This window comes from Pseudomonas sp. PDM10 (assembly GCF_014852295.1).
Taxonomy (GTDB): Bacteria; Pseudomonadota; Gammaproteobacteria; order Pseudomonadales; family Pseudomonadaceae; genus Aquipseudomonas.
The window spans coordinates 461,373-650,010 of sequence record NZ_JACVBJ010000005.1 but is presented as its reverse complement, the minus strand read 5'-3'; the positions used below and the strand labels follow the sequence as shown (position 1 = coordinate 650,010).

Annotated in this window: 152 protein-coding genes and 1 pseudogene (1 of these 153 running past the window's edge); 85 read left to right on the top strand and 68 right to left on the bottom strand. The window is 59.6% G+C overall.

All coding sequences use genetic code 11. The features are described 5' to 3' along the window. Window positions 1-214: 214 nt before the first annotated feature. Both IB252_RS20455 and IB252_RS20450 read right to left on the bottom strand, forming a co-directional pair. On the bottom strand, window positions 215-1,708 hold the full coding sequence (locus IB252_RS20455; protein ID WP_111449132.1) for a CoA-acylating methylmalonate-semialdehyde dehydrogenase: 1,494 nt from the start codon (window positions 1,706-1,708) through the stop codon (window positions 215-217). 65 nt (window positions 1,709-1,773) lie between these two features. Further along, a complete protein-coding gene (locus tag IB252_RS20450; RefSeq protein WP_192410074.1) occupies window positions 1,774-3,123 on the bottom strand; it encodes an aspartate aminotransferase family protein in 1,350 nt (449 codons plus the stop codon). Window positions 3,124-3,262: 139 nt separating this feature from the next. Here IB252_RS20450 and IB252_RS20445 point away from each other — a divergent pair, with 139 nt between their 5' ends. From IB252_RS20445 to IB252_RS20420, 6 genes are all read left to right on the top strand, one after another. Beyond that, on the top strand, window positions 3,263-4,183 hold the full coding sequence (locus IB252_RS20445; RefSeq protein ID WP_192410073.1) for a LysR family transcriptional regulator: 921 nt from the start codon (window positions 3,263-3,265) through the stop codon (window positions 4,181-4,183). 136 nt (window positions 4,184-4,319) lie between these two features. Beyond that, window positions 4,320-4,970 (top strand): TetR/AcrR family transcriptional regulator, encoded by a 651-nt coding sequence (locus IB252_RS20440; protein WP_192410072.1) that lies wholly within the window; start codon window positions 4,320-4,322, stop codon window positions 4,968-4,970. Window positions 4,971-4,977: 7 nt separating this feature from the next. Then, window positions 4,978-5,559, top strand: a complete 582-nt coding sequence (locus IB252_RS20435) for an IMPACT family protein (RefSeq protein ID WP_192410071.1) — start codon at window positions 4,978-4,980, stop codon at window positions 5,557-5,559. A gap of 531 nt (window positions 5,560-6,090) precedes the next feature. Continuing rightward, the gene (locus IB252_RS20430; protein WP_192410070.1) at window positions 6,091-7,656 is read left to right on the top strand and encodes an ABC transporter ATP-binding protein; all 1,566 of its coding nucleotides are present in this window, start codon (window positions 6,091-6,093) and stop codon (window positions 7,654-7,656) included. 11 nt (window positions 7,657-7,667) lie between these two features. Then, a complete protein-coding gene (locus IB252_RS20425) occupies window positions 7,668-8,774 on the top strand; it encodes an ABC transporter permease (RefSeq protein ID WP_192410069.1) in 1,107 nt (368 codons plus the stop codon). After that, complete coding sequence (locus IB252_RS20420) at window positions 8,774-9,700, top strand: ABC transporter permease (protein ID WP_192410068.1); 927 nt, start codon at window positions 8,774-8,776, stop codon at window positions 9,698-9,700. Before IB252_RS20425 ends, IB252_RS20420 begins: the two co-directional genes overlap by 1 nt. 84 nt (window positions 9,701-9,784) lie before the next feature. Here the strand turns inward: IB252_RS20420 and IB252_RS20415 are convergent, their stop codons facing one another. Next, complete coding sequence (locus IB252_RS20415; RefSeq protein WP_192410067.1) at window positions 9,785-10,207, bottom strand: hypothetical protein; 423 nt, start codon at window positions 10,205-10,207, stop codon at window positions 9,785-9,787. An 82-nt stretch (window positions 10,208-10,289) separates the two neighbouring features. Between IB252_RS20415 and IB252_RS20410 the strand changes: the two genes are divergently transcribed. The 3 genes from IB252_RS20410 (at window position 10,290) to IB252_RS20400 (ending at window position 12,965) form a co-directional block, all read left to right on the top strand. After that, complete coding sequence (locus IB252_RS20410) at window positions 10,290-10,640, top strand: MerR family transcriptional regulator (RefSeq protein WP_046054540.1); 351 nt, start codon at window positions 10,290-10,292, stop codon at window positions 10,638-10,640. Between the two features lie 25 nt (window positions 10,641-10,665). Then, entirely contained in the window at window positions 10,666-11,352 is a 687-nt protein-coding gene (locus IB252_RS20405; protein WP_192410066.1) for an SDR family oxidoreductase, read from the top strand. Window positions 11,353-11,606: 254 nt separating this feature from the next. Next, window positions 11,607-12,965, top strand: coding sequence for an 8-oxoguanine deaminase (locus IB252_RS20400; RefSeq protein WP_192410065.1), 1,359 nt, complete (start codon window positions 11,607-11,609; stop codon window positions 12,963-12,965). Window positions 12,966-13,062: 97 nt separating this feature from the next. Here IB252_RS20400 and IB252_RS20395 read toward each other — a convergent pair whose 3' ends face one another. Beyond that, the gene (locus IB252_RS20395; protein ID WP_192410064.1) at window positions 13,063-14,151 is read right to left on the bottom strand and encodes a calcium:proton antiporter; all 1,089 of its coding nucleotides are present in this window, start codon (window positions 14,149-14,151) and stop codon (window positions 13,063-13,065) included. A gap of 297 nt (window positions 14,152-14,448) precedes the next feature. Between IB252_RS20395 and IB252_RS20390 the strand changes: the two genes are divergently transcribed. The 3 genes from IB252_RS20390 (at window position 14,449) to IB252_RS20380 (ending at window position 17,676) form a co-directional block, all read left to right on the top strand. Beyond that, window positions 14,449-15,531, top strand: a complete 1,083-nt coding sequence (locus IB252_RS20390) for a BMP family ABC transporter substrate-binding protein (protein ID WP_192410063.1) — start codon at window positions 14,449-14,451, stop codon at window positions 15,529-15,531. A 143-nt stretch (window positions 15,532-15,674) separates the two neighbouring features. Beyond that, window positions 15,675-16,640, top strand: a complete 966-nt coding sequence (locus IB252_RS20385; protein ID WP_192410062.1) for a 2-oxoglutarate and iron-dependent oxygenase domain-containing protein — start codon at window positions 15,675-15,677, stop codon at window positions 16,638-16,640. An 82-nt stretch (window positions 16,641-16,722) separates the two neighbouring features. Then, window positions 16,723-17,676 (top strand): adenosine deaminase, encoded by a 954-nt coding sequence (locus tag IB252_RS20380; RefSeq protein ID WP_056746142.1) that lies wholly within the window; start codon window positions 16,723-16,725, stop codon window positions 17,674-17,676. Window positions 17,677-17,789: 113 nt separating this feature from the next. Here IB252_RS20380 and IB252_RS20375 read toward each other — a convergent pair whose 3' ends face one another. The 3 genes from IB252_RS20375 to IB252_RS20365 all read right to left on the bottom strand — a co-directional run bounded on the left by IB252_RS20375 (window position 17,790) and on the right by IB252_RS20365 (window position 21,273). Further along, window positions 17,790-19,166, bottom strand: a complete 1,377-nt coding sequence (locus IB252_RS20375) for an MFS transporter (protein WP_192410061.1) — start codon at window positions 19,164-19,166, stop codon at window positions 17,790-17,792. Window positions 19,167-19,293: 127 nt separating this feature from the next. After that, window positions 19,294-20,028: an ArsR/SmtB family transcription factor gene (locus tag IB252_RS20370; protein WP_111449147.1), complete on the bottom strand. Its 735-nt coding sequence runs from the start codon at window positions 20,026-20,028 to the stop codon at window positions 19,294-19,296. A 315-nt stretch (window positions 20,029-20,343) separates the two neighbouring features. Continuing rightward, entirely contained in the window at window positions 20,344-21,273 is a 930-nt protein-coding gene (locus IB252_RS20365; protein ID WP_008156521.1) for a LysR family transcriptional regulator, read from the bottom strand. Window positions 21,274-21,392: 119 nt separating this feature from the next. Here IB252_RS20365 and IB252_RS20360 point away from each other — a divergent pair, with 119 nt between their 5' ends. The 3 genes from IB252_RS20360 to IB252_RS20350 all read left to right on the top strand — a co-directional run bounded on the left by IB252_RS20360 (window position 21,393) and on the right by IB252_RS20350 (window position 23,054). Beyond that, the gene (locus IB252_RS20360; protein WP_192410060.1) at window positions 21,393-21,686 is read left to right on the top strand and encodes a putative quinol monooxygenase; all 294 of its coding nucleotides are present in this window, start codon (window positions 21,393-21,395) and stop codon (window positions 21,684-21,686) included. Window positions 21,687-21,720: 34 nt separating this feature from the next. After that, window positions 21,721-22,734 carry a zinc-binding alcohol dehydrogenase family protein gene (locus IB252_RS20355; protein WP_192410059.1) on the top strand — a complete coding sequence of 338 codons (1,014 nt, stop codon included), beginning with the start codon at window positions 21,721-21,723 and terminating at the stop codon, window positions 22,732-22,734. A 149-nt stretch (window positions 22,735-22,883) separates the two neighbouring features. Continuing rightward, the gene (locus IB252_RS20350; RefSeq protein ID WP_165353242.1) at window positions 22,884-23,054 is read left to right on the top strand and encodes a hypothetical protein; all 171 of its coding nucleotides are present in this window, start codon (window positions 22,884-22,886) and stop codon (window positions 23,052-23,054) included. An 8-nt stretch (window positions 23,055-23,062) separates the two neighbouring features. On the opposite strand, the gene IB252_RS20345 is transcribed toward IB252_RS20350, so the two are convergent. Beyond that, entirely contained in the window at window positions 23,063-24,259 is a 1,197-nt protein-coding gene (locus IB252_RS20345; protein WP_192410058.1) for a multidrug effflux MFS transporter, read from the bottom strand. Between the two features lie 232 nt (window positions 24,260-24,491). Then, window positions 24,492-24,689: a heavy-metal-associated domain-containing protein gene (locus tag IB252_RS20340; RefSeq protein WP_111449151.1), complete on the bottom strand. Its 198-nt coding sequence runs from the start codon at window positions 24,687-24,689 to the stop codon at window positions 24,492-24,494. A 147-nt stretch (window positions 24,690-24,836) separates the two neighbouring features. Here IB252_RS20340 and IB252_RS20335 point away from each other — a divergent pair, with 147 nt between their 5' ends. The 3 genes from IB252_RS20335 to cueR all read left to right on the top strand — a co-directional run bounded on the left by IB252_RS20335 (window position 24,837) and on the right by cueR (window position 28,227). Further along, window positions 24,837-25,220, top strand: a complete 384-nt coding sequence (locus tag IB252_RS20335; RefSeq protein WP_192410057.1) for a hypothetical protein — start codon at window positions 24,837-24,839, stop codon at window positions 25,218-25,220. Between the two features lie 203 nt (window positions 25,221-25,423). Continuing rightward, window positions 25,424-27,817, top strand: coding sequence for a heavy metal translocating P-type ATPase (locus IB252_RS20330; RefSeq protein WP_192410056.1), 2,394 nt, complete (start codon window positions 25,424-25,426; stop codon window positions 27,815-27,817). Further along, a complete protein-coding gene (gene cueR / locus IB252_RS20325) occupies window positions 27,814-28,227 on the top strand; it encodes a Cu(I)-responsive transcriptional regulator (RefSeq protein WP_111449153.1) in 414 nt (137 codons plus the stop codon). The genes IB252_RS20330 and cueR overlap by 4 nt, the downstream gene beginning before the upstream one ends. Here cueR and IB252_RS20320 read toward each other — a convergent pair. After that, window positions 28,181-29,401: an MFS transporter gene (locus tag IB252_RS20320; protein WP_192410055.1), complete on the bottom strand. Its 1,221-nt coding sequence runs from the start codon at window positions 29,399-29,401 to the stop codon at window positions 28,181-28,183. The two genes, cueR and IB252_RS20320, sit on opposite strands and share 47 nt — an antisense overlap. A 544-nt stretch (window positions 29,402-29,945) precedes the next feature. After that, window positions 29,946-30,839 (bottom strand): PA4780 family RIO1-like protein kinase, encoded by an 894-nt coding sequence (locus IB252_RS20315; protein WP_008156543.1) that lies wholly within the window; start codon window positions 30,837-30,839, stop codon window positions 29,946-29,948. A 459-nt stretch (window positions 30,840-31,298) separates the two neighbouring features. Between IB252_RS20315 and IB252_RS30625 the strand changes: the two are divergent. Continuing rightward, a pseudogene (locus IB252_RS30625) lies at window positions 31,299-32,387 on the top strand (cache domain-containing protein); the annotation flags it as partial. 90 nt (window positions 32,388-32,477) lie between these two features. Continuing rightward, window positions 32,478-33,245 (top strand): methyl-accepting chemotaxis protein, encoded by a 768-nt coding sequence (locus IB252_RS30620; protein WP_371916927.1) that lies wholly within the window; start codon window positions 32,478-32,480, stop codon window positions 33,243-33,245. Window positions 33,246-33,453: 208 nt separating this feature from the next. Here the strand turns inward: IB252_RS30620 and IB252_RS20305 are convergent, their stop codons facing one another. After that, window positions 33,454-34,245, bottom strand: a complete 792-nt coding sequence (locus IB252_RS20305) for an AraC family transcriptional regulator (protein WP_192410053.1) — start codon at window positions 34,243-34,245, stop codon at window positions 33,454-33,456. An 84-nt stretch (window positions 34,246-34,329) separates the two neighbouring features. On the opposite strand from IB252_RS20305, the gene IB252_RS20300 reads away from it, so the two are divergent. Beyond that, complete coding sequence (locus IB252_RS20300; RefSeq protein ID WP_225607502.1) at window positions 34,330-35,358, top strand: bile acid:sodium symporter family protein; 1,029 nt, start codon at window positions 34,330-34,332, stop codon at window positions 35,356-35,358. Here IB252_RS20300 and IB252_RS20295 read toward each other — a convergent pair. After that, entirely contained in the window at window positions 35,345-36,622 is a 1,278-nt protein-coding gene (locus IB252_RS20295) for an acetyl-CoA C-acetyltransferase (RefSeq protein WP_192410051.1), read from the bottom strand. The two genes, IB252_RS20300 and IB252_RS20295, sit on opposite strands and share 14 nt — an antisense overlap. Before the next feature lie 221 nt (window positions 36,623-36,843). Between IB252_RS20295 and IB252_RS20290 the strand changes: the two genes are divergently transcribed. After that, window positions 36,844-38,196 (top strand): 3-oxoacyl-ACP reductase, encoded by a 1,353-nt coding sequence (locus tag IB252_RS20290; RefSeq protein ID WP_111449158.1) that lies wholly within the window; start codon window positions 36,844-36,846, stop codon window positions 38,194-38,196. 2 nt (window positions 38,197-38,198) lie between these two features. Next, window positions 38,199-39,053, top strand: coding sequence for a MaoC family dehydratase (locus IB252_RS20285; protein WP_192410050.1), 855 nt, complete (start codon window positions 38,199-38,201; stop codon window positions 39,051-39,053). Window positions 39,054-39,139: 86 nt separating this feature from the next. On the opposite strand, the gene IB252_RS20280 is transcribed toward IB252_RS20285, so the two are convergent. Together IB252_RS20280 and IB252_RS20275 are read right to left on the bottom strand one after the other, a co-directional pair. Next, window positions 39,140-39,553 carry a response regulator gene (locus tag IB252_RS20280; protein ID WP_192410049.1) on the bottom strand — a complete coding sequence of 138 codons (414 nt, stop codon included), beginning with the start codon at window positions 39,551-39,553 and terminating at the stop codon, window positions 39,140-39,142. Between the two features lie 84 nt (window positions 39,554-39,637). Then, window positions 39,638-39,835 carry a Flp family type IVb pilin gene (locus tag IB252_RS20275; protein WP_123369227.1) on the bottom strand — a complete coding sequence of 66 codons (198 nt, stop codon included), beginning with the start codon at window positions 39,833-39,835 and terminating at the stop codon, window positions 39,638-39,640. A gap of 324 nt (window positions 39,836-40,159) precedes the next feature. Here IB252_RS20275 and cpaB point away from each other — a divergent pair, with 324 nt between their 5' ends. From cpaB to IB252_RS20250, 5 genes are all read left to right on the top strand, one after another. Beyond that, entirely contained in the window at window positions 40,160-41,107 is a 948-nt protein-coding gene (gene cpaB, locus IB252_RS20270; RefSeq protein WP_192410048.1) for a Flp pilus assembly protein CpaB, read from the top strand. 129 nt (window positions 41,108-41,236) lie between these two features. Beyond that, on the top strand, window positions 41,237-42,433 hold the full coding sequence (locus IB252_RS20265) for an AAA family ATPase (RefSeq protein ID WP_111449163.1): 1,197 nt from the start codon (window positions 41,237-41,239) through the stop codon (window positions 42,431-42,433). Further along, window positions 42,430-43,710 carry a CpaF family protein gene (locus IB252_RS20260; RefSeq protein WP_111449164.1) on the top strand — a complete coding sequence of 427 codons (1,281 nt, stop codon included), beginning with the start codon at window positions 42,430-42,432 and terminating at the stop codon, window positions 43,708-43,710. Before IB252_RS20265 ends, IB252_RS20260 begins: the two co-directional genes overlap by 4 nt. 10 nt (window positions 43,711-43,720) lie before the next feature. Continuing rightward, entirely contained in the window at window positions 43,721-44,605 is an 885-nt protein-coding gene (locus tag IB252_RS20255; protein ID WP_192410080.1) for a type II secretion system F family protein, read from the top strand. Beyond that, window positions 44,602-45,492, top strand: a complete 891-nt coding sequence (locus tag IB252_RS20250; RefSeq protein ID WP_192410047.1) for a type II secretion system F family protein — start codon at window positions 44,602-44,604, stop codon at window positions 45,490-45,492. The genes IB252_RS20255 and IB252_RS20250 overlap by 4 nt, the downstream gene beginning before the upstream one ends. A gap of 99 nt (window positions 45,493-45,591) precedes the next feature. Here the strand turns inward: IB252_RS20250 and IB252_RS20245 are convergent, their stop codons facing one another. Both IB252_RS20245 and IB252_RS20240 read right to left on the bottom strand, forming a co-directional pair. Further along, the gene (locus IB252_RS20245; RefSeq protein ID WP_192410046.1) at window positions 45,592-46,371 is read right to left on the bottom strand and encodes a response regulator; all 780 of its coding nucleotides are present in this window, start codon (window positions 46,369-46,371) and stop codon (window positions 45,592-45,594) included. Between the two features lie 113 nt (window positions 46,372-46,484). Continuing rightward, window positions 46,485-46,955 carry a prepilin peptidase gene (locus tag IB252_RS20240; protein WP_111449168.1) on the bottom strand — a complete coding sequence of 157 codons (471 nt, stop codon included), beginning with the start codon at window positions 46,953-46,955 and terminating at the stop codon, window positions 46,485-46,487. Between the two features lie 75 nt (window positions 46,956-47,030). On the opposite strand from IB252_RS20240, the gene IB252_RS20235 reads away from it, so the two are divergent. Together IB252_RS20235 and IB252_RS20230 are read left to right on the top strand one after the other, a co-directional pair. Next, window positions 47,031-47,471, top strand: a complete 441-nt coding sequence (locus IB252_RS20235) for a TadE/TadG family type IV pilus assembly protein (RefSeq protein ID WP_111449169.1) — start codon at window positions 47,031-47,033, stop codon at window positions 47,469-47,471. Beyond that, window positions 47,468-50,221: a PAS domain-containing sensor histidine kinase gene (locus IB252_RS20230; protein WP_192410045.1), complete on the top strand. Its 2,754-nt coding sequence runs from the start codon at window positions 47,468-47,470 to the stop codon at window positions 50,219-50,221. The genes IB252_RS20235 and IB252_RS20230 overlap by 4 nt, the downstream gene beginning before the upstream one ends. Here the strand turns inward: IB252_RS20230 and IB252_RS20225 are convergent. From IB252_RS20225 to IB252_RS20205, 5 genes are all read right to left on the bottom strand, one after another. Continuing rightward, on the bottom strand, window positions 50,191-52,173 hold the full coding sequence (locus IB252_RS20225; protein WP_192410044.1) for a pilus assembly protein TadG-related protein: 1,983 nt from the start codon (window positions 52,171-52,173) through the stop codon (window positions 50,191-50,193). The genes IB252_RS20230 and IB252_RS20225 overlap by 31 nt on opposite strands. A gap of 193 nt (window positions 52,174-52,366) precedes the next feature. Continuing rightward, a complete protein-coding gene (locus tag IB252_RS20220; RefSeq protein ID WP_111449172.1) occupies window positions 52,367-52,924 on the bottom strand; it encodes a DUF4136 domain-containing protein in 558 nt (185 codons plus the stop codon). A gap of 54 nt (window positions 52,925-52,978) precedes the next feature. After that, window positions 52,979-53,593 (bottom strand): DUF4136 domain-containing protein, encoded by a 615-nt coding sequence (locus IB252_RS20215; protein WP_192410043.1) that lies wholly within the window; start codon window positions 53,591-53,593, stop codon window positions 52,979-52,981. Between the two features lie 12 nt (window positions 53,594-53,605). Next, window positions 53,606-54,355: a methyltransferase gene (locus tag IB252_RS20210; RefSeq protein WP_008153735.1), complete on the bottom strand. Its 750-nt coding sequence runs from the start codon at window positions 54,353-54,355 to the stop codon at window positions 53,606-53,608. Then, window positions 54,355-54,657: a MazG-like family protein gene (locus IB252_RS20205; RefSeq protein ID WP_008011269.1), complete on the bottom strand. Its 303-nt coding sequence runs from the start codon at window positions 54,655-54,657 to the stop codon at window positions 54,355-54,357. The genes IB252_RS20210 and IB252_RS20205 overlap by 1 nt, the downstream gene beginning before the upstream one ends. A 195-nt stretch (window positions 54,658-54,852) precedes the next feature. Between IB252_RS20205 and IB252_RS20200 the strand changes: the two genes are divergently transcribed. Both IB252_RS20200 and IB252_RS20195 read left to right on the top strand, forming a co-directional pair. Further along, window positions 54,853-55,146 (top strand): hypothetical protein, encoded by a 294-nt coding sequence (locus tag IB252_RS20200; protein WP_008153736.1) that lies wholly within the window; start codon window positions 54,853-54,855, stop codon window positions 55,144-55,146. 522 nt (window positions 55,147-55,668) lie between these two features. Further along, complete coding sequence (locus IB252_RS20195) at window positions 55,669-57,018, top strand: MATE family efflux transporter (protein ID WP_192410042.1); 1,350 nt, start codon at window positions 55,669-55,671, stop codon at window positions 57,016-57,018. Between the two features lie 60 nt (window positions 57,019-57,078). Here the strand turns inward: IB252_RS20195 and IB252_RS20190 are convergent, their stop codons facing one another. The 10 genes from IB252_RS20190 to IB252_RS20145 all read right to left on the bottom strand — a co-directional run bounded on the left by IB252_RS20190 (window position 57,079) and on the right by IB252_RS20145 (window position 66,838). Continuing rightward, on the bottom strand, window positions 57,079-57,861 hold the full coding sequence (locus tag IB252_RS20190; RefSeq protein ID WP_192410041.1) for a DUF4123 domain-containing protein: 783 nt from the start codon (window positions 57,859-57,861) through the stop codon (window positions 57,079-57,081). Beyond that, complete coding sequence (locus tag IB252_RS20185; RefSeq protein ID WP_192410040.1) at window positions 57,858-59,186, bottom strand: type VI secretion system Vgr family protein; 1,329 nt, start codon at window positions 59,184-59,186, stop codon at window positions 57,858-57,860. Before IB252_RS20185 ends, IB252_RS20190 begins: the two co-directional genes overlap by 4 nt. A gap of 233 nt (window positions 59,187-59,419) precedes the next feature. Further along, window positions 59,420-61,333 (bottom strand): arginine decarboxylase, encoded by a 1,914-nt coding sequence (gene speA, locus IB252_RS20180; protein WP_111449178.1) that lies wholly within the window; start codon window positions 61,331-61,333, stop codon window positions 59,420-59,422. A gap of 214 nt (window positions 61,334-61,547) precedes the next feature. Further along, complete coding sequence (locus tag IB252_RS20175) at window positions 61,548-61,919, bottom strand: translation initiation factor Sui1 (protein ID WP_007907444.1); 372 nt, start codon at window positions 61,917-61,919, stop codon at window positions 61,548-61,550. Between the two features lie 292 nt (window positions 61,920-62,211). Then, on the bottom strand, window positions 62,212-62,769 hold the full coding sequence (locus IB252_RS20170) for an NUDIX hydrolase (RefSeq protein WP_111449179.1): 558 nt from the start codon (window positions 62,767-62,769) through the stop codon (window positions 62,212-62,214). Between the two features lie 3 nt (window positions 62,770-62,772). Then, entirely contained in the window at window positions 62,773-63,840 is a 1,068-nt protein-coding gene (locus IB252_RS20165; RefSeq protein WP_056746213.1) for a DUF2333 family protein, read from the bottom strand. Window positions 63,841-63,994: 154 nt separating this feature from the next. Next, entirely contained in the window at window positions 63,995-64,471 is a 477-nt protein-coding gene (locus IB252_RS20160) for a hypothetical protein (protein WP_192410039.1), read from the bottom strand. Beyond that, complete coding sequence (locus IB252_RS20155; RefSeq protein WP_192410038.1) at window positions 64,468-64,974, bottom strand: Hcp family type VI secretion system effector; 507 nt, start codon at window positions 64,972-64,974, stop codon at window positions 64,468-64,470. Before IB252_RS20155 ends, IB252_RS20160 begins: the two co-directional genes overlap by 4 nt. Next, window positions 64,953-65,690 carry a hypothetical protein gene (locus tag IB252_RS20150; RefSeq protein ID WP_225607501.1) on the bottom strand — a complete coding sequence of 246 codons (738 nt, stop codon included), beginning with the start codon at window positions 65,688-65,690 and terminating at the stop codon, window positions 64,953-64,955. Before IB252_RS20150 ends, IB252_RS20155 begins: the two co-directional genes overlap by 22 nt. Next, on the bottom strand, window positions 65,687-66,838 hold the full coding sequence (locus IB252_RS20145) for a DUF2515 family protein (protein ID WP_192410037.1): 1,152 nt from the start codon (window positions 66,836-66,838) through the stop codon (window positions 65,687-65,689). The genes IB252_RS20150 and IB252_RS20145 overlap by 4 nt, the downstream gene beginning before the upstream one ends. Before the next feature lie 326 nt (window positions 66,839-67,164). Here IB252_RS20145 and gcbA point away from each other — a divergent pair, with 326 nt between their 5' ends. From gcbA to IB252_RS20075, 14 genes are all read left to right on the top strand, one after another. Further along, window positions 67,165-68,835: a diguanylate cyclase GcbA gene (gcbA, locus tag IB252_RS20140; protein WP_111449185.1), complete on the top strand. Its 1,671-nt coding sequence runs from the start codon at window positions 67,165-67,167 to the stop codon at window positions 68,833-68,835. 52 nt (window positions 68,836-68,887) lie between these two features. Continuing rightward, window positions 68,888-70,834: a methyl-accepting chemotaxis protein gene (locus IB252_RS20135; RefSeq protein ID WP_192410036.1), complete on the top strand. Its 1,947-nt coding sequence runs from the start codon at window positions 68,888-68,890 to the stop codon at window positions 70,832-70,834. Window positions 70,835-71,026: 192 nt separating this feature from the next. Then, complete coding sequence (locus IB252_RS20130; RefSeq protein ID WP_192410035.1) at window positions 71,027-72,766, top strand: protein-disulfide reductase DsbD; 1,740 nt, start codon at window positions 71,027-71,029, stop codon at window positions 72,764-72,766. Window positions 72,767-72,897: 131 nt separating this feature from the next. After that, on the top strand, window positions 72,898-73,350 hold the full coding sequence (aroQ, locus tag IB252_RS20125; protein WP_192410034.1) for a type II 3-dehydroquinate dehydratase: 453 nt from the start codon (window positions 72,898-72,900) through the stop codon (window positions 73,348-73,350). A gap of 48 nt (window positions 73,351-73,398) precedes the next feature. Further along, window positions 73,399-73,860, top strand: coding sequence for an acetyl-CoA carboxylase biotin carboxyl carrier protein (gene accB / locus IB252_RS20120; protein WP_008153753.1), 462 nt, complete (start codon window positions 73,399-73,401; stop codon window positions 73,858-73,860). Between the two features lie 17 nt (window positions 73,861-73,877). Then, window positions 73,878-75,236: an acetyl-CoA carboxylase biotin carboxylase subunit gene (gene accC / locus IB252_RS20115; protein ID WP_192410033.1), complete on the top strand. Its 1,359-nt coding sequence runs from the start codon at window positions 73,878-73,880 to the stop codon at window positions 75,234-75,236. 156 nt (window positions 75,237-75,392) lie between these two features. Further along, on the top strand, window positions 75,393-76,934 hold the full coding sequence (locus IB252_RS20110; protein ID WP_192410032.1) for a Fic family protein: 1,542 nt from the start codon (window positions 75,393-75,395) through the stop codon (window positions 76,932-76,934). 169 nt (window positions 76,935-77,103) lie between these two features. Continuing rightward, entirely contained in the window at window positions 77,104-77,982 is an 879-nt protein-coding gene (gene prmA, locus IB252_RS20105) for a 50S ribosomal protein L11 methyltransferase (RefSeq protein WP_111449190.1), read from the top strand. A gap of 30 nt (window positions 77,983-78,012) precedes the next feature. Beyond that, window positions 78,013-79,221 carry a DUF3426 domain-containing protein gene (locus tag IB252_RS20100; RefSeq protein WP_192410031.1) on the top strand — a complete coding sequence of 403 codons (1,209 nt, stop codon included), beginning with the start codon at window positions 78,013-78,015 and terminating at the stop codon, window positions 79,219-79,221. 185 nt (window positions 79,222-79,406) lie between these two features. Then, window positions 79,407-80,417 carry a tRNA dihydrouridine synthase DusB gene (dusB, locus tag IB252_RS20095; protein ID WP_017336338.1) on the top strand — a complete coding sequence of 337 codons (1,011 nt, stop codon included), beginning with the start codon at window positions 79,407-79,409 and terminating at the stop codon, window positions 80,415-80,417. Next, a complete protein-coding gene (gene fis, locus IB252_RS20090) occupies window positions 80,414-80,734 on the top strand; it encodes a DNA-binding transcriptional regulator Fis (protein ID WP_030128251.1) in 321 nt (106 codons plus the stop codon). The genes dusB and fis overlap by 4 nt, the downstream gene beginning before the upstream one ends. 81 nt (window positions 80,735-80,815) lie before the next feature. After that, window positions 80,816-82,423: a bifunctional phosphoribosylaminoimidazolecarboxamide formyltransferase/IMP cyclohydrolase gene (purH, locus tag IB252_RS20085; protein ID WP_192410030.1), complete on the top strand. Its 1,608-nt coding sequence runs from the start codon at window positions 80,816-80,818 to the stop codon at window positions 82,421-82,423. Window positions 82,424-82,577: 154 nt separating this feature from the next. Next, window positions 82,578-83,873, top strand: a complete 1,296-nt coding sequence (gene purD / locus IB252_RS20080; RefSeq protein ID WP_192410029.1) for a phosphoribosylamine--glycine ligase — start codon at window positions 82,578-82,580, stop codon at window positions 83,871-83,873. Between the two features lie 98 nt (window positions 83,874-83,971). Then, on the top strand, window positions 83,972-86,758 hold the full coding sequence (locus IB252_RS20075) for a hybrid sensor histidine kinase/response regulator (protein ID WP_192410028.1): 2,787 nt from the start codon (window positions 83,972-83,974) through the stop codon (window positions 86,756-86,758). Between the two features lie 21 nt (window positions 86,759-86,779). Here the strand turns inward: IB252_RS20075 and IB252_RS20070 are convergent, their stop codons facing one another. Next, a complete protein-coding gene (locus IB252_RS20070) occupies window positions 86,780-87,502 on the bottom strand; it encodes a hypothetical protein (protein WP_192410027.1) in 723 nt (240 codons plus the stop codon). A gap of 56 nt (window positions 87,503-87,558) precedes the next feature. Further along, window positions 87,559-88,350: a hypothetical protein gene (locus IB252_RS20065; RefSeq protein ID WP_192410026.1), complete on the bottom strand. Its 792-nt coding sequence runs from the start codon at window positions 88,348-88,350 to the stop codon at window positions 87,559-87,561. Window positions 88,351-88,609: 259 nt separating this feature from the next. Between IB252_RS20065 and IB252_RS20060 the strand changes: the two genes are divergently transcribed. Continuing rightward, window positions 88,610-89,206, top strand: coding sequence for a MarC family protein (locus tag IB252_RS20060; RefSeq protein WP_007937197.1), 597 nt, complete (start codon window positions 88,610-88,612; stop codon window positions 89,204-89,206). Here IB252_RS20060 and IB252_RS20055 read toward each other — a convergent pair. From IB252_RS20055 to IB252_RS20025, 7 genes are all read right to left on the bottom strand, one after another. After that, window positions 89,175-96,290, bottom strand: a complete 7,116-nt coding sequence (locus IB252_RS20055; RefSeq protein ID WP_192410025.1) for a TcdA/TcdB pore-forming domain-containing protein — start codon at window positions 96,288-96,290, stop codon at window positions 89,175-89,177. The two genes, IB252_RS20060 and IB252_RS20055, sit on opposite strands and share 32 nt — an antisense overlap. 42 nt (window positions 96,291-96,332) lie before the next feature. Continuing rightward, window positions 96,333-103,406 (bottom strand): TcdA/TcdB pore-forming domain-containing protein, encoded by a 7,074-nt coding sequence (locus IB252_RS20050; protein ID WP_192410024.1) that lies wholly within the window; start codon window positions 103,404-103,406, stop codon window positions 96,333-96,335. Between the two features lie 515 nt (window positions 103,407-103,921). Then, the gene (cobJ, locus tag IB252_RS20045; RefSeq protein WP_192410023.1) at window positions 103,922-105,625 is read right to left on the bottom strand and encodes a precorrin-3B C(17)-methyltransferase; all 1,704 of its coding nucleotides are present in this window, start codon (window positions 105,623-105,625) and stop codon (window positions 103,922-103,924) included. Beyond that, window positions 105,625-106,356, bottom strand: a complete 732-nt coding sequence (locus IB252_RS20040; protein WP_111449200.1) for a precorrin-2 C(20)-methyltransferase — start codon at window positions 106,354-106,356, stop codon at window positions 105,625-105,627. The genes cobJ and IB252_RS20040 overlap by 1 nt, the downstream gene beginning before the upstream one ends. Continuing rightward, window positions 106,356-106,982 (bottom strand): precorrin-8X methylmutase, encoded by a 627-nt coding sequence (locus IB252_RS20035; RefSeq protein ID WP_192410022.1) that lies wholly within the window; start codon window positions 106,980-106,982, stop codon window positions 106,356-106,358. Before IB252_RS20035 ends, IB252_RS20040 begins: the two co-directional genes overlap by 1 nt. Next, window positions 106,975-108,276, bottom strand: a complete 1,302-nt coding sequence (cobG, locus tag IB252_RS20030) for a precorrin-3B synthase (RefSeq protein WP_192410021.1) — start codon at window positions 108,274-108,276, stop codon at window positions 106,975-106,977. Before cobG ends, IB252_RS20035 begins: the two co-directional genes overlap by 8 nt. Window positions 108,277-108,522: 246 nt before the next feature. Further along, window positions 108,523-109,188, bottom strand: a complete 666-nt coding sequence (locus IB252_RS20025; protein ID WP_225607500.1) for a hypothetical protein — start codon at window positions 109,186-109,188, stop codon at window positions 108,523-108,525. A gap of 229 nt (window positions 109,189-109,417) precedes the next feature. On the opposite strand from IB252_RS20025, the gene cbiE reads away from it, so the two are divergent. The 11 genes from cbiE to IB252_RS19970 all read left to right on the top strand — a co-directional run bounded on the left by cbiE (window position 109,418) and on the right by IB252_RS19970 (window position 120,965). Next, a complete protein-coding gene (gene cbiE, locus IB252_RS20020; protein ID WP_192410020.1) occupies window positions 109,418-110,629 on the top strand; it encodes a precorrin-6y C5,15-methyltransferase (decarboxylating) subunit CbiE in 1,212 nt (403 codons plus the stop codon). Beyond that, window positions 110,622-111,719, top strand: a complete 1,098-nt coding sequence (locus IB252_RS20015; protein WP_192410019.1) for a cobalt-precorrin-5B (C(1))-methyltransferase — start codon at window positions 110,622-110,624, stop codon at window positions 111,717-111,719. Before cbiE ends, IB252_RS20015 begins: the two co-directional genes overlap by 8 nt. After that, window positions 111,716-112,450, top strand: a complete 735-nt coding sequence (locus IB252_RS20010; protein WP_192410018.1) for a cobalt-precorrin-6A reductase — start codon at window positions 111,716-111,718, stop codon at window positions 112,448-112,450. The genes IB252_RS20015 and IB252_RS20010 overlap by 4 nt, the downstream gene beginning before the upstream one ends. Window positions 112,451-112,778: 328 nt before the next feature. Next, entirely contained in the window at window positions 112,779-113,177 is a 399-nt protein-coding gene (locus tag IB252_RS20005; protein ID WP_192410017.1) for a DUF2946 domain-containing protein, read from the top strand. A 48-nt stretch (window positions 113,178-113,225) separates the two neighbouring features. Beyond that, window positions 113,226-113,705: a copper chaperone PCu(A)C gene (locus tag IB252_RS20000; protein WP_192410016.1), complete on the top strand. Its 480-nt coding sequence runs from the start codon at window positions 113,226-113,228 to the stop codon at window positions 113,703-113,705. A 19-nt stretch (window positions 113,706-113,724) separates the two neighbouring features. Next, window positions 113,725-114,183: a DUF2946 domain-containing protein gene (locus IB252_RS19995; RefSeq protein ID WP_192410015.1), complete on the top strand. Its 459-nt coding sequence runs from the start codon at window positions 113,725-113,727 to the stop codon at window positions 114,181-114,183. 191 nt (window positions 114,184-114,374) lie between these two features. Continuing rightward, a complete protein-coding gene (locus IB252_RS19990; RefSeq protein ID WP_192410014.1) occupies window positions 114,375-116,492 on the top strand; it encodes a TonB-dependent copper receptor in 2,118 nt (705 codons plus the stop codon). Window positions 116,493-116,621: 129 nt separating this feature from the next. Further along, entirely contained in the window at window positions 116,622-118,001 is a 1,380-nt protein-coding gene (locus IB252_RS19985) for a PepSY-associated TM helix domain-containing protein (RefSeq protein ID WP_192410013.1), read from the top strand. A 224-nt stretch (window positions 118,002-118,225) separates the two neighbouring features. Next, window positions 118,226-119,014 (top strand): ABC transporter ATP-binding protein, encoded by a 789-nt coding sequence (locus IB252_RS19980; RefSeq protein ID WP_192410012.1) that lies wholly within the window; start codon window positions 118,226-118,228, stop codon window positions 119,012-119,014. Continuing rightward, entirely contained in the window at window positions 119,011-119,958 is a 948-nt protein-coding gene (locus IB252_RS19975) for an ABC transporter substrate-binding protein (RefSeq protein WP_192410011.1), read from the top strand. Before IB252_RS19980 ends, IB252_RS19975 begins: the two co-directional genes overlap by 4 nt. Continuing rightward, window positions 119,955-120,965 carry a FecCD family ABC transporter permease gene (locus tag IB252_RS19970; protein WP_192410010.1) on the top strand — a complete coding sequence of 337 codons (1,011 nt, stop codon included), beginning with the start codon at window positions 119,955-119,957 and terminating at the stop codon, window positions 120,963-120,965. The genes IB252_RS19975 and IB252_RS19970 overlap by 4 nt, the downstream gene beginning before the upstream one ends. Before the next feature lie 26 nt (window positions 120,966-120,991). Here IB252_RS19970 and IB252_RS19965 read toward each other — a convergent pair whose 3' ends face one another. After that, a complete protein-coding gene (locus IB252_RS19965) occupies window positions 120,992-124,342 on the bottom strand; it encodes a hypothetical protein (protein ID WP_192410009.1) in 3,351 nt (1,116 codons plus the stop codon). Between the two features lie 285 nt (window positions 124,343-124,627). Between IB252_RS19965 and urtA the strand changes: the two genes are divergently transcribed. The 11 genes from urtA to ureC all read left to right on the top strand — a co-directional run bounded on the left by urtA (window position 124,628) and on the right by ureC (window position 134,956). Continuing rightward, a complete protein-coding gene (gene urtA, locus IB252_RS19960; RefSeq protein WP_192410008.1) occupies window positions 124,628-125,893 on the top strand; it encodes an urea ABC transporter substrate-binding protein in 1,266 nt (421 codons plus the stop codon). Window positions 125,894-126,036: 143 nt separating this feature from the next. Then, complete coding sequence (gene urtB, locus IB252_RS19955) at window positions 126,037-127,539, top strand: urea ABC transporter permease subunit UrtB (protein ID WP_192410007.1); 1,503 nt, start codon at window positions 126,037-126,039, stop codon at window positions 127,537-127,539. Beyond that, window positions 127,539-128,618 carry an urea ABC transporter permease subunit UrtC gene (gene urtC / locus IB252_RS19950; RefSeq protein WP_192410006.1) on the top strand — a complete coding sequence of 360 codons (1,080 nt, stop codon included), beginning with the start codon at window positions 127,539-127,541 and terminating at the stop codon, window positions 128,616-128,618. Before urtB ends, urtC begins: the two co-directional genes overlap by 1 nt. Continuing rightward, window positions 128,615-129,487, top strand: a complete 873-nt coding sequence (urtD, locus tag IB252_RS19945; protein ID WP_192410005.1) for an urea ABC transporter ATP-binding protein UrtD — start codon at window positions 128,615-128,617, stop codon at window positions 129,485-129,487. The genes urtC and urtD overlap by 4 nt, the downstream gene beginning before the upstream one ends. A 185-nt stretch (window positions 129,488-129,672) precedes the next feature. Then, entirely contained in the window at window positions 129,673-130,371 is a 699-nt protein-coding gene (gene urtE, locus IB252_RS19940; RefSeq protein WP_056746278.1) for an urea ABC transporter ATP-binding subunit UrtE, read from the top strand. A 30-nt stretch (window positions 130,372-130,401) separates the two neighbouring features. Further along, a complete protein-coding gene (locus IB252_RS19935) occupies window positions 130,402-131,241 on the top strand; it encodes an urease accessory protein UreD (protein ID WP_192410004.1) in 840 nt (279 codons plus the stop codon). Window positions 131,242-131,400: 159 nt separating this feature from the next. Then, window positions 131,401-131,703, top strand: coding sequence for an urease subunit gamma (ureA, locus tag IB252_RS19930; RefSeq protein WP_007907366.1), 303 nt, complete (start codon window positions 131,401-131,403; stop codon window positions 131,701-131,703). Between the two features lie 9 nt (window positions 131,704-131,712). Continuing rightward, the gene (locus tag IB252_RS19925; RefSeq protein ID WP_192410003.1) at window positions 131,713-132,246 is read left to right on the top strand and encodes a GNAT family N-acetyltransferase; all 534 of its coding nucleotides are present in this window, start codon (window positions 131,713-131,715) and stop codon (window positions 132,244-132,246) included. 6 nt (window positions 132,247-132,252) lie between these two features. Further along, a complete protein-coding gene (locus tag IB252_RS19920) occupies window positions 132,253-132,786 on the top strand; it encodes a GNAT family N-acetyltransferase (RefSeq protein ID WP_111449220.1) in 534 nt (177 codons plus the stop codon). Beyond that, window positions 132,786-133,094, top strand: coding sequence for an urease subunit beta (locus tag IB252_RS19915; protein ID WP_109627750.1), 309 nt, complete (start codon window positions 132,786-132,788; stop codon window positions 133,092-133,094). The genes IB252_RS19920 and IB252_RS19915 overlap by 1 nt, the downstream gene beginning before the upstream one ends. A gap of 161 nt (window positions 133,095-133,255) precedes the next feature. Continuing rightward, window positions 133,256-134,956, top strand: a complete 1,701-nt coding sequence (gene ureC, locus IB252_RS19910) for an urease subunit alpha (protein ID WP_111449221.1) — start codon at window positions 133,256-133,258, stop codon at window positions 134,954-134,956. Between the two features lie 103 nt (window positions 134,957-135,059). Here ureC and IB252_RS30450 read toward each other — a convergent pair whose 3' ends face one another. The 4 genes from IB252_RS30450 to IB252_RS19895 all read right to left on the bottom strand — a co-directional run bounded on the left by IB252_RS30450 (window position 135,060) and on the right by IB252_RS19895 (window position 141,746). Next, window positions 135,060-135,404 carry a hypothetical protein gene (locus tag IB252_RS30450; RefSeq protein WP_318652733.1) on the bottom strand — a complete coding sequence of 115 codons (345 nt, stop codon included), beginning with the start codon at window positions 135,402-135,404 and terminating at the stop codon, window positions 135,060-135,062. Then, on the bottom strand, window positions 135,353-140,134 hold the full coding sequence (locus IB252_RS19905; protein WP_318652732.1) for a dermonecrotic toxin domain-containing protein: 4,782 nt from the start codon (window positions 140,132-140,134) through the stop codon (window positions 135,353-135,355). The genes IB252_RS30450 and IB252_RS19905 overlap by 52 nt, the downstream gene beginning before the upstream one ends. A 335-nt stretch (window positions 140,135-140,469) precedes the next feature. After that, the gene (locus tag IB252_RS19900) at window positions 140,470-140,775 is read right to left on the bottom strand and encodes a chaperone modulator CbpM (protein WP_111449223.1); all 306 of its coding nucleotides are present in this window, start codon (window positions 140,773-140,775) and stop codon (window positions 140,470-140,472) included. A gap of 23 nt (window positions 140,776-140,798) precedes the next feature. After that, complete coding sequence (locus tag IB252_RS19895) at window positions 140,799-141,746, bottom strand: DnaJ C-terminal domain-containing protein (protein ID WP_074873327.1); 948 nt, start codon at window positions 141,744-141,746, stop codon at window positions 140,799-140,801. A gap of 289 nt (window positions 141,747-142,035) precedes the next feature. Here IB252_RS19895 and IB252_RS19890 point away from each other — a divergent pair, with 289 nt between their 5' ends. Beyond that, window positions 142,036-143,310: an Hsp70 family protein gene (locus IB252_RS19890; RefSeq protein ID WP_111449224.1), complete on the top strand. Its 1,275-nt coding sequence runs from the start codon at window positions 142,036-142,038 to the stop codon at window positions 143,308-143,310. Between the two features lie 205 nt (window positions 143,311-143,515). On the opposite strand, the gene IB252_RS19885 is transcribed toward IB252_RS19890, so the two are convergent. From IB252_RS19885 to IB252_RS19870, 5 genes are all read right to left on the bottom strand, one after another. Continuing rightward, window positions 143,516-144,529, bottom strand: a complete 1,014-nt coding sequence (locus IB252_RS19885) for an AI-2E family transporter (protein ID WP_111449225.1) — start codon at window positions 144,527-144,529, stop codon at window positions 143,516-143,518. A gap of 236 nt (window positions 144,530-144,765) precedes the next feature. Then, complete coding sequence (locus IB252_RS19880; RefSeq protein WP_111449226.1) at window positions 144,766-145,071, bottom strand: PsiF family protein; 306 nt, start codon at window positions 145,069-145,071, stop codon at window positions 144,766-144,768. Window positions 145,072-145,156: 85 nt separating this feature from the next. Further along, complete coding sequence (locus IB252_RS19875) at window positions 145,157-148,753, bottom strand: DUF6543 domain-containing protein (protein WP_225607499.1); 3,597 nt, start codon at window positions 148,751-148,753, stop codon at window positions 145,157-145,159. Between the two features lie 46 nt (window positions 148,754-148,799). After that, window positions 148,800-149,582, bottom strand: coding sequence for a dermonecrotic toxin domain-containing protein (locus tag IB252_RS30185; RefSeq protein ID WP_225607498.1), 783 nt, complete (start codon window positions 149,580-149,582; stop codon window positions 148,800-148,802). Window positions 149,583-149,788: 206 nt separating this feature from the next. Next, window positions 149,789-150,571 (bottom strand): AraC family transcriptional regulator, encoded by a 783-nt coding sequence (locus IB252_RS19870; RefSeq protein ID WP_192410002.1) that lies wholly within the window; start codon window positions 150,569-150,571, stop codon window positions 149,789-149,791. 96 nt (window positions 150,572-150,667) lie between these two features. Here IB252_RS19870 and IB252_RS19865 point away from each other — a divergent pair, with 96 nt between their 5' ends. Further along, entirely contained in the window at window positions 150,668-151,555 is an 888-nt protein-coding gene (locus IB252_RS19865; RefSeq protein WP_192410001.1) for a DMT family transporter, read from the top strand. A gap of 90 nt (window positions 151,556-151,645) precedes the next feature. On the opposite strand, the gene IB252_RS19860 is transcribed toward IB252_RS19865, so the two are convergent. From IB252_RS19860 to IB252_RS19850, 3 genes are all read right to left on the bottom strand, one after another. Then, on the bottom strand, window positions 151,646-152,536 hold the full coding sequence (locus tag IB252_RS19860; protein WP_192410000.1) for an esterase/lipase family protein: 891 nt from the start codon (window positions 152,534-152,536) through the stop codon (window positions 151,646-151,648). A 109-nt stretch (window positions 152,537-152,645) separates the two neighbouring features. Continuing rightward, the gene (locus IB252_RS19855) at window positions 152,646-152,951 is read right to left on the bottom strand and encodes a DMT family transporter (protein ID WP_008157366.1); all 306 of its coding nucleotides are present in this window, start codon (window positions 152,949-152,951) and stop codon (window positions 152,646-152,648) included. Continuing rightward, window positions 152,952-153,590, bottom strand: coding sequence for an FMN-dependent NADH-azoreductase (locus tag IB252_RS19850; RefSeq protein WP_192409999.1), 639 nt, complete (start codon window positions 153,588-153,590; stop codon window positions 152,952-152,954). It abuts the gene before it with no gap. A gap of 110 nt (window positions 153,591-153,700) precedes the next feature. Between IB252_RS19850 and IB252_RS19845 the strand changes: the two genes are divergently transcribed. Further along, window positions 153,701-154,636, top strand: coding sequence for a LysR substrate-binding domain-containing protein (locus IB252_RS19845; protein ID WP_192409998.1), 936 nt, complete (start codon window positions 153,701-153,703; stop codon window positions 154,634-154,636). Window positions 154,637-154,753: 117 nt separating this feature from the next. Here the strand turns inward: IB252_RS19845 and IB252_RS19840 are convergent, their stop codons facing one another. Beyond that, window positions 154,754-156,829 carry an AsmA family protein gene (locus tag IB252_RS19840; protein WP_192409997.1) on the bottom strand — a complete coding sequence of 692 codons (2,076 nt, stop codon included), beginning with the start codon at window positions 156,827-156,829 and terminating at the stop codon, window positions 154,754-154,756. Window positions 156,830-157,217: 388 nt separating this feature from the next. Between IB252_RS19840 and IB252_RS19835 the strand changes: the two genes are divergently transcribed. The 7 genes from IB252_RS19835 to IB252_RS19805 all read left to right on the top strand — a co-directional run bounded on the left by IB252_RS19835 (window position 157,218) and on the right by IB252_RS19805 (window position 162,512). Beyond that, on the top strand, window positions 157,218-157,730 hold the full coding sequence (locus tag IB252_RS19835; RefSeq protein ID WP_192409996.1) for a hypothetical protein: 513 nt from the start codon (window positions 157,218-157,220) through the stop codon (window positions 157,728-157,730). A 156-nt stretch (window positions 157,731-157,886) separates the two neighbouring features. After that, window positions 157,887-158,519 (top strand): TetR family transcriptional regulator, encoded by a 633-nt coding sequence (locus IB252_RS19830; RefSeq protein ID WP_046054906.1) that lies wholly within the window; start codon window positions 157,887-157,889, stop codon window positions 158,517-158,519. A gap of 244 nt (window positions 158,520-158,763) precedes the next feature. Then, window positions 158,764-159,264: an urease accessory protein UreE gene (ureE, locus tag IB252_RS19825; protein ID WP_111449234.1), complete on the top strand. Its 501-nt coding sequence runs from the start codon at window positions 158,764-158,766 to the stop codon at window positions 159,262-159,264. After that, entirely contained in the window at window positions 159,261-159,935 is a 675-nt protein-coding gene (locus IB252_RS19820) for an urease accessory protein UreF (protein ID WP_111449235.1), read from the top strand. The genes ureE and IB252_RS19820 overlap by 4 nt, the downstream gene beginning before the upstream one ends. A 37-nt stretch (window positions 159,936-159,972) precedes the next feature. Beyond that, entirely contained in the window at window positions 159,973-160,587 is a 615-nt protein-coding gene (ureG, locus tag IB252_RS19815) for an urease accessory protein UreG (protein WP_008157381.1), read from the top strand. Window positions 160,588-160,621: 34 nt separating this feature from the next. Beyond that, window positions 160,622-161,194 (top strand): HupE/UreJ family protein, encoded by a 573-nt coding sequence (locus IB252_RS19810; protein WP_192409995.1) that lies wholly within the window; start codon window positions 160,622-160,624, stop codon window positions 161,192-161,194. Between the two features lie 184 nt (window positions 161,195-161,378). Continuing rightward, the gene (locus IB252_RS19805; RefSeq protein ID WP_192409994.1) at window positions 161,379-162,512 is read left to right on the top strand and encodes an AGE family epimerase/isomerase; all 1,134 of its coding nucleotides are present in this window, start codon (window positions 161,379-161,381) and stop codon (window positions 162,510-162,512) included. 118 nt (window positions 162,513-162,630) lie between these two features. Here the strand turns inward: IB252_RS19805 and IB252_RS19800 are convergent, their stop codons facing one another. From IB252_RS19800 to IB252_RS19765, 8 genes are all read right to left on the bottom strand, one after another. Beyond that, window positions 162,631-163,401: an SDR family oxidoreductase gene (locus tag IB252_RS19800; RefSeq protein WP_192409993.1), complete on the bottom strand. Its 771-nt coding sequence runs from the start codon at window positions 163,399-163,401 to the stop codon at window positions 162,631-162,633. An 852-nt stretch (window positions 163,402-164,253) separates the two neighbouring features. Beyond that, window positions 164,254-164,970, bottom strand: a complete 717-nt coding sequence (locus tag IB252_RS19795; RefSeq protein WP_008153378.1) for an ABC transporter ATP-binding protein — start codon at window positions 164,968-164,970, stop codon at window positions 164,254-164,256. Next, on the bottom strand, window positions 164,967-165,842 hold the full coding sequence (locus tag IB252_RS19790) for an ABC transporter ATP-binding protein (protein ID WP_111449239.1): 876 nt from the start codon (window positions 165,840-165,842) through the stop codon (window positions 164,967-164,969). The genes IB252_RS19795 and IB252_RS19790 overlap by 4 nt, the downstream gene beginning before the upstream one ends. After that, a complete protein-coding gene (livM, locus tag IB252_RS19785) occupies window positions 165,839-167,122 on the bottom strand; it encodes a high-affinity branched-chain amino acid ABC transporter permease LivM (RefSeq protein ID WP_111449240.1) in 1,284 nt (427 codons plus the stop codon). Before livM ends, IB252_RS19790 begins: the two co-directional genes overlap by 4 nt. A gap of 3 nt (window positions 167,123-167,125) precedes the next feature. After that, on the bottom strand, window positions 167,126-168,040 hold the full coding sequence (locus IB252_RS19780) for an ABC transporter permease subunit (protein ID WP_111449241.1): 915 nt from the start codon (window positions 168,038-168,040) through the stop codon (window positions 167,126-167,128). Window positions 168,041-168,212: 172 nt separating this feature from the next. Beyond that, window positions 168,213-169,346 (bottom strand): branched-chain amino acid ABC transporter substrate-binding protein, encoded by a 1,134-nt coding sequence (locus tag IB252_RS19775; protein WP_111449242.1) that lies wholly within the window; start codon window positions 169,344-169,346, stop codon window positions 168,213-168,215. 364 nt (window positions 169,347-169,710) lie between these two features. Further along, a complete protein-coding gene (locus IB252_RS19770) occupies window positions 169,711-170,994 on the bottom strand; it encodes an NAD(P)/FAD-dependent oxidoreductase (protein ID WP_192409992.1) in 1,284 nt (427 codons plus the stop codon). A 201-nt stretch (window positions 170,995-171,195) separates the two neighbouring features. Further along, window positions 171,196-172,686 (bottom strand): aldehyde dehydrogenase family protein, encoded by a 1,491-nt coding sequence (locus tag IB252_RS19765; protein ID WP_008153370.1) that lies wholly within the window; start codon window positions 172,684-172,686, stop codon window positions 171,196-171,198. Between the two features lie 174 nt (window positions 172,687-172,860). On the opposite strand from IB252_RS19765, the gene IB252_RS19760 reads away from it, so the two are divergent. From IB252_RS19760 to nadE, 3 genes are all read left to right on the top strand, one after another. Then, window positions 172,861-173,772, top strand: a complete 912-nt coding sequence (locus IB252_RS19760; RefSeq protein WP_074873261.1) for a LysR family transcriptional regulator — start codon at window positions 172,861-172,863, stop codon at window positions 173,770-173,772. Between the two features lie 231 nt (window positions 173,773-174,003). Further along, entirely contained in the window at window positions 174,004-175,230 is a 1,227-nt protein-coding gene (gene pncB, locus IB252_RS19755) for a nicotinate phosphoribosyltransferase (RefSeq protein ID WP_192409991.1), read from the top strand. A 4-nt stretch (window positions 175,231-175,234) separates the two neighbouring features. Then, the gene (nadE, locus tag IB252_RS19750) at window positions 175,235-176,062 is read left to right on the top strand and encodes an ammonia-dependent NAD(+) synthetase (RefSeq protein ID WP_111449245.1); all 828 of its coding nucleotides are present in this window, start codon (window positions 175,235-175,237) and stop codon (window positions 176,060-176,062) included. Between the two features lie 66 nt (window positions 176,063-176,128). Here nadE and azu read toward each other — a convergent pair whose 3' ends face one another. Further along, window positions 176,129-176,575, bottom strand: a complete 447-nt coding sequence (azu, locus tag IB252_RS19745; RefSeq protein ID WP_111449246.1) for an azurin — start codon at window positions 176,573-176,575, stop codon at window positions 176,129-176,131. A 343-nt stretch (window positions 176,576-176,918) separates the two neighbouring features. Here azu and IB252_RS19740 point away from each other — a divergent pair, with 343 nt between their 5' ends. Together IB252_RS19740 and IB252_RS19735 are read left to right on the top strand one after the other, a co-directional pair. Continuing rightward, window positions 176,919-177,506, top strand: a complete 588-nt coding sequence (locus IB252_RS19740; protein WP_192409990.1) for a TIGR00730 family Rossman fold protein — start codon at window positions 176,919-176,921, stop codon at window positions 177,504-177,506. Between the two features lie 68 nt (window positions 177,507-177,574). After that, window positions 177,575-177,766, top strand: a complete 192-nt coding sequence (locus IB252_RS19735; RefSeq protein WP_008157021.1) for a hypothetical protein — start codon at window positions 177,575-177,577, stop codon at window positions 177,764-177,766. Between the two features lie 223 nt (window positions 177,767-177,989). Here the strand turns inward: IB252_RS19735 and IB252_RS19730 are convergent, their stop codons facing one another. From IB252_RS19730 to IB252_RS19715, 4 genes are all read right to left on the bottom strand, one after another. After that, entirely contained in the window at window positions 177,990-178,880 is an 891-nt protein-coding gene (locus IB252_RS19730; protein WP_192409989.1) for a transglutaminase family protein, read from the bottom strand. After that, the gene (locus IB252_RS19725) at window positions 178,880-181,366 is read right to left on the bottom strand and encodes a circularly permuted type 2 ATP-grasp protein (RefSeq protein WP_192409988.1); all 2,487 of its coding nucleotides are present in this window, start codon (window positions 181,364-181,366) and stop codon (window positions 178,880-178,882) included. Before IB252_RS19725 ends, IB252_RS19730 begins: the two co-directional genes overlap by 1 nt. Before the next feature lie 88 nt (window positions 181,367-181,454). After that, on the bottom strand, window positions 181,455-184,730 hold the full coding sequence (locus IB252_RS19720) for a DUF2126 domain-containing protein (RefSeq protein WP_192409987.1): 3,276 nt from the start codon (window positions 184,728-184,730) through the stop codon (window positions 181,455-181,457). A 319-nt stretch (window positions 184,731-185,049) separates the two neighbouring features. Further along, entirely contained in the window at window positions 185,050-187,353 is a 2,304-nt protein-coding gene (locus IB252_RS19715; protein WP_111449251.1) for a YgiQ family radical SAM protein, read from the bottom strand. Window positions 187,354-187,580: 227 nt separating this feature from the next. On the opposite strand from IB252_RS19715, the gene IB252_RS19710 reads away from it, so the two are divergent. Continuing rightward, a protein-coding gene (locus IB252_RS19710; RefSeq protein ID WP_192409986.1) for a dermonecrotic toxin domain-containing protein crosses the window boundary here: on the top strand, window positions 187,581-188,638 show its beginning. It continues 2,908 nt past the right edge of the window; only the first 1,058 of its 3,966 coding nucleotides appear in the window; its start codon is at window positions 187,581-187,583; the stop codon falls past the right edge of the window.

The following is a 188,638-nucleotide window of genomic DNA, read 5'->3' as shown; positions in this document are numbered from 1 at the left end:
CTGGGCTTCGATGACCTGAAGCAACTCGCTGTCGAAAACCGTATAACTCATTGTTTACCAAGGAGTTTTCCGTTTCGACTGCGCCGGAAGTGGGGCGAATTATAGACTTCCAGAATCTGCCGTCAACACCTATCTTCACAATTCTGTCATATAGGTAAAAAAGCCCCTTAAACGCAAAGGCCGGCCCCAAGGGGCCGGCCTTCTTTCCTTCTACTTACAAGCTAGGAAATGCGAACTGCGAAGCTTCATGGCTTGCCCGTTGTGGCCAGCGCTGGGTAATAGCCTTGCGACGGGTGTAGAAACGCACGCCATCCGGACCATACGCATGCAAGTCGCCGAACAGCGAGCGCTTCCAGCCGCCAAAGCTGTGATAAGCCACCGGTACCGGCAGCGGTACGTTGACGCCGACCATACCGACTTCGATTTCGTCGCAGAACAACCGCGCCGCTTCCCCATCACGGGTAAAGATGCAGGTGCCGTTGCCATACTCGTGATCGTTGATCAGCTGCATCGCCTCTTCCAGGCTGTTAACCCGGACAACACACAGCACCGGCCCAAAGATCTCTTCTTTATAGATGCGCATTTCTGGCGTGACGTTATCGAACAGGCAGCCACCCAGGAAGAAACCTTCCTCATGACCCGCCACGCTCAGACCACGACCATCGACCACCAAAGAAGCACCCGCCGAAACACCGTCTTCTATATAGCCACTGACTTTGTCGCGAGCCTGACCGGAAACCAGCGGCCCCATGTCCAGACCGCATGAAGTACCGGCACCGATTTTCAGCGCCTTGATTTGCGGTACCAACTTGGCCACCAGCGCATCCGCCACCTGGTCACCGACGCACACAGCCACCGAGATTGCCATGCAACGTTCACCGCAAGAACCATACGCCGCGCCCATCAATGCGCTGACCGCGTTATCCAGATCCGCATCCGGCATCAACACCGCATGGTTCTTCGCGCCACCCAGTGCCTGAACGCGTTTGCCGCGCTTGGTGCCTTCGGCGTAGATGTATTCGGCAATCGGCGTCGAACCAACGAAGCTCAACGCTTTGACTTCCGGCGCTTCGATCAGCGCGTCCACCGCAGCCTTGTCGCCGTGCACCACACTCAGCACACCTTTAGGCAGACCGGCCTCGATCAACAGTTGAGCAATCAACAGCGTCGAACTTGGGTCACGCTCGGAAGGCTTGAGGATGAAGCAGTTACCGCAGACGATCGCCAGAGGGTACATCCACAGCGGCACCATGGCAGGGAAGTTGAACGGCGTAATACCGGCCACCACACCCAACGGCTGGAAGTCCGACCAGGCATCAATGTTCGGGCCAACGTTACGGCTGTATTCGCCCTTGAGGATTTCCGGCGCTGCGCAAGCGAACTCGACGTTCTCGATTCCGCGTTTCAGTTCACCGGCAGCGTCTTCCAGGGTTTTGCCGTGCTCTTCGCTGATCAGCTGAGCGATCCGCGCTTCGTTCTGCTCCAGCAATTGCTTGAAGCGGAACATCACCTGCGCGCGCTTGGCCGGCGGAGTGTTACGCCAGGCCGGGAACGCTGCCTTGGCCGAGTCGATGGCTTTTTGAATGGTTTCGCGGCTGGCCAATGGCAGCTTGTGAATCGCCTGGCCGGTGGACGGGTTGAACACGTCGGCCGTGCGACCGTCTTCGGTCACCAGTTCGCCATTGATCAAATGCGGAATAAGGCTCATGCGGGGCTCCAGAAAAGTTGTCCACAGGCACCCGTCACCGGGCGCCTCTATATAGAAGGGAAAAATCAGTCGATCTTGTTCAGCACTTCGCCGACCGCGTCGAACAGACGATCAAGGTCTTGCGGCTTGCTGTTGAAGGTTGGGCCGAACTGCAGGGTGTCGCCGCCGAAGCGCACGTAGAACCCGGCTTTCCACAACGCCATGCCGGCTTCGAACGGACGCACGATGGCGTCGCCGTCACGCGGTGCGATCTGGATCGCACCGGCCAGGCCGTAGTTACGAATATCGATGATGTTTTTCGAGCCCTTCAGACCGTGCAGCGCATTTTCGAAATGCGGTGCGACTTCGGCCACGCTCTGCACCAGGTTTTCCTTTTGCAGCAGATCGAGTGCTGCCAGGCCAGCAGCACAAGCCACCGGGTGCGCGGAATAGGTGTAGCCATGCGGGAATTCCACCGCGTACTCCGGCGTCGCCTGGTTCATGAAGGTCTGGTAGATCTCGGAGCTGGCAATCACCGCGCCCATCGGGATCGCGCCGTTGGTGACTTGCTTGGCGATGCACATCAGGTCCGGGGTTACGCCAAAGGTATCGGCACCGAACATTTTGCCGGTACGGCCGAAACCGGTGATCACTTCGTCGAACACCAGCAGGATGTTGTGCTGATCGCAGATCTCACGCAGACGCTTGAGGTAACCCTGTGGCGGAACCAGTACGCCAGCGGAACCGGCCAATGGCTCGACGAACACGGCGGCGATGTTGGAGGCGTCATGCAGCTCGATCAACTTCAACAGTTCATCGGCCAGGGCGATACCGCCCTGCTCCGGCATGCCACGGGAATAGGCATTGCTCGCCAGCAAGGTGTGCGGCAGGTGATCGACGTCCATCATCGCCTGTCCGAACATTTTGCGGTTGCCGTTCACGCCACCGAGGCTGGTGCCGGCGATGTTTACGCCGTGATAACCACGGGCACGGCCGATCATTTTGGTCTTGGTCGCCTGGCCTTTCAGACGCCAGAAAGCACGAACCATCTTCACTGCGGTGTCAGCGCACTCGGAACCCGAGTCAGTGAAGAACACGTGATTGAGATTGCCCGGGGTCAGGTCGGTGATTTTCTCAGCCAGCTGGAACGACAGAGGATGGCCGTACTGGAAGCCTGGCGAGTAATCGAGGGTGCCCAATTGCTTGGCGACCGCTTCCTGAATTTCCTTGCGGGTATGCCCGGCGCCGCAAGTCCACAAACCGGAGAGCGAGTCGTAAACCTTGCGGCCCTTGTCGTCGATCAGCCAACTGCCTTCAGCCGCCACGATCAGTCGCGGATCGCGCTGGAAATTACGGTTGGCGGTGTAGGGCATCCAGTGAGCATCGAGCTTGAGCTGGCTGGCCAGGGACGTCGGGTTGTTTTCAGGCAAGTTCATGGGCAAAACCTCGCAGGGCAATAAGCGGCATAGAGATCAAAAGCGTTCTTGCAGCTAAATTGCCACGGGGATAAAGTCGGTGAAATCCAACTCTTCTAACGTTCAGTCAGCCCTCCACTAAACTTTGAGTGTTTTGAGCATGAGCATCCGTCGCCCCGATCCGCTGGCGCAAGTCAGTGACTTTGATATCCGCTTATTGAGGATCTTCCGCAGCGTCGTGGAGTGCGGCGGCTTCTCGGCAGCGGAATCGGTGCTGGGGATCGGCCGCTCGGCCATCAGCCAGCAAATGAGTGATCTGGAACAGCGCCTGGGTTTGCGCTTGTGCCAACGCGGTCGCGCCGGGTTTTCCCTGACCGAAGAAGGTCGCGAGGTCTATCACTCGGCCTTGCAGCTATTAAGTGCGCTGGAAAGTTTCCGCACCGAGGTCAACGGCCTACACCAACATCTGCGCGGCGAATTGACCATCGGCCTGACCGACAACCTGGTCACCCTGCCCCACATGCGTATCACCCATGCCTTGGCGCAATTGAAGGAGCGCGGCCCCGACGTGCAGATTCAGATCCGCATGATCGCGCCCAATGAAGTCGAACAAGGCGTGCTCGACGGTCGATTGCATGTCGGCGTGGTGCCGCAGGCCAGCGCGCTGTCGGGGCTGGAATATCAGCCGCTCTATAGCGAACGCTCGCTACTGTATTGCGCGGTCGGTCATCCGTTATTTTATGTCGACGATAAACAACTGGATGACGAGCGCCTCAATAGCCAGGATGCCATCGCGCCGACCTTCCGTTTGCCCGCGGAAATCCAGGCCCATTACCAGGCGCTTAATTGCACCGCCAGTGCCTCGGACCGTGAAGGCATGGCGTTCCTGATCCTGACCGGACGCTTCATCGGCTACCTGCCGGACCACTACGCCAGTCTCTGGGTGCAGCAAGGCCGGTTGCGTGCGCTGAAACCAAAGGTGCGGTTTTATGACCTGAGCCTCGCATCGGTCACGCGCAAGGGCCGTCGTCCGCATTTGGTGCTGGAAAGCTTCCTCGAAAGCCTGGCCGCCACACGCTAACCACCACAATCTCTGTAGGAGCAAAGCTTGCTCCTACAGAGATGGGGGTAGGTTTTATCGCATCAGGACTTGTCTGATGCCGGTGGGTGCGCTATCAACGCACTGGTTGCACCCACTCACTTGTTCGGAAGTGCCTATGACCTTTGAAGTCCCCGCTCACGGCGGCAAACCTGCCAGCCGCATTCGTCAGAAGAACGAAGAGACCATCATCAAAGCCGCCGAAGACGAGTTCGCCCGTCACGGGTTCAAAGGCACCAGCATGAACACCATCGCCCTGAATGCCGGATTGCCCAAGGCGAACCTGCATTACTACTTCACCAACAAACTCGGTTTGTACGTGGCGGTGTTGAGCAACATCCTCCAGCTGTGGGACAGCACCTTCAACACACTGACTGCCGAAGATGACCCGGCCGAAGCGCTGACGCGTTACCTCCGCGCCAAGATGGAATTCTCCCGTCGTCAGCCGCAAGCCTCGCGGATCTTCGCGATGGAAGTGATCAGCGGCGGCGAATGCCTGACCGAGTACTTCAACCAGGATTATCGCGCCTGGTTCCAGGGTCGGGCGGGCGTGTTCCAGGCCTGGATCGACGCCGGAAAAATGGACCCGGTCGACCCGGTGAACCTGATCTTCCTGTTGTGGGGCAGCACTCAGCATTACGCCGATTTCGCGACGCAGATCTGCCGTGTCACCGGTCGCACCAAGTTGACCAAGCAAGACATGGAAGACGCCGGCAACAACCTGATCCGCATCATTCTCAAGGGCTGCGGCCTGACGCCAACGATCTAAGACACTTATGCCTTTTACCCTCAGCGGTTTTTGCGAGTACCGCGAAGAGATTCGCAAAAGCCGCTTCATCACTTTCGCCGCACCGATCAGCAGCCCTGCTGAAGCCCAGGCGTTCATCGAACAGCACAGCGATTTGAATGCCTCGCACAATTGCTGGGCCTGGAAGCTTGGCGACCACTACCGCAGCACTGACGATGGCGAGCCCGGCGGCACCGCTGGCCGGCCGATTCTGGCGGCAATCGAAGCTCAGGATTGCGATCAGGTCGCGGTGCTGGTGATTCGTTGGTATGGCGGCATTCAACTCGGCACCGGGGGCCTCGCCCGGGCGTATGGCGGCGGCGCCAACAAGTGCCTGCAAGCGGCGGCAAAGGTTGAACTGATCAGTCGGGTGCCGGTGAGTTGTACCTGTGCTTTTGCAGAGTTGCCGCTGGTGAAGCTTCGGGTGGCGGAACTGGGTGGATTGGTGGTGGAAGAAACGTTCACGGCCAACGGCGTAGACCTGCGATTGGCTATCGGCGAAAGCCAGATCGACGCCCTGCAAACGCAGCTGGCAGGCTTGAGCCGCGGACGCATTTTGTTGCAGCACTAATCGCACCAACAACGTTCACCGCCCTTTCGTCGAACCGGTGCATTTGCCCACATCTGCTGTGCACCCGGCTGTGGATAACCTGAGCACACCCGGCTGTAACCCTTCTGTCACGCGGCTTTGCGGGCTTTGCTCACTTTTCGTCCAATCCGTCATCAAAAAAGATAAATCCACGTAAAAACAATCAGTTAAAGCGGTTTATCACCATTAGAAGAAAGCCACACAGTGCTTATGCCCGACCTTCGGGCTTGCGCACAAATACTGTGGAGCAATCTGTGGATAACCCGTTCATGGCTGTCGCCGCCCCATGTCCGGCATGGCTTGCAGTCGGTTGCTCGTTTTTTGACCAAACCCCTTGAGCAAAACCGGAGCCTGATCAACGGCTTTGCCCTCAAGTGGTGCCTGGTTCGGGATCGACATAGGGCGAGGCGCCGTCCTCAAAGCCTTTATCTGCAACGTATTTGATTTTTCCTGACTCAATGGCCAGGAAATTGCTTTGTCCACAGGCATCACTTCAATCGACCCGAGCCTGTCATGCCCAACCCCGTGCCGATCCTCGATCCAACACCTCGCCTGCAACTGCGCAACATCAGCAAGCGCTACCCCGGTTGCCTGGCCAACGATACCATCGACCTGAGCATTGCCCCCGGCGAAATCCACGCCCTGCTCGGCGAAAACGGCGCGGGCAAAAGTACGCTGATGAAGATCATCTACGGCGTCACTCACGCGGACTCGGGCGAGATGATCTGGCAAGGGCAACGCGTGGCCCTGCGCAACCCGGCCCAGGCTCGGGAGCTGGGAATCGGCATGGTGTTTCAGCATTTCTCGCTGTTCGAGACTTTGAGCGTGGCGCAGAACATTGCCTTGGCGATGGGTGCGGCGGCGGGTACACCGAAACAGCTTGAGCCAAAGATTCGTGAAGTCTCCCGGCGTTATGGCATGGCGCTGGAGCCGGAGCGACTTGTCCACAGCCTGTCGATCGGCGAACGCCAGCGGGTGGAAATCATTCGTTGCCTGATGCAGGACATCCGCCTGCTGATTCTCGACGAGCCAACCTCGGTGCTGACTCCGCAGGAGGCCGACGATTTGTTCGTCACCTTGCGCCGACTCTCCGCCGAGGGCTGCAGCATTCTGTTTATCAGCCACAAACTCGGTGAAGTTCGCGCGTTGTGCCACAGCGCCACGGTGTTGCGCGGCGGTCGGGTGGCCGGGCATTGCGTGCCGGCCGAGTGTTCGGATCGGCAACTGGCGCAGTTGATGGTCGGTGACGCCGCGGCGCTGATTACGGACTATCCGAAAGTCATTGGCGCTAATGCGTTCCTGAATGTGACGGGATTGTCCTGGCACAACCCCGATCCGTTCGGCTGTTCGCTGAAGGACATCGAGCTTGAAGTACGCAGCGGCGAAATCGTCGGCATCGCCGGGGTCGCCGGCAATGGTCAGGATGAGTTGTTGGCCCTGCTCAGCGGCGAAGAACCGCTCAGCCGCAACGACGGCGCAACGATCAGTTTCGCCGGGCAACCGGTGGCGCACTTGCGGCCGGACGCACGGCGCAAACTGGGCCTGGCCTTCGTCCCCGCTGAACGTCTGGGCCATGGCGCGGTGCCGGACTTGAGCCTGGCGGACAACGCCCTGCTCACTGCCTTTCAACAAGGGCTGGTCAGTAATGGCCTGATCCAGCGCGGCAAGGTCGAAGCGCTGGCCGAAGAAATCATCCGCCGCTTCGGGGTCAAGACACCCGATAGCCAGACACCGGCCCGCAGCCTGTCTGGCGGCAACTTGCAGAAATTCATCCTCGGCCGCGAGATCCTCCAACAACCGAAACTGCTGGTGGCCGCGCACCCGACCTGGGGCGTGGACGTCGGCGCCGCCGCGACCATTCACCGGGCGCTGATTGCCTTGCGCGATGCCGGCGCGGCGATCCTGGTGATCTCCGAAGACCTCGACGAACTGTTCCAGATCAGCGACCGCCTCGGCGCGTTGTGCAGCGGTCGATTGTCGCCGCTCAAGGCCACGGTCGACACGCGCCTGATCGATGTCGGCGGCTGGATGGCCGGCCAGTTCGACACCCCTCAATCACTCGCACCCGCAACGGTTTAACGGAGTTTCACATGCTGCTTTCTCTCGAACCCCGTGGCCAGCAATCGCGCCTGATGCTGTGGTGCTCGCCATTGCTGGCGGCTGTCCTGACGTTGGGCTGTGGCTCACTGCTGTTTGTCGCGCTGGGGCATGACCCGTTACTGACCTTGCACACGTTGCTCATCGCACCGATCAGCGACCTGTACGGCGTCTCCGAACTGCTGGTCAAAGCGCTGCCGATTTTGCTCTGCGCGTTGGGGCTGGCGGTGGCGTACCAAGCACGAATCTGGAACATCGGCGCCGAAGGTCAGTTGCTGCTTGGCGCGCTGGCCGGCAGTGCATTGGCGGTGAACATCATCGACCTGCAAAGTCGCTGGGCGCTGGTGCTGATCCTGCTTGTCGGCACCCTGGCCGGTGCCGCGTGGGCCGGGCTGACGGCGTGGTTGCGCACGCGTTTCAATGCCAATGAAATCCTCACCAGCATCATGCTCAATTACATCGCCCTGAACCTGTTGCTGTTCTGTGTGCATGGGCCGCTGAAGGATCCGGCGGGATTCAACTTTCCGGAGTCGGCGATGTTCGGTGATGCCAGCCGTTTGCCGCTGCTGATGGAGGATGGTCGGGTCCACGTGGGCGTGTATTTCGCCTTGCTCGCGTTGGTGGCGGTGTGGGTGTTGCTGCAGAAAAGCTTTATCGGCTTCCAGATCAAAGTCCTCGGGCTGGACAAGCGCGCAGCGGGGTTCGTCGGCTTTCGCGAGAAGCGGCTGATCTGGCTGGCGCTGTTGATCAGCGGAGGATTGGCGGGGCTGGCCGGTGTGTGCGAAGTCACCGGGCCGATCGGCCAATTGGTGCCGCAAGTCTCGCCCGGTTACGGCTATGCCGCGATCACCGTGGCGTTTCTCGGGCGACTCAATCCCCTCGGCATTCTGTTTTCCAGCCTGTTGATGGCGCTGCTGTACATCGGCGGCGAGAGCGCGCAGATGAGCATGAATCTGCCGCAAGCGATTACGCAATTGTTCCAGGGAATGATGCTGTTTTTCCTGCTGGCCAGTGACGTGCTGATTCTCTACCGACCGCGCTTGAATCTGCGCGGGTCCCGTCGTGCACAAGCCACCGCCGTACACGCAGGAGCGCTGTGATGGATATCGATCTGCTGAGCAATATTTTCTACGCCATGGTCCGTTGCGGTACGCCGCTGCTGTTGGTGGCTCTAGGTGAACTGATCTGCGAGAAGAGCGGCGTTCTGAACCTCGGCCAGGAAGGGATGATGCTGTTTGGGGCGGTGATCGGTTTTATCGTCGCTTTGAACAGCGGCAACCTGTGGCTCGGCGTGTTTTTGGCGATGCTTGCCGGGATGCTGTTGTCGTCGTTGTTTGCGCTGGTGGCGCTGGTATTCAACGCCAATCAGGTGGCCACCGGGTTGGCGCTGACGATCTTCGGCGTAGGCCTGTCGACCTTTGTCGGCGCGGCGTGGGTCGGTAAACCGCTGGCAGGTTTTGAGCCGGTGGCGATTCCTTTTTTGAGCGACATCCCACTGATCGGACGGATGCTGTTTGCGCAGGATCTGTTGGTGTATGTGTCGTTCGCGCTGTTTGCGCTGGTGGCCTGGGTGATGGTGAAAAGTCGCGTCGGGCTGATCATTCAGGCGGTCGGCGAAAACCCGGATGCAGCCAGTGCGATGGGTTTGCCGGTGTTGGGCGTGCGCACGCTGGCGGTGCTGTTTGGCGGGGCGATGGCTGGATTGGCCGGGGCTTATTTGTCGCTGGCTTATACGCCGATGTGGGCGGAGAACATGAGCGCCGGGCGTGGCTGGATTGCCCTGGCACTGGTGGTGTTTGCCAGTTGGCGGGTGTGGCGATTGCTGCTGGGGGCGTATCTGTTCGGACTCGCCAGCATCCTGCATCTGGTGGCGCAGGGGTTGGGGCTGGCGATTCCGTCGAGTCTGCTGGCGATGCTGCCGTATGTGGCGACCATTGTGGTGTTGGTGCTGCTGTCGCGGGATGCGCTGCGTACGCGGTTGTATGCGCCGGTGTCGTTGGGGAAACCTTGGCAGGCTGGGCATTAGTGGTTGTCTGCACCGGCCCCATCGCGAGCAGGCTCGCTCCCACATTTGACCGAGTCGAGCCGGATTTTTGTGTTCAACGCAAATCTACTGTGGGAGTGAGCCTGCTCGCGATGACGTCCGCACTGGCAACACCTGAGCTACGCCCCACGCCAATTCAAAGACCAGAAAAATCACCAACAGCGAACTGGCGCCATGGAGCAAGGCATAGAGCTGCCAAGCCGAAAACAGAAATCTACCGACGGCGTCATACCGCCCATACACCTGCTGCGGATCACGAATCCGCAGCACCGCCCACACGCAGACAATCGACCCCAACAGATTGGCCATCAGCAAGTGCATCGGCTCAAACGGCGGCAACTCGCCGGACAAATGGAACGCTTGACTCACACTCGACAAAACGCCATGCAACGCCGCAAAGCTCCACGGCGTGACAAACGCCGCCGTCACGATCAAGTCATACCAGGCACTACCCTTCACCAACCGGCGATATTGCGTTGAAGTCCACATCCGTTTTGCTCCATAAATTCAGGGAGCAACAAGGCTAAAGCCTGGAGTATGCTCCAGGGTCAAGCCCTCTCGAGAAGTCATGATGCGCATCGGTGAATTAGCCCAGGCCAGCGCCGTCAGCCGCGACACGCTGCGTTTCTACGAGCAGCGCGGATTGATTGCGGCGCAACGCAGCGCCAACGGTTATCGCGACTATCCGGCGGACATGGTGCAACTGGTGCTGTACATCAAGACCGCTCAGCGATTGGGCTTTACCCTCGGCGAGATCGGCAACAGCGTCGCCGCGTTATGGCAGTCGCCCGATCCGGACAGCGCCGTCACGCAATTGCTGCAAGACAAACTCAAACTGATCGAAACCCGAATCGACGAACTCGGCGCGCTGCGTCAGGAGTTGCAGCAACGGCTCGGTCAGCGTTGTCCATTGAATCCGTGATCCTCATTTATCAAGGAAGCCACTTATGTCTACGGCAAAAACCGCACTCATCATCGGCGCCTCCCGAGGCCTGGGCCTCGGTCTGGTGAAAACCCTGCTGGCCGACGGTTGGCAGGTCACCGCCACCGTACGCAACCCGCAGAACGCCGAAGCCTTGCAAGCCCTGGGCAAGGTGCGGATCGAAAAACTCGACATGGACGATCAGCAAGCGGTCATCGCTTTGAGTCAGCAGCTCAAGGGCGAAGTGTTTGATCTGTTGTTCGTGAATGCCGGGGTCAAAGGCCCGGACGTTCAAACACCGGGCGGCGCGACGCTGGCCGAAGTCGGGCAACTGTTCTTCACCAATGCGGTGGCGCCGATCAATCTGGCCCAGCGTTTTGTCGGGCAGATTCGTCCGGACAGCGGCGTGCTGGCGTTCATGAGTTCGGTGCTGGGCAGCGTGACCATGCCGGATGCGCCGGAGCTGGCGCTGTACAAGGCGAGCAAATCGGCGCTGAACTCGATGACCAATAGCTTCGTCACTCAGTTGGGCGAACAGAAACTCACCGTGCTGTCGCTGCATCCGGGTTGGGTGAAGACCGACATGGGCGGTGAAGGTGCCGACATTGATGTGGACACCAGCACGCGTGGGTTGGTCGATCAGGTGAATGCGTATACCGGCAAGGGCGGGCATCATTTTGTGAATTACCGGGGTGAAACCATTCCCTGGTAACCCATCGTCTACTGTGGGAGCGGGCTTGCTCGCGAAGAGGGAGTGTCAGTCGACATCAATGTTGCATGACGCACCGCATTCGCGAGCAAGCCCGCTCCCACAGGGGTTTTGCGTCGCCTGGTCGGGCCGGGCTTGCCCGCAGCGCTGTTTTGAATGAAACTCCGCACCTCGTCCCCGCGGCGACCCTGGATCAGCAGACAGGGTAATCACTGAGCTGGCTAACCTGAACCCCACTTTCAGAGGAGCCGGCCAACATGCCTGCGACCCGTACCTGGTTAAAAAATCCCCTTGCGATCTTCACTGCCAATGGCCTCGATGCCCGTGGCGGTCTGGTGCTGCAAGACGGTTTGATCGTTGAAGTGCTCGCCGCCGGCCAGCAACCTTCCGCGCCCTGTGGACAAGTCTTCGATGCCCGCGAGCATGTGATCCTGCCGGGACTGATCAACACCCATCACCACTTCTATCAAACCCTGACCCGCGCCTGGGCGCCGGTGGTCAATCAGCCGTTGTTCCCGTGGCTGAAAACCCTCTACCCGGTCTGGGCCCGCCTCACCCCTGAAAAACTCGCCCTCGCCAGCAAAGTCGCGTTGGCCGAGTTGCTGCTGTCCGGCTGCACCACCGCCGCCGATCACCATTACCTGTTTCCGCAAGGCCTGGAAAATGCGATCGACGTGCAGGTCGAGAGCGTCCGCGAACTGGGCATGCGCGCCATGCTGACGCGCGGTTCCATGAGCCTTGGCGAAAAGGACGGCGGCCTGCCGCCGCAGCAAACCGTGCAGGAAGGCGAAGTGATCCTCGCCGACAGCCAACGCTTGATCGCCGAGTACCACGAGCGTGGCGATGGCGCGCAAATCCAGATCGCCCTCGCGCCCTGCTCGCCGTTTTCGGTGACCCCGCAAATCATGTCCGCCAGCGCCGAACTGGCGAACAAACTCGACGTGCGCCTGCACACCCATCTGGCCGAAACCCTCGACGAAGAAGACTTCTGCCTGCAACGCTTCGGCCTGCGCACTGTGGACTACCTCGACAGCGTCGGCTGGCTCGGCCCGCGCACCTGGCTGGCTCACGGCATCCACTTCAACCCGGACGAAATCGCTCGCCTCGGCGCCGCCGGCACCGGCATTTGCCATTGCCCGAGTTCGAACATGCGTCTGGCTTCCGGCATCTGCCCGACGCTGGACCTGACCGCTGCGGGCGCCTTGCTGGGCTTGGGCGTGGATGGTTCGGCGTCCAACGATGCGTCGAACATGATGCTGGAAACCCGTCAGGCGCTGTACATTCAACGGCTGCGTTATGGCGCCGAGAAGATCACGCCGGAATTGGTTTTGGGATGGGCGACCAAGGGTTCGGCGAGTCTGCTCGGGCGTACTGATATCGGCGAACTGGCGGTGGGCAAGCAGGCGGACCTGGCGCTGTTCAAGCTCGATGAGCTGCGGTTTTCCGGCAGTCATGATCCGGTGTCGGCGTTGCTGCTGTGTGGCGCTGATCGGGCGGATCGGGTGATGGTTGGTGGCAAATGGCGGGTGATTGATGGGCAGGTTGAAGGGCTGGACCTGAAAGGGTTGATTGCCGATCACAGCCAGGCGGCTCGGCAGTTGATTGCGGGCGTCTGATAGGACGCCATCGCGGGCAAGCCATGCTCCTACAGGTACAGCGTCGCTCTCAAGAACGATGTAAATCCTGTAGGAGCAAGGCTTGCCCGCGATGCTTTTAGAGGCCCAACAGCGACAACATGATGAAGGTCGCAAACAGCACAAAGTGAGTCATGCCTTCGATGGCGTTGGTTTCGCCATCGTTGAGGTTGATCGCGCTAACGATCAGGGTGAGGAAGACCATCACGGTCTGCACCGGGGTCATCGCCATCTGGAACGGCTGGCCGGTGTAGAGCGCCATCGCTTCCATCACCGGCACGGTCAGGATGACCGTCGACAGTGACGCGCCCATGGCGATGTTGACCACAGACTGCATGCGGTTGGCCAGTGCCGCCCGCAACGCGGTCAGAATTTCCGGCGCCGCCGAGATTGCCGCCACCAGGATCGCCGTGATCACCGGCGGTGCGCCCGTCCCTTCGAGGCCCAGATCGAGGGTCTTGGACATCACCTCTGCCAAGGCGCCGATCACCACCACGCCAAACACCAACGTGCCAATACTCAGCACCAGATTGACCGGTTCAGGCTCCTCCTCCGGGACTTTCCTGCGACGTTTTTCCGGGTAGCTGTAGCTGAAGAAATAACTGTGCGGCCCGACCTGCATGCGCAGGAACAGGGTGTAGAGCACGACCATCGCACCAATGGTGAACGCCGAATAGAGTTTCCAGCTGCCCTCGGGGATGAACTCCGGCACCACCATGGAAACGCCCATGGCGGTGAGAATCATCACGCTGTAACTGCGGGCCGAATCGTCGTTGTAGGACTGTTCGCCGTGCTTGAGCCCGCCCATCAACGCAGCGAGGCCGAGGATGCCGTTGATGTCGAGCATCACCGCCGAATAAATCGTGTCGCGTACCAGGGTCGGCGAGGCTTCGTTGCTCATCATGATCGCCAGGATCACCACTTCTACCAGCACGGCGGCCAGGGTCAGGATCATCGTGCCGTAAGGGTCGCCGACTTTTTCTGCGAGCAGTTCGGCGTGATGGGCGACGCGCATGGAGGCAACGACGATGAAGGCGATCAGTACGAGGCCGGCGGTCAACGCGATGGGCTGGCCGCTGTGCAGCATCCAGTGCTCCAGCGGGTAGGCGACGGCGGCGGCGATCACGGCCAGCAGCAGAAACTTTTCTTGCTTGAGGAGTGTGAGCATTGCGGGCCTTTTTGCCGTGTGAAGCGAAACCGGGATGATGAGCTACTGACTGCGGGGCGGCGCTAACGTTTCGTTACACCTTAGCGCACCAGTGGATGGCAGCCGTGCCAGGCCATGCACTTTTATCGGCCTCAAGGGCCTCATCGCGAGCAAGCTCGGCTCCTACGGGTTTGCGGTGCACTTGTAGGAGCAAGGCTTGCCCGCGATGGCCGTTACGCGGTTTCAAGCCGTTTGTTGTCCTGTTGGTCAGCAATTTGCATTACCCCCTCCAACCTCAAAACAATAGGGAGTGGATTCATGCACAAACGTCCGTTGAAGAAGCTGCTTTGCGCCGTCGCCGCGGCCATCGGTCTGAGCGCAAGCCTGACTGCCAGTGCCGCCGACCCGCTGAAAGTCGGCTTCGTCTACATCGGTCCGATTGGCGATCACGGCTGGACGTATCAGCATGAACAAGGGCGCAAGGCGCTGGCCGAAAAATTCGGCAACCAGATCACCACCAACTATGTGGAAAACGTCGCTGAAGGCGCCGACGCCGAGCGGGTGATCCGCAACATGGCCAAGGACAAGTACGACCTGATCTTCACCACGTCCTTCGGCTACATGAACCCGACCCTGAAAGTCGCCAAACAATTTCCCATGGTGACCTTCGAACACGCCACCGGCTACAAGCAGGACAAGAACCTCGGCACCTATCTGGCGCGCACGTATGAAGGTCGCTACGTCGGCGGTTTCCTTGCGGCGAAGATGACCAAGACCAAGAAGATCGGTTACGTCGCGTCCTTCCCGATCCCGGAAGTGATCCGCGACATCAACGCCATTCAACTGGCCCTGAACAAGTACAACCCCGGCACCGAGATCAAAGTGGTGTGGGTCAACTCCTGGTTCGATCCGGGCAAAGAGGCGGATGCCGCCAATGCGTTGATCGATCAGGGCGTGGACGTGGTGTTCCAGCACACCGACAGCCCGGCGCCGATCCAGGCCGCCGAGCGTCGCGGGGTGTATGCCGTCGGCTACGCTTCGGACATGGCGCACTTCGGGCCGAAAGCGGTGCTGACGTCCATCGTCAACGACTGGGGCCCGCACTACATTCAGGCGACCCAAAGCGTACTCGACCACCTGTGGAAATCGCAGGATTACTGGGGTGGTTTGCAGGAAGGTACGGTTGAGTTGCCGATCAGCGATCTGGTGCCCGCACCGGTGAAAGCCGAGGCAGAGCAGATCATTGCCGACATCAAAAGCGGTGCTTTCCACCCGTTCACCGGACCGATCAAGGATCAGGCAGGCGTCGAGAAGATTGCGGCGGGCGCGACGGCGAGCAATGCGGAGCTGGCATCGATGAACTACTACGTTGAAGGCATGAAGGCTGACATTCCTAAGTAGCTCCAGCCACGAACACAAAACCCTGTGGGAGCGAGCCTGCTCGCGAAAGCGGAGTAACATTCAACATGGATGTTGGCTGACTCACCGCTTTCGCGAGCAGGCTCGCTCCCACAGTGGATTTTCAGCGTTCTTAAGGACTGCGCATGAACCTGCTCCCGATCATCGACATCGCCCCGCTCTACACCGATGACCCATCCGCCTGGCAATCGATCGCCACGCAAATCGACCACGCCTGCCGCGAGTGGGGCTTTTTCTACATCAAGGGCCACCCGATCAGTCGGTCGCGCATTAACGCCGTACTCGACAGCGCCCAACGTTTCTTCGCCCTGCCCGCCGTCGAAAAACTCAAGATTGACATCACCCAAACCCGTCACCACCGCGGTTATGGCGCCATCGCCACTGAACAACTCGACCCGAGCAAACCCAGCGACCTGAAAGAAACCTTCGACATGGGCCTGCACCTGCCGGCCGATCACCCTGACGTGTTGGCGGAAAAACCGCTGCGCGGCCCCAACCGTCATCCGTCGATGCCCGGCTGGGAATTGCTGATGGAGCAGCACTACGTCGACATGCAGGCCTTGGCCCTAACCCTGTTACGGGCCATAACCGTGGCGCTGGGCATCGAGCGCGACTTTTTCGACAGCCGCTTCGTTGAGCCGGTCAGCGTGCTACGGATGATTCATTACCCACCGCGCCACACCGCCAGTTCCGAAGAGCAACAAGGCGCCGGCGCCCACACCGATTACGGCTGCATCACCCTGCTGTATCAGGATGCCGCCGGCGGCCTGCAAGTGCGAAACGTTAAAGGCGAGTGGATCGATGCACCGCCGATCGACGGCACGTTCGTGGTCAACCTCGGCGACATGATGGCGCGCTGGAGCAACGACCGTTACCTGTCGACGCCGCACCGGGTGATCAGCCCGCTCGGCGTGGACCGTTACTCGATGCCGTTCTTCGCCGAACCGCACCCCGACACGGTCATCGAATGCCTGCCCGGCTGTCAGGATGAACCGCACTCGGCAAAGTATCCGGCCACCACCTGCGCCGAATTCCTGCTCTCGCGGTTCGCCGATACCTACGCCTATCGACGGGAACAGGAAGCGCTGTGATGAACCGGCTGGTCAGGTTTTGCTAATTGTTTCCTCGGGCATCTGTAGAATGCTCGCCATCTGCACCTGATGAGAAAAGACTATGTACGACTGGCTGAACGCCCTGCCCAAGGCAGAACTGCACCTGCACCTTGAGGGTTCGCTGGAGCCTGAGTTGCTGTTCGCCCTGGCTGAACGCAACAAGATCGCCCTGCCGTGGAGCGACGTCGAAACCCTGCGCAAGGCCTACGCCTTCAACAACCTGCAAGAGTTTCTCGACCTGTATTACCAGGGCGCCGACGTGTTGCGCACCTCTCAGGATTTCTACGACCTGACCTGGGCTTACCTGTTGCGCTGCAAGGCGCAGAACGTGATTCACACCGAACCGTTCTTCGATCCGCAGACCCACACCGACCGTGGCGTGCCGTTCGAAGTGGTGCTCAATGGCATCGCCGCCGCGTTGAAGGATGGCGAGCAGCAACTGGGCATCACCAGCGGTTTGATCCTGAGCTTCCTGCGCCACTTGAGCGAAGAAGAAGCCGAGAAAACCCTAGACCAGGCACTGCCGTTCCGTGATGCGTTTGTCGCGGTCGGTCTGGACAGTTCGGAAATGGGTCACCCGCCGAGCAAGTTCCAGCGCGTGTTTGATCGTGCCCGTCACGAAGGTTTCCTGACCGTCGCCCACGCCGGTGAAGAAGGCCCGCCCGAGTACATCTGGGAAGCCCTCGATTTGCTGAAAGTCCAGCGCATCGACCATGGCGTGCGCGCCATCGAAGACGAGCGTTTGATGCAGCGGATCATCGACGAGCAAATCCCGCTGACCGTGTGCCCGTTGTCGAACACCAAACTCTGCGTGTTCGATCACATGTCTCAGCACAACATTCTCGACATGCTGGAACGTGGCGTGAAAGTGACCGTGAACTCGGATGACCCGGCGTACTTCGGCGGTTATGTCACCGAGAACTTCCATGCGCTGTATACCCATTTGGGCATGACCCAGGATCAGGCCAAGCGGTTGGCGCAGAACAGCCTGGATGCACGGTTGGTGAAACCCTAGCAACTGATCGTTCCCACGCTCCGCGTGGGAATGCCTCACCGGACGCTCTGCGTCCGCTCTTGGGACGCGGAGCGTCCGGGGCTGCATTCCCACGCGGAGCGTGGGAACGATTATTACGCAGCCGCCTCGCTTAATTCTTCCAGTGTCTTGCCCCGGGTCTCCATCCCGAACACCCATACCACCCCTGCCGCAATCGCAAAACACATCGCCCCCAGCGCAAACACCCCGCCCTGCCCGGTCATCGGGAACACCAACCCGGTCACCATTGGCCCGAGCAACGAACCCACGCGACCAATCGCCGACGCAAACCCCGAGCCCGTGGCCCGCGCCGATGTCGGGTATAACTCCGGCGTGTAGGTGTAAAGCACCGCCCACATGCCGAACAGGAAAAACTGCATCAGCAGCCCCGACGCAATCAACAGGCTGACGTTGCCGCCAAACACCGCGCTCTGACCATACAGAAACGCCATCACCCCGCCGCCGAGCAACGTCACCACGCACACCGGTTTACGTCCCCAACGCTCCACCAGCCAGGCGGCCATCAGGAAACCGGGAATCCCGCCGAGGGAAATCAGCACCGTGTAATACACCGACTGAGTCACGGCAAAACCTGACTGCTGCAGCAAGGCACTGAGCCAGGACGTCAGGCCATAGAACCCCAGCAAAGCAAAGAACCAGACGCTCCAGATCATCATCGTGCGCTGGCGGTACAGCGGCGACCAGATTTGCTGCAATGCGGAAAAGAAATTGCCAGGCGTACTGGCCACTCTCGGCAGGCGGATCGGCTCAGGCAGCTCCGAACGCCCCAGAGATGTCCGGACCCGAGCTTCGATGCGCAGCAAGACCTTGTCTGCCACGTCATGATGTCCGGCCTGTTCCAGCCAGCGCGGCGATTCGGGAATGAAAAAGCGAATCGCCAGGACAAACACCGCCGGCACCGCCAACACCAGGAAGATGTCCCGCCAGCCAATCACCGGCAGCAGGAAGTACGACAGTACGCCGGCGGCGACGAAACCCAGTGGCCAGAAACCGTCCATCAACGCAATGTAGCGCCCCCGCCGTTTGGCCGGGACCAGCTCCGAGAGCATCGACTGAGCGATGGGAAACTCCATGCCCATGCCGATCCCCAACAGGATTCGAAACAACGTCAGCGTTTCGACGTTCTGCGCCGTGGAGCACAGATAACTGGCGATCCCCCACAGCACGATGCTCCACTGAAACACCGGTTTGCGCCCGAAACGGTCGGCCAGCATGCCGGACAGTGACGCCCCCACGACCATGCCGAAAAAGCTCGAACTGGCCAGCAACCCGGCCTGCGCCGTGCTCAGGCCAAACTCGGTTTTGATCGAGCCGAGCAGGAAGGTCATCATCGCCAGGTCCATGGAGTCGAAGAAAAACGCCAGGGCTATGATGATGAAAATGATCCGGTGATAACCGCTGATGGGCAGCCGTTCCAGTCGTTCTGCCGCGCTGAAGCCTCGTGTTTCCATGCCACATCCCCCCAATCCGAAAGTCCCCGGACGAGTGTGCGCGATAGCTGCTGGGGGTTACTGCTGGATGCGACCTGTTTGCAGCTCTGAGCGACGCCCGACGCTTCGGACGTCGATCTCGATGCGTCTACAACGCCATTTCCAGCTCGGTCTCTTTGGCGAACCGATGGATTTCACGCTGCCCCGCGGCGGTGATCTGCAAGGCTCGAGACTCGTTGGGCAGGCTCAGCCAACCTGACTGCATGAACAATTGCAGCAACGCCGCACCCAGTGATCCGCCCATGTGCGGGCGTCTTTCGCTCCAATCCGGACAAGCGCAGGCGACTCGGCTGTTGCGATGAGCCAGCGCCTGGATGAACACACCCCGTGTCGCCAGCTGCGTGGCGCCCTTGTGGGTGATCATGACCCGCTGATCGAACTGTTCGATCCAGCCTGAATCCAGCAGGCGCTGGTAAAGATCGGCGGCAAGGGTGCCGCCCAAATGGTCGTCGCAAAGCCTGGCGCGCAAGAGTGACGAAGGCGCCGCCTGAGGTTTGGCGATAGGTGTCGTGCGCTTGAAAACATCCGGGATTTCCCGAGGCGTGCTGGCCAGGGTGGCGCTGGCCAGTGCCTCTATCGCGGCCCCCACTTCGGGTGCGGCAAGACGAAAGAACCGCTTGCGGCCGCGGATTTCGACTTTCAACAGACCTCCGCCGGACAATCGCCCCAGATGCGCACTGGCCGAAGACGGTGACAAGCCGGCCAACAAGGCCAGCTCCTCGGTTTGCCGCGCCGAGCCGTCCATCAAGGCCCACATCATTGCGCTGCGCTTTGGGTCAGCCAGCAACGTGGCGATCTGGCTGATGCAAGGTGCATGTTCCATGTATTCACTCCCTGTTGAATCGTTTCGTCTACTGCTCAGAGACATCTTGACCAGTAATGTGTCGTCGGCCAAGGCGTTGAAACCGCCATAAACCGGGCAAAGCCGGCCAATCGCACAGGCCATGCTTGCAGGTTTCGCAAAGCCACGGCGATTGACCTTGGGGCCTGGCTGACTCGGATGTGGACTCGCCATTGCGAGATCGACGGTGCGTACATGAGGCGAGCGCTAGTATATGCGGGTTAACCGCCGGTTCCTGCCCTTGGGAAACCGTTGGTGGTGATAGTTCCTGAGTGAAATTTCGCTATTTGCCTGCGACTAATGATCGGCGCCCGATAACGTCGGAAATTGGCTACTCAAGCGGGCGCATCGGCTGGCAAGCATTTCCCGCAAAAGGTTCACCGGCTTACTCAATTGTGCGCGATGGGCGCACAGCAAATTCAGCGGTGCGCGCTCACAGAGCAGTTCAGGCATGAGCACTTTCAACCGACCGGCCAGCACATCGGCCGCGACATCGAGCCAGGACTTGTAGGCGATCCCGGCACCTGCCACGGCCCACAGCCGCACGACATCGGCATCATCGCTGAAACGATCGCCGCTGACGGTCAGGCTGACCTCGCGTTTGCCGTCGTGGAAACTCCAATGATCGTGGACCCGGCTACCGAGCATGAACAGCAGGCAGTTGTGCTGAGCCAGTTGCTCCAGTTGCCGCGGCTCGCCATGCCGGGCCAGGTAACTCGGGGCGGCACAAAGGACGCGGCGGTTCTGCGGGGCGATGGGCAGCGCCACCAGGCTTGAGTCTTCCGGCTCGCCGTACCGCAGGGCAATGTCCACCGGTTGGCGGAACAGGTCGGCGATGCGGTCGCCCAACAGCAAACGCACCGTAAGCTTCGGATGCTCTCGCTGAAACTCGTCCAGCCAGGGCAGCAGCAGATTGCGGCCAAAGTCCGAAGGCGCCGACAGCTGCAAAATCCCGCTGACCTGGTCCTGACCGCTGGCCAACAAACGACGGCCCTCGTCGAGATTGCTCAAGGCGGCCCGAGCGTATTCGAGAAACCCCTCGCCTTCAGCGGTCAGGCGCAGGCTACGGGTAGAACGGGCGAGCAACCGGGCGCCGAGTTGCTGTTCGATGCGTTTCAACGCCGCACTGGCCACCGCGGCCGACATGTCCATCCCACGCGCCGCCGCTGACAGACTGCCCAGGTCCGCCGCCCGGACAAACAACTGCAAGTCATCGAAACGCAGCATCGTTCAGCCTCGATTATCAAAAAAACATTGAAAGAGACTGCTCTTTTAGCGGGTTTTATCTTGCAGAGAAATAGCCAATCATCCGTCCCATCGAATTCATCCCGTTCCCGGAGCCGAACATGTCCCAGCCTTTTACCGCCATCGCCACTTTAATCGCCAAAGCCGGCCAGCAAGACGCCCTCGAACAGCACCTGCGAGCGCTGCTGGAACCGACCCGCGCCGAGGCCGGTTGCGGTCAATACGACTTGCACCAGGACCTCGCCAATCCTCATACCTTCTACATGATCGAAAAATGGAGCAGTGACGAAGCCCTGCAAGCCCATGACGACAGCGCGCATATCCAGAACTTCCGCGCCAAGGCTGGCGACTTTCTCGAACACTTCGACCTCAAGCGCCTGCGCTCCATCGTCTGATTGCTTCCTTCCTTATTACTGTTCAGGAGCCCCTATGAAAGCCATTGCCTATTACGCCTCGTTGCCAATCAGCGACTCAAACGCTCTGCAAGACATCGAACTGCCAGAACCGGTTGCCGGCCCGCGCGACCTGTTGGTGGAAGTCAAAGCCATCTCGGTCAACCCGGTGGACACAAAGGTCCGCCAAAACGTCCAGCCTGAAGCGGGTACGCCGAAAGTGCTGGGCTGGGACGTGGCCGGTGTGGTCAAGGCCGTCGGCAGTGAAGTCACGCTGTTCAAGGCCGGCGACAAAGTGTTCTACGCCGGCTCCATCGCCCGTGCTGGCGGCAACAGCGAACTGCACGTGGTCGATGAGCGGATCGTCGGCCATATGCCGAAAACCCTTGGTTTCGCCGAAGCCGCCGCGCTGCCGCTGACCGCTATCACCGCGTGGGAATTGCTCTTCGAACGCCTGCAAGTGCGTGAAGGCAAAACAGATGAAGGCCAGAGCCTTTTGATCGTCGGTGCCGCTGGCGGTGTGGGGTCGATCCTCACGCAACTGGCCAGCCAGCTCACCGGGCTGAACGTCATCGGCACCGCTTCCCGCCCGCAAACCCAGAGCTGGGTTCGTGAGCTGGGTGCCGACCTGGTGATCGATCACAGCCAGCCGTTGAGCGAAGAACTCAAACGTGCGGGCGTCGATCAGGTGACCCACGTCGCCAGCCTGACCCAGACCGATCATCACCTGGATCAGTTGATCGAGGCACTGGCGCCGCAAGGCAAACTGGCCCTGATCGATGATCCGAAGGCGCTGGACGTGACCAAACTCAAACGCAAGAGCCTGTCGCTGCACTGGGAGTTCATGTACACCCGCTCGCTGTTCGAAACCGCGGACATGATCGAGCAGCACAAATTGCTCAACCGCGTGGCTGAGCTGATCGACGCCGGGACGCTGAAGACCACGGTCGGCGAGCATTTCGGGACCATTAACGCGGCGAACCTGCGTCGCGCCCATGAGCTGCTGGAAAGCGGCAAGTCCAAGGGCAAGATTGTGCTCGAAGGCTTCTGAAACAAACTGACACAGTTGTCGCCCAGATGGGCGACACCGTCAGTCCGAGAGTTGACCCTTGTCACAATTGCGATCGTATTGAGGTCTACAATCGAGACTCTGCGGCACAGTCTTTTACGTAACATCTTTTACGAGAGGAGAGATCAGCAATGAAGATCCTGATAAAAGAATTAGCAAAATCCCAGTGGCAAGTCCGTCTGGACCAACACGCCGTGACATTCCGCAGCGAAGCCGAAGCCCGCGCCTTCACCCGCACCCTTGAAGCGCGACTACAAGCACCTCATCAAATTATTGACCGCCAGCAGCGTGCCGCTGGCTGAGTCCATCCTCAGACCTGGGCTTGCGCCAGCGCCCGGGCATTTTGCAAGCGCCGGGTGAGCATCGCCACGCTCACCACGAGAATTCCGCACAGGCTGATGACCATGGCCATCGGCATGGCGCTGCCGTCGTGTAAAACACCCACCAGTGCGGCTGCCCCGGCGGCGACGCTGAATTGCAGGCAACCGAGCATCGCCGATGCACTGCCGGCCCGCGCGCCCTGCCCGTTCATGGCGCAGGCCGAGGCGTTGGGGAGGATGCAACCGAGGCTGGCGATGCAGACAAACAACGGAATCAGCAACGGCCATAGTTGCACGGTGTGCAATGAACTGACGGCCAGCAGCGCCAGACCAGCGCCCACGTAGATCCACACGGTGCGTGCCAGCAGAAACGCCGGGCCACGCTTGGCCAGCAATCGCGCGTTGAGTTGCGCGACCAGAATGAAACCCGCCGCGTTGGTACCGAACAGCCAACCGAAATGCTCGGCCGGCACGCCATACAGTTTGATGAAGACGAACGGTGAACCGGCGATGTAGGCAAACATCCCGGCGATGGCGATGCCGCCGGTCAGGGCGTGGCCGAGGAACACCCGGTCCGACAACAGTCGACCGTACTGACGCAACGCCCCCGACAATGGTTGACGCGGCACATGGGCCGGCAGACTTTCCGGCAGCCCCAGCGCCACCGCCAACCCTGCCAGCGCACTGAAACCGGTCAGCACGAGAAAGATCGACTGCCAGCCCGTGGTGTTGACCAACAGCCCGCCCAGCATCGGCGCAAGAATCGGCGCCAGGCCCATCACCAGCATCAGCTGCGAAAAGACCTTCGCCGCCCCCACTGCATCGCATTTATCGCTGACAATCGCGCGGGAGATCACCATCCCCGCACAACCGCCCAATGCCTGAACGAAACGTGCGCCCATCAACCATTCGAGGTTCGGCGCATAGGCGCAGGCCAGGGAGGCGGCGGTGAATAAGCCGACGCCGGTCAGCAAGGGAATGCGACGCCCGAAGCGATCCGCCACCGGACCGTAAGCCAGTTGACCGATGGACAAGCCAAGGAAATATGCGGCCAAGGTCAGCTGAACGTGTTTTTCATCGGTGCCGAAGGCGAGCGCCATCGCCGGGAACGCCGGCAGATAGAAATCGATCGCCAGCGGACCGAAGGCGCTCAAGGCGCCAAGAATCAAAATGGTACGGAGGTTCATCAGGCATCCAGTTGGGCGTGAGTCGGCAGGCCGACAGTCTAGCCGCGCAGGGACGCCTTGAACATTCCGTTAGGTCGCTAACTATTAAAACCCCTCAGACAATTGATGCCTGTCAGTTAAAACACCGAACCTGTAGGAGCCGAGCTTGCTCGCGATAGCGATAGAACAGTCACAGAGATGTTGAATGCTCCACCGCTATCGCGAGCAAGCTCGGCTCCTACAAGGATGGGGCTCAGGCAACCTTTGCCTGGTAGCCCTCTTCGGTGATCACCGCGATCACCTGATCCGCCGACAAAGCGCTCTCGACGCCGACTTCTTTCGCGGCCAGATCGATCCGCACGCTGGCCGCAGGATCCTTGGCTTGCAACGCTTGGGTGATGGCTTTGACGCAGTGACCGCAGGACATGCCTTGAACGTTGAACACTTGCATGGGATGACTCCTTGAGTGAGGTTGCGTGCAGTCTCGAGCTTGCCATCATGGCAAGGTCAAGTTCTGAAGTGCGCTGCCGGGCTGGCAATCAGCGCCGCGCTCGGCCAAGCTGCGTCCATCAATGACTCGACATCAGGAGATTCAGCCATGCGCTGGTCAGCTCTCAGCCTGTTTGGCTTTCTCAGCCTATTTGCCGCGACACCTTCGGTTCAAGCCGCCGGGGAGGACTATGGCGTACTGATCATTTCCCGCGAGCGCCTGGAAGTCGCGACCTCCTGCGAGATCGGCGTGTACATCCAGGATCAGTTATCGGCGCGGTTATTCCAGGAACAAAGCACCTCGTTCAACCTGCCGCCGGGCAATGTGTCCTTGCGCCTGAAGCTGCTGCCGGGCCAGGCGTTGGGTTGCAACCCGGGCATGCTCGCCCCGGGGTCGCAGAACATCACGCTCAAGGCCGGTGACGTCTTGAAGTTCCGGATTGCGATGACGCAGGAAGGGATGTACCTCAAGCCTGCGGCACTGGACTATTGATGATAGTTCCCACGCTCTGCGTGGGAATGCAGCCCAGGACGCTCCGCGTCCCAGCAAAAGCGGACGCGGAGCGTCCGGTGAGGCATTCCCACGCAGAGCGTGGGAACGATCAGGTGCCGGTCTTTTGATCTGAGACATGGCGCTTGACCTTACCCGCATGGCAAGGTTGATCCTGTAGGTATCTTCTACAGGGAGCGTGACCGATGTCCGAATCCACCACTTTCAATCTGCCGATTGCCGGTATGACCTGCGCCAGTTGCGCCGGGCGTGTCGAGCGTGCCTTGAGCAAAGTCATCGGCGCCTCTGCCGTCAGCGTCAACCTGGCCACCGAACAGGCCCGTGTTCAAGCGCCCAGCGACAGCCTGCCGGCCTTGATGGACGCGGTGCAGCAGGCGGGTTACAGCGTGCCGCAGCACAGTCTGGAATTGAGCATCGACGGCATGACCTGTGCTTCCTGCGTTGGCCGGGTCGAACGAGCGCTGGCCAAGGTGCCGGGGGTCAAAAGCGTCAGCGTCAACCTGGCCAATGAACGCGCCCACCTTGAGCTGCTCGGCCAGATCGATCCGCAAACCTTGATCGCTGCCGTAACCAAGGCTGGCTACAGCGCCAGTGTCTGGGAAGTCGAACACCCGCAAACCGATGATCAACAACAACGCCTGCATCGCGAGCGTTGGGCCTTGATCATGGCGATCGTCCTCGCCACGCCGTTGGTGCTACCGATGTTGCTGCAACCATTCGGCGTGCACTGGATGCTCCCGGCCTGGGTGCAATTCGCGCTGGCCACACCAGTGCAATTCATCTTCGGTGCACGCTTTTACGTCGCAGCCTGGAAAGCCGTACGCGCCGGTGCCGGCAACATGGATTTGCTGGTCGCGTTGGGCACCAGCGCCGGTTATGGCTTGAGCCTTTATGAATGGGCCACCGCCGCCGGGCGCATGCCGCACCTGTATTTCGAAGCCTCGGCGGTGGTGATTGCCTTGGTGCTGCTGGGCAAATACCTGGAAAGCCGCGCCAAGCGCCAGACCGCCAGTGCCATTCGCGCACTCGAAGCCTTGCGCCCGGAGCGAGCGATTCAGGTGATCGATGGCCGCGAGCAGGACGTCGCCATCAGCGCCTTGCGCCTCAATGATCTGGTGATGGTCAAGCCTGGCGAACGCTTCCCGGTGGACGGTGAAGTGGTCGAAGGCCAAAGCCACGCCGACGAAGCGCTGATCAGCGGCGAAAGCCTGCCGGTGCCCAAACAACCCGGCGACAAGGTCACCGGCGGCGCGATCAATGGTGAAGGCCGGTTGCTCGTTCGCACCCTGGCCTTGGGCGCGGAAACCGTGCTCGCCCGCATCATCCGCCTGGTGGAAGACGCTCAAGCGGCGAAGGCTCCGATCCAGAAACTGGTGGATAAAGTCAGCCAGGTGTTCGTGCCAACGGTTCTGCTGATTGCGCTGGCAACCTTGATCGGTTGGTGGTTGTACGGCGCTCCGATGGAAACGGCGCTGATCAATGCCGTGGCGGTATTGGTGATCGCTTGCCCATGCGCCCTGGGGTTGGCCACACCAACGGCAATCATGGCCGGGACCGGGGTGGCGGCGCGCCACGGGATTCTGATCAAGGACGCCGAAGCGTTGGAGCGTGCCCATGAAGTCAGTGCGGTGGTCTTCGACAAAACTGGCACGCTGACGTCGGGTACTCCGCGCATCGCTCATCTGAGCGCAATCAACCATGACGAAACGGCCCTGCTGCAAATGGCTGGCGCCCTGCAACGCGGCAGTGAACACCCACTGGCCAAGGCGGTTCTGGACGCTTGCGCCGAACGCGGCTTGACCGTGGCCGATGTCAGCGACAGCCAGTCCCTGACCGGCCGTGGCATCGCGGGCACTCTGGACGGTCGTCGATTGGCGCTGGGCAATCGTCGTCTCCTGGAAGAGAGCGGCTTGAGCGCCGGTGAATGGGCGGACTCTGCTGCCGCGTGGGAAACCGAAGGCCGGACCCTGTCCTGGCTGATCGAGCAAAGCCCCGAACTTCGGGTGCTGGGCCTCTTCGCTTTCGGCGACACTCTCAAACCCGGCGCGCTGCGAGCCGTGCAACAACTCAGCGCACGCAACATCAGCAGCCACCTGCTGACCGGCGACAATCGCGGCAGTGCCAAAGTGGTTGCCGAGGCGCTGGGCATCACGGATGTCCACGCTGAAGTACTGCCGGCGGACAAAGCCGCCACCGTCGCCGACCTGAAAAAAACCGGCGTGGTAGCAATGGTCGGCGACGGCATCAACGACGCACCCGCCCTGGCCGCCGCCGACATCGGTATCGCCATGGGCGGCGGCACCGACGTTGCGATGCACGCGGCCGGGATCACCCTGATGCGCGGCGACCCAAGGCTGGTGCCGGCGGCACTGGAGATCAGCCGCAAGACCTACGCGAAGATTCGTCAGAACCTGTTCTGGGCCTTCGTCTACAACCTGATCGGCATTCCGCTGGCGGCCTTCGGCTTCCTCAACCCGGTGCTGGCCGGTGCGGCCATGGCGTTGTCGAGCGTCAGTGTGGTGAGCAATGCGTTACTGTTGAAAACCTGGAAACCCAAGGATCCGGAGGACAACCGATGAACATCGGCCAAGCGGCCCGCCAAAGCGGCCTGAGCGCGAAGATGATCCGTTATTACGAATCCATCGGCTTGCTCAAGGCCGCCCATCGTACCGACAGCGGCTATCGGGTGTACGGCGACGACGACCTGCATACCCTGGCGTTCATCAAGCGCTCCCGGGACCTGGGGTTCTCACTGGAAGAGGTCGGCAAACTGCTGACCCTCTGGCAGGACCGCCAAAGAGCCAGCGCCGACGTGAAGGCCCTGGCCCGTCAGCACATCGACGAGCTGAACCAGAAAATCCGCGAACTCGGCCAACTGCGCGACACCCTGCAGGACCTGGTCGAACACTGCCACGGCGATCACCGTCCCGACTGCCCGATCCTCAAGAACCTGGAATCGGGCTGTTGCGCACCACCCGCTCGCCCCTGATCGCCAGCCCCTTCACCACTAACAAGGTGGTGAGGGGAATGCCGTGGAACAACAGCACCACGGCACCCGGCGTCCACCACGAATAAAACGGCGCGGCGATCAGCATGCCGACGCCGAACCCGGTCATTTGCAACAGCGTCAGGAAACTGAAAATCGGCAGGCGCAGGCTGTCCGGTTCACGTTGCAGGCGCGACATCAGGCCGACTTCCGAGAAACCGTCGCCCAACCCCGCCGGCAGCGAAAACAACAGCAGTCCGTAAAGGGTCTGCTGCTGAAACATCAGGATGAAGCCGCAGGACATCAGCAACACACCAAAGAAGAATCGCCGCTCCAGGTTCACGTTATCCGAGCCTTTCAGCCGGCTGGCGATGCGTGCACCGATGAGTTTTCCACTGGCCCAGACCGCCAGCATCAGGCCCAGCGTGGTGCTGGCCGACTCAGGCGTCAGCAGTTTGGAAATAATCGGAAAACCCACGTTGTGCGCGGCACTGCCAAGGGTGTCAGCCATCGCCACGGCGAGCATCGCCGCCACCACCGGTGTGCTGCGCAGCCCCTGGAGCAGGGCCGCCCACTCACCCCGTTCGTGAATCGGTTCGTCACCGGGCACAGGGTGTGAAAAACGCAGCGGCAAGATGAACAGCGCGGCCAACAGATAAGTGACCACGTTCAATGCAAACACTGTTTCAAAGCCGAATGCTGCCACCAACAGCCCTGATACCAGACTTCCGCCAACCATGGCTGCCGACGACGCCGAGGTGATCCAGGCGTTGGTCTTGAGCAGGTGCTCAGACTCGATCAAGTGCGGCAACTGACTGTTGAGGCCGATGGCGAACATTGAGTTGCCGAACCCCAGACCGAAAGCGATCACCGGCAACAGCAGCATCTGCTGGGCGACAGGCAGCACCAACAACAGGCCCAGCAGCCCGGCGCGCAACAGGTCAAAGGCAATCAGCGGCAGGCGCCCGGCCCAGCGGCGATAAAACCTGGTGCCGATGAGACTGGCGAATATCCCGCCGGCCACACGGCTGGCGAGGAAGATGCCGACGCTCATGGCGTTGTTGCTGAGCAGGTAGACGTAGGTGGCCAGCGCGACCATGTTGAGGAAGGCGCCGAAGTCAGAGATCAGGCGGGCGGTGATGATCAGGTGGGCGTTGCGGGGGGATGCGGTGTTCACATTCAATCCTTGAGTGTGGGTTCGGCCGGTGGGCAGTAGACGTGATTTTGTGTGGATCTGGAAGCCACCCCTCACCCTAACCCTCTCCCCAGAGGGTAGAGGGGACTGACCGAGGTGCTCTTGGAGCTACATCGACCTGAGATTCCGAGTCGAACTCAGACTTTGAAAAACATGAAGATCTGCCCCCTTTCCCCCTTTCCCCCGTGGGGAGAGGGGACTGACCGAGGTGCTCTTGGAGCTACATCGACCTGAGATTCCGAGTCGAACTCAGGATTTGAAAAACATGAAAATCGGCTCCCTTTCCCCCTTTCCCCCGTGGGGAGAGGGGACTGACCTAGGTGCTCTTGGAGCTACATCGACCTGAGATTCCGAGTCGAACTCAGGCTTTGAAAAACATGAAAATCGGCTCCCTTTCCCCTCTCCCCTCTGGGGCGGTCCGACGTTTCGGGAGGGCTGGGGTGAGTGGTGGATTCATCTGACACCACAACATCAGAACCATGACCTCATAAAAAACCCGGCCGAAGCCGGGTTTTTCGTTAGCCGATCACTGCATCCAGGGCGGAGGCGGTTCTTCGGCTTTGCTCGGTGGTGCATCGTCAGCAGCGCGGATCGCTTGCTTGCGCTCTTCATCAAGGCGTGCCGCCTCGATCTCGCGCATGATCCCGCCCACATCGGCCAACTCTTCCGGCTCATCGAACTCGCCGGTCAAGATGCTGGCCGGGTGCAAGGTGCCGGCTTCGAACAGGGCCCACATTTCCTTGGCGTACTTGGTCTTTTTCAACTCCGGCGCAAACCGCCCGAAGTAGGACGCCATGTTGCCCACATCCCGCTCCAGCATGCTGAACGCGTGGTTGTTGCCAGCCGCGTCGACCGCTTGCGGCAGGTCGATGATCACCGGGCCGGTCGGGGTCAACAGTACGTTGAACTCCGACAGGTCTCCGTGCACCAGACCGGTACACAACATCAGCACGATCTGCGAAATCAGGAACGCGTGATACTCGCGTGCCTGATCCGGTTCCAGCACCACGTCGTTCAGACGCGGCGCGGCATCACCGTACTCGTCGGCCACCAGTTCCATCAGCAGCACGCCTTCAAGGAAGTCGTACGGCTGAGGAACCCGGACGCCAGCACCGGCCAGACGGAACAACGCCGCCACTTCGGCATTCTGCCAGGCATCTTCGGTTTCTTTCTTGCCGAACTTGGAGCCCTTGGCCATCGCTCGAGCCTGACGGCTGTTGCGTACCTTGCGGCCTTCCTGATACTCGGCCGCCTGACGGAAACTGCGTTTATTCGCCTCCTTGTAGACCTTCGCGCAACGTAACTCGTTGCCGCAGCGCACCACATAAACAGCTGCTTCTTTACCACTCATGAGTGGGCGCAGCACCTCGTCGACCAGACCGTCCTCGATCAGGGGTTCAATGCGTTTTGGAGTCTTCATCAGCTTTTATTGGGGGTCCTTTATTACCAAACACGCGAAAGTCATTCGTTATACGGCAATCCACTCATTCGGGGGAGGGGTTGCCGACCTATGAACCTTCCAGTAACCGTCAACAAGCACACAATGTGCTGGATTAATCGGTCAACAACCGCCGGTCGTCATCGGCCGCCACAGATCATAGCTGACCCTGCGTCACTTGTTGCTGAAGGGCTGAGCGGGTATTTGCGACAGAAGCTGACATCTCGATTCATACCCTTCGTAGGATTTTTCTTCACAGGCCTCAATTTCCGCCTCTATCAGCCGAAGTCATCATAGACAAAGTGATTTGTCCGACAATCGTTTCGACTACAACAACGATGGCGCACTCACGGAACCGGGTCGATCAAGAACGTTTACGGCTGCCAATAATCCGCGAGTCATCTGCACTGCGTGGGCCTACAAGAAAAATCTGGAGCGCGGATGAACATCAAACAGAAGTTGACCTGGGCGTTTGCAATCATCGCCTGCTTGCCGGTGGTGCTGGTCGCTACCCTGGTTGTGCTGAACTTGCGCAGTGATGCCAAGGACAGTTTCGTTGATGGCAGTGGCCGCGAAATTCGTCAGGTCAGCAACGCCATGCAACTGTTCTTTGACGGCATCAGCCAGAACGTGGATTACCTGGCGACCCAACCGCTGATCAAGAACTCGGACGACAGCCTCAAGACGTACATGAGCGCCAACGCCGAGAGCATTCCTCAAGGTGAGATGGACAAAAAGGTCTTCGGCCTCCTTCAGGACCTGGGTAACAGTCACCCGTCCTACGCCTACGCCATTCTCGGCACTGCGGCGGGCGGTTATGTGTCCTGGCCGGACGATGCGAAGCTGAGCAATTACGACCCGCGCCAGCGCCCCTGGTACAAGGCTGCCCAGGCCAAACCGGGCAAACCGTTGCGCACTGAGGCCTATTACTGGGCCCAGGACGACGCGACGTACGTCAGTACCGTGCGCACCATCGACAACAAGTTGGGTACCAATGGCGGCGTGGTCAGCATCGACGTGACGCTCAAGCAGCTCACCGAAATCGTCAAGCAGATCAAGCTCGGTGAAACCGGCTACCTGATGCTGCTGGAAAACACCGGCACCGTGCTGGTCGATCCGAAGCAACCGGAACACAACTTTAAAGCGCTGAGCAGCCTCGGCGAGGGCTACGCGCAACTGGCCAAGGCTGGCAAAGGGCTGGTGGAAGTCGAGCTGAACGGCGAACGCTACATGGCCAACGTCTGGCCGTCGGAGCAGCTGGGCTGGACCTTTATCGGCCTGATCAAGCAGACCGACGTGATGAGTTCGGCCACCCAACTGACCTGGTTGATCGCGATCATCGCCGCCGTGCTGGCTGTGTTCTTCGCCATCGTCGGCGCCAGTTTCGCCAGCCTCATCGTGCGGCCGATCCGCAGCGTGGCTAGCGGTCTGGAAGGCATCGCCCAAGGTGAAGGCGACCTGACCAAGAACCTGCAAATCCGTGGCAGCGATGAAACGGCTCAATTGGCCAACTGGTTCAACCAGTTTTTGGCGGCGATTCGCAACCTGATCCAGAGCATTGGCGGCGCTGCGACCAAGATCCTCGCCACCTCCAAGAGTTCGACCCAGGTCTCCAGTGACATGGCCGAAGCGGCCGGGCGTCAGCGTGAAGCGGTGGACATGGTGTCCACGGCGTTCCACGAAATGGTCGCCACCGCCAACGAAGTCGCGCGCTCTTGCAGCCAGGCGGCGGAATCGGCCGACAGCGGCCAGCGTCAGGCGCGTGAAGGTCAGCAGCAAATTGATGCAGCCGTGACCAGCGTTGATCGCTTGAGCCAGGAAATCGAACAGTCGGCCCAGTCGATGCAACAGCTTGAGCGCGACAGCAACGACATTCAGTCAATCCTGGGGACCATTCGCTCGATTGCCGAACAGACCAACCTGCTGGCGCTGAACGCGGCCATTGAAGCGGCGCGGGCCGGTGAACAGGGTCGTGGGTTTGCGGTGGTGGCCGATGAAGTTCGGGCGCTGGCCAAACGCACGGCGGACTCCACGGCGGAAATCGACGGTTTGCTGGGCAACCTCGCCAAACGTACCAGTCAGGTGACTCAGCAAATGCATGCGAGCCTGGAAGTGTCCCAGCAATCGGTGACGCGGATCGGTGAAGCACGCAGCAGTTTCGGGCTGATTCGTGAGTCGGTCGACGTGATCCGCGACATGAACACTCAGATCGCTACTGCGGCGGAAGAACAGCATCAGGTGGCTGAAGACATCAATCGGCACATCAGCCAGATTCATGGTGATGCGCAGTTGGTGGCGGAACTGGCGAACTCGGCGCGGCTGGATTCGCAGAGTCTGGCCGGGTTGTCGAATGAGCTGGATGGGTTGGTGCGCCGCTTCAGAACCTGAGATTGTTGAGGGCTTTAGATCCACCCCTCACCCTAACCCTCCCGAAACGTCGGACCGCCCCAAGGGGTAGAGGGGACAGACCGAGTTGTTTGGTCGACATTCTGCGACCTGAAATTTCCGAGTCGAACTCAGGTGTTGAAGAGCATGGAGATCGGCCCCCTTTCCCCCTCTCCCCCGTGGGGAGAGGGCTGGGGTGAGGGGTTGGATTTCACTGCCGAAACAATTCTCCAGGGGTAAACCCGAACAGGCCTTTGAACGCCGCAATAAACGCCGACGTCGAGTCATACCCGCAAGACAGCGCGGCATTCGTCACGCTGTCCCCCTCCTCCAGCAAACTCAATGACGACAGCAACCGCATCCGCTGGCGCCACCCTCGAAAGCTCAACCCGGTTTCCCGCTGGAACAACCGCATCAAGGTCTTCTCCGACGTCCCCAATCGCTCGGCCCACGCCTGCAACGTCACATTGCGCTCAGGGCTTTCGATCAGCTCGTTGCACAGCCCCAGCAACCGCTCATGGCGCGGTAAGGGTAGCGAGAAGCCGACCTCCGGCAGATGCGCCAACTGATCCAGCAGCACACTCACCAACCGCGATTCCTGGCTGTCGCCCTGTGGATATTCCACCGGCAGCAAACAAAAGCTCTTGATCAGCTCCCGGGCCAACGGCGTCACTTCCAGCACCCGGCAACGCCCGTCCGCCCATTCACAATCCTCGCGGCGCACATAGAGGCTGCGCATTTCGGCGCGCATTGAAGTCACCACCTGGTGTTCGAGATCCGCCGGAATCCAGATGCCCCACTGCGGCGGCGCAAAGAAACTGCCTTCGGCGGTGTGCACGCCGAGAACGCCGCTGATCGCGTAGGAAAACTGCACCCAATCGTGCCGATGCGGCGGCGTCCATGAACCGGCGTTGAGACTTTCCGCACGGGCATACAGCGGACGCGGCAGCGCCGTCAGCGTCGGAATCGTCCGCTCGAGGGAAAGTTGTCCGTTAGTCGGCATTGATTGACCTTATGTCGCAAGACGGCTGATAGAGCCGACGTTAGGCTAAGTCACCAATTCTTACAAATGTATTCGGTGCCTGTTATGCATGCCTTCAAACACCTCAAACGCGTGGTCACCGACTGGTTCTTGTGCGGCATGTTGATTGCCACGCTGCTGGCGTATTTCTTCCCGACCTTTGGTGCCACCGGCGGCGGAATGCATGCTGAATACGTGATCAACATCGGCGTGTTCCTGGTGTTCTTCCTGCACGGAGTCAACCTGTCCAGCGAGCAGATCACTCACGGTCTGAAAAACTGGAAGCTGCACGTGATGGTTCAGGGTTTCACCTTCGCGGTGTTTCCGCTGATCTGGCTGCTGAGCGACACGCTGTTGGGTTCGCACATTCCGTCGCTGTTGATGCTGGGTTTCCTGTACCTCTGTGCCCTGCCCTCGACCATCTCCTCGTCCGTGGCCCTGACCGGCAGCGCGGGCGGCAACGTACCGGCGGCGATTCTCAACGCGAGCCTGTCCAGCGTGCTGGGGATTTTCCTGACGCCGTTGCTGGTGAGTTTTGTGGTCGGCAGCGGCGCGGGCGGCATCGATCTGGGCTCAACCCTGCTCGACCTTTGCGCCATGTTGCTGTTGCCACTGGTGCTCGGCCAATTGGTTCGGCCATTGCTGAGCACGTTCTTCGCCCGCCACAAGCGCTACACCAATATCGCCGACAAACTGGTGATTCTGTTGCTGGTCTACGCGGCGTTCTGCAATTCGATGGTCTCGGGGATGTGGCAAAAGCAGGGCAACAGCGTGATCCTCACGGCGCTGATCGGCAGTGCGATCCTGCTGGCGATCATCCTGTGGATGACCACCCGCACCGCTCGCGCGTTGAAATTCAGCCCGGCCGATGAAATCGCCGCGGTCTTTTGCGCCAGCAAGAAATCCCTGGCCGCCGGTGCGCCGATGGCAGCGCTGATCTTCGGCGCCAACCCAGGCCTTGGGCTGATCCTTCTGCCGATCATGATCTACCACCCGTTGCAGTTGATCGTCTGCTCAGTGATGGCCGAGGGTTACGCCAACCGCAATCGGCAGTTGGCCCAACAGCAAAGCGCCCCAGCCCTCAGCGCTCGATAATCGCTGTCACACCCTGGCCACCGGCGGCGCAGATCGAGATCAACCCTCGGCCCTTGCCCGCCGCATCCAGTAACTTCGCCAGGCTCGCGACGATGCGTGCGCCAGTCGCGGCAAACGGATGCCCCACCGCCAATGAACTGCCTTTGACGTTGAGGCGGCTGCGGTCGATCGAGCCCAGTGGCGCATCGAGACCGAGGCGGGTTTTGCAATACTCCGGATCCTCCCAGGCCTTCAGCGTGCAGAGCACCTGCGCGGCGAAGGCTTCGTGGATTTCGTAGTAATCGAAGTCCTGCAAGGTCAGGCCGTTGCGCGCCAGCAAACGCGGCACCGCGTACACCGGCGCCATCAACAATCCTTCCGCACCGTTGACGAAATCCACCGCCGCCGTCTCGCCGTCACGCCAATAGGCGAGGATCGGCAAGCCGCGCTCCTTGGCCCATTCTTCACTGCCCAGCAGCACCACCGACGCACCATCGGTGAGTGGCGTGGAATTGCCCGCGGTCAGGGTGCCTTTGGCGCTTTTCTCGAAGGCCGGTTTCAGTGAGGCCAGTTTTTCCAGGGTCAGGTCCGGGCGCAGGTTGTTGTCCCTTGTCAGGCCGAGGAACGGGGTCATCAAATCGTTGTGCCAGCCTTCGGCGTATGACGCAGCCAGTTTCTGATGACTTTCCTGGGTCAGCCGATCCTGTTCGTCACGCGGGATGCTCCAGGTCTGGGCCATCAGTTCACAGTGTTCGCCCATCGACCGGCCGGTGCGCGGCTCGCCGATGCTTGGAAAGTAGGGCACCAAATGGCGGGGACGCAGTTGCAGGAAGGTTTTCAGTTTGTCGGCGGTGCTTCGGGCCCGGTTGGCCTGCAGGAGGATCTTGCGCAGGCCTTCGTTAACACCGATCGGCACGTCCGAGGCGGTGTCGACGCCACCGGCAATGCCACATTCGATCTGACCCAGGGCGATTTTGTTCGCCACCAACAATGTTGCCTCCAGCCCCGTGCCGCAGGCTTGCTGGATGTCGAAGGCCGGCGTCATCGGCGACAACCGCGAGCCCAGCACGCATTCGCGGATCAGGCCGGAATCGCGCAAATACTTGACCAGCGCACCCGCTGCCACTTCGCCCATGCGCACACCGTGAAGGTTATAGCGCTCGATCAGGCCTTCCAGCGCTGCGGTGAACATCGCCTGGTTACTGGCAGTGGCGTACGGCCCGTTGGACCGGGCAAAGGGGATACGGTTACCACCAATAATTGCAACGCGGCGCAGTTGAGTCATGAAAAGCTCCTGATATATCCAAATTGAGAACCAACCCCCCTGTAGGCGCTGAGCTCGCTCGCGATGGCGGTGGGTCAGCTACATTGATGTCAACTGACACACTGTCCATCGCTAGCAAGCTCAACTCCTACAATAGCCAAGCGTAGGCCTTATCTCGTGGATCGAACGACTGATTGCCATTCATGGTCCACACTTTGAACCCCAGCTGCTGGAGCGCGTCCATGTCTGACCGTTATATCGACTTCGCCAATTCGTCCATCGGCCATCGTGTGGTCGGTGCCCTGGGTCTGCCGTCGCCGGTTCGGCTGGAGCGCTGGCAAGCCGGCCGGCTGCGGCCTGTCGAGGGGGCGCTGTTGATAGGCGGTGGCCCGTTGACGGAGAAAATCAGCACCTTTGCCAACCGCCTCACCGACGCGATTTACAGCTACGGCACCGAGCCTTCGCTGGCCACCGCGTGGATTCCCGGCCACGGCCCCAAACTCAAAGCCGTGGTGTTCGACGCCAGCGACCTGGTGCAGACCGATCAACTCAAACAGTTGCGCGAATTTTTCCAGCCACTGATAAAAAACCTCGATCACAGCGCGCACCTGGTGATTCTGGGGCGCGCGCCGGAGACTTTGAGCGATCCGTTCGCCGCCAGTGCCCAGCGAGCGCTGGAAGGCTTCAGCCGTTCGCTGGCCAAGGAGCTGCGCAGCGGCGGCACCTTGCAGCTGATTTATGTCGGCGCAGGTGCAGAGGATCAACTGGAAGGCCCACTGAGGTTTTTTCTCTCGCCCAAAAGTGCGTTCGTTTCCGGGCAAGTGATTCGCTTGAATGCCTGCGACGCGCAGGTGACGGACTGGACTCGCCCATTGGCCGGCCGCAAGGCGTTGGTCACTGGCGCGGCACGCGGCATCGGCGCCTCCATCGCCGAAACCCTGGCCCGCGACGGGGCGGACGTGATCCTGCTCGACGTAGCACCGGCCAAGACTGACCTCGAAGCCCTCGCCGCACGCCTCGGCGGGCGCAGCATCACCCTGGACATTTGCGCCGACGATGCCGCCGCGCAGTTGGTCGAGCATCTGCCCGACGGCATCGACATCGTAGTCCACAACGCCGGCATCACCCGGGATAAAACCCTGGCCAACATGACCCCGGAATTCTGGGACGCGGTGCTGGCGGTCAACCTCAATGCGCCGCAAGTGCTGACCAAGGCATTGCTCGACAGCGGCACCCTGCACGACAACGGCCGGGTGATCCTGCTGGCGTCCATCAGCGGCATCGCCGGCAATCGCGGGCAAACCAATTACGCCGCGAGCAAGGCCGGGCTGATCGGTCTGGCCCAGGCCTGGGCGCCGACGCTCAATGAACGCGGCATCAGCATCAATGCGGTAGCACCCGGTTTCATCGAAACCCAGATGACCGCGCATCTTCCGTTCGGCGTGCGTGAGGCCGGGCGGCGCATGAGTTCGCTGGGCCAGGGCGGCCTGCCGCAAGACGTCGCCGAAGCCGTGGCGTGGCTGGCTCAACCGGGCACCGGCGCGTTCACCGGGCAGGCCCTGCGAGTGTGCGGACAAAGTGTTTTGGGGGCTTAGGCATGATCATCGATTGGCACACACTCAACCGCGAACCAAGCCTGTCGGGACTGTACGTGCGGGCTGCGACGCGGCGCAAAATCACCGGCATCACCCTGCCCGATTCGGGTTTGCGCTGCTGGATCAATGTCGACCCGGAGCACCTGGCGGACTATCGCAAAGTCTGCGGTTTTGCCGAGAACGGTTTGTTGCCGCCCACCTACCCACACATCCTCGCGTTCGCCTTGCAGATGCAATTGCTGACGGCCAAGGAGTTTCCGTTCCCGCTGCTGGGGTTGATTCACCTGAGCAACCGCATTCGCATCTTTCGCCCAATGGGCGGCGTGAATCGTGTGCGGGTCAGCGTTCAGGTGCAAAACCTCCAGCCCCATGAAAAAGGCGCGACGTTCGACCTGGTGACGACACTCAACGATCAGCTGGGGGCGTTGTGGGAAGCTGAAAGCCAGATGTTGTGTCGCGGGGTCAAACTCGCAGGCGAGCCCGTCGAAGACGTGTTGGCATCGACACTGGAAATGTCGCAAGTGGCCCGCTGGAAAGCGCCGTCGGACATTGGGCGGCAGTACGCCAAGGTGTCCGGCGACTACAACCCGATTCACCTGAGTGCCGTCAGCGCCAAACTCTTCGGTTTCCCGAGGGCCATCGCCCATGGCTTGTGGATCAAGGCGCGAACCCTGGCGGCGCTTGCCGATCATCTGCCGGCGGCGAATGTCGAGATTGCGGTGCAATTTCGCAAACCGGTGCGATTGCCCAGTGAGGTGACATTGCTGGCCAGTGCGGCAGGGTCGAGCGGGGATTTGCTGTTGGTGGGTGCGGGGGATCTTGAGCATATGGCGGGGCATTGGCGGCCGGTTGCCTGACCAGGACGGTCCTACGCTCTGTGTTCGACTCTTGGGACGCAGAGCGTCCCTGGCTGCATTCCCACGCAGAGCGTGGGAACGATCAATTACTGACTCACTAAATCCAGGCGAGGCTGCGGGAACAAATTATTCAACGTCTCTAACAACCGCACGTGATAAATCGGCTTGCGAAACAGGTCGAGCACCTGCAACCGCAACATGTCGCTGACATCCTCCATGTCCGCATGCCCCGACGTCACAATCACCGGCAAATGCTGGCGGGACGTATGCTCGCGCAATCGCTTGATCAACGACATGCCGCTTTCCTCCGGCATCCGCAGATCAGTAATCACCAACGCAATATCAGGGTGGCGCGTCAGATGATTCAGCGCGAGCTTGACCGACGTGGCGGTAAAGCAATTGAAGCCCTCGCCCTCCAGCAACTCCGCCAACTCCAGTAACGCATCCTCCTCATCATCGACCAGAAGAAGCTGTTGGCGCGGAAGTGAGGAAGCGTTCATGGGCAACACCTGCAATGGACTAAGCGCTGACGTTAGAAGCCCTTTGCGGGATTGGCAAGTAGCTGACCCTTGACAGCAGGCAGGTCAAAGCGCGTTTTGGATAGTGGTAAACATGGTGGTGACAGCGGTAGAGATCGGCGTCACAAACGCCGCTAGAGCGACTGCCACCATGCCCGCAATAATGGCGTACTCAATACCCGAAGCCCCCTCGGTATCTTTAGCCAGGCCCTTGTAAAAAGCGATTTCGGATTTGATCTTCTGAGCAATCTTGGAAAAGGACATGGCAGCTCTCCTGAAAGACGACGGGTGTTGCACGGTCGCAACATGATTCCCCTATGCCAGCATCAGCATTGTCGGCATTCCCCGTACCCACAACTGTAAGAACGAATTATCACTAAAGTATTAATCGCGTCGTTGACGCCAAAAAAGTCACGTTTTCGCCCTAGCTACTTACTTTTGTTAGTTATTTTCAGTCTCGTAATGGCTTTTTGCTCTAGCTGAGCTACCGTCAAATAGCGAAATAGTTCCATGTTCATAGCTGCCTGATTGCGAAGTTTTCTCGTTGGGTGCGACGAGGTCTCAAGCAGCAGGAAAGGGAGAGCCGTCATGAACAGTCGTGTCACTCTAGGCTTGGCTGGCTTGTTTCTGGTGGGCGCTATTATTGCCGGTTACTGGGGCCTCACGCTGAGCCGCCAACCCGTTCCCGAGGCGGCCGTGCAAGCCGGGAATGTTACGCCGGCCCCCATCACCCAGACACCTGCCCCCGTGGACGACCCCACCCGCCAACCGGTGGTGGTGCTGCTGCATGATGTGCCACCGTTCGTACCGATCAGCGCCGCCGACGTGACCCTGGAAAAACTCCGTACCGCCCCGGCCGGCAGCCTGAGTCACCTCGATCAAGCCATTGGCCGAACACCCTGGCGCGCCCTCAGTGCCGGGACCTGGCTCAATGAAGAAAGTTTCGAAGCCGGTGGCAGACTGGCGCGGATGATTCGTCCCGATGAACGCGCCCTCGCCGTCGCGGTGGATGAAGTGATCAATGCCGGCGGGCAACTGACACCGGGGGACTACGTCGATGTGCTGCTGTTTCTGCGCATGGACAACAACAACCTTCAGTCGTCGGCGCAACTGGTGGTGCCGGCCTTGCGGGTGCTCGGGGTAGGCGAACAGATGGGGTTGACCAACGACGGTCAACCTGCAAGCCCGGCCCGCAGTAACGAAGAAAAACTCAGGCAGGAACAAACGCGCACCAGCGCCCACAGCGTCTTGCTTGCCGTCCCCGAACAACTACTGAGTCGGTTGATGCTCGCGGCCCAGGCCGGCGTGTTGCGCCTGGCCGTACGCAGCGCCGATGAAAAACGTCTGGCTCGTTACTGGGCCGGCGAAAGCTATTCATCGGCCAACCTTGCCAGTACCAACCGCGACTTGATCCAGTTCAACCAACTGGCCATGACGCCCCCACCCAAACCTGTCGTCACCCACGGCGGCACAGCACCGCGCAAGCCGAGCGTGGAAGTCATCCGCGGCAACGAAATCACCCAACAAACCCCCTGAATCGAGCAAGGACGAATCTAAATGCCCAGTCGTTGCATGGCCTTGTTTCAAGCGCAACGATGACCCGAACTGGTATCACCTGAACTTCCTCGAAAACTGCAACTTCGATAAACGCGGCGGATTATCGCAATGAGCCAGAGCCAGAACCTGAGCCAGACCTTCCTCGCGATCACGCGCAACAGCACCGACCTTGAGTGGCTGCAAGGTGCCCTCGCCCCGTTGGGCCAAGTGGTCAGCGCCGGCAGTGGCAGCCTCGACGAATTGCTGGCGCTGGTGGACGTGACCTTCGCCAGCCTGGTGTTCATCGGCCTGGACCGCGAACACGTAGTGGCCCAAAGCGCACTGATCGAAGGTGCCCTGGAAGCCAAACCGATGCTGGCGATCGTCGCGCTGGGCGATGGCATGGACAACCAACTCGTGCTCAATGCCATGCGCGCCGGTGCACGGGATTTCGTGGCCTATGGTTCGCGTTCCAGTGAAGTCGCAGGGTTGGTGCGACGGCTGGGCAAACGCCTGCCGCCCGTGGCCCCGAATACCCAACTGGGCAGCCTGACGGTGCTCTACGGTGTGCAGATCAACGCCGACGGTGCGCTGCTCGCCACGCACCTGGCGCAAGTGGTGCAAAAGAGCGGGCAGCAAACGTTGTTGCTGGATCTGGGCCTGCCCCGCGGTGACAGCCTGGCCTTGCTCGGGCTGGAGAGTTCGTTCCACTTCGGCGATGCACTCAGGCACTTGCGGCGCCTCGACGCGACGCTGATCGACAGCGCGTTCACCACCTGCGCCGCCGGGTTGCGGATCCTCGCCTACGCCAGCCACGATATGGCGCTGGAACACACCAGCACCGCCGAGTTGTACATGCTGCTCAGCGCCCTGCGCCAACACTTCCAGCACATTGTGGTGAACCTGACTGGCCAGCCGGACAGCGAAGCGCTACGCACCTTTGTCACCCATTGCGACAAGTTGCTGTGGTACACCGATCAGAACGTACTCGACTGCCGCCGTAACCTGGCGGTACTCAACCTGTGGCGTGAAAAAGGCATGAAGCTCGATCACGCCAGACTGCTGGTGGATCGCTACCTGCGCAACGTCGCTCCGGACTCCGAGACCCTGAGCAAAAGCTTCGGCATGGAGATCATCGCGACCCTCGTCTACAGCCCGGAAGTGCGGCTCAACGCCAAGAACCAAGGTGTGACGCTGTTTGAACTGGCCCCCCGCGAAGGCCTGACTCAAAGCCTGCGCGCCCTCGGCGATCAGTTGGCCAAGCGTTCCGAGGGCCTGGCCAAGCCCAAGTCTGGCTGGTTCAACCGGTTGAGGGGTGCGCAATGAGCGGTGAGAAACTCTTCGGTGCCCCTGTACGCACCACCACTGGCAACACTGACCACGAAGGTCTGAAACTGGTGCTGCACCGCTACATCATCGACGCCATCGAGGAGTCCGGCAAAAACCTGTTGGAGGGTTCGCGGCAGGTGCTCTCACAGTTCGTCATCGACAAGGTTGCCGAGTACATCGCCCGGCTGCACCTGGCGATTTCCCGCTATGAAATGGAGCGTCTGGCCGAAGAAATCGTCGACGAACTCACCGGTTTCGGCCCCTTGGAAGTGCTGCTGCGGGACCCGGCGGTGACGGAGATTCTGGTCAACGGCCCGCACCGGGTGTTCATTGAGCGCGACGGCATACTGCATCTAAGCGACCTGCGCTTCATCGATGCGCATCACGTCGAACGGGTTATGCAACGGATCCTCGCGCCCCTCGGCCGACGGCTCGACGAGTCGTCGCCAATGGTCGACGCACGACTGCCCGACGGTAGCCGGGTCAACGCGATCATTCCACCGATTGCGCTCGATGGCCCCTGCCTGTCGATACGTAAATTTCGCAAGGACATGCTCAAAAGCTCGGACTTGATGGCGATGCAAACCATCGATCAGCCGATCTTCGACTTTATTCAGGAGGCCGTGGGCAAGCGCTGCAACATCCTGATCAGCGGCGGCACCGGCACCGGCAAAACCACGCTGCTGAACATTCTCAGCCAGTTGATCAACCCTCACGAGCGACTCGTCACCATCGAAGACGTCGCCGAACTGCAACTGGGCCACCCTCACGTGGTGCGCCTGGAAACCCGACCGCCGAATGCCGAAGGCCACGGCGAAGTGAAGGCCAGTGACCTGATTCGCAACGCCCTGCGGATGCGCCCGGACCGAATCATCCTCGGCGAGATTCGTGGCGTCGAAGTGCTGGACGTACTCACCGCCATGAACACCGGCCACGACGGTTCCATGAGTACCGTGCACGCCAACAACGCCCAGGATGCGCTGTTGCGCCTGGAGACATTGGTGGGCCTGACGGGCCGTACCATCGCCGAACGGACCTTGCGGCAAATGATCTGCGCCGCACTGGACGTCGTGATCCAGCTCACGCGCCTGCCCGACGGCCGCCGCTGCGTCAGCGAAGTGGTGGAGGTGGTTGGCTTGCGTGAGGACGTGTATGTCACCAACACGTTGTTCCGGTTCGACCGGCGCAGCGGGTTCGGATTCATGCGTGAGGCGGCCAACCCCGCTGGCGACAAACTGCGCCGTGAGTTGGCGCTCTCTCCCTCTGCGTACTGAAGGCCACGGCATGCTCAAACCGGTGCTGCTCATCCTCGTTTCCCTGGTCTTGCTCGGACTGTCGATCCGCCTGTTTTATCGCGGTTTGCGCCAGACCGGCGCCGAGCGGGTACTGGGACGCCTGACCGAGGGGCAACTGCAGCCGGTGCCGACGAAAACCTCCTGGGTCGGTCTGGATCGGGCCTTTCTGCGGGCCGGCCTTGGGCGTCCCTCCAAGCGTCTGGGGGGGTGGCTGCTGCTCTGGGGCTTTGGCATCTTGCTCGGATTTGCTACCGGTGGCTGGTTCGGCTTGCTGGTTCTGTTACTGCTGCCGCCGCTGATTCTGCGTCTGTATGTCAATTGGCGTTATCAGCGCCGACTCCAGCACATGATCGAACAACTGCCACAAATGCTCGATCACACCGTGCGCAGTCTGAAGTCCGGGCGCACTCTGGCCGATGCGGTGCTGGGCGCCATCGACACCGCTGAAGACCCGCTGAAAAACGCGATGGGGCGGATTCAGCGCAACGTGGTGTTGGGGGTCAGCCTGCCGGATGCCGCGGCGGACTTTGCCGAGTTGTATGAGAAAGACGAACTTCGCCTGTTCGCGCTCGGGTTGAAGGTCAATCACCGCTATGGCGGCAACGCCAGCGAGCTGCTGGAAAACCTGATCAAGATGATCCGCGAGCGCGAGCAGGCTGCGCGCCAGCTCAGGGCCATGACCGGTGAAACCCGGGTGACCGCTTGGGTCCTGGGCTGTTTGCCGATTGGCCTGGCCGGCTATTTCCTCGCGACCAACCCTCATTACTTGCTCGCCATGTGGCACGACGGCTCGGGGCAAATCATGCTCGCGTCCGCGTTCGGCTTGCAGGTGGTCGGCAGCCTGGCGCTCTGGCATATGTTGCGCAGCGTATGAAAGTGCCCTTGCTGATCTGCGCATTGCTGTTTCTGGGGGCAACATTATTGCTGCTCAGCGGTTTGCTGGAACACCGTCGGCGGGTTCGCCAGGTGGCGCAACGGCTCGACGGCAAACTGGCGAGCGACAACCGGGTAAATCAGTGGCTTGAGCTGCTGGGCAGTAGCCGGATCGGTCAGCGCTCGGTCAACCTGGATAACGAAACCCAGGCATTGCTTAACCGTCTCGGCTGGCGCAGTGCCCGGCGACGTTCACTGTTCGCGGCGTTCCAGGTAGGCGCTCCGGTGCTGGCGCTGGCCCTGACCTTGCTGATCCAGGCCGTGTTCTTCCCTCACACAAACAATCACTGGATGGCCCCGGCGTTCGCCACCTGCCTCGGCTATCTATTGCCCAAACGGTTGCTGGCCGCTGCCGCGCAGCGTCGGCAAAAACAACTGGCGATCGAAATTTCCACCTTCATTCCGCTGCTGCGCATCCTGTTCGAATCGGGCATGGCGGTGGAGCAGTCGCTGCGAGTGTTGAGCAATGAAGGCAAACAATTATTGCCGGCCCTGACCCATGAATTGCGCCTGGTATTGGCCCGGGTCGATTCCGGCCTGGAACTGGGCGAAGAACTGCACAAAACCACCCTATTGCTGGCCGTCGACGAGTTCACCGACACCTGCGTCATCCTTGAGCAGTTGATCCATCAGGGGGGCGGTGCGATGAAATCCCTGCTGACCCTCAAGCAATTGCTCGATGACCGGCGCCTGACGCGCCTGCAGGAATACATCTCCAAGCTGTCCGCCAAAATGTCCATCGTGATGATGCTGTTTCTCTTCCCGGCGTTATTGATCGTACTGGCCGGCCCGGGCTTCACCGCCCTGTCCCGTGCCTTTGGTCATTAGAGGGATCGTGATGAAAGCAATAATTGCCGGTTTGAATCGGCTGTTGTCAGGCCGTTGCGCGAGCATTGGTGCGGGCACTTGGTAAAAAAAGACAAAAACCTAATGCGCCGTCACCCCCTGACGCAATCCATGACCGGGTAACAACGCCAGCGCCAACTGCGTCCGGTTATGCATATGCGTCAACCGCAAAACCTGCGACACATAAAGCTTCACCGTGTTCTCGGTAATCCCCAGCTCACAGGCAATCTGATAATTCGTCTGCCCCTTCCCCACCAACCGCGCCACCTCCAACTGCCTAGGCGACAGGTGATTGAAAATCGCCGGAATCTCAACCCGATCCACAGCGATGACAGCCTCATCAGTGGAAACCGATAATCGCGGCCCACGCCGAACCTTATCCAGATCCTGATACAGATCATCGATCGACTCGGCAAGGTACTGCAGCTTCTGATCCAGATGCCCCAGCTGCAGACTCTTCTGCCGCTCCTGCAAAACCACTGCCTGACGCGCAATCCCTTCGAGCAACTCACCCGGATTAATCGGCTTCTGGTAGTAATCGGCAAACCCGGCCCGCAACGCCTTGATCACATCCTGCTTGTCCGCACGCCCAGTGAGCATGATGGCTTCAAACACACGGTGCTTGCCGGATAACCGTTGCAGCTCCTGAACCAGTTGAATCCCGTCCAGACCGGGCATGTGCAAATCGCAAAGCACCAGGCTGATCGCTTCGTCTTCATTGAAACGCTCGACGGCCTGATGGCCAGTCTCGCAAGAAACGCAACGGTAACCGCGGCCGTCAAGAAGCTCGCAGAGCTCTGCGGCAATCAACGGCTGGGCATCGACCACAAGGATTTTTACTGCCGATGAAAGCTTGTTCACGTGCGACTCCCTGCAAGGTCAAAATTGACCGTTCCTCTACAAACAGCCACAGACAGTACAAATGCTGAGTTGAAAGTAGACGTACTTTCCGACTCTGTACATAGAACGGGCGACTAGTGAAACCAGGCGAGTGTGAGCAACAGGCCCACCAATACGAAGGGTGCAAAGGGCTGTTTCTTTGACATTCCAGGCCCCAGATATCGAAGATGATTTCTAAGCCCTTGGCCCATATGAAGCCAGACTCTTGGCGCCAGCAGCAGCCACAGCACACTGGCCAATCCGGCACCGATGAACACGCCGAGCAGGTGCATGCCGTCCGTCGCCAGACCCAGGCCAGTCATTAATTTCACATCGCCTGCGCCCAAGCGTCTCAGCGCATAACCGGGCAAGGTGAAAGCCAGCGCCAGCAAAAAAGCCCAGCCGCCCTGCACCGCTTCAGCCCCCAACCAGGTCGTGCCCGTCCACAGGAGATACGCCAGCGCCAACGCCGCTGCGCCAAGGGTCAGGCCATTGGCGATGTGTCGTTCTCGAGCATCCTGTGCTGCGCATAGCGTCAGCCAGATCAGTAATACAAAGCTCTGCATCCGGTAAAAAACGTCCGTTTTGGCTGAATGATTCTATGCTGATATCACGTCGTGAATATCAGGGTAGACGCAGTCATGAAAACAGGCCTCCCCCGTAAGCAAAAAGGCGCTGTAGCGATTGAATTCGCGTTGGTGTTTCTCATCTTTTTCGCCGTGTTCTATGGAATCGTCACGTACAGCTTGCCGCTGTTGCTGATGCAATCGTTCACCCAGTCGACTGCCGAAGCGGTGCGCCGAAGCGTGGCGCTGGACCCGAGCACCCCCGGGTACGCCACCGCGATAAAAACCGTTGCCACGACAGAACTGAGCCGACAGTTGGCCTGGATTCCTGCCGCACTGAATTTCAATATCGCCACCGACGCCAGCGCCACCTACGTGGGCGGGGTGTTGAAGGTCAGCATCAACTACCCCACCAGCAAACTGCAGCAGGTCATCCCGTTTCTGAACGTGCCGGGAATTGGCCAAGTGCCCAATCTGCCGGCCAACCTCTCCGCCAGTTCGAGCCTGCAATTTTGAGTTCCGCAGACAAACTCTTCGGGCGCCTGCTCAATCGCCATCCGCCTCCGCCAGTGGACATGCCAGACACCCTGAGCGTGCAAAGTGTCGGTTTGCAGATGCACCTGGATGCCGAAGGTCGAGTGATTCACCTGACCGGCCCGCTGCGGCATGTGCTGGCCCAGCAGACGCCCGCAGCGCAAGCACCGCACCTGCTCGATTTCCTCATGCCCCACAGCGGCCTCGCCGTTGAAGGCTCGCCCGTCGACTGGCAGGGCCAGAATCTGGACCTGGACTTTTACAGCCTCAACGGACAACCCCTGCACTTGCGTGGCTGGGTCCAGCCATTGGCCGATGCCTGGTTGTTGCAGTTGCTGGACATCGGCGACTTGTTGCTCGAACGCCGGCAATCACGCAGCCGCGAGCAATGCCAATTACTCGCAGCGCAGATCGGCGAACAGTTGCGCCGGTGCAACCTGACGCGCCTGCCCGAGGTGTTGGAGGAACAACTGCAAGGCCTGGCCCAGCGTTTTCACATGCCCTGCATTGCGGTGGCGTTACTCGATGAACAGGAAGAAGGCTGGCAGATTCACCAGCATTACACGGCCGTCGATGCGCCCCTCCTGTGGCAAAACGCGCAGCGCCTGGGCACGGGGCTCGACAGCCTGAACGGCTCTGCGCCGCAATGCCTGACGCCCGCTGAACATCCCCGTTTGCAAGGCATCTTTGGCAATGCCGAAGGGTTCGCGGTGCCCTATCACGATGCTCAGGGTGTGGCCGCCTGGTTGATGTGTGGCCTTTATCCGGTGCAACAACAGGCGCCCGACCTGAATGATCGCGACTGGTTACAACTGACCGCCGCGCTGGCAGGCCCGTTGCTTGAGCGCTTGCGCGAGCACCGGCACCATCTGCAACTGGAACGGCTGGAGTCGCTGCAAGCCCTGCTCGGCACCGGATGGTGGGAGGTGTTCAGCGACAGTCGCGAAGTGCAATTGGCGCCGTCGCTGGCCAGCAACCTGAACCTTACAATCGATCGTTTGCCGCTGCCCGAGTGGCTTGATCGGGTGCACCCCGCCGACCGGGAAGAGCTGAGCAGTCGTCTGCAAGCCTTGCAAGACGACGGCACCCCGCTGCTGCTGTGCGTGCGTTTGGCACAAACGCCGAACTGGTATCGCCTGCAAGGCCAGGTCCTGGGCATCGGTAAAAACCGGCGGTTGGTGGGCTTCATGCTCGACATCAGCGACATCAAAAACCAGGAGCAAAACGCCGCGGCGGCCCATGCCCGACTGGACAATCTGATCGCCAGCTCGCCGGCGGTGATCTACGTGCAACGCTATGTCGAAGGTGCGCTGCAACCAACGTTTTTCAGTGACAGCCTACTGCCGCTACTGGGCTGGACACTGGCTGATTGCGCGACGGGGGCCTTGGTTGAGAGGGTCCACCCGGATGACCGCGATCGGTACTTCGAACGTACCCGACATTTGCTGCGTGAAGGTTCGGTGCGCGCCCGCTATCGGCTGCGCGACAGTCGCGGCGAATACCACTGGCTACTCGATGAAGCCAAGCTCCTGCGCGACGACCTTGGCTTGCCGGTGGAAGCCGTCGGCCTGTGGCTGGATGTCACCGAAGCAACCCTGGCCGCCGAACAGGTGAAACAAAGTGAAGAACGCTACCGGATCCTGGTGGAAGACTCTCCGGCGATGATCTGCCGCTACCGCCCGGACCTGACCCTGAGCTTCGGCAACCGTCCGCTGGCGACTTACCTGGAGTGCCAGCCCGAGCAACTGCCCGGGGTCAATCTGGGCAGCTGGATGTCGCAGGAGCAGCGCGAAGCGTTTCTCCTGCGGCTCAGCCGACTCAGCCCGGAATTTCCGGTCAGCACTGCGGAAATCAACCTGCAACTGCCGGGACGGGAACATGTCTGGTGGGTGTGGTCGGATCGCGGGGTGTTCGATGAGCACGGCCATTTGCTGGAGATTCAGGCCGTGGGTCGCGACAACACCGAGGTCCGCCGCGCCCAGCAGCAGCTCACCCAAAGTGCAAAAATGGCCACCCTCGGTGAAATGGCCACAGGGCTGGCCCATGAAATCAATCAGCCGTTGAATGTGATGCGCATGGCCATCGTCAACGTACTCAAGCGTCTGAGCAACGGCGATGCGCAAATCGATTACCTGACCGACAAGCTCAACCGTATCGATGCACAGGTCCAACGCGCCGCGCGGGTGGTGGATCACATGCGGATGTTTGGCCGCCGCTCGGAGATCGAGCAGCATCCATTCAATCCGGCGCAAGCCATCGAAGGCACGTTGTCGCTGCTGGCCGAAGGGATGCGCGGCAAAGGGGTCGATCTGCGGGTCAACGAAACCGGGTTTGACGTGCAAGTGCGCGGTTACGTCGATCAGCTCGAACAGGTGTTGATCAATTTGATGGTCAATGCTCGGGATGCGTTGCTCGGCAAACGCGAGGCCGATCGCGAGTTCAAACCGTGGATTTCGGTGTACGCCGAACGTGATGCGTATTCGGTGCGGCTGTGGGTCGAGGACAACGGCGGCGGTATCGATCCGCGGTTGCTGGAGCGGATTTTCGAGCCGTTCTTCACCACCAAACCCGTGGGTGTCGGCACCGGGCTCGGGTTGTCGGTGAGTTACGGCATCGTCGAGAACATGGGCGGAAAACTGAGCGTTAGAAACTCGGTCGAGGGCGCACGGTTTTGTATCGAACTGCCGATTGTTGCCGACGATCAGATCACCAGCGTCGCTCGTCCTGAGTGACAACTGAGGTTGGCGCCGACATCGACCTTGTTCAGATCGATCCCCAGGCTGAGCAGCAGTGTGTTGATCAAGGTGTCGAGTAACGGGCTGAGCACGCTGTTGATCGTGTTGATCAGCAATGTGGTGACAGTGCTGAGGATCGCTCCCAGACCACCGACCAGACTGCCCGTCGGGCCGTACATGTCGACTTTGATATTGGTCGCCGTGTCAGTAAGGCTGCTGACGATATTGCTGGTGGAATAGGAATAGTAGAACGGTGGCTGGTTGATCTCCGGCAGGCTGGTGGCCGGCGGTGCGGAATAGATGTGCGGCATGTTGGCGCTGGATGCCACGGTGGTGTCGGCCATGATATCGATGCCGCCGCCGACGCCTGGAATCCGCGGGTCGCAACTGACAGGAAGGATCAGGAACCGGCGACAGGTTTTCACCCCGATATCGATCACCTTCAACGGCTGCACCACCACGGCGGGCGGCGTGGTGTTGTTGCCGAAAGCCGTGCTCGAATCGATCTTGCCTATTTTCAGCGTCACCAGTGAAGTGCTGGTATTGGTGGTCAGGGATTTGTTGGTGGTGCTGATGCAGCTGTAGGCGGTGACGTAACTGGAGGCGCTCGCGACGTCCAGTGCGACATCGAGCCTTACGGTATCGGAAAGCGGCACGATCGAGGGTGTTTCACACGCCGCGCCGAGCGCGCAGGTCAGTGAGTTAATGACACCGACCAAATCAAGATTGAGCAAGGCGTTCAAGGTATTGGTCAACGGTCCGGCAAGATCAGCCGCCGCATCGACCAAAGGTTGAATCGCACTCAGAATGGGCAAGTCGATCGACAGCAATGTACGCACCTGAGCGGTTTTCACATAGATCCGGTTAGGTCCCAACGGCGCGAGCACGGCGTTTTTCGGATTGCCGATGGCCGAGAGCTGTGGCGGCTCCAGTATCTGCACCCGAGCAGTGATTTGCGCGAGCCCCGCGAGGTTGATCGGCACGGTCGCCACCAGGCCGTTTTTCTTGTTGGCCAGTTGCACGAAGGCTTCGATCAGGTCGAACACTTTCAGGTTGGTCCCCAGCGCCGTCACGGTGCTGCCAGCCTCGACGTGCAACACATTGCCGAGTACGACGGTGGTTGCGCCTGCCGCGACCTTCAGCGCTTGAAGACTGGCAATGGTTGCAGTCGCGCCGAGTGTGCCGCCGGGGTCCAGTACATTGACGGCGGTCTGAATCAACTGGCTGACGGCAATCGTATTGCCCAATACCTGGTCATACCCGGCAGCGCTGAGGTTAAGGTCGACCTTCAATCGATCGAGGTAGCCGAGCAGGCTGATGTCGGTGTTCACCAGGCCGTTCCAGCCCGCCGCGCTGATGTTCAGATTGCCCCCGAGCAAACCACCGAACAGCGCGTTGAGCGTGGCCGATTTGCTGGTGTCGACGCTCAACGTCGTGCTGCGCAGGGTCAGCGAAGCCTGCGGTGGCGGTAATGCGGCGACAGCGCTGGCCGTCAGGTTGATGGTCGCTGCGCGTGGAGCGCCACCGAACAGGGCGCCGACACCGCCGGCGAAACTCTGCTGGACCCAATGGCTGGCGATCACCCGAATGGCTTCGCTCTTGCTCGGGTCGGCGCCAAACACTCGCAGGTTATTGGCATCCAGGGTCAAGGCGCCGCAAGCGACCAACAGATTGCGATTGGGGTCAGGAAGGGTAAAGCCGTTACGGTTTGCGCTGGCGGTGGCATAGACGGTGGCTGTGTTGCCAGCGGCGCAATCCCCCCCTCGGGTGGAAGCTTCAAGTGCGGCCATGTCCGCCACGCGCTGCAGGTCACGCTTTTCCAGGTACAAACGACCGCTGTCGACCACGACCAGCAAGAACATCAGGGCCATGCCCAATGTCAGCGCCGCCATCAAACCGATCGCCCCCCGTTGCCGGGACGGGCTGCGAAACTGCAAACGCGGAGACATCGCACACTCCTTTGCCGGTGCACAACCGAGGGCTACCTCCATGGGTGAACAGCAGTGTAGACAAGACTTGGCTGAACTGCTGGCAACATGCCAGCGCAGACAACAAAAACCCTGTAGGAGCACGGCTTGCTCGCGATGGCGATCTCAAAGACGCCATCGCCGGCAAGCCGTGCTCCTACAGGGTTTGTGGTGTTTATTTGGGTGGGTAGTTGGCGAGAATTCGCCCGACCGTTTCCTGGATGGCAGTGCTGCGATCCGACGGGTTCGGTGTGCGGCTAAGTATCTGCTCGTCACTGCCGCGCCATACCAGTTTGCCGTCCTTGCCGTCGAGCAGGTCGATCTGGATGATCGCCACGTTGTAACTGACGTTACGGGTTTCGGTGTACATCGGCCCGCCCCAGTAGCCGTTCCATGGATTACCCCAGGCGCCGCCGTAGTTGGTGGTCACTTGTTGCTGGCGCTGTTCGACGATCAGATAGGTCTGCACGTTCAAATCGCCCTTTTGGCCACCGGCAGCCGGACGCAGGCCACGTTGATCGAGCTGATCGCTCACCGATTGGCGGATGCGTTGTTCAGTCAGGTCGCTCTTGATGCGTGGGTCATCGGGCCGATATTGCAGGGCGGGCTCTTTCCAGCTCCAGCTGCGATAGGCGGCGAAGTCGCGGCTGGCATCGAAGTCATGATTGACCTGGTTGCCGGCGCAGGCACTGAGCAGCCCGGCCACAGCCAGTAAAGCGAGACGGCGGAACATGATAGTTCTCCGGTTGAAGACACGAACCTGCGTACTGCTTCTTGACTAAAGAAGCTAACTAGGAGGATACGCCGACATCGCCTTTTCTACAGCTTCCCGTATCGCATCGGCACGCTCCCTCTCGCTGCCGCGATTGCTGGTTTCGGCGCTGGCACTCCATACCGGTTGACCGCTCTGAGCGTCAAACAAATCAACCCGCACCACCACGACCTGTTCCTGATAAGTCCGCACGATCGGCACGGTGTTGTACATGCCGTAACCGCTGCCGTAGCGGTTGTAACCGCCATAGCCGCCACCGTAATAACCATAGTCATCCCGAACCTGGCGCAGACGGGTTTCCAGGTGCAGTTCGGCGCTGACAAACAGGTCGGCCGGGCGGTTATCGTGCAGCGGGCGCAAGCCACGTTGATCGAGCGCATTGCTGACGGCTTCGGCGACCTGCGCCGAATCCGCCCAGGCGGTGCCCGACGGCAGCTGCCCGTTGAGCCAGGCCCAACTGCGGTAACGCCCGTAGTCGCGCGGCGGTGCCGGGTAGGCGCTATGGTCGAAGGTGTTGGCCGCCTGAGGCGGCGCGGGTGGCAAGGGGTTGGATGACGCCACATAAGGGTTGTTGCCCTGACAGGCCGCCAACCCGAGACAGATCACCAGTAACCCCGAACGACTGTTCATTTCGTGCTCCGATCAGACCGGCCGACAGATCCAGTGCAAGTAGCGCCCAAGCCCGGCAAAGCTTGGGTGACGACGGTGGGCCAGTTCCATTTCCAGCAAGTCCACCAGTTCGGCACGGGCCTGGAATTCCACTGGCATGTAGTCGTGAAAAACCCGCACCCCGCTCTGGGTTTCGACCTGCCACATTCCTTCAAGTTGCGCCGCCAGTTCCCGTGGATCAAGGGGCTGCTGCGGGGTCAGGCTTTGCTTTTCGCCGGCCATGTCGTTCTTGCGCATCTTGCGGAAGTGGCCTTTGAGCAGGTTGCGATAGATCAACGCATCGCGGTTGTAGAAGGCCAGGGACAACCAGCCATCTGGCTTGGTCAATTGATGCAGCACCGGCAGAATCGCGTGGGGTTCGGCCAGCCATTCCAGCACGGCGTGACACAGCACCAGATCGTAGGGTTCGGTGAGTTGACCGAGCAGGTCCTGCCACGGCGCCTGAATGAACGTTGCTGTTTGCCCGGCGTCGGCAAAGCGCTGACGGGCGCCTTCGAGCATCGGCTCGGCGGGCTCGGCCAGCGTGACCTCATGGCCACGTTGGGCCAGCCACAATGACATGTGGCCCAGGCCGGCGCCGATGTCCAGTACGCGCAAAGGTCGGTCCGGCAGGGTCTCGGCCAGGTCCGCCTGAAGCACCGCCAGACGGATCGCGCCTTTGGCACCGCCGTAGATTTTTTCGGCGAAGCGGGTCGCCAGTTGATCGAAATGACGGTCGCTCATCAGCTGAACCTCCGTTCGCTGTCGGCGAGTTTGCTGCGCACCACTTCATTCATGTCCAACCCCAACTCGCTGCACAGCAGCAGTAGATAGAGCACGATGTCGCCGATTTCCTGCCCGGCATGGGCGAGCTTGTCCGCCGGCAACTGGCGCGACTGGTCTTCGGTCAGCCACTGGAAAATCTCCACCAGCTCGGACATTTCCACGCTCGCGGCCATGGCCAGGTTCTTCGGGCTGTGAAATTGCCGCCAGTCATTGCGGTCACGGATGGCGTGCAGGCGTTCGGTCAGTTCAACAAGGTTCATCGGGCTCTCCTGAAGGCGTATAGCTTCGGGGGGATGACGGGGGAAGGCAAGCGTCTCGGTGTGACGCGGATCTTTGCACCATAATCAAAAGATCGCAGCCTGCGGCATCTCCTACGGGAACTCGGCACCCTGCTCGATAGCCCAAGGCTCAAGTCCGGCAACCACGCCACCACTTTCATCAAGGACGCTCACGACATGCAGGTAGAAAGTTTTTTCGAATGGCTCGGCCAGGCACTCGGTTCGGTTATCCGTTTCATCGTTGACAGCCTCAGCGGCTTGTTCAACCTGCTGAGCCATGCGGGCAGCAACTTTGTCGAAGGGCTGTCCCGTGCGCTGGGCATGGACGCGTCGATCATCAGCATCATTGCGCTGATTCTGGGGTTGATGCTGTTGTGGTCGGCGATTCGGGCGTTCATGAATGCGTCGATCATCATGGGGATTATCTGGTTGCTGCTGGGGTTGTGGTTGTTGAGCTGGATAATCCATTGATCCGTAAATCCCCCTCACCCTAACCCTCTCCCCGAGGGAGAGGGGACTGACCGAGTTGTACTTTCGAGCTACATCGACCTGAGAAACTGAGTCGAACTCAGGTTTTGAACAGCATGAAGATCGGCTCCCTTTCGGGAGAGGGGACCACTGAGTTGTACTCTCGAGCTACATCGACCTGAAAGACTGAGTCGAACTCAGGTTTTGAACAGCATGAAGATCGGCTCCCTTTCGGGAGAGGGGACTGACCGTACTCTCGAGCTACATCGACCTGAAAGACTGAGTCGAACTCACGTTTGAACAGCATGAAGATCGGCTCCCTTTCGGGAGAGGGGACTGACCGAGTTGTACTCTCTGGCTACAGAGACCTGAAAGACTGAGTCGAACTCAGGTTTGAACAGCATGAAGATCGGCTCCCTTTCCCCCTCTCCCCCGTGGGGAGAGGGCTGGGGTGAGGGGTGAATTTCTGATTCACAGCAAATCCCGAATCAACCGCTACAATGCCCGCTCCCCCAAGGAGCCTGCATGTCCAACCTGATCGCCGACTGGCGCGACCGCCCCACCCATCGTCGAGTCTGGGCGCTCGCCGCGCCGATGATTCTCTCCAACATTTCCGTACCGCTGGTGGCGCTGGTCGACAGTACCGTCATCGGCCACTTGCCTCACGCCCATCAGTTGGGTGCCGTGGCGGTCGGGGCCAGCCTGTATACCTTTCTCGCCTGGGCCATGGGTTTTCTGCGCATGGGCACCACCGGGTTCGCCGCACAGGCCGCCGGACGGGGGGACGGCGCGGCTTTGCGGCAGATCTTGCTGCAGGGTCTGTTGCTGGCAATGGGCCTGGCGATTGTCCTGGGAACACTGGGCGTGCCGTTGAGTGGAGTTGCGCTGCACTTCATGCAGCCATCGGCGGAGCTGGATCAGCTGACCCGCGAGTTTTTCCACACACGGTTGTTCGGTCTGCCGGCAGCACTGGCCAGTTATGCGCTGGTCGGCTGGTTCCTCGGCACTCAGAACGCCCGGGCGCCGCTGGCCATTCTGCTGAGCACCAACCTGGTGAACATCGCGCTGAACCTGTGGTTCGTTCTCGGGCTGGAATGGGGCGTGGTCGGTGCGGCTCGCGCATCGGTGATCGCCGAATGGACTGGCGCGCTGATCGGCCTGCTAATGACCCGCAACGCCCTGCGCGCCTATCCCGGCCACATCGCCTGGGCCGCACTGGCGCTGTGGCAGAGCTGGCGGCCGCTATTGGCGGTCAACCGCGACATTTTCATCCGCAGCCTGGCGCTGCAATCGGTGTTTTTCCTGATCACCGTGCAAGGCGCGCGACTGGGTGATGCCACCGTCGCCGCCAACGCGCTGTTGCTCAATGGTTTGCTGCTGACCGCCCATGCGTTGGACGGCCTGGCCCACGCAGTAGAAGCCCTTTGTGGCCACGCCATTGGTGCCCGTGATCGAGAGGCCCTGCGCCGCTCATTGGTGGTGGCCTGCGCTTGGTCGTTGCTGGCGAGCCTGGGCTTTGCCGTGCTGTTCCTGTTCGCCGGGCATCTGTTTATCGAGATGCAGACCAACATTCAGAGCGTGCGCGACACGGCGTTCATTTACCTGCCCTACCTCGCCGCGCTGCCGCTGATTGCGGTCGGGAGTTACCTGCTCGACGGGTTGTTTATCGGCGCCACCCGTGCCCGGGAAATGCGCAACGGTATGTTGCTGACAGTGATTTTGTTGCTGCCGTTCGCTTGGGCGCTGCAAGGTTTTGGCAACCATGGACTGTGGATAACCTTTCTATTGTTCATGTTGCTGCGCAGCCTGACCCTCGGCGCGTTTGCCTGGTATCTGCACAAAAACGACGGCTGGTTCGCCGGCAAAGCTCACTGAGTCGGCGTGGCGGGTGCGCGAGAACAGCTCCTGCACCGGCACGCCAGACCACCGGTGTGTTCAGGGTTGATCGCTTTGCCAGCGGTTGCGCAGGCTATCGAGCCGCTCCTGCTGGGTGAGTCCCGGCAATGCGTGCCCAGGCAAAGCGCCGGGGTACTGCAAGCGTAGCCATAACCAGTCATCGAGTACCGGGCGCTCGGTAAAATCCAGGGCCAACCCTTCCTGCACGTAGGACCACAGCGTGTTGTAGTCAGTCCCGGTGGATCGACTCCAGTGCCAGGCATGTTGCTCCAGCAGGCAGGTTTGCAGTTTTTCCTGCTGACGAGGACTGAGGTTTTCTTCAACCGCCAAAGGGCAGACGGCAAGCCCCGGATTGACCAACTGCTGCCAGCCCTGACTGCCGATCGCACGGTCAGCCCACGTCCCGCCGAACCAGCGCAAATGACTGATAGGACCCAGCCAGCGACTCAGCTCCTGCGCATCGCAGGCATCGAACAAATAACTGGCCGTTTGCGGGTTGTAGTAACTCAACAAGGCTCGGTGATGCAGACCGAACGTGACCGTGAGCATGCGGCGCAAATGCTCCAGCAACTGCGTCGACGACACCTCGCTGGCTATCTGCAAGCCGCGCCAGAAGAGCACTTCGCTGTGGCACAACCCGGCCAGCGCGGGGCATGTCCGAAGGTCGATCAGGGCCGGGCCGTGTTCACGCAACGCATGCCACTCAGTGTCTTCGAACAACCAGAACCACCGGGCATGCGCAAATTGCTGTTGCAGCATCGCCCCCGCCTGTGGCGCACCCGGCACATCCAGCAATAGCCATTGCGGGGTCGCGACGTTCATGCCGAACCGCTCTGGCCAAACCGCTTCGCCACCCGGCAGGTGCAGAGGGCCTGCGTGCAATGGTTGAAACTGCCCCCACCGGGCAGCAGACATAGCAACATCAAGGGTTCGCTCGATTGCAGAAGCGCCAGCATGCCCTCGACATCATCTGTCGCGGATGTGCGCGGCGGGCCGCCCTCCTCAGCCTCTTCTACGGACGAAGGGACGTGAAGAAACCCGGTAATCAACGGCTGATCCGGATCCCCCTCGATAAAGCTCACCACCACCTCGGCCCCCTCACTCAACTGCGTGACTGCCGCGGCGCCCAGTTCAGCGGCCACCGGCAGCCAACTGTGGCTAGGCACCGCGCCTTCGCCCTGATAAAGCCAGTCAAATTGCACGGCAACCGGTCTCGACGGATCGGGGCATGCCTCATCAATGTTGACCACCCAGGCCCGTTGCAGGCTGTGCATCCTGGGTTTCAGTGCGCAATGAGGCGCTACAAAAGACGCCTGCCAGTGAATCGCACGGATCTGGTTGCTGTAGGTCGCCGTTAAATCCTGACGGCCCTGATGCTCCACATGAGTCAGCAGCCAGGGCTGATTGCAGTCGGCAATCGGATGACCGGACAGCGGCATCAACTGCCCGCTGCGCAGCGCCGTCAGGTCCGTCCGACCTTCGGCCATCGGCGCGGCTAGTTGCCCAGCGCACCCCAGAAGCTTGAACTGACGCACGGCCGATTGCTCGCTCTCGACCTGGAAGACCGCGTTCTCGCCGAAACGAAAGGGCTCCTGACCATCACCGAAAACCACGCAATGCCCGCGCTCGCCGTGTTCGAAATGGTAATGAAGCCGTTCCTGGGCACACAGACGCTGGATAAATTGCAGGTCTGATTCCCGGTACTGCGTACAGAATTCACGGGCCGGGTAAACGCCACTCAGCTCAAAGCGCCGACTCTTGCCGGCAATACCGTGCTCCTTGAGCACCTGACTGAGGATTTGCGGCACCGAGCGCGCGCTGAAAATTCGCTGACTGAAGCGCAGGGAAAGGCACGCCAGCTTCGGCCCCAGACGTACGCGGCAGAGCCTGACAGCCAAGTCGTGGTCACGCTGGACGAGTTCATGCAATTGTCCGTGGAAGCCATTTTCCGCAGGCCCGACATGCAAAAAGGCCGGACGGTACAGCAGGCTTGCAAGGTCGAGTGTCGGGTCATCGATCAGCAGATCCACGTCGAACACAAAAGGCTCGCTGATGGCTTCTCTACCGGTAAAGGCCAAGACCTCAAAGGGGTCGGGCAGACCCTCTACATCCAGACGAAATGACGGCTCGTTGACTGGATCGAACATCGGCGATTCTCTACAGGAGGGGCGGTCGGGGATTCTCTCCGAGAGAGTTGGCCGAGTAGAGTGCCGAAGTACAACTTAGGAAATGACCTACGCGAAAAGAAGACCACATCGCTTGGATGGCCAGGAATGTGAGTCATTTCGCTTGAAATCAGAGAGGCATCTCACCAAGTCATCTGAAATTTCCGCTACGCGCAGTACATTTTCAGACAACCTGATGAGAGCGGTGCCTTACCTCAAGAAGACAGGTAAGAGGAACGGGTCAGCCCCAGACGCAGGGCGTCGAGGAACTGGGTACGCTCGGCGGCGGTGATGCGGGCACTGGCGCATTTGTCGCGGTAGTGGGTCATCAACTCTTCCGGCGACAAGTGCACATAACGCAGCATGTCTTCGATAGTGTCGTGGGTTTCGATACCCGCGTGGTACACACTGCCGTCAGCGTTCTGATAGATGTTCACCGAGTCGGTGTCACCGAACAGGTTGTGCATGTCGCCGAGAATTTCCTGGTAGGCGCCGACCAGGAAGATACCCAGCAGGTAGTCTTCACCGTCGTTCAAACCGTGAACCGGCAGGCTGGTTTCGATGCTCTGCTCGTCGACGTATTGCTTGATCTTGCCGTCGGAGTCGCAGGTCAGATCTTGCAGCACCGCACGGCGCAGCGGCTCTTCGTCGAGACGGTGCAGCGGCAGGATCGGCAGGACCTGGCCGATGGCCCAGGTGTCCGGCAGGCTCTGGAATACCGAGAAGTTGCAGATGTACTTGTCGGCCAGCTTGTCGTTGAGTTCGTCGAGCACCTGACGGTGCGAACGCTGACGAGCCTTCAACGAGTTGTGCAGGCGACGGCACACCGCGAAGTAGCATTGCTCGGCCAGGGCTTTCTCGGCCAGGGTCAGCTTGCCATCGGCGTACTGGGTCGCGATGTCGCTCATGTAGTGAGTCGCGCGCCAGTAGGTTTCGGTGACCATCTCGATGTCGGTCGGGCCCAGCAGGTCAACCAGCCACTGCACGGTTTCCGGCAGTTCGTCCTTGTTCTCGATCTGCGGCACGTCGTCGTTGTGCTTCTCGACGTCGGTCACTTGCACCACCAGCATGGCGTGGTGAGCGGTCAGGGAACGGCCGCTTTCGGAGAAGATGTTCGGGTGCGGCAGGTTCTGCGCGTCGCAGAACTCCTTGAGCATCCCGACCACGACACCGGCGTAATCGTCCATGTCGTAGTTGATCGAGCTGGCGTTACGCGAGTGCGTACCGTCGTAGTCCACGCCCAGACCGCCACCGACGTCGATGTGGTCCACTGGCAGGCCAAGGTTGCGCAGTTCGCCGTAGTAACGGATCGCTTCCTTGAAGCCGTGCTGGTAGTCCGCCAGGTTGGCGATCTGCGAACCCATGTGGAAGTGCAACAGGCGAATGCCCTGATCCAGGCCAGCCGCGCGGAAACGCTCAACCACCGACAGCAGTTGCGCCGCCGACAGACCGAACTTGGATTTCTCACCACCGGTGTCAGCCCACTTGCTCGACGCCAGGGATGACAAACGCACGCGCAGGCCAACCTGAGGCTTGACCTTGAGTGAGGCGGCTTCTTCGATCACCAGCCCGACTTCGGATTCTTTCTCGATCACGATGAACACGTTGTGGCCGAGCTTCTGGCCCATCAGCGCCAGACGAATGAATTCGCGATCCTTGTAGCCGTTGCAGACGATGGTGCCGCCCTTCGGCGCCAGGGCCAGCACGGCCAGCAGCTCAGGCTTGGAGCCGGCTTCAAGACCAATGGACACGTCTTGGGTGGCAATGATGTTCTCGATCACTGCTTCTTGCTGGTTAACCTTGATCGGGTACAGCGCGGTGTACTTGCTCTGGTATTCCAGACGCTCGATGTTGGCGTCGAACGCGCCCGTCAGCTGACGCACGCGGTCTTGCAGAATGTCAGGGAAACGCACCAGCAACGGCAAGGACAGGCCGCTTTTACGCAGCTGATCAACTTGCTCGAACAGGTCGATAGGCGAACTGGTCGGACCGTTCGGACGAACTTCGACGCGACCGGCGTCACTGATCGCGAAATACCCGGCCCCCCAATGGCGAATCCCGTAAACACTGCGGCTGTCCGCAACTGTCCATTGGCTGCCATCGTCTTTGCGTGTGCGTCGTACGGACATTGAAGTCCCCTATAAAGAAGTCATAGAGCGTCGCCTGGGTTCAGGCCGGCGCAGTCTAAAGAATGAAAATGACGGTTCGTCAACGAGGGGATAGACCTCGCTGACCGCAGTGAGTTTAGAAACCGGTCAGAACAGGCTCTGTGAAAACCATGTAGACGGCGCCAGACCTGCTGTCAGGACTGGATCAAGCCGAGGGTGGTTTTCACAGAGGCTGCTAGCCGCCGGACTTCTTCGCTTTGAAACCGTGTTTGATCAGCTCGGCCAAGAGTAGCTCGACATGATCGCCCTGGATTTCAATGATTCCGTCTTTCAACGCACCGCCGGTCCCGCAACGTTTCTTCAACGTGGTCGCCAGGTCCTTGAGTGCGTCTTCGGCCAACGGCACGCCGGTGATGGTGGTCACCGTCTTGCCGCCACGGCCCTTGCTTTCGCGACGCACGCGAGCGATGCCGTCGCCGGCCGGGATAACGGTCTGTTTGCAGATGCAGGCATCCACCGGTTGACTGCAATCCGGGCAATGACGACCTGCGTCGGTGGAAAATACCAGGCCACCAAGGGCGGCGAAGGATGCGGCTTTTTTGGCCACCGGCAATCCTCTTGGGAGGACAAAGACTGGTCGCGGCAACCTGGACAGTTGCCATCGACCGCGAAGCCCCACTCAGGCAGGGGCAGCGCTACTGAAACGGTACAACCTTGTAGGAGCCGAGCTTGCTCGCGATGGACGTCAACGATAACGCGAGCGTTCTGAATGTACGCGTCGTCCTTGCGCTCTTCGCGAGCAAGCTCTGCTCCTACAACAAGCAATGCCGGTTCAGCTTAAAAAGGTCGCGCAGTGTAACGGCAAAAAGCCGACTTGCTAAGAGCCAATCGGCGCCAATTTATGCCTCTTTTGCGACGCCATTCTTCCGAGAACCAAGATAGCGCTTCAATGCGGCCAGAGAGTCCGGGCAATAAGGCTTTTGCTGGATTTCCAGCAGGACTTGATCAACGGGAATAAAACGCGCTTCAAGGACTTCTTCGGGTTGCAGGATCAATGGACCGTCCCACACCGCTGAAAACGCCGAACACCAGAGCCGATTACCGGTGTCTTCGAAGAAAAAGTGATCATGGGCGGTCAGTTCCACCCCGCTCACGCCCAGCTCTTCTTCCAGCTCGCGGGCAGCCGATTCGGCGTAGGTTTCGGTCGCTAGCACCATGCCCCCCGCCGCCACGTCCCAGAAACCTGGATAAATGGCTTTGCTCAGCGTGCGTCGATGCACGCAGAGTTCACCGGCGGAATTGAACAGCATGATGTAAGTGCCGCGCCCGATCAGCCCGCGCTCACGCAGGTCGGAGCGGACCAGGGCGCCGAGCAGGTTGTCCTGCTCGTCAACCCAGGCGATCTGTTCGGCATCCGAGGCCGCGCGGTGCGCGACCTCTCTGGCGCTATTGACCATGACTCAGCCCTGATTGAGCAATTGACGCAAATCGATCACTGCGGCGTTGGCCCGGGAGATGTAGTTGGCCATGACCAGCGAGTGGTTGGCCAGCACCCCGAAGCCGCTGCCATTAAGGATCATAGGACTCCAGACCGGTTCCTGCGAGGCTTCCAGTTCACGAATGATCTGACGCACGCTGACCGTGGCGTTCTTCTTGGCCAGCACATCGGCGAAGTCGACTTCGATGGCGCGCAGCAGGTGGGACAAGGCCCAGGCCTGACCGCGAGCTTCGTAGAACACGTTGTCGATCTGCATCCACGGGGTTTCGACGATTTCTTCGTCAACCTGCGGCACCTGACCCGGGGCGACGACTTCGGTTTTCAGCGCCGTGTTGAGCTTGACCCGGCCAACGCTGGCCGACAGCCGTTGCGACAGCGAACCCAAACGGGTACCGACATCGCCCAGCCAGTTGTTCAGGTTGTCGGCGCGGGCATAGAACAGCGCGCTTTTCTGACTCGGGTCGGACAGGCGCGCCTGATAACGGCTCAGGGAGTTGATGCCTTCCTGGTATTCGGACTCACTGGAGGGCAGCACCCAGCTCTTGTTGTCGAAGTTGAAGCGCGGCTCGGCCTTGGCCAGGTCAGCGTCTTCGGTGGACTGCGACTGGGAACGAGCGAAGTCTTTACGCAGTGCACGACTCAGGTCGCGGACCTGGACCAGCACCCCATATTCCCAGCTCGGCGTGTTATCCATCCACAGGCCCGGCGGGAAACGGTCGTTGGAAATATAGCCACCCGGTTTGGTCAGCAAAGTACCGGCGACGGTCTTGAGGGTTTCGACCGTGGTGTAGCCGATGACCATTTGCTTGCCTTCTTTCTCGGCGGCCATCTGGGCATTCTGCTGAACCGGAAACAGCGCAGGTTCCTGGCTCCAGTACCAGCCCAATGCAATCGCCACCAGCAAGTAAATGGCAATCAGAGTGGCCAGCGCCCGGCTGAACAACAGGCCACCCAAGTAACTGCGGGTGGCCGATTTCGGTTCAGCGGCACGTTCAGGCGCGCTGCCCGCGCGGTTCTTCCAGTCCAGCATGGCGATATCCTTTCAATCACTTGAGTTCATCGGTTCGACCACAACCATACAACAACGTGCCTTTGGCCGGCACCCGTCGTGGGGTTATCCGGATAAATTACCGTCGGGCAGCCGTGACAACCGCGCTCCCATTAACTCAAGCGACGTCGCCTGTTTAAACGCCGATGATCACCATTGAAATCTGCTGCACCCCGGGCGATACAAAAAGATGCGCTATGCCCTCGCCGTCGGTTCTGCGCGGCGCAGTGTCCCCATCTACCGTCGCGATGTAATGCCGCTGAGTCAGAGGATCGCCTGTCACGCTGTCTACGAGGCGAAAGATCTTTGGCGACCTTGAGGGCTGGACGGGCGGATTTTGCATCAGCTCCATGACCTTTGGATCAAAGGCACGATCCGGCATTTTCCAGTCAACGTAGTCGGCTTCAGGCCTGACTAACCGCCACTCTCCCCGTTCAATCAGATCAAGCACCTCGCTGTCGATATCGATCAGCAGGCCGGCACGCAACTGGCCCAGGCCTTCAATGGGTTGTCGATCAAGCAGCGCCTGGCGCAACACTTCCAGTGCTTGCTCACTGGAGTAGGCAAGTTGGCGCTCCCAATCGGACAAATCGAGTTCGTTGACCAACCTCATCCCTGCACCTCGGTGTTCCACTCATCGGACCCCATGGTTCGACTGACTTCGTGCCGCCAGTAAATTCGCTGGTAACTGAAATGGACCTTCTCCAATTGAGTGAGGTGAGCGGTGCCGGGATCCTGGCAATGCGGCATCAGAACCTCAGCGCCAATGATCAGCGCGTCTTCCAGCTCCATTGTGTAGAAATGCTCCTGGGTGCCCTGAGCCGACGTACGATACCACTCGACGCGGCACACTTTGAGCAATTCTCCCGAACACAAAGCGTTGTTGATCAGCGGTGTCGCTTTGTCGATGGTCTTGGTGATGATCAAAGGCTTGTGCATCCGACGCCCCGCACCCGAGCCTTTCGGTACGAAGATGCCATGGCTCAGGGCCTGAATCATGATTTGGTCCTCACGCCCTAATTGGTAGGTGTTGCCTACCGATGCTTCGGTAAAGGCGCCGGCACTGATCAGACCTTGCCTTTCCCCGTGAAGGGTCATGAAGGCGGGAGTTGGCATGGTGGGGCTCCTTTGGTTTTTGTGGGGAATAAGGGGGTGTCCTGGATGGATTGATCCAGTTCGATTAGAGCTTCTTCGTCCCCGTCTTCTGCGAAAGGCGTCCACGGCTTGCCGATCGACAGTGTGATTAGGTAACGCTCTTCATTTGGTCGCTCGTTGTATTCGAAGCGGCTCATGAACATTGCGATTTGGTATTGTTTGCCTGCCTTCCAGTAGACGGATCCTCCTTTATTAACGTCTCGCAGCTGCGCTCGCCATTCAGGTGTGTCGGCAAAGGGTGGATAGCGCGTCTTGCCCGCTACCCTCCATCCGCTCCCGCGCCATTGGTCTTGCAAATCCAGAGCGACCTTCAGAGCCTCATCGAGTAGCAACGGTTCGACCTGCGGGGACATGCGAATACTGCTAACGACATTGTCGTCAAATACAACCGTGAAAAATCGTGCTCTCGGCGTGACGAACTCGTACTGCGGATCGATGAACCTAAGCCGTGCATCCCCCGAGGGAAGGCCCATCCAGACGTGGCCCGGAACCCTTGGGCTGAAGGAGACCGAAGAATGCTTGAGCAACGTTTCATAGGTGCCGCCCATTTCCAATGCAATTACCGGCTCCTGCAATAGGGATTCGATCATCTGATTCGCCGCCATCAGTATCAGGAAGGCCAGAAGCAACAAGCCAACCCCAAGCCGCCAACGGCCCTTGCCTCGTCGCGAATTCATCGCAATCTCTGCCCTGTTGCGATCGCGGTGATCGACTGCTCCAGCACACTACGGTTTGTGCCGTTGAGCATCTGATCGAAGCGTGCCGCTGCCCGAAGTACGAAAGGCATTCGCTGCTTGAGATCCGACAAATCCGCCAGCGGACTGTCGCTGAAACCAATGGTGCGTCCGTCGTCAACACGTTGGCATTGGCTGGAGAGCGTCAACTCAATTGCCTGGGCTACGCCAGTAGGAAAACCGGTTACGTAAGAAGCGTGGTTACCACGCAGTAGAGCCACCAGTTGCCCATTCTGATAAATCGTGGGCTGTAGGATATTTTGCTGCTCATGCCAGGCTAAATGCTCGACGCTTTTGGCAATATCCCCTGAATCCAAAGCCTCGAAGGCCTGTAGTATTTCTCCGTAGTTGCGCCCGAATTTTAGCTTTTTCTGCCCTACCGGCCAAAGAACCGGGTGCTTTGGGTGTCCATAAATTCCTTCGCGCGCTTCCAAGCATGTTTTCAATTCCTTCAACCCACGCTTCGCATAAAACTCATGCAACGGAAAAACATCCAGAAACAGCGTGGTATTCCCCAACGCCATCATGTCGCGCACATGCCGAAACTGTTGTTGCACCAACGACAAGTCCTCACCCGCAGAACGAAAATCCACAGAGGGCACAGGATTACGCGCATCCGCTTCTTTATAGTCACGCAACTCATCCACCTGCTCGGGCATCCTGTCCGGCGTCAGCAAACCGTACTCTCGGCGGCTGTCGCGCAATCGCTGCCGCGCCTCATGCTCGTCGCGTATGAGATCGATACTGTCCGCCGCATGCAACAAGCCGCAGCCGACCTGCTTGGAGGCAAATGCCGCCAGCCCCGCCCACTGAAACCGAGAATCGTGTAACCAGAGTCGAGCGTACGCAGCGTTGATAGCGCGGTTGCGCTCGATAGGGTCGGCAATCAAGACCCCATTGGGTGCGACGATTTCTTCCGCCTCGCGCTGGTATCTACGCCAAAGGCACGCGCAGGTCAGAACCGGCACATCGGTAACAAGCGTCTTGCTCCCATAAAGCAGCTCCTCTTTACACTCACAGTCAGCAACGGGTGTGCTGTTGTAGTTCAGGCGCTGCTCATCGCAGGGGTGTTCTTTGAAACACTGGGTCATGGTTTGCGGACGAGCGACTAAGGGAATCCCTGAACCCTAACAGCCGCAATTCCCGACCGGATCGTTTGGCCGAAAAATCAGAAATACCTGACAGACGAGGCTCGCCGAGCCTTGGGAAATAACCTTGAAATGTTCAGGAAACGTCCTGAAACACCCGGTTCCTCTGGCTCTATCGGCCAGTGACGCCCTGGCGGAGACTCATCGGTCAGAAACTGAATCAGGTCGCTTTACAGTTAATTGATGTACGACACTCATGCGATTGAAAAGAGGTGCTAGCATAGAGCCACCAGTCAATCTCAGCATGCCCCCTAACTAGTTGTCAGGATATGACCGAGCCAGAAGACCCCAGCCGTGAGCGCCTCAAGCACCACTTTGCCCAGCGGGTAATTCATCAGGCACGTCAAATTCTTGAGATATGGCAGCGCCTGCAACGCAGCGAGTGGTCCACCACCGACCTATCGGAACTGAGCGAGGCCAACCTGCGCCTGCTGCGTTTCGCCGAGCGCTTCGAACAACCTGAACACACCCAGCTGGCGCGCCACATCGGTCAGTCGCTGGAGGCTGTCGACGCCAATCGTGGACGCCTGAGCAGCGGACTGATCACTGACCTCAATCGTTTGATGCAGCGCCTGTCACGCACCGGCCTGCGCCATGGCGATCAGTTGGAGCAGACTTTTCTGCCGCCGCTGCGCAAGCCGGTTTACGTGATGCTGCAGGATCATGACCGTGGCGAGCGCCTGGCCAAACAACTGGAATTCTTCGGGCTCAGCGCGCAAGCCCTCGACAGCGTTGCGGCGTTCCGCTCTTCGATGATCGAGCGCTTGCCCGCGGCGATCGTCATGGACGTGGACTTCAGTGGCGCCGGCATCGGCCTGAAACTGGCTGCCGAAGCCCAGGAAGGCCTCGATCATCAATTGCCGCTGTTGTTCTTCAGCCTGCACGAAACCGATACCCCGACCCGCCTCGCCGCCGTGCGTGCCGGTGGCCAGGAATTCCTGACCGGCACCCTCGAAGCCTCGAGCCTGCTGGAGAAAATCGAAGTCCTGACCTGCGTCGCCCAGTACGAACCTTATAAAGTGCTGATCATCGACGATTCCCGCGCCCAGGCCTTGCACACCGAGCGCCTGCTCAACAGCGCCGGGATCGTCACGCGGACCTTGATCGAGCCGATCCAGGCCATGGCCGAGCTCGCGGACTTCCAGCCAGACCTGATCATCCTCGACATGTACATGCCGGCCTGCACCGGTACTGAGCTGGCCAAAGTGATCCGCCACAACGACCGTTACGTCAGCGTGCCGATCATTTACCTGTCGGCCGAAGACGATCTGGACAAGCAGCTCGACGCCATGAGCGAGGGCGGCGACGACTTCCTGACCAAACCGATCAAGCCCCGACACCTGATCACCACCGTGCGCAACCGCGCGGCGCGGGCGCGCAATCTCAAGGCGCGGATGGTCCGCGACAGCCTCACCGGGCTGTACAACCACACGCACATTCTGCAATTGCTCGAAGACTGCAGCTTCCGCGCCCGCCGCGAAAACAAGCCGCTGAGCTTTGCGATGCTCGACATCGACCACTTCAAACGAGTCAACGACAGCCACGGTCACCCCATGGGCGATCGGGTGATCAAGAGCCTGGCGCTGTTTCTCAAGCAACGCTTGCGCAAAACCGATTTCATCGGCCGTTACGGCGGTGAAGAGTTCGCGATCGTGATGCCGGACACCGATCTCGAATCGGCGCACAAAGTGCTCGACGAAATCCGTCGACGTTTTGCCGAGATTCACTACCCGGCTCAACCGCAGGACCTCTGGTGCACGTTCAGCGCCGGCGTGGTGGAACTGTGTGAACACTCCGACAGCCTGATGATGGCCAGCCAGGCAGACGAAGCGCTGTACCGCGCGAAAGACGCCGGACGCAACCGCGTGCAGGCTGCGCGGACGTCAAAGCAAAGTGCCACTTTTTCATCAGAATCGACCGATTCGGTCATAACCCTGTAACACAAACGCAATAAATTCAGGCGCTTACCATTCTGCCGCTGGTAGACCCGCAATGCGCCTGAAGCTGCTGACCAATCTCAACACCCTCCTTTTAGTCGCCGTGTGCGTGGCCCTTGGCGCCACACTGTGGTGGTCGCAAAAAGCCCTGGAGCGCCCCTATCTTTTGATGGAGCGTTACCTGGGTTTGTCCCAGCAATTTCAAAATGAAGTCGCGCGCAACATCGACGACTACCTCGCCAGCGGCGATGCCCTGCGCCTGAGCAGTGCCAGCCAGGCCATCGACAGCCTGCAAAAGGAACTCGGCGAATTGCCGCCGGCCCTGGCCGACACCTTGCGCCCGAGCCTGTCGAACCTCGAAGAATTCAGCAAAACCGACCTGCTGGCCGCGGGCAAACTCGCGGGCGATCCGCAAGCGTTGCTGCTTCAGGCCGAACGCGAACTCGGCGCCAGCCTCGATCAGCTCAGCCAGTACGCCAGCACTAACGCGGCGTATCTGACGCCGTTGCTCGCCGCCTCCCAGCACTTGGGCAAGTTGTCTCTGGCCCGGGACAAACTGGTCAGCAGCGGTCGAAGTGAGTTGGCCGCCGATGTCGAGCGTGAAGTCGCCAACATCCGCACTCAGGCTGAGTTACTGGGCGCCTTGCCGCTGCTCGGTGTAGCCAGCAGCAGCGAATCCGGCACTGATGATTTCGCCGCGATGATGGGCCTGGAGAACACCGAAAAAGCTGTTGCAGAGGATGCTGGCGTTGGCCTCAAGCGTGAACTGAACAGCCTCCTCACTCGCTACCCGGCCGAATTGGCGCGCACACGTGACCAGATCCAGAAACGCACCGACCTCAGCGCCGCCACTCACCTGAAAATCGCCGCCGTGCAGCAGGCCATTGCCGGACTGGAGCCGGTGGTTCGCGCCCAGCACGGACAGATCCAGGGCGAAGTGCGGCTGATGCAAGGCGTGATGATCGGCCTGATTCTGCTGATTGCTTTGCTGATCGACACCTTGCAACGGAAACTGGCCCGGACGCTTACCAACCTCGTCCCGGCCCTCTCGACCTGGGCCGAGGGCGACTTCAGCCGGGACATTCAACTGGGTAAAACCAATCGCGAACTGCATGACATTCAAGCGTCGCTCAATCGCTTGCGCGCCTATCTGGTGGACCTGGTCGGGACCATTCGTCTCAACGCCGAACAGGTCGCCGGCAGTAGCCGAACGCTGGCCGAGCTGAGCAATGACCTGCACAGCGGCGCCGAACATCAGGCCGGCGACACGGCGCTGATCCGTGATTCTCTCGGCGAACTGGAAGCGACCATTCAACAGGTTGCCGGCGATGCCAGCCAAGCCGCCGACGCCAGCCGCCATGCCGGGGTGGCGGTGGAGCACGGCCAGAAAGTCATCGGTTTGAGCCTCACCGGGCTGCACGCGCTGGTCGGCGAAGTGCAAGGCAACGCGCAAATGATCGAACACCTGGCCGAGGAGTCGGCAACCATTGGCGGCGTGCTGACGGTCATCCGCTCGATTGCCGACCAAACCAACCTGTTGGCCCTGAACGCCGCTATCGAAGCGGCCCGAGCCGGGGAAATGGGTCGAGGGTTTGCCGTGGTGGCCGAAGAAGTTCGCTCACTGGCGCAACGCACCGCTGGCGCAACGGCAGAGATCCAGACGTTAATCGCCGGGTTACAAACCGCGGCGCGACAATCGGTGGAAGGCATGCGCGCCCAGGTCGAACACGCCGAAGCCACTGCCAATCAGGCCCAGGCCGCCGACGGTGCGCTGGATAAAATCGTCGGTGCGATCCAGACCATTTCCGACACCGCCGTACGCATCGCCGATGTCACCGCCCAGCAGAGTGGCGCCGTCAGCGAAATCCGCGATCACAGTGAGCGGATTCACCAATTGGGCGGGGATAACTTGCTGCGCATCGGCGAAGGGCGCGTGCAGGGGGAGAATTTACTGGTGCTGGGTGGACGGTTGCACACAGCCGTTCAAGCCTTCCGCGTCTGATGGCTTCCTGGTGATTGATCGTTCCCACGCTCCGCGTGGGAATGCAGCCCGGGACGCTCCGCGTCCCAAAGGCGGACGCAGAGCATCCATTGAGGCATTCCCACGCAGAGCGTGGGAACGATCAGTCTCACGGAACTGCATCCCCTTCCACCGTCCGCTATCATGCCCTCACTTTCGATACGCGAGATTGTCATGCGCCGTTTGCTCTGCCTGTTGTTTTTAGTGCTCGCCCTGCCGGCCACCGCCGCCGGTTTGCTGGACAGTCGGCCCAGTTCGACGCTGGGCTCGATCAACAACAGCGCCGACTTTCTGCCGGTGCGTGAAGCCTTTCAACTGAGCCTGGTAGAAAGCACACCGCAATCGATCAAACTGCGTTTCGTCGCCACCGAGGGCTACTACCTCTACCGGCACCGCTTTCAGTTTCGCGCCGACCCGCCCGATGCAGGCCTAGGCGCCGCGCAACTGCCCAAGGGCGAACAGAAGCACGATGAGTATTTCGGCGATGTCGAGGTCTACCACGGGGTTCTCGACGTAGAGCTGCCGCGCACCGATCAACGCGCCTTCACCTTGGTGGTGACGTATCAGGGTTGCGCCGACAAAGGGTTGTGCTATCCACCCGAAACCGAGCGCCTGAGTATTGATGGCAGCGCAGGCGCGACTCCGGCCTGGAGCTGGCGCGAACTGGCGCTGTTCTTCCTCGCCGGCATAGGCCTGACGTTCACACCGTGCGTGCTGCCGATGCTGCCGATCCTGTCCGGCGTGGTGTTGCGCGGTCAGGTGGGTGGTTTGCGCGGCTTCAATCTGTCCCTCGCTTATGTGCTGCCAATGGCCGCCTGCTTCGCCCTGCTCGGGGCCTTGATGGGGATGTTCGGCGCACAGCTCAATCTTCAGGCGCGGCTGCAATCGGCGTGGGTGCTGGTGCCGTTTGCGACGTTTTTTGCGTTGTTCGCCTTGGCGATGTTTGGCGTCTTCGAACTCAAGCTGCCTTACGCTATCAGCAGTCGGCTGGATCGGATCGCCGGTCGCACCGAGGGGGGGTCGTTGTGGGGCGCTGCCGTACTGGGCGTGGTTTCCAGCCTGTTGGTGTCACCCTGCGTCTCGGCACCACTGGCCGGCGCGCTGCTGTACATCAGCGCCAGCGGCGATGCAGTGGGCGGTGGTCTGAAATTGTTCATGCTCGGCCTGGGCATGGGCGCCCCGCTGTTGCTGGTCGCCACCGGTGGCGCCGCCTGGCTGCCGAAAAGCGGCCCCTGGCTGATCTATGTGAAAAACGCGATTGGCGTTTTGTTGCTGGGGCTGGCGATCGGTCTGCTCAGTCGAGTACTGCCGGGTCAGATCACGTTGCTGCTGATCGGCTTGCTGGCCGGTGGCGTTGGGTTGTTCATGGGTGCGCTGGAGTTCGTCTACAAACCTCCGAGAAAACGCCTGGGCCAATTGCTGGGGATGTTCCTGCTGTTTTATGCGCTGGCGTGTTGGTACGGAGCGTTCAGCGGCCAGACCGACCCATTCAATCCGATTGGCAAGCCGCGCACGGTTGCCGGCAATGAACAGCCGCAAAACACCAGCACCTGGCAAACCGTCAGCACTCCGGCCGACCTGGACCGTGTCCTCGCCGAAGCCAAATCGTCAGGCACCCCGCTGCTGCTCGACTGGTACGCCGACTGGTGCATCAGTTGCAAAGTCATCGAACATGAAGTGCTCAACGACGCCAGGGTGGTCGAACGCCTCAAAGGCTATCGACTGATCCGCTTCGACATCACCGCCAGCAACGCCGAGCAACGCGCCCTGCTCGACCGCTACAAACTGTTCGGCCCGCCAGCGCTGATGTTTTTCGGCAAGGACGGCGTCGAACACGCCGATGTGCGAGTGATCGGCGAGATCAACGCCACCGACTTCGCCGAACGTGTTGCGAAAGCAAATGACCGGATTTAATAACCCGGTCACATATTTCGCGCAAACATCGGCCATCGTGCTGGCTATTGCATAGAACTGGACAGTCACAAAGGCTTTGCGGCATAGTCGCCGGGTTCTGACAATTGCACACAGATCACAAGGAACAGCAGATGGCGACGCTACTGGTTCTGCACGGACCCAACCTGAACATGCTCGGCACCCGTGAACCGGGCACCTATGGCGCTACGACACTGGCGCAGATCAACCAGGACCTGGAACGCCGTGCCCGTAAAGCCGGCCACCATTTGCTGCACCTGCAAAGCAACGCCGAGTACGAATTGATCGACCGCATCCACGCTGCCCGCAGCGAAGGTGTGGACTTCATTCTGATCAACCCAGCAGCTTTTACGCACACAAGTGTCGCATTACGTGACGCGCTGCTGGCGGTGAGCATCCCATTCATCGAAGTGCATTTGTCTAACGTGCACAAACGCGAACCTTTCCGCCATCACTCTTACTTCTCCGACGTAGCGGTGGGAGTGATCTGCGGCCTTGGCGCCAGCGGTTACCGACTGGCCCTGGAGGCTGCGCTAGAACAGCTTGAAACACAGGCAACGACTTGAACTACAAGCGTTAAACGCCCCTGACCGACCCTTGGGAGTTGATGATTCATGGATATCCGTAAAGTTAAGAAACTGATCGAACTGCTGGAAGAGTCCGGCATCGACGAGCTCGAGATCAAGGAAGGCGAAGAGTCCGTACGCATCAGCCGTCACAGCAAGACCCCGGCTCAGCAGTACTACGCACCGGCTCCAATGCATGCTCCGGCGCCTGCGCCTGTTGCTGCTGCCCCGGTTGCCGCCGCCGCACCTGCTGCTCCGGCCGCGCCAGTTCTGAACGGCAACGTTGCCCGTTCGCCTATGGTCGGTACCTTCTATCGCAAGTCTTCGCCATCCTCGCCGTCCTTCGTTGAAGTCGGCCAGACCGTGAAGAAAGGCGACACCCTGTGCATCGTCGAAGCCATGAAGATGATGAACCACATCGAAGCTGAATCCAGCGGTGTGATCGAATCTATCCTCGTCGAAGACGGCCAGCCGGTTGAGTACGACCAACCGCTGTTCACCATCGTTTGAACCGCGGAGAGACTTTGATGACTGCGAAGTTGGAAAAAGTTCTGATCGCCAACCGCGGTGAGATCGCCCTGCGGATTCTGCGTGCCTGCAAAGAGATGGGCATCAAGACTGTCGCCGTTTACTCCAAGGCCGACAAAGAGCTGATGCACCTGGGCCTGGCAGACGAATCCGTCTGCATCGGCCCGGCCTCGGCCGCGCACTCTTACCTGCACATCCCGGCAATCATCGCCGCGGCTGAAGTGACTGGCGCTACCGCCATTCACCCAGGCTACGGTTTCCTTGCGGAAAACGCTGATTTCGCTGAACAGGTCGAGAACTCCGGCTTCGCCTTCATTGGCCCGAAAGCCGACACCATTCGCCTGATGGGCGACAAGGTATCGGCCAAGCACGCCATGATCGCCGCTGGTGTTCCAACCGTTCCGGGTTCCGACGGCCCGTTGCCGGAAGACGAAGAAACGGCTCTGCGCATCGGCCGCGAAGTCGGTTATCCGGTGATCATCAAAGCCGCTGGCGGCGGCGGTGGTCGCGGCATGCGCGTTGTGCATAAAGAAGAAGACCTGATCTCCTCGGCGAAACTGACCCGCTCCGAAGCTGGCGCGGCGTTCGGCAACCCGATGGTCTATCTGGAAAAATTCCTGACCAACCCACGTCACGTGGAAGTCCAGGTACTTTCCGACGGCCAGGGCCACGCCATCCATCTGGGCGACCGCGATTGCTCGCTGCAACGTCGTCACCAGAAGGTTCTCGAAGAAGCGCCGGCACCGGGCATCGACGAGAAGGCACGGGCTGAAGTCCTCGCACGCTGCGTCAAGGCCTGCATCGACATCAACTACCGTGGCGCGGGTACTTTCGAGTTCCTGTACGAAAACGGCGCGTTCTATTTCATCGAAATGAACACCCGCGTTCAGGTTGAGCACCCGGTTTCGGAAATGGTCACCGGCATCGACATCGTCAAGGAGATGCTCAGCATCGCCGCTGGCAACAAGCTGTCGTACACCCAGGAAGACGTGGTTATCCGCGGTCATGCACTGGAATGCCGAATCAACGCCGAAGACCCGAAAACCTTCATGCCGTGCCCTGGCACGGTCAAGCATTTCCACGCACCAGGCGGCAACGGCGTTCGCGTCGATTCGCACCTGTACAGTGGCTATGCCGTTCCGCCGAACTACGATTCGTTGATCGGCAAGCTGATCACCTACGGCGCAACCCGTGACGAAGCACTGGCGCGCATGCGCAATGCGCTGGACGAAATCGTTGTCGACGGGATCAAGACCAACATCCCGCTGCACCGCGACCTCGTCCGCGATGAAGGCTTCTGCAAAGGTGGAATCAACATCCACTACCTGGAACACAAGCTGGCTGGCGAAAAGCATTAAGCTGTGATCCATATCAACAAGGCCGCTTTCGAGCGGCTTTGTTGTTTCTGAAGGTTTCATCCGTCCTTGCACGGCTAATCTGACAGGCACTGGCCTGTCCTGGCTGGCTATAATCGCCCTCTTATCGGCGCAACGCCGACGAACCAGAGCCAGCCCATGCCTGAAAAACTGCCCATCAATCTCAACGATCTCCTGCGCCAGCGGACAGTCGAGGGTGAGCGAATCGAATACAAATCGGGTTGGAATCCTGATCCGATCATTCGCACGCTCTGCGCTTTCGCCAACGACTTCGAAAACCTGGGCGGTGGTTACGTTGTGATTGGGCAGGATTGCGATGCCAATGGTCAGCCGATCTTTCCTCCACTGGGACTTTCCGATCAATTACTCGACAAGATCCAGCTCGAACTGCTAGCGGCTTGCCAATCAATTCAGCCTGCTTACTTTCCAGTGTCGAGTATTGAAGAGGTCGAAGGTCGCAAGTTGATCGTGCTATGGGCGCCCGGCGGGCAAAATCGTCCCTATAAAGCTCCGGCCGCAGTGACAGCCAAACACAGAAGCTTGCACTACTACATCCGTCGCTACAGCAGCACGGTGGAAGCCAAGGGCGAAACCGAACAAGAACTCTTGAGCCTTACTGCCAAAGTGCCTTTCGATGATCGCTTCAATTTGGGCGCTCGTGTCAGCGATCTATCCAAACCTCTGATGCAAAGCTTCCTGCAAGAAGTGGGTAGCTCCCTGGCCGAGGATGCAGCAGTTCTGTCTACCGAAGCGCTAGGGCGACAAATGAACGTCGTGGGCGGCCCGACCGAGTCGCCATGGCCCAAAAATGCAGGTCTGATGTTCTTTAGCACAGCCCCAGAGCGATTCTTCCCCGGCACACAGATTGATGTGCTGTGGTTTCCGGAGGGCGCTGGCGGTGATCGCTTTGACGAAAAGATCTTCAAGGGGCCACTGGCAACCATAACCCGCGAATCACTGGCTTACATCCAGCGCAATTACTTGCATGAAACAGTGATCAAGCATGCAGGCCGCGCCGAAGCTACACGAATCTGGAATTTCCCCTTCGCAGCAATTGAAGAGGCGCTGGTCAATGCCGTTTATCACCGGTCCTATGAAGAACGCGAACCGATTGAGGTCCGCATCAGCCAGGAGGAATTGGTGATTCTGAGCTTCCCGGGGCCAGACCGCTCGATTCGAATGGAGGACCTGCGAATAGGCCGCGCCGTGAGCCGCCGCTACCGTAACCGGCGAATTGGTGAGTTCCTGAAAGAACTGAGTCTGACCGAAGGCCGCTCGACTGGCATCCCAAAAATCCTCAAGGTCATGGCGGTCAATGGCTCACCTGCGCCATTATTTGAAACCGACGATGATCGGATTTCGTATGTCATACGGCTTCCAGCGCACGCTCAGTCACAGAGAGCAGAAGCAACAACCATGGAAGTCAACATGGAAGTCAACATGGAAGTCGCTTCGGTGCTGAGGGCCATTGAAGGAAACATGAGCAGGCTGGAACTTCAGACCAGTATGGGCCTGAAAAACGCCGACCACTTCCGTAAGGCTTACATACTGCCGGCCATAGCCGCCGGGGTGCTTGAAATGACGCTGCCTGAACGCCCCAACAGCCGCCTGCAACGCTATCGCCTGACGAACAAAGGCCTGCAATGGCTCATAGCCAATAATGCAGGGCATCAGCATTAATATGTGATCCAGACTAACAAAGCCGCTTCCGAGCGGCTTTGTTGTTTCTGAAGGCTTCCTAATGTGCACGCGAGCAAGGCCACTCCCACAAAACCTCCGCGCTCGCGTAAACTTGCGCGCTTCTCGCAGCCCGCTAGGCTGCAATCAATATTTTTCAAAGGTGCCCGCCATGCCTTGGCTGCAAGTCCGTCTCGCCATCAGCCCAGAACAAGCCGAAACCTACGAAGACGCTTTCCTTGAAGTGGGCGCCGTCTCGGTGACCTTCATGGACGCTGAAGATCAGCCGATCTTCGAACCGGAACTCAACACCACGCCGCTGTGGTCGCATACGCACCTGCTGGCCCTGTTCGAAGGTGGCACCGAAGCCGCCACCGTACTGGCCCACCTTGAGCTGCTGACCGGCAGCCCGCTGCCCGAGCATCACAGCGAAGTCATCGAAGACCAGGACTGGGAACGTAGCTGGATGGACGGTTTCCAGCCGATGCGTTTCGGCCAGCGCCTGTGGATCGTCCCGAGCTGGCACGCTGCTCCCGAACCAGACGCGGTGAACCTGCTGCTGGATCCGGGCCTGGCGTTCGGCACCGGCACGCACCCGACCACCGCGCTGTGCCTGGAATGGCTCGACGGCCAGGACCTGAAAGACTGCAACGTCCTGGACTTCGGCTGCGGCTCGGGGATTCTGGCGATTGCTGCCCTGCTGCTGGGCGCCAAGGAAGCCGTCGGTACCGATATCGACGTGCAAGCCTTGGAAGCGTCCCGCGACAACGCCGGGCGCAACAACATCGCCGAAGCACTGTTCCCGCTGTATCTGCCGCAAGATTTGCCGCAGGTTCAGGCCGACGTATTGGTCGCCAATATTCTTGCCGGCCCGCTGGTTTCCCTGGCGCCACAATTGTCCAGCCTGGTCAAAACCGGTGGTCGTCTGGCGCTGTCGGGCATCCTCGCCGAGCAAGGTGAAGAAGTCGCCAAGGCTTACGCCCAGGACTTCGATCTGGACCCGATTGCCAATCGCGATGGCTGGGTGCGCATCACTGGCCGTCGGCGCTAGAATGAACGCCTGCATAAACCGGATTGCCGCATGACCGACAGCTTCGTCACCCAGTGCCCGCATTGCCAAACCAGCTTCCGTGTCAGCCATGCTCAATTGAGCGTAGCCCGCGGAGTGGTTCGTTGCGGCTCGTGCTTGCAGGTGTTCAACGCCGCCAAGCAGCTGCTTGAACAACAGGCCGGCAAAGACACGATCGCCCCGGTTGCACCGGCCATCGTCGAACCGCCGGAGCCGCGAGCCATCAGCCAAAAGCAATGGTCCGCGGCCGAGCTGGATCTGGACAGTCTGGACCTGGACGAAGAGCTCGCCCGCCTCGAACAGCGGGAAATCCAACCGACCACGGAATTCGGCCGACAGCGCGAAGACAACCTGAGTGCCAGCCGGGATACAGTCGAGCACGAAGAAGCGCCGTGGCCCGACAGCCTGTTCAGCGAATCGGCCGCCGATCGTGCGCAGACCACAGAAGCCGACTTGCCAGAGCTGGAACTCGATCCGAGCAAATACTCGCGCACCGAACCTTCGCTGTCCCTGGAACCGGTGGAGCTGGACGACGAACATCTGCCGCCACAGCTGCGCCTGCACGACCCACTCGACGCACCGATGCATCATGAACGCCTGTCGGCGACCGATGACATCGACGACGATCGGCCCTCGATCGAACCTGTGCGCAAAAAGCGTGAGCCGGCTGTCCGCGCTGAAGCCCTGCAAGACCTGACCGATGACCCGCTGCAACTGGACTGGCAAAAGCGCCGCTCTCCCTGGGGCCGACGCTTTTTCTGGCTGCTACTGATCCTGCTCGGCCTCGCCGGCCTCGCCGGTCAATACATTGCCTACCACTTTGACGAGCTGGCACGCCAGGACCAATACCGTCCGTGGTTCCAGCAACTGTGCCCGCAAATCGGCTGCACCGTGCCATCCAAAGTCGACATCGCCAAAATCAAAAGCAGCAACCTGGTGGTCCGCAGTCACCCGGACTTCAACGGTGCACTGGTGGTCGACGCGATCATCTACAACCGCGCGCCCTTCTCCCAGCCTTTCCCGCTGCTGGAGTTGCGTTTCGCCGACCTCAACGGCCACCTGATCGCCAGCCGGCGCTTCAAGCCCGGCGAGTACCTCAACGGCGATCTCGAAGGGATGGCGGAAATGCCTCCGCAAACGCCGATCCACATCGCATTGGATATCCTCGATCCAGGCTCAAAAGCGGTGAATTACAGTCTGAGCTTCCATTCGCCCGAGTGAAACGGCTCAGTATTACGGCTTTGACGGCATATTTCTGACTTTGACCGCTCACACCAAACCGCTGGCGATAACAGAATAACTGTTCAGATTTTGTTCAATTCAGCCTTTATCCAGTCATCGAGAGCGGGTATCATGCCAACCCTTTTTCGAACTCTCATGATCCGACCCCACAACAGGGAAGTCCTATGTCGGCGGTACGCATCGGTCCTTACACATTGCACAACGGCTTGATTCTCGCCCCGATGGCGGGGGTCACAGACCAACCCTTTCGTCAGCTGTGCAAGCGACTGGGCGCAGGACTTGTAGTCTCGGAAATGGTCACCAGCGACATGAGCTTGTGGAACACCCGCAAATCGCGAATGCGCATGATCCACGAAGGTGATCCCGAGCCCCGCTCGGTACAGATCGCCGGTGGTGATGCACAGATGCTGGCGGATGCAGCCCGGGCCAACGTTGAACTGGGCGCACAGATTATTGATATCAACATGGGCTGTCCGGCGAAAAAGGTCTGCAACAAGGCCGCCGGGTCCGCGCTGTTAAAGGATGAAGCACTGGTGACCGAGATCCTGCAGGCCGTAGTGGCTGCGGTTGATGTGCCGGTCACCCTGAAGATCCGCACCGGCTGGGACCGGGACAACAAGAACGGCCTGACCGTGGCGAAGATCGCCGAGCAGGCAGGCATTACGGCGTTGGCGGTCCATGGGCGCACCCGTGCCGATCTGTACACCGGCGAAGCCGAGTACGACACCATCGCCGCGATCAAGCAGGCCGTGTCGATTCCGGTGTTTGCCAATGGCGATATCGATTCGCCAGAGAAGGCCCGGTACGTGCTCGATGCGACCGGTGCCGATGGCCTGCTGGTAGGCCGGGCCGCTCAGGGGCGGCCATGGATTTTTCGTGAGATCGATCATTTTCTGCGTACCGGCGAAAAACTCCCGGCACTGGAACTGATCGAGGTGGAACGCATTCTGCTAGAGCATCTGGCTGCGCTGCACGTCTTCTATGGAGACGTCATGGGCGTACGCATTGCTCGAAAGCATGTGGGCTGGTATCTCGCAACCTTGCCGGGCGCCAGGGAGTTTCGCGCCCACTTCAATCGTTTGGAAGATACGGAAGCACAATGCGCCAACGTTCAGGGCTTCTTCGCCGAACGTTACAAGAGCCTGACAGGGGACGGAGAAGAGGTGGCCGCATGACGATGATGACCGAGACTTTAGTGAGTGGAACAACACCCGTGAGCGACAATGTGAATTTGAAACAGCACCTCAATACGCCGAGCGAAGAAGGTCAGACCCTTCGCGGGAATGTCGAGAAGGCGCTGCACAATTATTTCGCCCACCTTGAGGGCGCTGCCGTCACGGATGTGTACAACCTGGTGCTCTCCGAAGTCGAGGCTCCCCTGCTCGAGTGCGTGATGAACTACGTCAAGGGCAACCAGACCAAGGCCAGTGAGCTGCTCGGACTGAACCGAGGCACGCTGCGCAAGAAACTCAAGCAGTACGATTTGCTGTAAGCATTCAATCAAACCAGAAAGGCGCCCGCGTAGAAACGGTCGCCTTTTTTGCTGACTCCTTTGCTTTTGATGGAAATTGAAATGACCGACCAGACTACCCGCCTGCCGATCCGCCGCGCCTTGATCAGCGTTTCCGACAAGACCGGGATCCTCGAATTCGCCAAAGAGCTTGAAGCCCTGGGCGTCGAGATCCTCTCCACCGGCGGAACGTTCAAGCTACTGCGCGACAACGGTGTTGCCGCAGTGGAAGTCGCGGATTACACCGGTTTCGCAGAAATGATGGACGGCCGGGTAAAAACCCTGCACCCGAAAATCCACGGCGGGATCCTCGGTCGTCGTGGTATCGACGACGCCATCATGAACGAGCACGGCATCAAGCCGATCGACCTGGTAGCGGTCAACCTGTACCCGTTCGAAGCCACCATCAACAAGCCAGGCTGCGACCTGCCGACCGCGATCGAGAACATCGACATTGGCGGCCCGACCATGGTCCGCTCGGCAGCCAAGAACCACAAAGACGTGGCCATCGTGGTGAATGCCAGCGATTACGCCAACGTCCTGGAAAGCCTCAAAGCCGGCGGCCTGACCTACGCTCAGCGTTTCGACCTGATGCTCAAGGCCTTCGAACACACCGCAGCCTATGACGGCATGATCGCCAACTACATGGGCACCGTGAACCAGGCGGCTGACACCCTCAGCACCGAAGGCCGCAGCGAGTTCCCGCGCACTTTCAACAGCCAGTTCGTCAAGGCTCAGGAAATGCGCTACGGCGAGAACCCGCACCAGAGCGCGGCGTTCTACGTTGAAGCCAAGCCTGCGGAAGTCGGCATCGCCACCGCCACCCAGCTGCAAGGCAAAGAGCTGTCGTACAACAACGTGGCCGACACCGACGCCGCGCTGGAATGCGTGAAGAGCTTCGTCAAGCCAGCCTGCGTGATCGTCAAGCACGCCAACCCGTGCGGCGTGGCCGTCAGCCCGGACGCCGAAGGCGGTATCCGCCAGGCTTACGAACTGGCCTATGCCACCGACACCGAGTCAGCGTTCGGCGGCATCATCGCGTTCAACCGCGAGCTGGATGCTGAAACCGCCAAAGCCATCGTCGAGCGTCAGTTCGTCGAAGTGATCATCGCCCCGTCCGTCAGCGCAGAAGCTCGCGCCATCGTGGCTGCCAAAGCCAACGTGCGCCTGTTGGCCTGCGGCGAGTGGTCGGCTGATCGCGCTGCTGCGTGGGACTACAAACGCGTCAACGGTGGCCTGCTGGTACAGAGCCGCGACATCGGCATGATCGGTGCCGACGACCTGAAAGTCGTGACCAAGCGCGCCCCGACCGAGCAAGAGATCCACGACCTGATCTTCGCCTGGAAAGTCGCCAAATACGTTAAATCCAACGCCATCGTCTACGCCAAGAACCGTCAGACCATCGGTGTCGGCGCTGGCCAGATGAGCCGCGTGAACTCCGCGCGCATTGCTGCGATCAAGGCTGAACACGCTGGTTTGCAAGTGGCAGGCTCGGTGATGGCCTCCGACGCGTTCTTCCCATTCCGCGACGGCTTGGACAACGCAGCCAAGGTCGGCATCACTGCGGTGATCCAGCCGGGTGGCTCGATGCGTGATGCGGAAGTGATTGCAGCGGCCGACGAGGCCGGCATCGCCATGGTCTTCACCGGCATGCGCCACTTCCGTCACTAAGCACAACGATCAACTGTGGGAGCTGGCCTGCCAGCGATAGCATCCCCTCGGTTTAGCTGATAAACCGAGTTGTTTGCATCGCCGGCAGGCCAGCTCCCACAGAAAAGCGTCCCTGCGGTGCTCCCCAGAATTAGCGTCATCCGAGGTTTTTGAAATGAATGTTTTGATCATTGGCAGCGGTGGCCGTGAACACGCCCTGGCCTGGAAAGTGGCTCAGGATCCGCGCGTGCAGAAAGTTTTCGTGGCTCCGGGCAACGCCGGCACCGCCATTGAAGCCAAGTGCGAGAACGTCGCTATCGACGTGCTGGCCCTTGAACAGCTTGCAGACTTCGCCGAGAAGAATGTTTCCCTGACCATCGTCGGCCCGGAAGTGCCGCTGGTCGCGGGTGTCGTCGATCTGTTCCGCGCCCGTGGCCTGGATTGCTTCGGTCCAACCGCTGGCGCTGCTCAGCTGGAAGGTTCGAAAGCCTTCACCAAGGATTTCCTGGCGCGCCACAAGATCCCGACCGCCGACTACCAGAACTTCACCGAGATCGAGCCTGCCCTGGCTTATCTGCGTGAAAAAGGCGCACCGATCGTGATCAAGGCCGATGGCCTGGCCGCCGGTAAAGGCGTGATCGTTGCCATGACGTTGACCGAAGCCGAAGACACCGTGCGCGACATGCTCGCGGGCAACGCATTCGGCGACGCCGGCTCGCGCGTAGTGATCGAAGAGTTCCTGGACGGCGAAGAAGCCAGCTTCATCGTCATGGTCGACGGCAAGAACGTATTGCCGATGGCCACCAGCCAGGACCACAAACGCGTCGGCGACGGCGACACCGGTCCGAACACTGGCGGCATGGGTGCCTACTCCCCGGCCCCGGTCGTGACCGCGCAAGTGCACCAGCGCGTCATGGACCTGGTGATCTGGCCGACCGTGCGCGGCATGGCCGAGGAAGGCAATGTTTACACGGGCTTCCTGTACGCCGGCCTGATGATCGACAAGGCTGGTAACCCAAAAGTCATCGAATTCAACTGCCGTTTCGGCGACCCTGAGACCCAACCGGTGATGCTGCGTTTGCAGTCGAGCCTGGTGTTGCTGGTCGAAGCGGCGCTGGCGCAAGCCCTGGACAAGGTCGAAGCACAATGGGATCCACGTCCGAGCGTCGGTATCGTGCTGGCGGCTGGCGGCTATCCTGGCGACTACGCTAAAGGCGTTGCCATCAACGGTCTCGATGCCGCTGCCGCACTGGAAGGCAAAGTCTTCCACGCCGGTACTGCACTGAAGGACGGTCAAGTGGTGACGGCCGGTGGTCGGGTACTCTGCGCCACGGCAATGGGTGCCAGCGTCGATGCCGCTCAGCAGCAGGCTTACAAGCTGGCGGCCAAAATTGACTGGGAAGGCTGTTTCTATCGCAAGGACATTGGCTACCGTGCCATTGCCCGCGAGCGTGGCGAAAATCAGGAATAAAACGCCATTCGGCCAGGCAAGGGCTTCGGGCCCTTGCCGGACTATTCCGGCGCCGCGCATAGTTATAATCTGGCATTAACCTACGAAGGGATTTCGCCGTGCGCTGGCTCAGGATTGCCATAGGATTCACCGTCACTTTGCTGACCTTGCTCTGCATGCTCCCGGCCCAGGCCGCGCAAGGCAGTGGCTGGGCGGTATTGCTCGACGAACAGGGCGACCTGCAACTCAGCGACATCCGTTCCGCTCGCTACACCAATCAATTCAGCCCCATTGAACTGGAACGCCTCACCGCCGCCGAACCCGATGGTGCGTTATGGCTGCGTTTCAGACTCGCTCCCGGCAAGCATGAACAGTTGCTGCGGGTATTCGCGCCCGATCTGTCGCACCTCAATCTGTATGTGCTGGACGGCGACACGCTGATCGAGCAACTGAACACCGGCACCGGCCAGCCCCAGGCTGAACGGCCGCTGCCCAGCAGCGACTTCATGTTGCCTCTGCCGCAAAACGAAAAACCTCTCGATGTTTACCTGCGACTGGTCTCCGACCATCAGCTGAGGCCTTACATCACCCTGCAGTCGGCGGTCATGACCGCGGCCAATCAGAATCAGACGCTGATCTACGGACTGTTGTTCGGTTGCCTCGGGATGCTGATCCTGTACAGCCTCGTCCGCTACGCCTATAGCCGCTCACGCAGCAGTTTCTGGCTAGCCGGATGTGAAACATTGTTGATGCTCAGCCTGTTGCTGTTGCTGAATCTGGCAGGGCCCTGGCTGCCGAACTGGCATGCGGTGCAAACACCCGGCGCCTACTTCGCCTTGCTGCTGACGGCGCCGTGCGGCTTGATGTTCGCCTATCGCTTCTTCACCCCACTCGGCCCGCACCCACTGAACAAACTGCTGATGGGGGACATTCTGTTCATCGTGGTCTGCAGCTTGCTGCTGTTGTTCGTCAACACGCTGCCGCTGAACATCATGACCTACGCCCTGGTCGCGCTGGCAGGCCTGAGCATGTTGTTCGTCAGCGCCTATCACTGGCAAAAAGGTTATCGCCCGGCGCGCCTGTTCGTCGCGGCGATGGTGGTGTTCAACATTGGCACTCTGATCATGTTGCCGGCCCTGCTGGGATTGACCCTGGTCGCACCGCAGGGCTTGATCATGACCCTGCTGGGGTTAATCTGCATCAGCGGCGTGTTGATGAGCATTGCCTTGAGTGAACGTCAGCGCAGCATTACCGAAGACCGTTTCAGCGTCAGCCGCGACCTGGCCGCCAGCAACGCCGAGATCAACGCCAAGGCCGAATTCCTGGCAAAGATCAGCCACGAAATCCGCACCCCGATGAATGGCGTACTGGGCATGACCGAGCTGCTGCTGGGCACGCCGCTCTCGGTCAAGCAGCGCGACTATGTACAGACCATCCACAGTGCCGGCAACGAACTGCTGACACTGATCAACGAGATTCTCGACATCTCCAAGCTCGAGTCCGGGCAGATCGAACTGGACGATGTGCAGTTCGACCTCAATGCACTGATCGAAGACTGCCTGAGCATCTTCCGCGCCAAAGCCGAACAACAGAACGTCGAGCTGATCAGCTTTATCCAGCCGCAAGTGCCGCGTGTCATCAGCGGTGACCCGACGCGCCTGCGCCAGACCCTGCTGAGCCTGCTGGAAAACGCCCTGAAGAAAACCGACGAAGGCGAAATCCTGATCGTTGTCGCGCTCGATGAGCGCAGTGTAAAACCGCGCTTGCGCATTGCCGTACAGGACAGCGGTGAGCCGATGGACACCGAAGAGCGCGATGCATTGATGCACGCTGAACTGCACAGCAAGCACTTCCTCTCGGCCACCCGTTTGGGAGGCAACCTGGGGCTGGTGATCGCCCGTCAGCTGATTCGCTTGATGCACGGGGAGTTCGGGATCAAGAGCGGCGCCAATCAGGGCAGCACCTTGTGGCTGACCCTGCCGCTGGACCCTGACCGCCTCGAACACCCGACATCTGACCTTGATGGCCCCCTGCAGGGTGCACGGGTATTGGTGGTGGACGATAACGACACGTGTCGCAAAGTGCTGGTGCAACAGTGCAGCGCCTGGGGCCTGAATGTCAGTGCCGTAGCGTCCGGCAAGGAAGCGTTGGCGCTGCTGCGCACCAAGGCTCACTTGCGCGATTACTTCGACGTGGTCCTGCTGGACCAGAACATGCCCGGCATGACCGGCATGCAACTGGCGGCCAAGATCAAGGAAGACCCGAGCCTGAACCACGACATCCTGCTGATCATGCTCACCGGCATCAGCAATGCGCCCAGCAAGATCATCGCGCGCAACTCGGGGATCAAACGCATCCTCGCCAAACCGGTGGCCGGTTATACCCTCAAGACGACGTTGGCCGACGAGCTGAACCAGCGAAACAAGGGCCTCTCCCTCTCGCAGCACCTGACCACCGGCCCGACCTTACCGGTGAAGGTACCCAGCGATTTCCGCATCCTGGTGGCCGAAGACAACAGCATCTCGACCAAGGTGATTCGCGGCATGCTAGGCAAACTCAACCTGCAACCGGATACCGCCAGCAATGGTGAAGAAGCCTTGCAGGCGATGAAAGCCCAGCGTTATGACCTGGTGCTGATGGACTGCGAAATGCCGATCCTCGACGGCTTCTCCGCAACTCAGCAATTGCGCGCCTGGGAAGTCGGCAATCAGCGGATTCGCACGCCGGTGGTGGCTTTGACTGCGCACATTCTTGCCGAACACAAAGAGCGCGCGCGCCAGGCCGGCATGGACGGGCATATGGCCAAACCGGTGGAGTTGTCGCAGTTGCGGGAACTGATCGAGCACTGGGTAGCTGAGCGTGATCATCAGAATCGCACGGTATCAACGTTCCAGGCAGGCGTGTAGGGCAATCAAACCAGGCATGACTCAATCTACCGCACAGATCTCCATGGCCGAAGCATCATCGCTCAATGTCAACATCGCTACGTTGTCCTGATACTTGTCCCTGACCTTCAAGGCAATGGCGTCGCGCACAGGGCTGTAGAGAGTTTCGGACAAGTTAGCAGCGGCGTAGCGCATGCAAACGCTGCCTTGTACATCCTCAGCCAGATGTCGCTGGGCCAGCGGATTGGCACTGATGATCTGGCGGGTCTTAAGCTCGATGTAGACGCTTGCGACCGATGTCGGCGTCTGCGCGATAACCACCAGCAAACGCACAGCCTTTGCGGGCGCAAGTACATCACCCGACTCGTCAGTGGATATTTTCTGCATGTGACCGCGCAGCAAACCCATTGCAGGCTCGTTGCCGGACAACCTTGCCAGCCGCTGCAATGTTGCCGCAGTAGCGCTTCCTTTATCCACAGCATCTTGTGAAATCGCTGCAATGACCCAGTCGCTGACAGACTCGACTCTGTCTTGGGCGATAGACCAATCCTGTCGCGCTCTTGTACGTCGCAGCCAGTAATCATCCAGAAATTCTACATAAGCGTTGTACCAGTCAATTTCCGGAGCTTTTTCGATCTTCTTATTGGCAATCAGTTGCGCCAGCAACACGGAATTGACCAGATCCGTATATTGGGCCGCCCCATCCGCGGCCGGAATAATCACGACACAAGCCCCAACGATCAATACAGAATATTCGTAACTCATATCAACGCCCTCGACAAAAAAAAGGCAGCCGATAACCGACTGCCTATTTAGATCAATTAGATATCAATGTCTGCGATCTGGTCTTTATGAGGGATAAGTTTGCTCTTGATGGACTCACGAACTGCATCAGCGACCAATGTATTTTTGGCAAATACCGTTTCACCGCGATACAGGTTCACATTTCGGATATCCACATCCACGAACATTACTTTGGTGGAGCTGGTCTTGCGAAGAAAACGCACTGCACCCACGGCCATGATTGCCTCACCTTCTACTTCGACACACGCACCGGCCGAGATTCCGCCGACGCCGTTTTGCAGCAGATTTCGTTCATAAACAGTCAGGGCCGCCGTGTCACGCTTTTGCAGGGCCGCGATCGCGTCACCCGCGACCTTGAGCATCAACGCAGTCGACGGACCAGGCAATGCAACGCCGGCAACCACCGAACCGAGAATCTCCAGCACCAGCTTGTCCATACGGACGCTGGTGCCGCCGACTTCCAGATCACTGTAGTACTTGCTGACAGGCGTCCAACCTGCGATGGTCATGACTTCCCGGAACCTCAAATACCACTCTTTGCCCTGATGCTCTGCTGGGTAGAGTTTGTTCGCTGCACGGCTTGCAAAGAGAAAGGCGTTTTGAGCATCCGACCTGTTTTCGGCACTGAGTTTGCCAGAAAAGCCCAACGTGCCTTCACCCACAATAGAGCCTTTCGACGGTGCTTCGATCTCGTCGCCCACAACCATCAGGCCACGAGGACGAATAATTACCTGCTCGTCGATCTCACACTCTTCAATCGCCTCAATACAGGCAGCAACATAACTTTCACGAATAGATTTATTATACACAATGAATTCCTTATAAAAACACCAAACAAGTTCCTCATGAACTTGCGATAAAACAATAACCAAACAAATGAACAACCACAAACTTAAACCTGTAACATTATACCCACCACTCCCCCAAACAAGTTACAACAACACCCAACTAGCTATAAAAACAGCCTGCCGGAAAATTAACTGACGCGCCTCTCACAACTCACATCCACAAGCAACTAACAGACTGATAGACTCCTCGTCATCCTCTCTCCTGATGCGAGCCTAAACCATGCTCCACGTGTTGTTCAGCGTTTACCTGAAGATGCTGGTGCTCTACAGCCCGTTCTTCGTTTTGTCCTGCTTCATCAGTCTGACCCGCGGTTATTCGCGCAAGGAACAACGTCGACTGGCCTGGAAAGTGGCGACTGCCACCCTGGTCTCCAGCGTCTTGCTGTACCTGTTCGGGCGGGTGATTTTCAGTGTCTTTGGCATCACCGTGGACGCCTTTCGCATCGGTGCCGGCAGTGTGCTGTTCATCTCGGCACTGGGCATGGCTCAGGGCAAGTCGGCGGTGCAGACCGACAACGTGCAGCAGGACGTCACCATCGTCCCGCTGACCATTCCCCTGACCGTCGGCCCCGGCACCATCGGCGCCTTGCTGGTGATGGGCGTGAGTCAGCCTCATTGGGACGACAAACTCACAGCCATTCTCAGTATTGCCCTGGCCAGTTTTACGGTCGGCGTGGTGCTTTACCTGTCCAACCGCATCGAGCGCATTCTCGGCGACCAGGGGTTGCAGATCGTCAGCCGGTTGATGGGGTTGTTCGTCTGCGCATTGGCGGCGCAGATCATCTTTACCGGGGTGAAGGGCTACCTGGTTCCGTGACGCCCTCCTTCGTCATTAGTGCGGCAAGCTGCCTGTCCTTGCCATCGCTCGCCAGTGCCTGCACGAACTCATCAAGGGTTACGGTCATTGTGGTGCCATGAACCTGAAGACTCAGGCTCATCGCACGGCGCTCAGTCAAACCGTCGGAGTGGTTGAGCAGGATCAGGCTGTGTCCGGTATTCGGGTCGGTGAACAGCAACTGATTTTCAACCAGACTGACCCGCCACGCATCCTGCGCCCCAGTATCCAGAATCAACGTGCCAGGCATCTGTGACTCAGCGCTCAACGAACGACGACAATCAACCATAATGCATTCAAGCCGCTGCCAGACAGTGCTCGATAGGCTGCAGCTGATCGCTCTTGGCCCATAACTCAAGATCAACTGTGTAACGTCGTCAGGTATCAACGGCATAACGTCACTGAGCTCGCCCTGAAACTCCAGCATTAGTACCTCGTCTTCACGACGAGCAACGCTTTTCTCCAGCCACACATCCTTCGAAGCGCTGTATGTCAGTTGGCTGGGCGTTTCATGTAACAAGGCAACCGTTTTGTTTCGAACACCCAGCAGTCGGGTTTCCAGTCTCGTATCGACCTCACCCACCACACGATCGATACCCTCGACATACCATTGGTAGCCCGAGTAACCGCCAACCGATACAAATGCTTCGTGGGGATGTTTGCTCACCAGCGCCTTCAACGCTCGCCTCACCCTCGCATCGTATGGGTCTTTCGTCCCCTGTTGCGCCAGCACCCAGCCTCCCGTGACGCCGACGATACGCGCCGGTTCACCGAACACCATCTCGAGTTCAACCCCTTCAAGCGTCCGCCCTCGCAGACCGGAGCCATGTGTCCATACCTGTGCAAAAGACCATTCGGGCCAGACCTTTTGTGGCACAGGCAACAGGTCCTGCCGCAGAAGCTGCAGACCATTGTCAAAGAGGGTCGGTAGTTTTTCAGGCTCAAGGAACGCTTGGCGGTAAAGTTGCCCAACGGAAACATCCAGCAGCCAGCCCGTCTCCTCATTTGGCGTCGTTGCCACCAACTGCATGACCTTGCCGGGGCCCATATCCGCCATCAGCCATCGATGGTCGACGTACCAGGCACACAGCTTTTCATCCCGTACGCCGCTACCCAGACCAAGAATCGAAAAGCTCGACGCTTGATGCGCCTTCGCAAGCGCCTCAACGTCGGTCCAGAACTCAAAGCCTATGCCCAACGGCCCTCTGGCATCCTCCAGCCAGTCTTCGGAGACTCCGGCCAGCTGCGACTGCCCTTGCTCGTTGATATCGAAATACAGCCCTTCCCTGGTCAACGCAACGTAGCGTTTTTCATTAGCGATGACTTCAATCACATTCCAGGGCTCGATACGCTCAGCCTGGGCATCCGCACCGCTGACGGTCGTCCCGATCTTCTGGCGATAGAGGGTCCGATTGAGCTTGTCAAAGAACAGGACGGTATTACCCTTCCTGGTCGCGGGTGTCAGCAACATCGGGCTGACCGGGCCGCGCGGTCCCTCAATCTGCGACACAGCGGGACGAATCAGCAGGCCATCGGCAGCACGGACCCACGTGCTGAGCGATTCCTTTTTGCCCTGTGTCAAAGGTGTTATCGAGACAAACGCCGCCGGTTGATAATCCACGACTTTCACTTGGGTCAAAGGCCAAAGCTTGGAGTCCTTGACCAACAATTCGTAATCCCACAGGAAGTTCGACCACCCCCGCATCACGCCCTTGAGCAGCAGGTCTTGCTGGCGCTCGGTCAAATGACCTGCAATCGCCAGCAGCAAGACTTCGTCCTCACCCAACAGGTAGACCACCTCGGCTTCACGCCCAGTGCGCTGGGTCACTTGCTGGACAATCCGAATGACCCCCTGCCCCAGGACCTGGAACACCGAAATGCTCGAACCGGGCACCGGGTCCATCAGCCTATAGAATCGATTGACTTGCCCGGTGACCACGTCAGAGCGCCAGATGAGTGCTTCCCGGGAGCAATAGAAATACGCCTGCCCACCAATAACCGCGCCCAGCCTGGCTTGGTTCGCCAGGGCTGGTGGGAGGTCGCGAGCGTAGATGAAACGATCACGGGCCTGCTCATAAAAAGCCATAGTGAGTTGTGGTTCTTGTGGGTCTGCGAACGGAACCGGAAAATTCTGTACCGCGGTGAATGGGCTGGCTAAACGATTGGCGCGGGCCAGGTTCCTGACTCGGGCCTGGATCATCGCGGTGTCGGCAGTCGGATCGTTCTCCAGCTCTTCAAGCAGCAGTTGCCGTTTCGCCCAGTCAACTCGAAACGAGTTATGCGAAGTCTGGATAACCAATTCGGGTGTACCCATGACATGAACGTCGATAGCCCCCACCTTCAAAAAGCCGTCGCTGACAACGATGTCCGCTTCACTCAACCAGAGCGCACGCAGCGTCCAGGCCATGGGGCGCGCCTTTGCCTGTGACAGATTGATCGAGCGCACGCCCGGGGCGAGTGTCAGCGCGCAATGACCACCCACCCCTTCAACACTGTAGGTCAGCTTGCCGTGCAACATCTTGGGCAGCTCGGGCACCAGCAACAAACGCGGCTCCTCATCCAGCAAGACCCTGATCGTCGTCTCCACCTCTATCGGATACAAGTTGTGCAGGATGTACTCGGAGGGGAACTTGTAAAAGGTAAACCAGAACTGGCGATTGCCTGCTGTGTCGTACTCCAGCTTCAGCGCGGTTTCAAAATGCTCGGAACGCGTGGTCGAAAACGGCAGGGCCGAGTAATCGAAACCGAACCAGGTCTTGGCCACACACGGCAGGACAATGGCCTGAAAGGTCGTCAAATCGCCAATAGCCGCATGCTCCGGCAACCCGAGGTGTTGACGAATGTTGATGGCTTTCGAACGATCAGGATTCTGATCTGGCGGGTTCAGCGTATAGGTGTTGGCCGACAAAATTTCCTGACTGTCAAACGTCAGCCGCTGGTTGCGCAAATCAATCTCGCGGATGGCCGCGTAAGGATTCGGATAAAACACACCCTCCCTGATCGAGTGACCGCCCGAGCGATACGCCTTATCGACGCGGTTCAGGTACTGACCGATCCGCCGTCCTCGTTCCAACGTGCCATTGAACCCTTCAACCAGCGCACTGATGCCAATGGCGAACCCACCCAGGATCACACCGGCTCCGCCAAGAAACGCAGCGACCGTACTGGCACCTGCCAGGCCGGCGCCTATGCCGGCCGCGGACAGTGCCAACCCCGCGGAATCGAACGCCAACTGAGTACCGTATTGCGCCTGTTGCAGATCGTCCTTGGCATTGGCCAGCAGATAGATATCGAAACCCAGAGTAGCCAGTTGCATCACCGTGGCCAAACCATCCCTGGCAATATGTCCCAGCGCATTGACCACTACCGAGGAGGTGGTTCGGGCCACCAGCGGTGCGTCGTTCAACGCCACCCTGACCAGTTTGACCAGTTCCACGATGTCGAGCAGATTGCCATGGGCCAGTTGCGCGTAACTGAGGTAACCGTGCATTCGCACAGCGGTCGTCAGGCTGCGGTCTTCATTGATGGCGCTGATTTGCTCATGAGACTGGAGCGCTACCAATAGCGCCTGAACCGTAAACGCCGCATTCAAGGTATGCACGGCGCTGACATCGCTCGGGTCGACCCTGCCCGGCACTGACGGCTTGACCGACAGTGTCTGGAAAGTCTCCGTCAGGTAGGAGCGGATCCGCGGAAGGACACCGTCAGTGCTTGGCACCCTGACGGTGCGCGTTGGATCCTTGAGATTGACCAGGCTGATTTCATAGTGTCCACCAGACACCTCTCGCACACTGTCGAACACCGGAACAAAGTCTCGCCCCAGGTTACTTTCCGCGTGGAGGCGATCAGCGCTGTGCTGAATCTGCTGCGCCCAGTGACGGGCGTCCAGTTCGTTCAGCCCTCGCCCCAGTCGGGCATTTTCCACCAATGAACGGGCCCGTAACTCAGCATGGTGTTCCCATGGCGCCACCGTTACCCCGATGCTGATCGGATCATGACTCAGCAAACCTGACACATTGATCTGCGATGGAAGCGTCAGATCGGCGACACGTGGACCATTGAGGTCGACGACGTTGAACGTCGCTTCCATCACGTGATTGATCTCATAGAGTCTGGCCAGCTCAGGGCTGCTGAGGAACCGCTCAAGACCACGGTGCAGGTCCTGCGCCTGTTCGAATCCGAAGACACCGAAATTCGGATCGTAGAAGTGGTAGGCACTCGACTCGCCAGCGACGACTTTTGCCACCAACAGGGAATGGCTTTCGGTGTTAAGCATCAAGGTACGGGTGGAAGTACTGGCTTGCAGGGTCCGCATGACCTGATCCAGGCCGAACGCTCCTGATAAAACGCCCGACCGCGCCATTGGTACAGTTCGCAGCTCATCGAGGGTTCGCAGAAAAGCATGGGTTTCATTGGCGTCGGGCGCGAGGTTGGCATTGGCCAACCTGCCGCTCAAAGCGTCCACGGCCGAGGGGCCTTTTTCGATGGCCGCCGCCATGGCCAATACCAGCGGATAACAACGCCTTCCAGGATCGCCTTCACCCCTGACCAATAAACCCTGAGGCATCAACCGCCCCGTCGAAGCACCTTGCTCGATGAAGGTTTCCAGCACCGTGGCGCTGCGCTGGAAGATGTGTTGACGCAGCTCATGTTGGGCCTGAAACCTGATACGGGCCATGTGCTCGCCCCATTGGCGCAAGGTCAGCGGTTTCTCGAACGCGAGGGCCTTGAGCACTTGAGCGCTGTTCTTCGATGGCTCAACCCTTGCCTGGGCAGCTGCAAAACCGGCTTCGAATGCAGGAGGCCTGCGTGTGAGCAAGGCCTGCTCGATGGCCAGATAACGCTGGGCGAAACCCAGGTCGGTGGTGCTCTGCGCAAGGGCTCGGGTGTGCTGCCAGGCATCGTCGAATCCGGCATTATCCAGCGTCTGCGCGCCGAACAGCCCGCCGAGCAGTACTCGATGCACCGGGCTCAACTGATCAAGCGGCAGAGAGTCGTGGCCAATGCGAACGATCATTTCATTCAGATTGCCGATCGGCTCAAAACCGTGCGAGACCGGAAGTTCTACACGGGCTTGCGCCAGGATCCGCTGACGCTCATCGAAGCTCAGGGACCAAGGCTTATCGAAGCTCAGGTCGCCGCTAAGTTTTTCGTTCATGGCCCGGATAAAGGGGGCTCCCAGGTCATCCACCAACTGCTGCAGGATGTCGGTCTGTAAAACCGGGCGGCCTTCAATCACAGGCCAACCCTTTTCAAACGTCATGAGCTGACCTTTAAGCAGCTCCGTGATGTTCCCTTTGAAATGGGCCTTATAGCCGCCCTGGCTCGCTTTTGTTGTCTCAAGCTCGAACCAGGCCGCCTCAGTTTTGGCATTGTCTTTCCAGCTGTGATGGGTTTCTTCTTCGGTGGCGAGGTTAAAGCCGTCGAACAGGTCAACCTTGTCACTGATCTGTTGGCGGCTTTCAAGCACCGCATGGTCGTCGACAAAGTCACTCAACCCGCTGGACACCGCCGTCGGCCCGCTCATCGCAATGGCCGACTGGGCACCGAATCTGATCCCGTCGGCATCATAGTCATTGATCGCCTGCAAAAAACTGTTGAGGCTTTGCAGATTCGAGTTCCAGCTTGAAATCGGACCGTGTTGTTTCTCCAGCTCCCGGATAATCAGATCGGGAAATGCCTGGCGATCCTGAAGCGATACATGGCTGCTCAAGGCCTGCGCAACTACCCGGTCCAGGAATTGATAGTTACTGCGAATTTTTTCCATAACGGCGGCAAGTTGTGCAGAACCCGCATGACCACTCAACAGGGCATTGGATAATCCGTTGAATGGCGTCTTGATTTGATTCGCCATCGAATCAGGCGTGTTTTTATTACCGACACGCAGACCGTTCGACGCGACCATGACGTCATTGAACGGGGCAAAAATATCGCTGAGGGACGGCGTGCTTTTGGCAAATGCTGTTATCGCCTCTCGGTGTTGTTCGGGCACCTTGGGGCGAAAATCCGCATAGGCCTGTCCCCGATTCGGAAGCAGTGTCGGGTTGTAATCAAACAATACCTGCATCACACCTATACGTTCTTCGGCACTGAAGGCGGCGAGGTCCACACCACCGAGCACTTTATGCAGAGACGGCAGCAAATCAGCATCAAGATAGGTTCCACCCTCGCTATTCAGAACTTGTAAACGTGTGATATCGGATGCAGCCGCCAAGTTGGTCCGAAACGAGATTTCGCGCTCATAAATATCGAACAACGGTTGATCGATAAGCTCTACGTGTATGTCTCGATGAGTCATTTCCAGGCGTTGCAGAGATTGAAGATTGCGGGCTTTGAGCGCCTTGAGCGCACCTTCATCCTGGCCATAGGCACTGACTAAAAGATCGATTCGCGCCTGATCGGCGCTACCGCCCGCCTGTGTGACCGTCTGGATATGCTCGAACATCTGCTGTCGCAACACTCGCGTTCGCTCGATGTAACGGCGACCCAGCGCAGCAGACGTATCGACTGCGCCTTGTGGCGCAGAAATCGCCCCCAGCGCCTTGGCTGACTCGACGATAATGCGATTGGTCTCATGGGCCAGCAAAGCATCGCTGTCATACCACAGGTTGAGGCTGTAACCCTGCGGGGCAAGCATTTGCCTCCAGACATTGATGTAGTCTCCCTGAATAGCACCAATGCCCCCGCCCACCCAGACAAAGTGCAACTTTTTAGGCACGGGTTTGGCGGTATTCAGTAGTTCGACCGTTGTACTCAAACGCAGGAAATAGTCCGTCAATTTATCCCGGACTTTTGGCAGTGTGGCCGCCGAACCTTTCGGGTTTGTTGATTCGAGCGTTTCCTTCAATAGACTTATCGCCGTCAGTTGAGCGTCAAGCGTCGACGCTTCGCTAGCACCATCGAAGTAACGCAAGGCCGCTGCGTGCGCCGGCATATCTTTGAAACCGCTCAACGCAAACTCCAATTCGCTGCGATCAAACGGCGTGGGGAACGTGTCAGTCTGATTTAATGTTTCACCAGTTGTACTTTTCATTTTCATATCCATATGTAAAAAACTGACAGCCACTCACCCATCGAACAGGTTCAATGTGTCAGTGGTTGTCGGAACTCAACCTTCTATCGTTTCAACTATTGCGGTGGGCAAAATGTCTTTGAGTAACACACTGCTCGTGCTGCCATTCCTGGCCAGGGCACTCACCAGTGTTGACACCGCGAAGGACTGATAGCCGCTCATCGTCAGAAATACGTTCCGTTGCAAAACGACATCCGTCGAGAACACGTCGCGAAAGATCAAACTGTGTCCGCTGTCGGCATCCACAATCACCAAGTGCTCATCGACCCGGCTCGCCCACAATTGATCCGCAACCACGATATCCCAGATCAGTTTTCCCGGATCCGAGGGCGAGTGGTCGAGCGAAGGGCGGCAATCGACAATGACTGATTGAAGTTTCAACCACGCCGCCCTGGTAAGCCGACAGGTCGTTGAACCCTCACCCATTTTGAGCACCAGGATGCTGACATCATCGGCAATCAGCGGCAGCAGGTCGCTGCCCGTCTTTGGCCCTTCGACCACCAGTACTTCGGCGTTGCGCTGGACATAGTCGAGCGGCCCGACCCTGTTGTTTTGCGGATAGGTGTGCAAAAAACCATCCCTGGAGTCATGCAGCATCACGTTGGTTTGATGCTGGGTGCCGACGAGTGTGAATTGCGCAACGACAGCGGTCTTCGGAATGCGGATCAACCGCCCGGTCCGGACCACGTACCATTGTTGGTAGTCAGGGTCTTCGACGGACAGAAAATCGGCGCATCGATGTTCATTCGCCAGCGCCGCCAACCCCTCGCTCAACTCACCTTCCAGCGCCGCGACCCATTGGCTGTCAACGCCCGTAATCCGTGCCGGTGCGTTGTACTGTAAATCCACCTCCACACCTTCAAGCGTCGTGGCCCTCAGACCAGCGCCTTCTACTGTTACATCGCTAAACGTCCAGCTCGCCCATTCCTGCGTCGCGGCTGGCAATGCCGCTGGCGTTAACAGTTTCGTTCCCTGGGCAAATGCTGTGCTCAAGTGCTCTGGATCGATAAAACCCTGGCGGACAATCTTCCCGGTTGATAGATCAAACAGCCAGGTGGCCTGATTATCTGGAGTAATACTCAGCAACCGTACTTCTTTACCGTGCCCCATTTCAGCGAGCAGCAGCCGACCATCCAGGTACCAGGCGCACAAGGCATCGCCCTTGAAACCGGTCAAACCCAGGATGGCAAAACTCGGCACCGGGTGGTGCAACGCAAGCGTTGCCAGCGCCAACCACCATTGGCTTTTGTCCTTCAGCCAATGCTCGGTCAGCCCGCCAAATCTCAGGTTCCCGTGCGGCGTAATGTCAAAGAACAGACCCGCGTCGGTCAGCACGAGATAGTCCCGCTCAACGGCGACAACATTTTTTAGCCCAAGGGGGGAGATGTTGCTGGTCGACCATTGTGCACGACCATCCACCATCAACCTTTGCTGGCACATGAGGCGTTGGTGAAGTTTGTCGTAGGTCACAAACACTTCGCCCTCGGCACCGGCGGGAGCGATGAGCACAAGATCACTCAAGGCTTTGATCGAGTCTGCCCATCCTCGTGCACGGTGACGCCTGGCAGGTGCACGAATAATCAACCCATCACCGCTGCGCACCCAGACCAGATCCCGCAACTCGGCATTGATCTGCCAACAAATCGAAACCAGTGCAGCGGGACGCCAGTTCACCGTATTGGTGGACTCCAGCGGCAGGTGATAGTCGCCCAGTACGTGCTTCCAGTCCGTCAGCGTGTCGGCCTCTAAAAGCGACTGAAGTGCAGGATCCTGACCGCGGGTGATCGAACTGAGCAACACGCTCCGGTCATGGATCACATAGGTCAGTTCATCGTGCCGGTCGTCCTTTCCAGCGAGCCGCTGCACGATCTGAATGCCGCCATTGGCCACGGCCTCAAAGCGGACAATCGCCACGCCAGTTCTGTAAAGCAATCGATAGCGCTGAACCAGCGTCCCGGTGATCGCATTGACCTGCCAGACATAGAAATCATCGGGATGATAGAAGTAAGCCGAACCCTCCAACACTGCGCCCAATACCACCTCGTCGGACAACAGCACCTGCGGATCGCGGATGTACAGAAAACGATCCTGAGCCGAGTCGTAATACGCGACTACTGTCCTGGGTTCGTCCGGCTTTTCATAGGGCACCACAAAGTTATGAACCGGGGTATAAGGCATGGCCAGGCGATGTTCACTGGCCAATGACTTGAAGTGATCCAGCAACGCTTGCTCCCCAAACGCCGGATCGGCCACTTCTTCGACCACCTCCAGGCGCAGGGCGGCAAGATCCACGCGCAGGATTTTGTTATCCGCAAGCTTGAGCAATACATGGTGAACACCACTGCCACTGAAGGTCACATCCAATGTCCCCGAGACAAGGCGGCCCCCGGCCTCTATCCGGATGTCTGCCTCCACCAGCCATGGCGTCAGCAGCACCCATTGCATCGCAATCTGACCGGGTGCGGCGAGTTCAAGGCTCACCCCGGGATTGAGCAGCACGGAACATTGAGCCCCTGCGCCTTCTACTCGGTAGGACACCAGCCCGTGCCACATTTTCGGCAGCGCAGGTACTGCCAGTGAACGCTCGACATTATCGAGACGAACATTGAATACCGTTGGCTTGTAGACCGGATTCAACCGGTTGACCACGTATTCACCGGGAAACGAATAGAACGAAAACAGAAACTGCCGTTGCCCCTGTTCGTTCTTTTTTTCCAGTCGACGCGCCGTGTCGTAACCGCCGGCATGACGAAACGTGACAAACGGCAGCAACTTGTATTCGTAGGCGTACCAGGTCTTGGGGGTGCAGGGCAGAACGATTGTCTGTCCTGCCTGTGGGAAGAAACGCGCCGAGTCCGGCAACCCAAGCCCCTGGCGAATATCGGTGGCGCGCTCGTAATCCTCATCGAAATCCGGAACCCCGAAATGGTCCCGAAGCGGGAACAGTTTCGGGCTGTCGAAATGGACGGTGGATGCGCGCAAATCCAGATCGGCAAATACCAGCAAGGGATGCGCTATCCAGGCATTCGAGGCCTTGTCCAGGTGATAGCCGCCTTGCAAGTACGCCTTTTCCAGCCCATCAAAAAACAGCGCGACCTCCTTGGCTTCCTCGGCAATGGTGGCAAAACCTTCGGCCAGCGCCGTAATGCCTACCGCCAGCCCGCCAAGAATCACCCCGCCCCCTCCCAGCACCGCAGCCACCGTACCCGCGCCAGCCAGTGCCGCACCCAGACCGGCGACGCCTACCACCGCACTCGCGGAATCAAAGGCCAACTGCGTGCCGAACTGCGCCCTCTCAATGTCATTGGTGGCGTGGCTTAACTGATAAATATCAAACCCGACATTCACCAGCCCCAGCACAGTACCGACGCCTTCATTGGCGATATGCCCCAAGGCCTTTTGCACCAACGGTGCGCTGGTGCGGGCGATCAGCTTTTCATCGTTCAGGGCCTGACGCACCAGGTTCACTACGCCGAGCACATCCACGATGTTGCCATGGGCCAACTGGGCATAGTTGACGTAGGCATGCAGACGAATGGCGGTGGTCAGGGCCTTGTCACTACCGCTGGCCGCGCCCTCGTGATGTCGCAGCGCATTCATCAGGGCTTGTACGGTGAACCCGGCATTGAGCGTATGAACGCTGCTGGCGTCCGTCGGATCAAGCGGACTGACCGACGCACGCGGGCGAGCGGCCAATGAATTGAAGGTTTCGGAGAGGAATTTTTTAATTCTCAGAAACCGGTGATCGCTGGTGGTGACACGCACGGTCTTCTCGGAAACGGGGTTAAGCACACTGATTTCGAATCCTCCTGTCGGGGTTATCTCCAGCGTCTCGAACAGCGCAACAGAATCTGACGCCAGCCCGTGTTGCTCCTGCAATTGACGTGTCGCCTGCGCGATCTGCCCACCCCACCAGTGCGCGTCCAGTTCCAGCAATGAACTGCCCAGCGCCGCATTGTTGACCAGCGACTGTCCACGGACGCTGGCCAGCCGTTGTCTTACACGCGGCAACGTTTGCTCAGGCAGCGCGCCTGACTCCGACAGGCTTGAAACTTCAATGCCGGAGGCAAGTACCCTCTTGTTCAGTTTTGCGCCATCGAGCTCGATCAGATCAAAGGTCGGCCGTTGCGCATCGCCAAAGGCTGCGTAATGCATGGCCATTTCCTTGCGCAGGAAAAAGTCCGTCAATGCGCCCCTGAACGCCAACGACGTACCAATCTCGTAGGTCCCTAAATTCGGGTCGTAGAACAGGTAATTGCTGCGTTCGCCTTCAAAGATTTTCGCCACTAGCATCGAGTGGTTGTCCGAATTGAGCATCAGGGTCGTGCTGGCCGTTTTTTCTTCCAGTATCGCTACGACCTGAGCGAGATCTGAGCGCATCAGTGGTTTGCCTATGTCATTGACAGGCGCGTCACGCAACTCCTCGATCATGCTCACAAATGCCTTTGAATCCGCGTCCTCAGAATTGATGACGGTCAGAAAAAAGCGCGCCCTCAAGGTATTTGCCGCCGTGTTGCTTTTGTGGAGCGCCGCCGCCATAGCCAGCGCCAGTGGGTAACAGCGCCCGGCAACCCGGTCGCCTGCACCTTTGAGCAACAAATCCTGTGGCGCAATTTTAAAGGTGTTGTCCTTGAAGCTCCCCAGCACTTCACCGGTTCGTTCGATGACCCGGTCGCGGTACTCGAGTTTCGCCACATGCTGAATTTTGGCGACCGAGCGTCCCCACTCCAGCAGGGTCAGTGGGCGTGCGAGCGCCTGCTTCTTGAGATCGACACTGGTTTCCGACAGGGCCACGGACGGATTGGAAGCCTCCTTCAACCCGGCAAGGAAAGCCGGATGACTTTGCTTGAACAGCTCCCGTTCAATGGCTCCGTAACGGTGGATGACCCCCATGTCCGACATCGAGTTGGCAAGGTTTTCAAGCGTTGCACTGGCTGCGGCAAAATGTTGATTATCCAGTGTATTGACCCCCAATAGCCCACCGAGCAACAGACGTTGCAGTGGGTTCAGGTTTAGGGTGAGGAGTGGGTCTCTGACGACTTGACTCAGCAATTCATCCACTGACAGATTTTGTGTCGCCGCATCCGGGGGGGAAGCCGGGGAGCGGATGCTGACATCCTGAGCAATGATTGCTTGCCGGTCATCGAAGCTCAGGGACCATGGTTTTTCAAACGTCACGCTGCCGTTGCGGCGCTGACTCATTGCCTTGCGAAATGGCTCACCGAGATCATCGGCCAGTTGCTGCAACAGATCAGTGATCAACACATGACGACCTTCGATCACCGGCCAGCCTTCATCGAAATCGATGCTCTGGAACTTGAGCAGTTGTGCCATGTTGCCTGTGTAACGAGCTTTCAGTGCCCCGTCGGTCCAGCGCTGCTTTTCTGCGTCGAGCCAGGTATCAAGGTCCACGGCATTTTCTTTCCAGGAATGATCTCTTTCCTCCTCCGTAGCATTGTTAAATCCAGTGTGCGCTCGCACAGCCTCTCTAAACGCTTTGGCTGCCTGAGGTGTCAGGGTTTTGCTCTCGAAGTCCAACAAACCGGCACGCAAAGCCCCCGGTCCCGTCAAGAATATCGAGCCCTCAGCCTGGGGACGAATGCCGTCACTGAAATAATCAGCGATCCCGGAGCACAGGTTACTGGCCCGATAATCATCTTCGTTAGCTTGTTGATCGACAATATTGAATTCATCCCTGAGTACTTCTTCTGTCAGCTCATAAATGGCACTTCTATCGTAAAATTTGACGCCTCGTTTAATGGCCTGGAGTTCAACTTCCAGCAATACACGCAGGTGGATTTCAAGGCGCTCGATAATGGCTTCCAGCGCAGCTGACCCAGGGTGACTGACAATCAACGCATTGGACTCGCGGCCCTCAATCATCGCTAACCGCAAACTGTCGGGTCGAACGGAGTAATCTTCAAACGGAACAAACACCTGTTCTAACGCTGGCGAACTTTTGGCAAACCGCTCCAGGGCATCTCGTTGCGCCGCAGATAATTGCCCGTCGTGGTCCTTATAGCGACTACGCAGAGTCTGCCGGCCCGGCATCCAGTGAGGGTTATGGTCAAGCAACACCTGCAAAACTTCGAGTCGTGCGACGTGCTGTAGTTTGTTAATTTCAATACCCGCCAGTTCGTGAGCAAGCGGTGGCAAGAAATCCACGTCGTTATAGATCCCGCCTTCGCCATGTTCCACCAGCACCCGCATAACATCCGAGGCCGCCGCAAGGTTGCCGCGCAAAGACATTTCACGGTGATAGAAATCTCCCAATCGAGAGAAGGCCGGAAGTTCATGAACATCGCGCAATCGAATGTGCTCGTCATTGAGGCGGTTCATGACTTGAGCCTTTTTATTGCGCAAAGCGCGCAGCTTTTCTTTGTCCTGACCATAACCGCGAACCAGCAAGTCCATTCGCGCTTCATCGGCACTCTTGCCAAGTTCGATTGCCCGATTGATGTGTTCGTACATCTGGCGCTTCAAGGCCGTGGCTCGCTCTTCATAGAGGTCAGCCAAGTCGTGGCCGGCGGTCACACCCTGGACGTCACCAGACAACACATCTGCCTTGGCCGCCTCGACGATGATTCGGTTGGTTTCATGAACCAGTAATCCATCGCTGTCGTACCAGACATTCAGCTCGTAGCCTTCTTTGGCCATGACCTGATACCAGACATTAATATAATCGCGCTGAATATCCCCCAGGCCTCCCCCCAGCCAGATGAAGTGCAGTTTTTTGGGCACTTGCATTTCTGTCGTCATGACCTGAGAGACATATCTGTTCAAACGCTGTTGATACGCCTCGACCCGGTCATAGATCTCCGTCAAATCGGGTGCCTGGTTGGCACCTGGACTGACCGACGACTCCAACTCGGAGTCGCGCCGACGCCGTGTTTCAGCCCCAGGTAACGCTGCCAGGGCCTCCTTGAGTAATCCAATCGGCTCCAGTTGCCGTTCAGGCTTGCGGGTATCGACACACGCAAAGTAATACCGAATGATCGCCTCATATTCTGGTGTTTTATTGAAGTCCTGCAGTGCCTTCTCAAGTTCAACCAACTCAAAAAGACCGACAAACTCTTTGAAACCCGCCGTCGTGCCATCCACATAGCTCATAACGCGCCACACCCTTCAATCAATAAGTTAAACAAGAGAACATCCACACACAAAGCGACACGCCCGACAGATAAATTCGGACATCATTCAAACTTCGTAATTGAATGTAAAAATACTAGAGAAAGAGCAAAAAGCCATTAAAAAAACAACAAACACCCAACAGCGCCAGCCCTCACCAGACCAAAAAAAAAACACTAGTTGATAACAATCAAAACTTCAACCAAACACCCACACAATTAATTAATTACACTTAACCCATAGAGTAAATGTAACTATTAATCTTTTATTCCAATAACGCACTTCCAACCTACGCACATCAAGAAAAACCAAGCCCTCTAACGACTGTTTCAGAACATGAAAACAACGACAGTAAAAAACCTTATGCACGGGCACGACAATTCAACGCTCGCGACATCGACTTACGACTTCGGTGCGAACGTGTTTCCGGTGTCTTTCAGTGAAAAATCTTACGCGGTCGAGGGGTTGTGGCGGCCAGCAGAACTGACCGCCAAGGCTTAACTGATCGGCTTTTCGCCATACCACCGCGGCGTATACACCCACTCACCACCCTCGGCACGAGGGAACACGCAAGTGGTAGACGAACCGATCAGCACCATGGTGCGCATATCGACCTGATCAGGGGTCAGTTCGCCGAGCGTTGTGACCCGCAACGTCTGGCCAGGACGGCCAATGTCTCGCCCCAGCACCACCACCGTTTCCGGTGTGCGATGTCGGCCGACGATTTCCAGCGCCTGGCCCAGTTGCCACGGCCGCGCACGGGAGATCGGGTTGTAGAACGCCAGCGCCAGATCGGCTTCGGCGGCCAGGTCCAGGCGCTTCTCGATGATCGCCCAAGGCTTGAGGTTGTCCGACAGCGACATCACGCAGAAGTCATGGCCCAGCGGCGCACCGGCCTGTGCAGCGGTCGCCAGCGAAGCGGAGACACCCGGCAGGATTTCCAGGTCGACGCTGTGCCAGCTCGGCTCGCTCGACTCATGCAACGCTTCAAGTACCGCCGCCGCCATGGCGAATACACCGGGGTCACCGGATGAAACCACAATCACCGAACGGCCTTGCGCCGCCAGCTCGAAGGCGTGGCGGGCGCGCTGCATCTCTTCGCGGTTGTCAGTGCAATGCAGCACTTGGTCTTCGCGGAACGGTCCGGCCATGCGCACGTAGGTTTCGTATCCGAGTACGTCGGTGGCCTTGGCCAGCTCGGCCTTGACCGCTGGCACCATCAGTTCGGCGGCGCCAGGGCCCAGACCGATGACGGCCAAACGACCGCGTGCCCGGCCGATCTGCGCAGCGTCCAGCGGCTCAGTGGCCACCGCGATGGCAATGCCGGTATCCGCTGACACGATGGTCGCGTTCGGCACGGTGTGGCGGGACAACTCGCTAACGCCGCCGCTGACCGACGCAAAACGCAGCGTCACGCCCAGCTCTAGTGCCGCTTCGCGCAGCGCCGAATTGGCCATGTGCAGGTCGCTGGCCAACAGGCACGCCACCGATTGCACGGCGATGTTCGCTTGATGCAGGGTCGCGCGAATGACGCCTGACAGATCCGCGACCTCACCGCTCACCGCCACCAACACATTGCGCGGGTAGATCATCAATTCATTGGCCGCAGGCGCACGCTCGGCATGGCCGACATGGACCGACAACTGCGCGTGAGGATCTTGCGGCAACTGCGCCTGCGCCAGCCACGGCGCAGCCCCTTCGACGCGCACGCTTTGGCCGGCGAGCAAATCCGAGACGAAGCGCTTGCCCAGTTCCAGATCGCCGAGGGCGTAGCCGCTGGGTGGATTGAGCAGGCAGGTACCGAAGCGCAATTCACCGCTGGTGGTGATCGCCGCAGCCACCTCGAGACCGGCAGCAATCTCGCGCGCCATGACGTTCACGCCACCGAGGCCGCCGAGCAGCGGCACCACGGCGCTGCCGTCTTCAGCCACGGCCAGCACGGGCGGCTCGGCGCCTTTTTCCAGCAGTAACGGCGCCAGGGTGCGGATCACAATGCCGGCCGCACACAAGGCGATAATCGGCGTGTCTTGCTGATAGAGCTCACGCAAGGTGGCGCCGAATTCGTGATAGACGCGGTCCGCGCCGTCCACCCGTTCGGCCAGGCCATGGATCAATGCGCCAGGGTACAGCTGCGCAATCTTGCGCGCAGTCGCGAGGCTGCCATTGCCCAGAATGACAATCGCCGGAACTGGACGGGCCATCAGCCTTGCCACCGTTCGCCGGGCACAATGATCAGCGAGAAGTACGGCGAGGACATCGGCTCGACCTGATCCAGCGGGACGATTTTCTGGTTGGCCATGGTCGCGCGTTCGACGTACAGCGCACGCCCCGCCAGCCCGAGCTCTTCGAGCACCTGACGAACCTTGGGAAAGTTGCGCCCCAGCTTCATGATCACGGCGGCATCGGCATCGGCCAGACGACGCTTGAGATCGTCGGCAGGCAATACGCCCGACAACACCGACAAACTCTGATTGCGATACACCAGCGGCGCGCCCAGTACCGAGGCACCGCCAAGCATTGAGCAAACGCCCGGCACGACTTCGGCTTCATAGCGCTCGGCCAGTCGATCGTGCAGGTACATATAGGAGCCGTAGAAGAACGGATCGCCTTCGCAGATCACCGCCACGTCACGGCCAGCGTCCAGGTGCGCGGCGAGTTCTTCGCCGGCCGCATCGTAGAAATCGCTGATCACTTGTTCATACGACAGCGGCGCCGGAAGCGCTTCTGTGGTCACCGGATACACCAGCGGCAGCAGCGTTTGCGCGTCCTGCAAATGCGCCTCGATGATGCCGAAAGCATTGCCCTTTTTGCCCTTGGCGACGAAGTACGCCACCACCGGCGATTCGCGCAGCAGGCGCAGGGCTTTGACGGTAATCAGTTCCGGATCACCGGGGCCGACGCCCAGGCCGATCAGACGTCCAGGTTGCTGCATCATTCGATCTCCGTGGCGAGGGCATTGACGGCGGCGGCGGCCATGGCGCTACCGCCCAGCCGGCCTTGCATGATGACGAAAGGCACGCCACGGCTGTCTGCCGCGAGCGCTGCCTTGGATTCGGCGGCGCCAACGAAGCCCACCGGGAAGCCGAGGATCAGCGCCGGTTTCGGTGCGCCGGCGTCGAGCATTTCCAGCAGATAAAACAGTGCGGTGGGCGCGTTGCCGATCACCACCACGCTGCCTCCAAGGTGCGGGCGCCATAGCTCCAGCGCGGCGGCGGAACGGGTGTTGCCCAGCTCACGGGCAAGCTCCGGAACACTCTCATCGCGCAGGGTGCAGATGACTTGGTTGTTCGCAGGCAAACGCGTGCGGGTCACGCCTTCGCTGACCATCCGCGCATCGCACAGGATCGGTGCACCGGCGGCCAGCGCATCACGCCCGGCCTTGCCCGCGCCTTCGGAAAATTGCAGGCCGTCGATGGCGTCGACCATGCCGCAGGCGTGGATCACACGGACCGCGAGTTTCTCCAGATCGGGCGGAATACGCGCAAGGTTGGCCTCGGCACGAATGATCGCGAAGGAGTTGCGATAGATCTCCTGACCGTCGCGGATGTAATCAAGCATCAAGGGGGCTCCGTGAGCGGTCGTCGAGCAAGGCTGCGACCGCTTCAATAGTAAGGTTGCGTGCGTGCAGCGCGCCGAAACCCGGCAGCGCTGCATCGCGAAAATAGAGGTCGTAGTGACCAGGGGCGACGGCCAGTAACGTGACAGGCACCCGATGGGCGGCGGCGCAGGAACGCGGGCAGCCAGACAAATGCACCGTTTGATCGTGACGTCGCAACAGCGCCGCCAATTGCAAGGCGTCGCTCTTGGTATCGGCCAGGCCTTTGCCGCAGCCAGCGGAACCCGTGCAGGCGATCAACCGTGACAAGGGCTGACCGGCCTTGCACAGCAGGCCCAGTTGCTCCAGACGCCCAATGACTTCGGGCGCCCGTTCTTTTCGAACATTGGGCAGCAACAGACTTTGCCATGGGGTGAAACGCAGGCTCGCGTCGCCGAACTCGCGCGCCAGTTGTGCCGCGCCTCTGAGCATGACGGGATCGAGCCGCCCCAAAGGAGGTACGGCACCGATATAGACATATTCGGTTCCAGCCTGCGGATGAACGCCAATGTGCAGAGCATCCGGGCTCAATGAACGCCGCCAATCGGTGATCGACTTCAAGGACACTCGTTCGGCCAGACGAGCAAGAAACGCTGCGAACGGGTATTCGGCCAGCAAATGACGCATCCGCGTTTGATCAGGACGCGCCAGTTCAAGAAACAACTCCAGCACCGCAACGACCAACGCATGCCCCTGTTCAAGTGGCACCGCCCCTGCGGGCCTGTCCGTGGGGCAACCCGCGAAACCGAACACCAGCAACCACTCGCCACCTCGCTCAACCGCAGACAACCACAGATCATGCGGGTGTTCGAGCATCGCCAACGCCTCGCCGCCATCGAGTTGCACCGCAAACTTGGCACTGAGTTCGTGGAAACGTTCGTGGCTTTGCAGGGTGACAAGGATCTGTTCCGCCAGCTCACGCGTATCAAAGAGCATGCACCGATCAATCCCGGCGCTCGGGCTGAGCATCAGATTGCGTACATCGTCGCCCGCCGCGGTACGCGGACCCAATCCAGCGGCGAGCAGGCTGTCGATCAGTGCTGTCTGTTCGCTGCCGATCCCGCGAATCTGCAGGTTGGCCCGATTGGTCGCCTCGATCACGCCCCCCGCAAACCGTTCAGCCGCGCTGGCCACCGCTTCAGCCTGGGCTGCGCTGATCGAGCCGCCGTTCAATTTGATCCGACAGATGCCGCCATCCAGCGCCGGGACGATACGCAGCAACCCCGGGCAAGCCGAGGGACGCAAAGCGGTGGACATCGGGCGTTCGTTCAAGGAATGGACCGGCTGGCTGGCAGCGCTGTGGTGGGCGAAAGGTCGCCATTATGCCTGCTTTGCCCGAGCGCATGAAAATGCCTGCCGGTCGGATTCCGCCTTTCAGGTCATCCGAAAGCGTAACGAACGCCCCGCCCCTTGGGTAACGCTGTTCACTTAAGCGCGGCGTCCACAGGCTCTAGCTCGACTGAAGAATGTCTTAAGTGAACAGCATCACGCCCCTTGGACGCGTTACAGCTCATAGTTCTCGAAATTGAATTTAATGCCTTCCAGCGCCTTTTCCACGCTGGATCGACGAGCGTCCATGACCCGCCGTGTAATCACCACCTTTCGCGCCAGAACATCCAGCTGATTCATGACTTGCGACACCTCCCAAAAAAGGTATCCGGTATTCATGCTTGACTTGATAAACCTGATATTACTGACCACCAACTCCATATCTCCATTTACGTTGTAGCTGATCGGCATAATCTTGAAGTCGAATATCTTTCCACTTACGCCCTTGGCTTTCTTTAATAGCTCAACGTCTTTTTCCAGCGTAGCAAGCCCCAGACTAACCCCATTGACCTGCTCGCGACTTAGAAGAGGAGACGCCAGCTTCGACCATATTTGCCGCACACTTCCATCGAATTGCGTTTGAACGTGTTCAATCGGCGGATGATCACGATTCCAGCCATGCGACCACAATACATCGGTGTAATAATCGGTCCAGCGCCCAGGTTCGGTGGCGCTGTTGTAAGTAATGTCCGCTTGTCTTTGTGCCAAATAAGTACAATTCAATGCGAACTGATAATCCTCGTGTGATTGCCCTTGAACACCGGCCAGCAAAATATCGCCCACCAAAGTTGCATCATGTTTAATATCACCGCTCATATCCATATCCCTTAACTCCATCATGGCGAATATCCATTAATTTGAAAGTTGTGACTGGAAAAGAATGCCTTACAGCAAACTTCAAAATTGATCCAAAAAAACAAAATAGCAAAACCCGCCAATAACCCAATACGTTTTCAGCCACATAAGTTTTCAATACAGCCCCCTCTCTCCCGACAATAGAGCAGCGCCAATTAACAGAAGTCGCGTTATCATGCGGCCCTTGAACATGAACCCTGGATTAAGGAACGGCATGACACCCTGGCTAACGGTTGTGGGAATCGGTGAAGACGGCTTCAAGGGCCTGGGCAAGAATGCCCGTCGTGCCCTGTTGGGCGCCTCGCGAATCTTCGGCAGCCAGCGGCAACTGGATTTGTTGCCCGTGTGTATTCGCGGCGAACGCCAGCTCTGGCCCAGCCCGTTTTCCCTTGAACCAGTGCTGGCGCTACGTGGCGAGCCGGTGTGTGTGTTGGCCAGCGGCGACCCGATGTTCTTTGGCGTTGGTGCCAGCCTGGTGCGTCAACTGCCCGGCGCAGAAATGCTGATCCTGCCCGCCCCGTCTTCCGTGTCGCTGGCGGCCGCTCGCCTGGGCTGGCCGTTGCAGGACGTGGTGACCCTTTCAGTGGTCGCCCGCCCCGTCGCCGCGCTCAACGCTCACCTGTTCAGTGGCGTGCGCTTGCTGGTGTTGAGCAACGACGGCCAGAGCCCGGCGGCCATCGCGGCACTGCTGCGTGAGCGTGGTTTCGGGCCGAGTCGACTCACCGTGCTGGAACATCTGGGCGGCAACGCCGAGCGACGTATCGAGGGTGTTGCCAACGACTGGAATGAACCGGTGATCGCCGATTTGAACCTGATCGCCATCGAATGCATCGCCGAACCGAACACGCCGCGCCTGTCCCGACTCGCCGGCCTGCCGGATTCCGCTTTCAAGCACGACGGCCAACTGACCAAGCGCGATGTGCGCGCCATCACCCTCGCGCGCCTCGCCCCGGTTCCCGGGGAACTGCTGTGGGACGTCGGCGCTGGCAGCGGTTCGATCGGCATCGAGTGGATGCGCGCTCATCCGAGCTGCCGGGCGCTGGCCGTCGAAGCGGATGAAGGTCGGCAGTTGTTGATCGAACACAACCGCGATGCCTTGGGCGTGCCCGGCCTGCAATTGATTCGCGGCAGTGCGCCACAAGCCTTGACCGGGCTGGAACGCCCGGACGCAATTTTCATCGGCGGCGGCGTCACCCGCGAAGGCGTGCTCGAAACCTGCTGGGCACAACTCAAACCCGGCGGCAGGTTGATCGCTAACGCCGTCACCCTGCAAAGCGAAGTGACCCTGATGGACTGGCGCGAACGGCATGGCGGTGAACTGACCCGCATCCACGTCGCTCAGGCGCAACCCTTGGGCGAGTTCGACACCTGGCGTCAGGCGCTACCGATTACCTTGCTGGACGTGACGAAACCCCTCGATGCGTGACGAAACCGCCGAACAACCCGCCCCGCTACGCAGCGGCCTGACCACCGGCAGCTGCGCCACCGCCACCAGCCTCGCGGCGGCACGCCTGCTGCTCAGTGGCGTCGAAGCAGACGCCGTCGAAATCATTCTGCCCAAAGGAAAGCGGGTGCAGATGCGCCTGGAATTCTGTCGGCTGATGAATGATGGCGCCGAAGCCGGAACGATCAAGGACGCCGGCGACGACCCCGACGTGACTCACGGCGCCCTACTCTTTTCCCAGGTGCGCCTGCACAGCGAGCCAGGCATCCGCTTCAGCGCCGGCCGTGGCGTGGGCACCGTCACCCGGCCGGGGCTGGTGCTGGGCGTCGGCGAACCCGCGATCAACCCGGTGCCGCGCAAGATGATTACCGACCACCTGACGCTGCTGGCCGAAGAGCTTGATTACCGGGGTGGTTTCGAGGTCACGGTGAATGTCGAGGACGGCGAAGCCCTGGCGCTGAAAACCATGAATCCGCGCCTGGGCATTCTCGGCGGTTTGTCGATCCTCGGCACCAGCGGCATCGTCCGGCCGTTTTCCTGCGCCGCGTACATCGCCTCGATCCATCAGGGCATCGACGTCGCCAAAACCAACGGCTACCTGCACATCGCCGCGTGCACCGGCAACGCCAGCGAAGACACCATGCGCCGGGTCTACGACTTGCCGGAAATCGCCCTGATCGAAATGGGCGACTTCGTCGGTGCGGTGCTCAAACATCTGCGCAAAGTGCCTGTGGATAAACTCAGCCTCTGCGGCGGCTTCGGCAAGATCAGTAAACTGGCGGCCGGGCACATGGATTTGCACAGTCGGCATTCGAGCATCGACCTGCCGCAATTGGCTGAGTGGGCGGCGGCGATTGGCGCCGACAAGGCGTTGCAGCAAGGGATTCGCGAGGCCAACACCAGCCAGCAAGCCTTGGCAATGGCCAGCGCTGCCGGGATCGCCCTGGGTGATGCGGTGTGTCAGCACGCGCTGGACTTTGCCCGTAGCGTGGTGCCGACGCAGGTTCAGGTCGAAGTGTTCGCCATCGATCGCCAGGGCGGGATTGCTGGCCATGCGGGAGCTTTTCAATGAAGCGTGTGTTGTTGCTGGGTGGCGTGACGGAAGCCTTGGCCATCGCCCGGGCCCTCGGGCCGGAACACATCTATAGCCTGGCCGGCGTGGGGCGTGTGCCGACAGATCTTGACTGTCAGGTTCGCGTTGGCGGCTACGGCGGCGCCGAAGGGCTGGCGCAGTTCATTCGGGGTGAAGGGATCGACCTACTGCTGGATGCCACCCATCCCTACGCCGCACAAATAAGCCAGAACGCCGCTACCGCTGCGCGGTTGAGCGGTATTGCCTGCTGGGCCCTGCGGCGCCCGGCCTGGCAACCACAGACCGGCGATGACTGGCGAGATGTCAGCGACTGGGCCGGGTTGATCGAGGCCCTCAAACCTTTCCGCAGACCGTTGTTCACCCTCGGTCGCGAACCCTTGCAGCATCTGCATGAAATCCCGCCAGAGCAATTCTGGACCTTGCGCGCACTGGACGTTTACCCGGGCAATGAACGCTGCGAAGTGATCGGCGCGCGTGGGCCGTTTCTGATCGAAGATGAACGTGCGCTGTTTGAACGTCGGCAGATTGATGTACTGATCAGCAAGAACAGCGGCAGCACCGCGACCGAGCCGAAGCTGGAAGTGGCACGGGAGCGTGGGGTACCGGTGATTGTTTTGCAGCGGCCAGTGTTGCCGGGGGTTGATCGGGAGTTTGGGGCGGTGGATGACGTGTTGGCAGCCCTGGCGAAGCGCAATCTAACGGACGAATAAATCATTGTGGAGAGGGGGCTTGTCGGAATGCCGCATCACCCCGTTGGGCTGCGCAGCAGCCCCAAAACCTGCAACCTGATTTTATCAGCCTGAACCGTGTCTACTGTTTGCGACTGCTTCGCAGCCGAGCGGGGTGATGCGGCATTCCGACAAGCCCCCTCGCCACAGGGTTGTAGGCTAGCCTCAATTCATCCGGCATTTCCAATCGATACCGCTACACTCGCTTGAAAGTCTGCTGCGACACCACACCGCACGCCGCTTTTTTACTTATCGGCCCTGATCAGGCTAAATAGCCGCGCCTGATCCCCCACCCAACCGGATTTGTCCCATGTCCCGACAACGGCTCGCATTTGCCTGGATCGCCTGCTTCGCAGTGCTGTTCAACATGCTCGCCATGCCGATGACGGGAACGATGGCGCAGACGGCGAAATCGCCTGCCGAGCAGGTGTTGTGGGGCAGTTTCTGTTCGTCCAGCGGCACCAGGATGGTGGCGATTTCCCTGGGCGATATCGAACAGAAAGCCCCGCAGAGTGACGATCACTCCAACATGCAACATTGCTGGTGCTGTTCAGGTTCCGCGCCACTGGTGGCGCTGCCGGGGCATGTGCCCCAACTGTACTTTGCGCAGTTCGAGGCCAATCGAAGCCTGCCTGACGCCTCTCTCGAGACACTGACACCGCGCCAGCAACGGCCGAGTCTCAACCCCCGCGCTTCCCCTCTGGGGTGATTCCTTCTCGCAATTGACCTGCGTTTTGAATCGTTCTGGAGAACTGCCATGTTGAACAAACTCATCGTTCTGGCTGTGTTGCTGCTGCCTGCCTGTTTTGCCAATGCTCACGAATACAGGGCCGGGGAGCTGGAGATTGCTCATCCGTGGTCGCAGGAGTTGCCGCCCAACGCGCCGACCGTTGCTGCGTATTTCGTGATTCACAACGGTGGCAAAACCGCTGACCGCTTACTCAGTGTCGACTCGCCCATTGCAGGTGAAGCTCAGTTACACGAGCACGTCATGCAAAACGATCTGATGAAAATGCAGCAGGTGCCGAGCGTCGACATTCCTGCCGGTGGCAACGTCACCTTTGCGCCGATGGCCTACCACGTGATGCTGGTCAACCTGAAAGACCGCAGCCTGCTGAGCGATGGCAAACGCTTTCCGTTGACGATGCATTTCGAGAAGTCCGGCGATGTGACGGTCGAAGTCTCGGTGCAGAAGAAGCCGCCGGAAGACATGCAGACGCACGCCCACGCCCAGTAAACGACTGAGCAAAACGCCCATGCGCTCGCTTAGCGCCAGGTCATCCGCACACCGTCGTCAGCCGTTAAGCCTGACGCGCGGCAGCTGGATCAGCCTGTTCGCCATGTTGATGATCTTTATCGGCCCGCTGATTTCTCAGTCGATGCCGATGGATTCACGCGCGGGTATGTCTACGAGCCTGTCCATGAACATGTCGATGGACATGAGCATGGACATGTCGGCGATGGAGCACGCCGACCACGGCGCGCAACCCGCTGCCGAGCACTGCCCGCCCAAGGCCGAACACCACGCGCTCTGGGAAAAATGTGGCTATTGCAGCCTGCTGTTCAATTGCCCGGCGCTGACCGGCGGCCAGTCCTTCGTCGCATTCGGCACGCCAAAAGCCACTACCTTCACCTCACCTTCCCCTCGCCTGGGCCACCCCCGGCAAACCTTCTTCCCCGGCGCCCGCACCCGCGCCCCGCCCCTCGCCGCGTAAACACCCACCTCCGATCTCACACGGTTTCGAAGACAGCCACAGCAACCTGTGGGAGCGGGCTTGCTCGCGAAGAGGGAGTGTCAGTCAACATTCATGTCGTCTGACACACCGCTTTCGCGAGCAGACTCGCCCCCACAAGGAATGCGCAGGCTGCCGGCCGTGTCGTTTACGACTGTTCGATGGAAATTGTCATGTCCAGGTTTTCTGCTGACACACGCTTGAGCGCTACCCAAGCTTCTTTTGCCCCGAACGAATCCAGCATTCGTTTCAGGCACGCCACCGCCTTCCTTTGCGGTGCACTGCTGACCCCCATGGTGCTGGCCGATGAACACGCCGGCCACAGTGAAGAATTGAGCCCAACGGTGATCACCGCCATCGCGCCGAGTTCGCCACTGACCATCGTCACCAATCCCAAGGATCCGCGCCAACCGGTGCCGGCCAGTGACGGTGGCGACTATCTGAAAACCATCCCCGGCTTCGCCCTGGTGCGCAATGGCGGCACCAACGGCGACCCGGTGCTGCGCGGCATGTTCGGCTCGCGGCTGAACATCCTTACTAACGGCGGCCAGTTGCTCGGCGCCTGCCCCGGCCGAATGGATGCACCGACCTCATACATCTCGCCGGAAACCTACGACAAACTCACCGTGATCAAAGGCCCGCAAACCGTGCTCTGGGGACCGGGTGCGTCGGCCGGGACCATCCTCTTCGACCGTGAGCCGGAAAGCTTCGGCGAACTCGGCACTCGGGTGAACGCCAGCGTGCTGGCGGGCTCCAACGGCCGTTTCGACAAAGTGGTGGACGCTGCTGCCCGCGGGCCATTGGGTTACGTGCGAGTGATCGGCAACACTGCGCAGGCCGACGACTACCGGGACGGTAACAACGACACCGTGCCGTCGCGCTATGACAAATGGAATGGCGACGTCGCAGTGGGCTGGACCCCGGACGCCGACACCCTGCTGGAACTCACCGCTGGCAAGGGCGATGGCGAAGCGCGTTATGCCGGACGCGGCATGGACGGCTCGCAGTTCAAGCGCGAAAGCCTGGGCCTGCGTTTCGAGCAGTCGAACATCGGCGATGTGCTGGACAAGGTCGAGGCGCAGGTTTACTACAACTACGCCGACCACGTGATGGACAACTACACCCTGCGCACGCCGTCCGGCACCGGAATGATGGCCGGTCCCATGGCCTCCAACGTCGACCGTCGAACCCTCGGCGCCCGAATCAAAGCCACGTGGCGCTGGGCCGACGTGCAATTGATCAGCGGCATCGATGCGCAGACCAGCGAACATCGCCAGCGCAGCGCCATGGGCATTGACGTCTACAAGGACTTGCCGCGCAACAAGGATGCCGACTTCCACAACTACGGCGTGTTCAGCGAATTGACCTGGTACGCCGCCGACCGTGACCGGCTGATTACCGGCGCGCGCCTGGACCGTGCCTCGGCCAAGGATTTCCGGCAGACCACTGGCTCCGGAATGATGGCGCGCCCCAACCCAACCGCCGACGACACCCGTGCCGACACACTGCCAAGCGGCTTCGTCCGTTACGAGCATGACCTGGCCGACAGCCCGACCACGCTGTATGCCGGCCTCGGTCACACCCAGCGTTTCCCGGATTATTGGGAGCTGTTTTCACCCAAATCCGGCCCCGCCGGCTCGGTGAATGCCTTCGATTCGATCAAGCCTGAAAAAACCACCCAGCTCGACTTCGGCCTGCAATACAAGACCGAAGACCTCGAAGCCTGGGCCTCGGGTTACGTCGGACAGGTGCGCGACTACATCCTGTTCAACTACACGCCAACAATGATGGGCACGACCTCGCAAGCACAGAACATCGACGCGCGGATCATGGGCGGCGAATTGGGTGCGGCCTACAAGCTGACCAGCCACTGGAAAGCCGATGCAACCCTGGCCTACGCCTGGGGCAAGAACAGCAGCGACGGCAACGCACTGCCGCAAATGCCGCCGCTGGACGCACGTTTCGGCCTGACCTACAGCGAAGAAAACTGGAGCGCCGGGGCCTTGTGGCGGGTGGTTGCGGCGCAAAACCGCATCGACCAGAACAAGGGCAACGTGGTCGGCAAGGACTTCGACAAGACCTCGGGGTTTGGCGTGTTCTCGCTCAATGGCGCGTACCGGATCAACCAAAACTGGAAGGTCAGCACCGGCGTCGACAACCTGTTCGGCAAGGCGTACGCCGAGCACTTGAACCTGGCCGGCAACGCCGGTTTCGGCTACCCGGCCAATGACCCGCAAGCCATTAAAGAACCGGGGCGCACGCTCTGGACCAAGGTGGACATGAGCTTCTAAACGCATCGCGAGCAGGCTCGTTCCCACATGGACAGTGTTGAACCTGTGGGAGCGAGCCTGCTCGCGATCGGTTGCGCAGCAACCGCAAACAAACAACTAAAAGACCCATGCCAAAGCGGAGCACACGTGATGAAACAGCCCAAACCGAATTTCTACAACCTGGCCTGGCGTTGGCATTTCTATGCCGGTCTGTTCGTCGCGCCTTTCATGGTGATGCTGGCCCTGACCGGCATCATTTACCTGTTCAAGCCGCAACTCGACCCGTTGATGTACGCCAGCCTGCTGAACGTCCCGGCCGGGCATCACAGCGTCCCGGCCGATGACCTGCTCAAGCGGGTGAAAGAGGCTTATCCACAAGCCACGATCAAGCAGTATTTGCCGCCGGTCAACGCCGAGCGCTGCGCGCAATTTGTCGTGCTCGATGGCGGTAACGAGCTCAACGTTTTCGTCGATCCCTACCACGGCGATGTCCTCGGCGAGCAAGACGCGAAAAAGAATCTGCAAGCCGTTGCGCGAGCGATTCATGGCGAATTGATGATCGGCACCGTCGGTGATCGACTGATCGAACTGGCCGCCGGCTGGGGCGTGGTGTTGGTGGTCTCCGGCGTCTTTCTGTGGTGGCCGCGCGGCCAGGCGGCCGGCATCCTGTGGCCACGCTTGAGCAGTCGCGGTCGAGTGCTCTGGCGTGACCTGCACGCGGTGACCGGATTCTGGGGCGCGTCGTTGCTGCTGGTGATGCTGCTCAGTGGCATGACCTGGACCGGGTTCTGGGGCAAGCAATACGCACAAGTGTGGAACGTCTTTCCGGCCGCGATGTGGGACAACGTGCCCACGTCCGATGTCGAGGCCCGCAGCCTCAATACCGCCACCCGCCAGACCGTGCCTTGGGCCATGGAAAACACACCGATGCCAATGTCCGGCGACCACGCCGAACACATGGCCCACGGCGGCACGCTAGCGGGTTCCGCCGCACCGACCATCAGCCTGCAAGACGTGCAGGACATCGCCGTGCAACGCCAGGTCGAACCGGGCTACAGCATCACTTTCCCAACCACCGCGACTGGCGTGTTCACCATCGCCGTGTTCGCCGACGACCCGCGCAACGACGCCACGCTGCATGTGGATCAGTACACCGGCGACGTCCTCGCCGACGTACGTTTCGAGCAGTACGGCACCGTCGCCCGCGCGACGGAAATCGGCGTGATGCTGCACGAAGGCAAAATGTTCGGCCCGCTCAATCAGATCATCATCCTGCTGATCTGCCTGATGATTCTGCTCAGCGCCGTCAGCGGTGTGGTGATCTGGTGGAAGCGCCGTCCACAGGGAAAATTCGGTGTTCCGCCGCTGCGCCACGACCTGCCGAAATGGAAAACCGCGATGGTCATCATGTTTGCATTGGCGGTGGTGTTCCCGTTGGTGGGCGCTTCGCTGATTGTCGTGTGGGTATTGGATCGTGTGCTGCTGTCGCGTTTGAGCCGGCAAACTGAATCCACTTCAGCTTCATCATGAAGCAGGCGAGATGCTTGTTTTTTAGCGTTACTGTATAACTCAACCACCTCGTTCTGATCCGAAGGCCCCATCGCGAGCAAGCTCGGCTCCTACAGGAATTGTGTCGATCACACATTTGCTGTTGATCGTTCCCACGCTCTGCGTGGGAATGCAGCCCGGGACGCTCTGCGTCCATTGATGCGTTCCCGCGCGGGAGCGTGGGAACGAACGTTTACGGAATTTGCATGACCTCGCTCAACCTCACGAACCTCGCCTGGACACCCCTGGGCCACCGCCATTGTCATCACCAGTTTCAACTGCGTGATGCAACCTTGCACGTGCTCCCCGGCGAGTTCGTCGGTCTGATCGGGCCCAACGGCAGCGGCAAAACCAGTCTGCTGCGCTGTGCCTGGCGCTTCAGCAAACCCGAGCGCGGCGAGGTCAAGCTCGACCACCACAACGTCTGGAAGCAATCCTCGCGCTGGTGCGCGCAACGCATCGCCGTGGTCCTGCAGGAATTCCCCGATGCCTTCGGCCTCACCGTCGACGAAGTCGTCGCCATGGGCCGCACCCCGCACAAAGGCCTGTTCGACGGCGACACCCTGGAGGACAGAAAACTCGCCACCCAGGCCCTCGAATCAGTCGGTCTGAAAGGCTTCGAGGATCATGCCTTCGTCACCCTCTCCGGCGGTGAAAAACAGCGCGTGATCCTCGCCCGCGCCCTGGCTCAGCAACCGCAAATGCTGATCCTCGACGAGCCGACCAATCACCTCGACCCGCGTTATCAGCTCGAACTGCTGCAGCTGGTCAAACGCCTGAAGATCGGCACCCTGGCGAGCATCCACGACCTCAATCTGGCGGCTGCTTTCTGTGATCGGCTGTACGTGATCAATCATGGCCGCATCGTCGCCAGCGGCACGCCCAAAGAAGTCCTGACCGCGCCACTGCTGCGCGACGTGTTCGGCGTCGAAGCGCTGATCGATGAACATCCCTTGCACGGCTACCCACGAATTACCTGGATCACCCAACCATGATTTTGCGTTCCCTGCTTTGCGCCGCTCTGTTGCTGGGCAATGCCCAAGCATTTGCCGAGGCCACGCGTTACCCGCTGACGATTCAGAGCTGCAACCGCGAAGTGACCTTCAAGCAAGCACCGAAACACGCGGTCAGCCACGACATCAACATGACCCAGATGATGCTCGCCCTCGGCCTGAAATCCAGCATGGCCGGGTATAGCGGTGTGACCGGCTGGAAGTCGGTCACGCCCCGGATGCAGACCATCCTCGATGGCTTGCCGGAGTTGGCGGCCAAGTACCCATCGGTGGAAACCCTGCTCAACGCCAACGTTGATTTCTTCTTCGCCGGCTGGGATTACGGCATGCGCGTGGGCGGTGACCTCACACCGCAAACGTTGCAGCCGCTGGGCATCGATGTCTACGAGCTGACCGAGTCCTGCGCGTTCGTGATGAAGCGTCCGCCGGCCAGCCTGGAAGACACCTACAACGACCTGCGCAACCTCGGCAAAATCTTCGACGTGCAGAATCGCGCCAATGCCTTGATCGCCCAGATGCAATCGCAGATCGCCGAAGTGCGAAAGGATCTGCCGGCAGACAAACCTCGGGTGTTTCTCTACGACAGCGGTGAGGACCGGGCCATGACGTCCGGTCGCCTCGGTATGCCGCAAGCGCTGATCGACGCCGCTGGCGGGCGCAATATTCTGGATGACGTCGAAGCGAGCTGGACCCGGGTCAATTGGGAGAACGTGGTCGAGCGCAATCCGCAGGTGATCGTCATCGTTGATTACGGCGAAGTCACCGCCGAACAGAAAGAGCAATTTCTGCTGAACAACCAGGCGCTGCAATCGGTGGACGCGATCAAGAACCGGCGCTTCATCGTGATTCCGTATGTGCAGGCCACGCCGGGGATCGACAACGTGCTGGCGGTTGAAACCCTGGCCAAGGGTTTGCGCGGCGAATGATCAATCGTCGTTACGCCTTGTTGCTGGTGGCCCTCGGCGCGTTGTTGCTGGTGTCGTGCGTGGTGTCGCTGGGCTTTGGCCCGGCGCGGGTGCCGGTGGAGGTGGTGGGGCGGATTCTGTTGCACAAGATGTTCGGTGTCGGCGTGCCGGACTGGGCCGCCGGGCAGGAACACATTGTCTGGCTGATTCGCGTGCCGCGCATGCTATTGGGTGCGCTGGTGGGTGCCGGGCTGGCGCTGATCGGTGCGGTGCTGCAAGCGGTGACGCGCAATCCGCTGGCCGACCCGCATTTGCTCGGGGTCACCTCCGGCGCGACCCTCGGTGCGGTGATCGTGGTGCTGCATGTCGGTGAAATGGTTGGTCTGCTGACCTTGCCGATCGCCGCGTTTATCGGCGCGTTACTGAGCATGCTGATCGTGCTGATGATCGCTAACCGCAACGGGCGTCTGGACAGTGATCGGCTGCTGTTATGCGGCGTGGCGGTGTCCTTTGTGATGATGGCGATCGCCAATCTGCTGCTGTTTCTTGGCGACCATCGCGCGAGTTCGGCGGTGATGTTCTGGATGCTCGGCGGGCTGGGGTTGGCGCGTTGGGAATTGCTCGCGGTGCCGGCGGCCAGCGTGTTGCTGGGGCTGGTGTTGCTGCGGGGCATGGCTCGACCGTTGAATGCGTTGATGGCCGGCGAACAGACCGCCGTAACCCTTGGCCTCAATGCTCGCACCGTGCGTTTGCGAGTGTTTTTGATTGCGTCGCTGATGACTGGGGTGCTGGTGTCGATCAGTGGTTCCATCGGGTTTGTCGGGCTGATGGTGCCGCATATCGCACGTCGGCTGGTCGGGGCCGAACACCGGCGATTGCTGCCGGTGTGCGTGCTGGTGGGCAGTGTGTTTCTGGTGTGGGTCGATGTCGCCGCCCGCACCCTGATCGCCCCCGAGGATTTGCCGATCGGCGTGGCCACGGCGGCGATTGGCGGGTTGTTTTTTATCGGTCTGATGCGCAGGCGCTGATGCCAACGGTTGTGACCGCCCCCTCTTTACAACTCATCCCTCGTGGGGTGGGGGAAGATATCCTGAACCTGTTGGCGTCTGAGGCTCCAGTCGGAGCCCAGGCGCCTGGCCTGATTCCAGAAATACGCAGGCTTGAGCACCTGCAAATTGCCGATGTCCGCCAGACGGGTAATAAACACATCGGTCGACAGCACGGTGGCCCACTTGCCTTCGACGAGCTGAACGGGCTGGGTCAGCAGCAATGTTCGTTCCGAGGCTGAATAGGTTGGCGTGTATTTAAGCAATGCTCCATAACGCGTCGAATAGTAGTAGGCGTTGATATCGAACCCTTTGGCTTTCAAGGCATGGGTGTGCGCATGCACCTGGGCTGGAGAGGCGAAGTTTGCGTCAGTTGCATCGGAGCGTTCGGCCAGTGTCGAGCCTGCTGCCTGGAAAAGCTGATGACCGGCCACCAATGTGTAGCCGTCGGGAAAACGTGGCGGCTTATTGCGCGATGAGGTCAAGGGATCACTCGCAATACGGAAAATTCGCTTGATGGCTTCATTGGGATACCCAGGGTCTGCAATGGGCTCCAGTGCCACAAAGGAATTGCTGCCGGGGCGGCTCAAAATCCCGCTGGCGTGCACCGTCGTTTGACTCTCGTGACTGCCCAGCCGCGACTGCGCATAAAGGGCCGCGTCGTCAGGATGATGGAACATCGGCCCCAAGGCTGGCGCAGGGCTGTTGGCCCACTGCTCATCGACGGAAACAGAAGGCATGCGGGGCCGCCAGTTCTGGCCCACTTTGCCTTTTCGGGACCAATAGGCGCTGGTCACCAGGACCTCCAGTTCTCCGGACTTGGCCATTCGCTGGATGTAACTGCTCAGCCTGAACCTGCCCTCACCGATGTCCTTCCAGTCACGCTGTGCGTGCTCAAGCGCGGCAAACGGATTGTCCTTGAATTCGTACTGGCCGAATTTGTCCCGCGAAAGGTCCGGGTCGAAGGGGCTGAGCAACAATCGCAACAAGGCACCATCGGCGCAGGAGAAATAAATCGGTCTGAAGCCATGGGGCGTTCGCGCAGCGTCACGGGCCAGACTGACGTCCACGGGGGAAAGGAAATGCCGGTAATCATCGTCCGACAGCTTTTGCGGCACTTGCCCCGCGCACAGGTGAATCGCGCTGCTGACGTGGGAAGAAGGCAGTACACCGGGAAAGATACGCTCATACGCTAACCATGTGCCTTGCACGTCAATGGGCAGGGTCGCAATGAAGGCGCCGGTACGGGTATTTTTCAGAATGAATCCAAAACCTGTCGCTGAACGATTGCGTGCACGTTCATGAGCGAAACAGGCCGCATCCTGTTCTCGAAGGTACATCGGGCTGCAGGCCGGCTCGGCAACCGCTCGTGCATAGCCGGAAGTTACCGAGGCGGCCGGGGGATAGGCTTCGAATTCTGTCACTGTACGAGCCGGGCCCCATAGCGGGCTCCCTGAAACCACTTGCAGGTAACCGGACTTCGCCAGGCTTTTTACCCAGTCTGTCGGTGACAGCAGCCCCCGATAGATTTGCTCCTTGATCGATGCGGCATCCAGCTCTCGCCCCGGCTTGCCCGAAGTGCCCAGGGCAATGGCCAGGTCGGCTTTGAATCGTGCCCATAACCCGGCCCGATAGCGAATGGTCGCGCCGTCCGGCGCCAGAAAGTATTCATCGTACGTTTGCCCTTCCCGGGTGAATGCGGTGTACGCGACATCGGCGGAGAGCATGTTGAGATACACCTCCTTGTCGACTGTCGACAGCAGCACCGGCAACTCGCGAGGCACTCGGGAGCGATAGCGCGCAACGATCGAACACCCCGCCGGAAACTGGCCAAGCGTCACGGCTTCGTCCGGGAAGACCCACGGGATATCAAAGTCTTCTCGCAGGATAGCGATCGGATCGGTGGCCACAAAAAAACCATCGGCTCGTTTCAGGATCACACCGCCAAACGCCTTGGCGCTAACGCTCGGTATTTGCGAACGCACATGCAGAGCCGCATCATCAGCCGTCAGAAATACCGGGCCAAGGGTGCGCCGTTGCAGGTTCATGCTCGACTGCCAGTACTTGTCGACCCCCCCTTTACTGTCCCAGCAGACATTGGTGCGCATCACCTGCAACGCACCGCTGTTGGCGACCACTCGGACAAAACCCGTCGGGGTCAGCACACCACTGGCCAAATTTTTCTGTATCTCCTCCAGCCCCATGCCGGGGGTGTCGTTGTCGAACAGCTTGGTGCCCTTGCGCGGGACGTATTTGAGCAGGGCTCCGTCCTGAGTCGAGACGTAGAGAGGAATGACCCTGTCCGGGTCCAGCACCGGACGTTTGTTGGAGTCATAAACCACTACAAACAGATCCCTGGGCACAATGAAGTGGTGCGCCAGCCAGCGCCTGGCCGGGTCGCGGGCATGCTTGACCCGTTGGCGCGAATAGTAAAAAGCGTGGAGCTTGAATGACTCGGGATAGTCATAGTCCCCGGCCTTGCGGGAAATGCCAAACAGGCTGCGCAACGAGTAAAGCTTGTCTCTCCCATCGCTGACCGGGACCAGTTCAGTGGCGATGTATTCTTCCTTGCCTTGTTGTTTGAGGATGAATCCGAACCAGGTTCGTTCTTCGTCATGCAGCTCGGTGTCTTTGGCGTAGCGCTCGAGTGCCGCCTCATCGGCTGACCGGGAAACCGCACCAAACGACACCCGCTGCGGCACGCTACGTTCCCACGGACCGGCGGCAACAGGGCCGGTTATTCTTCCCCGAGGCCGCCAGCGACCGTTGCTGACGAGGACTTGTAAATCGCCGGCCGCCGCCGCTTCCTCGACGAATTGCTCCGGTTTGATGACTCCCGTCTTCATTCCCAGGGCAAACACGCCAGGTGCGGCCTCGGTGCCCAGTTGCGCCAGCAGGCTCGACGTACCAAGCCTGTCGGGAGTGAAACCGATCAGGCTGTTTTCGGCCCCCGAAAGATAAGCCGGCAGACCGCTCCGCAGGCTGTAGCGCAGTTCGTCAACGCTGAACATCAACAGGCTGGTCGCGGCATCTTCGACAGTCCACTTCAGCTGAGTAACCTTGGCGACGTCGAGCGTCGAAAGCGCAGGATGCGAATAGAAACGACTGTGCAAGACATGCTTGTCGGGGATCACCTTGTGATGGGAAGTCATGCTGACCGGATGCCCGGTCAGGTCGGTGAGCACAAACCGGTGATCGTTTCGCTGAAGGATATAGCCGTAATACCCGCGGTTACGGTGGCGGCCGATTCGCTCATGGGCATAACGAGCGGCATCGTCCGCGGAAAGAAACGCCCTTTCCAATAGGTTCAGTGCCGATCCCGACGGGGTCGACGCGAGTTGTTGGGGTTGTTCGTCCATGCAGTGGAACTCCATTGAGTCATTCAAGGGTGGTCCTCACTCTCGCACCGCAAAGCATTGCGCAAGCGGTACATAGTTACTACTTCGTGCGCTCGGCACCACTTGGACGCATCGCCATGCACGCAAGCGTTTTTATGCCCGTTCACGGTGCAACAAGTAGCTGCGCCGAACGTTTTCACCCCCGCGCAAAAGCACTTGCGGTGTTAGGCACAGCCCTTGCTAAAGACCCTTCAGTAGTCCGCATCTGCCAACCAAGAAAATTCATAAGTTCATGGAGATCGCACAATGAAGCGTCGCAGCTTGATCAAGGCTTTCACACTGTCGGCAAGCATTGCCGCGATGGGCATGACCTGGAGCCTCCAGGCCGCCGAGACCATCAAGGTCGGTATTCTGCATTCGTTGTCCGGGACCATGGCGATCTCCGAAACCTCGCTCAAAGACATGGCGCTGATGACCATCGACGAGATCAACGCCAAGGGCGGCGTGAACGGCAAAATGCTGGAACCGGTGGTGGTCGACCCGGCGTCGAACTGGCCGCTATTCGCCGAAAAGGGCCGTCAGTTGCTGACCCAGGACAAAGTCGCCGTGGTATTCGGTTGCTGGACGTCGGTGTCGCGTAAATCGGTGTTGCCGGTGTTCGAGGAGCTCAACGGCCTGCTGTTCTACCCGGTGCAGTACGAAGGTGAAGAGATGTCGCCGAACGTGTTCTACACCGGCGCCGCGCCGAACCAGCAAGCGATCCCGGCGGTGGAGTACCTGATGAGCGAAGAAGGCGGCAGCGCCAAGCGTTACTTCCTGTTGGGCACCGACTACGTCTACCCGCGCACCACCAACAAAATCCTGCGCTCGTTCCTGCACTCCAAAGGTGTGGCGGACAAGGACATCGAAGAGGTCTACACCCCGTTCGGTCATAGCGATTACCAAACCATCGTGGCCAACATCAAAAAATTCTCGGCCGGTGGCAAGACAGCGGTCATCTCCACCGTCAACGGCGACTCCAACGTGCCGTTCTATAAAGAGTTGGCCAACCAGGGCCTGAAAGCCACCGACGTTCCGGTCGTGGCGTTCTCGGTCGGCGAAGAAGAACTGCGCGGCATCGACACCAAACCGCTGGTGGGCAACCTCGCTGCATGGAACTACTTCGAGTCAGTCGAGAACCCGGCGAACAAGAAATTCGTCGCCGACTGGAAAGCCTACGCAAAGAAACACAACTTGCCGGGCGCCGACAAAGCGGTGACCAACGACCCGATGGAAGCCACGTACGTGGGCATCCACATGTGGGCGCAAGCGGCTGAGAAAGCCAAGTCCACCGACGTCGACAAAGTCCGCGAAGCCCTTGCCGGCCAGACCTTTGCTGCGCCGTCGGGTTACACGCTGACCATGGACAAGACCAACCACCACCTGCACAAACCGGTGATGATCGGCGAGATTCAGGCGGACGGTCAGTTCAACGTGGTGTGGCAGACCGAAGGGCCAATCCGTGCCGAGCCGTGGAGCCCGTTCATCCAGGGTAACGACAAGAAGCCGGATTATGCGGTGAAGAGCAACTAAGCCACCCCGCACAGCCTGATCGTTCCCACGCTCTGCGTGGGAATGCAGCCAGGGACGCTCCGCGTCCCAAAAGCGGACGCGGAGCGTCCGGTGAGGCATTCCCACGCGGAGCGTGGGAACGATCAATACGCAAGGCCAATGACATGCCCACTGCCCTTTACCGTTTCATCCTCGCCCTCGCGCTCTTACTGCCGATGGCCGCGCATTCTGGCGACGCCGAAGACTTCGTCGTCGCCAATCCCATGCAGCAAGCCAAACTTCTGGAAGCCTGGGCCGCGCAGCCCGATCCGGCCCGTATCGAGCTGATCAACGCCCTACAGCAAGGCGAGTTGACCGTCGACGGCCAACTGAAAACCCTGCGCCTGAACAACCGTCTACGCGGTCTTATCGACACCGCACTGGCCAGCCACCAATTGCTCGCCACCGACGCCAAAACCCGTCTGGCCGCCGCGCAGCAATTGCAGAAAAGCGCCAAACCGGCGCAGTTGAAATTCCTCGACCAGCAACTGGCTGGCGAAAAAGATGAAAGCGTTCAAGCCGCATTGAGCCTGGCCCTGGCCAATCTGCAACTGGTGGACACCGACCCGGCCGTACGCCTCGCCGCTGTGCGTCTGCTCGGTGAAACCGGTGATCCGCTAGCTCGCACCCGCCTCGAAAGTCTGCTGCAACCCGGTGTCGAAGCCGACGCAGGCGTACGCACCGCTGCCGAAACCAGCCTCGCTCAGGTCAAACGCAAACTGCTGATCGGCGAGATCCTCGGCCAGGCTTTCAGCGGCATGTCACTCGGTTCGATTTTGCTGCTCGCGGCCCTCGGTCTGGCGATCACCTTCGGCCTGCTCGGCGTGATCAACATGGCTCACGGCGAGATGCTGATGCTCGGCGCCTACTCGACGTACGTGGTGCAACTGATGTTCCAGCGCTTCGCCCCGCAAGCCATCGAGTTCTACCCGCTGATCGCGTTGCCGGTGGCGTTTTTCGTCACCGCCGCCATCGGCATGGCGCTGGAACGCACGGTGATTCGCCACCTCTACGGCCGCCCTCTGGAAACCCTGCTCGCCACGTGGGGCATCAGCCTGATGCTGATTCAGCTTGTTCGGTTGGTGTTCGGCGCGCAGAACGTCGAAGTGGCCAACCCGGCGTGGCTATCGGGCGGGATTCAAGTGCTGCCGAATCTGGTGCTGCCGTACAACCGCATCGTGATCATCGCCTTCGCGCTGTTTGTGGTGGTGCTGACCTGGCTGCTGCTGAACAAGACTCGCCTGGGCCTGAACGTGCGTGCCGTCACCCAGAACCGCAACATGGCGGCCTGCTGTGGCGTGCCGACCGGGCGCGTGGACATGCTCGCCTTCGGCCTCGGTTCGGGCATCGCTGGCCTTGGTGGCGTAGCCCTCAGCCAGATCGGCAACGTCGGCCCGGACCTCGGCCAGAGCTACATCATCGACTCGTTCCTGGTGGTGGTGCTCGGTGGCGTTGGTCAGTTGGCCGGTAGCGTGCTGGCCGCGTTCGGCCTCGGCATCGCCAACAAGATTCTCGAACCGCAGATCGGTGCCGTGCTCGGCAAGATCCTGATCCTCGCGCTGATCATTCTGTTCATCCAGAAACGTCCGCAAGGCCTCTTCGCACTGAAAGGACGGGTGATCGACTGATGAATCAGCCCCTGCTCGTTACCGCAACACAAAAAGCCGGCCCCAAAGTCACGATCGCTGTTGGCGCGGTGATCCTCGCTCTGTTGCTGGCGTTGCCGCTGCTGTCGTTGTTGTCGCCGGACAGCGCATTTCACGTCTCGGCTTACACGCTGACATTGGTGGGCAAGATTCTTTGCTACGCCATCGTCGCCCTCGCGCTGGATCTGGTCTGGGGTTATGCCGGTCTGTTGTCCCTGGGTCACGGTTTGTTCTTTGCCCTCGGCGGTTATGCGATGGGGATGTACCTGATGCGCCAAGCCTCGGGTGATGGCTTGCCAGCGTTCATGACCTTTCTGTCGTGGACTGAATTGCCGTGGTACTGGACCGGCACCAGCAGCTTCATCTGGTCGATGTGTCTGGTGGTATTGGCGCCGGGGTTACTGGCGCTGGTATTCGGCTTCTTCGCCTTCCGCTCGCGGATCAAGGGCGTGTATTTCTCGATCATGACCCAGGCCCTGACCTTCGCCGGGATGCTCCTGTTCTTCCGCAACGAAACCGGGTTTGGCGGCAACAACGGCTTCACCAATTTCCGCACCATTCTGGGCTTCGGCATCACGGAACCGGGGACTCGCGCGGTGCTGTTTTTCGCCACGGTGGTGTTGCTGGTGGCGAGCCTGTTTATCGGCTGGCGTCTGGCGCAGAGCAAGTTCGGCCGGGTGCTGACCGCCCTGCGCGATGCGGAAAACCGCTTGATGTTCTGCGGCTACGACCCGCGCGGTTTCAAGCTGTTTGTTTGGGTGTTGAGCGCAGTGTTGTGCGGCCTGGCCGGCGCGTTGTATGTGCCGCAAGTCGGGATCATCAACCCGAGTGAAATGTCACCGACCAACTCCATCGAGGCCGCCGTGTGGGTGGTGCTGGGTGGTCGCGGCACGCTGATCGGTCCGCTGCTCGGTGCCGGGGTGGTCAACGGAATGAAGAGCTGGTTCACCGTGGCGTTCCCGGAATACTGGCTGTTCTTCCTTGGCGCATTGTTCATCGTCGTGACCTTGTACCTGCCCAAAGGCGTGATCGGTCTGCTGAAAAAAAGAGGTGAACAATGAGAGTCACTGCAACGGCTGAATTCATGCTCGAACCGGCGTTTTTTCCACCACTGGAACCCAACCGGGACGCCGGCAGCAGCCGTGACGCTATTGGCCTCGGCCAGCGCGCCAGCCCCGGCCTGAACACTCGCCATGGCACGATCCTGACCCTGGAAGACATCAGCGTCAGCTTCGATGGCTTCAAGGCGCTGAACAATCTGAACCTGTACATCGGCGTCGGCGAACTGCGCTGCATCATCGGCCCCAACGGCGCGGGCAAGACCACCCTGATGGACGTGATCACCGGCAAGACTCGTCCGAGTCACGGCAAGGCCTGGTTCGGCGAAACCCTCGACCTGACGCAGATGAGCGAAGTGCAAATCGCCCAGGCCGGCATCGGTCGCAAGTTCCAGAAGCCGACAGTGTTCGAAGCCTTGAGCGTTTTTGAAAACCTGGAACTGGCGCAGAAAACCGACAAATCGGTGTGGGCCAGCCTGCGGGCGCGCCTGAGTGGCGAGCAGAAAGATCGCATCGGCGAAGTGCTGGACACCATTCGCCTGACCCCGTCGGTCAATCGCCCGGCGGGCTTGTTGTCCCACGGTCAGAAGCAGTTTCTGGAAATCGGCATGTTGCTGATGCAGGACCCGCAACTCTTGTTGCTCGACGAGCCGGTGGCGGGCATGACCGACGCCGAAACCGAATTCACCGCCGAACTGTTCAAGCGCCTGGCGGGCAAGCATTCGCTGATGGTGGTGGAACACGACATGGGTTTTGTCGGCTCCATCGCCGACCACGTCACCGTGTTGCACCAGGGCAGCGTGCTGGCCGAAGGGTCGCTGGAGCAGGTGCAGGACAACGAGCGCGTGATCGAGGTGTACCTCGGCCGCTAGAACTGCGAACACATACCAATGTGGGAGCGAACTGTGGCGAGGGGATTTAGCGAAACGTCGCACCGCCCCGTTGGGTGGCGTAGCCGCCCCAAAATCTTGGGCCTGCTTCGCAGTCCAGCGGGGATAAATCCCCTCGCCACAGCTCGCTCCCACAGGGTTCTGTGTGGAACAGAAGGAATTTGAACATGCTGCAAGTCGACAAGCTGCACCAGTATTACGGCGGTAGTCACATCCTGCGGGGCCTGACGTTTGAGGTGAAGGTCGGTGAAGTCACCTGCCTGCTCGGGCGCAACGGTGTGGGCAAGACCACCCTGCTCAAGTGCCTGATGGGTTTGTTGCCGGCCAAAGAAGGCGCGGTGAACTGGGAAGGCAAACCGATCACCGCGTTCAAGCCACACCAACGGGTTCACGCCGGGATCGCTTACGTGCCGCAGGGTCGGGAAATTTTCGGCCGACTGACCGTGGAAGAAAACCTGTTGATGGGCCTGTCGCGATTCCCCGGCGCTGAAGCCAAGGAAGTCCCGGCGTTCATCTACGAGCTGTTTCCGGTGCTGCTGCAGATGAAGCAGCGCCGCGGCGGTGACTTGTCCGGTGGCCAACAGCAGCAATTGGCGATCGGCCGAGCGTTGGCCAGCCGTCCACGCCTGCTGATTCTCGACGAACCCACCGAAGGCATCCAGCCCTCGGTGATCAAGGAAATCGGCGCGGTGATCAAGAAGCTTGCGGCCCGTGGTGATATGGCGATTTTGCTGGTGGAGCAGTTCTACGATTTCGCCGCCGAACTGGCCGATCAGTACCTGGTGATGTCTCGGGGTGAGATCGTGCAACAGGGTCGCGGGGAAAATATGGAGGCCGAGGGTGTGCGCGGTCTGGTTACGATCTAGTCTGTAGCGTCCCGACGATAATTAGACATCATGAATTTACCTGTTCCCGCTGCCGTATTTACCCCGAGCTGGCACGCCGAGCTGGAACTCGGCTACGCCCGATTCGGCGACAGTACGCGCCCGGTTCAGCGCCGGCACAAAGGTCCGCTGCGGGTGCAGAAGCACCTGTATGCCGAAGGGCCGGAGGTTTGCCAGCACATCATCGTGCACCCGCCGGGCGGGATTGCCGGCGGCGATCGGCTGGATATCTCGGCCAGTGTCAGCCGCGATGCCTGGGCGCAAATCACCAGCCCCGGCGCGGCCAAGTGGTATCGCGCGGCGGGGCCCGCTTATCAGCAGCTGGATTTGAAAGTGGCGAGCGGTGCGACACTGGAGTGGCTGCCACAGGAAACCATTATCTTCAGCGCCGCTCAGGCTGAGCTCAGCACCTCGATTGATCTGGAAGGCGATGCGCGATTGTTTTACTGGGATGTTGTGGCGCTGGGTCGCCCGGCCAGCGGCGAACGTTTCGACCTCGGGCATTTTCAGGCGCAGCTGGACATCCGCCGCGACGGTCAGTTGCTCTGGCATGAACGCCAGCGCATTGTCGGAGGCGATGGTTTGCTGGATTCGCCGATTGGCCTGGATGGGCAGCCGGTGTTTGCGACCCTGTTAGTGACCGGCGACATCGATAGCGATTTACTGGAGAAATGCCGCTCGCTGCCCCATGACGTGCGCGGAGATCTGACCCAGTTGCCCGGGCTTTTAGTCGCCCGCTGCCTGGCCAGTGAAGCGTTGTTGGCGCGGGGTTGGTTGATTGATTTGTGGCAACTGCTTCGGCCGGCATTGCTCGGCCGCGAAGCCGTCCCCCCCAGAATATGGAGCACCTGAATTGCTTTTCTGTGGGAGCGAGCCTGCTCGCGATGGCGGTCTCAAAGCCAATATCTTCACTGGATGTGACGACCTCATCGCGAGCAGGCTCGCTCCCACAAGGGTTAAGTATTTACAGATCCGAATACCTTTTTTATCTGCCGATATGGATTCCAAACGATGGACCTGACCCCACGCGAAAAAGACAAGCTGCTGATCTTCACCGCCGGCCTCGTGGCCGAGCGGCGTTTGGCGCGCGGCGTGAAACTCAACTACCCGGAAGCCATGGCCTACATTTCCGCAGCGCTGCTCGAAGGCGCCCGCGACGGCCAGACCGTGGCCGAGTTGATGCACTTCGGCACCACCCTGCTCAGCCGCGAACAAGTGATGGAAGGCATCCCGGAAATGATCCCGGAGATCCAGGTCGAGGCGACCTTTCCCGACGGCACCAAACTGGTCACCGTCCACCAACCGATCGCCTGAGGCCGCGCCATGATTTATCACATCCGCGATGCAGCGCACGCCGACTTGCCGGCGATCCGCGACATCTACAACGACGCCGTGCTCAACACCACGGCCATCTGGAACGAACAGGCCGTGGATTTGGGTAACCGCCAGGCCTGGTTCAGCGCCCGCCAATCCCAGGGCTACCCGATTCTGGTGATTGTCGACGGCGACAACACGGTGCTGGGCTACGCTTCATTCGGTGACTGGCGGCCGTTCGACGGGTTCCGTCACACCGTCGAGCATTCGGTTTACGTGCGCAGCGATCAGCGTGGCAATGGTCTCGGCCCGCAATTGATGACCGCGTTGATCAAGCGCGCCAAAGGCTGCGACAAACATGTGATGGTCGCCGCCATCGAAAGCGGTAACACCGCTTCTATTCGCCTGCATGAACGAGCCGGTTTCGTGACGACCGGCCAAATGCCCCAGGTGGGCACCAAGTTCGGTCGCTGGCTGGACCTGACTTTTATGCAACTGACCCTCAATCCTGGCGCGGAGCCGCCGACCGCCAACAAGGAGTAATTTGCCATGAACGCCGCCCAACTGCGCCGCGTCAATGTTGAAAGCTTTGCGCACTATCGTCAGGGTTTGATTGATCTGCTGCTCGACGCCGTCGGCTATGGCGCCAGCGTCGGGTTCATGGCCGATCTGGACGCCACCCAGGCCCGTGCCTATTTCGATGATGTTCAGGACAACCTGAACAAGGGCAACGTGCTGCTGTGGGTGGTGGTCAAGGACGAACAGGTACAGGCCAGCGTGCAACTGACCCTGTGCCAGAAAGCCAATGGCCTGAACCGCGCTGAAGTGCAAAAAATGTTGGTACGTGAACACGCGCGTCGCCGCGGTCTGGGCCAACAGTTGATGAGTGCTTTGGAACAAGCCGCCCTTCAGCACAAGCGCGGCATGCTCTACCTCGACACCGAGGCCGGCTCCCCCGCCGAAGACTTCTACAAAGCCCTGGGTTACACCAAGGCCGGTCAAATTCCCGACTATGCCTGCGACCCGAGCGGCCAGTACAAACCGACTGCCCTCTACTACAAGATTCTCCAAGGAGCCCATTGATGATTCCCGGTGAATACCAGATCCAGCCCGGTGATATCGAACTCAACGTGGGCCGCCGCACCGTCAGCCTGAAGGTGGCCAACAGCGGCGACCGGCCGATCCAGGTTGGCTCGCATTACCACTTCTTCGAAACCAACGACGCCCTGACCTTCGACCGCGCCGCCAGCCGCGGCATGCGCCTGAACATCCCCGCCGGCACCGCCGTGCGCTTCGAGCCGGGGCAGAGCCGCGAGGTCGAGTTGGTAGACCTGGCCGGGCATCGCCGGGTGTTCGGGTTTGCCGGGCGGATCATGGGTGACCTCGACTGACCGACCCTGTGGCGAGGGGATTTATCCCCGTTCGGGTGCGAAGCACCCGCCATCCAGCCAATGAGCTATTGCGGATAAACCGATGTGGCAGATTTACGACCGCTACGCGGCCGAACGGGGATAAATCCCCTCGCCACAATAAATTTGTGCAAGGAACTGCAATGAAGATTTCCCGTCAGGCCTACGCCGACATGTTCGGCCCCACCGTCGGTGACAAGGTCCGTCTGGCCGACACCGAGCTGTGGATCGAAGTCGAGAAAGACTTCACCACCTACGGTGAAGAAGTGAAATTCGGCGGCGGCAAAGTCATCCGCGACGGCCAGGGTCAAAGCCAATTGCTCGCTGCAGAGGTCGTGGATACGCTGATCACCAACGCGCTGATCATCGACCACTGGGGCATCGTCAAGGCCGATGTCGGCCTCAAGGACGGGCGCATCGCCGCCATCGGCAAGGCCGGCAACCCGGACATCCAGCCGAACGTGACCATCGCAGTCGGCGCCAGCACCGAAGTCATCGCCGGTGAAGGCATGATCCTTACCGCGGGTGGCATCGACACGCACATCCATTTCATCTGCCCGCAACAGATCGAAGAAGCCTTAATGAGCGGCGTCACCACCATGATCGGCGGCGGCACCGGCCCGGCCACGGGCACCAATGCAACCACCTGCACGTCCGGCCCGTGGCACCTGGCGCGCATGCTCCAGGCCGCCGATGCGTTCCCGATGAACATTGGCTTCACCGGCAAGGGCAACGCCAGCCTGCCGGAGCCGTTGATCGAACAGGTCAAGGCCGGTGCCATCGGCCTCAAGTTGCACGAGGATTGGGGCACCACCCCGGCCAGCATCGACAACTGCCTGAACGTCGCCGACCAGTACGATGTACAAGTGGCCATCCACACCGACACCCTCAACGAGTCCGGTTTCGTCGAAACCACCCTCGCTGCTTTCAAGGGCCGCACCATCCACACCTATCACACCGAGGGTGCGGGCGGCGGTCATGCGCCGGACATCATCAAGGCCTGCGGCTTTGCCAACGTGCTGCCGAGTTCCACCAACCCGACCCGGCCGTTCACCCGCAACACCATCGACGAACACCTCGACATGCTGATGGTCTGCCATCACCTGGACCCAAGCATTGCCGAAGACGTGGCCTTCGCCGAAAGCCGCATCCGTCGCGAAACCATCGCCGCCGAAGACATCCTCCACGACCTCGGTGCGTTCTCGATGATCAGCTCCGACAGCCAGGCCATGGGCCGCGTTGGCGAGGTGATCACCCGCACCTGGCAGACCGCCGACAAGATGAAAAAGCAGCGAGGCCCGTTGCCCGGTGACGGCGAAGGCAACGACAACTTCCGCGCCAAACGCTACATCGCCAAGTACACGATCAACCCGGCAATCACCCATGGCATCAGCCATGAAGTGGGTTCGGTGGAAGTGGGCAAATGGGCCGATCTGGTGCTCTGGCGTCCGGCATTTTTCGGCGTCAAACCGACGCTGATCCTCAAGGGTGGCGCCATCGCCGCCAGCCTGATGGGCGATGCGAACGCGTCGATCCCCACACCGCAACCGGTGCACTACCGCCCGATGTTCGCCAGCTACGGCGGCTCATTGCATGCCACCAGCCTGACCTTCATCAGCCAGGCGGCACAAGACGCCGGATTGCCCGAAGCGCTGGGATTGAAGAAAAGAATCGCCGTGGTCAAAGGCTGTCGCGAGGTGCAGAAAACCGACCTGATCCACAACGATTACCTGCCGAACATCGACGTCGATCCGCAGACTTATCAGGTCAAGGCCGACGGGGTTCTGCTGTGGTGTGAACCGGCTGACGTGTTGCCCATGGCGCAGCGCTATTTCCTGTTCTGAAGGTTCAAGGCACAAGAAAAAACCCTGAGTGCGCCAACACGCATTCAGGGTTTTTCTGTTGTATCACCCGTTTCTTGAAGCGGGGGTTTCAGCCAGCAGCTGGTCAGCTCTTGGTGTCCACCGTAAAGAGCGGAGGTTCAACCCGTTGCAGTTTTGCCCGGTCCATGGCTTGCTGAGTCAGTTGTTTGAGAAGGGTTTCACGCTCCTTCTTGATCAGGTCAAGCTCGGCGGCAAACGCTTCATCGGTCACGACTTGCCCCGGCGCAAAGGCACTTTCAGGTTTACCGAGTTCGGCGGCCAGTATCCTTATTTCTTCCTTCAGCTTCTCTCGCTCTTCCAGTGTCAGGTCCGTGCGGGAGGCTCGTTCGTCAAGAGCAACCTTGAACTCGGTCGTCGCTACCGTCTTGCGATCAAACGCCCTGAAACGTGCGCGATTCGAACGCTGCACATAGGTCCGCCAAAATGGCTGCTCGGCAATCGAATCACGCAGCAGATCACCCTCCTCCAGCCCCAAGACCGTTCTGCCAGGTCCGTCATGAACGCGAGGTGAACCTCGACCTCGTCAATGGTTCCGCTGACATTGCCTTGGCCGTCGACACGTCGAAAACGTTCACCCGCGGCCTCGCGGTCGATGATATGGCGACGGGCGATTCGCTCGATTTCATCCAGGCGGCTCTTACCCCTGGCCAACTCGATCAACTGCGCTTCAGTCAAACTGGGGTTGCCCAGTTCAAGGGCTTCCTGGACCAGCACATCAACCCCCAGAACATTGAATAGCTGGGTCGCGCCATCCACGCATTGGGTGCGCATAGAAGCTTCGGTGAAAAACTTCGTGCGCAGTTCAGCGTCCCTGGCCATGGTCTCGATCATCCGCCACATCTTGGCCGTCAGATCAGTTCGATAGGCGCCACCGGCGGTGAAGTCCGCCGATTGGGTCAGGCGCCTGATCTCGTCGAAGAAACCGGTCGAGTTGAACTCGTCTTCAAGCGCATCCCAGAGCTTTTGTTTCTCTACCCACTCGTCAAAGGTAATACCTTGTTGCCAGTCCAGGGTGTCACGCACGCCCCGGGGTGGATACGGGCGGTCAGGGTCCAGTCCTGTTGACCTGATGTATTCCCTGAGCAGCTCCAGGTTTTCGGGGGACATAAAGGGCGGTTGGCGGCTGAGCAACGTACGTGCCAGCAACTCCGCGTCGACCGAACCTGACGTGACTTCGGGTATGTGTGTGAGCAGGTTGCGCTGCAGGTCCAGATAGATATGCCGGGGGCGCGGAAGGTCGAACAGCCCCGGTGGCCAGGTGGTCGCTCCGGTGTCGTACAGAAGCAGTGTGTGCAGGTCGGGCATGCGACTGATGTTCGGCAGCAGACTCAACGGATTGCCGGCCAGCGCCAGTGTTTGCAGCTTCGTGCAACGGCCGAGCATTTCGACATCGGCGGGCTTCAGTACAATCCGGTTTCCCGTGAGTTCGAGGAAATTGAGGTGCGGCATGTCGGCGATGTGTCGCGGCAAAGTGGTCAGTTTATTGCGACCAAGGTCCAGGGCTCGCACCTTGCGAAACGGCTTTAGAAAGGACTGTTCCGCATCGGTAATACCGGTGTTATATAGTTTCAGGTACGTGACATGGTCGAAATTGCCCTCCAGCGCCGGCATTTTTTTGAAATGCAGGTTCAGCGGAAAGCTGCTCAGGTCGAGCTTCTGCCCAACCACATTGCCGAACGAGTCAAACTGTTTTGGCCCCGTACGCTGCCAGCACTGCCTGATTTTTCGGGCGAATTGATTCCTGGCATTCCACTCCCCGACGCCACTGGGACTCAAACGAAAATCCCGGGTCGGCGAATTCACCCATCGCTTCAGCGTTGAATTCAACCGTTCGAACTCAAGTTCAAGCTCTTCGAGCTGCATGTCGACCGGAATCCCTTGTTGGTTGAAACGCTCCAGCAACGCAGTGGTTTCTTCCTCCGTGAAAGCGGGGTAGAGCTTTCTGATCCGCGCCTGCGAACTTTGCTCCCCACGCCCGCCAGCGAGCTCACGCAAATACCCCAACATGCCGCCTGGCAAGCGCATGGTTTGCGAGTCGTACAACGGTTTACGAATCGGCTGCTCAAGCAGGATCGGTTCGAATTGCTCGTGGCTGAGTGGTGAACGCCGCACCGCATCCTTGAGCCGTGCACTTTCGTGAATGTCATAACCCAGCGCGTTGCGCTCGGTATCCGGCAGGGCATGCAACACCGAGGCATAGAGGTCGTCGGTGCCGTGCAGGTGGTGATCACTCGCGTCACGCGCCTGGTAAAGGCCGTCTTCGTCCCGCACCAGCACTTTACGGATCGGCGCATCCGCCGCCCCTACGCTTGCGAGCAGATCCCCGGAAAATCCCAAATGACGAATTTCGATCCGGACTTGCGTCGACCATCCGGGCAGGCTGGCCAACGTGGCCAGTTCGAGCCGGCGAGTATCGGTACTTTCCAGTTCATCCAGGTAAAGCCCTTCATACGCCCGGTTCAAGCGCACGCGCTCCTGGGCCCGGCGTGCCTGCTGGCGCAAACGCAGCGACAGGCGCTGTTTCTCGGCCAGGTGTTTCAGGTCGGCGGGCTCGGCGTTGTCGAGTAATTCTTGCGCAACGCTGCCGGGCAGTTGCGGGTAATCGTCCACCAGCAAACGCACCTGCGCGCTGTCGGACACATCGCGGCTCTTGTATAGCGCGTCGAACAGGCGCTTGTGTTGTTTGCGCGCCTGCATGGCCAATCGGCTGCGCAGCGCGTCGATCCGTGAGGGCGTGTCATTGGCGACCTGCTGGCCAAGCATTTCCCGCAGCTCGGTCGGGTTCAGGGAGTCAATCACTCGCTCAGGCAGTTTCCCGGCCACCAACTCCGAGCGGCTGATCTTGATGCTTTGTGGTCCAGTGGCCATGGCGTTGCCATGTTTGACGGACACCCCGGTGCGATCATCGCCTTCGAACACTTCCAGGGCTCGGGACTCCGGCCAGCGTGGCAGCTCGACCAGAGTCGCCGGCAGAAAACCGGACATCTCCTCCGGCACCTGATTCGACAGGATTTGCTCGGGATAGCGTTCCGCGTCGGCGTAGGTTTTGAAGCGTTTGAGGGTATCGCGCAGCAGCGCCGGCGGCGTTTCATGCTCGGCATGCAGCCGGCGCAACACGCCCTCTTCAACGCCACTCACCTTCTGGATTTTGGCCAGGGTGGCGGCCGAGTAATCCTCCAAAGAGTCGTCCAGTCGACGCATCAGGCGAGTCGTGTCCCAAGCCAGCGGTTGCTCGGTTTCAGCTTTCCAGGCGCCGGCGCCGTTATGCTCCACCGCCGGTTGATAAGCGTTGGGCCGGGTCGGATGTTGCAGGCGATGCTCGCCCGTCGCCGGGTCCTGGCGCACCTGGTAATGCTTTTGTTCCAGGCGCAGCCATTGCTGATCGTTGTGTCGATACAGCCCCAGGTCATCGGGTTTGGCCTCGGTCGGCAGCGTCACCGGATGCTCGTACGGCGTCAGGTCCGGTTTCCACAGGCGGGTCTTGCCCGTGGGCAGTTCCACCGGTTTGAGGTTGTCGATCAGCGCACTGGGTTTGACCGGGAGCCGGGCCGCCTGCGGGATCACGTGCCCGGCGCTCATCAGGGCCAGTTGCGCAAAGTTGATGATGACCCCGTTGATGTGCGCCGACGCCTCGTCGCGGTCGCCCTTGCTCCAGTCTTCGATGCCTTCCAGCAACTCGGCGGCCATCTGCGCCACCATCAGCGCCAGCATGGCTTCGCCCAGCCCCGGCACCAACATCGCGGCAAAATTGAAGACGTTCCAGCCGATGTCCAGGTAGCTGCTCAGGCGCTTCCAGCGCGTGGCGGCGTCCTCATCGCCGGTCGGGACGGCAATTGCGCGTGCGTCGCTGAGTGCCTTGTCGCGCTTGAGCCGATACAGCTGCGGCCACAGCTCACCCGACAGTCGGTTGGTGACGGGTTCGGCATTCGGGTTCTCCACCGCGGTTTCCCGCCACCAGGGCCCCATGTCCAGCGGTTCGCGCTGCTGCCAGGTGATCCGGCTCAGGCGCTCGCGGACCCGGGCAAAGAACCGGCCCTGGTCCTTGTGCGCCACGAAGCGGCTGAAGAACGCTTGATAGTCCGGCTCGCGCAGTTGGCGGATCAGCGTTTTCATGAAGTCCGCCAGCGAGGCGTACTCTTTCAGCGGGTGCTGCGGGTCGTCCGGCACATAGGCAATCACCGGGCCGCTCAAGCGGCTTTGCCGGTAGATGTCACGCTGGCGCAGCATCTCTTCGCTGACCCCGGCCGGGCCATTGGCGAAAAACGCCTGCAGCAGTTTGAACTTGTCCAGGTCGCGACCCGGTGACATCGTCGACAACACGCTCGACCAGTCGAGCCAGGAAGCCCGCACGTCAGGGGCCAGGGCCTCCACCGCCGCCTGGATCAGGCCCGCATCGCCCTCGGCGCTGAACAACACCACACCGTGCAACTTGAACCCCATCAGCGACAACCGATGCGGGTGCAGCGGCCGATGGTGAAAACGGATATCGCTTGTATGCTCGCGGACCTGGCGCAGCACCCCGTAGGCATTGGAACTGATGTCGTCTTTCAGCAGGGCGATCAGCGAGGCCAGTTCGAACGCCGCCTTTTCACTGGCGGCGCCGTGCCGTTCCAGGGTTTGCCTTTTCTGCGCATCGGCCGGCAGCAGCCGGGCTTGCAGATGCGCTTGATACTGCCCGCCGAGGTCTAGCCGACGACACAGCGCGGCGATTTTACTCACCGTCATCGACGGTATCAGCGACGGTTCTCCCCTGAAGTTGCTGCGATAGACCCCGGAGCCGGTCCGGAAATAATCGGCGGCGGTTTCCGGCTCCTCGAAATTATGCAGCGCCGCGTCCAGGAGGCTGGACTCGCGCAGATGGCTGGCGCCGCGATCGATACCGAAGATGATCCGGTCCGGCACATACAGCTTAACGGTCAGTTGGCTGACGTCCTCATGGCTGTTGAAGTTCGAACTCATCGACAACGACAGCAAGGGTTTGGCAAACGCCCTGATGTCCTGTTGCAGGTCTTGCAACGGTGCATCCACCAACCGCTGCAACAACCAGCGTTTGTCGATCAGTTCCTTGAGGTATTGCCGATCGATTGCGGAAGCCTTGAGGTACCAGCCCGGTGTCGGGACCGAGGTGCTGGCGAGCAACGACATCCTGACCGGCGGGGTCGCTGTTATAGCGGGAGGAAGTGCCTGAACGATACGTTCATAATGAACACCGTTGTTGTTCGCCGGTAAAACTGGCGAACTTGAAACATCGCTTACATCCTGTAACTCATCCATAAACTGACAATCCAAAACAACTTGATAAGCCCTCAGCTTAAATCCCGCCCAATAAAACAAAAGACTAAAAACCTGCTGAACGCTCCGGGCAATGCTTGAATAATCATTCGAATATTAAAGAGATGGATATGCGCCACGCCTTTCCGATACATCAACTAACAGAGTATCAATCTCGAGAAGGCCAGATCTTTTATGTTGAACTACTCGATCACTAACCGGGCCAACCGCTGTTTGAGCATGCGGTTCTCGGCCCGCAGTTGCTGGACCTCTTCCAGCAGGTCCAGCGCCAGGGCGACGCCTTCCCATTCCAGCTCAAGGTCGCGCCGCAGCTTGGCGGCACGCTTGGCCAGCACCAACTCGTAATCGTTGAAACGCCAATCCTTGGGCTGCTTGCCCTGAGGTTCGAGGATGCCGTGCTCGACGATTTCGATCACGTAGACGTCCGGCAGGTCGGTCGCCTCGCAGAACTCTGCCAGGTCCAGTTGAACGATCAGGGGGTTGCTCATGATGGGCTACTCCGTCTCTTGGATCAGAAGTTTTCTCTCGGGTTGAAAGCCGCTTTTTTCGCCAGTTCCTGCCACAGCGCCTTGACCTCGTCGTCCGAGGTTTTAGGCATGACGGCCTTGAGCTGTACAAACAGATAACCGCGATGACCGGCCTTGTTCAGCAAACCGTGGCCCTTGGCGCGCATGCGCTGGCCGTTCTGGCTGCCGGCCGGGATCTTGAGGTTGATCTTGCCTGTCAGGGTAGGCACTGCCACCTCAGTACCTAATGCCAACTCCCACGGCGCCAGCGGCAAGGTAATGATCAGGTTCTCGCCTTCGACGTCGAACTTGGGGTGCGGCGCAAAGCGAATGATCAGGAACAAGTCGCCATTGGCCCCGCCACCCGTGCCCGGAGCACCCTGGCCTTTGAGGCGGATGCGCTCGCCGTCGGCCACGCCGGCCGGGATCTTCACGTTCAGGCTTTTGCTGGTGTTGCTGACATGCTGGCCGGCAGCGTTGTACTGCGGCACCTGGAAAGTAACCTTCTTCGATTCGCTCGAAAGGGTTTCTTCCAGGAAAATCCCGAGTTCCATTTCCACGTCTTGCCCTCGACGCCCGGCGCTGCGGCCTGACTGTCCACCCCCAAAACCAGGGCCACGGTTGCCGAAGATCGAACTGAAGAAGTCCGAAAAATCGCCCGTGTCCTGACCACCACCGAAACCACCTGCGCCACGCCCCTGCCAACCCGGCGGGCCCTGGAACGGTTGACCGTGCTGGCCGTATTTGCGCAAGTCGTCGTATTCGGCGCGCTTGTCGGCGCTTTTCAGCGCCTCATAGGCTTCCGAGGCGTCTTTGAATTTGGACTCGGCGTCCTTTTCCTTGCTGACATCCGGGTGATATTTACGCGCCAGCTTACGATAGGCGGCCTTGATCGTCTTATCGTCCGCGGTCGGTTCCACACCGAGAATCTTGTAATAGTCTTTGAAGTCCATCTAAGGATCACCATCCGTTATCGATATCGCGCCACTACCGGCAGCATGCGCTCTTTGGCAGCCGCCAGGTTGATCGATCTCAAGGTGGCAGCGCATCAGAAGTTTTTCGGCAGCAGTGGGCGGTTCTTGCGACCGTCCGAGGGCTGCCAGGGCCAATGCAGACAAGTTTGGGGCATCTGGCCGTCTTATCAAGGCGCTAATCGCGGAGATTTAGCGGATAGTCGGCCTTCGAATCTGCGCCGCACTGACATACACTGCGCGGCCGTTTTTTAACCGGAACTCGATAGACATGAAAAACGCATCTCCAGCCCGTGCCTGTGGTATCGACTTCGGCACGTCCAACTCCACCGTCGGCTGGCTGCGCCCCGGCATGGAAACGCTGATCGCGCTGGAGGACGACAAGATCACCCTGCCTTCGGTGGTCTTCTTCAACATGGAAGAACGCCGCCCGGTGTACGGCCGCCTCGCGCTGCACGAGTACCTGGAAGGTTATGAAGGCCGGCTGATGCGCTCGCTCAAGAGCCTGCTGGGCTCCAAGCTGATCAAGCACGACACCAGCGTCCTCGGCACGGCAATGCCGTTCAAGGATTTGCTCGGGCTGTTTATCGGCCAACTGAAGAAGCGCGCCGAAACCGCCGCCGGTCGCGAGTTCGATGAAGTGGTGCTCGGTCGTCCGGTGTTCTTCGTCGATGACGATGAAATGGCCGACCAGGAAGCCGAAAACACGCTGGTGGACGTGGCCCGCGCCATCGGTTTCAAGGACGTTTCGTTCCAGTACGAACCGATTGCGGCGGCCTTCGACTATGAGTCGACCATCGAAAAAGAAGAGCTGGTGCTGATCGTCGACATCGGCGGTGGTACCTCGGACTTCTCGCTGGTGCGCCTGTCCCCTGAACGCCGTACCCACGACAATCGCCACGATGACATCCTCGCCACCGGCGGCGTGCACATCGGCGGGACCGATTTCGACAAGCAGCTGAGCCTGCAAGGCCTGATGCCGCTGTTCGGCTATGGCAGCCGGATGAAGAGCGGCGCCTACATGCCGACCAGCCACCACATGAACCTGGCGACCTGGCACACCATCAACTCGGTGTACTCGCAAAAGTCGACCCTGGCGCTGGGCAGCATGCGTTACGACATCGAAGACACCGGCGGCATCGATCGCCTGTTCAAGCTGATCGACCAGCGCGCCGGCCATTGGCTGGCCATGGAAGTGGAAGAAACCAAGATCCAGCTGACCCACGCCGACAGCCGCCATGTGCCGCTGGACCGCATCGAACCGGGGTTGAGTGTGGAGCTGAGCCGGGCACTGTTCGAATCGGCTATCGACAACTTGCTGGAGCGCGTGCGTAACAGCGTGACCCAGCTGTTGAACGACGCCAATGTGCGAGTCGATCAGGTCGATACGGTGTTCTTCACCGGCGGTTCGAGCGGGATTCCGGCACTGCGCAACAGCGTCTCGGCGATGTTGCCGAACGCGCGGCATGTGGAAGGGAACATCTTCGGCAGCATCGGCAGCGGCTTGGCGATTGAAGCGATGAAGCGCTACGGCAACATGGACTGACCTGACACCCTGTGGTGAGAGGATTTATCTGTGGTAAGAGGATTTATCTGTGGTAAGAGGATTTATCTGTGGCGAGGGGATTTATCTGTGGCGAGGGGATTTATCCCCGTTGGGCTGCGAAGCGGCCCCTTCTTTTTTGGATAAGGGGGGCCGCTTCGCGACCCAACGGGGATAAATCCCCTCGCCACAGTAGATCAGCAGCGGATCAAACCATCCCTACCTGCTTCAACTCACTCTTCAGGTACGCGTAATAAATCGGCCCCGCCACCACCCCCGGCAGGCCGAACGCGGCCTCGAACACCAGCATCGCCAGCAGCAACTCCCACGACTTGGCACTGATCTGCCCGCCAACGATGCGCGCGTTGAGAAAGTATTCGAGCTTGTGGATAAAAATCAGGTAACCCAGCGCCGCCACGGCCACCCAGATCGACAGCGACAAACCGACGATGGTGATCAGGGTGTTCGACATCAGGTTGCCGATCACCGGCAGCAGGCCGAGCAGGAAGGTCAGTACGATCAGGGTTTTGGTCAGCGGCAGCTTGATCCCGAACGTCGGCAGGACCACCGCCAGGAAAATCCCGGTGAAGAACGTGTTGAGCAGGGAAATCTTGATCTGGGCGAACACGATGTTGCGAAACGCCTGGACCAGCAGGTGCAAGCGTTCGAACAGCGCGGCGGCCAATGGCTTGCGCTTGGTCACGTCCGGCACGCGCTGCAAGGCAATGATCGCCCCCAGCACCATGCCGATCAGCAGCGTCACAAACATGTGCGCCGCGTCCTTGCCCACCAGTTGCAAGTCGCTGAGGTGCTTGCTCACCCATTCGCCAATCGCCACACGGAATTCGGCGGCGCTGGCGGGCAGATAGGCGTCGATGAACGGCGGCAGTTGCCCGCGCGCCCGATCAACCACGTGCATGAATTTGTCGAGAGAAGCGCCGGGGTTTTCCGCTTCATGCAGCAGAAAGCTGAAAGCACCGGCAAAGATCAGCGTCAACACACTGACCACTAGCGTTCCCAACAACGCCACCGCCAGCCAGCGCGCACGCCGCCCTTCGATCAGGCGCTGCAATTGTGGGGTGAGCATGTTGACCAGTTCGAACACCAGCAGGCCGGCCAGCAAACTCGGCAGTAATCGCAGCGGGATCACCAGCAACAAACCGCCGAAAATGATGACCCAACTGATGAGTTGCAAGACTTGGCGTTGAGAAAACGTTGGCATACAGCCTCAAAACGAACGGCGTAAAAGGATTGGCAGTCTGCCAGCGTTCCGATGCCAGCACTAGGGATTGTGTAGGTCGACCTTAGTGGGGGCGGTGGCGGCTTTTTTCAGTGCCCTTGCCGGCCCCATCGCGAGCAGGCTCGCTCCCACAATGGATCTGTGTCCGCAGGACAAATGTGGGAGTGAGCCTGCTCGCGATGAGACCCTCTCAGCCCCCACATCTTGCCGCCCAATGTTTATTTTTTCTTCAGGCATTCGCTCATGAAGGCTTTACGCGCATCGCCTTTCAACGCCTGAGTGGCGGCATCGGCGTTGCAGGTTTTCATCTTCTCTTGCTGAGGGGTAAGGGTTTTTGCGTCATTGGCGGCCGGGGCCGCTTTGAGGCAATTGCTCATGAACGCTTTGCGTTCGTCTCCCTTGAGGCTTTTCGCGGTGGCGTCAGCATTGCAGGTGGTCATCTTGTTCTGTTGCTCGGTGGCGGCAAAGCCCTGGGCGCAGAACAGCAGACCGATCATCAACAAAGGGACACGCAACATCTTCATGAAGTTTTCTCCTTGTTGTCGCGCCGAGCGGCGCGACCTCAAGGGTAGTGTAGACAAGACCTGTTACCGCTTCATCCGCCAGCGATTATTCAGCATCCTCCTGCGCACGCAGGATGTCGTCGAACGCTTTCAAGTAGTTGCGATAAGCCTCAACCCGATTTTCAATGACCGAGGCAGGCAATCGCTCGAATGAAACCGGAGTGCCGTCCTCCACACGGTAGGTTTGGCCTAACTCTTTTAATGATGTCCATTGGGCGTACGCCCCGGATGTGTACAGCTTGTTCATTTTTATCTGCCTGAACGTGTTCGTTTCGGAAACAACAGGCAACGTCGCCGGGCCTGGTGGCGCCTCATTGATAAAGTTGTATTCGCTGACGGCCGGACCGGGCGCCAGTGTCTCCACCGGCGGCATTTCGAACTCGAAGTAGCCCTTGCTCGCCAGATGCGCCGCGGGGAACTCCGGCCAGGAGTCGGCGACGACCAGAGTCCCGGGATTGTCCAAGTCGCCAATGACCACATATTGATGATCGAAGTCAGAGGCTTTGACGATGTGAATGCTCGATGTCCGGGGCTGGCTGGCGAGGATCGAAAACGTCACTTTCGAGTTTTCCGAGCAATTGCCGCCCTTGATTTCAATGGCTTTACGAGCCGCTTCAGCGATGGTCAGTTTTGCGGTGAAACCACCTTCCTCCAGGTTCAGCTCCCTAAGCCCCTTGATCTTCGCAATCGCCGAACCGCCCTTCTCCCACATGCTCGGCAATTGATTGCCGGACAGGGGGATAAGCTCCTTGGTGCGGCAGATTGCACGCTGTGCCATTTTCAGGTTCTCCATGATTGGCGGCGAAACCTCAATCGGTTCGTCGGACGTCACGACATCACTGAACAGCCACTCGCCATAGCTGCGCAAATCGGCCAATTCAGGGCTTGGCGTTACAGCGTTTTCCCGGACTGAACGTAACAGCGCCTGATACTCATCCGTCCGGCCGGTGCGCTCCAGATTTCGGGCATTGATGGCCAGGTTGCGCTCGGATTCGGGCAGCGGGATCAGGCCATCCCCGGTGAACATCTGCTCAATCAATGACTTGAATTGCTCGTCCAGCATCAGCCTCTTCAGGTCCGGCAACGCTTCGATGCTCTGTACGACGTTTGCATTGGCTTGCGCATCTTCGGCGGTGTTGGCGTTATACAACGCCTGCCGAAGAGAAGAAAAGTGCTCTTCGAAATTGTCCTTTATCAGCTTCAAGCCACGCAGGTAGTCATACTTTGCGTAGGACGAGACGGAAGAACCAAACGCACCTGCAACATGTTCCGGATAAAGATCCCCAATCGCCTGCAACACGACCGCCTCACCTTCGCCGGTCGGCGCGCCACCACGCAGGCGCATGACCTGCGGATCGAAAGTGAGCGGGTCAAGCACCGGAAGGTCTGTAAGGACTTTCAGGAGCCGATAAGGCTTCAATGCCCGGTTACGAATCGCCTCTTTCAGTTGCCGTCCTTGCCCTATGTGAATGTTCAGGGCATTACGCTCGGCGTCCGGTAGTGCCTGCAGGATCGATGAATAAAAGTCCGACCCGGCATTCAAGGCGTTGCCCTCATCGTCATAGGCCTGGAAGGTCAGGTCTTCCCGTTCGACGATGGTGCGTCGAATGGCGGCATCTTCCTTGCCAATGCTGTCCAGCAACGCACCTCCCAACTCGAACCGGTGAACGTCGATTCGCACGTCAGGATTCCAGCCGGGCAGGTTTTCCAGCGAGTGCAAGGCCAGCCTGCGGGTATCAGGATTGTCGACTGACTTCAGATGCAGCCCTTCATAAGCCCGGGCACTTCGTACGTCCCTAAGAGCCCAGCGCGCGAGGTTTTCCAATCTGTCGGACAGTTTCGCTCGTGCGATATCCTGCAACTCCTCGGGGGAGGCAATCGCCAGCAACTCTTGCGCAACGGTGCCCGGCAAATCCGGCACTCGGTCCTGGATATTTCGCACCAAGGCACTCTTCGCACTTCGGGCATTTTCAAGCTGACGGTAGCGCGCCTCGAACAGCCCTGTACGCCTGTTTTTGGCAAGTTTCGCCAGTTCAAGCCGCAGCTGTCGCGCGTTCACCTCGGCGGCCAATACCGGTGCGCCGAACTCGTTGTTCATCAGTGTTTTTGTTTCAGCTTGATCAAGGTGGGCTAACAGCGTTTTAAGCAAATCACCGTCGATCAAGCGATCCTTTCGTATCCGAACAGGTGACGCGTCGGCACGGCCAATCACCTCAAGGACCTGACCGTCAGCGCCCACCAGCTCAATTGCCCTACCGGGCCATACGCCATCGAGCAACCGGAACTGAAAGGCGGGGTCGGCTTTTAAATAGTCTTGCGGATGATCACTGCCAATCTGCTCAATAAATGTCTGAATATCGTGGTCGATCCGGAAGCGCGTCACGGTATCGCTCAGCAAGGGCAAAGCGCGCTCCTTGTCGACATACATCCGGCGGATCGCGTTGACGTCGCTGCGACTGACCGTTCGAATGTCGCCGTATGCGTCCGCCAACCCTTTCATTGACTGGCCGAGTCGCGCCATCAACGTATCGTCATCCCACAAATGCGGCTGCTCTCCTTCAATCACGAAGGCGCCTTCTCCATTACTCTCGACCACCGGTTGATACGCGTCCGGCCGGGCTGGATGTTGCACTCGGTGCTTGCCAGTCTGCGGGTCTTTATTGAGTTCGAAGTAGCGCGTATCGAGATTGAGGATCGGCTTGCCTTCATGCCGATGCAGCCATTGATCGTCGGGTTTTGAATCGGCGGACAGCATAAGATCGCGCTGGTAGGCCTCGAGGTTCTGTCCCCATAGACGCTTGTCGCCGTTGGCCAGGGTGACCGGCTTGCTCCCTTCGATGAACGAAGAAAGCTTGGGTAGCACCACCTCCGATCCGAGCTTCATGCCCGCGCCGAACGTGCCCAACTGGATCAAACTTTCAGCGAAGCCGATCAGGTGCTCGGCCCCCTCTAGATAAACACCTTCGGCCAGGTCAACGACACCTTCGACCACTTCACTGACTAATTGATAAACCATGTAAGCCATCATCGCCTCGCCCAGAAAAGGCACGAACGGCGTCACGACCAATAATGCGGCATTGAGAACGTCGGACAGCATCTTCTCCAAGTTGTCGAACCAGGCCCAACGCTCCATGCGGTCGGCATCGGCGGTGGAAATCACCATCTCCCGTGCGTCGTTGAGGATTTTGTTTTGTTGGACCTGGTAGAGATAAACCCACAGGTCGCCATTGAAACGGGTTTCGCTATCCTCTTCGAACTTCAGGGTCCCAAAACGAAGGCGTGGGTTATCCACGGCAGTTTCTCGCCAGACAGGCAGGTCCACGCCCCATTCCTTTTCATGCCGGGTGATCACGACAAGTTTGCTGTTAAGTTCGGCAAAGAAATGCCCGCGTTGCTGATGGGCGACAAAGCGGCTGAAGAACTGCTGATAACTGCGCCTGTTGGGGAAGCCTTCACGAGTGGGCGCCTGGCCCGCGTCGCGCAACTGGCGGGTGAGTTCGAGCGCGAACTCGCCCAGCGACGCATACTCTTTCAACGGATGATCGGGGTCGTTCGGCACATAGGCAATGAGTCGCCTCCCTGCACCGGCAGCGTCCAGATCACCGGCGATCAGCACAATGCCGTGCAGCCGAGTGTCCAGCATCGTCAGGTGATAGTAACGAACCGGGATGCCTTCCAGTGTCAGGCCTTTACCCCCCCCCCTCGAGTATGCCCTTCATCACCCGATAGCCGTTGGCCGAGATATCTTTTCGCATCAAGGCCCAATCCATGGAGGCATTCAGCGCGGCTTTCTGACTTTTGATAATTCTGTGCTGCACCACGCCTTTTGCCAGGCCATCGCTGGGACGCAAATAACTTTCGAGGTGTTCTTTGTATTGAGCGCCAATATCCAGTTCCCGACATACTGCCTTGAACTGTTCGATAGACACCTTGTTTCGGATGTCCAGTATTTCAAAGCGACCCAGCTCGTCAGGTCTGGAAATAAACTGCGAGTCAGAGAGCAGAACTTCATTGAGTGCAAAGTTGTGCAATGCCGCATCAAGCATGGAGACGGTTCGAGAACTGACACCGCCCGTAATGTTATGCGCCCACGGGGACAACTTTGCCGGAGAGAACAACTTTAAATAGGTGTTTCTAACATCGATGTCGACTCCGTATTGTTGTTTCAATGCCTGATGCAGTAAAGGTTCGGCAAATGCGTAAACATCTTGCAATTCACCTAGCATTCGGTCGACATGATTTTGGGCTTCCCAACTTGCCACCATCGTTTTTTTCAGACGTGAGTGCAATGCCGAAGACGCTTCTTTACTCCATTGAGGGATACCGGACATCCCAAGCTTCAGCGCACGTACTCTTTCTAACGAGGCATCAGTCACCCAGGTGGGTAAAGCCTCTTTGATAAATTCATGATGTATACTTTTTTCTTGCGTAGTTGATACAGACGGGAGGCTAACTAAAACTGAATACCCCATGATTGATGACTCCAAAGCAAGTTAATAAATGCGTACTGGAGCATACAGCGAAGCATAGAAATTTTATTGAGTGTATTTCCGACAAAACCTGTAAGAGGCTTCGCAATAAAACAGATGTCAACTAAACAACGCTACAACACATGACACCGCAACATTCAATTAACGCTCATTCAGTATTATTTAAGAAACACTACTACTCAGGAACATCAGGCTCCCCGGTGTCGCCGATACTGTTCCGGCGTGCACCCTGCCTGGCGTTGAAACATCGCGATAAACGCAGAGCCCGTGCTGTAGCCCATGTCAAAGGCGATTTCCTGGATGCTGCGGTGGCTGTCCAGCGCTTCGATCGCTGCCAGAAACCGCAACCGCTGCCGCCACTCGCCAAAACTCATGCCCAACTCACGCACGAACCGCCGCGCCAGGGTGCGTTCGCTGACATGGATCTGCGCGGCCCACTCCGCCAAAGGTCGGTTATCACCGGGCTCGGCCTGCAAGGCTTCGAGTATCCCGAACAAGCCAGGGCTGCTGGCGTAGGGCAAATAACACTCCTGCACCGGCGCCTGCTGCAGTTGGTCCACCAACACCTGGGCCAGACGTTGGTCGGCTTCGTGCTCGGGAATCTTCACATCGCGGCCGGCGAAGTCTTTGAGGATCGCTTTAAGGATGTCGCTGATGGCCAGGGTGCAGGCCTGTTGCGGCAGGTCCTGGCACATCGGCGGAGCCAGGCAGACCGCGCGATAGTTGATCGGCTGATGGCTATAGAAGCTGTGTTCGGTCTGCGGCGGCACCCATACCGCGTATTGCGGCGGTGACATGAAGCGGCTGCCACCGATTTCCATGTGCAATACGCCGTGGGCCGAATACTCCAGCGTGCCCCATGGATGACGGTGCGCCGAGGCATAACGATGCGCATCAAAGTCGGCATAACGGAAGTACACCGGGGCCGGCAGTTCGCTGAAGTCGAGCAGATCGATGTGTTTACTGTTCATGCTGTCCGTCATCAGGGGCAGGTTGTCTGGTTCGAAGTATAGGCTTGTATCCAGACAGGCGATAATCACCCCTCATTAACGCTCTGGTTTTCTCTGATGCAATACGCTTATCCCCTGCTGGCCATTTTCATTTGGGCCGGCAACACCGTGATCACCAAGATGTCGGCCGGGGCGATCTTCCCCGCCGAGATCGGCTTTTACCGCTGGCTGCTTGCCGGACTGCTGTTCACCCCCTTCATGCTCAAACCGGTGATCGTCCATTGGCCGGCGATCCGCCCGAACCTGGGCAAGATCTTTGTCCTCGGCGTGCTCGGCATGGCGGTTTACCAAAGCCTGGCGTACTTCGCGGCGAGCCTGACCTCGGCCACCAACATGGGCATCATCCTGTCGCTGATGCCACTGATGTCGCTGGCCATGGCGATCATTAGCCTCGGCCAGCGCCTGACCATCGGCGCACTGGCCGGTGCGGTGCTGTCGTTCGCGGGGGTATTGGTGGTCGTCTCGTCCGGCAGCCTTGGTGCGCTGCTCGAACACGGGGTGAACCTGGGTGACGCGATGATGCTGATCGCCACCCTGGCCTACGCGATCTACAGCACGCTGCTGAAAAAATGGCAGCTGCGTTTACCGCCGCTGGTGTTGCTGTACATGCAGGTATGGGTGGCCGTGGCGGTACTGTTTCCGCTGTTCCTCGCTTCACCGAAGATCGGTCTGACGCTGCAGAACATTCCGCTGGTGCTTTACGCCTGCCTGCTGGCTTCGATGGTTGCGCCATTGGCATGGATGCAGGCCGTGATCCGCCTGGGGCCGAGCCGGACTACGCTGTTTTTCAATTTGCTGCCGTTGATTACTGCGCTGATTGCGGCGGTGGTGCTGCATGAGCAGTTGGCGATGTATCACTTGGTGGGCGGGATATTAACGTTGGGTGGGGTGATTCTTTCTGAGCGCTGGACCACCGTTTTGGGTCGTAAGATCAGGGTTGCCTGATCTGACGCCATCGCGAGCAGGCTCGCTCCCACATTTTGGAATGCATTCCTCTGTGGGAGCGAGCCTGCTCGCGATGAACGATAACGCGGTCTAAACCCCAGCGGCTTTCAACCGCGCCGCATGCTCGACAAACAACCGCACCGGCTCCGCGCTCCTGCCCACCAATCCCAACGACTGATTGACGATGTCGAAGTGATCCATCGGATACTCATCCCCAATCACTGTCCCCAGATGCGAGCTGTAACGCCCGACCATTCCGTCGCAATGCCCGGCTTCTCGAACGAAGGTTCTGGCAAACAACCGACAACTGCGGTTAGTCCCATCAAACAGGTTTCGCCCGCGATTGGTCTTGCCCGGCTGCAAGGTCCCGGACCATGAGTAATACCGCACGCCGTTGACCTCTTCCGGCCCATGCCCGCCCCAGGTATCAGGCAAGCCCTGTGGATAACGCTGGTTGAACAGCGCCACGCCTTCCGTCGTCAGTGAATGATGGGAGGCATGGATATCAACCGGTAATTTCGGTCCGCGATAACCAGTTTCCAGCAGGCTCATCAGCGCACAGATCCAGCGCAGCAACACGCTGAGCAAACGCCCCTTGGCGCTGTCTCCCGGATAGTGTTTGTGCAGGTAATCCGCCAGCTCCGAGCCGTGATTGGGTCCTGCCACCGAGGTGACCGAGGCGACCCGGTCCGGGCGTTTGGCCGCGGCATAGCGGGCGGTCAGTGCCCCTTGGCTGTGGCCGATCAGATTGACCTTCTCGGCCCCGGTTTCCCGCAGGATTTCCTCGATCCGCGCCAGCAGTTGCTCGCCGCGCACTTCGCAGGAGTTGATCGGCGAGACCTGCACCGCAATCACCGTCGCCCCACCCCGGCGCAGCGCAGAAATGATCCCGAACCAATACGGATAGATCAGCAGACGGATAAACCCGAGCATTCCCGGGACCAGCACCAACGGGTAACGCGGGGCGGAACCTTGCGACATGGGCGAACATCCTTGTGATCGGTGAAGTGACGCCAGGCGGGATGCAAGACATCAGCCAAGCATCGGCATCGAAGATGACAACTCGGCGACCAGTCTATGACATCCCGCGCTACTTCAGCCCCACCACCCCCGCCACGATCAATCCGACCGACACCAGTTTGACCGCCGTCAGGCTTTCACCGAGCAACGCAAACCCGAGAAACACCGTGCCCAGTGAGCCGATGGCGGTCCAGATCGGGTAAGCGATGCTCACCGGCAACTCGCGCATGGCCAGGGTCAGGAAGTAGATCCCGCCCACCGCGGCCACCACGGTGATCATCGATGGCCAGAGCCGGGTGAAGCCCTCGGCGTATTTCATGCCCATGGCAAAGGTGACCTCGAAGCCGGCGGCGATCAGCAAAAACAGCCAGGCCATTTAGAACTCCCTGGCCAGCGCCCGCAAACGCTGCTCGGCCTCGGCGGCGGAGATCTGGAAGGTGCGTTCCTCGGACTCTTCGCCTTCGGCGGCCACGACCGTGATGTCGGTGATGCCGATGAACCCCAATGCCGTTCGCAACAACGGATCGGCATGGTTCATTGCCTCAAGTTCTCCACCCGGCCCGAAACCGAACCCGCCGCGACTGGTGACGATCAACGCCTTCTTGCCCTGCACCAGCGGCTCGTATTGAGCGACGCCATTGTCCAGGGTGTGATTGAAGGTCAGCCCCAACCGCACAATCTGATCGATCCAGGCCTTGAGGCCGCTGGGCACGCTGAAGTTGTGCATCGGCGTGGAAATCACCAATAAATCGTGACCGAGCAATTCACCCACCAGTTCATCGCTGAACGCCAGGTCGGCCTGCATCGACAGCGGCCGCGCATCGGGCTCGGGGTAAAACGCGGCGGCCACAAACGCCTCGTTGACCGGCGGAATCAACGCCCGACCGACTTCGCGACGGGTCAGGTGCGACTGCGGATTGACCGCCTGCCAAGCTGAAAGAAATACCTCGGCCAAGCGCCGGGAATGAGAACGGTCGCCACGGGGGCTGGCATGTATGGCAAGAATTGTGCTCATCTGAATCTCCTGAAGGACTAAACTCAAACTGCTGGTGGCTTGCAGCTTGAAGCGCACAGCCGCCCCTCTTCAAATGAGCAAAAATCAGTCTGGATGAATTCATTTCATCCATGGAGCTTTCAATGTTTGCCTCGCTGCCGCTGACCGCCCTGCGCGCCTTTGAATCCGCCTCGCGCCTGCTGAGCTTCAAGGCAGCCGCCGAAGAACTCTCGGTGACACCGACGGCGGTTTCCCATCAGATTCGCTCGCTGGAGACCTGGCTCGGTGTGCCGCTGTTCGAGCGACTGCCACGGCAAGTTCGCCTGACGGACTGCGGTGAACGGCTGTTCCACAGCTTGCACGGTGCCTTGCTGGAAGTGGCGCAAAGTGTCGATACCTTGCGCCCGCAACGCAGCGGCGCGAGCCTGACGATCTCCACCACCGCCGCATTCGCTGCCTTGTGGCTGGTGCCCCGGTTGGGCCGGTTCTACGCCCGGCACCCGAACATCAGCCTGCGGCTCGATACCCATTGCGAAGTCATCGATCTGCATCAGGACGCCAGCGTCGATCTGGTGGTGCGCTACAGCCTCGATGATTACCCGAACCTTTATGGCCTGTGCCTGTTCGACGAATCCTTCGGCGTCTACGGCTCGCCCGAGCAAGTCGCCCTGGCCGCCAGCCAAGCGCCGACGCTGATCAGCGTGCGCTGGCACAACTCCAAACTGTACGCCCACGGCTGGGAAGCCTGGTGCGCACAATCCGGCGAGACCTGGCTTGCCGGCCAGCCAGCGGTTCGTGAATACGACGAAGAGCATTACGCCCTGCAAGCGGCGATTGCCGGGCAAGGCCTGGTGCTGGCGAGCAATATTCTGGTGTCCGAGACCGTGGCCAGTGGTTTGCTGGTGGCTTACAAGGGTGAGGTTCAGGTCGATGGTGCCGGTTACGCTGCACTGTGCGTGCCGGGGCGCGAACGGCATCCGCCGGTGCGGGCGTTTTTTGCGTGGTTGCGGGAAGAAGCAGCGTTATCAGGGTTACTGCCAAGATCACAGCCTTCAGCAGCTGACTGATCGTTCCCACGCTCTGCGTGGGAATGCAGCCCGGGACGCTCTGCGTCCCAAGAGCGGACGCGGAGCGTCCATTGAGGCATTCCCACGCAGAGCGTGGGAACGATCTCCACCAACGAATTACTTGGTGGGTTTGACGGTGACGGGTGCCTTGCCGGCCTTCATCTGCTCCAGCAACGGCGCGCACTGATTCGGTTCGCCAGCGCTCGGCGCTATCAGCGCCAGCAAGCCCGCCGCAGGCGCGGCAATCACACCCAGTGCAACCATTCCGGCTCCGCGCAGCATCAGCGGCACAGTCTTCACACCGGCATCAGGTTTGATGAACTTGCCCCGTACATACAGCGGCGAACGCAACGAAATCACGCGCCAGCCCTTGGATTCCGGGGTGATGGTCAGGTCCAGTTGCTCAGTCGCCATGTCGGCGGTGCCATCGATGTAGACGATCGCGTTTTCGGTATCGAAGACGAACAGACGCGTGGTCGCCAGTCCGGTCTTGATGTCGAAGTCGGCGGCAGCACAGTTGATCTTCACTTCCTTGTCGCCAAAGATCTTGCCCACCACATAGTTGCCGACGTTCAGCCCGACCAGCTCCATCAACTCGCGGCTGATAGCACCATCGTTGATCAGCATCTTCAGATTGCCATTGGCGGTGCCCAGCAGTTTGGCCACCGAGTTGCCACGACCGGTGATGTCGGCATCGCCATTGAGTTCGCCGAAACTGGTTTTCATCGGTTCAAAGGTCGGGAACAACTGCTTGAGTTTGAACTTGCGTGCAGTGAGTTTTGCCTGGCCTTCCAACGGTTCGGTTCGGCCATTGAGGCGAATCTGAGCGTCCAGGTTACCGCCGGCGACACCGAAGCGCAGGGGTTCCAGGCTGAGCACGCCATCAGTGAGCATCAGGTGGGTGTAGAGATCGTTGAACGGCAGTTTTTCACTGTGGACGATGCGCTTGCCAGTGAACTCGACGTCGGCGTCCATATCGCGCCAGCGCTCGGTTTTGAACTCTTCGACCGGCAACACCTTGTCCGCCGGCTGGTTGCTTTCGCCGCCGCGGGCCTTTTGTTTGGCGTTGGAATCGGCACCGATCAGCGGAGCCAGGTCGGCAAACAGCAGTTGATTGGAAACCAGCGATCCGCTCAACTTCGGGCGCGGCTGACTGGCGACATAAGTCAGGCTGCCATGGATATCGCTCTGGCCGATCTTGCCGTTGAATTCTTCGTAACGGAACACTGCACCGTCCGCTTCATGCAGCTTGGCGATCAAGTGGCCGTCAGTCTCGTACGGCGGTGTGTCCGGCAGGGTTACCCCGGTCAGCGGGTAGAGATTGCCCAGGCTGGTGCCGGCCAGTTTCAGACGCAAGTCCAGGGCACCGAGATTCAGTGGATCGGTGAGGGTGCCGGCCAGTTCGACACGGGTGTCGGCGATGTTCACTTTTGCTTGAAGCGGGAACGGTCTGGCCGCGTCCTGCAACGCCAGCAGACCTCCGACCTTGCCTTCGCCCGCGAGTGTCTGGCCGTGGTACTGGCCTTTGACCTTCAGCGCGAACGCGTAATCCTGCGGCGAGGCGCCCTTTTCCGACGCGGTTTTCGCGGCTTTGTCACCGACGATGTCACTGAACGGAATCGGTTTGCCCAGCGGGTCGATGATCAAGTCGAGCTGAGTCTTCAGGCTCTGGTCGTCGAGGATCACGTGGCCTTTGTCGAAGCCGATCGCACCGATATCCACCACCCAGCGTGAAGGCTCGGCGTTCGGGTCTTTGGGGTCGAACTTGAAGGTCCAGTTAGCGCGACCATCGGCAAGGCGCTGGAGATCGGCATTCGGTTCGGTCAGGTCAATACGCGGGATCACCACGCGCTGCGCCAGCAAGGCCAGGGGCGAGATGCGCAACTCGACGCGTTTGAGGGTGACCATTTGCGGCTTCTTCGACCAGTCCGGGTTGCCCAGGCTCAAGTCCTGCGCCACGACATGCGGCCACGGCACCCACGCGCGCCAGCCGCCCTCCTCGGGCTCACGTTGCCAGACCACCTCGAGGTTGCCGTTGATGGCGAACGGACGGTGCAGCTCTTCGGAAACCTTGGCGTTAAGCGGTGGTTTGATCCGGTTCCAATCGAAGAACGCGATGATCAGAACCAGTACGAACAGCAGGACAACCAGGCTGGCGAGGGTCCAGGTAAACACTTTACGAGTGCGCGTCATTGCACAGGGCTCCTGATACGACTGAGCGCCCTTGACTGCGACGCACGTTTGAAACGTTAGGCCAGAACCAGCCTGCCATGGAATCTACGACTGAAAAACGGCTCGCAGGTTTAACCGAAATACCGCTTAACGTTCAAATAATCGGTCGGCGACAGGATGCGCCCTCAATCCAGCGTTACCGGCCCCGCACTTTTGCAAGGCGCAAGTGAGTGGAAAATACCCATCTCAGCGCAAAAACATCCGCCGGAAACGCCCGATTTAGAGCCGTTTCACGGAACAATCAATTCCGTTGATTATTACCATTGCGTTTATGAACTTTTGTATCGACTTATCAAGAGTAGCATTGCCCTCGTACCCACTTTATCGCCCTCCAACGGAGCACCCAATCATGAAACGCCAATTACTGCTTAGCCTTACACTTTCAATGCTGGCCAGCACTGCTTTCGCCCTGCCAGCTGCTGACCAGGCGACCCCACAGGTCAAATCCACCCACTCGGTGTTCAGCCAAACCGTCGCTGAAGGTGGCAATGATCGCCTGAAAGAAAAAGGCCTGATCACCCAGGATGGCTCGGATCGTACTCCACAAGGTCAAACCCTGGCTGCTGATGGTTCCGATCGCACTCCACAAGGTCAAACTCTGGCTGCTGACGGTTCCGATCGCACTCCACAAGGTCAAACCCTGGCTGCTGACGGTTCCGATCGCACTCCACAAGGCCAAACCCTGGCTGCTGACGGTTCCGACCGCACTCCACAAGGCCAAACCCTGGCTGCTGACGGTTCCGACCGCACTCCACAAGGCCAAACCCTGGCTGCTGACGGTTCCGACCGCACTCCACAAGGCCAAACCCTGGCCGAAGGTGGTGGTGACCGTGTCATCGAACGCAACAGCGCTTTGAGCTGAGCCCATGGCGGCCCTGAAAAAAAGCCCAATCCCCGGATTGGGCTTTTGACGTTATAGATGCCTCACTTCCCCGCTTGATCTCCCGATAGCCATTCGACGCCGGCAAAGCCGATTTGCTAGAGTGCGCCGCTGTCTTATCCAGAAAACACCCTTGCGATGCTGCCCCGCGCCGAACAGAAACAACAGACCCGTAACGCCCTGATGGATGCTGCCCGCCACTTGATGGAATGCGGCCGAGGATTCGGCAGCCTGAGCCTGCGCGAAGTCGCCAGAACCGCGGGGATCGTGCCCACCGGTTTCTACCGGCATTTCGCCGATATGGATGAACTGGGCCTGGTGCTGGTGAGTGAAGTCGGTCAGACCTTCCGCGAAACCATTCGCCTGGTGCGCCACAACGAGTTCGTCATGGGCGGCATCATTGACGCCTCGGTGCGGATCTTTCTCGACGTGGTCACGGCCAATCGCTCGCAGTTCCTGTTTCTCGCTCGCGAGCAATACGGCGGCTCGTTGCCAGTGCGCCAGGCCATTGGCCGCTTGCGCGAAGACATTAGCTCGGACCTGGCGGCCGACTTGTCCTTGATGCCGAAGCTGCAACACCTGGACATCGCCGGCCTGAGCGTCATGGCTGACCTGATTGTCAAAAGCGTGTTCGCGACCTTGCCGGACATCATTGATCCGCCTGCCGAGGCGCTGCCCGAGCATCTGACGCCACAGGCGAAAATTACCCAGCAATTGCGCTTTATCTTTATTGGCCTCAAGCATTGGCAAGGCCTCGGCAGTACCGAGTAAATACCCCCCCTGTGGGAGTGAGCCTGCTCGCGATAGCGTCGCAACAGTCAACACTTGATGTGACTGATACTCCGCCATCGCGAGCAGGCTCGCTCCCACATTGGTGCGCGAAAACCCCGCATGCACCAACATGATCCAAAATTCTGAAACATCCACTGAGCTCCGACAGGCATTTCCTACGCATCACCCGATTGGCAAGCCCCTTGCTCTAGCCTAAGCATCGTCCAATGCTGGAAGCCTTCCGATGCTGGTGATTCATCGCAGAATCGACCCTCAACCCGTCTGGGCCGCCGAGTTGCACCTGACCTTCGAAGCCCGGAGCAAAAGCCGTTTGCGCTGTTTCAGTGCCGAGGGTGAAGACGTCGGGCTGTTTTTAGAGCGAGGTCAGCCACCGCTGCATGACGGCGAGTGCCTGCAAGCCGAAGACGGGCGCATCGTGCGCGTCTGTGCCCGGGCCGAACAACTGCTGCACGTCACCTGCGCCAACGCTTTCGAACTGACTCGCGCGGCCTATCACCTGGGCAACCGCCACGTCGCCCTGCAAGTCGGCGATGGCTGGTTGCGCCTGCTCGACGACTACGTGCTCAAGGCCATGCTCGAACAGCTTGATGCCAAGGTCGAGAACATTGAAGCACCGTTCCAGCCGGAACACGGCGCCTATGGCGGCGGCCATCACCACTCGCGCCACGGCGACGAAGACTTCAACTACCCGCCAAAACTGCACCAGTTCGGCGTGCGGCTATGAACCCGGCCTGGGCGCTGTTGCGCCTGGCCAGTCCGCAGTTGCCGATTGGCGGTTACAGCTATTCCCAAGGCCTGGAAATGGCGGTGGATAACGGCCGGGTGAATGATCCTGACAGCGCCCGTCGCTGGATCAGTGATCAGTTACTGCTGAACCTGGCGCGTTTCGAAGCGCCGTTGCTGCTCGCCCATTGCGTGGCCGCCCTTGATGAGAACTGGGGTGAATTGCTGCAACGTTGCGAAGAACATCGCGCCAGCCGGGAAACTCGCGAGCTGCATCAGGAAAGCCGGCAGATGGGTTATTCGTTGCAGCAACTGCTCAACGGTTTGCCAGAACTCGATGCGCCCGCCCGTGCTTTTCTCGAACAACGTCCCGAGCCGCACCTGGCCCTCGGCTGGGCACTGGCCGCTCGCGCCTGGAATATCAGCCCGCAAGATGCGCTGGCGGCGTGGCTCTGGAGCTGGCTGGAAAACCAATTGGCGGTGCTGATGAAAACCCTGCCACTGGGCCAGCAAGCCGCGCAACGCCTGACCAGCCAATTGCTGCCGCTGCTGCAAGAGGCTCAGCAGAACGCCACCCGAATCAACCCCGAACACTATGGCAGCGCTGCTTTCGGCCTGTCCCTGGCGTGCATGGCCCATGAGCGCCAGTACAGCCGTCTATTCCGTTCCTAGGGCCTGTTATTTTGGCCCTGTTATTTTGGAGAAGCACATGAACACACAACCTCTGCGCGTCGGCATCGGCGGCCCGGTCGGTTCCGGCAAAACCGCTTTGACTTTGGCCCTGTGCCTGGCGTTGCGCGACCGCTACAACCTGGCGGTGGTCACCAATGACATCTACACCCGTGAAGACGCCGACTTTCTGGTGCGCAACGAAGCCCTGGCGCCAGAGCGAATCATCGGCGTGGAAACCGGCGGCTGCCCGCACACGGCAATCCGCGAAGACGCCTCGATCAACCTCGAAGCCGTGGACCAACTGAACCGCCGCTTTCCGGGGCTGGACCTGATCCTTGTGGAGTCCGGTGGCGACAACCTGTCTGCCACCTTCAGCCCGGAACTGTCCGACCTGACCATTTACGTGATCGATGTCTCGGCCGGCGACAAGCTGCCGCGCAAGGGTGGGCCGGGGATCTGCAAATCGGATCTGCTGGTGATCAACAAAATCGACCTCGCGCCCTTGGTGGGTGCGTCGCTGGAACTGATGGACAGCGACACCAAGCGCATGCGCAACGGCAAACCGTTCGTTTTCAGCAACCAGAAAACCGGCCTCGGCCTGGAAGAAATCATTGCCTTCATCGAACGCCAGGGCTTACTGACAGCAGCGTAAAGACGATCAACTTTTATCAACAAGGAAGCTATCCATGACACTTAAACGCATTCTGGGCGCCATGACCCTGCTGCTGACCCCGGCCATCGCCTTCGCCCACCCGGGGCATGGCGACAACGGTTTGATCGCCGGCATCAGCCACCCGGTCGGTGGCCTCGATCACTTGTTGGCGATGGTTGCGGTCGGTTTGTGGGCGGCACAACAGAAAGGCGCTGCACGCTGGGCGCTGCCGTGCACGTTCGTCGGCTTCATGCTGATCGGCGGGTTGCTGGGGTTTGAAGGGCTGAACCTGCCGGCGCTGGAGAGCGCGATTGCGGCGTCGGTGCTGGCGCTGGGTCTGGCGGTGGCGTTGGCCGTGCGTCCGCCGTTGAGCCTCGCCGTTGCGGCAACCGCTTTGTTTGCACTGTTCCATGGGGTGGCGCACGGACTGGAATTGCCGCAGATGTCGAGCCCTTGGGCATATGCAGCGGGTTTCGTAGCGGCGACGGCTGCGTTGCATGGATTGGGTTACGCCGTAGTGCGGGTGTTGCCGCAAGCGGCGGCGCCGTTGGTTCGACTGGCGGGTGCGGCCTCGGCGGCGACTGGCGTGTGGTTGCTGGCGGGCTAGCTGACCATGATCGTTCCCACGCTCTGCGTGGGAATGCCTTATTGGACGCTCCGCGTCCGCTTCGAAAGGGACGCGGAGCGTCCCGGGCTGCATTTCCACGCAGAGCGTGGGAACGATCGATCTCTCTGGCCGGCCTCTCTGCTAACATGTCGCGCAATCAACCCTGCCGTGACGACGCCAGCCAATGCCGCCTGTTCCCCGCTCCGCTCCCCAGCCTGAATTGACCGCTCTGTTTGCCTCGGTGCAACAGCACTTTTTGGACGTGATCGTGCCGCTCTGGCAAGGGCCCGGCTGGAATGCCGACATGGCGCTGCCCTATGAAGCGCTGGACGCCGAACACCAACCGCTGCCGCCCCAACGCTACCGGGCCATGGCCTGCGCGCGGCAGCTTTACCTGTTTTCCAGCCTGATCGGCCAGGTACCGGCCGCCGAAGAGCGCGCCGCAGCGCTGTTCCGCTCCCTGCAGCAGCATTTCCACGATGCCGAGCATGGCGGCTGGTTCTATAGCGTCGACCCCCAGGGTGCACCGCTGGATCAGCGCAAAGACCTCTATACCCACGCTTTCATCCTGTTCGCCTGCGCCCATTACTGGGACAAGGTCCGCGAGCCGCGGGTGGCATCGGTGCTCAACGCCGCACTGGAAGTGGTCGCGCAGCGCTTTGCCACGGGCGACGGCCTATACGAAGCCAGCCTCGACCGTGACTGGTCTTCGCTTGAGTCGGGGCCGCTGCAAAATCCCCTGATGCACTTGGCCGAAGCCTTCCTCGCCACGCTGTCGGTGCGCGAAGACGTCGCCGTGCAAGACGCGCTCGTCGAGTTATGCACAGCCATGCAGAAGCGTTTTATCGACCCGCAACACAGTGTGTTAATGGAAAAACCGCTGGGCGCTGTGGATAACTGGTTTGAACCGGGGCATCAGTTCGAGTGGTATTTCCTGCTGGAGTCGTCTTCGTTGCTGCGCGGTTCGACCCTGCATGCTTCTCTGGAACGCGCTTTTGCGTGCACCGAACAACTGGGTGTCGATCAACAGACCGGCGCCGTGCGGGCGATGCTCGACCTGGAACCGGACAGCCCACCTCGGGATGCTACACAGCGAATCTGGGCGCAGGCTGAATACCTGCGCGCCCTGACCTTGCGGCCAGACAGCGAGGCCGCGGTGCTACGCCAATTGCAGGCGCTGCAACAGCATTCCCTGCATAGGGGTGGCTGGTATGAGTGTCGTGATGAGAACGGTGATGTGACACGTCGGGACATGCCGTCGACCACGCCTTATCACTTGGCAACCTGCTATCGCGGACTGGCCGAGTATCTTCGCTGATTGGGCGATCGCCTTCGCGAGCAAGCCCGCTCCCACAGGGGTTGTGTCGTTCGCGAAATGGCGATTCAACATAAAACCTGTGGGAGCGTGGCTTGCCCGCGATGGCCGTTACGCGGTCTTACGCCTTGCCAGCATTACGCTCAATCGCAAACCCACTCCACGTCTGGCTCACCGGCATCAGCTCCAGGCTGTTGATGTTGATGTGAGCCGGGGCATTGAGCACCCAGAAAATGGTCTCGGCGATGTCTTGCGGCTGGATCGGCTCGGCACCGGCGTAGGTCGCGTTGTAACGCTCCTGGTCACCGGCGAAACGCACCAGTGAGAACTCGCTTTCGCACAGGCCCGGCTCGATATTGCTCACCCGCACGCCCGTACCTTGCAGGTCGCAGCGCAGGTTCAGGGAGAACTGTTTGACGAATGCCTTGCTCGCGCCATACACATGGCTGCCCGGGTACGGGTAATTGCCGGCGATGGAGCCAAGGTTGACGATGCCGGCACCGCGACCGTGAGCGATCAGGCGGGGCAACAACAGACGAGTGCTGTACATCAGGCCTTTGATGTTGGTGTCGACCATGGTGTCCCAATCGTCGAGGTCGCACTTGGGCGCCGGGTCAACGCCCAGGGCCAGCCCGGCGTTGTTGATCAGCCCGCGCAGTTTGGCGAAGGACGGCGGCAGATTGGCAATTGCCTCTTCCATGGCCTTGCGATCACGCACGTCGAGCACCAGGCCATGGACCTCGGTCTGCTTCGACAACTCGGCGCACAGCGCATTGAGGCGCTCTTCACGACGACCGGTCAGCACCAGTTTCCAGCCGGCCTCGGCAAAACGACGGGCGCAGGCTTCACCAAAACCGGAGGTCGCGCCGGTAATAAACAGGGTGTTGGACATCGTGTTCTCCTTGCTTCGGCTGATCGACAGCCACTGGAATAGAAAATCAGCAGCCAGCATGCCCGGCCTTGCCCACAGCGGCAACTACCGCAGAACCTGTACAAAAAACGATCAAACGTTGCCACGCCTTACCTGCCGTGGCTTTCAGCCATGTGCGCGCACCTTATCCACAGGCCGGTCCACAGTTTCCGGGGGCAAGTGGAAAAGCTGTAAGCCGCTGTGTACAAGGCTTTGCGGGGAAATTGGAAATTTTTTTGCTTGACCCTGGATCGCCGGGTGTGTAGCCCATGGCATTTTGCACGATTGACCGGTCATACCGACGATGGCGCCAAGCCAGTAACTACGGCCTTCAGCCGAGTCTTTCCAGAGTTTAACCACAGACTTATCCACAGGCAGCTCCACCCTGTTTCTGCCCGTTTTCGTCACTAACAAAAAGGTTGACAAAGCCCGCTCGCGGTCTTGTAAAAACGCCTGATCAAAAAACAACCACAACTCTGCAAGCCGCGGTTTCAAAGGCTTTCAGCCAGCTACTCCCACGTTATTCACAGCCAGCTCCACAGCAAACGGGGACAAGTCAAAACCGTGACAAAACAACTATTTGCAGCGGCTTTATGTCGCGCTTTGAGAGCTTGTGAATATTGTTTTCCACAATTTCCGGAAAGCACACAGAGACACCTGTGGAAGATACCTGTGGGAGTGAGCCTGCTCGCGATAGCGGTAGGTCAGTCAACGGTGAAGTGACTGATTCACCGCTATCGCGAGCAGGCTCGCTCCCACATTGATTTTTGGTGTTTGGGAGATGTAAAAAAGCCCCGGCGATTGCTCGTCGGGGCTTGTTGTTGCAGCGCAGAATCAGTGGCCGCCGAGATAGGCGTTACGCACTTCCTCGTTAACCAGCAGTTCCTTGCCGGTGCCTGTGAGGCGGATCTCGCCGTTAACCATCACGTACGCCCGGTCGGACAGTTTGAGGGCGTGGTTGGCGTTCTGCTCCACCAGGAAGATGGTCATGCCGGTTTTGGCCAGCTCCCGCAGGGTTGCGAAGATCTGTTTCACCACAATTGGCGCCAGACCCAGGCTCGGCTCGTCAAGCAACAACAGTTTCGGCCGGCTCATCAACGCACGTGCGATAGCGAGCATTTGCTGCTCGCCGCCGGACATGGTCATCGCCCTCTGCGTGCGCCGCTCTTCGAGTCGCGGGAACAACTCGAACATGCGTTGCATGTCTTCCTTGGCGTACTTGTCACCGATCGGAATGGTGCCCATCAGCAGGTTTTCCTCGACGGTCATGTCAGGGAACACCCGCCGGCCTTCCGGCGATTGAGCGATGCCGTTGGATGCGATGTAGTGGGACGACTTGTGGGTGATATCCACACCCTGATAGATGATCTGCCCGTCCGCCGCCCGCGGCTGACCGAAAATCGACATCAGCAGGGTCGATTTGCCGGCGCCGTTGGAGCCGATCAGGCTGACGGTTTCCCCCTCATTGATGTGCAGCGAGACATTCTTCAGAGCCTGGATTGGCCCGTAAAACACATCCAGATCCTTCAGTTCGAGGATGGGTTGGCTCATAGCACCACTTCCTCTTCATCGGCGCCCAGGTAGGCCGCAATCACTTTCGGATCGTTACGAATCGCATCAGGCCCGCCCTCGGCGATGACGATGCCGTGGTCCAGCACCACGATGTGGTCGGAAATGCTCATTACCATGCCCATGTCGTGTTCGATCAGCACCACGGTCAGATCGTGCTCGTCGCGCAGCAGCCGGATCATCGCGCTCAGCGCTTCGGTTTCCTGAGGGTTGAGGCCGGCGGCCGGTTCATCGAGGCAGATGATCTGCGGCCGGGTGCACATGGCCCGGGCGATTTCCAGACGGCGTTGCTGACCGTAGGACAGCTCACCGGCCAGACGGTTGGCGCAGTCCACCAGGTCCACCACTTCCAGCCAGTAGAACGCGTGGTCCAGCGCATCGCTTTCAGCCTTGCGATAGCCCTTGGTGTTGAGGATGCCGGCCAGCATGTTGCGGTTGACCCACATGTGTTGGGCCACCAGCAGGTTTTCCAGCACCGACATTTCCTTGAACAGGCGAATGTTCTGGAAGGTCCGCGCCAGGCCGGCACGGTTCACCAGATGAGTGCCGCCGAACATCTTGTAGTGGAGCCGGCTGATGAAGTTTTTCGGCGATACAAAATCAGTCGCCTTGAACGGTTCACCCAGCATTTTGATGACATCGGTCCGCTCGCCACGCACGTTGAGTTCGATCTTGCCGCCCGAGGCCTTGTAGAAACCGGTCAGGCAGTTGAACACGGTGGTCTTGCCGGCGCCGTTGGGGCCGATCAGGGCGAAGATCGAGTTGCGCTTGACCTTCAGGCTGACATCGTTCAACGCCTTGATGCCGCCGAAGTGCATCATCAGCTTCTCGACCGAGAGTACGACTTCGCTCATGGCGCTACTCCTTTACGCGGGGTCACACCGGTACGGCTGATCCGAATCAGGCCGCGCGGTCGCCAGATCATCATCAACACCATCAGGACGCCGAACAGCAGCACGCGGTATTCCGCAAACCCCCGCAGCAGTTCCGGGGCGACGGTCAGCACGAACGCCGCAATCACCACGCCGATGGTCGAGCCCATGCCGCCGAGTACCACGATGGCGAGGATCAATGCCGATTCGAAGAAGGTGAACGAGGTCGGGTTGACGAAACCTTGATAGGTGGCGAAGAACACACCCGCCAGACCGGCCGTCGATGCACCGATGGTGAACGCCGAGAGCTTCACCAAAACATGGTTCAGGCCCATGGAACGGCAAGCGATTTCATCTTCACGCAAGGCTTCCCAGGCGCGACCGACCGGCATGCGAGTCAGGCGGTGCTTGATGTACAGCACGGCCAATACCACCAGGAACAACACCGCATAGATGAAGTAGTACTTCACATCCGGGTTGTAGGCGATGCCAAAGAACTCATGGAAAGGTACGCCGCCGTCCTTTGCTCTTTTGCCGAACTCGAGGCCGAAGAACGTCGGCAACGGGGCCGGCATACCATTTGGGCCGCCAGTCAGGGACAGCCAGTTGTTGAGAATCAGACGGATGATTTCACCGAAGCCCAGGGTCACGATCGCCAGGTAGTCACCGTGCAGGCGCAGCACCGGGAAACCGAGAATGCAACCGGCAAGGCCCGCAGTGATCGCCGCCAGCGGCAGCACCGTCCAGAAGCCCAGCCCCAGGTATTGATATCCGAGCGCCAAACCGTAGGCACCGATGGCGTAGAACGCCACGTAACCCAGGTCGAGCAGACCAGCCAGACCGACCACAATGTTCAACCCCAGGCCCAGCAACACGTAGATCAGTCCGAGGATGACCACGCCCAGCAAGTAGGAGTTGGAGAAAAACGGGAACACCACGGCGATGACAATCACCAGCGGCACAATCCAGCGCAGGCGGGTTTTGTAATCGGGTGGCAATACATGAACCCCGGAGCCAGTGCTTTCAAAGCCTTCGAGGATTTTCAGGCCCTTGGGGGATTGCAGGAACAGGCTCAGGGCAAAGCGGCCAGCCATGACAATGGCAACGATCCAGGCCACGCGCGTCGGCTGCAGGTTGAAGCCGTAGCCGTCAAGGACAATGCCGACAATCGGGCCGAACACAATCAGGGCGACAAGGCCGGCAAGAATCGCGTCAACCAGGCTTCTTTTGACATCAATGGTTTTTTTAGTGGTTGAAGACATCGCTTACACCTTCGACACAAGAGGACGGCCGAGCAGGCCTTGGGGCCGAAAGACCAGAACGAGAACGAGCAGCGAGAAGCTGAAAACGTCTTTGTAGTCCGAGTTCACCAGACCTGAGAACAGCGACTCGGAGATCCCGAGAATGATCCCGCCGAGCATGGCGCCAGGCAGCGAACCAATCCCGCCGAGTACCGCAGCGGTGAACGCCTTGATGCCGATGACGAAGCCTGCGTAGAAGTCGAACGTGCCGTAGTTCATGGTGATCAACACGCCGGCCAGGGCCGCCATTGCTGCACCGATGATGAACACATAGGAAATCACTCGATCGGTGTTGATCCCTAGAATCGAGGCCATCTTGCGGTCTTGCTGGGTCGCGCGGCACATGCGGCCGAGCTTGGTGTACTTGATGACGTAGGTCAGCAGGCCCATCCCGACAAACGCGGCGACCAGAATGAAGATCTTGGTGTAGGTGAGTTGTACGAAGCCGCTCCCGACTTCAACTCGCCATGCACCGGTCAGCAGTGTAGGTACGCCTTGTTGACGGGCGCCCTGGGCGATCTGTGCATAGTTTTGCAGGATCAGCGAAATACCGATGGCGCTGATCAGCGGTGCCAGTCGTGTGGAGTTGCGCAACGGTTTGTAGGCGACGCGCTCGATGACCCAGCCATACACCGCCGTGACGATGATGGTGAAGACCAGGGTGCCGAGCATCAGCAGAGGGAAGGATTCAATACCGAAGTAAGCCAGCAGAGCCAGACTGATTGCCGCGAGGTAAGCGGAAATCATATAAACCTCGCCGTGGGCGAAGTTGATCATGCCGATGATGCCATAGACCATTGTGTAGCCGATGGCGATCAGGCCATAGACCGACCCGAGGGTCAGGCCGTTGACCAGTTGCTGCAGGAAAATACCATCCATAACGCAATCTCACGCATTTGAGAGACTGCACAGAAGCGGGTTGCAACGGACCGGGGTTCAGCCGCCGGCGCAACACGGTTGTGTGCAGCTCTACGAGAAAAGACAGGTACTGCACGGACATGTTGATTGATCTGCCCGGTGCACCAGGCCCCGGGCAGATCAGCAGTTCATATCACTTCTGTTTTTCCAGCTGGTGGTATTTGCCGTCCTTGTCCCACTGGTAAACCACGTAGTCGGAGACTTTCAGGTCGCCTTTGCTGTCCCAGGTCTTCTCGCCCATGACGGTTTTGACTGGGTTCTTCTTCAGCCACGCGGCAGCGTCTTCGCCCTTGTTGGACTTGGCGCCGTTGAAAGCTGCAGCCAGGGTTTGAACCGAAGCGTAGGCGTACAAGGTGTAGCCTTCAGGCTCGGTGCCTTTTTTGCGGAACTCGTCCACTACCGTCTTGCTGTCCGGCAGCAGGCGCGGGTCAGCACCGAAGGTCATGTACACGCCGTCAACGTTTTGCGGGCCACCGGCGGTGGTCACCAGCTCATCGGTCACGATGCCGTCATCGGACATGAACTTGACGTCTTTGAGGCCTTGTTCACGCAGTTGGCGAACCAGTGGACCGGCTTCCGGGTGCAAGCCGCCGAAGTAGACCACGTCGGCACCGGCCGCACGGATCTTGGTCACCACGGCGCTGAAGTCTTTCTCGCCGCGGGTCAGGCCTTCGTACAACACTGGCGTTACGCCGCGCTTGACCAGTTGTGCCTTGGTGGCGTCCGCCAGACCTTGACCGTAGGTGTCTTTGTCGTGCAGCACCACGACTTTCTTGCCTTTGAGCACGTCGACGATGTAGTCGCCGGCCACGATGCCTTGCTGGTCGTCACGACCGCACATACGGAACATGGCGCTCAGGCCGCGTTCGGTAACTTGTGGGTTGGTGGAGCCTGGAGTGATCGCGATGATGCCCGCTTCGTCGTAGATCTCCGAAGCCGGGATGGTCGAGGAGGAGCAGAAGTGACCGACTACGCCAGCGACTTTCTGGTTGGTCAGGTCCTTGGCGACCGTCACAGCCTGTTTCGGTTCGCAGGCGTCATCGCCTTTGACCAGTACGATTTTTTCCCCGTTTACGCCGCCCGCTGCGTTGACCGCATCGGCCGCAGCCTGTGCACCCTTCATGTACTGCTCGCCAAATGCCGCGTTGGCGCCTGTCATAGGTCCCGCCACACCGATTTTCACATCAGCCTGTGCAAACGCAGAAACACCCAACGCAGTTGCCACTGCGAGGGCCAAAAAGCCTTTTTTGTAAAACGTCTGGGACATGAGGTGGTGCTCCAAGGTTTTTTTTTAGTTGGCACTGCGACTTCCTGAATGCTCAGAGCAAGGGCCGTGCCATCGGTTTTTTATTCTGAAAAAAGTCGCTGCTTTATTGTTATTTCGACTGTTTCGATCCCATTTTCATTGGGCGTGCAACCGTCTAAACCGCGGAAGGTGAAACCATTTATTTTTAAAGGCGCAACCCGAGCGCGCCATCATTGCAACCGCGGCGCCAAACGACGTGCAACCAGCCTGTAACAACGTGCGTCACCGAAGTGCACACTGCTGGTGCGCAACTGCTACAACCCGCACCTTTTACAGGCTAGCCGCTGCGCGAAAAAGCGCCGCTTTCAGCAACAAATTTCAACAATCAAATAACGATCCGCAGGCACTGGCCTGCGTGATACAGCGAGAATCCGGCCTCGTACAGACAGCTGCGCAATCCCACACCCGCCAATGGCTGCATGGGCGCAAAGGGAATCGGCAGCGCTTGAGGATTACCGTTACACAGATAATCGGCAAAGGCTTTACCGACCACCGTGCCAGTCGTGACGCCCCGGCCGTTGTAACCGGTGACTGCCACTAAACCGGGCGCTGGCTCGAACAAACGCATCAAATGATCGGGGGTGAAGGCGATGCAACCGGTCCAGGTGCACTCCCATTCCACCGGTTTGAGATAAGGAAAATAGTGCTGCTGAACCCGGTCGGCCCAGGCTTTGAGAAACCAGGTCGGTTTCTGATTGCCATTACCGAGACTGCCGAGCAGCAGACGGCCGTCCTTATCGCGACGAACACTGCTGAGGACCTGGCGGGTGTCCCAGGAACCCTGGCCACCCGGGAGAATTTGCTGCGCAGCCTCTTCGGTCAGCGGGACCGACGCCACTTGATAGTAATAACCGGGGAAGAAGTTACGCCGCAATTGCGTCCAGTCACCTTCGGTGTAGGCGTTGGAGGCAATCACGACTTGCTCGGCAAGCACCGAACCCTGAGCGGTTTGTACCGACCAGCGCTGGCCCTGACGTTCGAGTCGGGTCACCGGGGAATGATCGAACAACTGACCGCCCAGACCGATGGCCGCTTTGGCCAGCCCCGTCGTGTAAGCCATTGGGTTGATCGTGCCGGCTCGACGATCGAGCAGCGCAGCGGCGATCTTTTTGGTGCCCGTCGCTTGTTCGCAGGCTTGACCGGTCAGCAGTTCCACCGGCGCGCCACGACGTTTCCATTGTTCTTCACGACTGCGTAAATCCGCTTCGCCACGGGCGTTGTGCGCCATGTGCAGCGTGCCTTCGCGACGCAGCTGGCAGTCGATGTTGTACTTATCCACAAGGCTGAACACCAGGGACGGTGCCGCACCGAGCATGCGATTGAGCTGACTGCCGACCGCCTCGCCGAAACCGGCCTCGATCTCGTCCGGTGGAATCCACATCCCGGCATTGACCAGCCCGACGTTGCGCCCCGATCCGCCATGACCGGCGCGATGGGCTTCCAGCACACAGACGCTTTTGCCTTTTTCCAGCAGATGCACCGCCGCCGACAGACCGGTAAAACCGGCGCCGATGACGCAGACATCGACCGTCACCTCGCCCTTGAGCGCCGTGTTGTCAGGCCTTTGCGGCGTCAGTTTTTCCCACAGACACTCTTCGCGTAACGGCATTGCCAGACTCCAACAGAAACCTAACAAAAACATTCATTGAATGTGGATGATCTATGTGGCGAGGGGATTTAGCGAATCGTCGCACCGCCCCGTTGGGCTGCGAAGCGGCCTCAAATAATGGGACTGCTGCGCAGTCCAACGGGGATAAATCCCCTCGCCACAAAAGCTCGCTCCCACAGGGGATCACTGCTTGGCTCAACCTCAGTCGAACGTAATGCCTTGAGCCAACGGCAACTCCAGCGAATAGTTCACGGTGTTGGTCTGACGGCGCATGTAGCCGCGCCATGCATCGGAACCGGATTCACGACCGCCGCCCGTTTCTTTCTCGCCGCCAAACGCCCCGCCAATTTCCGCGCCGCTCGGGCCGATGTTAACGTTGGCGATGCCGCAGTCGCTGCCCACCGCCGACATGAACTGCTCGGCTTCACGTACGTCAGTGGTGAAGATGCACGACGACAGGCCTTGTGGCACGGCGTTGTTCAGGCGCAGCGCTTCGTCGAAGTCCTTGTAACCGACCACGTACAGAATCGGCGCGAAGGTTTCGTGGCAAACCACATCGCTCTGCTCCGGCATTTCAACGATGGCCGGCGAGACGTAATAAGCGTTAGGGAATTTGTCTTCCAGTTGGCGCTTGCCGCCGAACACCCGGCCGCCTTCGCTCAAGGCCTGCTCAAGCGCGTCCTGCATGTTTTCGAAGCTGTGTTTGTCGATCAGGGGACCGATCAGATTGCCTTCCAGAGGGTTGCCGATACGCACTTTGGAGTACGCGGCTTTCAGGCGGGTGACGATTTCTTCTTTCACCGATTCATGGGCAATCAGGCGACGCAACGTGGTGCAACGCTGACCGGCAGTGCCGACGGCGCTGAACAGGATGGCTCGTACGGCCATGTCGAGGTCCGCGCTTGGGCCGAGGATCATTGCGTTGTTGCCGCCCAGTTCCAGAATGCTACGAGCGAAACGTGCAGCGATTTTCGGCGCCACTTCACGGCCCATGCGGGTGCTGCCGGTGGCGCTGATCAGCGCGACACGAGGGTCATCGACCAGGGCTTCGCCGGCATCGCGACCGCCGATGATGACTTGGCTCAGGTGCGGCGGCGCGTCGCTGAAGTTCTTCAATACGCGGTCGAACAGTGCCTGGCAGGCCAGTGCGGTCAGTGGAGTTTTCTCCGACGGTTTCCAGATCACCGGGTTGCCGCAGACCAGCGCCAGCGCGGTGTTCCAGGCCCAGACTGCGACCGGGAAGTTGAATGCGCTGATGACGCCAACGACGCCCAGCGGGTGCCAGGTTTCGCGCATGTGGTGGCCAGGACGCTCGGAAGCGATGGTCAAACCGTACAGCTGACGGGACAGGCCGACGGCGAAATCGCAGATGTCGATCATTTCCTGAACTTCACCCAGACCTTCCTGAGTAATCTTGCCGGCTTCCCAGGACACCAACTCGCCGAGGTCGGCCTTGTACTCGCGCAGGATATCGCCCAGTTGGCGGACCAGTTCGCCACGGCGCGGGGCCGGGACCTTGCGCCACAATTCGAACGCATGATCTGCACGACTGATGTGCTGCTCGACTTCAGCGGCGCCTTCCCAGTTCACGGCGGCGATCTGGCTGCCATCGATCGGCGAATGCACCGGCACTTTGCCGTTCTGGTACAGGGCCGGGTTCACACCAAGACGATCAAGCAATGCGGCAACCATGGGTCACTCCTCAAGCAAAAAACAGAAAACGTGCAGCCGGATTGATTCGGCTGGTGAGGCCTGTAGTTTTAGCGCTCCCGACGTTACCCAACAAACGACCTTTAAGAGAGATATCATTCCGTTTATTCATGCTGCGAATTGCTGGTAAGAAAGAAACAAGAAAAAGGACAACCCATGCTGAATAAACGCTACTTGCCATCGATCACCGCGCTGCAGTGTTTTGAGGCCGTCACCCGGCATTTGAGCTTCACCCGGGCGGCTGAAGAGCTGAACCTGACCCAGAGCGCTGTGAGCAAACAGGTCGCGCAACTCGAAGAATTGCTGCAGCACCTGTTGTTCCGCCGGGTGCGCCGACGCCTGCAAATGACCCCGGCCGGTGACTTGTACCTGGTGGAGGTAAGAAAAATCCTCACACAGGTTGAGATGTCGACCCACTACCTGCGCTCCTACGGCGGTGAAACCGAAGTCCTGCGCGTCTCGACGCCTCCGACCTTCGGCGCGCGCTGGCTGGTGCCACGTCTGAAAGGCTGGCGTCTGCGCCATCCCTCGATCCACCTGGACCTGTGCAGCGAACAGGAAGCCGACGATCTGTTGCAAGGCCGCAGCGACCTGGCGTTTTATTTCGGCCAGGGCTCACGACCCGGCACTGAATGCCTGAAGCTGTTTGGCGAAGAACTGGTGCCGGTCTGCGCACCGGGCAGCCTGCCGGACACGCCGTTCACCGATCCAACGCAACTCACCGACCTGGTGCTGCTGCAAAACGCCTCCCGGCCCCAGGCCTGGCACGACTGGTTCGACAGTCAGGGCTACCACACCGAACACAGCTACCACGGCCCGCGCTTCGAAACCTTTTATATGTGCATCCGTGCAGCCCAGGTCGGCTGCGGTGTGGCGCTGTTGCCGCGTTTTTTGGTGGAAGAGGAATTGGCCGACGGCAAACTGGTCATACCCTGGCAGCACGCGATGCCCAGCACCGATGCCTATTACCTGGCGTATCCGGAGCACTCGGCGGAAGTGCCGAAGGTGCGGGATTTTGTGAAGTGGATGCTGGAGCAGATTGATAGCCCGGAGACAGCACAAATTTAGGGTTACACCACAATACCTGTGGGAGCGAGCCTGCTCGCGAAGACGGCGGCACATTCAACATAGATGTGACTGAAAGACCGCTTTCGCGAGCAGGCTCGCTCCCACAGCAAACCGTGGCGGTTTAAAAAATCACTGGCAATCCTTACTGCTGATATGCGCCACTAGCCCCATTCATTGAAACAGCTGCAACGTCGCTGCCACGGGCCGCGGCCAGCCTGGAGAACCCCCATTATGAGCGAGAGCGTGTTTGGCGATCGCATCGTGCAGAACCTGCTCGACACCGACTTCTACAAACTGACGATGATGCAGGCGGTGCTGCACAACTACCCGAACGTGGAAGTCGAATGGGAGTTTCGTTGCCGTAACAGTGAAGATTTGCGCCCGTACCTGGCGGAAATCCGCTTCCAGATCGAGCGCCTTGCCGAATTGAGCCTGAGCGCCGACCAGTTGAGTTTCATGGAGCGCATCAGCTTCATGAAGCCGGATTTCCTGCGTTTTCTCGGGTTGTTCCGCTTCAATCTGCGCTACATCCACACCGGTATCGAAAACGGCGAGCTGTTCATCCGCCTGCGCGGGCCATGGCTGCACGTGATCCTGTTCGAAGTGCCGCTGCTGTCCATTGTCAGCGAGGTGCGCAACCGCTATCGCTACCGTGAAGTCGTCCTGGAACAGGCGCGTGAGCAGCTCTACCGCAAGTTCGACTGGCTCACCGCCAACGCCAGCGCGCAGGAATTGTCCGAATTGCAGGTCGCCGATTTCGGCACTCGTCGTCGCTTCTCGTACCGCGTGCAGGAAGAAGTGGTGAACGTGCTCAAGCACGATTTCCCCGGTCGTTTTGTCGGCACCAGCAACGTGCACCTTTCACGGGAACTGGACATGAAACCGTTGGGCACCATGGCCCACGAATGGATCATGGCCCATCAGCAACTCGGCCCGCGGCTGATTGACAGTCAGATTGCCGCCCTCGATTGCTGGGTCCGCGAGTACCGTGGCCTTTTGGGGATCGCCCTCACCGACTGCATCACCACCGATGCCTTTCTCAGCGATTTCGACCTGTACTTCGCCAAACTATTTGACGGCCTGCGCCATGATTCCGGGGATCCGGTGCTCTGGGCGGAAAAGGCCATCGCGCATTATCACAAGCTGGGTATCGACCCGATGAGCAAGACGCTGGTGTTCTCCGACAGCCTGACAATGCCCAGGTCCCTGGAGATTTTTCGGGCGCTGCGCGGTCGGATCAATGTCAGCTTTGGTATTGGCACCAACCTGACGTGCGATATTCCGGGTGTCGAACCGATGAATATCGTGCTTAAAATGGCCGCCTGCAACGGCCAGCCCGTGGCAAAGATTTCCGATGAGCCTGGCAAGACTCACTGCAAAGACCCGAATTTCGTCGCCTATTTGCGACACGTTTTCAAAGTACCTGCTGCCATTTCCAGCACATCAAGCAAGGAGTGAATTCATGCAAGCCGAACAGCGTGAGATTGCTGAACAGCTCAAGGTCCAACCGCCGTTCGCCGACCAGGCCGCCCTCGAGGCTGAAGTCACCCGGCGGATTACCTTCATCCAGGATTGCCTGGTCAATTCCGGGCTCAAGACCTTGGTGCTCGGCATCAGCGGCGGCGTCGATTCCCTGACCGCCGGTCTGCTGGCCCAGCGTGCCATGCGCGAACTGCGCACACGCACCGGCGACAACAGCTACAAGTTCATCGCCGTGCGCCTGCCGTACGAAACCCAGTTCGACGAACACGACGCCCAGGCCTCGGTGGATTTCATCGCCCCGGACGAGCGCCACACCGTGAACATTGGCCCGGCGGTCAAATCCCTGGCCAGTGAAGTCGCAGCGTTTGAAGGCAAGCACGCAGTCTCGGTGGATTTCGTGCTCGGCAACACCAAGGCGCGGATGCGCATGGTCGCCCAATACACCATCGCCGGCGCAGCCCACGGCCTGGTGATCGGCACTGACCACGCGGCGGAAGCGGTGATGGGCTTCTTCACCAAGTTCGGTGATGGCGCGTGCGATCTGGCGCCACTGAGCGGTCTGGTGAAAAACCAGGTCCGGGACATCGCCCGCAGCTTCGGCGCGCCGGAGTCGCTGGTGGAAAAAATCCCCACGGCCGACCTGGAAGACTTGTCGCCCGGCAAGCCGGATGAAGCGTCCCACGGCGTGACCTATGCCGAGATCGACGCGTTCCTGCACGGCGAACCGGTGCGCGAGGAAGCGTTCAAGATCATCTGCGACACCTATAAAAAGACTCATCACAAGCGAGTGATGCCGTTTGCACCTTGATTGGGCGAACAGACAGGCACAAAAAAAGCGTCCACTTGGGACGCTTTTTTTATGCGTGCAATTCGATTACTTCAGGACAACAGTGCCTTTCATCATCGAGATGTGGCCCGGGAACGAGCAGAAGAAACCGTAGCTTTCGCCAGCAGCCAGTTTCGAGATGTCGAAGGTCACCGAATCCGTTTCGCCAGCACCAATGATTTTGGTATGCGCGATGATGCGAGCATCACCTTCTTTCAGGTAGTTCTTCTCGATACCTGCACTCAGACCATCGGTGGCAATTGGCTGCATATCAGCTGTTTTACTCAGCACCCAGTTATGCCCCATGACGTTTTTCGGCAGGCTGCCGGAGTGTTTCAGCTCCACGGTGAACGTCTTGCAGCTCTTGTCGATGCTGATTTCCTTGGTATCGAAGGACATCTGGTCAGTCGAGTCGACAGTGACCTTGCACTCGGCAGCCATCAATTGGCTGCTGGCCAGTGTCAGCAGGGATACTGCAACAAGTTTGGCAAACATGGTGAATCTCCAAGGCAGGGTTAATAAAAGTGCGAATGGACAGAAGACTGCCTGAAAACTTCGTAAGTTCCTATGACCTGAATCAAAAATTGTATACAACTTTCGGGCTATGACACCTATCGAAACAATCTACCAGCCAGACGTCTGGGGCGGCCCTATCATCAGCTCGTCCTCACCCATCTGGAGCGTCAGTCATGTCCCTTAACAGCCTGTTGCGCAGTTTGCTCGCCGCCTATGCCTGTGGCGCCAGCGGAACCTTTGAAACACCTGAACGCGAAGTGTAGACCTTGGAACGCCGCGTGCCTGCCTTTACTCTGTGACCATCCTGACCATGGAGTAAGGCATGTCTTTAGCGTCCGTTTGTGTATTTTGCGGTGCCAGCACTGGCACCAACCCGGCTTATCGTGAAGCGGCTGTCGCCTTGGGGCGAGCATTGGCCGAGCGTAAGCTGACTCTGGTCTATGGCGGCGGCGCCGTCGGGCTGATGGGCATCGTCGCCGATGCTGCGCTGGAGGCCGGCGGTGAAGTGATCGGGATCATCCCGCAAAGCCTCAAAGACAAGGAAATCGGTCACAGCGGCCTGACTCGCCTGGAAGTGGTCGACGGCATGCATGCGCGCAAGGCGCGGATGGCCGAGCTCAGCGACGCCTTTATCGCCCTGCCCGGCGGCCTGGGCACGCTGGAAGAACTGTTCGAAGTCTGGACCTGGGGCCAGCTCGGCTATCATGGAAAACCGCTGGGGCTGCTGGAAGTGAACGGTTTCTACAGCAAGTTGACGTCTTTTCTCGATCATATCGTCGGTGAAGGCTTCGTTCGCGAACCGCACCGTGACATGCTGCAAGTGAGCGAATCGCCGCAAACCCTGCTTGATGAACTGGATGCCTGGCAGCCGACAGTGGTGCCAAAATGGATCGAGCAAAAACCCAGCTAACGGCTGGGCATCGATACAGGGCAGAATACGCGCCGCTCAACCTCACCTTCGACCCCAGAGGATCGCCCATGGCTAAACCCAATTATTCCTTCGCCAAACGTCAGAGAGACTTGGCCAAGGAGCAGAAGAAAGAGGAAAAGCTTCAGCGCAAGAAAGCTACAGCTGAAGAAGAAGCCGCCGCACTGAACCCGGATGCAGAAGGTGAAGTGGCCGCAGAAGACGCTGTTGAAGCACCGAAAGATCAGGCGCCCGACGCCTGAGACCCTCAGGGCCCGATGATCTGATCAGGCCCACCGGATCTGTGTCCAGGGTCAGCAGTTCTTTTGCTGACCCTCACAGTCCCATCTGAAATGTCCCCTCCAGAACTGACTTGCACATTCCCATGTGGGAGCGAGCCTGCTCGCGATGACGGCGGCACATTTAGCAATTATTTGACTGATACTCCGCTATCGCGAGCAGGCTCGCTCCCACAGTGGATCGTGGTCACTCCAACGGCATCACTGTGACGCGGACTTCCGGGTCATGATTACCGCCACCCAGAATCACCCCGCGCAACGGCGATACATCGGAAAAATCCCGGCCCCAAGCCAAGGTGATGTGTTCCAGCGCCGGCTGCACGTTGTTGGTCGGGTCGAAATCCACCCAACCGAGCACCGGGCAAAACACTGAAACCCAGGCATGTGACGCATCGGCGCCGATCAGGCGCGGCTGGCCCGATGGTGGCCGGGTCAGCAGGTAGCCGCTGATGTACCGCGCCGCCAACCCACGGGAGCGTACGCAGGCGAGCATCAGGTGAGCGAAGTCCTGACAAACACCGCGCCGGCGCTCCAGCACTTCCACCAGCGGCGTCGCCACTTGGGTCGCCTCGGCATCGAAGGTGAACTCGCTGAAGATCTTCTCCATCAGCGCCTGAACACCCAACAGTAGCGGCCGACCCGATGGAAAGCAGCTTTCGGAAAACTCGACGAAGTTGCGCTTCAAATGCACGTAGGGCGATTCGAACCGGTAACGACACGCTTCCAGCAATTCGGGGGAAAGCGGCTGACTGCTGTAGGTCAGCGCGTTGCGGGTTTCTTCCCACGCCGGGGATTGATTGAAATCCAGCGCAGGCCGGGCCAGCACTTCGACGGTGAGCCGGGCATTGACCAGCAATTCATCATGAGGCCGCTCGAACGCCAACCGGGTCAGCGGATTACCGAACACATCCAGTTCATCGCGGCGGGTCGTCGGGTCGGGGCTGATCTGCAATTGTTGCTCGGTGCAGCGCTGCCAGGCACATGCACGCGGCCACAGGTGCGCGAGCTGCTGAGCCAGGGACACCGGGCTGTCGTAGTGATAATGGGTGTCATGGAGAATCTGGTAATGGGCGCTCATCAGACGGACACCGTGCGCTGGCTGACGTCATCGACGTGGGCAAAGTGGCGCAGGGCCAGACGATCCGACACTTGCCCACTGGCGTCGGCGATCTCTTGCAACAGATCGGCCAGCCCCTCAATGGCGGCCCGAACGCTGGCTGCGCCGAACAGCGAGTTCTCCAGGCACCCCAGATCGAACTGTGCCAGGCGTTCCACCAATTGCGGCAACCCCGCTTCGCGAGGCACGCCGAAGTCGTCATTCAAGCGTTTCAAGGTACGAGTCACCAGTTTCAACTGAAACAGCACGGCATGGGGGTTCTGCTCGTCGAGCAGCAACAGGTCAAGCACCGGGATCAATTGCGCCACCGCCAGATAGCGCGATCGGTAGGTGATGCTGCTGTTGCCCAGTTCCAGCAGCCACTCCAGCCCGGCCTGATCAAAAGCACCGGCGCCGCGCAGAAATGCCGCCAGGCTGGCGCTGAGAAATTGCAGACGTTCGATCCGTCGGCCGATCATCAGGAAGCGCCAGCCTTCGTCCCGGGTCATGTCGTCGAGGGCGAAACCGGATAACGCCGCCAGGGACATCACCAGACGGTTGAGGAAATCCAGCAACTCGCCGAAATCCGGCTCTTCGGCTTCCAGCTCCAAGGCCTCGCGCTGCAGCTCCACCAGCGCTTGCCAGTTTTCCCGCGAGAGCTTGCCGCGCACCTGCGAGGCCGCCCACTGCAAACGCTGCAGGTTGGAGCGCAGGCTGAACGACCAGTCATCGCCGAGCAATGCCGCCAGCAAACGCTCCGGCAACTCCCCTTCATCGGGCAACAACATCAACCGTTCGCCCAGATCGACCGCCGCCTCCAGGGCTTGCGGGTCATCGCCATCGACATACCGCGCCAGCATGATTCGCAGCAGCCGCGCGCTGTCATCACAGCGTTCGCAATAACGGCCGAACCAGAACAGGTTTTCCACCACCCGCGACGGCAGGTACGGATCACGTCTTACCAGGTCGTGCACACCGATCGTGCGTTGGGTTTTCCATTGCTCACCGCTCGGCGGGCGATCGCCCAACACCCAGGTGTCTTTGCTCGCGCCACCGCGCTGCATCGACACCACTTCGGCGTCAGCCTCGGCGGCAACCCGGGTAAGGCCGCCGGGCAACACCCGATAGCCCTCACGGCTGGCCACTGCGTACACGCGCATGCCAATGGCCCGAGGTTGCAGATAACCGTCTTCAGCCTGCCAGATCGGCGCTTGAGAGAGCTGAGCCAATTCTTGCGCGACATAGGCGTAAGGCCGGGCCTGCATGCGCTCAGCCAGTTCCTGACGCTGTTTTTCACTCAAATCACGGCCAAATACCGGAGCAAAGCTCTGTGACGGGAAAGCCGGTTTGATCAACAACTCCGGCAATTTTTCCAGGGCCTGGGCCAGCACCGGCGCTTCACCGCACCACCAGGTCGCGATGGAAGGCAGGATCAATTCTTCACCGAACAGGAATTGATTGATCTTCGGCAGGAAGCCCAATAACCCCGGCGACTCCAGCACGCCGCTGCCGAGGGCGTTGGCCACCAGCACCCGACCTCGGCGTACCGCTTCCAGCAACCCCGGCACACCAAGGGCCGAGTCAGTGCGCAGCTCCAGCGGATCGCAGAAGTCATCGTCGAGCCGCCGCATGATCGCGTGGACCCGGCGCAGTCCGCTCAAGGTTTTCAGGTAAACCGTGGCATCACGAACGGTCAGGTCGCCGCCCTCTACCAGTGGGTAACCGAGCTGGCGCGCCAAATAGAGGTGTTCGAAATAGCTTTCGTTGAAACGTCCCGGCGTCAGCAGCACGATCAGCGGCGCGTCGTCATCACTCGGCGCCTGACGGGCCAGGGTTTCCTGAAGCGTGCGGAAAAATCCAGCCAAATGCTGCACTTTCAGGTCGCGGTACAGCTCGGGAAAGGCCCGGGACACGATGGTGCGGTTTTCCAGCGCATAACCGGCGCCGGACGGTGCTTGCGTCCGATCCGCCGTGACCCACCAGCGACCGTCGGGCGTACGCGCCAGATCCACGGCGTACAGATGCAGAAAAGCCCCGTCGGGTGGCGTAATGCCCTGACAGGGCCAGAGGAAATTGTTGTGACCGAAAACCAGCTCGGCAGGCAGCAGACCCTCAGCGATTAACCGTTGCGGGCCGTACAAATCTGCCAGCACAGCATTGAGCAAGCGTGCCCGCTGAGCGATTCCGGCCGATAACTGCTGCCATTCATCAGCTGCAATCACGTGCGGCAGCAGATCAAGCTCCCAAGGTCGATCCGCCCCCTTGGGATCGGCGTAGACGTTATAGGTCACGCCGTTTTCCTGGATCTGCCGGGTCAGCAGCGCCTGACGCTGCACCAATTGTGTTGGTGTGCTGCGTTGCAATTGGTCGAACAACCGACGCCAATGCGGGCGCACCGCGCCGCTGTCGTCGAGCAGTTCATGATAAGTGCCCGCCGTCAGCGGGTAGCGGTCAAGCAGGTCAGGCATGGAAAGCTCGGCAGACAGCAAAGAACGGTCAGACTAACGCAGGCTCATAACGCCCGGATATACGAAAAGTCCGAGCGTCGCGTACGGTTTAGAAACGTCGTAAATCGAGAGTCATCGGTAGCTCGTCGTTAATTTCCATATTGGGTATAGGAAGTTTCCCAGGCGTATGTCCGATGCGGAAAAAACGCGCCATTCGACGGCTCTCTGCCTCATTGGCGTTCACCGGCAAGCTGTCGTAGTTGCGCCCGCCCGGATGGGCAACATGGTACTGACAGCCACCCAGCGAGCGCTGCATCCAGGTGTCGAGCAGGTCGAACACCAGTGGCGCGTGGACCGGAATGGTCGGCTGCAGGCAGTTGGCCGGTTGCCAGGCGCGAAAGCGCACGCCAGCGACAAACTCGCCGACTCGCCCGGTGGGTTGCAATGGCACTGGAATACCATTGCAGGTCAGAAGATAACGCTGCGGCGGCAGACCCGTGAGTTTGACCTGCAAGCGTTCCAGCGACGAATCCACATAACGCACCGTGCCGCCGGCTGCGCCCTCCTCACCCAGCACATGCCAGGGCTCCAGCGCCTGGCGCAATTGCAGCTCGATCCCGCTGACCGCGTAATCGCCGACCTTGGGGAAACGAAACTCCAGATGCGCCGCAAACCACTCGGCGCGCACGGGATAACCGGCGGCATTAAGGTCGACGATGACGTCGGCGAAATCCTGTTCGATAAAGTGGGGCAACAGGAAACGATCGTGCAGTTCCGTGCCCCAACGCGCCAGTTTCGGCGGCGCATAAGGTTCGCGCCAGAACCGCGCCACCAGCGCCCGCAGCAACAACTGTTGCGCCAGGCTCATGCGCGCATGGGGCGGCATTTCAAAGGCGCGCAATTCGAGCAACCCCAGACGCCCCGTCGCCCCATCCGGTGAATAAAGCTTGTCGATGCAGAACTCGGCACGGTGCGTGTTGCCGGTCACGTCGATCAGCAGGTTGCGCAGCAACCGATCCACCAGCCACGGCGCGCACTCCTCGCCCGGTTCAGGCATCTGGGCAAAGGCGATTTCCAGTTCATACAACGCATCATTGCGCGCTTCATCAACCCGTGGCGCCTGAGACGTCGGGCCGATGAACAATCCGGAAAACAGGTAGGACAAGGACGGATGGTTATGCCAGTAGCTGATCAGACTGCGCAGCAAATCCGGGCGACGTAGAAACGGTGAGTCAGCCGGTGTCGCGCCGCCCAGTACGAAATGGTTACCGCCGCCGGTGCCGGTGTGCCGGCCATCGATCATGAATTTCTCGGTGGTCAGTCGGGTCTGGCGCGCTTGTTCGTAAAGAAATTCGGTGCGTTCGACCAGTTCATCCCATGTGGCGGACGGCTGCACGTTGACCTCGATCACACCCGGGTCGGGCGTGATCCGGAAGTTGCTCAGGCGCGGATCGCTCGGCGGTTCATAGCCTTCCAGCAACACCGGGCAATGCAATTCTTCGGCGGTGGCTTCGATGGCGCTGACCAGTTCCAGATAATCCTCGACCCGCTCCAGCGGCGGCATGAACAGGTACAACCGCCCTTCTCGTGCTTCCGCACAGAACGCCGTGCGGGTCAGCCAGTCGGCGGATTCGTCGAGCTTCGGCGTGCGTTCATCAGCAACCGCAGGCTCGCCTTGGCTCTGAAGCTGTGCCGTGTCGGGCAGTGCAGGGAAATCCTGATTCGGGTCCACAGGATGAATGAACGGGTACTCCGCCGCTTTCACCCAAGGCTGCGAGCCGAGCGGCAAGCGATAGCCCAGCGGCGAATCCCCCGGCACCAGTCGGCAATGCTCATCGCGCAGATACCAGCGACCGCTTTGCCATTGATCACCCTTGGCGGTGCGCGCCAGCGGCAGGACCTGGCCGATGACTTTGTCCAGCCCCTGGCTGAAGACTTTGCGCAGGCGCGCACGTTCCAGAGGCTCTTCAAGACGTGAGTCTTTGGCGCTGACGTTCTGCGGCAAAGTGCCTTCGCGCCAGAGGTAATAGAAATTGTCTTCGTAGGCCGGAAACACAAAACGTGTCGGAATTTTCAGGCGTTCGGCGACACTCGCCAGAAAGCGTCCGGCCAACTCGCCATTGGCACCGTAGTCTTGCTGCTCATCGGCAATCAACGCGCTGTTGTGCCAGATCGGTACATCGTCGCGGCGCCAGTAGCAGTTCAGCGACCAGCGCGGCAATTGCTCTCCGGGGTACCACTTGCCCTGACCGAAATGCACCAGACCTTTGGGCGCGTAGTGCTTGCGCATGCGCTGGAACAGTTCGGCGGACAGACGCCGCTTGTCGGGCCCGAGTGCGGCGGTGTTCCACTCGGCGCCGTCTGGATCGTCGATGGAAACAAACGTCGGTTCGCCGCCCATGGTCAGGCGTACGTCACCTTCCAACAGGTCGGCATCGATCTGCCGACCCAAGGCCTGGATCGCCAGCCACTGGTCTTCGCTGTAGGGTTTTGTTACCCGTGGCGCTTCCCAAATCCGCTCCACGGACATTTCGTGGGTGAATTCGCACTCGCACGGTTCAACCAAGCCACTGATCGGTGCCGCAGAGCCCGGATCGGGACTACAGGCCAACGGAATGTGTCCTTCACCGGCAAACAGCCCAGAGGTCGCGTCCAGGCCGATCCAGCCGGCACCGGGCAAATAGACCTCACACCAGGCATGCAGGTCGGTGAAGTCCACGTCAGTGCCCGACGGGCCGTCGAGGCTTTTGACGTCGGCGGTCAGTTGAATCAGGTAGCCGGAGACGAAACGCGCCGCCAGACCGAGGTTGCGCAACAGCTGCACCAGCAACCACGCGGAGTCGCGGCAGGAACCGGAGGCATGTTCCAGGGTGTGTTCGGGCGTTTGCACACCCGGCTCCATGCGGATCAGGTAGCCAATGTCTTCGCTCAGGCGCTGGTTGAGTGCGACGAGGAAATCGACGCTGGGCAGCGGCGTGCGGTCGATGCCATCCAGATACGCTTTGAACTTTGGCGTCAGGGGCAAGGTTTCCAGGTACGGCGCCAGCTCTTTGCGCTCATCCGCGGCGTAGGCGAAAGGGATCTTTTCCGCGTAGGGCTCAAGGAAGAAGTCGAACGGATTGAAGACCGCCATCTCCGCCAGCAGATCGACTTCGATCCGCAGCTCATCGGTTTTCTCCGGGAACACCAACCGCGCCAGGTAATTGCCCTGGGGGTCCTGCTGCCAGTTGATGAAATGCTGCTCGGGCGAGACTTTCAGCGCGTAGGACAGTATCCGCGTGCGACTGTGGGCGGCCGGGCGCAGGCGAACGATCTGCGGACCGAGCTCGACGGCGCGGTCGTAGCGGTAATGCGTGACGTGGTGCAATGCGACATGGATCGACACGGCGTGCCTCCTGCGAGCCTTAAGCGTATTGGAAAGCGCGCAAGACTTATGCCATCCAGCAGCGCTGGCGCTTTCTCCGTTTACTTGAGGCAGTACAGCACCAAAATCGGGCGATGCGGGAATTTGGTTTGGGGCAGTTGCACGGAAATGTTGCGAAGGGAGGGTTGGGGCTTGATCGTTCCCACGCTCCCGCGTGGGAATGCAGCCCGTGACGCTCCGCGTCACTGGACGCGGAGCGTCCCTAGAGGCATTCCCACGCAGAGCGTGGGAACGATCACGCCAACCCGAAGGTTGGCGTTTTGTTCAGCTCAAGCGAGGTTTAGCGCGGTACAACCGGCTTGCGCGCAGGCTTCGGACCCTTGCCTTTGGCCGCGTCCTTGCGATCCTTGGCCGCCTGCTGGTTGCGGGCGAATGCCGCTGCCTTGGCCTGTTCACGCTTGTCCCACGGATTGCCGCCATCGCTGGCGCGCGGTGGCAAGCCCGTGTGCTGGGTCAGGATCTTGGTGGTCTTCTCACCCGCAACTTTGTGACTGCCAGCCGGCGTCGAGTTCTTGCGACGGGCGCTCTGGTAGCTGTCGGTCGCCGGTTGGTGCAGCGGGATCAACTGGTTCTTGCCCGGCCCGATCAGGTCGGCGCGGCCCATGCGGGTCAGCGCCTCACGCAGCATCGGCCAGCCTTTCGGGTCGTGATAACGCAAGAAGGCCTTGTGAAGACGACGCTGCTCTTCGCTCTTGACGATGGTTACGGCGTCACTTTTATAAGTGACTTTGCGCAGCGGGTTCTTGCCCGAGTGGTACATCGCAGTGGCGGTGGCCATCGGCGACGGGTAGAACGCTTGCACCTGGTCGGCACGGAAGCCATTACCCTTGAGCCACAGGGCCAGGTTCATCATGTCTTCGTCGGTGGTGCCCGGGTGAGCGGCGATGAAGTACGGAATCAGGTACTGCTCTTTCCCGGCTTCCTTGGAGTACTTCTCGAACATGCGCTTGAACTTGTCATAGCTGCCAATGCCCGGTTTCATCATCTGGTTGAGCGGACCTTCCTCGGTGTGTTCCGGGGCGATCTTCAGGTAACCACCGACGTGGTGGGTCACCAGCTCTTTGACGTATTCCGGCGACTCGACCGCGAGGTCGTAGCGCAGACCGGAAGCGATCAGGATCTTCTTCACACCCGGCAAGGCACGGGCGCTGCGGTACAGCTGAATCAGCGACGAGTGATCGGTGTTCAGGTTCGGGCAGATGCCGGGGAACACGCACGAAGGCTTGCGGCACGCGGATTCGATTTCCGGGGTCTTGCAGGCGATGCGGTACATGTTCGCGGTCGGGCCGCCGAGGTCGGAAATGACGCCGGTGAAGCCGGGGACCTTGTCGCGGATCTCTTCGATTTCGCGAATGATCGACTCTTCGGAACGGTTCTGGATGATCCGGCCTTCGTGCTCGGTGATCGAGCAGAAGGTGCAGCCGCCGAAGCAGCCACGCATGATGTTCACCGAGAAGCGGATCATGTCGTAGGCCGGGATCTTTTCCTTGCCGTACGCCGGGTGCGGAATGCGCGCATAGGGCATGCCGAACACGTAGTCCATTTCTTCGGTGGTCATCGGAATCGGAGGCGGGTTGAACCAGACGTCGACTTCACCGTGCTTCTGCACCAGCGCACGGGCGTTGCCCGGGTTGGTTTCCAGGTGCAGCACGCGGTTGGCGTGAGCATACAGAACCGCGTCACCGCGGACTTTCTCAACCGAAGGCAGACGAATCACGGTCTTGTCGCGAGTCATCTTCGGGCTGGCCAGAATCTGCACGACCTTGGCTTCACTCGGGTCTTCAACCGGACCTTTTTCCTGCTCGATGGCGCAGGCTTGGGTGTCCTGGGTGTTCACGTACGGGTTGATGATCTTGTCGATCTTGCCCGGACGGTCAATACGTGTGGAATCGATTTCGTACCAGTCTTTCGGGGTGTCGCGACGAATGAATGCGGTACCGCGTACGTCGGTGATGTCTTCGATCTTGTGACCGTAGGACAGACGCTGGGCGACTTCGACGATCGCACGCTCGGCGTTGCCGTAGAGCAGGATGTCGGCGCTGGCGTCGATCAGGATCGAGTTGCGAACCCGGTCCTGCCAGTAATCGTAGTGGGCGATGCGGCGCAGGGACGCTTCGATGCCACCGAGAACGATCGGCACGTTCTTGTAGGCTTCCTTGCAACGCTGGCTGTAAACCAGGCTCGCGCGGTCCGGACGTTTGCCCGCCATGCCGCCAGGGGTGTAGGCGTCATCGGAGCGGATTTTTTTGTCGGCGGTGTAGCGGTTGATCATCGAGTCCATGTTGCCGGCCGCGACACCGAAGAACAGGTTCGGCTCGCCGAGCTTCATGAAGTCGTCTTTGGACTGCCAGTTCGGCTGGGCAATGATCCCGACGCGAAAGCCTTGCGACTCCAGCAGCCGGCCGATGATTGCCATGCCGAACGACGGATGGTCAACGTACGCATCACCGGTGACGATGATGATGTCGCAGGAATCCCAGCCAAGCTGATCCATCTCCTCCCTGCTCATCGGCAGGAATGGCGCTGGACCGAAACATTCGGCCCAGTACTTGGGATAGTCAAATAACGGCTTGGCTGTTTGCATGACGATGACCGGTGTTGAGATGAAAAATCGCGGGCGCGGAATATAGCACAAAAAATAACCAATTCCGACAACAGCGGTCGGCTTTTACCCTCAGGCCTGCCCCCTTGACCGATACAGCACATTTCGCTGGGCACAGGTCACTACATAGAGATTCTTCAAGCAAAAAACCCGCGAGTAATCTGGCGCTTCAATTATCAGACTGGCTTATCCAGAGCCACGGAGCGCCCTTGAACGATTCGACTTTACACAATACAACCCCCGCACCTACCCCTGCGGCCCTATCTGCTCACGCAAGTTTCATCCAGAGCAAGCTGCCTGGCTGGCTAGTCGAGGGATCCGCCGAACAACGCAAAACGTTTCGCGCTTGCCTGCTCAAAAGCAATGCCGCCAGGCAGGCGTTGGCCTCAGTCTTCGAGGATCTGAAAAACCCCGTGAACTTTGCCCGATCCTTGTTGAGTGAAAAGCTTACAGGGCACCTGGGATCGCTGGACGCTGAAAAATCCACACTGCTGCGCGAGTGGAAGAACTCCCATCTCCTGGGGCTGATCAAAACACATCATAAAACCACCGAACAAACGCTTGTAGACGCCGCTTTGCAGAACTTCGAACCTTCCGAAGCCCAGAGCGGTGGCTTTGAAGCGGGATCGGCCATCTATTTGTCCGGGTACGTCGAAAAGAAAAAAAGCGCTGTCAGCCCAGAAAACTTCGCCGGGGTTTGTCGCGAGCTGGACATCGGCATGCAGTACCAGAGACACATCAGCGAAATACTGGAACCTTGCGCAACGGCGGGAACAACCGCCACTCACTCGGCAAACCAGATAAAGGCCCTGATCAGGAACGACGATCAAAATACTTTTGAGGCGGCGATCCACATCGCCCTGATGAAGAAATCCATCAACAAAGATCTTTACACGCTATTACTCGAACTGAGCCACGCCGGCAGCCACAAGGACTTGATCTGTTCACAGCTGACTCTGGACGGCATAGCCCTTCCGGGCATCGTGATACTTCGGGATAAATGGCCTCAGATCAAACACGTCCTTTACATTCCCGATGATCCCGATAACGCGATCAAACGATATGACTCATATAACGCGCTTCAAAAAGCCTTGGCAATTAAGCTGGACACACCCTCTTACCGCAAATTCTTCAATCGCTTCATTCCGTTTGAGCGCCAGGGAACGCCGCTGACCACAGGCACTTTGTGGTCAGGCGAAACCCGCCTTAGTAATCCGTCTTTTGCCAAACCCTTAGTGCGTGTCGATATGGCCGGTGACATCTATGA

What these genes read in the sequence shown, in the direction of transcription:
- IB252_RS20370 (WP_111449147.1), bottom strand. Translation starts at nt 20,028, where the DNA reads ATGGAACATGCACCTTGCATCAGCCAGATCGCCACGTTGCTGGCTGAC.
- IB252_RS19800 (WP_192409993.1), bottom strand. Translation starts at nt 163,401, where the DNA reads ATGTCCAACACCCTGTTTATTACCGGCGCGACCTCCGGTTTTGGTGAA.
- IB252_RS19775 (WP_111449242.1), bottom strand. Translation starts at nt 169,346, where the DNA reads ATGTCCCAGACGTTTTACAAAAAAGGCTTTTTGGCCCTCGCAGTGGCA.
- IB252_RS20145 (WP_192410037.1), bottom strand. Translation starts at nt 66,838, where the DNA reads ATGACCCAGTGTTTCAAAGAACACCCCTGCGATGAGCAGCGCCTGAAC.
- IB252_RS19990 (WP_192410014.1), top strand. Translation starts at nt 114,375, where the DNA reads ATGTCCAGGTTTTCTGCTGACACACGCTTGAGCGCTACCCAAGCTTCT.
- ureG (WP_008157381.1), top strand. Translation starts at nt 159,973, where the DNA reads ATGAACACACAACCTCTGCGCGTCGGCATCGGCGGCCCGGTCGGTTCC.
- IB252_RS19770 (WP_192409992.1), bottom strand. Translation starts at nt 170,994, where the DNA reads ATGCCGTTACGCGAAGAGTGTCTGTGGGAAAAACTGACGCCGCAAAGG.
- IB252_RS20395 (WP_192410064.1), bottom strand. Translation starts at nt 14,151, where the DNA reads ATGCTCACACTCCTCAAGCAAGAAAAGTTTCTGCTGCTGGCCGTGATC.
- gcbA (WP_111449185.1), top strand. Translation starts at nt 67,165, where the DNA reads ATGACCGAGCCAGAAGACCCCAGCCGTGAGCGCCTCAAGCACCACTTT.
- IB252_RS20005 (WP_192410017.1), top strand. Translation starts at nt 112,779, where the DNA reads ATGTCCCGACAACGGCTCGCATTTGCCTGGATCGCCTGCTTCGCAGTG.
- IB252_RS20455 (WP_111449132.1), bottom strand. Translation starts at nt 1,708, where the DNA reads ATGAGCCTTATTCCGCATTTGATCAATGGCGAACTGGTGACCGAAGAC.
- IB252_RS20015 (WP_192410019.1), top strand. Translation starts at nt 110,622, where the DNA reads ATGCGTGACGAAACCGCCGAACAACCCGCCCCGCTACGCAGCGGCCTG.
- IB252_RS20335 (WP_192410057.1), top strand. Translation starts at nt 24,837, where the DNA reads ATGCGCTGGTCAGCTCTCAGCCTGTTTGGCTTTCTCAGCCTATTTGCC.
- urtD (WP_192410005.1), top strand. Translation starts at nt 128,615, where the DNA reads ATGAGAGTCACTGCAACGGCTGAATTCATGCTCGAACCGGCGTTTTTT.
- IB252_RS19915 (WP_109627750.1), top strand. Translation starts at nt 132,786, where the DNA reads ATGATTCCCGGTGAATACCAGATCCAGCCCGGTGATATCGAACTCAAC.
- IB252_RS20315 (WP_008156543.1), bottom strand. Translation starts at nt 30,839, where the DNA reads ATGAAGACTCCAAAACGCATTGAACCCCTGATCGAGGACGGTCTGGTC.
- IB252_RS20260 (WP_111449164.1), top strand. Translation starts at nt 42,430, where the DNA reads ATGAGCGGTGAGAAACTCTTCGGTGCCCCTGTACGCACCACCACTGGC.
- IB252_RS20340 (WP_111449151.1), bottom strand. Translation starts at nt 24,689, where the DNA reads ATGCAAGTGTTCAACGTTCAAGGCATGTCCTGCGGTCACTGCGTCAAA.
- IB252_RS19980 (WP_192410012.1), top strand. Translation starts at nt 118,226, where the DNA reads ATGACCTCGCTCAACCTCACGAACCTCGCCTGGACACCCCTGGGCCAC.
- IB252_RS19925 (WP_192410003.1), top strand. Translation starts at nt 131,713, where the DNA reads ATGATTTATCACATCCGCGATGCAGCGCACGCCGACTTGCCGGCGATC.
- IB252_RS20295 (WP_192410051.1), bottom strand. Translation starts at nt 36,622, where the DNA reads ATGACTCAACTGCGCCGCGTTGCAATTATTGGTGGTAACCGTATCCCC.
- IB252_RS20215 (WP_192410043.1), bottom strand. Translation starts at nt 53,593, where the DNA reads ATGAACAGTCGTTCGGGGTTACTGGTGATCTGTCTCGGGTTGGCGGCC.
- IB252_RS30185 (WP_225607498.1), bottom strand. Translation starts at nt 149,582, where the DNA reads ATGGGGTATTCAGTTTTAGTTAGCCTCCCGTCTGTATCAACTACGCAA.
- IB252_RS20450 (WP_192410074.1), bottom strand. Translation starts at nt 3,123, where the DNA reads ATGAACTTGCCTGAAAACAACCCGACGTCCCTGGCCAGCCAGCTCAAG.
- IB252_RS19740 (WP_192409990.1), top strand. Translation starts at nt 176,919, where the DNA reads ATGTCTTTAGCGTCCGTTTGTGTATTTTGCGGTGCCAGCACTGGCACC.
- IB252_RS19845 (WP_192409998.1), top strand. Translation starts at nt 153,701, where the DNA reads ATGGAGCTTTCAATGTTTGCCTCGCTGCCGCTGACCGCCCTGCGCGCC.
- IB252_RS20195 (WP_192410042.1), top strand. Translation starts at nt 55,669, where the DNA reads ATGTCCAACCTGATCGCCGACTGGCGCGACCGCCCCACCCATCGTCGA.
- IB252_RS20250 (WP_192410047.1), top strand. Translation starts at nt 44,602, where the DNA reads ATGAAAGTGCCCTTGCTGATCTGCGCATTGCTGTTTCTGGGGGCAACA.
- IB252_RS20400 (WP_192410065.1), top strand. Translation starts at nt 11,607, where the DNA reads ATGCCTGCGACCCGTACCTGGTTAAAAAATCCCCTTGCGATCTTCACT.
- IB252_RS20435 (WP_192410071.1), top strand. Translation starts at nt 4,978, where the DNA reads ATGCCTTTTACCCTCAGCGGTTTTTGCGAGTACCGCGAAGAGATTCGC.
- accB (WP_008153753.1), top strand. Translation starts at nt 73,399, where the DNA reads ATGGATATCCGTAAAGTTAAGAAACTGATCGAACTGCTGGAAGAGTCC.
- pncB (WP_192409991.1), top strand. Translation starts at nt 174,004, where the DNA reads ATGAGCGAGAGCGTGTTTGGCGATCGCATCGTGCAGAACCTGCTCGAC.
- IB252_RS20405 (WP_192410066.1), top strand. Translation starts at nt 10,666, where the DNA reads ATGTCTACGGCAAAAACCGCACTCATCATCGGCGCCTCCCGAGGCCTG.
- IB252_RS20415 (WP_192410067.1), bottom strand. Translation starts at nt 10,207, where the DNA reads ATGTGGACTTCAACGCAATATCGCCGGTTGGTGAAGGGTAGTGCCTGG.
- IB252_RS20040 (WP_111449200.1), bottom strand. Translation starts at nt 106,356, where the DNA reads ATGCAGCAACCTGGACGTCTGATCGGCCTGGGCGTCGGCCCCGGTGAT.
- purD (WP_192410029.1), top strand. Translation starts at nt 82,578, where the DNA reads ATGAATGTTTTGATCATTGGCAGCGGTGGCCGTGAACACGCCCTGGCC.
- IB252_RS20255 (WP_192410080.1), top strand. Translation starts at nt 43,721, where the DNA reads ATGCTCAAACCGGTGCTGCTCATCCTCGTTTCCCTGGTCTTGCTCGGA.
- IB252_RS19875 (WP_225607499.1), bottom strand. Translation starts at nt 148,753, where the DNA reads ATGCTGGACACTCGGCTGCACGGCATTGTGCTGATCGCCGGTGATCTG.
- IB252_RS19895 (WP_074873327.1), bottom strand. Translation starts at nt 141,746, where the DNA reads ATGGACTTCAAAGACTATTACAAGATTCTCGGTGTGGAACCGACCGCG.
- ureC (WP_111449221.1), top strand. Translation starts at nt 133,256, where the DNA reads ATGAAGATTTCCCGTCAGGCCTACGCCGACATGTTCGGCCCCACCGTC.
- nadE (WP_111449245.1), top strand. Translation starts at nt 175,235, where the DNA reads ATGCAAGCCGAACAGCGTGAGATTGCTGAACAGCTCAAGGTCCAACCG.
- IB252_RS19965 (WP_192410009.1), bottom strand. Translation starts at nt 124,342, where the DNA reads ATGGACGAACAACCCCAACAACTCGCGTCGACCCCGTCGGGATCGGCA.
- IB252_RS20060 (WP_007937197.1), top strand. Translation starts at nt 88,610, where the DNA reads ATGCTCCACGTGTTGTTCAGCGTTTACCTGAAGATGCTGGTGCTCTAC.
- fis (WP_030128251.1), top strand. Translation starts at nt 80,414, where the DNA reads ATGACGATGATGACCGAGACTTTAGTGAGTGGAACAACACCCGTGAGC.
- IB252_RS20350 (WP_165353242.1), top strand. Translation starts at nt 22,884, where the DNA reads ATGAAGATCCTGATAAAAGAATTAGCAAAATCCCAGTGGCAAGTCCGT.
- IB252_RS20440 (WP_192410072.1), top strand. Translation starts at nt 4,320, where the DNA reads ATGACCTTTGAAGTCCCCGCTCACGGCGGCAAACCTGCCAGCCGCATT.
- IB252_RS19880 (WP_111449226.1), bottom strand. Translation starts at nt 145,071, where the DNA reads ATGAAGATGTTGCGTGTCCCTTTGTTGATGATCGGTCTGCTGTTCTGC.
- IB252_RS19865 (WP_192410001.1), top strand. Translation starts at nt 150,668, where the DNA reads ATGCAATACGCTTATCCCCTGCTGGCCATTTTCATTTGGGCCGGCAAC.
- IB252_RS20010 (WP_192410018.1), top strand. Translation starts at nt 111,716, where the DNA reads ATGAAGCGTGTGTTGTTGCTGGGTGGCGTGACGGAAGCCTTGGCCATC.
- IB252_RS20070 (WP_192410027.1), bottom strand. Translation starts at nt 87,502, where the DNA reads ATGAGTTACGAATATTCTGTATTGATCGTTGGGGCTTGTGTCGTGATT.
- ureA (WP_007907366.1), top strand. Translation starts at nt 131,401, where the DNA reads ATGGACCTGACCCCACGCGAAAAAGACAAGCTGCTGATCTTCACCGCC.
- IB252_RS19780 (WP_111449241.1), bottom strand. Translation starts at nt 168,040, where the DNA reads ATGGATGGTATTTTCCTGCAGCAACTGGTCAACGGCCTGACCCTCGGG.
- IB252_RS20210 (WP_008153735.1), bottom strand. Translation starts at nt 54,355, where the DNA reads ATGAGCGACCGTCATTTCGATCAACTGGCGACCCGCTTCGCCGAAAAA.
- IB252_RS19715 (WP_111449251.1), bottom strand. Translation starts at nt 187,353, where the DNA reads ATGCAAACAGCCAAGCCGTTATTTGACTATCCCAAGTACTGGGCCGAA.
- IB252_RS20100 (WP_192410031.1), top strand. Translation starts at nt 78,013, where the DNA reads ATGACCGACAGCTTCGTCACCCAGTGCCCGCATTGCCAAACCAGCTTC.
- IB252_RS19805 (WP_192409994.1), top strand. Translation starts at nt 161,379, where the DNA reads ATGCCGCCTGTTCCCCGCTCCGCTCCCCAGCCTGAATTGACCGCTCTG.
- urtA (WP_192410008.1), top strand. Translation starts at nt 124,628, where the DNA reads ATGAAGCGTCGCAGCTTGATCAAGGCTTTCACACTGTCGGCAAGCATT.
- IB252_RS19760 (WP_074873261.1), top strand. Translation starts at nt 172,861, where the DNA reads ATGCTGAATAAACGCTACTTGCCATCGATCACCGCGCTGCAGTGTTTT.
- IB252_RS19995 (WP_192410015.1), top strand. Translation starts at nt 113,725, where the DNA reads ATGCGCTCGCTTAGCGCCAGGTCATCCGCACACCGTCGTCAGCCGTTA.
- IB252_RS19935 (WP_192410004.1), top strand. Translation starts at nt 130,402, where the DNA reads ATGAATTTACCTGTTCCCGCTGCCGTATTTACCCCGAGCTGGCACGCC.
- cpaB (WP_192410048.1), top strand. Translation starts at nt 40,160, where the DNA reads ATGAACAGTCGTGTCACTCTAGGCTTGGCTGGCTTGTTTCTGGTGGGC.
- prmA (WP_111449190.1), top strand. Translation starts at nt 77,104, where the DNA reads ATGCCTTGGCTGCAAGTCCGTCTCGCCATCAGCCCAGAACAAGCCGAA.
- IB252_RS20130 (WP_192410035.1), top strand. Translation starts at nt 71,027, where the DNA reads ATGCGCCGTTTGCTCTGCCTGTTGTTTTTAGTGCTCGCCCTGCCGGCC.
- IB252_RS20025 (WP_225607500.1), bottom strand. Translation starts at nt 109,188, where the DNA reads ATGATGGAGTTAAGGGATATGGATATGAGCGGTGATATTAAACATGAT.
- IB252_RS19840 (WP_192409997.1), bottom strand. Translation starts at nt 156,829, where the DNA reads ATGACGCGCACTCGTAAAGTGTTTACCTGGACCCTCGCCAGCCTGGTT.
- IB252_RS20305 (WP_192410053.1), bottom strand. Translation starts at nt 34,245, where the DNA reads ATGCCGACTAACGGACAACTTTCCCTCGAGCGGACGATTCCGACGCTG.
- purH (WP_192410030.1), top strand. Translation starts at nt 80,816, where the DNA reads ATGACCGACCAGACTACCCGCCTGCCGATCCGCCGCGCCTTGATCAGC.
- IB252_RS20375 (WP_192410061.1), bottom strand. Translation starts at nt 19,166, where the DNA reads ATGGAAACACGAGGCTTCAGCGCGGCAGAACGACTGGAACGGCTGCCC.
- IB252_RS20380 (WP_056746142.1), top strand. Translation starts at nt 16,723, where the DNA reads ATGTACGACTGGCTGAACGCCCTGCCCAAGGCAGAACTGCACCTGCAC.
- IB252_RS19725 (WP_192409988.1), bottom strand. Translation starts at nt 181,366, where the DNA reads ATGCCTGACCTGCTTGACCGCTACCCGCTGACGGCGGGCACTTATCAT.
- IB252_RS20240 (WP_111449168.1), bottom strand. Translation starts at nt 46,955, where the DNA reads ATGCAGAGCTTTGTATTACTGATCTGGCTGACGCTATGCGCAGCACAG.
- IB252_RS19830 (WP_046054906.1), top strand. Translation starts at nt 157,887, where the DNA reads ATGCTGCCCCGCGCCGAACAGAAACAACAGACCCGTAACGCCCTGATG.
- IB252_RS19795 (WP_008153378.1), bottom strand. Translation starts at nt 164,970, where the DNA reads ATGAGCCAACCCATCCTCGAACTGAAGGATCTGGATGTGTTTTACGGG.
- cobJ (WP_192410023.1), bottom strand. Translation starts at nt 105,625, where the DNA reads ATGGCCCGTCCAGTTCCGGCGATTGTCATTCTGGGCAATGGCAGCCTC.
- IB252_RS30620 (WP_371916927.1), top strand. Translation starts at nt 32,478, where the DNA reads ATGGCCGAAGCGGCCGGGCGTCAGCGTGAAGCGGTGGACATGGTGTCC.
- IB252_RS19975 (WP_192410011.1), top strand. Translation starts at nt 119,011, where the DNA reads ATGATTTTGCGTTCCCTGCTTTGCGCCGCTCTGTTGCTGGGCAATGCC.
- IB252_RS20410 (WP_046054540.1), top strand. Translation starts at nt 10,290, where the DNA reads ATGCGCATCGGTGAATTAGCCCAGGCCAGCGCCGTCAGCCGCGACACG.
- accC (WP_192410033.1), top strand. Translation starts at nt 73,878, where the DNA reads ATGACTGCGAAGTTGGAAAAAGTTCTGATCGCCAACCGCGGTGAGATC.
- IB252_RS20225 (WP_192410044.1), bottom strand. Translation starts at nt 52,173, where the DNA reads ATGTCTCCGCGTTTGCAGTTTCGCAGCCCGTCCCGGCAACGGGGGGCG.
- IB252_RS20050 (WP_192410024.1), bottom strand. Translation starts at nt 103,406, where the DNA reads ATGAGCTATGTGGATGGCACGACGGCGGGTTTCAAAGAGTTTGTCGGT.
- IB252_RS20265 (WP_111449163.1), top strand. Translation starts at nt 41,237, where the DNA reads ATGAGCCAGAGCCAGAACCTGAGCCAGACCTTCCTCGCGATCACGCGC.
- dusB (WP_017336338.1), top strand. Translation starts at nt 79,407, where the DNA reads ATGTCGGCGGTACGCATCGGTCCTTACACATTGCACAACGGCTTGATT.
- IB252_RS20170 (WP_111449179.1), bottom strand. Translation starts at nt 62,769, where the DNA reads ATGGTCAATAGCGCCAGAGAGGTCGCGCACCGCGCGGCCTCGGATGCC.
- IB252_RS19855 (WP_008157366.1), bottom strand. Translation starts at nt 152,951, where the DNA reads ATGGCCTGGCTGTTTTTGCTGATCGCCGCCGGCTTCGAGGTCACCTTT.
- IB252_RS19970 (WP_192410010.1), top strand. Translation starts at nt 119,955, where the DNA reads ATGATCAATCGTCGTTACGCCTTGTTGCTGGTGGCCCTCGGCGCGTTG.
- IB252_RS20360 (WP_192410060.1), top strand. Translation starts at nt 21,393, where the DNA reads ATGTCCCAGCCTTTTACCGCCATCGCCACTTTAATCGCCAAAGCCGGC.
- IB252_RS20430 (WP_192410070.1), top strand. Translation starts at nt 6,091, where the DNA reads ATGCCCAACCCCGTGCCGATCCTCGATCCAACACCTCGCCTGCAACTG.
- IB252_RS20000 (WP_192410016.1), top strand. Translation starts at nt 113,226, where the DNA reads ATGTTGAACAAACTCATCGTTCTGGCTGTGTTGCTGCTGCCTGCCTGT.
- IB252_RS19810 (WP_192409995.1), top strand. Translation starts at nt 160,622, where the DNA reads ATGACACTTAAACGCATTCTGGGCGCCATGACCCTGCTGCTGACCCCG.
- speA (WP_111449178.1), bottom strand. Translation starts at nt 61,333, where the DNA reads ATGTCCGTACGACGCACACGCAAAGACGATGGCAGCCAATGGACAGTT.
- IB252_RS19890 (WP_111449224.1), top strand. Translation starts at nt 142,036, where the DNA reads ATGAAAAACGCATCTCCAGCCCGTGCCTGTGGTATCGACTTCGGCACG.
- IB252_RS20205 (WP_008011269.1), bottom strand. Translation starts at nt 54,657, where the DNA reads ATGAACCTTGTTGAACTGACCGAACGCCTGCACGCCATCCGTGACCGC.
- IB252_RS19860 (WP_192410000.1), bottom strand. Translation starts at nt 152,536, where the DNA reads ATGTCGCAAGGTTCCGCCCCGCGTTACCCGTTGGTGCTGGTCCCGGGA.
- urtE (WP_056746278.1), top strand. Translation starts at nt 129,673, where the DNA reads ATGCTGCAAGTCGACAAGCTGCACCAGTATTACGGCGGTAGTCACATC.
- IB252_RS19850 (WP_192409999.1), bottom strand. Translation starts at nt 153,590, where the DNA reads ATGAGCACAATTCTTGCCATACATGCCAGCCCCCGTGGCGACCGTTCT.
- IB252_RS20190 (WP_192410041.1), bottom strand. Translation starts at nt 57,861, where the DNA reads ATGAACGTCGCGACCCCGCAATGGCTATTGCTGGATGTGCCGGGTGCG.
- IB252_RS19765 (WP_008153370.1), bottom strand. Translation starts at nt 172,686, where the DNA reads ATGGTTGCCGCATTGCTTGATCGTCTTGGTGTGAACCCGGCCCTGTAC.
- cobG (WP_192410021.1), bottom strand. Translation starts at nt 108,276, where the DNA reads ATGTCCACCGCTTTGCGTCCCTCGGCTTGCCCGGGGTTGCTGCGTATC.
- urtC (WP_192410006.1), top strand. Translation starts at nt 127,539, where the DNA reads ATGAATCAGCCCCTGCTCGTTACCGCAACACAAAAAGCCGGCCCCAAA.
- aroQ (WP_192410034.1), top strand. Translation starts at nt 72,898, where the DNA reads ATGGCGACGCTACTGGTTCTGCACGGACCCAACCTGAACATGCTCGGC.
- IB252_RS20345 (WP_192410058.1), bottom strand. Translation starts at nt 24,259, where the DNA reads ATGAACCTCCGTACCATTTTGATTCTTGGCGCCTTGAGCGCCTTCGGT.
- ureE (WP_111449234.1), top strand. Translation starts at nt 158,764, where the DNA reads ATGCTGGTGATTCATCGCAGAATCGACCCTCAACCCGTCTGGGCCGCC.
- IB252_RS19790 (WP_111449239.1), bottom strand. Translation starts at nt 165,842, where the DNA reads ATGAGCGAAGTCGTACTCTCGGTCGAGAAGCTGATGATGCACTTCGGC.
- IB252_RS20275 (WP_123369227.1), bottom strand. Translation starts at nt 39,835, where the DNA reads ATGTCCTTTTCCAAGATTGCTCAGAAGATCAAATCCGAAATCGCTTTT.
- IB252_RS20300 (WP_225607502.1), top strand. Translation starts at nt 34,330, where the DNA reads ATGCATGCCTTCAAACACCTCAAACGCGTGGTCACCGACTGGTTCTTG.
- cueR (WP_111449153.1), top strand. Translation starts at nt 27,814, where the DNA reads ATGAACATCGGCCAAGCGGCCCGCCAAAGCGGCCTGAGCGCGAAGATG.
- IB252_RS19885 (WP_111449225.1), bottom strand. Translation starts at nt 144,529, where the DNA reads ATGCCAACGTTTTCTCAACGCCAAGTCTTGCAACTCATCAGTTGGGTC.
- IB252_RS20160 (WP_192410039.1), bottom strand. Translation starts at nt 64,471, where the DNA reads ATGAGGTTGGTCAACGAACTCGATTTGTCCGATTGGGAGCGCCAACTT.
- IB252_RS19820 (WP_111449235.1), top strand. Translation starts at nt 159,261, where the DNA reads ATGAACCCGGCCTGGGCGCTGTTGCGCCTGGCCAGTCCGCAGTTGCCG.
- cbiE (WP_192410020.1), top strand. Translation starts at nt 109,418, where the DNA reads ATGACACCCTGGCTAACGGTTGTGGGAATCGGTGAAGACGGCTTCAAG.
- IB252_RS19920 (WP_111449220.1), top strand. Translation starts at nt 132,253, where the DNA reads ATGAACGCCGCCCAACTGCGCCGCGTCAATGTTGAAAGCTTTGCGCAC.
- IB252_RS20385 (WP_192410062.1), top strand. Translation starts at nt 15,675, where the DNA reads ATGAACCTGCTCCCGATCATCGACATCGCCCCGCTCTACACCGATGAC.
- IB252_RS20365 (WP_008156521.1), bottom strand. Translation starts at nt 21,273, where the DNA reads ATGCTGCGTTTCGATGACTTGCAGTTGTTTGTCCGGGCGGCGGACCTG.
- IB252_RS20445 (WP_192410073.1), top strand. Translation starts at nt 3,263, where the DNA reads ATGAGCATCCGTCGCCCCGATCCGCTGGCGCAAGTCAGTGACTTTGAT.
- IB252_RS20425 (WP_192410069.1), top strand. Translation starts at nt 7,668, where the DNA reads ATGCTGCTTTCTCTCGAACCCCGTGGCCAGCAATCGCGCCTGATGCTG.
- urtB (WP_192410007.1), top strand. Translation starts at nt 126,037, where the DNA reads ATGCCCACTGCCCTTTACCGTTTCATCCTCGCCCTCGCGCTCTTACTG.
- IB252_RS20285 (WP_192410050.1), top strand. Translation starts at nt 38,199, where the DNA reads ATGATCATCGATTGGCACACACTCAACCGCGAACCAAGCCTGTCGGGA.
- IB252_RS19870 (WP_192410002.1), bottom strand. Translation starts at nt 150,571, where the DNA reads ATGAACAGTAAACACATCGATCTGCTCGACTTCAGCGAACTGCCGGCC.
- IB252_RS20200 (WP_008153736.1), top strand. Translation starts at nt 54,853, where the DNA reads ATGCAGGTAGAAAGTTTTTTCGAATGGCTCGGCCAGGCACTCGGTTCG.
- azu (WP_111449246.1), bottom strand. Translation starts at nt 176,575, where the DNA reads ATGTTTGCCAAACTTGTTGCAGTATCCCTGCTGACACTGGCCAGCAGC.
- IB252_RS20420 (WP_192410068.1), top strand. Translation starts at nt 8,774, where the DNA reads ATGGATATCGATCTGCTGAGCAATATTTTCTACGCCATGGTCCGTTGC.
- IB252_RS20220 (WP_111449172.1), bottom strand. Translation starts at nt 52,924, where the DNA reads ATGTTCCGCCGTCTCGCTTTACTGGCTGTGGCCGGGCTGCTCAGTGCC.
- IB252_RS20390 (WP_192410063.1), top strand. Translation starts at nt 14,449, where the DNA reads ATGCACAAACGTCCGTTGAAGAAGCTGCTTTGCGCCGTCGCCGCGGCC.
- IB252_RS20185 (WP_192410040.1), bottom strand. Translation starts at nt 59,186, where the DNA reads ATGTTCGATCCAGTCAACGAGCCGTCATTTCGTCTGGATGTAGAGGGT.
- IB252_RS20035 (WP_192410022.1), bottom strand. Translation starts at nt 106,982, where the DNA reads ATGCTTGATTACATCCGCGACGGTCAGGAGATCTATCGCAACTCCTTC.
- IB252_RS20135 (WP_192410036.1), top strand. Translation starts at nt 68,888, where the DNA reads ATGCGCCTGAAGCTGCTGACCAATCTCAACACCCTCCTTTTAGTCGCC.
- IB252_RS20290 (WP_111449158.1), top strand. Translation starts at nt 36,844, where the DNA reads ATGTCTGACCGTTATATCGACTTCGCCAATTCGTCCATCGGCCATCGT.
- IB252_RS19735 (WP_008157021.1), top strand. Translation starts at nt 177,575, where the DNA reads ATGGCTAAACCCAATTATTCCTTCGCCAAACGTCAGAGAGACTTGGCC.
- IB252_RS20150 (WP_225607501.1), bottom strand. Translation starts at nt 65,690, where the DNA reads ATGAATTCGCGACGAGGCAAGGGCCGTTGGCGGCTTGGGGTTGGCTTG.
- IB252_RS19900 (WP_111449223.1), bottom strand. Translation starts at nt 140,775, where the DNA reads ATGAGCAACCCCCTGATCGTTCAACTGGACCTGGCAGAGTTCTGCGAG.
- IB252_RS20155 (WP_192410038.1), bottom strand. Translation starts at nt 64,974, where the DNA reads ATGCCAACTCCCGCCTTCATGACCCTTCACGGGGAAAGGCAAGGTCTG.
- IB252_RS20330 (WP_192410056.1), top strand. Translation starts at nt 25,424, where the DNA reads ATGTCCGAATCCACCACTTTCAATCTGCCGATTGCCGGTATGACCTGC.
- IB252_RS19985 (WP_192410013.1), top strand. Translation starts at nt 116,622, where the DNA reads ATGAAACAGCCCAAACCGAATTTCTACAACCTGGCCTGGCGTTGGCAT.
- IB252_RS20355 (WP_192410059.1), top strand. Translation starts at nt 21,721, where the DNA reads ATGAAAGCCATTGCCTATTACGCCTCGTTGCCAATCAGCGACTCAAAC.
- IB252_RS20235 (WP_111449169.1), top strand. Translation starts at nt 47,031, where the DNA reads ATGAAAACAGGCCTCCCCCGTAAGCAAAAAGGCGCTGTAGCGATTGAA.
- livM (WP_111449240.1), bottom strand. Translation starts at nt 167,122, where the DNA reads ATGTCTTCAACCACTAAAAAAACCATTGATGTCAAAAGAAGCCTGGTT.
- IB252_RS20165 (WP_056746213.1), bottom strand. Translation starts at nt 63,840, where the DNA reads ATGCTGGACTGGAAGAACCGCGCGGGCAGCGCGCCTGAACGTGCCGCT.
- IB252_RS19835 (WP_192409996.1), top strand. Translation starts at nt 157,218, where the DNA reads ATGAAACGCCAATTACTGCTTAGCCTTACACTTTCAATGCTGGCCAGC.
- IB252_RS20110 (WP_192410032.1), top strand. Translation starts at nt 75,393, where the DNA reads ATGCCTGAAAAACTGCCCATCAATCTCAACGATCTCCTGCGCCAGCGG.
- IB252_RS19730 (WP_192409989.1), bottom strand. Translation starts at nt 178,880, where the DNA reads ATGAGCGCCCATTACCAGATTCTCCATGACACCCATTATCACTACGAC.
- IB252_RS20280 (WP_192410049.1), bottom strand. Translation starts at nt 39,553, where the DNA reads ATGAACGCTTCCTCACTTCCGCGCCAACAGCTTCTTCTGGTCGATGAT.